General features: G+C 51.5%; 186 protein-coding genes, 3 tRNA genes, 1 other RNA gene and 3 pseudogenes (2 of these 193 only partly in view). 115 read left to right on the plus strand and 78 right to left on the minus strand.

Annotated features, from left to right (window positions below; all coding sequences use genetic code 11):
• From recC to recD, 4 genes are all read left to right on the plus strand, one after another.
• Window positions 1-207, plus strand: the final stretch of a protein-coding gene (recC, locus tag R9X49_RS00730) for an exodeoxyribonuclease V subunit gamma (protein ID WP_319846822.1). It extends 3,192 nt beyond the left edge of the window; 207 of the gene's 3,399 nt are visible here — the last part of the coding sequence; the start codon falls outside the window, past its left edge; it ends in the stop codon at window positions 205-207.
• Between the two features lie 96 nt (window positions 208-303).
• Window positions 304-3,267 carry a pitrilysin gene (gene ptrA, locus R9X49_RS00735; RefSeq protein WP_319846823.1) on the plus strand — a complete coding sequence of 988 codons (2,964 nt, stop codon included), beginning with the start codon at window positions 304-306 and terminating at the stop codon, window positions 3,265-3,267.
• The gene (recB, locus tag R9X49_RS00740; RefSeq protein ID WP_319846824.1) at window positions 3,264-6,845 is read left to right on the plus strand and encodes an exodeoxyribonuclease V subunit beta; all 3,582 of its coding nucleotides are present in this window, start codon (window positions 3,264-3,266) and stop codon (window positions 6,843-6,845) included. The genes ptrA and recB overlap by 4 nt, the downstream gene beginning before the upstream one ends.
• Entirely contained in the window at window positions 6,842-8,707 is a 1,866-nt protein-coding gene (recD, locus tag R9X49_RS00745; protein WP_319846825.1) for an exodeoxyribonuclease V subunit alpha, read from the plus strand. The genes recB and recD overlap by 4 nt, the downstream gene beginning before the upstream one ends.
• 121 nt (window positions 8,708-8,828) lie before the next feature.
• Here the strand turns inward: recD and R9X49_RS00750 are convergent, their stop codons facing one another.
• Window positions 8,829-9,851 (minus strand): LacI family DNA-binding transcriptional regulator, encoded by a 1,023-nt coding sequence (locus R9X49_RS00750; protein WP_319846826.1) that lies wholly within the window; start codon window positions 9,849-9,851, stop codon window positions 8,829-8,831.
• A gap of 327 nt (window positions 9,852-10,178) precedes the next feature.
• Here R9X49_RS00750 and R9X49_RS00755 point away from each other — a divergent pair, with 327 nt between their 5' ends.
• Window positions 10,179-11,375 carry an L-talarate/galactarate dehydratase gene (locus R9X49_RS00755; RefSeq protein WP_010286465.1) on the plus strand — a complete coding sequence of 399 codons (1,197 nt, stop codon included), beginning with the start codon at window positions 10,179-10,181 and terminating at the stop codon, window positions 11,373-11,375.
• A gap of 63 nt (window positions 11,376-11,438) precedes the next feature.
• Here the strand turns inward: R9X49_RS00755 and argA are convergent, their stop codons facing one another.
• Complete coding sequence (gene argA / locus R9X49_RS00760) at window positions 11,439-12,782, minus strand: amino-acid N-acetyltransferase (RefSeq protein WP_319846827.1); 1,344 nt, start codon at window positions 12,780-12,782, stop codon at window positions 11,439-11,441.
• 258 nt (window positions 12,783-13,040) lie between these two features.
• Here argA and amiC point away from each other — a divergent pair, with 258 nt between their 5' ends.
• Window positions 13,041-14,285, plus strand: a complete 1,245-nt coding sequence (amiC, locus tag R9X49_RS00765; RefSeq protein WP_319846828.1) for an N-acetylmuramoyl-L-alanine amidase AmiC — start codon at window positions 13,041-13,043, stop codon at window positions 14,283-14,285.
• A 189-nt stretch (window positions 14,286-14,474) separates the two neighbouring features.
• Here amiC and R9X49_RS00770 read toward each other — a convergent pair.
• The 3 genes from R9X49_RS00770 to R9X49_RS00780 form a co-directional block, all read right to left on the minus strand.
• A tRNA-Met gene (locus R9X49_RS00770) sits at window positions 14,475-14,551 on the minus strand.
• Window positions 14,552-14,622: 71 nt separating this feature from the next.
• Window positions 14,623-14,699: transfer RNA gene (locus R9X49_RS00775), tRNA-Met, on the minus strand.
• 71 nt (window positions 14,700-14,770) lie between these two features.
• Window positions 14,771-14,847, minus strand: a tRNA-Met gene (locus R9X49_RS00780).
• A gap of 271 nt (window positions 14,848-15,118) precedes the next feature.
• Here R9X49_RS00780 and mltA point away from each other — a divergent pair.
• The 3 genes from mltA (at window position 15,119) to tcdA (ending at window position 19,416) form a co-directional block, all read left to right on the plus strand.
• Entirely contained in the window at window positions 15,119-16,255 is a 1,137-nt protein-coding gene (gene mltA / locus R9X49_RS00785; RefSeq protein WP_319846829.1) for a murein transglycosylase A, read from the plus strand.
• A 21-nt stretch (window positions 16,256-16,276) separates the two neighbouring features.
• A complete protein-coding gene (locus R9X49_RS00790; protein ID WP_319846830.1) occupies window positions 16,277-18,535 on the plus strand; it encodes a molybdopterin-dependent oxidoreductase in 2,259 nt (752 codons plus the stop codon).
• A 68-nt stretch (window positions 18,536-18,603) separates the two neighbouring features.
• Complete coding sequence (gene tcdA, locus R9X49_RS00795; protein ID WP_319846831.1) at window positions 18,604-19,416, plus strand: tRNA cyclic N6-threonylcarbamoyladenosine(37) synthase TcdA; 813 nt, start codon at window positions 18,604-18,606, stop codon at window positions 19,414-19,416.
• Between the two features lie 36 nt (window positions 19,417-19,452).
• Here the strand turns inward: tcdA and csdE are convergent, their stop codons facing one another.
• Together csdE and csdA are read right to left on the minus strand one after the other, a co-directional pair.
• Window positions 19,453-19,908 (minus strand): cysteine desulfurase sulfur acceptor subunit CsdE, encoded by a 456-nt coding sequence (csdE, locus tag R9X49_RS00800; RefSeq protein WP_319846832.1) that lies wholly within the window; start codon window positions 19,906-19,908, stop codon window positions 19,453-19,455.
• A 3-nt stretch (window positions 19,909-19,911) separates the two neighbouring features.
• A complete protein-coding gene (csdA, locus tag R9X49_RS00805) occupies window positions 19,912-21,117 on the minus strand; it encodes a cysteine desulfurase CsdA (RefSeq protein WP_319846833.1) in 1,206 nt (401 codons plus the stop codon).
• Window positions 21,118-21,300: 183 nt separating this feature from the next.
• Between csdA and R9X49_RS00810 the strand changes: the two genes are divergently transcribed.
• From R9X49_RS00810 to rlmM, 4 genes are all read left to right on the plus strand, one after another.
• Entirely contained in the window at window positions 21,301-21,522 is a 222-nt protein-coding gene (locus R9X49_RS00810; RefSeq protein WP_012773616.1) for a YgdI/YgdR family lipoprotein, read from the plus strand.
• 538 nt (window positions 21,523-22,060) lie between these two features.
• A complete protein-coding gene (locus tag R9X49_RS00815; RefSeq protein ID WP_180742166.1) occupies window positions 22,061-22,984 on the plus strand; it encodes a transcriptional regulator GcvA in 924 nt (307 codons plus the stop codon).
• Window positions 22,985-23,231: 247 nt separating this feature from the next.
• Window positions 23,232-23,627, plus strand: a complete 396-nt coding sequence (locus tag R9X49_RS00820; RefSeq protein ID WP_319846834.1) for a DUF423 domain-containing protein — start codon at window positions 23,232-23,234, stop codon at window positions 23,625-23,627.
• Window positions 23,620-24,720 (plus strand): 23S rRNA (cytidine(2498)-2'-O)-methyltransferase RlmM, encoded by a 1,101-nt coding sequence (gene rlmM / locus R9X49_RS00825; RefSeq protein WP_319846835.1) that lies wholly within the window; start codon window positions 23,620-23,622, stop codon window positions 24,718-24,720. Before R9X49_RS00820 ends, rlmM begins: the two co-directional genes overlap by 8 nt.
• Window positions 24,721-25,066: 346 nt before the next feature.
• On the opposite strand, the gene xni is transcribed toward rlmM, so the two are convergent.
• From xni to queF, 3 genes are all read right to left on the minus strand, one after another.
• Entirely contained in the window at window positions 25,067-25,837 is a 771-nt protein-coding gene (gene xni / locus R9X49_RS00830) for a flap endonuclease Xni (protein WP_319846836.1), read from the minus strand.
• A gap of 71 nt (window positions 25,838-25,908) precedes the next feature.
• Window positions 25,909-27,273, minus strand: coding sequence for a nucleotide 5'-monophosphate nucleosidase PpnN (gene ppnN, locus R9X49_RS00835; RefSeq protein WP_039350812.1), 1,365 nt, complete (start codon window positions 27,271-27,273; stop codon window positions 25,909-25,911).
• 317 nt (window positions 27,274-27,590) lie between these two features.
• The gene (queF, locus tag R9X49_RS00840) at window positions 27,591-28,439 is read right to left on the minus strand and encodes an NADPH-dependent 7-cyano-7-deazaguanine reductase QueF (RefSeq protein ID WP_319846837.1); all 849 of its coding nucleotides are present in this window, start codon (window positions 28,437-28,439) and stop codon (window positions 27,591-27,593) included.
• A 70-nt stretch (window positions 28,440-28,509) separates the two neighbouring features.
• On the opposite strand from queF, the gene syd reads away from it, so the two are divergent.
• The 4 genes from syd (at window position 28,510) to R9X49_RS00860 (ending at window position 31,522) form a co-directional block, all read left to right on the plus strand.
• Window positions 28,510-29,058 (plus strand): SecY-interacting protein, encoded by a 549-nt coding sequence (syd, locus tag R9X49_RS00845; RefSeq protein ID WP_319846838.1) that lies wholly within the window; start codon window positions 28,510-28,512, stop codon window positions 29,056-29,058.
• Between the two features lie 801 nt (window positions 29,059-29,859).
• Window positions 29,860-30,210, plus strand: coding sequence for a YqcC family protein (locus tag R9X49_RS00850; protein WP_319846839.1), 351 nt, complete (start codon window positions 29,860-29,862; stop codon window positions 30,208-30,210).
• Complete coding sequence (gene truC / locus R9X49_RS00855; RefSeq protein ID WP_225088102.1) at window positions 30,203-30,988, plus strand: tRNA pseudouridine(65) synthase TruC; 786 nt, start codon at window positions 30,203-30,205, stop codon at window positions 30,986-30,988. The genes R9X49_RS00850 and truC overlap by 8 nt, the downstream gene beginning before the upstream one ends.
• Window positions 30,989-31,066: 78 nt before the next feature.
• Window positions 31,067-31,522 carry a flavodoxin gene (locus R9X49_RS00860; protein ID WP_012773626.1) on the plus strand — a complete coding sequence of 152 codons (456 nt, stop codon included), beginning with the start codon at window positions 31,067-31,069 and terminating at the stop codon, window positions 31,520-31,522.
• Window positions 31,523-31,595: 73 nt separating this feature from the next.
• On the opposite strand, the gene R9X49_RS00865 is transcribed toward R9X49_RS00860, so the two are convergent.
• The 4 genes from R9X49_RS00865 to map form a co-directional block, all read right to left on the minus strand.
• A complete protein-coding gene (locus R9X49_RS00865; protein ID WP_180742176.1) occupies window positions 31,596-31,985 on the minus strand; it encodes a DUF3461 family protein in 390 nt (129 codons plus the stop codon).
• Between the two features lie 154 nt (window positions 31,986-32,139).
• Window positions 32,140-32,967, minus strand: coding sequence for a 2,3,4,5-tetrahydropyridine-2,6-dicarboxylate N-succinyltransferase (gene dapD / locus R9X49_RS00870; RefSeq protein ID WP_319846840.1), 828 nt, complete (start codon window positions 32,965-32,967; stop codon window positions 32,140-32,142).
• A 28-nt stretch (window positions 32,968-32,995) separates the two neighbouring features.
• Window positions 32,996-35,710, minus strand: a complete 2,715-nt coding sequence (gene glnD / locus R9X49_RS00875; RefSeq protein ID WP_319846842.1) for a bifunctional uridylyltransferase/uridylyl-removing protein GlnD — start codon at window positions 35,708-35,710, stop codon at window positions 32,996-32,998.
• Between the two features lie 41 nt (window positions 35,711-35,751).
• On the minus strand, window positions 35,752-36,546 hold the full coding sequence (gene map / locus R9X49_RS00880) for a type I methionyl aminopeptidase (RefSeq protein ID WP_319846843.1): 795 nt from the start codon (window positions 36,544-36,546) through the stop codon (window positions 35,752-35,754).
• Between the two features lie 345 nt (window positions 36,547-36,891).
• Here map and rpsB point away from each other — a divergent pair, with 345 nt between their 5' ends.
• The 19 genes from rpsB to tilS all read left to right on the plus strand — a co-directional run bounded on the left by rpsB (window position 36,892) and on the right by tilS (window position 58,702).
• Window positions 36,892-37,617, plus strand: a complete 726-nt coding sequence (gene rpsB, locus R9X49_RS00885) for a 30S ribosomal protein S2 (RefSeq protein ID WP_010284816.1) — start codon at window positions 36,892-36,894, stop codon at window positions 37,615-37,617.
• 134 nt (window positions 37,618-37,751) lie between these two features.
• Window positions 37,752-38,603, plus strand: coding sequence for a translation elongation factor Ts (tsf, locus tag R9X49_RS00890; protein ID WP_010296401.1), 852 nt, complete (start codon window positions 37,752-37,754; stop codon window positions 38,601-38,603).
• A 155-nt stretch (window positions 38,604-38,758) separates the two neighbouring features.
• Window positions 38,759-39,484: a UMP kinase gene (gene pyrH / locus R9X49_RS00895; protein ID WP_012773631.1), complete on the plus strand. Its 726-nt coding sequence runs from the start codon at window positions 38,759-38,761 to the stop codon at window positions 39,482-39,484.
• A gap of 261 nt (window positions 39,485-39,745) precedes the next feature.
• Window positions 39,746-40,303, plus strand: a complete 558-nt coding sequence (frr, locus tag R9X49_RS00900) for a ribosome recycling factor (RefSeq protein ID WP_319846845.1) — start codon at window positions 39,746-39,748, stop codon at window positions 40,301-40,303.
• 237 nt (window positions 40,304-40,540) lie between these two features.
• Complete coding sequence (gene ispC, locus R9X49_RS00905) at window positions 40,541-41,737, plus strand: 1-deoxy-D-xylulose-5-phosphate reductoisomerase (protein ID WP_319846846.1); 1,197 nt, start codon at window positions 40,541-40,543, stop codon at window positions 41,735-41,737.
• Between the two features lie 198 nt (window positions 41,738-41,935).
• On the plus strand, window positions 41,936-42,697 hold the full coding sequence (gene ispU, locus R9X49_RS00910) for a (2E,6E)-farnesyl-diphosphate-specific ditrans,polycis-undecaprenyl-diphosphate synthase (protein WP_319846847.1): 762 nt from the start codon (window positions 41,936-41,938) through the stop codon (window positions 42,695-42,697).
• A gap of 9 nt (window positions 42,698-42,706) precedes the next feature.
• Window positions 42,707-43,564 (plus strand): phosphatidate cytidylyltransferase, encoded by an 858-nt coding sequence (cdsA, locus tag R9X49_RS00915; RefSeq protein WP_319846848.1) that lies wholly within the window; start codon window positions 42,707-42,709, stop codon window positions 43,562-43,564.
• Between the two features lie 21 nt (window positions 43,565-43,585).
• A complete protein-coding gene (gene rseP, locus R9X49_RS00920; protein ID WP_319846849.1) occupies window positions 43,586-44,941 on the plus strand; it encodes a sigma E protease regulator RseP in 1,356 nt (451 codons plus the stop codon).
• A 35-nt stretch (window positions 44,942-44,976) separates the two neighbouring features.
• Entirely contained in the window at window positions 44,977-47,406 is a 2,430-nt protein-coding gene (bamA, locus tag R9X49_RS00925; RefSeq protein WP_319846850.1) for an outer membrane protein assembly factor BamA, read from the plus strand.
• A 193-nt stretch (window positions 47,407-47,599) separates the two neighbouring features.
• Window positions 47,600-48,097, plus strand: a complete 498-nt coding sequence (skp, locus tag R9X49_RS00930; protein WP_012773638.1) for a molecular chaperone Skp — start codon at window positions 47,600-47,602, stop codon at window positions 48,095-48,097.
• 3 nt (window positions 48,098-48,100) lie between these two features.
• Window positions 48,101-49,123, plus strand: coding sequence for a UDP-3-O-(3-hydroxymyristoyl)glucosamine N-acyltransferase (lpxD, locus tag R9X49_RS00935; protein WP_180742186.1), 1,023 nt, complete (start codon window positions 48,101-48,103; stop codon window positions 49,121-49,123).
• Between the two features lie 84 nt (window positions 49,124-49,207).
• Window positions 49,208-49,681: a 3-hydroxyacyl-ACP dehydratase FabZ gene (fabZ, locus tag R9X49_RS00940; RefSeq protein ID WP_172644777.1), complete on the plus strand. Its 474-nt coding sequence runs from the start codon at window positions 49,208-49,210 to the stop codon at window positions 49,679-49,681.
• A 4-nt stretch (window positions 49,682-49,685) separates the two neighbouring features.
• Window positions 49,686-50,474, plus strand: a complete 789-nt coding sequence (lpxA, locus tag R9X49_RS00945) for an acyl-ACP--UDP-N-acetylglucosamine O-acyltransferase (protein ID WP_014700903.1) — start codon at window positions 49,686-49,688, stop codon at window positions 50,472-50,474.
• 3 nt (window positions 50,475-50,477) lie between these two features.
• On the plus strand, window positions 50,478-51,629 hold the full coding sequence (gene lpxB / locus R9X49_RS00950; RefSeq protein ID WP_319846852.1) for a lipid-A-disaccharide synthase: 1,152 nt from the start codon (window positions 50,478-50,480) through the stop codon (window positions 51,627-51,629).
• Window positions 51,630-51,664: 35 nt separating this feature from the next.
• On the plus strand, window positions 51,665-52,261 hold the full coding sequence (rnhB, locus tag R9X49_RS00955) for a ribonuclease HII (RefSeq protein WP_319846853.1): 597 nt from the start codon (window positions 51,665-51,667) through the stop codon (window positions 52,259-52,261).
• A 117-nt stretch (window positions 52,262-52,378) separates the two neighbouring features.
• Window positions 52,379-55,861 (plus strand): DNA polymerase III subunit alpha, encoded by a 3,483-nt coding sequence (dnaE, locus tag R9X49_RS00960; RefSeq protein ID WP_319846854.1) that lies wholly within the window; start codon window positions 52,379-52,381, stop codon window positions 55,859-55,861.
• A gap of 12 nt (window positions 55,862-55,873) precedes the next feature.
• Window positions 55,874-56,833, plus strand: coding sequence for an acetyl-CoA carboxylase carboxyl transferase subunit alpha (gene accA, locus R9X49_RS00965; RefSeq protein ID WP_225087157.1), 960 nt, complete (start codon window positions 55,874-55,876; stop codon window positions 56,831-56,833).
• A gap of 140 nt (window positions 56,834-56,973) precedes the next feature.
• Window positions 56,974-57,363: a VOC family protein gene (locus tag R9X49_RS00970; protein ID WP_319846855.1), complete on the plus strand. Its 390-nt coding sequence runs from the start codon at window positions 56,974-56,976 to the stop codon at window positions 57,361-57,363.
• Complete coding sequence (tilS, locus tag R9X49_RS00975; RefSeq protein ID WP_319846856.1) at window positions 57,353-58,702, plus strand: tRNA lysidine(34) synthetase TilS; 1,350 nt, start codon at window positions 57,353-57,355, stop codon at window positions 58,700-58,702. Before R9X49_RS00970 ends, tilS begins: the two co-directional genes overlap by 11 nt.
• Window positions 58,703-59,021: 319 nt before the next feature.
• Here tilS and rof read toward each other — a convergent pair whose 3' ends face one another.
• Window positions 59,022-59,282 carry a Rho-binding antiterminator gene (rof, locus tag R9X49_RS00980; RefSeq protein WP_271876543.1) on the minus strand — a complete coding sequence of 87 codons (261 nt, stop codon included), beginning with the start codon at window positions 59,280-59,282 and terminating at the stop codon, window positions 59,022-59,024.
• A complete protein-coding gene (locus R9X49_RS00985; protein WP_010285748.1) occupies window positions 59,269-59,469 on the minus strand; it encodes a YaeP family protein in 201 nt (66 codons plus the stop codon). The genes rof and R9X49_RS00985 overlap by 14 nt, the downstream gene beginning before the upstream one ends.
• Window positions 59,470-59,708: 239 nt before the next feature.
• Between R9X49_RS00985 and R9X49_RS00990 the strand changes: the two genes are divergently transcribed.
• Window positions 59,709-60,263, plus strand: coding sequence for a YaeQ family protein (locus R9X49_RS00990; protein WP_319846857.1), 555 nt, complete (start codon window positions 59,709-59,711; stop codon window positions 60,261-60,263).
• Window positions 60,264-60,336: 73 nt separating this feature from the next.
• The gene (gene nlpE / locus R9X49_RS00995) at window positions 60,337-61,032 is read left to right on the plus strand and encodes an envelope stress response activation lipoprotein NlpE (RefSeq protein WP_319848559.1); all 696 of its coding nucleotides are present in this window, start codon (window positions 60,337-60,339) and stop codon (window positions 61,030-61,032) included.
• Window positions 61,033-61,089: 57 nt separating this feature from the next.
• Here the strand turns inward: nlpE and mutS are convergent, their stop codons facing one another.
• Window positions 61,090-63,654: a DNA mismatch repair protein MutS gene (mutS, locus tag R9X49_RS01000; protein WP_319846858.1), complete on the minus strand. Its 2,565-nt coding sequence runs from the start codon at window positions 63,652-63,654 to the stop codon at window positions 61,090-61,092.
• Window positions 63,655-63,811: 157 nt separating this feature from the next.
• Between mutS and R9X49_RS01005 the strand changes: the two genes are divergently transcribed.
• From R9X49_RS01005 to R9X49_RS01025, 5 genes are all read left to right on the plus strand, one after another.
• Window positions 63,812-65,269, plus strand: a complete 1,458-nt coding sequence (locus R9X49_RS01005) for a tyrosine-type recombinase/integrase (protein ID WP_319846859.1) — start codon at window positions 63,812-63,814, stop codon at window positions 65,267-65,269.
• A gap of 168 nt (window positions 65,270-65,437) precedes the next feature.
• On the plus strand, window positions 65,438-66,319 hold the full coding sequence (locus R9X49_RS01010; RefSeq protein ID WP_319846860.1) for a DUF1837 domain-containing protein: 882 nt from the start codon (window positions 65,438-65,440) through the stop codon (window positions 66,317-66,319).
• Window positions 66,320-66,332: 13 nt separating this feature from the next.
• Window positions 66,333-68,567 (plus strand): DEAD/DEAH box helicase, encoded by a 2,235-nt coding sequence (locus R9X49_RS01015; protein ID WP_319846861.1) that lies wholly within the window; start codon window positions 66,333-66,335, stop codon window positions 68,565-68,567.
• A 35-nt stretch (window positions 68,568-68,602) separates the two neighbouring features.
• Window positions 68,603-69,199 (plus strand): hypothetical protein, encoded by a 597-nt coding sequence (locus R9X49_RS01020; RefSeq protein ID WP_319846862.1) that lies wholly within the window; start codon window positions 68,603-68,605, stop codon window positions 69,197-69,199.
• A gap of 480 nt (window positions 69,200-69,679) precedes the next feature.
• Window positions 69,680-70,090 (plus strand): hypothetical protein, encoded by a 411-nt coding sequence (locus tag R9X49_RS01025; RefSeq protein ID WP_319846863.1) that lies wholly within the window; start codon window positions 69,680-69,682, stop codon window positions 70,088-70,090.
• 62 nt (window positions 70,091-70,152) lie between these two features.
• On the opposite strand, the gene R9X49_RS01030 is transcribed toward R9X49_RS01025, so the two are convergent.
• The 5 genes from R9X49_RS01030 to R9X49_RS01050 all read right to left on the minus strand — a co-directional run bounded on the left by R9X49_RS01030 (window position 70,153) and on the right by R9X49_RS01050 (window position 74,315).
• Complete coding sequence (locus R9X49_RS01030; protein ID WP_319846864.1) at window positions 70,153-70,524, minus strand: hypothetical protein; 372 nt, start codon at window positions 70,522-70,524, stop codon at window positions 70,153-70,155.
• A gap of 13 nt (window positions 70,525-70,537) precedes the next feature.
• Window positions 70,538-71,359 carry a DUF4755 domain-containing protein gene (locus tag R9X49_RS01035; RefSeq protein WP_319846865.1) on the minus strand — a complete coding sequence of 274 codons (822 nt, stop codon included), beginning with the start codon at window positions 71,357-71,359 and terminating at the stop codon, window positions 70,538-70,540.
• Between the two features lie 321 nt (window positions 71,360-71,680).
• On the minus strand, window positions 71,681-73,108 hold the full coding sequence (locus R9X49_RS01040; protein WP_319846866.1) for a relaxase/mobilization nuclease domain-containing protein: 1,428 nt from the start codon (window positions 73,106-73,108) through the stop codon (window positions 71,681-71,683).
• Entirely contained in the window at window positions 73,077-73,454 is a 378-nt protein-coding gene (locus R9X49_RS01045) for a hypothetical protein (RefSeq protein ID WP_319846867.1), read from the minus strand. The genes R9X49_RS01040 and R9X49_RS01045 overlap by 32 nt, the downstream gene beginning before the upstream one ends.
• A gap of 456 nt (window positions 73,455-73,910) precedes the next feature.
• Window positions 73,911-74,315 (minus strand): hypothetical protein, encoded by a 405-nt coding sequence (locus R9X49_RS01050; protein WP_319846868.1) that lies wholly within the window; start codon window positions 74,313-74,315, stop codon window positions 73,911-73,913.
• 547 nt (window positions 74,316-74,862) lie between these two features.
• Between R9X49_RS01050 and R9X49_RS01055 the strand changes: the two genes are divergently transcribed.
• The 3 genes from R9X49_RS01055 (at window position 74,863) to R9X49_RS01065 (ending at window position 77,165) form a co-directional block, all read left to right on the plus strand.
• Window positions 74,863-75,762: a hypothetical protein gene (locus R9X49_RS01055; RefSeq protein WP_262273872.1), complete on the plus strand. Its 900-nt coding sequence runs from the start codon at window positions 74,863-74,865 to the stop codon at window positions 75,760-75,762.
• 81 nt (window positions 75,763-75,843) lie between these two features.
• Complete coding sequence (locus tag R9X49_RS01060; protein WP_262273871.1) at window positions 75,844-76,773, plus strand: ParA family protein; 930 nt, start codon at window positions 75,844-75,846, stop codon at window positions 76,771-76,773.
• A complete protein-coding gene (locus R9X49_RS01065; RefSeq protein ID WP_319846869.1) occupies window positions 76,770-77,165 on the plus strand; it encodes a hypothetical protein in 396 nt (131 codons plus the stop codon). Before R9X49_RS01060 ends, R9X49_RS01065 begins: the two co-directional genes overlap by 4 nt.
• A gap of 30 nt (window positions 77,166-77,195) precedes the next feature.
• Here R9X49_RS01065 and R9X49_RS01070 read toward each other — a convergent pair whose 3' ends face one another.
• Window positions 77,196-77,360: a hypothetical protein gene (locus R9X49_RS01070; protein WP_262273870.1), complete on the minus strand. Its 165-nt coding sequence runs from the start codon at window positions 77,358-77,360 to the stop codon at window positions 77,196-77,198.
• A gap of 239 nt (window positions 77,361-77,599) precedes the next feature.
• On the opposite strand from R9X49_RS01070, the gene R9X49_RS01075 reads away from it, so the two are divergent.
• Together R9X49_RS01075 and R9X49_RS01080 are read left to right on the plus strand one after the other, a co-directional pair.
• Complete coding sequence (locus R9X49_RS01075; protein ID WP_039308002.1) at window positions 77,600-77,794, plus strand: hypothetical protein; 195 nt, start codon at window positions 77,600-77,602, stop codon at window positions 77,792-77,794.
• Between the two features lie 161 nt (window positions 77,795-77,955).
• On the plus strand, window positions 77,956-78,417 hold the full coding sequence (locus R9X49_RS01080) for a hypothetical protein (protein ID WP_319846870.1): 462 nt from the start codon (window positions 77,956-77,958) through the stop codon (window positions 78,415-78,417).
• A 114-nt stretch (window positions 78,418-78,531) separates the two neighbouring features.
• On the opposite strand, the gene R9X49_RS01085 is transcribed toward R9X49_RS01080, so the two are convergent.
• The 9 genes from R9X49_RS01085 to fecI form a co-directional block, all read right to left on the minus strand.
• Window positions 78,532-78,774 carry a hypothetical protein gene (locus tag R9X49_RS01085; protein WP_319846871.1) on the minus strand — a complete coding sequence of 81 codons (243 nt, stop codon included), beginning with the start codon at window positions 78,772-78,774 and terminating at the stop codon, window positions 78,532-78,534.
• Between the two features lie 1,224 nt (window positions 78,775-79,998).
• Window positions 79,999-80,628: a glutathione S-transferase gene (locus tag R9X49_RS01090; protein ID WP_319846872.1), complete on the minus strand. Its 630-nt coding sequence runs from the start codon at window positions 80,626-80,628 to the stop codon at window positions 79,999-80,001.
• A gap of 195 nt (window positions 80,629-80,823) precedes the next feature.
• Window positions 80,824-81,591: a Fe(3+) dicitrate ABC transporter ATP-binding protein FecE gene (gene fecE / locus R9X49_RS01095; protein WP_319846873.1), complete on the minus strand. Its 768-nt coding sequence runs from the start codon at window positions 81,589-81,591 to the stop codon at window positions 80,824-80,826.
• Window positions 81,592-82,551 carry a Fe(3+) dicitrate ABC transporter permease subunit FecD gene (fecD, locus tag R9X49_RS01100; protein ID WP_319846874.1) on the minus strand — a complete coding sequence of 320 codons (960 nt, stop codon included), beginning with the start codon at window positions 82,549-82,551 and terminating at the stop codon, window positions 81,592-81,594.
• On the minus strand, window positions 82,551-83,546 hold the full coding sequence (gene fecC, locus R9X49_RS01105) for an iron-dicitrate ABC transporter permease FecC (protein ID WP_319846875.1): 996 nt from the start codon (window positions 83,544-83,546) through the stop codon (window positions 82,551-82,553). The genes fecD and fecC overlap by 1 nt, the downstream gene beginning before the upstream one ends.
• Window positions 83,543-84,457 carry a Fe(3+) dicitrate ABC transporter substrate-binding protein FecB gene (locus tag R9X49_RS01110; protein ID WP_319846876.1) on the minus strand — a complete coding sequence of 305 codons (915 nt, stop codon included), beginning with the start codon at window positions 84,455-84,457 and terminating at the stop codon, window positions 83,543-83,545. The genes fecC and R9X49_RS01110 overlap by 4 nt, the downstream gene beginning before the upstream one ends.
• Before the next feature lie 82 nt (window positions 84,458-84,539).
• Window positions 84,540-86,888 carry a TonB-dependent Fe(3+) dicitrate receptor FecA gene (fecA, locus tag R9X49_RS01115; protein ID WP_319846877.1) on the minus strand — a complete coding sequence of 783 codons (2,349 nt, stop codon included), beginning with the start codon at window positions 86,886-86,888 and terminating at the stop codon, window positions 84,540-84,542.
• Window positions 86,889-86,980: 92 nt separating this feature from the next.
• Entirely contained in the window at window positions 86,981-87,937 is a 957-nt protein-coding gene (fecR, locus tag R9X49_RS01120; RefSeq protein ID WP_319846878.1) for a ferric citrate uptake sigma factor regulator FecR, read from the minus strand.
• Window positions 87,934-88,455 (minus strand): ferric citrate uptake sigma factor FecI, encoded by a 522-nt coding sequence (fecI, locus tag R9X49_RS01125; protein ID WP_319848560.1) that lies wholly within the window; start codon window positions 88,453-88,455, stop codon window positions 87,934-87,936. Before fecI ends, fecR begins: the two co-directional genes overlap by 4 nt.
• A gap of 312 nt (window positions 88,456-88,767) precedes the next feature.
• Here fecI and R9X49_RS01130 point away from each other — a divergent pair, with 312 nt between their 5' ends.
• The 4 genes from R9X49_RS01130 (at window position 88,768) to R9X49_RS01145 (ending at window position 93,566) form a co-directional block, all read left to right on the plus strand.
• Entirely contained in the window at window positions 88,768-90,390 is a 1,623-nt protein-coding gene (locus R9X49_RS01130; RefSeq protein WP_319846879.1) for an EAL domain-containing protein, read from the plus strand.
• A gap of 120 nt (window positions 90,391-90,510) precedes the next feature.
• A complete protein-coding gene (locus R9X49_RS01135; RefSeq protein ID WP_319846880.1) occupies window positions 90,511-90,852 on the plus strand; it encodes a zinc ribbon domain-containing protein YjdM in 342 nt (113 codons plus the stop codon).
• A gap of 134 nt (window positions 90,853-90,986) precedes the next feature.
• Window positions 90,987-92,072, plus strand: a complete 1,086-nt coding sequence (gene mltB, locus R9X49_RS01140; protein ID WP_319846881.1) for a lytic murein transglycosylase B — start codon at window positions 90,987-90,989, stop codon at window positions 92,070-92,072.
• Window positions 92,073-92,840: 768 nt separating this feature from the next.
• Window positions 92,841-93,566, plus strand: a complete 726-nt coding sequence (locus tag R9X49_RS01145; RefSeq protein ID WP_319846882.1) for a sulfite exporter TauE/SafE family protein — start codon at window positions 92,841-92,843, stop codon at window positions 93,564-93,566.
• On the opposite strand, the gene R9X49_RS01150 is transcribed toward R9X49_RS01145, so the two are convergent.
• The 6 genes from R9X49_RS01150 to R9X49_RS01175 all read right to left on the minus strand — a co-directional run bounded on the left by R9X49_RS01150 (window position 93,563) and on the right by R9X49_RS01175 (window position 98,887).
• On the minus strand, window positions 93,563-94,456 hold the full coding sequence (locus R9X49_RS01150; RefSeq protein ID WP_319846883.1) for a LysR family transcriptional regulator: 894 nt from the start codon (window positions 94,454-94,456) through the stop codon (window positions 93,563-93,565). The genes R9X49_RS01145 and R9X49_RS01150 overlap by 4 nt on opposite strands.
• Window positions 94,457-94,536: 80 nt before the next feature.
• Window positions 94,537-95,244, minus strand: a complete 708-nt coding sequence (locus R9X49_RS01155) for a GGDEF domain-containing protein (RefSeq protein ID WP_319846885.1) — start codon at window positions 95,242-95,244, stop codon at window positions 94,537-94,539.
• Window positions 95,231-95,683, minus strand: a complete 453-nt coding sequence (locus R9X49_RS01160) for a DUF1987 domain-containing protein (protein ID WP_319846886.1) — start codon at window positions 95,681-95,683, stop codon at window positions 95,231-95,233. The genes R9X49_RS01155 and R9X49_RS01160 overlap by 14 nt, the downstream gene beginning before the upstream one ends.
• 1 nt (window position 95,684) lies before the next feature.
• Window positions 95,685-96,239 carry a SiaB family protein kinase gene (locus R9X49_RS01165; protein WP_319846887.1) on the minus strand — a complete coding sequence of 185 codons (555 nt, stop codon included), beginning with the start codon at window positions 96,237-96,239 and terminating at the stop codon, window positions 95,685-95,687.
• Window positions 96,240-96,252: 13 nt separating this feature from the next.
• Entirely contained in the window at window positions 96,253-97,497 is a 1,245-nt protein-coding gene (locus tag R9X49_RS01170; protein ID WP_319846888.1) for a SpoIIE family protein phosphatase, read from the minus strand.
• Window positions 97,498-97,693: 196 nt separating this feature from the next.
• Window positions 97,694-98,887 (minus strand): alpha/beta fold hydrolase, encoded by a 1,194-nt coding sequence (locus R9X49_RS01175; protein ID WP_319846889.1) that lies wholly within the window; start codon window positions 98,885-98,887, stop codon window positions 97,694-97,696.
• A gap of 210 nt (window positions 98,888-99,097) precedes the next feature.
• On the opposite strand from R9X49_RS01175, the gene R9X49_RS01180 reads away from it, so the two are divergent.
• Together R9X49_RS01180 and uxuA are read left to right on the plus strand one after the other, a co-directional pair.
• A complete protein-coding gene (locus R9X49_RS01180; protein ID WP_319846890.1) occupies window positions 99,098-99,832 on the plus strand; it encodes an FCD domain-containing protein in 735 nt (244 codons plus the stop codon).
• A gap of 284 nt (window positions 99,833-100,116) precedes the next feature.
• The gene (gene uxuA, locus R9X49_RS01185; RefSeq protein ID WP_319846891.1) at window positions 100,117-101,313 is read left to right on the plus strand and encodes a mannonate dehydratase; all 1,197 of its coding nucleotides are present in this window, start codon (window positions 100,117-100,119) and stop codon (window positions 101,311-101,313) included.
• Window positions 101,314-101,416: 103 nt separating this feature from the next.
• Here uxuA and pelI read toward each other — a convergent pair whose 3' ends face one another.
• The gene (gene pelI, locus R9X49_RS01190) at window positions 101,417-102,472 is read right to left on the minus strand and encodes a pectate lyase PelI (RefSeq protein WP_319846892.1); all 1,056 of its coding nucleotides are present in this window, start codon (window positions 102,470-102,472) and stop codon (window positions 101,417-101,419) included.
• A 706-nt stretch (window positions 102,473-103,178) separates the two neighbouring features.
• Between pelI and R9X49_RS01195 the strand changes: the two genes are divergently transcribed.
• Window positions 103,179-104,387: a glycoside hydrolase family 28 protein gene (locus R9X49_RS01195; protein WP_319846893.1), complete on the plus strand. Its 1,209-nt coding sequence runs from the start codon at window positions 103,179-103,181 to the stop codon at window positions 104,385-104,387.
• A gap of 243 nt (window positions 104,388-104,630) precedes the next feature.
• Here R9X49_RS01195 and R9X49_RS01200 read toward each other — a convergent pair whose 3' ends face one another.
• The 4 genes from R9X49_RS01200 to R9X49_RS01215 form a co-directional block, all read right to left on the minus strand.
• Window positions 104,631-105,800, minus strand: a complete 1,170-nt coding sequence (locus R9X49_RS01200) for an HlyD family type I secretion periplasmic adaptor subunit (protein ID WP_319846894.1) — start codon at window positions 105,798-105,800, stop codon at window positions 104,631-104,633.
• Between the two features lie 11 nt (window positions 105,801-105,811).
• Window positions 105,812-107,950 (minus strand): type I secretion system permease/ATPase, encoded by a 2,139-nt coding sequence (locus R9X49_RS01205; protein ID WP_319846895.1) that lies wholly within the window; start codon window positions 107,948-107,950, stop codon window positions 105,812-105,814.
• 39 nt (window positions 107,951-107,989) lie between these two features.
• The gene (locus R9X49_RS01210; RefSeq protein WP_319846896.1) at window positions 107,990-109,429 is read right to left on the minus strand and encodes a TolC family outer membrane protein; all 1,440 of its coding nucleotides are present in this window, start codon (window positions 109,427-109,429) and stop codon (window positions 107,990-107,992) included.
• Window positions 109,430-109,884: 455 nt separating this feature from the next.
• Window positions 109,885-124,494, minus strand: a complete 14,610-nt coding sequence (locus tag R9X49_RS01215) for an Ig-like domain-containing protein (RefSeq protein WP_319846897.1) — start codon at window positions 124,492-124,494, stop codon at window positions 109,885-109,887.
• 711 nt (window positions 124,495-125,205) lie between these two features.
• On the opposite strand from R9X49_RS01215, the gene R9X49_RS01220 reads away from it, so the two are divergent.
• The 5 genes from R9X49_RS01220 to R9X49_RS01240 all read left to right on the plus strand — a co-directional run bounded on the left by R9X49_RS01220 (window position 125,206) and on the right by R9X49_RS01240 (window position 131,886).
• A complete protein-coding gene (locus R9X49_RS01220; protein ID WP_319846898.1) occupies window positions 125,206-126,852 on the plus strand; it encodes a multidrug ABC transporter permease/ATP-binding protein in 1,647 nt (548 codons plus the stop codon).
• Between the two features lie 206 nt (window positions 126,853-127,058).
• The gene (locus R9X49_RS01225; protein ID WP_413775867.1) at window positions 127,059-128,108 is read left to right on the plus strand and encodes a type II asparaginase; all 1,050 of its coding nucleotides are present in this window, start codon (window positions 127,059-127,061) and stop codon (window positions 128,106-128,108) included.
• 553 nt (window positions 128,109-128,661) lie between these two features.
• The gene (gene aroL / locus R9X49_RS01230) at window positions 128,662-129,183 is read left to right on the plus strand and encodes a shikimate kinase AroL (protein WP_319846900.1); all 522 of its coding nucleotides are present in this window, start codon (window positions 128,662-128,664) and stop codon (window positions 129,181-129,183) included.
• A 136-nt stretch (window positions 129,184-129,319) separates the two neighbouring features.
• A complete protein-coding gene (gene ppnP, locus R9X49_RS01235; protein ID WP_319846901.1) occupies window positions 129,320-129,604 on the plus strand; it encodes a pyrimidine/purine nucleoside phosphorylase in 285 nt (94 codons plus the stop codon).
• A gap of 491 nt (window positions 129,605-130,095) precedes the next feature.
• Window positions 130,096-131,886, plus strand: a complete 1,791-nt coding sequence (locus tag R9X49_RS01240) for a methyl-accepting chemotaxis protein (RefSeq protein ID WP_319846902.1) — start codon at window positions 130,096-130,098, stop codon at window positions 131,884-131,886.
• 95 nt (window positions 131,887-131,981) lie between these two features.
• On the opposite strand, the gene rdgC is transcribed toward R9X49_RS01240, so the two are convergent.
• Complete coding sequence (rdgC, locus tag R9X49_RS01245) at window positions 131,982-132,911, minus strand: recombination-associated protein RdgC (protein WP_319846903.1); 930 nt, start codon at window positions 132,909-132,911, stop codon at window positions 131,982-131,984.
• Window positions 132,912-133,199: 288 nt separating this feature from the next.
• On the opposite strand from rdgC, the gene mak reads away from it, so the two are divergent.
• On the plus strand, window positions 133,200-134,111 hold the full coding sequence (gene mak / locus R9X49_RS01250; protein WP_319846904.1) for a fructokinase: 912 nt from the start codon (window positions 133,200-133,202) through the stop codon (window positions 134,109-134,111).
• An 18-nt stretch (window positions 134,112-134,129) separates the two neighbouring features.
• Here the strand turns inward: mak and R9X49_RS01255 are convergent, their stop codons facing one another.
• Window positions 134,130-137,813, minus strand: a complete 3,684-nt coding sequence (locus R9X49_RS01255; RefSeq protein ID WP_319846906.1) for an AAA family ATPase — start codon at window positions 137,811-137,813, stop codon at window positions 134,130-134,132.
• Window positions 137,810-139,048, minus strand: coding sequence for an exonuclease subunit SbcD (gene sbcD / locus R9X49_RS01260; RefSeq protein WP_319846908.1), 1,239 nt, complete (start codon window positions 139,046-139,048; stop codon window positions 137,810-137,812). Before sbcD ends, R9X49_RS01255 begins: the two co-directional genes overlap by 4 nt.
• A gap of 271 nt (window positions 139,049-139,319) precedes the next feature.
• Between sbcD and phoB the strand changes: the two genes are divergently transcribed.
• The 6 genes from phoB to proY all read left to right on the plus strand — a co-directional run bounded on the left by phoB (window position 139,320) and on the right by proY (window position 146,974).
• Window positions 139,320-140,009, plus strand: coding sequence for a phosphate response regulator transcription factor PhoB (gene phoB, locus R9X49_RS01265; protein ID WP_005975981.1), 690 nt, complete (start codon window positions 139,320-139,322; stop codon window positions 140,007-140,009).
• 27 nt (window positions 140,010-140,036) lie between these two features.
• Window positions 140,037-141,359 (plus strand): phosphate regulon sensor histidine kinase PhoR, encoded by a 1,323-nt coding sequence (gene phoR, locus R9X49_RS01270; protein ID WP_012773693.1) that lies wholly within the window; start codon window positions 140,037-140,039, stop codon window positions 141,357-141,359.
• A gap of 15 nt (window positions 141,360-141,374) precedes the next feature.
• Window positions 141,375-142,313 (plus strand): phosphate ABC transporter substrate-binding protein, encoded by a 939-nt coding sequence (locus R9X49_RS01275; protein ID WP_319846911.1) that lies wholly within the window; start codon window positions 141,375-141,377, stop codon window positions 142,311-142,313.
• A gap of 240 nt (window positions 142,314-142,553) precedes the next feature.
• The gene (locus tag R9X49_RS01280; protein ID WP_319846912.1) at window positions 142,554-143,660 is read left to right on the plus strand and encodes a cobalamin-independent methionine synthase II family protein; all 1,107 of its coding nucleotides are present in this window, start codon (window positions 142,554-142,556) and stop codon (window positions 143,658-143,660) included.
• A 476-nt stretch (window positions 143,661-144,136) separates the two neighbouring features.
• Window positions 144,137-145,456 (plus strand): branched-chain amino acid transport system II carrier protein, encoded by a 1,320-nt coding sequence (gene brnQ / locus R9X49_RS01285; RefSeq protein ID WP_319846913.1) that lies wholly within the window; start codon window positions 144,137-144,139, stop codon window positions 145,454-145,456.
• Window positions 145,457-145,597: 141 nt separating this feature from the next.
• Window positions 145,598-146,974: a proline-specific permease ProY gene (gene proY, locus R9X49_RS01290; RefSeq protein ID WP_319846914.1), complete on the plus strand. Its 1,377-nt coding sequence runs from the start codon at window positions 145,598-145,600 to the stop codon at window positions 146,972-146,974.
• Between the two features lie 58 nt (window positions 146,975-147,032).
• Here the strand turns inward: proY and R9X49_RS01295 are convergent, their stop codons facing one another.
• From R9X49_RS01295 to R9X49_RS01305, 3 genes are all read right to left on the minus strand, one after another.
• On the minus strand, window positions 147,033-148,307 hold the full coding sequence (locus R9X49_RS01295) for a mechanosensitive ion channel family protein (RefSeq protein WP_319846915.1): 1,275 nt from the start codon (window positions 148,305-148,307) through the stop codon (window positions 147,033-147,035).
• A gap of 224 nt (window positions 148,308-148,531) precedes the next feature.
• Window positions 148,532-149,134 carry a peroxiredoxin C gene (locus R9X49_RS01300; protein WP_010299049.1) on the minus strand — a complete coding sequence of 201 codons (603 nt, stop codon included), beginning with the start codon at window positions 149,132-149,134 and terminating at the stop codon, window positions 148,532-148,534.
• Between the two features lie 334 nt (window positions 149,135-149,468).
• Window positions 149,469-150,050 carry an ACP phosphodiesterase gene (locus tag R9X49_RS01305; protein ID WP_225087199.1) on the minus strand — a complete coding sequence of 194 codons (582 nt, stop codon included), beginning with the start codon at window positions 150,048-150,050 and terminating at the stop codon, window positions 149,469-149,471.
• A 132-nt stretch (window positions 150,051-150,182) separates the two neighbouring features.
• Here R9X49_RS01305 and queA point away from each other — a divergent pair, with 132 nt between their 5' ends.
• From queA to secF, 5 genes are all read left to right on the plus strand, one after another.
• Window positions 150,183-151,250 carry a tRNA preQ1(34) S-adenosylmethionine ribosyltransferase-isomerase QueA gene (gene queA, locus R9X49_RS01310; RefSeq protein ID WP_319846916.1) on the plus strand — a complete coding sequence of 356 codons (1,068 nt, stop codon included), beginning with the start codon at window positions 150,183-150,185 and terminating at the stop codon, window positions 151,248-151,250.
• A gap of 97 nt (window positions 151,251-151,347) precedes the next feature.
• Window positions 151,348-152,493: a tRNA guanosine(34) transglycosylase Tgt gene (tgt, locus tag R9X49_RS01315; protein WP_225087201.1), complete on the plus strand. Its 1,146-nt coding sequence runs from the start codon at window positions 151,348-151,350 to the stop codon at window positions 152,491-152,493.
• A gap of 108 nt (window positions 152,494-152,601) precedes the next feature.
• Window positions 152,602-152,934: a preprotein translocase subunit YajC gene (gene yajC, locus R9X49_RS01320; protein WP_012773703.1), complete on the plus strand. Its 333-nt coding sequence runs from the start codon at window positions 152,602-152,604 to the stop codon at window positions 152,932-152,934.
• 27 nt (window positions 152,935-152,961) lie between these two features.
• Window positions 152,962-154,809 carry a protein translocase subunit SecD gene (secD, locus tag R9X49_RS01325; protein ID WP_319846917.1) on the plus strand — a complete coding sequence of 616 codons (1,848 nt, stop codon included), beginning with the start codon at window positions 152,962-152,964 and terminating at the stop codon, window positions 154,807-154,809.
• A gap of 73 nt (window positions 154,810-154,882) precedes the next feature.
• The gene (gene secF / locus R9X49_RS01330; protein ID WP_319848561.1) at window positions 154,883-155,794 is read left to right on the plus strand and encodes a protein translocase subunit SecF; all 912 of its coding nucleotides are present in this window, start codon (window positions 154,883-154,885) and stop codon (window positions 155,792-155,794) included.
• 198 nt (window positions 155,795-155,992) lie between these two features.
• Here secF and R9X49_RS01335 read toward each other — a convergent pair whose 3' ends face one another.
• Window positions 155,993-156,562: a DUF3251 domain-containing protein gene (locus R9X49_RS01335; protein ID WP_319846918.1), complete on the minus strand. Its 570-nt coding sequence runs from the start codon at window positions 156,560-156,562 to the stop codon at window positions 155,993-155,995.
• Between the two features lie 217 nt (window positions 156,563-156,779).
• Here R9X49_RS01335 and nrdR point away from each other — a divergent pair, with 217 nt between their 5' ends.
• The 6 genes from nrdR to pgpA all read left to right on the plus strand — a co-directional run bounded on the left by nrdR (window position 156,780) and on the right by pgpA (window position 161,022).
• Window positions 156,780-157,229, plus strand: coding sequence for a transcriptional regulator NrdR (nrdR, locus tag R9X49_RS01340; protein WP_005975999.1), 450 nt, complete (start codon window positions 156,780-156,782; stop codon window positions 157,227-157,229).
• 35 nt (window positions 157,230-157,264) lie between these two features.
• Window positions 157,265-158,431 carry a bifunctional diaminohydroxyphosphoribosylaminopyrimidine deaminase/5-amino-6-(5-phosphoribosylamino)uracil reductase RibD gene (gene ribD, locus R9X49_RS01345; RefSeq protein ID WP_319846919.1) on the plus strand — a complete coding sequence of 389 codons (1,167 nt, stop codon included), beginning with the start codon at window positions 157,265-157,267 and terminating at the stop codon, window positions 158,429-158,431.
• Between the two features lie 110 nt (window positions 158,432-158,541).
• On the plus strand, window positions 158,542-159,018 hold the full coding sequence (ribE, locus tag R9X49_RS01350; protein WP_012773708.1) for a 6,7-dimethyl-8-ribityllumazine synthase: 477 nt from the start codon (window positions 158,542-158,544) through the stop codon (window positions 159,016-159,018).
• A 24-nt stretch (window positions 159,019-159,042) separates the two neighbouring features.
• A complete protein-coding gene (gene nusB / locus R9X49_RS01355) occupies window positions 159,043-159,462 on the plus strand; it encodes a transcription antitermination factor NusB (protein WP_180742235.1) in 420 nt (139 codons plus the stop codon).
• Between the two features lie 68 nt (window positions 159,463-159,530).
• Window positions 159,531-160,511: a thiamine-phosphate kinase gene (thiL, locus tag R9X49_RS01360; RefSeq protein ID WP_319846920.1), complete on the plus strand. Its 981-nt coding sequence runs from the start codon at window positions 159,531-159,533 to the stop codon at window positions 160,509-160,511.
• On the plus strand, window positions 160,486-161,022 hold the full coding sequence (gene pgpA, locus R9X49_RS01365) for a phosphatidylglycerophosphatase A (protein WP_319846921.1): 537 nt from the start codon (window positions 160,486-160,488) through the stop codon (window positions 161,020-161,022). Before thiL ends, pgpA begins: the two co-directional genes overlap by 26 nt.
• Window positions 161,023-161,073: 51 nt before the next feature.
• Here pgpA and dxs read toward each other — a convergent pair whose 3' ends face one another.
• The 3 genes from dxs to xseB are packed head-to-tail and all read right to left on the minus strand — an operon-like array spanning window position 161,074 to window position 164,113.
• On the minus strand, window positions 161,074-162,939 hold the full coding sequence (gene dxs, locus R9X49_RS01370) for a 1-deoxy-D-xylulose-5-phosphate synthase (protein ID WP_319846922.1): 1,866 nt from the start codon (window positions 162,937-162,939) through the stop codon (window positions 161,074-161,076).
• Window positions 162,940-162,956: 17 nt separating this feature from the next.
• Entirely contained in the window at window positions 162,957-163,868 is a 912-nt protein-coding gene (gene ispA, locus R9X49_RS01375; RefSeq protein ID WP_319846923.1) for a (2E,6E)-farnesyl diphosphate synthase, read from the minus strand.
• A complete protein-coding gene (xseB, locus tag R9X49_RS01380) occupies window positions 163,865-164,113 on the minus strand; it encodes an exodeoxyribonuclease VII small subunit (protein ID WP_319846924.1) in 249 nt (82 codons plus the stop codon). Before xseB ends, ispA begins: the two co-directional genes overlap by 4 nt.
• 252 nt (window positions 164,114-164,365) lie before the next feature.
• On the opposite strand from xseB, the gene thiI reads away from it, so the two are divergent.
• Complete coding sequence (gene thiI, locus R9X49_RS01385) at window positions 164,366-165,814, plus strand: tRNA uracil 4-sulfurtransferase ThiI (RefSeq protein ID WP_319846925.1); 1,449 nt, start codon at window positions 164,366-164,368, stop codon at window positions 165,812-165,814.
• 218 nt (window positions 165,815-166,032) lie between these two features.
• Here thiI and yajL read toward each other — a convergent pair whose 3' ends face one another.
• The gene (gene yajL / locus R9X49_RS01390; RefSeq protein WP_010282087.1) at window positions 166,033-166,623 is read right to left on the minus strand and encodes a protein deglycase YajL; all 591 of its coding nucleotides are present in this window, start codon (window positions 166,621-166,623) and stop codon (window positions 166,033-166,035) included.
• Window positions 166,586-167,494, minus strand: coding sequence for a 2-dehydropantoate 2-reductase (gene panE, locus R9X49_RS01395; protein ID WP_319846926.1), 909 nt, complete (start codon window positions 167,492-167,494; stop codon window positions 166,586-166,588). The genes yajL and panE overlap by 38 nt, the downstream gene beginning before the upstream one ends.
• A 188-nt stretch (window positions 167,495-167,682) precedes the next feature.
• Between panE and R9X49_RS01400 the strand changes: the two genes are divergently transcribed.
• A complete protein-coding gene (locus R9X49_RS01400; protein WP_015839336.1) occupies window positions 167,683-168,174 on the plus strand; it encodes a YajQ family cyclic di-GMP-binding protein in 492 nt (163 codons plus the stop codon).
• A gap of 56 nt (window positions 168,175-168,230) precedes the next feature.
• Here R9X49_RS01400 and R9X49_RS01405 read toward each other — a convergent pair whose 3' ends face one another.
• From R9X49_RS01405 to R9X49_RS01440, 8 genes are all read right to left on the minus strand, one after another.
• A complete protein-coding gene (locus tag R9X49_RS01405; protein WP_319846927.1) occupies window positions 168,231-169,595 on the minus strand; it encodes an MFS transporter in 1,365 nt (454 codons plus the stop codon).
• Window positions 169,596-169,825: 230 nt separating this feature from the next.
• Window positions 169,826-170,716, minus strand: coding sequence for a heme o synthase (cyoE, locus tag R9X49_RS01410; RefSeq protein ID WP_180742244.1), 891 nt, complete (start codon window positions 170,714-170,716; stop codon window positions 169,826-169,828).
• Between the two features lie 14 nt (window positions 170,717-170,730).
• Window positions 170,731-171,063, minus strand: coding sequence for a cytochrome o ubiquinol oxidase subunit IV (locus R9X49_RS01415; RefSeq protein ID WP_319846928.1), 333 nt, complete (start codon window positions 171,061-171,063; stop codon window positions 170,731-170,733).
• On the minus strand, window positions 171,063-171,677 hold the full coding sequence (locus R9X49_RS01420) for a cytochrome o ubiquinol oxidase subunit III (RefSeq protein WP_319846929.1): 615 nt from the start codon (window positions 171,675-171,677) through the stop codon (window positions 171,063-171,065). Before R9X49_RS01420 ends, R9X49_RS01415 begins: the two co-directional genes overlap by 1 nt.
• A complete protein-coding gene (gene cyoB, locus R9X49_RS01425; RefSeq protein WP_014914525.1) occupies window positions 171,667-173,658 on the minus strand; it encodes a cytochrome o ubiquinol oxidase subunit I in 1,992 nt (663 codons plus the stop codon). The genes R9X49_RS01420 and cyoB overlap by 11 nt, the downstream gene beginning before the upstream one ends.
• A 4-nt stretch (window positions 173,659-173,662) precedes the next feature.
• Window positions 173,663-174,625 (minus strand): cytochrome o ubiquinol oxidase subunit II, encoded by a 963-nt coding sequence (gene cyoA / locus R9X49_RS01430; RefSeq protein WP_319846930.1) that lies wholly within the window; start codon window positions 174,623-174,625, stop codon window positions 173,663-173,665.
• A 424-nt stretch (window positions 174,626-175,049) separates the two neighbouring features.
• The gene (gene ampG / locus R9X49_RS01435) at window positions 175,050-176,537 is read right to left on the minus strand and encodes a muropeptide MFS transporter AmpG (protein ID WP_319846931.1); all 1,488 of its coding nucleotides are present in this window, start codon (window positions 176,535-176,537) and stop codon (window positions 175,050-175,052) included.
• A 59-nt stretch (window positions 176,538-176,596) separates the two neighbouring features.
• Complete coding sequence (locus R9X49_RS01440; protein ID WP_225087222.1) at window positions 176,597-177,175, minus strand: lipoprotein; 579 nt, start codon at window positions 177,173-177,175, stop codon at window positions 176,597-176,599.
• Between the two features lie 336 nt (window positions 177,176-177,511).
• On the opposite strand from R9X49_RS01440, the gene bolA reads away from it, so the two are divergent.
• The 9 genes from bolA to R9X49_RS01485 all read left to right on the plus strand — a co-directional run bounded on the left by bolA (window position 177,512) and on the right by R9X49_RS01485 (window position 188,303).
• Window positions 177,512-177,826 carry a transcriptional regulator BolA gene (gene bolA, locus R9X49_RS01445; RefSeq protein WP_319846932.1) on the plus strand — a complete coding sequence of 105 codons (315 nt, stop codon included), beginning with the start codon at window positions 177,512-177,514 and terminating at the stop codon, window positions 177,824-177,826.
• A 315-nt stretch (window positions 177,827-178,141) separates the two neighbouring features.
• Window positions 178,142-179,446, plus strand: coding sequence for a trigger factor (gene tig, locus R9X49_RS01450; protein ID WP_015839346.1), 1,305 nt, complete (start codon window positions 178,142-178,144; stop codon window positions 179,444-179,446).
• Window positions 179,447-179,951: 505 nt separating this feature from the next.
• The gene (gene clpP / locus R9X49_RS01455; RefSeq protein ID WP_010282141.1) at window positions 179,952-180,575 is read left to right on the plus strand and encodes an ATP-dependent Clp endopeptidase proteolytic subunit ClpP; all 624 of its coding nucleotides are present in this window, start codon (window positions 179,952-179,954) and stop codon (window positions 180,573-180,575) included.
• 164 nt (window positions 180,576-180,739) lie between these two features.
• On the plus strand, window positions 180,740-182,014 hold the full coding sequence (clpX, locus tag R9X49_RS01460) for an ATP-dependent protease ATP-binding subunit ClpX (RefSeq protein WP_015839347.1): 1,275 nt from the start codon (window positions 180,740-180,742) through the stop codon (window positions 182,012-182,014).
• 192 nt (window positions 182,015-182,206) lie between these two features.
• Window positions 182,207-184,588, plus strand: coding sequence for an endopeptidase La (gene lon, locus R9X49_RS01465; RefSeq protein ID WP_319846933.1), 2,382 nt, complete (start codon window positions 182,207-182,209; stop codon window positions 184,586-184,588).
• A gap of 197 nt (window positions 184,589-184,785) precedes the next feature.
• A complete protein-coding gene (hupB, locus tag R9X49_RS01470; RefSeq protein WP_005976031.1) occupies window positions 184,786-185,058 on the plus strand; it encodes a nucleoid-associated protein HU-beta in 273 nt (90 codons plus the stop codon).
• 356 nt (window positions 185,059-185,414) lie between these two features.
• Window positions 185,415-187,295 carry a peptidylprolyl isomerase gene (ppiD, locus tag R9X49_RS01475; RefSeq protein WP_319846934.1) on the plus strand — a complete coding sequence of 627 codons (1,881 nt, stop codon included), beginning with the start codon at window positions 185,415-185,417 and terminating at the stop codon, window positions 187,293-187,295.
• A gap of 138 nt (window positions 187,296-187,433) precedes the next feature.
• Window positions 187,434-187,799: a helix-hairpin-helix domain-containing protein gene (locus tag R9X49_RS01480; protein ID WP_319846935.1), complete on the plus strand. Its 366-nt coding sequence runs from the start codon at window positions 187,434-187,436 to the stop codon at window positions 187,797-187,799.
• A 105-nt stretch (window positions 187,800-187,904) separates the two neighbouring features.
• Window positions 187,905-188,303 (plus strand): YbgC/FadM family acyl-CoA thioesterase, encoded by a 399-nt coding sequence (locus R9X49_RS01485; RefSeq protein ID WP_319846936.1) that lies wholly within the window; start codon window positions 187,905-187,907, stop codon window positions 188,301-188,303.
• A gap of 77 nt (window positions 188,304-188,380) precedes the next feature.
• Here the strand turns inward: R9X49_RS01485 and queC are convergent, their stop codons facing one another.
• Window positions 188,381-189,076: a 7-cyano-7-deazaguanine synthase QueC gene (gene queC, locus R9X49_RS01490; RefSeq protein ID WP_319846937.1), complete on the minus strand. Its 696-nt coding sequence runs from the start codon at window positions 189,074-189,076 to the stop codon at window positions 188,381-188,383.
• Window positions 189,077-189,236: 160 nt separating this feature from the next.
• Window positions 189,237-190,313: a PLP-dependent cysteine synthase family protein gene (locus R9X49_RS01495; RefSeq protein ID WP_319846938.1), complete on the minus strand. Its 1,077-nt coding sequence runs from the start codon at window positions 190,311-190,313 to the stop codon at window positions 189,237-189,239.
• 366 nt (window positions 190,314-190,679) lie between these two features.
• Between R9X49_RS01495 and R9X49_RS01500 the strand changes: the two genes are divergently transcribed.
• The 5 genes from R9X49_RS01500 to amtB all read left to right on the plus strand — a co-directional run bounded on the left by R9X49_RS01500 (window position 190,680) and on the right by amtB (window position 196,782).
• Window positions 190,680-191,141, plus strand: coding sequence for an Lrp/AsnC family transcriptional regulator (locus R9X49_RS01500; protein WP_048259143.1), 462 nt, complete (start codon window positions 190,680-190,682; stop codon window positions 191,139-191,141).
• A 78-nt stretch (window positions 191,142-191,219) separates the two neighbouring features.
• Window positions 191,220-192,986 carry a SmdA family multidrug ABC transporter permease/ATP-binding protein gene (locus R9X49_RS01505; protein ID WP_319846939.1) on the plus strand — a complete coding sequence of 589 codons (1,767 nt, stop codon included), beginning with the start codon at window positions 191,220-191,222 and terminating at the stop codon, window positions 192,984-192,986.
• Window positions 192,983-194,758 (plus strand): SmdB family multidrug efflux ABC transporter permease/ATP-binding protein, encoded by a 1,776-nt coding sequence (locus R9X49_RS01510; protein WP_319846940.1) that lies wholly within the window; start codon window positions 192,983-192,985, stop codon window positions 194,756-194,758. The genes R9X49_RS01505 and R9X49_RS01510 overlap by 4 nt, the downstream gene beginning before the upstream one ends.
• A gap of 359 nt (window positions 194,759-195,117) precedes the next feature.
• The gene (glnK, locus tag R9X49_RS01515) at window positions 195,118-195,456 is read left to right on the plus strand and encodes a P-II family nitrogen regulator (RefSeq protein WP_002208627.1); all 339 of its coding nucleotides are present in this window, start codon (window positions 195,118-195,120) and stop codon (window positions 195,454-195,456) included.
• Between the two features lie 39 nt (window positions 195,457-195,495).
• The gene (amtB, locus tag R9X49_RS01520; protein ID WP_319846941.1) at window positions 195,496-196,782 is read left to right on the plus strand and encodes an ammonium transporter AmtB; all 1,287 of its coding nucleotides are present in this window, start codon (window positions 195,496-195,498) and stop codon (window positions 196,780-196,782) included.
• A gap of 139 nt (window positions 196,783-196,921) precedes the next feature.
• On the opposite strand, the gene tesB is transcribed toward amtB, so the two are convergent.
• Complete coding sequence (tesB, locus tag R9X49_RS01525) at window positions 196,922-197,782, minus strand: acyl-CoA thioesterase II (protein WP_319846942.1); 861 nt, start codon at window positions 197,780-197,782, stop codon at window positions 196,922-196,924.
• Window positions 197,783-197,994: 212 nt separating this feature from the next.
• On the opposite strand from tesB, the gene R9X49_RS01530 reads away from it, so the two are divergent.
• Complete coding sequence (locus tag R9X49_RS01530) at window positions 197,995-198,576, plus strand: YbaY family lipoprotein (RefSeq protein WP_319846943.1); 582 nt, start codon at window positions 197,995-197,997, stop codon at window positions 198,574-198,576.
• 19 nt (window positions 198,577-198,595) lie between these two features.
• On the opposite strand, the gene R9X49_RS01535 is transcribed toward R9X49_RS01530, so the two are convergent.
• Entirely contained in the window at window positions 198,596-198,916 is a 321-nt protein-coding gene (locus tag R9X49_RS01535; protein WP_015839360.1) for an MGMT family protein, read from the minus strand.
• Between the two features lie 185 nt (window positions 198,917-199,101).
• On the opposite strand from R9X49_RS01535, the gene ffs reads away from it, so the two are divergent.
• An RNA gene (gene ffs / locus R9X49_RS01540) (signal recognition particle sRNA small type) lies at window positions 199,102-199,198 on the plus strand.
• A 467-nt stretch (window positions 199,199-199,665) separates the two neighbouring features.
• On the opposite strand, the gene R9X49_RS01545 is transcribed toward ffs, so the two are convergent.
• From R9X49_RS01545 to R9X49_RS01570, 6 genes are all read right to left on the minus strand, one after another.
• Window positions 199,666-199,869: an HHA domain-containing protein gene (locus R9X49_RS01545; RefSeq protein ID WP_005976087.1), complete on the minus strand. Its 204-nt coding sequence runs from the start codon at window positions 199,867-199,869 to the stop codon at window positions 199,666-199,668.
• Between the two features lie 53 nt (window positions 199,870-199,922).
• Window positions 199,923-200,291 (minus strand): Hha toxicity modulator TomB, encoded by a 369-nt coding sequence (gene tomB, locus R9X49_RS01550; RefSeq protein ID WP_005976089.1) that lies wholly within the window; start codon window positions 200,289-200,291, stop codon window positions 199,923-199,925.
• A 596-nt stretch (window positions 200,292-200,887) separates the two neighbouring features.
• On the minus strand, window positions 200,888-201,031 hold the full coding sequence (gene ykgO, locus R9X49_RS01555; RefSeq protein WP_005976091.1) for a type B 50S ribosomal protein L36: 144 nt from the start codon (window positions 201,029-201,031) through the stop codon (window positions 200,888-200,890).
• A 17-nt stretch (window positions 201,032-201,048) separates the two neighbouring features.
• Complete coding sequence (locus R9X49_RS01560) at window positions 201,049-201,297, minus strand: type B 50S ribosomal protein L31 (RefSeq protein WP_319846944.1); 249 nt, start codon at window positions 201,295-201,297, stop codon at window positions 201,049-201,051.
• A 235-nt stretch (window positions 201,298-201,532) separates the two neighbouring features.
• The gene (locus R9X49_RS01565) at window positions 201,533-204,661 is read right to left on the minus strand and encodes an efflux RND transporter permease subunit (RefSeq protein WP_319846945.1); all 3,129 of its coding nucleotides are present in this window, start codon (window positions 204,659-204,661) and stop codon (window positions 201,533-201,535) included.
• A gap of 28 nt (window positions 204,662-204,689) precedes the next feature.
• The gene (locus tag R9X49_RS01570) at window positions 204,690-205,883 is read right to left on the minus strand and encodes an efflux RND transporter periplasmic adaptor subunit (RefSeq protein WP_319846946.1); all 1,194 of its coding nucleotides are present in this window, start codon (window positions 205,881-205,883) and stop codon (window positions 204,690-204,692) included.
• Window positions 205,884-206,048: 165 nt separating this feature from the next.
• On the opposite strand from R9X49_RS01570, the gene acrR reads away from it, so the two are divergent.
• Entirely contained in the window at window positions 206,049-206,690 is a 642-nt protein-coding gene (acrR, locus tag R9X49_RS01575; RefSeq protein WP_319846947.1) for a multidrug efflux transporter transcriptional repressor AcrR, read from the plus strand.
• Between the two features lie 35 nt (window positions 206,691-206,725).
• On the opposite strand, the gene rsmS is transcribed toward acrR, so the two are convergent.
• Both rsmS and priC read right to left on the minus strand, forming a co-directional pair.
• Complete coding sequence (rsmS, locus tag R9X49_RS01580; RefSeq protein WP_319846948.1) at window positions 206,726-206,914, minus strand: pleiotropic regulatory protein RsmS; 189 nt, start codon at window positions 206,912-206,914, stop codon at window positions 206,726-206,728.
• Window positions 206,915-206,956: 42 nt separating this feature from the next.
• On the minus strand, window positions 206,957-207,493 hold the full coding sequence (gene priC, locus R9X49_RS01585; RefSeq protein ID WP_319846949.1) for a primosomal replication protein: 537 nt from the start codon (window positions 207,491-207,493) through the stop codon (window positions 206,957-206,959).
• Between the two features lie 210 nt (window positions 207,494-207,703).
• On the opposite strand from priC, the gene R9X49_RS01590 reads away from it, so the two are divergent.
• The 8 genes from R9X49_RS01590 (at window position 207,704) to hemH (ending at window position 216,275) form a co-directional block, all read left to right on the plus strand.
• Entirely contained in the window at window positions 207,704-208,099 is a 396-nt protein-coding gene (locus R9X49_RS01590; protein ID WP_271874124.1) for a DUF454 family protein, read from the plus strand.
• 217 nt (window positions 208,100-208,316) lie between these two features.
• Window positions 208,317-208,871: an adenine phosphoribosyltransferase gene (gene apt, locus R9X49_RS01595; RefSeq protein ID WP_319848562.1), complete on the plus strand. Its 555-nt coding sequence runs from the start codon at window positions 208,317-208,319 to the stop codon at window positions 208,869-208,871.
• Window positions 208,872-208,945: 74 nt separating this feature from the next.
• Complete coding sequence (dnaX, locus tag R9X49_RS01600; RefSeq protein ID WP_319846950.1) at window positions 208,946-211,018, plus strand: DNA polymerase III subunit gamma/tau; 2,073 nt, start codon at window positions 208,946-208,948, stop codon at window positions 211,016-211,018.
• A 40-nt stretch (window positions 211,019-211,058) separates the two neighbouring features.
• Window positions 211,059-211,388 (plus strand): YbaB/EbfC family nucleoid-associated protein, encoded by a 330-nt coding sequence (locus R9X49_RS01605; RefSeq protein ID WP_010286242.1) that lies wholly within the window; start codon window positions 211,059-211,061, stop codon window positions 211,386-211,388.
• Window positions 211,388-211,993, plus strand: a complete 606-nt coding sequence (recR, locus tag R9X49_RS01610) for a recombination mediator RecR (RefSeq protein ID WP_319846951.1) — start codon at window positions 211,388-211,390, stop codon at window positions 211,991-211,993. Before R9X49_RS01605 ends, recR begins: the two co-directional genes overlap by 1 nt.
• Window positions 211,994-212,172: 179 nt before the next feature.
• Window positions 212,173-214,056, plus strand: coding sequence for a molecular chaperone HtpG (gene htpG, locus R9X49_RS01615; RefSeq protein WP_319848563.1), 1,884 nt, complete (start codon window positions 212,173-212,175; stop codon window positions 214,054-214,056).
• Between the two features lie 264 nt (window positions 214,057-214,320).
• Complete coding sequence (gene adk / locus R9X49_RS01620) at window positions 214,321-214,965, plus strand: adenylate kinase (RefSeq protein ID WP_225087244.1); 645 nt, start codon at window positions 214,321-214,323, stop codon at window positions 214,963-214,965.
• 347 nt (window positions 214,966-215,312) lie between these two features.
• Window positions 215,313-216,275, plus strand: a complete 963-nt coding sequence (gene hemH, locus R9X49_RS01625; protein WP_319846952.1) for a ferrochelatase — start codon at window positions 215,313-215,315, stop codon at window positions 216,273-216,275.
• 108 nt (window positions 216,276-216,383) lie between these two features.
• Here the strand turns inward: hemH and ybaL are convergent, their stop codons facing one another.
• Window positions 216,384-218,069, minus strand: a complete 1,686-nt coding sequence (ybaL, locus tag R9X49_RS01630; protein WP_319846953.1) for a YbaL family putative K(+) efflux transporter — start codon at window positions 218,067-218,069, stop codon at window positions 216,384-216,386.
• A gap of 668 nt (window positions 218,070-218,737) precedes the next feature.
• Between ybaL and ushA the strand changes: the two genes are divergently transcribed.
• Window positions 218,738-220,387 (plus strand): bifunctional UDP-sugar hydrolase/5'-nucleotidase UshA, encoded by a 1,650-nt coding sequence (gene ushA / locus R9X49_RS01635; protein WP_319846954.1) that lies wholly within the window; start codon window positions 218,738-218,740, stop codon window positions 220,385-220,387.
• A gap of 124 nt (window positions 220,388-220,511) precedes the next feature.
• On the opposite strand, the pseudogene R9X49_RS01640 reads toward ushA, so the two are convergent.
• Window positions 220,512-220,730, minus strand: a pseudogene (locus R9X49_RS01640) (tyrosine-type recombinase/integrase); the annotation flags it as partial.
• A 12-nt stretch (window positions 220,731-220,742) separates the two neighbouring features.
• Between R9X49_RS01640 and R9X49_RS01645 the strand changes: the two are divergent.
• The 5 genes and pseudogenes from R9X49_RS01645 to R9X49_RS01665 all read left to right on the plus strand — a co-directional run.
• Window positions 220,743-220,943: pseudogene (locus tag R9X49_RS01645) on the plus strand (DUF2612 domain-containing protein); the annotation flags it as partial.
• Window positions 220,936-222,162: a tail fiber protein gene (locus R9X49_RS01650; protein ID WP_319846955.1), complete on the plus strand. Its 1,227-nt coding sequence runs from the start codon at window positions 220,936-220,938 to the stop codon at window positions 222,160-222,162. The pseudogene R9X49_RS01645 and the gene R9X49_RS01650, both read left to right, overlap by 8 nt.
• Window positions 222,163-222,195: 33 nt before the next feature.
• Window positions 222,196-222,807, plus strand: a complete 612-nt coding sequence (locus R9X49_RS01655) for a tail fiber assembly protein (RefSeq protein WP_319846956.1) — start codon at window positions 222,196-222,198, stop codon at window positions 222,805-222,807.
• Between the two features lie 489 nt (window positions 222,808-223,296).
• Window positions 223,297-224,064, plus strand: a complete 768-nt coding sequence (locus tag R9X49_RS01660; protein ID WP_319846957.1) for a hypothetical protein — start codon at window positions 223,297-223,299, stop codon at window positions 224,062-224,064.
• A complete protein-coding gene (locus R9X49_RS01665; protein ID WP_319846958.1) occupies window positions 224,061-224,459 on the plus strand; it encodes a hypothetical protein in 399 nt (132 codons plus the stop codon). Before R9X49_RS01660 ends, R9X49_RS01665 begins: the two co-directional genes overlap by 4 nt.
• Window positions 224,460-224,608: 149 nt before the next feature.
• Here R9X49_RS01665 and R9X49_RS01670 read toward each other — a convergent pair whose 3' ends face one another.
• Window positions 224,609-224,845, minus strand: coding sequence for a DinI-like family protein (locus R9X49_RS01670; RefSeq protein WP_319846959.1), 237 nt, complete (start codon window positions 224,843-224,845; stop codon window positions 224,609-224,611).
• Window positions 224,846-225,037: 192 nt separating this feature from the next.
• Between R9X49_RS01670 and R9X49_RS23110 the strand changes: the two are divergent.
• The 4 genes and pseudogenes from R9X49_RS23110 to R9X49_RS01685 form a co-directional block, all read left to right on the plus strand.
• Window positions 225,038-225,121, plus strand: a pseudogene (locus R9X49_RS23110) (bifunctional metallophosphatase/5'-nucleotidase); the annotation flags it as partial.
• A gap of 252 nt (window positions 225,122-225,373) precedes the next feature.
• Window positions 225,374-227,419: a discoidin domain-containing protein gene (locus R9X49_RS01675; protein WP_319846960.1), complete on the plus strand. Its 2,046-nt coding sequence runs from the start codon at window positions 225,374-225,376 to the stop codon at window positions 227,417-227,419.
• Window positions 227,420-227,598: 179 nt separating this feature from the next.
• The gene (locus R9X49_RS01680) at window positions 227,599-229,644 is read left to right on the plus strand and encodes a discoidin domain-containing protein (RefSeq protein ID WP_319846961.1); all 2,046 of its coding nucleotides are present in this window, start codon (window positions 227,599-227,601) and stop codon (window positions 229,642-229,644) included.
• Window positions 229,645-229,822: 178 nt separating this feature from the next.
• A protein-coding gene (locus R9X49_RS01685; protein ID WP_319846962.1) for a discoidin domain-containing protein crosses the window boundary here: on the plus strand, window positions 229,823-230,686 show its 5' end (the start). Its footprint extends 1,170 nt past the window's final position; the window shows 864 of its 2,034 coding nt (coding positions 1-864); its start codon is at window positions 229,823-229,825; its stop codon lies beyond the right edge, outside the window.

Below are 230,686 nucleotides of genomic sequence, written 5' to 3' on the forward strand. Positions count from 1 at the left end.
GATAGCCTGCGGTCGGATGAGGAAGCGCAGAACAAAGCGCGTGCCCGTTTACTGCAAGCTTGGCAGGGCAACATGGGAATGCGGGGTGAAGGCGAGGATTATTACCTGCAACGTATTATTCGTGAGTTGGATGAAAAACGAATGAATGAGGTGATTGAAGCGGCGCAAATCTGGCTACTGCCACCGTTCCGCTCTAATCTGGCGTGATGAGTTTGTTTTGGGTAATGCCCGAGTCGATTTCGAGGTGCGAGAAGATAACGCACTGCAACGTGAAAAGTGATGGATATGAGGTTGGAGAATTGCATGCGTAAACAGTGGGTCTGGATTACCGGGTGGTTTCTTTTATTCACATTCTGGCTTCCGGCGAGTTGGGCAGAGACGGGCTGGCAGCCGCTGGCTCAGACCATTCGAAAAAGCGAAAAAGATCCGCGGCAATATCAGGCGATCAAACTGGATAACGGCATGACCGTTCTGCTGGTTTCCGATCCGCAGGCACCCAAATCTTTGGCATCACTGGCGTTGCCTATTGGCTCGCTGGACGATCCCGATAACCAACTGGGGTTAGCGCATTACCTTGAACACATGGTGCTGATGGGATCAAAACGTTACCCAGAGCCGGAAGCGCTGTCCGAGTTTTTGAAAAAGCATGGTGGCAGCCACAACGCCAGCACGGCGTCTTACCGCACGGCGTTTTATCTGGAAGTCGAAAATGATGCGCTGCGGCCCGCTGTAGACCGGATGGCTGACGCGATTGCGGAGCCGCTACTCGATCCGGTGAATGCCGATCGTGAGCGTAACGCGGTCAATGCGGAATTAACGATGGCGCGTTCGCGTGACGGTCATCGTATGGCGCAGGTCGGCGCAGAGACGCTGAACCCAGCGCACCCGAGCGCGCGTTTTTCGGGGGGGAATCTTGAAACCCTGAGCGATAAGCCTGGCAGCAAACTGCATGATGAGCTGGTGAAGTTCTATCAGAAATACTACTCGGCCAACCTGATGAAAGGGGTGATTTACAGCAATCAACCTCTGCCTGAACTGGCGAAACTGGCGGCCGACACATTTGGACGCATTGCCAATCACAACGCCAGCGTTCCTGCGGTGACCGTTCCTGTCACGACGGAGAAGCAGCGCGGCGTAATGATTCACTATGTTCCTGCGCAGCCGAGAAAACAGCTGCGTATTGAGTTTCGCGTCAGCGATATTAGCCAGGAGTTTCGCAGCAAGACGGATACCTACATTAGCTATCTGATCGGCAACCGCAGCCAGAATACGCTTTCTGACTGGCTGCAAAAGGAAGGACTGGTTGAGTCTATCGGGGCAGGTTCTTCGCCGATCATCGACCGTAACGGCGGTATGTTCGCTATTTCGGCCTCGCTGACCGATAAAGGTCTGGCACAGCGTGATGAAGTGATCGCTGCGATATTCCGTTACCTGCAACAAATCCGTACCGAGGGGATTCAGCAGCGCTATTTTGATGAGATCGCACACGTTCTGGATCTGGATTTCCGCTATCCGTCCATCAGCCGTGATATGGACTATATCGAATGGTTGGTGGATACCATGCTGCGCGTGCCGGTCGAACATACGCTGGATGCGCAGTATGTTGCGGATCGCTACGATCCGAAGGCTATCGCCGCACGTCTGGATGAGATGACGCCGCAGAACGCGCGCGTTTGGGTTATCAGCCCGAATGAACCGCATAATAAAGTGGCCTACTTTGTCGATGCGCCGTACGAGATGAATAAAATCCCGTCAGCGACATTCGCAAAATGGAAAACGCTGGGGCAAAAAATGTCGCTGTCGTTGCCGACGATCAACCCCTATATCCCGGATGATTTCTCCCTGATCAAAGCCGATAAGGCGATGACGAAACCGACACTCCTGCTGAATCAGCCGGGGCTGCGCGTGCTGTATATGCCAAGCCACTATTTCGCCGATGAGCCGAAAGCGGAAATCACGCTGTTCCTGCGTAATCAGGAAGCGCGCAGTACCGCCCGTAATCAGGTGCTGTTTGCGTTAAACGATTATCTGGCAGGTCTGGCGCTGGATGAACTCAGCTATCAGGCGTCGATTGGCGGCATCAGTTTCTCCACTCGCAGCAATGATGGTCTGGTGATTAGCGCCAATGGCTATACCCAGCATTTGCCGCGACTGCTGCTGACGTTGGCGGATGGCTACGCCTCCTTTACCTCGACGGAAGCACAGCTGGAACAGGCGAAATCCTGGTACATACAGCAGTTGGATGCGGTAGAGAAATCAAAAGCCTTTGAACAGGCGTTACAGCCGGTTCAGGCGATATCGCAACTGCCTTACTTCGAGCGCGCAGAACGTCGTAACCTGCTGAAGGATATTCGCTTACAGGATGTGGTTAACTACCGCAAAGATCTGTTGCAAAAAGCCACGCCGGAAATGCTGGTTGTCGGCAATCTGGCACCAGAGAAAGTCACCGAGCTGGCGAACACGCTGAAAGCGCATTTGAAGGCCGATGGTGAAAATCTGTCACGCAGTGATGATGTCAAAGTCAGTAAGCCGCAGCTCGCTAATTTACAGCGCCCGGGCAGCAGTACGGATTCTGCGTTAGCGGCGGTGTATGTACCGACTGGTTACTCGGAAACGCAAAGCATGGCATACAGCTCCGTGCTGGGACAGATCGTCCAGCCTTGGTTCTATAGCCAACTGAGAACGGAAGAGCAGTTGGGCTATGCGGTGTTTGCCTTCCCGACGACGATTGGCCGACAGATGGGCATTGCTTTCCTGCTGCAAAGCAACAGCAAACAGCCTGCTTATCTCTACCAGCGCTATGAGGATTTTTACCAGAAAGCGCAAAAGCGACTGCGCGAAATGAGTGAAGAAGAGTTTGCACAGTATAAGCAAGGCGTGATGAATGAACTGAGTCAACGTCCGCAAACCTTAGGCGAAGAAGCTAGCCGACTGCGTCGTGATTTTGATCGAGAAAACTTTGCTTTTGACTCGCGTGAGAAGCTGCTCGAACAAATCAAACCGCTGACGGTGACGCAACTGGCCGATTTCTTCCAGCAGGCGCTGAAGCCGGAAGGTCTGGCTATTCTGTCGCAGGTTTCCGGTAGCCATCATGGTAAAGCGGACTATGCCGCACCGAAGGGATGGCACACCTACACGGATGCGTCTTCGTTGCAGAAAACGTTACCGCGTGAGAAAGCGCCTGCGATGATTCCTGCGCCAGCGGCACAGTCCGCAGCTGCAGATACTACAGCATCGGACGCTGTCGGTAAGGTTTCAGCAGAATGACAAGCGCCGCGCCGCAATCATTAGACGTCATGACGTTGCCGCTCCTGGGGGAGCGGCTGATTGAGGCGTCGGCCGGAACGGGGAAAACCTATACGCTGGCTGCGCTTTATCTGCGTCTGCTGTTGGGGCTAGGTAAGCAAGCCGCGTATCCACGTCCGCTACTGGTCGAGGAAATTCTGGTTGTGACCTTTACGGAGGCCGCGACCGAAGAGCTGCGGGAGCGTATTCGTGCCAGAATCCACGCCTTGCGTATTGCCTGCCTGCGTAAAAGCGCGCAGGGGGAGGAGGCGGAAAAGCATAAAGATGCTTCGCTAGCGCAACTGCTGGCGGAGATTTCGGACCATCGCGATGCGGCTGATGTATTGCTGGCTGCTGAACGGCAAATGGATGAGGCGGCGATCTACACGATCCACGGTTTCTGCCAGCGTATGCTCAGTACCAATGCGTTTGAATCCGGCGTGCTTTTTGAACAGGTGCTGATAGAAGATGAGCAGCCGTTGCGCCGTCAGGCCTGCGCCGATTTTTGGCGTCGTTATTGCTATCCGCTGCCGGTAGAGGTCGCACGTATTGTCGGTCTGGAGTGGAAAGGGCCGGAAAACCTGCTGGCCGATCTGGCTCCTTATCTGCACGGTGAAGCGCCTGTGTTTCGCTTGCCGCCAGAAGAAGACGAAACGTTGCTGAGTCGACATGAGAAGATCGTGGCGACGATCGACTCGTATAAACAACGCTGGCTGGCGTCAGCAGCGAAGTTGGAAGCGTTGATTAGCGCTTCTGGCGTCGATAAACGCAGCTACAGCAGCAAGCATCTTCCCAACTGGCTACAGAAAATCACGCTGTGGGCAGAACAGCTGACGCTGGATTATGCGCTGCCGAAGGAGCTGGTGAGGTTTGCCCAGCAAACGCTAATCGAGAAGACGAAGAAAGGTGAACCGCCTGTTCATGCCCTGTTTGAGGAGACCGAGCGGTTGCTTGAAACGCCGCTATCGCTGCGGGATTTAGTGATTGTGCGTGCGCTGTCGGCGATCCGGGATTCGGTGCGTGAGGAAAAACGGCAGCGTGCAGAACTGGGATTCGACGATCTGCTGAGCCGTCTGGATGTTGCGTTGCAACAGCCGGGCGGGGAACGGCTTGCCAGCGCCATTCGCGAACGCTATCCGGTGGCGATGATCGATGAATTTCAGGATACCGACCCCCAGCAATACCGTATTTTCCGAACGCTGTACATCGGGCAGCCGCAGTGTGGTCTGCTGTTGATCGGTGACCCTAAGCAGGCTATTTATGCGTTTCGCGGTGCGGATATTTTTACCTACATGCATGCGCGCGGAGAAGTGGCTGCACATTATACGCTGGGCACGAACTGGCGCTCGTCGCACCAGATGGTGCATGGCGTTAATCGTCTGTTTGAACGTCTCGAACATCCTTTTATTTTTCAAAACATCCCGTTTCTGCCGGTCCAGCCTGCCGAATCTAAGCGCGGTTTGGTGTTTGAGGTTACCGGGAAACCCCAGCCTGCGTTGCAATTCTGGCTAACGGGCTCCGAACCGATTGGCATTGGAGATTATCAGCAGCAGATGGCGCGCCAGTGTGCGGCGCAGATTCGTGACTGGCTCGCTGCCAGCCAGCGTAATGAAGCCTGGTTGGTTACCGATGATTCCCGGCGTTTGGTCAAGGCATCCGACATGAGCGTGTTGGTGCGTAGCCGGCGTGAAGCCTCGCTGATTCGTGATGCGCTGAGCCGTTTGTCCATTCCCTCAGTCTATCTGTCCAATCGCGACAGCGTATTCAGCACGCCGGAAGCCAGCGATATGTTGTGGCTGTTGCAGGCGGTGCTGGCGCCGGAACAGGAGCGCACGTTACGCAGCGCGATGGCGACAGCCCTGATGGGGCTGGATGCCGGGCAGGTTGATGCCTTAGGGCAAAGCGAGGCCACGTGGGATGCGCTGGTGGATGAGTTTGCGGGTTATCGCACGTTGTGGCGCCAGAAGGGCGTACTGCCGATGCTGCGTGCGCTGATGAGCCAACATCAGCTGGCGGAGAACCTGCTGGCGAGCGCAGAGGGGGAACGCCGTATTACCGATATTCTGCATATCGGTGAGTTATTGCAGGACGCCTCGGCAACGCTCGATAGCGAACATGCGCTGCTGCGCTGGCTATCGCAGCAGATTGTTCAGCCTAATCCGCAGGCGGAGAGCCAGCAGCTACGTCTGGAAAGCGACCGCCATCTGGTGCAGATCGTGACGATCCATAAATCGAAAGGGCTGGAATACCCGCTGGTGTGGCTGCCTTTCATTAGCCACTTCCGCGTGCAGGATCAGGGGCTTTATCACGATCGCGAGAGCTATCAGGCCGTGTTGGATCTGCAAAATCATGAGGAAAGTCAGACGTTAGCGGAAGAAGAACGGCTGGCGGAAGACTTACGTTTACTGTATGTCGCGCTGACCCGCTCTATCTACCACTGTAGCGTGGGCGTCGCGCCGATTCAGCGATCGCGTAAAAAAGACGGTAGCAGTGATATGCATCAGAGCGCACTGGGCTATTTACTTCAGCGTGGTAAAGAGGCCGAGGCCGCCACGTTAATCAGCGAGCTGGAAGGCATGGTGGGGGATGGTGTCGCATTGACACCGTTACAGGCGACGGAAGAACAGCGTTGGCAGCCGGATAGACCTGAATTGGCAGAGCTGCGGGCTCGCCACATTGAACGCCAACTGCGCGATGGTTGGCGAGTCACCAGCTATTCGGGGCTTCAGCAACATGGTACCGCAAGCGCGCAGGATCTGGTGCCGCGTCTGGATATTGAAGCGATAGGTGAACGTCAGGAAACGGATGAAGCCCAGCTGACGCCGCATACGTTCCCACGCGGCGCGAGTCCGGGGACGTTTTTGCATAGCCTGTTTGAAACGCTGGATTTCACTCAGCCCGTTGATGATGGCTGGCTGGCCGAGCAGTTGCAGCTACAGGGATTTGAAGCGCACTGGCATCCGGTGTTGAAGGTGTGGATGGATACGCTGTTGCATACGTCGCTTAACGAGCAGGGGATTATGCTGTCAGCGCTGGATAACGCAGATAAGCAGGCTGAATTACAGTTCTATATACCGATCGAGGCCCCGATACAGGCGGCGCAGCTCGATCGGCTGGCAAAGCATCACGATCCGCTATCCGCGCGGTGTCCGGCGCTCTCTTTTCAGCAGGTGAAAGGCATGCTGAAAGGGTTTATCGATCTGGTGTTCCGCTGGGAAGGGCGCTATTACCTGCTGGACTACAAATCCAATTGGCTCGGCCCTGATGCCAGCGCGTACACCCAAACGGCCATGATGCAGTCGATGGCCGAACACCGCTACGACCTGCAATATCAGCTCTACACGCTGGCTTTGCACCGCTATCTGCGTCATCGCATTGCGGATTATGACTATGAGCGCCATTTTGGCGGGGTGTTTTATCTGTTTTTACGCGGCGTTGAAGCGTCGCATCCCGGCAATGGCATCTTTGCTTGTCGTCCCTCTGCTGAATTTGTTTTCGGGCTAGATGCGCTCTTTAAGGGAAAGACGCCTGACGATGCTGATACAGGAATTCCCTCATGATTGCGTTACTTGAAACGGCACTGGTGCAGCGGTTGCTGCGCCCGCTGGATGTTCAGTTCGCCAGAATGCTGGCGGATGAGGCGCAGCCCGATCTGTTGTTGGCTGCCGCCTGCCTGAGTGCGCACTCGGGGGCGGGACACGTGTGTTTACCGCTGGAGAACTTGCAGGCGCAGACGCTGTTTGACGGCCGCGAGCCTGAACTGGCGCAACAGTTGCTTGCGGGAACAGGACTAAACACGGTTGCCGCATGGCAGCAGCGCTTACTGGCGTCCGATGCCGTCAGCGACGGCAACCAGCCGACGCCGCTGGTGCTGCAAGGAGAAAAGCTGTACTTGCAGCGCAGCTGGCAGAGTGAAGGCCGCGTGGCGCGGTTTATCGCCAGCGAGCGCGATACGATCCCCGTCGATGAACCTGCAATTCGGGCGGTTTTGGATCGGCTGTTTCCTGACACGGACGAAGAGATTAACTGGCAGAAGGTGGCCGCGGCTGTCGCGTTGACGCGCCGCATTGCGGTTATTTCTGGCGGGCCGGGAACGGGGAAAACCACGACGGTGGCTAAGTTGTTAGCGGCGCTGATTGAACTGAATACGGGAGACGCGTTACGTATTCAACTGGCTGCGCCGACCGGGAAAGCGGCTGCGCGGCTCACGGAGTCGCTGGGGCAGGCCCTGCACCGTCTGGCGGTGGATCCTCGGTTGCGGGAAGCGTTTCCGCAGGAAGCGACAACGCTGCATCGTCTTTTGGGGGCGGTGACGGACAGCCAGCGTCTGCGCTACCATCAGGACAATCCACTGCATTTGGATGTGCTGATTGTGGATGAGGCGTCGATGGTCGATCTGCCGATGATGGCAAATGTGATCGCTGCGCTTCCTCCACACGCCAGAATTATCTTTCTGGGCGATCGCGATCAGTTGGCATCCGTCGAGGCGGGGGCGGTGTTGGGCGATATCTGTCGTTTTGCCGAGGCTGGCTATAGCCGTACGCGGGCGCAGCAGTTGCAGCGGCTGACGGGCTGTCATCTGGATGAAAGCGGCCCTGAAGGGCAGTCGACGGTCAGTGACAGTATTTGTCTGTTACGCCGGAGCTACCGCTTCGATCCACATTCCGGTATCGGGCAACTGGCGCTGGCGGTGAACGGCGGCGATGATGCTCGCGTGCGTGCCGTGCTGAACGGCGAGTTTGCTGATATCACCTGTAGTCCATTAGCCGAGGCTGAAGAGTATCAGGCCATGTTGGCGCAGTGTGTCGAAGGGTATCGTGATTATCTACAGCTTATTACTGCGGGAGCAACGCCGGATGCCGTGCTGCTTGCCTTCCAGCGTTATCGACAGCTGTGCGCGCTGCGTGAAGGGCCGTTTGGCGTCGCAGGGCTGAATCAGCGTATTGAGCAGGCTTTGCATCAGGCTGGGTTGATTCAGCGCAGTCGTAATCCGCTTAACCGCTGGTATCCCGGCCGGCCGGTTATGATTGAACGGAACGATGCTGCTTTGGGTCTGTTCAATGGTGATATCGGTATCGCCATGATCGGGGAAAGCGGCGAGCTACGCGTGTTTTTCCCCTTGCCGAATGGCGAAACCAAAGACGTTACGCCAAGCCGTCTGCCGCCGCACGAAACGGCTTATGCGATGACGGTGCATAAATCGCAGGGATCGGAGTTTGATCATACCGCGCTGGTGCTGCCGAACCATTATTTGCCGGTGCTGACGCGGGAACTGGTGTATACCGCCATCACCCGCGCGCGCCAGCGTTTGTCTCTCTATACCGACATCAAGATCCTCTGCCGTGCGGTGAAGACGCCAACACAGCGCTATAGCGGTTTGGAAGAGCGAATTAGCGCACTAATGAATGGCGACACACCCTAAATCATTCGCGTGGCAGACAAAGCCCATGTCGGGCCAAGTCGGCAAGGGAAGCCAATGCCCATGCAGCTTGACGTGTGGCGGATAGAACGTCAGGTGGTTAGAACCTCAAATAGATAGAACGTCAGGCGGACTCGCGCTCAATCAGTGAAAAACCAATATCTACGATGGGGGAAGGCACGTTTTTCCCCTCAATCTTTTCCGCCAGCATTGCTGCTGCATCGGTGCCGATTTTCCAGCGATCGATCCTGACAGTGGTAATCGCCGGTATGCTGTGGGCGGCGAAATCCAGATCGCCAAATCCCATCACTGCCAGTTTCTTTGGCACCGCTAATCCTCTGGCGGCGGCCTCGATTATCACACCCTGGGCCAGGGTATCGGAACTGCAAATGATGGCATCAAAAACGTCGCCATCGGCGAGCAGATCGCTCAGCCCTTGTCGCCCTATCGCCAGCGTGGCAGGCCAGGGGGCGATGGCCTCACGTATATAACCATTCGGCTGTTTTTGTATGACGTCGTAGATACCTTTCTTACGCAGCCCGGCACGTGCGTCTTCAGTCCAGACAAGGCCGAAGCGTGAATGTCCTTTATCCAGCAGATAATGTCCGATGGCGTTCCCAATGCTTTCATGGGAGAAACCAACCAGCATATCGAGTGGTGTTGGCGTGAGATCCCAGATCTCAACGACAGGGATCGTGGCGTTGAGCAGAAGACGTTTGAGTTCGGGCGTATGGTGAATACCAGTGAGGACGATGCCGTCCGGGCGACGAGAAAGTAGGGTGGCGACAATCTCCGCCTCGGATTCATTGGTATCGCCAGCGACGCACAGCAGCATGTGGTAACCGCGTGCGGCCAGCTCATCGCTTATCGCCTGAACGGTATCAACGAACATGTTGTTATTGATCTGCGGTACGACGACGGCAATTAGCTTGCTGCGCCGAGACGCGAGCCCGCCTGCTAACATATTGGGGATATAACCCGTAGCGCGGACGGCTTCCATTACCTTGTTCACGGTTTCTGCACGAACAATCTTCGGGTTGTTCAACGCGCGGCTGACCGTCATGGGGGAAATGCCTGCGGCACGCGCGACATCTTCAAGCGTGGGTACACGCGGTGGGGGACTGCTGGCGTTCTTATCGCGTTTCAATCACGGGTTCCCTTCTGAGGCTACGCGCACATTCACATGTCGTCGGATTATCGTTGATGGCATATCGGTTTTCCAGTTGCTGGTGTATCTGGCAACCTGCCGAATTGTCTCGTTTTTTCGGGCTGGCACCAGAGCTGGCTATGCCGTATTCCCGTTATATCCTCTTACTTTTTATGGTGATTGCGCAATCATTAATGATGACGCTTAATGACCGATTTTATCGTGATAATGATTGTTATGTGATCCATATTGCATGTTTTTTCTTCATTTATCGCTATCTTCTTTTCTGTTTATGAATGTTAGCGCAATCATTTTGTGGGGTAAGACATGACCATCAGTGCAAATTCAGCAGCGGTTAGCTATGCGAAAGTCACGAACGTCAGAACGGCTGCCGAGTCGGGCGATCGAATTGAATGGGTAAAACTCTCTCTGGCGTTTTTGCCGCTGGCAACGCCGGTTAGCGATGCGAAAGTGCTGACCGGAAGGCAGAAACCGCTGACCGAAGTGGCGATTATTTTTGCGGAAATCCGCAGTCGTGATGGGTTTGAAGGCGTGGGGTTTAGCTACTCCAAGCGGGCGGGCGGACAGGGCATTTATGCGCACGCGAAAGAGATTGCGGATAACCTGTTGGGCGAAGATCCGAACGATATCGATAAGATCTACACCAAGCTGCTGTGGGCTGGGGCATCGGTTGGCCGCAGTGGAATGGCGGTACAGGCGATTTCTCCGCTCGACATCGCGCTGTGGGATATGAAAGCCAAGCGCGCGGGTCTGCCTCTTTCTAAGCTGTTGGGCTCACATCGTGATTCCGTGCAGTGCTACAACACCTCCGGCGGCTTCCTGCATACGCCATTGGATCAGGTATTAAAAAATGTCGTCATCTCCCGTGAAAGCGGTATCGGCGGGATCAAATTGAAAGTCGGGCAGCCGAATACGGCGGAGGATATCCGTCGTCTTACGGCGGTGCGTGAAGCGCTGGGAGATGACTTCCCGCTGATGGTGGATGCCAATCAGCAGTGGGATCGCGAAACGGCGATTCGGATGGGAAGAAAGATGGAAGCCTTTAACCTGATTTGGATTGAAGAGCCGCTGGATGCCTACGATGTGGAAGGCCATGCGGCGCTGACGGCGGCGCTGGATACACCGATTGCCACTGGCGAGATGCTGACCAGCTTCCGCGAGCATGAACAGTTGATCCTCGGGAACGCCAGTGATTTTGTTCAGCCGGATGCGCCGCGCGTGGGCGGGATTTCGCCTTTCCTGAAAATTATGGATTTGGCTGCGAAGCACGGGCGTAAGCTGGCACCGCACTTTGCGATGGAAGTGCATTTGCATCTGGCTGCGGCCTATCCGATTGAGCCCTGGCTGGAACACTTCGAGTGGCTGAATCCGCTCTTCAACGAGCAGCTAGAATTGCGCGATGGGCGGATGTGGGTATCCGATCGTCTGGGGCTGGGATTTACGCTGAGTGAGCAGGCAAGGAAGTGGACAACGCTGAGCTGCGAGTTTGGCAAGCAGCCATAAGCTGATAGGCGCTCGTGGCCGATTTTACGGTCGGCCACGAGAAGTGTTATCGAGTGGAATAGCTCAGAGATCCAGCACCAGAATCTTCGAACGACGCTGGTAGTTGTACAGCGCCTGTTTTTTCTTCGGCAGCATTTCCACTTCGGCGGGTAAAAAGCCGCGTTCCTGGAACCAGTGAATGCTGTGCGTCGTCAGCACAAACAGCTTTTGCAGGCCCTGCTGGCGTGCCTGAGCAGCAATGCGTAGCAATAGCATATCGCCGCGCGATGAACTGCGGTAATCCGGATGAACCGCAACGCAGGCCATTTCGCCGATGCTTTCTTCCGGGAACGGATAAAGCGCAGCGCAGGCGATGGTCAGGTTATCGCGTACCACGACGGTGAATTTGTCGATCTCCATTTCCAACTGCTCACGCGAGCGTCTTACCAGAATGCCTTGTTCTTCCAGCGGGCGGATCAGTTCCAGAATGCCGCCGATGTCATTGATGGTCGCACGGCGAACCTGCTCGGCGCTCTCCATCACGATCTGCGTACCGATGCCGTCACGTGAGAACAACTCCTGCAGCAGCGCACCGTCATCCTGATAGCTGATCAGATGGCTGCGGCGTACGCCGCTACGGCAGGCTTTGACTGCGCCGCGTAGGAATCTGACGGTACCAGAATGGTAATCGCCAGCCTGTTCCAGCGCATCAATACGCTGCTGTGCGTCATCCGGGAACAGCTCGGAAATGATGCTGCCTTCTTCATTGGTCACGCCCTGCGAGGAGCAGAAGCCAATCATCTTCTCTGCCTTCAGCTTAATGGCGAGCTGGGTCGCGACCTCTTCTGAGGTTAAATTGAAACTTTCACCCGTGACAGAAACCGCAACCGGCCCGAGCAGGACAATCGCGCCGCTATTCAGCTGGCGGTGAACCGCTTCTTCATCAATGCGGCGAATGCGGCCGCTGTGGCAGTAGTCCACGCCGTCATCAACGCCAAGCGGCTGCGCGATAATAAAATTACCGCTGACGACATTAATATGGGCGCCTTGCAGCGGCGTGTTGTTCAGGCTCATCGACAGTCGGGCCGTGATGTCCAATTGCAGCATCCCCGCCGCCTGCTTAACCAGTTCCAGCGTAGTGCTGTCGGTGATGCGGGTGTTTTTATGGTAGTGAGGCTCGTAGTGATGCGTTGTCAGGTTGGCATCGATCTGGGGGCGAGCGCCATAAACGACCACCAGCTTGATCCCCAGACTGTGCAGCAGCCCGATATCATTTACGATGCTAGAGAAGTTGGCATGTTCAATGGCTTCGCCACCTAACATGATGACAAACGTTTTGCCACGGTGGGCATTGATATAGGGAACTGAATGGCGGAAGCCCTGAACCAGTTCTGTACTCCGTTCCTTCACTGCGAGCCCTCTTTGCATTTTTATTCGTAATTTCTGTATTTTTATTCTTTATAGCGTAAAACGCAAGAGGAAGTATTCACCATAAAAGCGAGGTTAATGCTTCAAATTTATGATATCCGCCTGTTATAAGGCCTGCAGATGATTTTTGCATGACAGCACTGGGCAGATTCGTTAAAGTTTTTGACAATTTTTACCTTTATTCATTTTTTGATCGCTTATCCCATGCAGTAGCAAACAAAAATTCAGGATAACGCACAGCAATCAGATCGGAGCGGCATGTCTCATTCGAATCATCATCTGACTCGACGGCGTCTATTACAAAGCGCAGCAGCAACCTGGCTGTTAAGCGTAAGTGGTGTAGGGATGGCGGCGACCACACAGGTTGTTGCCGTGCGCGTCTGGCCGTCTTCTGCCTATACCCGCGTCACGTTGGAATCTAATCACCCGCTGAAATATAAACAGTTTAGTCTCAGTAATCCTGAACGTATTGTGGTGGATATCGAAAATGTTCACCTGAACAGCGTATTGAAGGAAATAGCCAGCCAGTTTCAGCAGGATAACGATCCGCTGATTAAAGAAGCGCGCATCGGCCAGTTTGATAAAAGCACGGTGCGTTTGGTGCTGGAACTCAAACAGCAGGCGACGACCAAAGTCTTTACGCTGGGGCCGGTGGCCGAATTCAAGCATCGGCTGGTGCTGGATTTGTACCCTGCGGCAGGGCGCTATGACAACGAAGAAGATCCGCTGCTGGCGCTGTTGGAGGATTACAACAAAGGCGATCTGGAGCGCACGCTGCCAGCAGAAGCGCCGAAAGCCGGGAAGGCAGGGCGGGATCGTCCGCTGATTATTATGCTCGACCCTGGTCACGGCGGTGAAGATCCCGGTGCGATTGGCAAGAATAAAACGCGCGAGAAAGACATCGTGCTGCAAATCGCCCGCCGCCTGCGCAAGCTGATCGATAATGAATCCAACATGAAAGCCTATATGACGCGTAATGAAGATGTGTTCATTCCGCTACGCGTGCGGGTGGCGAAAGCGCGCAAGCAGCGTGCCGATCTGTTCATTTCGATTCATGCGGATGCGTTTACCAATCGATCGGCAAGAGGATCGTCTGTTTTTGCACTCTCGAAGAAAGGGGCAACCAGTACCGCTGCCAGATTTCTGGCAGAAACTCAGAACGAATCCGATTTGATCGGCGGCGTGAGCATGAGCGGCGATCGCTATCTGGATCACACCATGTTCGATCTGGTGCAGACCGTCACTATCAGCGACAGCCTGAAGTTTGGTAAAGAGATCCTGAGTCGGTTGGGCAAAGTGAATCGCCTGCATAAAAACAGCGTCGATCAGGCTGGATTTGCGGTACTGAAAGCGCCGGATATTCCGTCTGTTCTGGTTGAGACGGCATTTATCAGTAATCTGGAGGAAGAGCGCAAGCTGCGCACCGGTCATTTCCAGCAGCAAATTGCCGAATCCATTTTTGCAGGCATTAAAGCCTACTTTGCCAGCCAGGCTCAGCAGTAATTGATGTTGCTGATGTCGTACGATGACCGCGCCTAACCGGCGCGGTTCAGCAGTAATATGTCTGGGGCGTGGTATGTAGAGATAGGTAGTATGTAGAAATAGGTCGCGCAGAAAACAAAAAAGCACCCGTTAAGGTGCTTTATCGCTGCGTTCTTAATCGAACAGAACGTAATTGAAAATAGTCTTAATTGGTTGCGGGGGCCGGATTCGAACCGACGACCTTCGGGTTATGAGCCCGACGAGCTACCAGGCTGCTCCACCCCGCGTCCGTACTAACTTTTTACTATTGACTATCTTTTACTGCTTTCACTTTTCTTGATGGACGACTCACATCAATTGGTTGCGGGGGCCGGATTCGAACCGACGACCTTCGGGTTATGAGCCCGACGAGCTACCAGGCTGCTCCACCCCGCGTCCGTACTAACTTTTTACTATTGACTATCTTTTACTACTTTCACTTTTCTTGATGGACGACTCACATCAATTGGTTGCGGGGGCCGGATTTGAACCGACGACCTTCGGGTTATGAGCCCGACGAGCTACCAGGCTGCTCCACCCCGCGTCCGTGGATGCGCACTATACTCTCCATGAGTATTGATGCAACCTATTTCTCTAAAAAGCACGGTATTTGGCGGTCAGGTGATTGATTTACCGCCTTATAGGTTGTTTTGTGACCGTAATGTGGCGATGGGAGGAAACCCCACCTTTTACTGTGCCGCGTGCCGAATGGCATACGCGCGATCCGTGGATTTATGTGCTGTCCCATTCCTTTCTCGATAGCCGTTTGTTATCGTTCGACGGTAAATTTTTTGATGTAAAAAGCGAGCGCAAAGATGAAGGGACGGTGGGGAAAATATGTGCTGACCGCAGTGGTCATTGCCATTCTGGCAGGGTGTCAATCCAGGCCAACCGATCGCGGGCAGCAATATAAAGATGGTCACCTCAACCAGCCTCTGGAATTGGTGAATGAGCCCAATGCCAAAGGAAAACCGGTCAACGCGCGGGATTTCATGACACAGGTTTCTGAAATCCGGTCGGCGTCACCTAATCTGTATACGCGCAATAATACGACCTTTCAGGCGATTGAAAACTGGATGATGTCGGGGGCTGACACCCGTGAACTGAGCAAGTTTGGTCTGAACGCCTGGCAGATGGAAGGTGTTGATAATTTTGGTAACGTGCAGTTTACCGGTTATTACACGCCGGTGTTGCAGGCGCGCCATACCCGCCAGGGTGAATTCCGCCATCCTTTATATGCCATGCCGTCGAAGGGCAGAAAGAACAGTCGGCTGCCGGATCGCGCCGGTATTTATGCCGGTGCGCTGGATGAGCGTCTGGTTCTTGCCTGGACCAACTCGCTGGTTGATAACTTCATGATGGAAGTGCAGGGCAGTGCCTATATTGATTTTGGCGATGGACGTCCGCTGACGTTCTTCGGCTATGCGGGTAAAAACGGCCATGCCTACCGCAGTATTGGTAAAGTGTTGATCGACCGTGGTGAAGTCCCGCGTGAAGAGATGTCTATGCAGGCCATCCGCAAGTGGGCGGAACAGCACACCGAATATGAAGTGCGTGAACTATTCGAACAGAACCCCTCTTTTGTGTTCTTCAAGCCAATGATGTCTGCACCTGTCAAAGGGGCAAGCGCCGTGCCGCTGGTGGCGAAAGCCTCTGTTGCCTCTGACCGTTCGCTGATTCCGGCAGGCACAGCCCTGTTAATGGAAGTGCCGCTGTTGGATAACGTTGGCAAATTCACCGGCAAGTATGAAATGCGCCTGATGATTGCGCTGGATGTCGGCGGGGCGATTAAAGGCCAGCACTTCGATATGTATCAGGGGATTGGGCCAGATGCAGGTCACTCGGCAGGCTTCTATAACCACTATGGGCGGGTCTGGGTGTTGAAGAATACGCAAAGCAACTCGGCGAACGGTTCAGGTTCTTCACTGCTGGTTAATTATCAACAAAACTGATTCTTCTCTGAGGTTGTTGTCATGGCGATTAAACGTTATCCACATCTTGCGCATTGGGGCGCATTTACCGCTGTGGTTGAAGACGGCAGGCTGATTCGCTGCGAGCCGTTTTCCGACGATCCGGCTCCTTCTGCTATGCTCGATTCCATCGTGCCGCTGGTGTATTCCGACCGACGCATCCGTCGGCCTTCGGTACGGCGTTCCTGGCTCCAGAAACGCGAAAATAGCGACAGGACGCTGCGTGGCAGGGAAGATTTTGTTGAAGTAGATTGGGATGTGGCGCTCGATCTGGTCGCGCAGGAGAACCGCCGTGTTCGCGATCGCTACGGTGCGGATGGCCTGTTTGCCGGTTCCTACGGCTGGTCATCTGCCGGACGCTATCACCATGCACGTTCTCAGGTACGACGCTTCTATTTCTCCGGCGGCGGCGCGGTCGATCAGCAGGGCAATTACAGCTGGGGCGCGGCGCAGTTCTTCCTGCCGTATGTGATTGGTACTTTTCATCCGCTGACGGGGAAGGTGACCGAGTGGCGCAGCGTTGCCGAGCACTGTGATATTTTCCTCGCGTTTGGCGGTCTGGCGCTGAAAAACGCGCAGGTGGCATCCGGCGGTGCCGGGCACCACACGTTGAAGCCCGCGCTGGAAACGCTGGTGGCGAAAGGAATTCCCGTCATTAACATCAGTCCGATGCGCGATGACTGCCCCGAGTTTGTGAACGCCGAATGGATTCCTATCCGTCCGAATACCGATGTCGCTCTGATGCTGGCGCTGGGCTATGAGATTCAGCGTTTGGGCGCTGACGATAAGGATTTTCTGCAACGCTACTGTGTTGGCTATGAGCAACTGAGCGACTATTTGCATGGCCGCGGCGATGGCGTGGTGAAAACGCCCGAGTGGGCCAGCGACATCACCGGCATTCCTGCTGAGCGTATTCGGCGTCTGGCGCAACAGCTGATTGGCGTGCGCAGCTTTATTACCTGTTCTTACTCTGTGCAGCGCGCACACCGCGGCGAGCAGCCGTACTGGATGATGATTGCGCTGTCCTCAATGTTAGGACAGGTGGGGTTACCGGGCGGTGGATTCTCCTTCGGGCACGGCTCGATGAACAGCGTGGGCAACGAGCGTATTTCAACGCCTGCGCCAGCTTCGCCTTCCAGCCCGAATGCGGGGCGAGCGATCCCCGTGGCGCGCATTGCCGATATGCTCTTGCATCCCGGTACGCCTTATACCTTTCAGGGCGAAACCCATACTTATCCCGATATTCATCTGATTCACTGGGCGGGCGGTAATCCGTTCCATCACCATCAGCAGTTGAACCGTCTGGTTGACGGCTGGCGCAGACCGGATACGGTGATTGTGCAGGATATCGTCTGGACGCCAGCGGCGCAGATGGCGGATATCGTGCTGCCTGTCACGACTACGCTGGAGCGTAATGACATCGGCGGGTCGTCCCGCGATCGCTTTATTTTTGCCATGCATCAGGCAATTGCGCCGCAGCATCAGGCGCGTAATGACGTGGATATCTTCAGCGAGCTGGCGGAACGTTTGGGTTATGGCGATGTGTTCACGCAAAATCGCAGTGAGCAGCAGTGGCTGGAACACCTTTATGACGAGTGCCGTTCAAGACAGCGAGGCGTTGCCGACCGCTGGCCGTCATTCGAGGGTTTCTGGCAGCAGGGACATGTAGAAATCCCGATGGATGAAAAGCCGTTTGTGTTCTTTGAGGATTTCCGCCGCGACCCGCAGCAGCATGCGCTCAGTACGCCAAGCGGTAAAATTGAGCTGTTCAGTTCTGCTATCGCCAGCTATGGCTATGCCGATTTTGCGCCACACCCGGAGTGGCAGCCTCCTGTTGAATGGCTGGGAGCCAAAAGCACGGAAGAATGGCCGCTGCACTTTATTTCCATTCAGCCGTCTGACCGTTTGCACAGCCAACTGGCCGTGACGCCGCAGGTTGCTGCGAATAAGACCGCAGGAAAAGAGACGCTTTACATGCATCCACAGGATGCTGCCGTGCGGGATATCACCGACCGTTCGCAGGTGGAAGTCAGAAACGCGCGTGGCCGCATTCTGGCGGGCGTACAGATTACCGACGGCGTCACGCCGGGGGTGGTGATCATGTCCACCGGCGCCTGGTTTGAGCCCGGTTTTGGTCAGAAAACGTGGCATCCGGTTGAGCAGTCTGGGAATGCGAATGTACTAACGCTGGATATCGGCACGTCGCCGCTGACGCAGGGGCCGAATGCCATGAGCTGTCTGGTGGATGTCGTGCGGGTTTAGCGCTATCCTGAGCCGCTTTTTCTCGCTGTTTTATTCTTCTGTGATTTTGTTTTCGTAAGGTTGATTGAATGAGTACGCAATTATCCGAAGCCTATTTGCAACGCTTCGGCGGTACCGCGCGGTTATATGGTCAACAGGCGCTGGCGCTGTTTTCTCAGGCTCACGTTTGCGTGATTGGCATTGGTGGCGTCGGTTCCTGGGCGGCTGAGGCGCTGGCGCGTACCGGCATCGGCGCGATTACGCTGATTGATATGGATGATGTGTGCGTCAGTAATACCAACCGCCAGATCCACGCGCTGCGTCAGCACACTGGACAGTCGAAGACGGAAGTGATGGCTGAGCGTATTCTGGCGATCAACCCGGAATGTCGCGTCACCTGCGTGGATGATTTCATTAGTGCGGAAAACGTGGCCGGACTGCTCGATAAAAACTTCAGCTATGTGATTGACGCCATCGACAGCGTGCGCCCGAAGGCGGCGCTGCTTTCTTACTGTCGCCGCTATAAGATCCCGGTGGTGACAACCGGCGGTGCAGGTGGGCAGATCGATCCGACGCGGATTGAAGTCGTCGATCTGGCGAAAACGATTCAGGATCCGCTGGCCGCCAAGCTGCGCGAGCGGTTAAAGCATGATTTTAACGTGGTGAAGAACAGCAAAGGAAAGCTGGGTATAGACTGTGTGTTTTCCAGCGAGCCGCTGGTTTATCCGCAGCCTGACGGTTCCGTTTGTGCATCGCGCAGCACGGCAGACGGCGTCATGCGTATGGATTGTGCGTCAGGCTTTGGCGCTGCGACGATGGTCACCGCAACCTTCGGGTTTGTTGCGGTATCCCATGCGCTGAAGAAGATGATGGCGAAACATGAAAGAGCGTCTGCGATGTAACAGAAAGCCTGCGGTACAGAAGTCGCGCGAATGTCGCTACTTATCCGCTGCTTCTTGTTCCGCAATGTCCCTGATTCTTGCGGCCAGCGCTGCCAGCCCGCTTGAACGTGAAGCGCTGAGCTGAGCGCGTAGCCCCAGCATGTCAAAGAGCGCCAGCGGATCGTGCTGTAATAGCGTTTCTGGCGTTTTTCCCTCAACGGCGGTGAGCAATACCGCCAGCAATCCCCGCACGATACGCCCATCGCTGTCGCCGTAAAAATGTAGCCTGCCGTCCTCTTGGCGTAGATAACCCAGCCAGACGCGATTTTCACAGCCGGATAACGAAATATCCTCGGTTTTTAGTGCATCTGGCAGTGCTGGCAGCGCTTTTGCCAACAAAATGAGCTGCCGATAGCGATCTTCCCATGCGCGGCAGGTATCGAAGCGCGCGAGCAGATCGGCGACGGTGATGGCGTGGCCAAAAGGATGCATAGTGTCAGTTGTCTGGGTCATGGTTTAGTCGATCAGTAATTCAAGGGCGTTGCCTACCGCGGCGATCAGCGCAGCAACATCTTGTTGGTTATTGTATGGGGCAAATGAGGCGCGGAGCGTGCCGCTGACACCGAGCGCGTCCATGAGCGGCTGCGCACAGTGATGTCCGGCACGCAGTGCGATGCCGCTTTCGGCTAATAGCGTCACCAGATCGCTGTGGTGCACGTCAGCAATATCAAAGGATAGGACGCTGGACTGCGGGCAACGGAAGCTGCGAAAGCCGGGGAACTGCGCCAGATGGGTTTCGGCGAGCTGTGCCAAACTCTGGCTGTGCTGCTCTGCGGCGTGCTGATCTTGTGTGGTCAGCCAGTCTAACGCCGCAGACAGGCCAAGTACGCCGGCAATGTGTGGCGTTCCCGCCTCAAACCGTTGTGGAATCGCCTGCGGTTTAAAACCGTCAAAGGATACCTGCTTCATCATTTTCCCGCCGCCTTGCCACGGCATCATGCTTTCCAGCAGGGCTGTTTTACCGTACAGCACGCCAATCCCGGTTGGGGCATAAAGTTTGTGCCCGGAAAATGCATAGAAATCGATATCCAGCGCCTGTACATCCGGCGAGCAGTGAACAATGCCCTGCGCGCCGTCAACCATCACTACCGCGCCATAGCGGTGAGCCAGCGCAATCGCGCGCGCCAGATCGGGCTGACCGCCCGTCACGTTTGACATTTGCCCCAGCGCCAGCAGGCGGGTTTTGGGCGTGATCAGCGTGGCGAGCTGTTCAACATCGGGTAAGAAGTCCGCGCCTATCGGTAGCTTCACCACGGTCGCGCCGGTTTGCTGCGCCACCATCAGCCACGGAATGAGGTTAGCGTGATGTTCCGCTTCACTCACAACGATCTCATCGCCCGGTTGCAGGCGAGGACGGGCATAGCTTTGCGCGACCAGATTGATTGCTTCCGTCGTACCCCTGGTCCAGACAATAGAACGCGGATCGTCTGCATGGAGTAACGTGGCGACTTGCTCTCGAGCGCCTTCAAAGCGCTGGGTCAACGCCTGCGCACCGTGATGCTGGCTGCGATGCACCGTACCACTCTCGCTGCAATAGAACGCCTGCACCGCATCAATAACGGGCTGTGGTTTCAGCGCGGTCGCGGCGCTATCAAGATACACCGTCGAATGCTGGAGAGCGGGGAACTGTTGGCGAAAGGTGGCGGGGTTAAACGGTGTCATGAGCATCCTCTTTTGGAGGGCCGATCCTGTCCCATTTTGTCGAGAGAGACAAGTTTAGGACTATGCCTAATGCGATTTTATGGAAAAAAAAGCAACTATTGCTACGCTTTAAAGTGTTAATTTTCAGGATTTCCTGATGAATAAGGTTAACTAGAAAACATTTAAATTCATTGAGGGTTAACTATGAAGAATAAAATTTCTATTTTTGCCGCTATCGTGATGGCGTTTTCTCTGGCAGCCTGTTCCAGTAATTACGTCATGCATACCAATGACGGTCGTACCATCGTCGCAGAGGGGAAACCGAAGGTTGACGATGAGACGGGTATGATCAGCTATACCGATGCCTACGGTCAGCAACAGCAAATTAATCGTGATAATGTGAAAGAAATGGTGAAAGGGAAGTAGTACTACTTGCCTACCATTACACGTTGCCTGTTAAGCCGTGTCAGACTGAGATCGGTGTGCCGTGGCATTTCAGGTGTGAAACGTAAGCAAAAAAAAAGCACCGCAATTTGCGGTGCTACACAAAAAATCACTTTGGACAGACAGGGTAAATGTACAGGAAGTGAATAGGGTAGACTCGCTACCACATCTGCAAAAGGCAGACAAACAAATAGCAAACACAACATCACAACCACAAGCCAAAAGCACCTCAGGTCACCCCTCCGCACTTTTCGTTCCGGCCCAGGAAGTTGCGCTAATATAGGTATTTGCTGGTACATCCTCAACGGACAAATTATAATGTCTCGGATTACAAAAACTAATAGCTGTACCCGTCATCTTTTCGTTGCAGAGAATCTGGCTATTACCACTGGTTTTAATCGCTTAGCCAGCTAATTGGAAGGCGATCTTGCCCTTTGTTGCCTTTCTGCATCTTAAGATTTAATGGGTATAAATGTACCCGATAAATCGCTGATTTAGCGTAAACCAAAAGATTTCATTCATGTCAAAACGTCTCCCTCCGCTCAACGCATTACGCGTTTTTGATGCGGCGGCTCGCCATTTAAGTTTTACCAAAGCGGCAGAAGAACTGTTTGTTACGCAGGCCGCCGTCAGCCACCAGATTAAGTCACTGGAAGATTTTCTGGGGCTTAAATTATTCCGCCGTCGTAATCGCTCCCTGCTACTGACGGAAGAGGGGCAAAGTTACTATCTTGATATCAAAGAGATCTTCTCATCTTTGAATGACGCAACCCGTAAGTTGCAATCCCGCAGTGCCAAAGGCGCGTTAACGGTCAGCCTGTTGCCCAGCTTTGCCATTCATTGGCTGGTGCCGCGTCTGTCGAGCTTTAACTCCGACTATCCGGGGATTGATGTTCGTATTCAGGCGGTGGATCGCGATGAAGATCGTCTGGCGGATGACGTGGATGTCGCGATTTTCTACGGTCGGGGAAACTGGCCGGGATTGCGGGTGGAAAAACTGTACGCTGAGTATCTCTTGCCGGTTTGCTCGCCAGCATTGCTGACGGGGAATCACCCGTTAAAAACGCCGGACGATCTGGTTGCACACACGCTGCTGCACGATGCGTCGCGCCGTGACTGGCTGTCCTATACGCGTCAGCTTGGCGTGCAAATTAATGTGCAACAGGGGCCGATTTTCAGCCACAGCGCGATGGTATTGCAGGCGGCCATTCACGGGCAGGGCGTGGCGCTGGCGAATAATGTGATGGCTCAGACGGAAATCGAAGCCGGGCGGCTGGTGTGTCCGTTTAACGATGTGCTGGTCAGCCGGAACGCTTTTTATCTGGTATGTCATGACAGTCAGGCAGAACTGGGTAAAATAGCCGCCTTTCGCCATTGGATTCTGGCGCGGGCAGCCAGCGAGCAGGAAAAATTTCGCTTCCGCTATGACAACGGCACGCGCTGAAGCCGTGTCGCGGGCTGTCGAAGTTTGATGACCGAATAACTCACGTAGATAACTACGTTTCAGACTGATGACAGATCTATTTGCACGGAGTAACGGAATAGAAGAGTAAAGCGTTTGCGCCATGGATGGCGCAAGCCGAGCGCACAGGGACGTGTTTACAGCGACTTTACGATCTATCCGTTACTACCGCTCGGTGGTCTTTGTCAGCCACCTCGTTTATAGGTAACAACGATTATAGGTAACTACGATGAATAGTCGTTTCATGCTGGTGTTTACTGCTATCAGCGGCTTCACTTTTGTCGCGCTAGGCGCGTTTGGTTCCCATGTTCTCAGTAAAACGCTGGGCGCAACGGAACTGGGCTGGCTGCGTACCGGCCTTGAATATCAGGCATTTCACACGTTAGCGATTCTGGCGCTGGCGGTTGCGATGCAACAACGAACCAATCTGTGGTTTTACTGGAGCAGCGTTTTTCTGGCGTTGGGAACGGTACTCTTCAGTGGAAGTTTGTACTGTCTGGCGCTTTCTCACATGAAACTGTGGGTTTATGTGACGCCGATTGGCGGAACCTGTTTTCTGGTGGGATGGATATTAATATTGATTGGCGCACTGCGTCTGAAGAGAAAGGCTGAACGCCATGAATAAAGTCATTTTGTATTGTCGCCCCGGGTTTGAGAAAGAGTGTGCGGCGGAAATAACGGAAAAAGCCACGCAGCATAATGCTTTCGGCTTCGCGCGGGTAAAAGAAAACAGCGGTTACGTGGTGTTTGAATGCTACCAGCACGAGGATGCCGAGCGTCTGGTGAAAACGCTGCCGTTCCATGAGCTGATTTTTGCCCGTCAGATGTTCGTGAGTGGTGAACTGCTGCGCGATCTGCCGCCGGAAGATCGTATCACGCCAATTATCGGCATGTTATCGGGAGCCATTGAACGGGCAGGAGAACTGCGCGTTGAAGTTCCTGACACCAACGAAAGCAAAGAGCTGATGAAGTTCTGCCGCAAATTCACCGTGCCGCTGCGCGCGGCGTTGCGCGAACATAAAATTCTGTTGGGCTATGAAAAAGCAGATCGGCCAGTACTGCATGTACTGTTCATTGCTCCAGGCTGCTGCTATGTCGGTTACTCCTATAGCAATAACAATTCACCGTTTTATATGGGGATCCCACGCCTCAAGTTCCCTTCTGATGCACCAAGCCGTTCGACGCTGAAGCTGGAGGAGGCGTTTCACGTCTTTATTCCTGCGGATGAGTGGGATGAGCGCTTGGGCAGCGGTATGTACGCGGTGGATTTAGGCGCGTGTCCCGGCGGCTGGACTTACCAACTGGTTAAACGCAGCATGATGGTTTATGCGGTAGACAATGGACCCATGGCACCGAGCCTGATGGAGACTGGGCAGGTGATGCACCATCAGGCGGACGGCTTCCGCTTTGAGCCACCGCGTAATAACGTGTACTGGCTAGTGTGCGACATGGTGGAAAAACCCGCGAAAGTTACCAGCCTGATGAGTGATTGGCTGATCAAGGGCTGGTGTCGTGAGGCCATTTTCAACCTGAAGCTGCCGATGAAGAAGCGCTATGAAGAAGTGTCGCAGAATCTGGCCGTGCTGCGTGAACGCCTGAGCGAAAATGGGATTAATGCTGAAGTGCATGCCAAGCATTTGTACCATGACCGCGAGGAAATCACCGTACACGTTCGTCGTTTCTGGAGCGCAGTGCCTGGCCGTCGCGACGAGCGATAAAATAAGAGATATCGTGGATTTTACTGTTATCTGGCGTAAAAAATTATGCTGAGGAGATAGTCGGCTTAGGATGAGCCGCACGGATACGGCGAAAGCTTGCGCCATGCTGGGAGCATGTCGCAAGCGGTCCGTTAAGCCAGATACCGACGAAGGTACCGCGTAGCGGCATAATTTAGCCAGAAGCCTGGGGTCATGGGGCGAGCGGCGTGTGAGCCGCCCCATGTCGGGCGCATGCTACTGGGGTAGCATGAAAAATGACGGTATTATTGCGCACGAAACCCTCTCCTAGTCTGCATAAAAAATGTGACTAAGAGGCAGGTATCAATAGGGGCACACCGTCCGTCTCTTAATATGGTAGCCTCAGCTGTTGCAGATTGCCATTGAGCGTTAAATCGGTATGCAGCATAGCCACTTGACGGCTGATTAGCGCCATGTCTTTATGCTGTTCCAGCTTCTTACGCCACTTTTCTGGTACGGCATCTAATTGCTGATACAGTGCCTCCAAGCTTCCAGCCTGTTGCAAAAGTTGTGCGGCGCTTTTAGGGCCGATACCCGCGACGCCCGGTATTTTGCTGCTGCTAATGCCTGCCAGCCCCCAGTAGTCCGTAAGCTGTTGCGGTGACACACCAAACTCCTGTTCAACAAACGGCAGATCCAGCCAGCGTTTCTGGAAGTAGTCCCTAATCTGAATGTGTGGCGCTAATAGCTGGCAGTATCCTTTATTGGTCGACACAATCGTTGCCTGATGACCCGCTGATGACAGCTTGGTGGCTAGCGTAGCCGCCAGATCGTCGGCCTCATTGCCGGGGCTATGCCAGCTTGCTACGCCTGCTGCGGCAAATGCCGCTTTAATTTGCGGTAGTTCCTGTTTCAGATTGTCCGGCATTGGCGTGCGGCCCGCCTTGTAGTCAGGCAGGAGTTGGTGACGCCAACTGGTAACACGACCTTCATCATCAAATTCTTCATGATCAAACACTGCAACAGCGTGCGTAGGCTGGCTGTTTTGTATGAGCTGATGCAGTGCATGTTGGCATGCTGTGATACAGGGCGAACCTTGTACCGCATGAATGCGACGTATCAGATTGAGCGCGTCGACAATCAGCAAATGGACGGACATCGCGTAATTCCTGATGTAATAAGAGGGGGAAGCTGGGCTTCCCCACATAGGTACGACCGGACGGTGGACCGTTAGGAGCAGATTTCGTAGCAGGGGATATAGGCGCTGCCGGGCAGCTTCATGCGCTGCTGCGCGACAAAGCCCTGTAACAGTGTATCCATGCTTTTCATCATCTGCGGATCGCCATGAATTTTGTACGGCCCACGTTGTTCAATCGCCTGAATGCCAACTTCCTTCACATTACCGGCCACAATACCGGAGAACGCCCGGCGCAGCGCGGCAGCCAGTTCTTCAGCCGGCTGATTCGGATGCAGGTTGAGATCGGCCATATTTTCATGTGTTGGTTCGAAGGGCAGTTGCAGATCGGGTGCGATGCGCAATGACCAGTTAAAGCTGTAGGCATCACCCGTGTGGCGACGGCTTTCTTTCACCTGCGGCATCGCTTTCTTCATCTGACGGGCGACTTCCGCAGCGTCATTAATGATGATCGAGTAGTAACGACGCGCCTGACGACCCAGCGTGCCAACAATGAACTCGTCCAGCACGCGGAAATAGTCTGCGCTTTCTTCCGGCCCGGTCAGGATAATCGGCAACACTTGCTCGCTGTTTTCCGGGTTCATCATGATGCCCAGCAAATAGAGGAACTCTTCCGCCGTTCCGACCCCACCAGGGAAAATAATGATGCCGTGTCCGATACGGACAAAAGCCTCCAGACGCTTTTCGATGTCCGGCATAATGATCAGTTCATTGACCAGCGGATTCGGCGGTTCGGCCGCAATGATGGACGGCTCGGTCATACCGATGAAACGCCCTTCTTTATAGCGCTGCTGTGCGTGGCCGACGGCGGCACCTTTCATTGGTGCTTCCATCGCACCCGGGCCGCAGCCCGTACAGATATTCAGTTCACGCAGGCCGAGCTGGCTGCCCACCTTACGCGCATACTGGTATTCGATTTCATTAATCGAATGGCCGCCCCAGCAAACCACCATGTTCGGCTCTTCCCCGACGTGGAGCGCCTTGGCATTACGCAGGATAGAGAACACCAGATTGGTGATATGGGCGGAATTTTCCAGATTCAGATTCTGATAGCGGCCTGCACTGGCGATTTGGCCGTTAACGAAAAGAATGTCGCGCAATACGGCGAACAGGTTAGCCTGCAAGGCTCGAATGATGTTGCCGTCAACGAAAGCGTCTTCCGGCGGGTTCACCAGTTCCAGTTTGACACCGCGCTCACGGCGCAGCACGTTGATATCAAAATCTTCATAACGAGACAGCAGCTCTTTGCTGTTATCTGTCTGGCTACCGGAATTCAGTACGGCGAGGGAACAGTTGCGAAACAAACGGTAGAGATCGCTGCTGGCTGTGCTTTTCAGCATGTCCACTTCCAACTGCGATAACAAATCCATCGATCCCAATGGGCTGATATGTGTAATCAATTTTGCTCCTTGAAACGCAATATAATTCGCGATGCCATGCTGGCTGCCGAGAGCACGTTCCGTTGCTACACGCTCGACGTTTCAGCAACATGGCACGAATGTCATCCATTTAAGACGCGACGCGGAACGTCATACGTTAAATACCGCGAGCCTAAATGAAACCTACTTGAGCACCGTTCAGACGTTATGGATCTTTTGTTGTCTGGCACACCACCTTAACGCGCTGTCATCATTTTTTCCAATGTTGGCGGCAGTCTCTCCCCTAACTTGCGTGACGCTACGCATATTACCGTGCAAACCCGTAACTTATCGGTCGATTACTGGCGCGGCAGGCGTCCAGTTGGCGCGTTAAACGGATAGTTACTGCGCCACGGATTGATGTCCAGCCCGCCGCGGCGGGTATAGCGGGCGTAAACGCTGAGTTTTTCCGGCTGGTAGTAGCGCGTGATGTCGTTAAAAATTCGTTCCACACACTGTTCATGAAATTCGTTATGATGTCGAAATGAGACAATGTAGCGCAGCAGCGCTTCACGGTTAATGCGTTTGCCGCGATAGTGGATCTGTACAGAGCCCCAGTCGGGCTGATGGGTGATCAAACAGTTGGATTTCAGCAGGTGGCTGACCAGTGTTTCCTCAACGACAGGCGCGTCCTGTTCGTTTGTCGCCAGATAGTCGGCGCTGAAGTCGTAGCTGTCGATCTGAATGTCTTGATCGTCGATGCATTCGCCTATGAATCCTGCTATCGGCTGGCCTTCAAGCTCGCTGAGTTTGAAAAGCGTGATGCTGACGTCCCCCTGAGCGCAGTGCGCCAGATCCTTGGCTAACGTTGCGCGTACGCTTTCCCAACTGTCGAATGTCGTCTGATTAAAGCTGTTCAGGTACAGCTTGAAACTTTTTGATTCAATCAGATTCAGGCTTTCCGCATTGAGATGCATTTCACCGACGGCCACCTGAGGTACGCCGCGGTTGTTCAGCCAGGAAAGCTCGTAGAGCGTCCAGATATCCGCGCCATGAAAAGGCAGGCTGTCAGGATAAATGCCCAGTGGATCGCGGTTCAGGCTACGTGGCACCGGTTGCAGAAGTGCGGCATCATAGCGATCGTGATAGGGGGTGGGTTTGCCCAGTGTCAGCCCGCTCAGGGCCTGATGCTTGTCATAAACGGACATGCTGTTACCTTGATGTGATAAGCGTGATGGCGAATAGTGTAACCTGACTAAAAGAGTGATGAGAAAAATTATGGAGCATGAGGTCGTTTCGGCACTGGCGGCGTTTACCCAGCGCTATGTTGACTGCTGGCAGCAGGAGAAGGGGCATTTGCCCGCCAGTGAAGCCCTTTACGGCATATCTTCCCCATGTATTGTCGAAAATCATGAGGATACGGTTTACTGGTCGCCACAGCCTTTTGCTCCTTCAGCCGCATTGGATGGCGTGGAACGTGCACTGGAAATCAGCCTGCATCCTGATGTTCATGCTTTTTACACCGCGCAGTATGCCGGGGATATGGCGGCGCAGTTTGATTCGCTCTCCTGTCAACTGTTGCAGGTGTGGAGTGAAGAAGATTTCACCCGCATGCAGGAGAATCTGATTGGTCATTTGTTAACGCAGAAACGCCTTAAGCTGACGCCAACGCTGTTTTTAGCAACGACTGATTCTGAGATGACAATGGTGTCGTTGTGTAATATTTCTGGTGAAATCATCCTGGAAGAGTTCGGTACGAAAAAGCGTCAGATCTTAGCGCCGACGCTGACAGCGTTTCTTTCTAACCTGAACCCGTTAGCGGTCTAATGGTTAATCGAATTTCACTTTCGGCTTTGTGAGAGATCTCTTACATTTGCTGTAAGAAATGTCTTATCTTTAATGTTGAAAATATGTTTCATTTTTATTTTTCCATTATTAATTAGCAAATTACAATAAAAAATTACCGTATCGCTTAAGGGATGTTGAGAAACATTGTCACTTACCCCTTGCTGAAAGCTGACAATTAATACATCTTATTACTTAAGTTAGTAACCGGTTACAGTGTGTGTAATGGTGACTATCGGTAACAAAATAGCGTTACTGCACTCGGGTTGTTTTCAGGACGAAACGTTGTTTCAGGAAGAGACACAGTTTCAGGATGAAACACTGTTTTAGGGATAAACATTGTTTTAGGAAGAAACACGAGTTTCAGGAAGAAGCGCAGTTTTCAGGAAGAAACACGGTTTCAGGATGAAATCAGGGACACCTCCAGGAAGGAGACCGAGAGCCGATTAGGAATATCGGTGGGGCAGGAGCCTAAAGGGATTTAGTCACGGAAGATACAGGATGGAAACGTCAGGAAGAAAGTAGGACGCCAGCAAGGATTGTGGGTCAGGGAGACCAAAAAGGAAAAGTTTTCATGGATGAGCAGGGATGCAAATGTGTAGCGGGATAGCTATAAAACGAACCGGGGGTACTGAGCAATCAGTACCCCCACTTTTTTGCCTGTAGCATGGGGAACTGAGGCTGTCGCCGATAGCCTGTGGTCAACATGTGGCGATTGGGTCAGGCTGATATCAATGCTATGCTTTGCCGCCATTACTGTTGGCTTCAAGGGCGAGAAACCGCATGAGTAGAGAGAACCAGGTTCGTCAGTCATTATTCGATATTGAGCGCGCATTGAGAGAAAGTCCTTTCTGGCAGGTTGTTCCGCCAGAAGACGAGGCGTTTAACAGCACTGAGCCTTTCAGCCTGGATACCATGAAACCCGAAGAGTGGTTGCAGTGGGTCTTTTTGCCGCGCATGCATGCTTTGTTGGATAGCGAATTAGCGTTGCCCGCTGAGCTGGCTTTGCTTCCCTATTTTGAAGAAGCGCTGGAAGGTACGCCAGAAGAGACGGCGGCGATCCTGTTGCGTATCGGGCTGCTTGATGAACTGTTCCGCCCGGATGCACAGGATGGCGCAGTACGCGATGCTTGAGATTATTTATCAGGATGAGCATCTGGTCGCCGTTAATAAACCCAGCGGCTGGTTAGTCCACCGTAGCTGGCTGGATCGCAAAGAAAAGGTCGTGGTGATGCAGACCGTGCGCGATCAGATCGGCCAGCACGTGTATACCGTTCATCGTCTCGACAGGCCGACATCCGGCGTGTTGTTGCTCGCGCTGTCCAGCGAGGTGGCGCGTGCGTTATCCCAGCAGTTTGAATCACACCAGATGCAGAAAATGTATCATGCCGTGGTGCGGGGCTATGTGCTGGATGATGGCGTGATTGACTATGCGCTCACCGAAGAACTGGACAAGATCGCCGACAAGTTTACGAATCCTGATAAAGCACCGCAGCCTGCCGTCACGCATTATCGTTCTTTGGCGCAGGTCGAAATGCCGGTTGCCATTGGCCGTTACCCAACAGCACGCTACAGCCTGATGGAGCTGAAACCGCAGACCGGTCGTAAGCATCAGCTCCGCCGCCATATGTCACACCTCCGTCATCCGATCATCGGCGATACCGCGCACGGCGACCTGCGACACAATCGTGGCATGGAGACACATTTTTCCTGCGGTAGACTTATGCTGCATGCCAGCGAGCTACAGCTTAATCATCCAGTGAGCGGGCAGCCATTGACGTTGCAGGCTCGCTGGGATGCGCCGTGGCAGGGCGTGATGACTCAATTTGGCTGGCAGGGGATTCTCCCTGAGTTTGAAGGGGTTGAGTTTCCTGCCGACTCAGGTCAGGATAGCGAGCATTTCGTTGGGTAATATCTGCCGCATTACTTTTATATAGCTTTTGTATAGCTTTTATATCAAACACATCGAATTCAAAAGGGAGTCAGAAGCATGGCGCAGATTGGTATTTTTGTTGGTACGGTCTACGGGAATGCATTGCTGGTGGCCGAAGAAGCCGAAAATATCCTCAGGGAGCGTGGCCATGAGGTTAAGGTCTTTGAAGATGCGACGCTGGAATCCTGGCTGGACTATCGCGAGCAGACGGTTTTAGTTGTAACGTCGACGACGGGACAAGGCCAACTACCTGATTCTATCGTTCCACTTTACGCCGCACTGCGTGATAAAGGCGGTTACCAGCCTGCGCTGCGCTATGGCGTGATCGCGTTGGGTGACAGCAGTTACCCGAATTTCTGCGCGGGTGGGCATCTTTTCGATGCACTATTGCAGGAAATCGGTGCTAAGCGTCTGGGAGATGTTTTGGACATTGATGCCGTCGAACATCCTGAACCGGAAGTGATTTCATGCCCGTGGGTTGAAGGATGGGCTGACCTGGTTGATGCGCAGTAATGCCGTATTGAAATGAGAAACGGGAGCCAGTCGTGCTCCCGTTTTCGTTGCGGCCTGTTAGCGACGATCGTGTTTAGCGATTCTTGGTCAGCTTCTCTAAATCCGCTTCGATTTCGGTAATCTTGTTGGAAACGACGCTTTCCAAATGACGCAGATCGTCGAGGATTTTGCGTTTCAGATCGACTTCAACCTGTTCCTGCTGGCAGATCTTGTCTAACTCATCAATCACATAGCGCAGATTTGGGCTGATCTCGTTGATCTCTTTATAGCCCTGTCCTGTGTTGTCGGCCACGATGGTCTTACGCTGGCGTGGGTATTTGAACTTCACGCTTTTAGCGAAAAATTCGCCCTTATCTTTACGGAAATAGATCTTCAGGATGTCGTTGTTCGCTTCCTGACGCAGGCTGTAGCGATCGATATCATCGGGATTGGTAATGCCCAGGCTTTTTAGATTGTCATACATAGCGTCACCTTCTCGGTTTCTATAGAGTCCTGATTATCATGCCAGCGAGAACCACGCTGTTTATACCCGCCATACCGAAGTATTTAGGGAACATATAAATAACTTATCGTTCGTACATAAAAAAACGGCGGGTGATTAACCCGCCGTTTCTAGTTTAGTCGATGGTGCGTAATAACTCATTGATACCCACTTTACCGCGGGTTTTCGCATCCACTTTCTTCACAATAACGGCACAGTACAGGCTGTAGCTGCCATCTTTGGACGGCAGGTTGCCGGAAACCACAACGGAGCCAGCTGGTACGCGACCATAGTGGACTTCGCCAGTTTCACGATCGTAAATACGGGTGCTTTGGCCGATGAACACGCCCATGGAGATAACGGAGCCTTCTTCCACGATCACGCCTTCCACCACTTCAGAACGCGCGCCGATGAAGCAGTTGTCTTCGATGATGGTCGGGTTCGCCTGCAGCGGCTCCAGAACACCGCCGATGCCTACGCCGCCGGACAGGTGAACATTTTTACCGATCTGAGCACAAGAACCGACGGTTGCCCAGGTATCCACCATCGTGCCTTCATCAACGTAAGCGCCGATGTTGACATAAGACGGCATCAGTACGGTATTACGTGCAATAAACGCACCCTGACGTACGCTTGCTGGCGGCACGACACGGAACCCTTCGCGCTGGAAGCGGGCTTCGTCATAGTTTGCAAACTTCATCGGCACTTTGTCGTAATAACGCGTTTCCGAGCCTTCCATCACCTGGTTGTCGTTAATGCGGAAAGAGAGCAGCACGGCTTTCTTCAGCCACTGATGGGTAACCCACTGGCCGTCGATTTTCTCTGCAACGCGGAGGGCGCCGCTATCCAGCAGGCTAATAGCCTGATTGACGGCTTCACGCGTGACGGTGTCTGCATTTGCTGGAGTGATTTCAGCGCGGCGCTCGAAAGCCGTCTCAATGATGTTCTGTAGTTGTTGGTGCATCCTGATTTCTCTTTCCTGATTGTAAAAATTAACTCAATGGTACTTTATCGTTTGGGTTAAGGGCTTCTGTCAACCGTTCTTGCAATTTAAGGCGTAAATCCGGCTTTAATGCCCGTCTGTCGCTGTCGGCCAGAATGAAAAGATCCTCTACCCGTTCGCCGATGGTGGAAATGCGTGCGCCGTGCAGCGACAAGTTGAGATCGGCAAAAATCTCACCGATACGTGCCAACAGCCCCGGCTGATCGAGCGCGCTAAGCTCCATATAGCTGCGTCTGTCCGTATGTGTCGGCAGGAAGTTGACTTCCGTTGGCACGCTGAAGTGGCGCAGCTTAGGCGATGGTCGGCGTACGCGCGGGTGCTGATAATGCCGCTGTGTCAGCGCTTGTTCCAGCGCGTGACGTATCATTTCATGCCGATCCTGCGCTAGCGGGCTGCCGTCAGGTTCCAGCACGATGAACGTATCCATCGCCATGCCGTCGCGGCTGGTAAAAATCTGCGCGTCGTGCACGCTGAGGTTACGTCGATCTAACTCGCCGGCGACCGCCGCGAAAAGATAGGGTCGATCTGGGCTCCAGATAAAGATCTCTGTACCGCCGCGGCTGGCTTGATGGCTGATCAGCACCAGCGGTTTGTTGACATCATGCTCCAGCAAGTGACGCGCGTGCCAGGCAAGCTGGTTTGGCGAGTGACGTAGGAAATAATCAGCTCGACAGCGGCTCCAGATGTGGTGCAACGCTTCTTCATCAATGTTATCCATACGCAGCAATGCTAGCGCCTGCAAGCGGTGGTGTCGGACGCGCTCGCGTAAATCTGGCGTATTTTGCATGCCGCGGCGCAGCTGTTTCTCCGTCGCGAAATAGAGTTCACGCAACAGGCTTTGCTTCCAGCTATTCCACAGCGTTTCATTGGTGGCGCAGATATCCGCAACCGTCAGGCTGACCAGATAGCGCAGGCGGGTTTCGCTTTGCACTTCGGTGGCAAATTGCTGAATGACGGTGGGATCCTGAATATCGCGACGCTGAGCGGTGACGGACATCAGCAGGTGGCAGCGCACCAGCCAGGAAACCAGTTGTGCTTCGCGTGAGTTCAGCCCGTGTAGCGCGGCAAATTCCAGCACGTCCTGCGCACCCAGTTCAGAGTGATCGCCGCCGCGGCCTTTTGCAATATCGTGGAACAAGGCGGCAAGCAGCAATAATTCGGGCTGAGGCAGGCGAGGGTAGAGTTCTACGCACAGCGGATGCTGTGGCCGCGTCTCCTCGTCCGCGAAGCTTTCCAGCTTGAGCAAGACGCGAATGGTGTGCTCATCCACCGTATAGGCATGGAACAGATCGAATTGCATTTGACCGACAATGTTTCCCCACAGCGGCATATACGCCCACAGCACGCTGTGGCGATGCATTGGCAGCAACGCACGGCTTACCGCATGCGGGTGGCGCAGAATATTCATGAATAGCTGGCGCGCTTCCGGGATGGTGCAAAGCGGGCTGGCGAGGTGACGACGTGCATGGCGCAACTGGCGCAAGGTGGTGGAGTAGATACCGCTGATGTCGCGGTTACGCACCATCAGGTAGAACATGCGCATGATGGCTTCCGGTTTTTTGATAAACAGGTTTTCATCGCGCAGGTCTACCAGATTACCGCGTAGCTGGAATTCATCGTCAATCGGACGAGGTTTCTCACTCGCATCCAGTGCCAGAATCGCTTCGTCAAAGAGCTGCAACAGCATCTGGTTCAACTCGCTGACGCGGCGCGTCATGCGGTAGAAATCCTTCATCATGCGCTCTACTGGCGTGTTGCCTTCGCCCTGATATTGCAACAGCTGTGCGACGTTAAGCTGCCTGTCGAACAGCAGTCGGTTGTCGTAACGCGGCAGGATCAGATGCAGAGCGAAGCGGATGCGCCACAAAAAGCTTTGGCACTCGTTCAGCTCTTTACGTTCGGCCTCTGTCAGGAAGCCGAAACCCACCATTTCATTCAGCGAGGTGGCGCCGAAATGGCGTCTCGCGACCCACAGCAGCGTGTGAATATCGCGTAGCCCGCCCGGACTGCTCTTGATATCCGGCTCCAGATTGTAGCTGGTGCTGTGATAGCGTTGATGCCGCTCCTGCTGTTCGGCGATTTTTGCCGGAAAAAACGTGGATGACGGCCAAAATTCGTCACTGAATACGTGTTTTTGCAGCGTGAGAAACAGGGCGACGTCGCCGCATATCATGCGCGATTCGATCAGATTGGTTGCGACGGAAATATCGGCGCGCCCTTCCTGTAGGCACTCTTCCAGCGTTCTGACGCTATGGCCGACTTCCAGTTTCAGATCCCACAGCAGGGTGATGAATTGGCCGACGAGCTGGGAATGTTCCTCACTCAGCGCCGTCTGGCTTAAGACCAGCACGTCGATATCAGAAAGCGGGTGCAGTTCACCACGGCCATATCCGCCTACGGCGACCAGCGAAGTCTGGGCGATATTTTCAAAACCGTAGAAGTACCATAGTCGCTGCAACAGGCGATCGATGAATAAGGTTCTGGCATCTATCAACTTTTCTGCGCTGACGCCGGCGCGGAATTCTGAACCGAGCCAAAGCTGAAACAGTTCCAACTGCTGTTTTAGCGTCTGGCAATTCAGCATGTCATCCGCGTAGGTCAGCGGTGACGCGGGGAGCTGTACGGGGGCTGTGGTGTCTATCGGGCTGTCTGGTGAGGACGCATCGGGTGGCGTATTGTCTGGCGAAAAGCGGTTATCTGTCATAGCGCAGCCCATAAAAAAGCCGGCATCTGCCGGCTTAGTGTTTATTGTTCATGCGTGATGATGTTGGGGATGGTGTCATCCTTTCGCAACGTCATTATTTCGCAGCCGTTATCGGTTACCACAATAGTATGCTCGTACTGTGCCGACAAGCTGCGATCTTTGGTTTTTACCGTCCAGCCGTCTTTCATCGTGCGAATACGGAAATCACCGGCATTGAGCATTGGCTCGATCGTAAATGCCATACCCGCCTGCAGCACCACGCCGCCGTCATCGGCATCATAGTGCAGAACCTGCGGCTCTTCGTGGAAACCTTTACCGATACCGTGACCACAATATTCACGCACTACAGAGAAGTTATTCCCTTCCGCAAACTGCTGGATAGCTTTACCCAACGTACGCAGGCGAATGCCGGGTTTAACCATTTTCAGCGCCAGATAGAGGCTTTCCTGCGTGATGCGACAGAGGCGCTCGCCCAAAATGGTTGGCTTGCCAGCGATGAACATTTTGGACGTATCGCCGTGGAAGCCGTCTTTGATCACGGTGACGTCGATATTGACGATATCGCCATCCTTGAGGATTTTGTCGTCGCTTGGAATACCGTGGCACACCACTTCATTGACGGAAATGCACACGGATTTTGGGAACCCATGGTAGCCCAGGCTGGCGGAAATGGCCTGCTGCTTGTTGGTGATGTGATCGTGACAGATTCTGTCCAGCTCGGCGGTGCTCACGCCCGGCACCACGTGGGGTTCGATGATTTCCAGAACTTCGGCAGCCAGACGGCCAGCGACGCGCATTTTTTCGATGTCTTCAGGAGTTTTAATTGAAATTGCCATTGGTCGTCGTCCGCAGGTGTCATTTAAGACACGAGAATTAAGATGAATAACTAATAACTCATGTTACCAGTCCTGCCGCTGGCTTGCCAAACTATCATTCTGATTCGTGGGCGATTGAATAACAAATGTTGGTGTCGCTGGGGGATTTATGGTATAAAGCGCGCCGATGATCCGGCTGGATATCGGTTATACGGTACCCAACCACATCGACTAAACTCACTTTGTGTAAATAACACACACATGTCGGCACGTTCGCCGGGGTGCTCCTGAGGTGTTTCACCGGATGGGGTCGGCGCAATGGGACATGTGGAGGCATAACCCCATACTTAATTAATAGAGGTAATCATGGCAACTGTTTCCATGCGCGATATGCTCAAGGCTGGCGTACACTTTGGTCACCAGACCCGTTACTGGAACCCGAAAATGAAGCCATTCATCTTCGGTGCGCGTAACAAAGTTCACATCATCAACCTTGAAAAAACTGTACCAATGTTCAACGACGCTCTGGCTGAGCTGAGCAAAATTGCTTCTCGCAAAGGCAAAATTCTGTTCGTTGGTACTAAGCGCGCAGCAAGCGAAGCGGTAAAAGATGCAGCCAACAACTGCGATCAGTTCTTCGTGAACCATCGTTGGTTGGGCGGTATGCTGACTAACTGGAAAACCGTTCGTCAGTCCATCAAACGTTTGAAAGATCTGGAAACCCAATCTCAAGACGGCACGTTCGACAAGCTGACCAAAAAAGAGGCGCTGATGCGCACTCGTGAACTGGACAAGCTGGAAAACAGCCTGGGCGGTATCAAAGATATGGGCGGTCTGCCAGACGCGCTGTTCGTTATCGACGCCGATCATGAGCACATCGCAATCAAAGAAGCTAACAACCTGGGTATTCCGGTATTCGCAGTGGTTGATACCAACTCCGATCCAGATGGCGTTGACTACATCATCCCTGGTAACGACGACGCAATCCGTGCAGTTAGCCTGTACCTGAGCGCTGTTGCTACTGCTGTCCGCGAAGGCCGTTCTCAGGATCTGGCTGTGCAGGCAGAAGAAGGCTTAGTAGAAGCTGAATAATAAGTCTGGCTCGTTGAGCCCTTATTAACCAGGTAGTACTAGTTTGGTTAGGGGCCTTTTTATGGCCCCTTTTTCACTTTTAAAGCTGTTTGGTCGTGATGACCGGGCAGAACAAATCTTCCGAGGATTTTAGAATGGCTGAAATTACCGCATCCCTGGTAAAAGAGCTGCGTGAGCGTACCGCTGCGGGCATGATGGAATGTAAGAAAGCGTTGGTTGAAGCTAACGGCGACATCGAGCTGGCAATCGAAAACATGCGTAAATCCGGCGCAATCAAAGCGGCGAAGAAAGCAGGTAACGTTGCTGCTGACGGCGTAATCAAGACTAAGATCGACGGTAACTACGCTGTGATCCTGGAAGTTAACTGCCAGACTGACTTCGTTGCTAAAGATGGTGGTTTCCAGGCATTTGCTGACAAAGTGTTGGACGCTGCGGTTGCAGGCAAAATCACTGATGTTGACGTGCTGAAAGCACAGTTCGAAGAAGAGCGTGTTGCGCTGGTTGCGAAAATCGGTGAGAACATCAACATTCGCCGCGTTTCTGCGCTGGAAGGCGAAGTTCTGGGTAACTACCAACACGGTGCGCGCATCGGTGTTCTGGTTGCTGCTAAAGGCGCTGACGAAGAGCTGGTTAAACACCTGGCTATGCACGTTGCTGCAAGCAAGCCTGAATTCGTTAAGCCAGAAGACGTGTCTGCTGAAGTGGTAGAGAAAGAGTACCAGGTTCAGTTGGAAATCGCGATGCAGTCTGGCAAGCCGAAAGAAATCGCAGAGAAAATGGTTGAAGGCCGTATGAAGAAATTCACCGGCGAAGTTTCTCTGACTGGTCAGCCTTTCGTTATGGATCCAGCCAAATCTGTTGGTCAGCTGCTGAAAGAGCACAATGCTGACGTGACTAACTTCATCCGTTTCGAAGTGGGTGAAGGTATTGAGAAAGTTGAGACTGACTTTGCTGCTGAAGTTGCAGCGATGAGTAAGCAGTCTTAATCAGTAAAAAAAGAGCCGCCAGTTGGCGGTTCCTTTTTATCCAGCCCAAAGAGTTTCAGTACGCTTGGCTTCCTGCACTCAGATAGGGGCCGGGTGGAACAGTTTTGATTTTGACAACCCCCCAATACGACGACAGCCTGTAGGATAAGAACACCATGGCAACCAATGCAAAACCCGTCTATCAACGAATCCTGCTGAAGCTCAGTGGCGAAGCTTTACAGGGAACTGAAGGTTTTGGTATCGATGCGAGCATTCTGGATCGCATGGCTCAGGAAGTGAAAGAACTGGTTGAGTTAGGCATTCAGGTCGGTGTGGTTATCGGCGGTGGTAACCTGTTTCGTGGCGCGGGTCTGGCTAAAGCGGGTATGAACCGCGTTGTGGGCGACCACATGGGAATGCTGGCGACCGTTATGAATGGTCTGGCAATGCGTGATGCGTTGCACCGTGCCTATGTGAACGCTCGCCTGATGTCCGCCATTCCCCTGAATGGCGTCTGTGACAATTACAGCTGGGCGGAAGCGATTAGCCTGCTGCGTAATAACCGCGTGGTGATTTTCTCCGCCGGTACAGGTAACCCTTTCTTTACCACGGATTCTGCGGCTTGCCTGCGCGGCATTGAGATTGAAGCAGATGTCGTATTGAAAGCGACAAAGGTCGATGGCGTCTATTCTGCCGATCCGGTAAAAGATCCCTCAGCAACGTTATATGATTCGCTGACCTATCAGGAAGTGCTGGAACGTGAGCTGAAAGTGATGGATCTTGCTGCGTTCACGCTGGCACGCGACCATAATTTGCCGATCCGTGTTTTCAACATGAACAAACCTGGCGCACTGCGTCGCGTTGTCATGGGTGAAAAAGAAGGGACGTTGATTAGTCAGTAATAACGGCTAATCCCGATTATAGGGTAATATACCCGTTATACTTCAAGCTGCATGTGCGTTGGCTTCCCTTACTCACCCCAGTCACTTATTTGTGTAAGCTCCTGGGGATTCATGCGGTTGCCGCCTTCACGCAACTCGAATTATTTAGGGTATAGATTCCTTGGCGTTACGCCATACGCCAGCCAAGCGCTGGCATTAATTATTCACCGGATCGTGTACTGACATGGTCCGCCAGGCAACCAGTTTTCAAGGGTTCACAACGTGACTAATGAAATCAGAAAAGATGCTGAAACGCGCATGGACAAATGTGTTGAAGCGTTTAAAAACCAGATCAGCAAAATCCGTACTGGCCGTGCATCGCCTAGCATTCTCGATGGCATCCAGGTTGAATACTATGGCAGCGCAACCCCACTGCGTCAGGTTGCTAACGTTGTCGTAGAAGATTCCCGCACGCTGGCGATTACGGTATTCGATCGTTCGCTCGGTCCGGCGGTTGAGAAAGCCATCATGGCTTCCGATCTTGGCCTGAATCCGTCTTCTGCGGGCACCGTCATCCGTGTTCCGCTGCCACCATTGACGGAAGAACGCCGTAAAGATCTGATCAAAGTCGTTCGCGGCGAAGCGGAGCAAGGGCGTATTTCTGTACGCAACGTGCGCCGTGATGCTAACGACAAACTGAAAGCGCTGCTGAAAGATAAAGCGATCAGTGAAGATGAAGAACGCCGTGCTCAGGACGATGTGCAGAAACTGACTGATAACTTCATCAAGAAAGTAGATACAGCACTGGCAGAAAAAGAAGCGGAGCTGATGGAGTTCTAATCAGCCTGTTGAATACTGCGTCGCAGGGAACGTGTGGGCTTGCCCTTTTTTCCGGCGGCGCTTTATTTTTATACAAGGAATGGGTGAAGGCCAGCCCCTCTGGGTAGTAAACAATTTTTTGCTATGTATAGGTCTGCGGCTGTCGTGACTGTGATCGATAGCAGAGATATATCATGGGAATCGTCTCAGACTCGTGTACCTTCCTGTCATCAAATCCGGTTATTCAGAGCATTTTTAATGAAGCAACTGACAATTCTTGGTTCCACTGGCTCTATTGGCGTCAGTTCGCTGGCCGTCATTAAAGCCAACCCCGATAAGTTTGCTGTACGCGCGCTATCCGCTGGGTACAACGTCAAACTGATGCTGGAGCAGTGTCTCACTTTCCAACCCGCCTACGCCTCAATGGCTGATGAAGCCTCTGCAACGGCTCTGCGCCAGCAGTTGGCGGAGTACGGCTGCAAAACCGAGGTTTTGGCTGGAGAGCAGGCGGCGTGTGACCTTGCTGCATTGGATGGCGTCGATCAGGTCATGGCCGCGATTGTGGGAGCCGCAGGATTATTGCCGACGCTGGCGGCAATTCATGCCGGAAAACAGGTCTTGTTGGCGAATAAAGAATCACTGGTTACCTGCGGGCGTCTCTTTATGGACGCAGTGGCGCAAAGTGGCGCGCAGCTTTTACCGATTGATAGCGAACATAATGCGATTTTTCAGAGTTTACCTGAGCAAATTCAGTGTCAGTTAGGCTACGCTTCATTGTCGCAGCACGGTGTTGAACGTATTATTCTGACCGGATCCGGCGGACCGTTTCGTGAGACACCGGTGTCGGCGCTGGCAGACATGACGCCGGATCAGGCGTGTGCGCATCCAAACTGGTCAATGGGGCGCAAAATTTCGGTTGATTCCGCCACGATGATGAACAAAGGGCTGGAGTATATCGAAGCGCGCTGGCTGTTTAACGCTTCTGCTGAGCAGATGGAAGTCATTATTCATCCGCAGTCAGTGATTCACTCGATGGTTCGTTACCGTGATGGCAGCGTGCTGGCGCAGTTAGGATCGCCTGATATGCGTACGCCGATTGCCCACGCGATGGCTTATCCTGAGCGTGTGACATCGGGCGCAAAAGCGTTAGATTTTTGCCAGATTGGCGCGCTGACATTTTTGGCGCCGGACTATGCGCGCTATCCTTGTTTACAGTTGGCAATTGATGCCTGTAATCATGGTCAGTCGGCCACGACGGCATTGAACGCCGCGAATGAAATTGCGGTAGCGGCATTTTTGCAGTCGCAGATTCGCTTTACGGATATTGCGGCGGTAAATCGACATGTTATTGAACAACTTACATTACCAGAGCCTGCCAGCGTTGATGATGTTCTTAACATCGATCGCTGGGCCAGACAGACCGCAGCACAGATCCTGACACACTACGCGCGATAGCCGGATAGACCCGTGGCACAATTTGTTCATGTGCGGTGGAGGTGGTATAGTCTGCGCCACTCAGTGGTTGATTATGCGAAAGTTGTTTAATTGACCGTGAAGCTAAGCCGTGATCGTTCACGGCTTTTTTTGCGCTAACGGGGTCTGATGTTACGGAAGGACTGTTGTATTTCTTGCTTGAGGAAATAAGTACGCGTTATGCCGTCCGATAATCAAAAAAATACTAACGATCTGCCACCCGCCGGACCGCGACATGTTGCCATTATCATGGATGGCAATGGTCGCTGGGCGAAAAGCCGGGGAAAAATGCGGATTTTTGGCCATCAGGCTGGTGTAAAGGCTGTGCGACGTTCAGTCAGTTTTGCAGTAAGCCAAGGGCTGGACGCACTAACGCTTTACGCATTTAGTAGTGAAAACTGGAACCGTCCGGCGCAGGAAGTTTCCGCACTCATGGAACTGTTTGTTCGGGCGCTGGACAGCGAAGTAAAAAGCCTGCACAAGCACAATGTTCGCTTGCGGGTCATCGGCGATATCGGCCGCTTCAGTCCGCGTTTGCAAGAGCGCATTCGCCGTTCGGAGACGCTGACAGAAAAGAATCAGGGGCTCACACTGAATATTGCCGCGAATTATGGCGGCCGTTGGGATATTATTCAGGGAGTACGGCAACTTGCAGAGCAGGTGCAGGAAGGCATTCTGCGTCCTGATAGTATTGATGAAGCATCATTATGTCAGTACATCTGTCTGAATGATCTGGCTCCGGTTGATTTGGTGATCAGAACCGGTGGAGAACACCGCATCAGTAATTTTCTTCTGTGGCAAATTGCTTATGCTGAACTTTACTTTACTGATGTCCTCTGGCCTGATTTCGATGAACAAGTCTTTGAAGGTGCGCTGAATGCTTTTGCACAACGCGAGCGCCGCTTCGGGGGAACAACACCTATCGATGCTGATGCATCCTAGGGGGAACTTTTGCTGAAGTATCGCCTGATTACTGCTTTTATTTTGATCCCGATTGTTATTGCGGCGCTGTTCTTGCTGCCTCCTCTGGGATTCACGCTTGTTACGCTGGCTGTCTGTATGCTGGCGGCATGGGAATGGGGTCAGTTGGCAGGGTTTGCCTCTTATGGTCAACGCCTGTGGCTCGCGATCCTGTGTGGTTTCTTGCTGGCGCTGATGCTGTTGTCACTCCCGGCCTACCATTATTCCGTCCATATTCCGCAAATCAGTATCGCACTCTGGTCATCGCTAGCGTGGTGGGGTGTGGCGCTGCTGTTGGTTCTGTTCTATCCCGCTTCTGCCTCATTCTGGCGCCATTCGCGCGCATTGCGGCTGGTGTTCGGCATCATGACGATCGTGCCGTTTTTCTGGGGCATGGTCGCGCTTCGTCATTATAATTACGCGATTAATCCGTTCACGGGTGCCTGGTGGCTGCTGTACGTCATGTTGCTGGTGTGGGGCGCGGACAGCGGTGCCTACATGTTCGGTAAACTGTTTGGTAAGCGTAAACTCGCGCCAAAAGTTTCGCCGGGCAAAACCTGGGAAGGCTTTCTCGGCGGCCTGGCGACCTCGGCGCTCATCTCCGTGCTGTTTAGCCTCTACGCGCCATTAACGATAGCCCCATCGACGTTGCTGATTTGTTCTATCGCTGCTGCGTTGGCTTCGGTATTGGGTGATTTGACGGAAAGCATGTTCAAACGCGAGGCGGGCATCAAAGACAGTAGCCATTTGATTCCGGGGCACGGTGGCGTGCTCGATCGTATCGACAGCCTGACGGCTGCGGTTCCTGTATTCTCTTGCCTGATGCTGCTGCTGTTTAAAGTGGCTTAGAATAAAGCGGTAGAGCTATTTATGCTGAGTTTTCTCTGGAATCTTGCCGCGTTTATCATCGCACTAGGTGTGTTGGTCACCGTCCATGAGTTTGGGCATTTCTGGGTGGCTCGCCGCTGTGGTGTGAAGGTCGAACGCTTCTCCGTTGGCTTTGGTCGCGCAATATGGCGTCGTCGCGATCGTACCGGTACTGAATTCGTGATTGCGCTGATCCCGCTTGGCGGCTACGTCAAGATGCTGGATGAGCGCGTCGACACGGTTGCGCCAGAATTCCGCCACCAATCATTTAACAGTAAAACGGTCTGGCAGCGTGCGGCTATCGTCAGCGCTGGCCCGATTGCCAATTTCCTGTTTGCCATTGTGGCGTACTGGCTGGTGTTTATTCTCGGCGTGCCGGGCGTGCGTCCGGTTGTGGGTGAAATACTGCCCAACTCCATCGCGGCGCAAGCGGAAATGTCGGCGGGAATGGAACTAAAGTCAGTAGATGGTATCGAAACGCCTGATTGGGATACTGCGCGTCTGGCGCTGATCGGTAAAATCGGCGATAGCGAGGTTGTGATCGGAACCGCACCGTTAGGTTCTGACCGTGTCGTCCAGAAAACGCTGGATTTACGCGATTGGCAGTTTGAGCCTGACAAGCAAGATCCTGCCGCTTCGCTCGGGATTATTCCGCGCGGTCCGCAAATCGAGCCGGTACTGCATCAGGTGCAGGCAGGGTCGGCGGCGGAAAAAGCAGGTTTGCAAGTCGGAGATAGGATCGTTAAAGTCGACGGGCAGGTGCTAGCGCAATGGCGTGATTTCGTCATCGCTGTGCGTGATAACCCCGGACAATCTATTGCGCTGGAGGTGGAGCGAAACGGCGCAGCAGTACCGTTGGCGTTAACGCCAGACAGCAAATCTGTGGGGAGTGGCAGAGTTGAAGGGCTGGCGGGCGTTATGCCAAGCGTGACGCCACTGCCTGAAGAATACAGGACTGTGCGCCAGTATGGGCCGTTTAGCGCAATCTACCAGGCAACAGATAAAACCTGGCAACTGATGAAATTGACCGTCAGTATGTTAGGGAAACTGGTTATGGGTGATGTTAAGCTGAACAACCTGAGCGGTCCCATTTCGATTGCTCAGGGCGCAGGAATGTCAGCAGATTATGGATTGATTTATTACCTGATGTTTTTGGCCTTAATCAGCGTCAATTTGGGGATCATCAATCTGTTCCCTCTGCCGGTATTGGATGGTGGACACCTGCTCTTTCTTGCGGTTGAAAAGCTGAAGGGCAGGCCGGTTTCTGAGCGTGTGCAGGACGTTAGCTATCGCATTGGTACAGTGTTGCTGATGTTGTTAATGGGACTCGCACTTTTCAATGATTTCTCTCGTCTCTAGGCGCGGGATTAGGTTAGGAAAAACGCATAACAACGATGGCGATCAAAAAGTTGCTCATAGCGTCGCTGCTGTTCAGCAGCGCAACCGTATACGGTGCAGACGGGTTCGTAGTGAAGGACATTCATTTCGAGGGCCTGCAAAGGGTTGCCGTCGGGGCGGCACTACTTAGTATGCCAGTCCGCGTTGGTGATACCATCGGTGACGATGATATCGGTAACACCATCCGAGCCTTGTTTGCGACCGGAAATTTTGAAGATGTTCGCGTCCTGCGCGACGGCGAAACGCTGATTGTGCAGGTGAAAGAGCGTCCGACAATCGCCAGCGTCACGTTTTCCGGCAATAAGTCCGTTAAAGACGACATGCTGAAAGAAAACCTGGAGGCCTCCGGCGTGCGCGTCGGTGAAGCGTTGGACCGCACCGCGCTCACCAGCATCGAAAAAGGACTGGAAGATTTCTACTACAGCGTGGGTAAGTACAGTGCATCGGTTAAAGCCGTTGTCACGCCACTTCCGCGTAACCGTGTAGACCTGAAACTGGTCTTCACGGAAGGCGTTTCCGCCAAGATCCAACAGATTAATATTGTCGGTAACAAAGCGTTCAGCTCCGACGAATTGATCTCCCGTTTCCAACTGCGTGATGAAGTGCCGTGGTGGAACGTGGTGGGCGATCGCAAATACCAGAAACAAAAACTGTCCGGCGATCTGGAAACCCTCCGGAGTTTCTATCTGGATCGCGGCTATGCGCGTTTCAACATCGATTCCACACAGGTGAGCTTGACGCCAGATAAAAAAGGCATCTACATCACCATCAATATGACGGAAGGCGAGCAGTACAAGCTGTCCGGTGTGACGGTGAAAGGCAATCTGGCTGGTCACTCTGCGGAAATCGAAGGATTGACGAAGATTGAACCGGGTGAACTCTACAACGGGACGAAAGTGACCCGCATGGAAGAGGACATCAAGAAACTGCTGGGTCGTTATGGCTATGCCTATCCGCGCGTGGTAACACAGCCGGAAATTAATGATACAGACAAGACGGTGAGATTAAACATCAACGTTGATGCCGGTAACCGTTTCTATGTGCGTCATATCCGCTTTGACGGCAACGACACGTCTAAAGACGCTGTCCTGCGCCGTGAAATGCGTCAGATGGAAGGTGCCTGGTTAGGTAACGATCTGGTTGAACAGGGCAAAGAACGTCTAAACCGACTGGGATTCTTTGAAAGCGTTGATGTAGAAACGCAGCGTGTTCCCGGCGTGGCCGATCAGGTTGATGTCACGTATAAAGTCAAAGAGCGTAATACGGGTACCTTCAACTTTGGTGTCGGTTTCGGTACAGAAAGTGGCGTGAGCTTCCAGGCTGGGGTTCAGCAGGACAACTGGCTGGGAACGGGTAACTCCGTTGGTATCAGCGGGACGAAAAACGACTACCAGACGTATGTCGAACTGTCACTGACCGACCCGTACTTTACCGTCGATGGCGTTAGCCTCGGTGGCCGTATCTTCTATAACAAATTTGAGGCGTCTGACGCCGATCTGTCCGACTATACCAACGTGAGTTACGGCGTTGGCAGCACACTGGGCTTCCCGATTAACGAGAATAACTCACTGCGTGTCGGTCTGGATTATGTACATAACGATCTGTCGGATATGAGACCGCAGGTGGCGATGTGGCGTTATCTGGATTCCGTAGGAGTGAATCCATCCGTGGTTCAGGAAGGTAATAAATCTAGCGCTGACTTCAAAGCGAACGATTTCTTCCTGAATACCGGATGGTCATATAACAATCTGGATCGCGGCTACTTCCCGACGAAAGGAACACGTGCGTCTGCGAATGTGAAAGTCACGGTGCCGGGCTCGGATAACGAATACTACAAACTGACGTTTGATTCGGCGAGCTACTATCCGTTGACCGAGAGTGGTAAGTGGGTCGTGATGGGCCGTACGCGTGCGGGATTTGCTGATGGTCTCGGTGGTAAAGAAGTGCCGTTCTACGACAATTTCTATGCCGGTGGTTCCAGCACGGTGCGTGGCTTCCAGTCCAACACCATTGGTCCTAAAGCGGCGTATTACAAGTGTGCTGCGGGTGCAACGTCTTATTCCAACTGCCCGATTGATTCAACCAATCTGGATGACGCAGTGGGCGGTAACGCGATGGCCGTGCTGAGTGCGGAACTGATCGTGCCGACGCCGTTTATCAGCGACAAATACGCGAGCTCCGTCCGTACTTCCTTCTTTGTCGATGGTGGTACGGTATGGGATACCAACTGGGAAAATACACCAGCAACGATTGCCGCAGGCGTGCCGGATTACAGCAAAGCGAGCAACTTCCGTGTTTCCAGCGGTATCGCGTTGCAATGGATGTCTCCGCTTGGGCCATTGGTCTTCTCCTATGCCCAGCCGGTTAAAAAGTACGATGGAGACAAGTCGGAACAATTCCAGTTTAACATTGGCAAAACCTGGTAGTGTGACGTCAATAGGTCGTATGCAGGGAATGTCGTATCATGGTTCGTTGAGACGAGTATCTTGTTGATATAAATAGCTCGTTGATATGAATAGTTCGTGGATATGAACGGTTGAACATAAACCGTTCATACTATGACGTGATGCTCATAATTAAAGTGTTAAGACACAAATAGGTTAGGTTGAGGAGTTTATAGTGAAAAAGTGGTTATGTGCCGCAGGCCTCGGTTTAGCATTGGCTGCTTCAGCCAGCGTTCAGGCTGCTGACAAAATTGCCGTTGTTAACGTCTCCAGCATTTTCCAACAGCTGCCGCAGCGTGAAACCGTTGGCAAACAGCTGGAAAACGAGTTCAAAGGCCGTGCTTCTGAACTGCAATCTATGGAAAACGATTTACAGACCAAGATGCAGAAGTTGCAGCGTGATGGTTCTACCATGAAAGCGAGCGATCGCAGCAAAATGGAGAAGGACGTCATGGCGCAGCGCGAGCAGTTCTCTACCAAAGCACAGGCTTTTGACCAGGACAACCGTCGTCGTCAGATGGAAGAACGCAACAAAATCCTGAGCCGTATCCAGGATGCCGTGAAAGCTGTTGCAACCAAAGAAGGCTATGATGTTGTGATTGACGCTAACGCTGTTGCGTATGTCGCCAATGCGAAAGACATTACTGCAGATGTGCTGAAACAGGTTAAATAATACATGTATTCAATTCGACTGGACGCGTTAGCTCAACAGTTGGATGCACAATTACACGGTGATGGCGATATCGTCATCACCGGTGTTGCTTCTATGCATTCGGCAAAAACTGGGCAAATTACGTTTCTTTCCGACAGTCGTTACCGTGAGCAACTGGCTGGGACGCAAGCGTCAGCGGTCGTGCTGACGGAAGCGGATTTACCTTACTGTCAGGTCACTGCGCTGGTAGTGAAGAATCCCTACCTTACCTATGCGCGTATGGCGCAACTGCTGGACACCACGCCGCAACCGGCAACTGACATTGCGCCGAGCGCGGTTATCGCGCCAGACGCGACGCTGGGCCAGCAGGTGTCCGTTGGCGCAAATGCCGTCATTGAATCTGGCGCACAGTTGGGCGATGGCGTTGTTATTGGCCCTGGCTGCTTTATCGGTAAAGATGCCCGCATTGGCGCCGGTACCCGTTTGTGGGCAAATGTAACGATTTATCACCGCGTTGAGCTGGGTGAACATTGTCTGATCCAGTCAGGAACGGTTATTGGTTCAGACGGTTTTGGCTATGCCAACGATCGCGGTAACTGGGTGAAGATCCCGCAGTTAGGAACGGTCAGAATTGGCGATCGGGTTGAGATCGGCGCAAGCACGACTATCGATCGTGGCGCGTTGGATGATACGGTCATTGGCAATGGTGTTATCATTGATAACCAATGTCAGATTGCGCACAACGTCGTGATTGGCGACAATACCGCGGTAGCGGGTGGCGTCATTATGGCGGGGAGCTTGAAAATTGGTCGTTATTGCATGATCGGTGGTGCCAGCGTAATTAACGGGCACATGGAGATCTGCGATAAAGTGACGGTAACGGGAATGGGGATGGTCATGCGACCAATCACAGAACCTGGGGTATACTCTTCGGGCATTCCTTTGCAACCCAACAAAGTATGGCGTAAAACCGCAGCGCTGGTGATGAATATTGATGAGATAAGCAAACGGTTAAAAGCCGTTGAACGAAAAGTCGATAACGTTTAATCACTCGCGTTTTTATTTGCGGCCTGCCTGAAGACACCTAATTTAGGGTCTGCGCAGGCCGTGTTGTTGATGGCATCAGTTTTTATGGACAGGAAGAGTATTTTGACTACTGACACTCATACTCTGCATATTGAAGAGATTTTAGAACTATTACCGCACCGTTTCCCATTTTTACTGGTTGATCGGGTACTGGATTTTGAAGAAGGGAAGTTTCTGCGGGCGGTGAAAAACGTCTCTTTCAACGAACCCTTCTTCCAGGGCCATTTCCCGGGCAAACCGATTTTTCCCGGCGTGCTGATTCTGGAAGCGATGGCTCAGGCCACCGGTATTCTGGCGTTTAAAAGCGTGGGCAAACTGGAGCCGGGCGAACTGTACTATTTCGCCGCTGTGGACGAAGCGCGCTTTAAGCGCCCTGTGCAGCCAGGCGATCAAATGATCCTTGAAGTTGAATTCATCAAAGAGCGTCGCGGCGTTGCACGCTTTAAAGGTGTTGCCAAAGTTGATGGCGAAGTGGCCTGCGAAGCGTCAATGATGTGTGCTCGCCGTCGGGAGTCCTGATAACGTGATTGATCAAACCGCCTTTATTCACCCAAGTTCGATTGTTGAAGACGGTGCCATTATTGGCGCTGGCGTTCATATTGGCCCGTTCTGCTATATCGGTTCTCAGGTTGAGATCGGTGCGGGTACGGTGCTGAAATCACATGTCGTCGTCAATGGCGTCACTAAAATTGGTCGCGATAACGAAATCTATCAGTTCACGTCAATTGGTGAAGTGAATCAGGATCTCAAATACGCTGGGGAACCGACCCGTGTTGAGATTGGCGATCGTAACCGTATCCGTGAAAGCGTCACGATTCATCGCGGCACGACACAGGGCGGTGGGTTGACTAAAGTCGGTAGCGATAACCTGTTGATGATCAACACGCATATCGCACACGACTGCGTGGTGGGCAATCGCTGTATTCTGGCGAATAACGCAACGCTGGGTGGTCACGTTTCCGTTGATGATTTTGCGATTATCGGTGGGATGACGGCAGTACACCAGTTCTGCATCATCGGTGCTCACGTCATGGTGGGTGGATGTTCCGGCGTGGCGCAAGACGTGCCGCCGTATGTTATCGCTCAGGGTAACCACGCGACGCCGTTTGGCTTGAATATTGAAGGCCTGAAGCGTCGTGGTTTCGAAAAAGAAACCCTGCACGCGATCCGTAACGCGTACAAACTGCTTTACCGTAGTGGTAAAACGCTGGACGAAGTGAAACCGGAAATTGAAGCGCTGGCGGCGGAACATCCGGCGGTGCAGGCGTTTACCGATTTCTTTGCCCGTTCTACTCGTGGCATCATTCGTTAATCCATGTCATCACGTCCTTTGACTATTGGGCTGGTCGCCGGGGAAACTTCCGGCGACATCCTTGGCGCAGGCCTAATCCGGGCGCTAAAAGAAAAGGTGCCCGATGCGCGGTTTGTTGGTGTCGCCGGGCCGCGTATGCAGGCTGAAGGTTGTGAAGCCTGGTACGAGATGGAAGAGCTGGCCGTCATGGGCATTGTTGAAGTGCTTGGGCGGCTTCCTCGCCTGCTGAAAATTCGGCGGGATTTAACCCAGCGCTTCAGTGAACTCCAGCCTGATGTGTTCGTGGGGATTGATGCTCCTGATTTTAATATCACGCTGGAGGGTAACCTCAAGCAGCGCGGCATCAATACCATTCACTACGTCAGCCCGTCCGTGTGGGCATGGCGTCAAAAACGCGTTTTCAAAATAGGTAAAGCGACCAATCTGGTGCTGGCTTTTTTGCCTTTTGAAAAAGCGTTTTACGATCGTTTCAATGTACCTTGTCGCTTTATCGGCCACACGATGGCCGATGCAATGCCGCTGCATCCTGATAAGCTGGCCGCGCGAGCGACACTGGGTATTGCGCCAGAAGCGCACTGTCTGGCGTTACTGCCGGGCAGCCGCGGTGCAGAAGTGGAAATGCTTAGTGCGGATTTCCTCAATACAGCTGTGCTGCTGCGCCAACATTTTCCCGATCTGGAAATTGTCGTTCCGCTGGTGAACAGCAAGCGGCGTGAACAGTTTGAGCAGATCAAAAGCAGTGTAGCCCCCGATTTGCGCGTGCATCTGCTGGATGGGCATGCGCGTGAAGCCATGATTGCTAGTGATGCGGCGCTATTGGCATCCGGTACGGCAGCGCTGGAGTGTATGCTGGCTAAATGCCCGATGGTTGTGGGTTACCGCATGAAGCCCTTTACCTTCTGGCTAGCACAGCGTCTGGTCAAAACGCCTTGGGTGTCGCTGCCGAATCTGTTGGCTGGACGCGAGCTGGTGACGGAATTGCTACAGACCGACTGTACGCCTGACAAACTGGCTGCCGCGCTGCTGCCGCTGTTTGCTGATTCAGATAAAACGGCTGCGCTGCGTACGACATTTGTGGATTTGCATCAGCAGATTCGCTGTAACGCTGATGAGCAAGCGGCACAGGCGGTGCTGGAATTAGTCAAGCCGCGTTAATAAAACCCTATTCGTAAGACCATGTTAATAAAGCCATGAATGAAATGTTTATCTATCCGCAGGCGACCTGTATCGCTGGCGTTGATGAAGTTGGGCGCGGTCCTCTGGTTGGTGCTGTCGTGACGGCGGCGGTGATTCTTGATCCGGCTCGGCCAATTGTCGGGCTGGCAGATTCTAAACAGCTGAGTGAAAAACGTCGGCTGGCGCTCTATGATGAAATCAAAGAGAAGGCGTTGGCGTGGAGCCTTGGTCGGGCAGAGCCGGAAGAGATTGATCAACTGAATATCCTGCATGCTACCATGTTGGCAATGCAGCGTGCGGTGGCTGGATTGGTTGTCGTGCCTGATTTTGTTCTGATTGACGGCAACCGTTGCCCGGCGCTGCCGATGCCCGCTCAGGCGGTCGTTAAAGGGGATAGCCGCGTGGCAGAAATCAGCGCGGCTTCGATTATGGCGAAAGTAACTCGCGATCGTGAGATGGTCGAGTTGGATCAACGCTTCCCCGCTTATGGTTTTGCCCAACACAAAGGCTATCCAACGGCTTTTCATCTGGAGAAACTGGCCGCACTGGGTGCCACTGAGTTTCACCGCCGGAGCTTCGCGCCAGTCAAACGAGCACTAGGGTTGGCGTAAAACATAAGTTGGCTTAAACATAAGTTGGCTTAAAACATCATCATTAACTCTCGGTGTGGCGTGTGCATGTAGTCGTGCCAGCCATGCTGACTAATCGATAAATTCTGGGATCTGGATATGGCCGAACCACGTTTTGTTCACCTGCGTGTTCATAGTGACTATTCCATGATCGATGGGCTGGCCAAAGTCGGTCCGCTGGTAAAAAAAGCGGCGGCACTCGGCATGCCAGCGCTGGCGATTACCGATTTTACCAACCTGTGTGGGTTGGTTAAGTTCTATGGCGGCGCGCATGGCGCGGGCATCAAGCCGATTATCGGCGCTGACTTCTATGTCGAAAGCGACGAATTAGGGGATGAACTCGCGCATCTCACTGTTCTGGCGATGAATAATGAAGGCTACCAGAATCTCACGCTGCTGATTTCTCATGCGTATCAGCGTGGTTATGGCGCTGCCGGGCCGACGATTGACCGGGATTGGCTTATTGAGCATCGAGAAGGGCTGATTTTACTGTCTGGCGGTCGCCGGGGTGATGTCGGCCAGTTTTTGCTACGTGGCAACCAGACGCAGGCCGAGCAGTGTCTGGCGTTTTATCAGGAATACTTCCCCCAGCGTTATTACTTGGAACTGACCCGCACGTCACGCCCCGACGAAGAAAGCTATTTGCATGCTGCCGTCGAGCTGGCTACGAAGCACGGGGTGCCCGTGGTGGCGACCAATGAAGTGTGTTTTATCAGCACTGATGATTTTGACGCTCACGAAATCCGCGTGGCTATCCACGATGGCTACACGCTTGATGACCCCAAACGCCCGCGTAATTATAGCCCGCAGCAGTACATGCGTTCCGAAGAGGAAATGTGCGAGCTATTTGCGGATATCCCCGAAGCGCTGGCGAACAGCGTTGAAATTGCCAAACGCTGTAACGTAACAATCCGTTTGGGGGAATATTTCCTGCCGCAGTTCCCGACGGGCGACATGACCACGGAAGATTTTCTGGTTGAGTGTTCGAAAAAGGGGCTGGAGGAGCGTCTCGAATTCCTGTTCCCTGACCCGGAAGTGCGCGCCGCGCGGCGGCCGGAGTACGATGAGCGTCTGGATATTGAACTGGGCGTGATTAACCAGATGGGGTTCCCCGGTTACTTCCTGATCGTAATGGAATTTATTCAGTGGTCGAAGGACAACGACGTGCCTGTTGGGCCGGGGCGTGGCTCCGGTGCGGGTTCGTTGGTGGCCTATGCGCTGAAAATTACCGATCTGGACCCGCTGGAATTCGACCTGCTGTTCGAACGTTTCCTTAACCCTGAACGTGTTTCCATGCCTGACTTCGACGTCGATTTCTGTATGGAAAAACGCGATAAGGTCATCGATCACGTCGCGGAAATGTACGGACGTGATGCGGTATCACAGATTATCACCTTCGGTACGATGGCGGCGAAAGCGGTTATCCGTGACGTAGGGCGTGTGCTCGGGCACCCTTATGGGTTTGTCGATCGTATTTCAAAACTGGTGCCGCCCGATCCGGGCATGACGCTGGAAAAAGCTTTTGCCGCTGAACCGCAGTTGCCAGAAATTTATGAAGCCGATGAGGAAGTTAAGGCCCTCATTGATATGGCGCGCAAGCTCGAAGGGGTAACGCGTAACGCCGGTAAACATGCGGGTGGGGTGGTGATATCCCCCACCAAGATTACCGATTTCGCGCCGCTGTACTGCGATGCGGAAGGGAACCACCCGGTTACCCAGTTTGATAAGAACGACGTAGAATATGCCGGGCTGGTGAAGTTTGACTTCCTTGGCCTGCGTACGCTAACCATCATCGACTGGGCGCTGGGGATGATTAACGCCCGCCGCGCGAAGCAGGGGCTGGAACCGATTGATATCGCGGCGATCCCGCTCGATGACAAGAAAAGTTTCGACATGCTGCAACGTTCGGAAACCACCGCGGTATTCCAGCTTGAATCACGCGGCATGAAAGATCTGATCAAGCGTCTGAAACCCGACTGCTTTGAAGATATGATCGCACTGGTGGCGCTGTTCCGCCCCGGCCCGCTGCAATCCGGCATGGTAGATAACTTCATCGACCGTAAGCATGGCCGTGAAGCGATCTCTTATCCTGATATTGAATGGCAGCACGAGTCACTCAAGCCGGTGCTGGAGCCAACCTACGGCATTATTCTGTATCAGGAACAGGTCATGCAGATCGCTCAGGTACTGGCAGGCTATACGCTGGGCGGTGCGGACATGCTGCGTCGTGCGATGGGGAAAAAGAACCCAGTCGAAATGGCGAAGCAGCGTGGTGGCTTCGAAGATGGTGCCAAATCTCGCGGTGTGAACGGCGAACTGGCGGTTAAAATTTTCGACCTGGTGGAAAAATTCGCTGGTTACGGCTTTAATAAATCTCACTCAGCGGCTTATGCGTTGGTGTCTTACCAGACGCTGTGGCTGAAAGCGCACTATCCGGCTGAATTCATGGCGGCGGTAATGACGGCCGATATGGACAACACGGATAAAGTGGTCGGGCTGGTTGATGAATGCTGGCGGATGGGGTTAAAAATCCTGCCTCCTGACATCAACAGTGGGCTGTATCACTTCCACGTTAACGACGATGGCGAGATTGTTTACGGTATCGGCGCGATTAAAGGCGTGGGGGAAGGCCCGATTGAGGCGATTATCGAAGCGCGTAATCAAGGTGGCTATTTTAGAGAGCTGTTTGATCTTTGCGCGCGTACCGACATTAAAAAGCTAAATCGCCGCGTGCTGGAAAAGCTGATTATGTCCGGGGCATTTGACCGACTGGGGCCGCACCGCGCCGCGTTAATGAATTCATTGGCTGATGCGTTGAAGGCCGCCGATCAGCATGCGAAAGCGGAAGCCATTGGCCAGGTGGATATGTTCGGCGTGCTGGCCGAGGCGCCAGAGCAGGTTGAGCAATCTTACAGCACCGTGCCACCGTGGCCGGAGCAGGTCGTATTGGATGGTGAGCGGGAAACGCTGGGGCTGTACCTGACCGGCCACCCGATCACTCAATATATTAAGGAAATTGAACGCTATGCCGGTGGCGTGCGTTTGAAAGATATGCACCCGACGGATCGGGGTAAAATGACCACTGCCGTAGGGCTGGTGTTGGCAGCTCGCGTCATGGTAACCAAGCGGGGTAACCGTATTGGTGTCTGTACGTTGGACGATCGTTCCGGTCGCCTCGAGATAATGCTGTTTACCGATGCATTGGAAAAATATCAGCATTTACTTGAGAAAGACCGTATCCTTATCGCCAGTGGACAGGTCAGCTTTGATGACTTCAGCGGCGGGCTTAAAATGACCGTCCGAGAGTTAATGGATATCAGTGAAGCGCGGGAAAAATACGCGCGCGGGCTTGCTATCTCGCTGACTGACAGGCAAATTGATGACCAGCTATTAAACCGTCTCCGCCAATCGTTGGAACCCCATCGATCGGGGACGATCCCAGTGCATCTCTATTACCAGCGTGAAGATGCGCGAGCCCGACTACGTTTCGGCGCAGCATGGCGTGTAACGCCTGCCGATGCGCTACTGAACGAGCTGCGCACATTAGTGGGTAATGAGCAGGTGGAACTGGAATTTGACTAATATAGGAATACTATGAGTCTGAATTTTCTTGATTTTGAGCAGCCGATTGCAGAGTTGGAAGCGAAAATTGACTCGCTGACCGCAGTCAGCCGTCAAGACGAAAAATTGGATATTAATCTGGACGAAGAAGTCCAGCGCCTGCGTGAGAAGAGCGTTGAATTGACGCGCAAAATCTTCGCTGATTTGGGTGCCTGGCAGGTTGCGCAATTAGCGCGCCATCCGCAACGTCCCTATACGCTTGATTATATTAAGCACATCTTTACTGACTTTGATGAATTGGCAGGCGATCGCGCCTATGCCGATGACAAAGCCATTGTCGGTGGGATTGCCCGTTTGGATGGGCGTCCGGTGATGATCATTGGTCATCAGAAAGGACGTGAGACCAAAGAAAAGATTCGTCGTAACTTCGGCATGCCTGCACCAGAAGGTTATCGCAAAGCGCTGCGCCTGATGGAAATGGCCGAACGCTTCAAGATGCCGATCATTACCTTTATCGATACGCCGGGAGCCTATCCGGGCGTTGGCGCAGAAGAACGCGGTCAGTCTGAAGCTATCGCGCGCAACCTGCGTGAAATGTCGACGCTGCGTGTGCCAATCATCTGTACCGTTATCGGTGAAGGTGGTTCCGGTGGTGCGCTGGCTATCGGCGTGGGCGACAAGGTTAACATGTTGCAGTACAGCACCTACTCGGTTATTTCACCGGAAGGCTGTGCGTCTATCCTGTGGAAAAGCGCGGATAAGGCACCGCTGGCGGCGGAAGCCATGGGCATTATCGCGCCGCGTCTGAAAGAGCTGAAACTGATCGATACCGTGATTCCTGAGCCGCTGGGTTCGGCGCACCGTAACGTCCCAGTGATGGCCGAATCGCTGAAAGCGCAGCTGCTGGCCGATCTGCTCGACCTCGACGGCTTGACGGAAGAAGAACTGTTGAACCGCCGTTATCAGCGTCTGATGAACTATGGTTACTGTTAATAAGCTTGGTTACTGTTAACGCGCTACTGCTGATGAGCTGATTGTTTGATTGATGTATTATCATTCAAACGATTCTGGCGGTACTTTGAAAATCCGTTGTCAGAAATGACAGCGGATTTTTTGCTATAAGGGGTTGAAGCATGTTGAAGCTGCTTGATGTCCATCACATTGCGGTTATTGCCTCTGACTATGAACGCAGCAAGGCGTTTTATTGTGATGTACTGGGGTTTACGTTGAATCATGAGGTCTACCGTGAAGCGCGGCAGTCGTGGAAAGGGGATCTCTCGCTGAATGGGCGTTATACTATTGAGCTATTTTCTTTCCCTAATCCACCTGCGCGCGTGAGTCGGCCGGAAGCCTGCGGCCTACGCCATCTGGCTTTTTCCGTAGCTGACGTTGAACAGGCTGTTGCCTCGCTGGAGCAGTCTGGCGTTGTCTGTGAACCTGTACGGATCGATCCTGAAACGCAGCAGCGCTTCACTTTTTTCTCCGATCCTGACGGCTTGCCCTTAGAACTGTATGAGATCTGACGTTGTGAACGGCACTGAATCTGACGATGGATTACTTGACGATGGATTGCTCCAGACGATCGCGGCGCAAACGGCTGGATGCGGGGCGATCCTGCTGGCCTACAGCGGTGGCCTTGACTCTAGCGTGTTGCTGCATCTGCTGATGGCTGAGCGCCAGCGTTCTGGGCTGGCTATTCGCGCGGCTTACATCCATCACGGCTTAAATCTGCTGGCAGATAGCTGGGCTGAACACTGTCGTCAGCAGTGTGAACGCTGGCAGGTGCCGTTTGCCTCGCTGTCGGTGACGGTTGAGACGCAGAACGGTGGTGTTGAAGCGGCGGCCAGAACGGCGCGTTATCAGGCGCTGCAAGCGCATCTGCAAGAGGGGGAAACCCTGCTGACGGCGCAGCATCTTGATGACCAGAGTGAAACTTTTTTACTGGCGCTTAAACGCGGCAGCGGGCCTGCCGGATTGTCTGCAATGGCGGCACACAGTACGCTGGGTCATCATCGTCTCATTCGTCCGCTGCTGGGTTTTTCTCGTTTGCAACTGGAAGCGTATGCGCAGCGGCATCAGCTGCAGTGGATTGAAGATGACAGCAATCAGGATGAGCGTTTCGATCGCAATTTTCTACGTCGCCAGATTTTACCGCGTTTGACGCAGCGCTGGCCGCATTTCTCCTCTGCCGTGGCGCGTAGCGCCGAGCTGTGTGCCGAACAGGAACAGCTGCTGGATGAACTGTTGGAGGAATCATTGCGGGCGTTATGTCAGCCGGATGGGGCGTTGAGTATTGACGGCCTGGTGCCGCTAAGCCCTGTGCGTCGTTTTGCGCTACTGCGTCGCTGGCTGGCGCAGCAGGGGGCGGCCATGCCGGCGCGTGAGCAGCTACAACGACTCTGGGATGAGGTGGCGACGAGCCGCCAGGATGCGGAGCCTGTATTGCAACTGAATCAGCAGCAGATCCGCCGTTTCCGTCAGCATCTCTATCTGTTGCCGCTGATGACGTCGCTACAAGACAGCATTTTGCCGTGGCAGCCGACGTCATGTCCGCTGTCGCTCCCTGATAATCTCGGCACGCTGCTGCTGGCCGATAGTGGGATGGCGGTTCGCGCGCCGGAAAACGGTGAAGCGGTAAGTATTCGCTTTTCGACCCGTGGAACCGTGCATATTGTTGGCCGAGTCCACGGGCGGCAAATCAAGAAACTCTGGCAGGAACTCGGCGTTCCGCCCTGGTGGCGCGACCGGACGCCGTTGGTGTTCTACAACGAACAGCTGATTGCGGCCGTGGGACGATTCGTCACGCGGGAAGGGCAGGTAAGAGAACATCAGCCCGTGTGGCACGTTGTTTGGAAAAAATAAGGTTCGGGAAAAATAAGTTTGGGGAAAAAAGCTAAAGTCGTCTGGATAAAAGCTGGGGCTGGCAAGTGCTGAAGTAAAAATCCACCTGCGTAGCAGGTGGCATTGAATGCGCCCCATAGGGGCGTACTAAAATCCCTAAAAAGAAGTCTCTGCCAGTCCTGTTAAACTTAAATCAAAAGACATTAAGGCAGAGCCAAAACATACTGATGACCACGCCCACAGGACGTGGTTTTGAGTTAGCAATAAAAACGGACAACCTGCGTTGTCCGTTTCGGAAGCGTTTGTTCAGCGTTTGCCGCTGAATGAAAGGAGAAGCCTGTCAGGATTCGCTGACGACGACCTTCCCGATTTCAGGATGACTGAAACTGACGATGTGGTCGAGGCGCAGTTCGCGCGTTGCACCGGAGGCTTCGATCACCAGATATTCGACCTGCTTACGGGAGATCATGTCACTGGCTTTACCGGTTACAATTTCACCATTGCGTAGTTCCAGCGTCAGCGTTAGATTCTGCTGACAAGTGGCTTCCAGGCTGTCGTAATCATCACAGTTGATGGGTTGATATTCATTACTCATTGACATAATCACTCACCAATAAGTTAGCGGCGGCAAAAGCTGCCTGTTCCCTGACGGAGGATGGCAGCGCATCATTCGCGGCAATGCCATCCAGGGTTTTCAAAACACAACCCAGCGAATCGGGTATATAGCCCAGATCGCCGCTGGCGATCTCTGCGTATAAGCGACGTACTAATTCACAGTATTCTTGCACTATATCCTCCCTTAAAAGCTTAGCTCGGTAGATATTCATGCATCATCACCTTTTTCGGTGCGCGATGTTGTAAGCCTACGAAGATAAACTCTATTTATCAAACCGACTATAGCATAGGCACTAACAGGATATCAGTAGTCCTTAGAGGCCTAATCTATCAGTTACGTGGCAGATATCACCTTTACTGTGAGGATGGCGCTAACTCAAGTAAACTAAAGGGATTAACGATGAGGTTACTGATGGCATTAAAAGCAACGGTTTACAAAGCAGCAATCAATATTGCCGATATGGATCGGAATTTTTTTCACGACGCGAACCTGACGATAGCGCAGCATCCGTCGGAAACGGAGCAGCGCATGATGCTGCGGCTTTTAGCGTGGATCTGCCATGCTGGTGAAAACCTGCGCTTTACCAAAGGGCTCAGTGCCGATGACGAACCGGAAATCTGGCGGCGCAACGATACGATGGAGCTGGAATTGTGGATTGAGCTAGGCCTGCCGGATGAAAAACGGCTTAAGAAAGCCTGCAACCAGTCCCGTGCTGTGGTGCTATACGCGTACAGCGAGCGTGCTGCGCAGGTTTGGTGGAGTGCGATAGCAAGTAAGGTTTCCGGATACAAGAATCTGGCTATTCGCTTTTTGGATGATAATCAACTGACTCAGCTTGCCGGGCTGGCTGCACGCACGATGGCATTGCAGGCAACGATACAGGAAGGCACGATCTGGTTGTCTGACGATAAGAATAGTCTGGAAATAGCATTTTCTGAGTGGAAAATTCCTCAGACTCAGGGATGATAACGGGCTGGACAGGTTCCAGTGCATTGAGTCAGAACGATAAAAACAGGGCAGAGACGGCAGGAAAATAATGATGAAAAAACTGGCTATCGGTGTGCTGTTGATTGCAGGGGTTTCTGGGTTGATCGGGTGTCATACCCGTTCACAAGTTCAGGAAGAGCCCCTTAAACCAATGGCGCAAAGTTATCGTGGCGTTTTACCCTGTGCGGACTGCGGAGGGATTGATACGTCGCTGTTTTTGGAAAAAGACGGGACTTTTGTGCTGCGAGAGCAGTATCAGACAACGCGAGCGGGCAACAACACGTTTGCTTCTTATGGGCAATGGCGACGCACCGCAGATAAACTGGTGCTGACGGATAGTTCGGGAGAAAAACGCTACTTCCGCCCGGTTGATAAGGGGTTGGAAATGCTGGATCAGCAAGGGCTCCCCATCAACTCCTCTCTCCCTCGTCAACTGACGGCAACCGAGCAGGCATTGCCGACTACGCCGATGTCGATGAAGGGAATGTACCGCTATCTGGCAGATGCTGCGACGTTCTCTGATTGCGCCACGGGAAAAACGTTTGTGGTAGCGAGTAATGCCGTGCTGGAAAGGATGTATCTTCGTACGACGGTGTCGGCGGGCGAACCTGTACTGGTTTCCTTTACCGCGCATTTTACCGTGATTCCGTCGATGGAAGAAGGTCAGATGGTGAAAGCGGTGGTCCCCAACAGCAGTGATAACGCACGTATGCGAGCACGAGCAAACTGCGATACACAGATAGACTAACGCAGCGTTAAAAAGAAAAGGCACTGATTTCAGTGCCTTTTTAGTATCGATTACGCGTTAGAGCATTTTCTTGAGCTGATAAAGCCAGTCCAGCGCCTGACGCGGCGTGAGCGTATCAGGATCGATGGCTTCCAGCGCTTCAATTGCCGGAGACGGCTCATCATTGCTCAGCAGCGCCAGCTGCGCGCCATCGATATGGCTGGATGACGCATTATTCGATAATGTTTCCAGCTCCTTAAGTTTCTGGCGTGCGCGCTTAATCACTTCTTTCGGTACGCCTGCGAGGGCGGCGACGGCAAGACCATAACTCTTGCTGGCTGCGCCATCCTGTACGCTGTGCATGAAGGCAATGGTATCGCCGTGTTCGCGCGCATCTAAATGAACATTCACTACTCCTTCCATTTTTTCCGGCAGGGTGGTCAGTTCAAAATAGTGCGTTGCAAACAGCGTCATGGCTTTGATGCGATTCGCCAGATTTTCGGCGCAGGCCCAGGCAAGCGACAGGCCGTCGTAGGTTGAGGTTCCACGGCCGATTTCGTCCATCAATACCAGGCTGTTTTCCGTGGCGTTGTGCAGAATATTTGCCGTTTCAGTCATCTCCACCATGAAGGTAGAGCGCCCGGAGGCCAGATCGTCGGCGGCGCCCACACGAGTGAAAATGCGATCGACGGGACCAATAACCGCCTGATCCGCAGGCACGAAGCAGCCTATGTGCGCCATCAGCACGATGAGTGCAGCCTGACGCATATAGGTACTTTTCCCGCCCATGTTGGGGCCGGTGATAATCAGCATGCGGCGCTGTGGCGACAGCGACAGAGGGTTTGAAATAAACGGTTCACGAAGCACCTGCTCGACGACGGGATGACGGCCGCCCGCGATTTTGATACCGGGTTTATCACTCAGCGTTGGGCAGACGTAATTCAGCGTATCGGCACGTTCGGCCAGATTCGTCAGGACATCCAATTCGGCCAGCGCGGCTGCGCTTTGCTGAAGCTCGGCCAGATGGGGCAGCAGTAGATCGAAAAGCTCATCATAAAGCGCTTTTTCCAGCGCCAGCGCTTTGCCCTTCGAGGTCAGAACCTTATCTTCGTACTCTTTCAGTTCGGGAATGATGTAGCGTTCGGCATTTTTCAGCGTCTGGCGGCGTACATAGTGGATCGGCACCAGATGGCTTTGACCACGGCTTACCTGAATGTAATAGCCGTGTACGCCATTGAAGCCGACTTTCAGCGTATCGAGCCCCAGTTTTTCTCGTTCGCGAATTTCCAGACGATCCAGATAATCGCTGGCGCCATCGGCAAGCGCACGCCACTCGTCCAGTTCCGCATTGTAGCCCGGCGCGATGACGCCACCGTCACGAACCAGCACAGGCGGGGCTTCGACAACCGCGCGTTCCAGCAAATCGCGCAGCTCATCAAATTGCCCAATCAGACTGACCAGACGACGAACGGAATCAATATCCAGCGGTGCAAGCTGCTCACGTATATCGGGAAATTGCTGGAAAGCGTGACGCATACGTGCCAGATCGCGCGGGCGTGCCGTGCGCAGGGCGAGTCGCGCCAGAATACGCTCCAGATCGCCGACTTGTCGCAGATAGGGTTGCAGGTCGGGAGTGATGTCCTGCAACGCGCTGATAGCCTGCTGGCGTTGTTTAAGCGCCTCAATATCGCGGCTGGGCATATGAATCCAGCGCTTCAGCATTCGGCTACCCATGGCTGTCACGGTGCAGTCCAATACGGCAGCCAGCGTATTTTCCACACCGCCGGACAGATTTTGCGTCAGTTCAAGGTTACGACGGGTGGCCGCATCCATGATGATGCCGTCCTGCTGGCGCTCCATGGTAATCCCACGGATATGCGGCAGCGAGGTACGCTGGGTGTCTTTCGCGTATTGCAGCAGGCATCCGGCGGCCCGCAGCGCGAGCTTCGCCTGTTCTACACCGAAACCGGTCAGATCGCGGGTGCCAAATTGCAGGTTAAGCTGCTGGCGTGCGGTATCTGGTTCAAACTCCCACAGCGGACGACGGCGTAGTCCGTGGCGGTTCTCGATCAAATCCATGGATTCGAAGGATTCTGGGTAGAGTAATTCTGCTGGATTAGTGCGCTGTAATTCGGCCGCCATGGTTTCCCGATCGGTCGGCTCGCTCACGCGAAAGCGCCCTGAGCTGATATCCAGAGTGGCGTAGCCAAATCCCCGACTATCCTGCCAGATTGCGGCCAGCAGGTTATCCTGCTTTTCCTGCAATAGCGCTTCGTCGCTGATGGTGCCGGGGGTGACGATACGCACGACTTTACGTTCTACCGGGCCTTTGCTGGTGGCGGGATCGCCGATCTGTTCGCAGATAGCAACGGATTCGCCCATTTGCACCAGTCTGGCAAGGTAGTTTTCAACGGCATGATGAGGGACGCCTGCCATCGGTATCGGTTCCCCTGCGGAGGCACCGCGCTTCGTCAGTGAAATGTCCAGCAGTTGGGAAGCCCGTTTGGCATCGTCATAGAACAGCTCGTAAAAATCACCCATGCGGTAAAACAGCAGGATTTCCGGATGTTCAGCCTTTAGTCTAAAGTACTGCTGCATCATCGGCGTATGGGCGGTGAAGTCCTTCTCTGTGGCTTCATTCATATTGATTTTACTCAGTTTTTACTCTATCTGTTAGCTCAGGTGACCGCTTATAAAACCGTAAAAAACCCACCTAAACCCATAAATTTGTATACTAGGTGTATACCAGATAAGATGCGATATACATCCTGTCTGGCTGATATACATTAGGATTGCATCGATGAAAATGACACTCAATCAGTCTATTATAATCAATAAGTTATCCATTGATGTGAAGCCTGCCTTCGATCCCGAAAGGCGTATCATCTATGCCCCTAACCCAGGGCGAAAACCCTATCTTATCACTGATAACCACCGCGATTCACCCGTAGGTTTTGGGGTAAAAATCAGTGCCACGAAAAAAACCTACATCATCCAGCGCCGTGTGGATTCCGGTCAACGAACGGCAACTGGAGGAAAAGCACCACAGGAAGTTATCAGAGCCACGATTGGAAATGTATCTGATTTTGCCAATATCGATCAGGCACGCGAAACGGCTCGCAACTTTGCTCAGACGATGAAACAAACGAAGCGCAGCCCGAATGCTATCAGAAAAGAAATCAATGTTGCCGAACTGACTATTAGTGAAGTGTTCGCTCAATACCGTAATCACCTGCTTGGCAGAACCAAACCTGCCAAACCCAATACGCTTAATGTGCTGAACAAAGCCGAAAACCGTTTGAAAGAATGGGAAAACCTGCGGGTAAAAGACCTGTCGGGTAATGAGATTTTGCGTAAGTTTGATGAGATTGCGTCAAGAGCCAGAACAGCCGCTGAACAAACTTTTCGCTGGGCGAATGTTTCCGTCCAACATGCCATCGAAATCGAAGCGATTAATGCCCAGACACAACAACGTCAACCGTCCCTGACCTATAATCCTTTTACTATCCTGAAAGTGCAGAAAAAATACCGCACTCGCACAGAACTGGAAGACAGCTATCGGGCAAAAGGGGTGAGAAACCCGTTATCACCTAAAGATACGCTGGGACGCTTTCTGACAGCATTACACAACAAGCGAAGCTTCAATCGTATTGGCTGTGATTATTTGCTTCTGACGGTGCTTTTAGGGGCGAGAAAGGAAGAAACCGCATCATTGTGCTGGCGTGAAATGCTGACCGATGACGAGGCCAGAACGACGAGCTATGTCGATTTAGAGAAAGGACTCATCCGCTTCTATGATACGAAAAACCGCAATGACCATGAACTTCCGATTTGTGATGCGGTGAAGCGTATCCTTGAAGACCGACGAGATATTGTGTTTTACGAAGAAAAATCCCCAAAGAGACAACGATGGGTTTTCCCTGCACGTTCGACAAGAAGCAAAATTGGTCATTATTCTGACAGTAAAAGCCTACGGGAATATTTGTGCAAGGATGTCGGGATTATTAAGCTGGGAATGCATGACCTGCGTAGAACCTTCGGACGTGTCGCTGAAGAACTGACTTCCTATGCAGTGGTAAAGCGTTTGCTTAACCATCGCAACACTACCGATCCTACAGAACGCTACGCTGAACCTGATCAAGAACGCATTTTTGAAGCCCTGCAACGCATCGAGCTGCATATGCTGATGACTGCCCCTAGACTATACAATTCGCTGTTGGCGTCGGCTAAATATCCACCATTGTCAGAAAATAAATAGAAGGTAATATAAGTGTCGTTATGGAACCTTTCTGAGGCAATGGCAGAAGCCTAATTTCTACCTCATAAAGAAAATCTTAAATGTAGCGTTTTATCTTCGTATAATTATTAACGCATGTGAATAGTTAGCAAGGTAACATTCATTGGCGGTTTTTTGAGGGTTAAAATTATGGATGACTCAATAAAAATAAGAATAAATAACCAAATATTCAAATATGAAGTCAAGCTACCAGCATGTGGTATTAACGACAATACCTTCACATTAGATTTTTGTGATGGAAAATATAGGCAAGATGATTTAGTTGGATTGATCAGAGATGTAGTTCCATACTTCTCTTTGACAACCGAAGAATTAAAAGAGTTAGAGCAATCAGAAATAAATAAGAGAAGTTTTACAAGAATCTCTGATGCACGACGACAGGCAAAAGGAGATTATGGTGAGTTAATGCTTTTTCTTATACTAAGTATTTTTTATGATGTCCCTAAGTTTGTAACAAAAGCACGATTGCGATCTACTACTAGGGAGCAAATCAAAGGATTTGATTGTGCTCATTTTTCCGTTGAGAATGATAAAGTAACTCTTTGGCTGGGGGAGGCGAAGTTTCATCAATCTATTAGTAGTGCTATTTCATCAGCGCTTACGTCATTAACCGAGCATCTTAATGACAAAAGCAGAATTTCAAGTGAATTGAAATTGTTAGGGGGAGAGATTGAAATAAATAAAAAGCTTGATAGACAACTTTACCTGTTGTTAAAAAGTTATGTTGATGGTGGGAAAAGTTTAGATGAAGTTGAGATCGCCGTTCCTGTTCTGTTAACATATGATAGTAAATATTTATCTCAGTGTTGTGGGAAAGGAAAGATTTCAATTAACAATGATCCTTTCAGATATGAGTTAGGGCTGGAGTTAACTAGTCACTTCAATGAGATATATAAAAAAAATTGGCCTAATGAATCAAATATTAAAATTGTATTCTTCCTTTTCCCATTTGAGAATGTGGCTGATCTAAAAGAAAAAATTGAGTTAGTTGAGCAGGCTATGAAATTCTGATTGAGAGAACTCTATGGATATTGGTAATTTTGATATTGAGTTGGAAAAAATTAAATTTTCAAAGGGTAAGCATACAAATATCGTTGAGTGCTTTTTGATCGATATCTATCGCCTTCTTGATGATAATGAAAATTATAATTTCTGTGTAAAAGCTATATGCCATATTGCTAACCTTCAATTGAAAGACCCTATGATCCAACAGTTGTTACATGATTGTATAATTAAATCTAGAATATTTATGTATGACGATATGCTATGGAATAGCGATATTGGATATAACCCAGGTTTTTCTCCGCAAGATATATTTTTGAAGTCTTTTTACACCAGTTCCATATCCGAAACCACACTAACTAAACCACAAAAAGAAATCTTCAATGAATTTCAACGGAGCAGAAAACTTATCGTAAGTGCTCCGACATCGTTTGGTAAAACTCGAATAATTAGAGAGATAATTTCGCATAATAATTACAAAATGATAGTTATTATTATGCCAACAGTCTCACTGCTGGCGGAGGCATATAATGACTTTAAAAATGAATTTTCTGATAGATATATAGTTTCAAAGTCATCTAAGATAAAAATAGAAAATAACAAGGAATATATATTAATCCTTACACCAGAAAGAATGAGCGTTTTAATACAAGAAAACGTTAATTTGAATGTTGACTTCTTTGTAATGGACGAGATTTATAAGGTTGATTATAAACTTGATGACGATAGGTTTAGGGTCTTTGCAGATATATTATATAGACTTACTAAAAGCGGTGCTGATCTATATTTAATTGGTCCGTATATTAGCGATTTTAGCCAAGGGTTCAGAAACAAGTTTGGTATAAAAATGCTGAAATACGATGTAGAGATAGTGCAGAAGGACTACTATGAGTTGGATTCTATCACTCGACGCGGAAATCATGATATTGAAGGAGTGAATGTTAAAATTATAGGTGATAGATACAAAAACCTAAAAAGAATCACTAGCAATGAAAAGATTGATGGTAAATATTTGATTTACAGGTATCAAAAACAGTATGTAGAAGAACTTGCAGAAAAATTCATCAGTGAATTAAAAGATAAAAACTATAATAAAAATTTAGTTGATTATTTAGAAAGTAATATTTCAAAGAACTGGTCATTGGTTCAATGTTTGAAGAAAGGAGTTGCTTTTCATCATGGAGCAATGCCTAGATATATACAAGATTTAATTATTGATGAGTTTAATAAAACTAATTTTGATGGGGTTAATTATCTTTTTTGCACAACATCCTTAACTGAAGGTGTTAACTCTACAGCCAAAAATGTTGTTCTTTATGATTTAAAAATCGGCGATGGAAATAAAATAAAAAATCTTGATAGAAAGAATATTGAAGGTCGTGCAGGGAGATTTATGCAGCATTTTCTTGGGCGAGTATTTTATTTTGAACATGTTGATAAAAATGTAAATGAAGATACTAATGTAGAAATTGAATTTATTGATAGCAAAAATCCTGACATGGAAACGTTAGTTCAGTTGAATGAAAATGATATAACTGGAGTTAATAAAAATAACTATCAGAGTTTTGTTGAATACCTTATTGGTTTAAAAATTCCACTTGATCTTCTTAAGGGAAATAAGTTTGTAAATATTGAAGGTCAGATATCATTAATCGAACATCTCAGGAATAATAGTAATTTTATAAAGTATCATTATTTAACGCAAAGACCAGTAAAAGAAAAACTAGAGTGTATTTTATCAATCATCTATGATTGTTTATTCACTGTGAATAATCGAGGGCGAAGTTTTTCGGGTGATGTTGGTAAAAAGATACTTTTAGATTTAACTAAGTATTATATATATCAGTTGCCAGCATTTCCTGTTCTTTTAAATTCAGACACCCTAAAGTATCTAAGGAAAAATGAAAATGCAAGGATAAGATTAACATTTGATTTGATTACAAAATATTTTGAGTTTATATGGCCCCGCTACATAAAAGCTTTTGAAAGCATATTCAATTTTGTGGCAAACGAAAAAAACGAAAAAAATATAAGTTTGGATTATATAGTGGCTTTATTGGAATATGGAACTAATGATAATCACGAAATTATTTTGCGGGATGCCGGAATACCTAGAGAGATAATGGTTAAGATATCAAGAATATTTTTTGATTGTGAGAGTTATCAAGATGTTCAGACTACGTTGAAAAAAAGAAGGTTTGAGGTAGAGAATAAGCTAAGTAATATTGAGTTGAGTATTTTAGATAAATATATTTAAAAATAAAAATTTTCACCTTAACTCAAGGAGGATACATGGGGGTTGTTGATACATTACGAGAGCTTTCCGAGGTCTGGAGTTTGTTTGGTGAAATGCCTGATGACACGACATTAGGCGTGGATTTGGCAGCACTCTATCTGGGGATCAGTGTTAAAACACTGGCACGATATCGACAAAACGGAGATGGTCCCCCTTACATTCAATATCAGGCGGAGGGTAGCCGGGTTCGCAACCAACGGGTAAATTACCTGTTAGGAGACTTACGGGCTTGGCGGGATAGCCATAAAGTGAAAAGCACTATGCATGCTGCAAAGGTCAGAGGACTTACTTTTACCTCACTTGCTGATTTCGCACAGCCACAACCATTCTGGGTGAAGTCTGGCAATGAGAAGCTGATTATCGATCATGCTCTTACGCTTCCCGATGAAGAATTTAAAAAACGTTTGTGGGATGTCGATTCTGAAGTTATCTGGTTTCCTGTTGAAGAGGTTATTTTTCGGAAATGGAAGAACCCATCTGATAGAAAAAAGTGGCACGAAATGTTTACTGAATTTTTAAATATGAAAATTTTAGCGTCAACGGCGTTACAGGAAAAACTGATCCTGAACGAGGAATTTAATAAAAATTATTAAGGCTGTTTTTTATGATTTTGTAAAGAATTAAATCTAATATAGTCATATATTTTACAAAATACTTTACATGTTTATAAAGGAAGCCTTTAATTAAAGGGCTTGTAGCGGTTTTTATAGGTATCAGGTGTGCATAATTCATATTATGCACACCTGATACCTAAATGTAAATTATTTAGGCCGATTTATCCAGAATCAGAGTTATTAAGTTGGTTTTTAACGATTTTTATTTTGTAAAGTATATTCTCGGTTTTTTAATATATGTGACACCGATACTTTTTTGTAAAGTATTTCATGAATTTTTTAATAAAAACAAAATTACGATCCATTTAATTGATCACTATTCAATGAATATATTGTGTGTAAATTTAATACTCCACTGTAAATATATTTTTACGGAGTGCTTGATTTTTAATTTAATGGTGCTATTTATACTTTGTCAGGATGACAATATTAATCATTTGAATGCAAGGATGCATAGTTATGAAGAAAATAAACATGAGTTTAATGGAAAGGTATCTGCTGTTGCTGGACAGGTTCGTTGACAAACTCGATGAATCGGGCTTTTCAGAAGCAGAAATCACCGAGCAGTCTTACCTGTTTTGTGCCGGGTTTTATATTAAATACCAGCAGGACATAGAAAATCTGACGTTTTCAAACCGAGAAGTGGTGCTAAGCTTTTTACTTCTCTCTTACTACTGCCATATCGAGAAAATCAGTGATGATTTGATTGATAAAGCCCGTCTGAATAAAGTCTTTCTTTCCATCATCAGCTTCATCACCAACAACGGTGGAAGAACCGAACGGATCTACGTGCATGAGAAAAAGAAGTATGACGCCAACAAGCTGATAAGAGCCTCAACGAGCGTTAAGAGAAGTAGTTGTAGGATGTGATGAAAAAGCCCGTAGTTTCGACGCTACGGGCTGATGCTTTCCCTGATGTGGCAGTATTTTATTTAAAAGACACCGCTTTTCATTTCACTGGCACCGGCAGTGAATTCATAAGAACTGACTTTTTCACCTTTAAACGTGATGAGAATTGATTTTTCTTCAATATCCGTTCCGCCAATCAACACCCCGACGAGTGGGATGTATGATGTTGGTTTACTGCGGTAGTTATGCATTGAATAAGACCATTTCTCCTCATCATCTGAGGCGATACGTTTATCCGGCTCACCAAAGGCGGTTAATACTTCTGACTTGGTGGTTTTTCCTTTTACAATTTTAGCTTTTACGTCTTCCTGCGTTACATTTTTCAGAGTCTGATTACCGAAGGAATAACATCCAGAGAGAGTGAGTGACACCAATACGATGATGATTTTTTTCATGGGGTTTTTAACCTTAATTTTCATTGACAATCTGATCGAACACTTCCATCCATTGGTTCATTTGTTTTCTCAGGCTGTTAAGCCCCTGTTGAGATTTGAAAGAGCCTTCTTTAGGGAAGAACCTGATGTGCCATTCTGGATTTTGAATATCTCTTACACTAATAAAAAATCCTGTCTCATTTCGGTTTTTTGCCATGCGAACATTATTAATATTTTTAGCAGTAATGCTTAAACCTGCATCTTCAATTTCAACCCCATGACTGATGTTATATTTCCATTCTTTAAGATCATCAAAGGAATAGGTTTTTTCATTATTTCCATCTTTAAGAAAAATGAGCCTTTTGTTGCTATCGAGCTTCATTGAGGAATTAAGAAGTGTATGACTATAACAACCATCATTGTCATCGTTAAAATTATCGACAGTGGCTTGATTGCTTAATTTAAGAATGTAAGAGCCTAATGCCGTGAAAAATAAAATAGCGCAGATTGGGATCCAAAAAAATCCGATAGAGATTAGATCTTCAGTCGTGCCAAAGTGTGAAAGAAACATGGGCAGAGCGAGGGCGATCCAGAGACGCTTCATTTTGAAAAAATTAATAAATTTCATGAAGCCACTGACTTTTTCAGGTGGAGAAATTTTCTTTCTTTTAGGCTGAAGCACGGCTAACGCTTTTTTGTCGCGTCGATTCGTGAAATGCGCCCAAATGAGCAGACCAACACTGACAGGAAGCCAGATAATTCCTGTGAGAACGAACCCACTTTTTCCCATCAATAATGCGATAAGTGCGGGGAGCGATACTGCAATCCAGAAGCGTTTCATAGCAAAAATGCTCATACAAATTTCCTCAATAGCTAATCAATGTGAAAGTCATATTCGTATGAAGCAGTCAGAGACTGAAAATGAGACGATGCTTGTCATTGCTGAGCCTATATCGTTAGTTGAATAAGTAAATAGACCAGTTAAATCAGTCTATTATGGGCAATCAGGAAGCTACATTTTGAACAGTTGTGATCAAACAAAGCAAATCGCTTATAACGATCGATGGTTTACTTGTGATAGATAAAAGCTATCATAAATTAAATATAGATCGGTATTAACGATCGTTAATCTTGTGTTTTTTGTATGAAGAAAGGCTTGCTGGAAGCCTTGCCAGCCCTACATTTGGAATGATGATGAGTGTGATTTTTGCGGAGTCTGGATGGTGGTTTTTGGTGTTGCCGTAATTTCTATCATCTTCACGCCAGTGATGGTGTTGTGTTTGCCTGGGCGTTTGAGTGTCGGGATTTTGAGTTTTTTCAACATGCCAATGATGATGTTGAGGTAGGGAATGGTTTCTAACCATCTGAAGCTGGTCTGAATCATAGAGAGGGGCTTTCTGTGGTGAGCTTCTTTTGCCGCTTCGGTTGCATGTGCTTCTTTACCATCTGCCCCAGCTTCTTTTGCCGCTTCGGTTGCATGTGCTTCTTTACCATCTGCCCCAGCTTCTTTTACCGCTTCGGTTGCATACGCTTCTTTAGCATCAGCATCAGCATCAGAGAGAAGCGCTTTGGGATAATTGATTGCGTATTCGCCCTGACCGGCGTCTTTGTTGAGGGTAAGCGTTTCGGCGGGGCTGTTAACGTCTTCTTTGATGATTTCAGGGGTATCTTTAGCTATGGTCATATCAAGAGCTTTGCTAACCGATGCCTTACTGACTGAGAGCATTTTCAATGCAAGCAGGAAGGCATTGTCGCGTTCCGGCCCGTAGTCGAGCCTGTTTTGTAAGGCAGACCAGGAATAGCCTTTGCCAAGCTGCGAAGCTTTGAAAGCAATCCCAGCATATTCGAATGAAAACCCATTCATTTTCCCTGTTGAGGCAATATTCGGAAGCGCTTTGATATTGTGGGCGGCAAGCTGTGTCACAAACTCAGTGGTTGATGGTTTACCGGCAAGCAATTCTTCCAGGGCTTTCTGGATGACCGATTTTGGTGATGGATCTCCTTTATACTTCTCCATCATCGCTTCGTTACGTGACAGCTTCTTAGGCTTCGGTATTGCACCCATCGATTTCTGTGTCGGGGATTTTCTGGATAGCGAAGGAGGGAAGGGCGAAGCTGGAGATGCTTTAGCTTCCGGCCTTTTGGTTCTGGTCAATGAATAGTCGCGTTCAAGCTGCTGAATGATACGAGTGCTGATAAGGTTTTCGTTCTTACCAAGGTAGAGTTTTCCTGCGTTGAGAGAAACTCTGCTGGCAATAATGTGGATGTGTTGGCCTTCAGTATCATCATGCAATACATAGCATCTCAGATGCGTTTCAGAGAAGCCCATTCGGGACATGTAATCATCAGCAATCACTGACCATTCCGAATTCGTTAACGCTTCATTCTTCGGTAATCGAAGCGAATTATGCCAGACGGGTTTGACCACATCCGGGCGAAGCGTTTTTGTGGTATTGAATTCAGCGATCAGATCTCCGGCTATATCCCCCAGCATGTTCCCACCAATGACATAAGGTGTGCATTTGTGGTGAGAATCTGGTTTTAATGCATAGAGAACGACACCGGCGAAACCCTTACCCCTGCGGATTTTTTGCATTCCCTTCATGGGAAGCACTCCACAAATTATCGGTGATCAGATTTGTGCGAAGCTCTGAGATCTGACGCTTCACTGCAAAGAGTTCAGTTTGTGAGAGAGAACTATCATTGCTCTTGCTATCCAGATGAGCGACAAGCCTGTTTAACTTCTGCGATATATCACCAAGGGATTTCCAGGCTTCGAGATTAATTGATGGAATAACGGAGGGAAGGTTATGCAGAAATGCCATACGCAGCCATTCACCTTTGCGATGACTACCACGCCTTTCATTCAGAAGCGATAATTCTTCATTATTTAATCTAACACTGATGCAGTGGCAGCGAAGGATATTATTAAAAGTATTACCAGTGCTCATATGAACTCCTTTTCATATAATTAAATCAAAGCATATTCCTTATGCTTAGACTTACTTATATGACAGACGCTAACAATGTCAATGCATAGTGTTGATTTTGCTTTTAATTTTTTTCAACCGAAGGGCGAAAAAAACAAGGGAGAACTCGGAGAAGCCAGCGTAGCGCTTCGGAGAGTTAGCCCTTGTTTAATTATATTTGATTTTTATTTTCTATATGATATTAATAATTGAAAATAAAATAAAAAATGAGGTTTTTATGAAAATAGCTCATCTCTTTAATGCGGTTTTAATTCTGTTAAATGTGCTTTGTTTTGCATTTGTTTATTCTCTTGGTGGCCCCCAAATAGCCATAGAGCATAGTTTTTTTGGGGAGTTGTCTACATTTACTTCTTTTGTTTCCATGAGTTATTTTCAAATGTTTTATTTTTTTATTAAATAGGGGCTGTTTTTTTGTTTTTATATTATTTTATCTTTGTTGTTTATTTCTATAAGAAAATCCTTAACATTAACACATAGCTTTATTACCCCTGCATTAGCCATTAATGCAAGAAAAACATATCCTTGAGGATTTGATAATAATTTGATAAGTGTTAGATCTGGATCTTTGTTTGTTATTTTAAATACATAATATAATATACCTATTAATGTAAATACAGAAAGGAAAGCATCTGAGAATTTTTTCAAGACATCATGTCTTTTTTTATGGAGTATAAGAAATGTGACGCCCCCAATAAAGGATGGCATTAATATAGTAAGTAATGTAACAGCCCATGCGTGTTTTTTTCCATAGAAAAATAAAATTATAAAGGAAATGAAAATTATAGCGGCTAAGGTTCTTTCTTTACACTTTTCTGTAAACATTAAAATGCCTCTGATTATAATATAAAATTAATAATTAAGATAAATGATTCATGAACATAATATTTAAAGGTATCTGATAGGTATAGTGTATATCCATATTAAAACCTCTCATGCAAATGGTTAGCTTTGAAATGATTATCCCATTATCTAATTTGGTTTTATTTATATAAACCAAGTAATGAGAACATGCTACAAAAAAATTGGAAAAACAAGGGGGGGGCTCATGTTCACGAAAATAAATTATTAGCATTTTAAAATCATTGATGCGATCACGAATCTGTTTATTACGGTTTGGTGTCATGCAAAGTGTAATAAATATACGCATAGTGTATGAGTATTTTCTTCTTGCTACGTAAAATCAAGCACATGTAATGATCATCGATGAAATTATTATCATAATAATTTAATGATAAATAATTTTTAGTATTATTATATGGGCACTATTTTTATTTTATATTGTTATTTTTTATTTATTGATTTAGCCTACTTGAGGATATAAGGCTGTGTTTATTTGTTATCTATAAAACTTTAGTGATTGGGAGTAAATGTGAAAAAAGCATTTTTTTTGGATAGAAATATCGTAGATTTAATGAGTAAATATAATAGAAAGTGTGTTTTTGATGATGTGAAAACTAAAGAAAAATTAGACTTTTTATTAAAAAATGATGTTGATGGAAATATTTTCTCCCCATTTTTTTCCTTGATTGAAGGAAAGGCTATAAAATGTAAGGATGAGAGTGGGAGAGTTTATTTAGCTAAAAACACGAATAAAAAAATAAGAGAGTTAATTAAGTATGAAGCTGCCATTGTTAATGATTTTATAAAGAATGCTAGAACCGACTATGATTTTCTTGTTAAGAACGAAAAATTTTTAGCGAAAAACATTTATGAATATGAAACTGATTATCTTATAAATGAAAAAATTAATTTTTTAAATGAAATAAAAGATGCAATATCTATAATTAAGCCAGTGTCAGAGAGAGAGTCTGAATATTTTAAGTTTAAAGAAATATCAATGAGATATAACCAATTTAAGCAACAACCGTTCACGTTGATGTCAATTATGTATATTTTTGGAAGCCCTAGGTCTTCAAAGTTATTAAAATATCCCACTCAGAAGTTCGTCGCCTACAACGTAATATCCGATTTTAATCATATGAAGCTATTTAATAAGGTAAAATACACAACTCAAGTTACAGAGAGATTTCAAATATCATTTGAATCTCTTGATTCTGACATTGGTTTCATCAATGAAATATTCAATTTCAATAATGTAACTGTAGGGCGGTTGACTAATTTTAGTCACTTTTTAAATTTGGAATGGCAACCTAATTTTGAAAGAATTGATAATGAAATACCAGATATAAATAAAGGAGGGGACAATAAAGACATTTTTTATAAATGTTTTAATGATTTTTATGGTTACGATTTAAAATATAGACAATAAATTTTAATTGTCATTATTTTCCTTTGCCTAAATGTGAGGGAATATATATTAATTAATGTGAATTAAACTAGAGAGGATAATATGGAAATAATTGCTGTTATAAATTATAAAGGTGGAGTCGGTAAGACTACAGTTACTTCAAACTTAGCGGCAGAACTTGCTTTTCGTGGGAAAAAAGTTTTAGTTTTAGATATGGATGCTCAGGCCAGTTTAACTTTTTCTTTTTTAACCCCTGATTATTGGGATGAAAATTTAAAAAATAGCAGAACTATAAAGAATTGGTTCGACTGTATCAGTCAAGGGGAACAAACAATGCCCCTTTCTGAACTTCGAGTTAGGCCTTATTCTGTTAATAAAAGATTCAATACAGGTGGTTGCTTGGATTTAATTTCCTCTCACTTGGGACTAATTAATGTTGACCTAGAGTTAGCTACATTATTAAGTGGGGCCAGTCCAAATCAAACAAGGAAAAAATACCTTAAAGTTCATGGAAAACTCAGAGAGGAGTTGCACTTGCTTGGAAAGGAAATGAATTACGATTTGGTTTTAATTGATTGCCCTCCTAATTTTAATATTGTGACGAAAAATGCACTGATTGCATCTGATAAAATATTAATTCCTGCCAAACCAGATTATCTTTCTACACTAGGGATCGATTATTTAAAACGTAGTGTTGATTCATTAATAAAAGATTTTAATTTCTACGCTGAGAAGGATGATGAGTTCGATAAGGTTAACCCGGAAATACTTGGTGTTATATTTACCATGATCCAAATCTCCTCTGGAGAACCTATTTCCGCTCAAAAGCAATATATTTCTCAAACTAAGAGGCTTCATGTTCCTGTTTTTGAAACTACATTTAGGGAAAATAAAACAATTTTTGCAGATGCTCCTCGTGATGGTATTCCCGTTGTCCTTAATTTGTATTCAAATCATACACATTCCGATATTGTTGATGAGATCGAAGAGTTTGTTAATGAATTCTTGAAGAATATTGAGGAGGGGGTATGAGTGAATTTAAAGTTTTTAAATCAGTATTTAAAGAACTTCAAGATGCTGTTAGTTATTTGACAGACTCTGACTTTGATAAAATATCTTCTGGTGATTATCATATCGTAATAAAATTACAAAAAAATAAGCAATCTAATTTAGAGGGTTCAGGAGGAAAGAATGGTCTTGATACAGATGGGGTTTTATTGATATTAAATAGTATTGATAGCAGAGAAGAGGGCGTTAAATTTCTTGAGGAAAGATTAAAAACGAAGATTAATTTTGAAAGGTTTGCGAGATCGATTGATGTTGCTGTAATGAAAAGTGACCGATTAGAAAAAATCAGAGATAATATAATAGAGTCGACAATTGGTGCAAGGCTGAGATCAGAAGCTATACAAAACAAAAAATGAAGATAGCCGCCGCAAGGCGGCTAATTTTTTTTAAACTTCAGAATGATAATTCCGATACAGGCAGTCGAGCCTTTCCCAGAGGATGAACGTCAGGATCTCTTTGACCTGCGACTGTTTGGTCTCGATTACTGCGTAGATCAACGCTCTGCACTGATCAATGATTTCTTCTTGTTCTAGCGGGGTGTTATCGAACATAACTCACCTCCGTAGCTTGTTGCCAGAACAGATTAAAATAACGTTTAACTTGTTTAAGGTGCTGATCTTCCAGAAGGGAATTGCTAGACTTGCTGATAGCCATATCGTTAACCTCTTAACGGTGTGGTTAGCCCCTGTCTGGTATTGCATTACCTTTCAGGGGCGAAACTGGTGATGAGTGTAGGGTTTGTGATAGGGTACGTACCTATGAAACCAAGCATAGTTAAAAAGGTACGTACATGTCAACGATAAAACGTGATACGAAGAAATCTTCGTCAACAGGTAAATCACCGACTTTCCAGATACGCATCTCGCCTGAGCTACGTGAACAGCTAGATGAAGTCGTAGCAAAAGAAGGTGTCAGCCTCGGCAACTGGTTCAAAGAACTTGCCCGTCAGGAATTGAGAAAGCAGGGGATTGAGCCGAAGGGCTAATATTAAATATATTCGTTACTTACTATCCGAAGCTCATTCCAGTGAATGATTTAACATTTACTAAATAAATTTAATACATTCGGCAATGCTAATAAAATTCAAACATTAAGTTAGGTCATTGTTGTGAAAAATTATTGGCATTACCTGCATTGGGAGCAAAAATGGGACATTTTATCACACTACTTATTGTTGCATTAGTTAGCGCATGCTCTGGTGCTTACTTGACCCTTCTCAAGGGTAAGAGAGAACGGCTATGGTCAGATCGATATGAGGCACTCAGAGAAATTGTTCTTGCCCTTGGGACAGTCGAATCTCGGTTTTCTTCTTCACACATGGGGCTGTTAGGTGTCAGTGTAATTAGTCGGGCAGAGAGTAATAAACTATCTGAGGAGTGGCCTGTTGCTATGCATACGCTTCGCCAGAATATAGCTAAGCTCAGACTGTTGTTTAAATATACTGACATTTCAGCATTTGATGAGGCAGTTGTTGAACTCAATTCAGCCTTCACGGATGTATATCATGGTAATCCGGTTGATATGCCAGAACACCATGAGGCTATTGCTATTAAGGCTAAAGCGGCAGCAGAGGCTGCTATAGCGATAGGTCAGAAACATTGCCTCTGAATATCGGTTTATTTTGCTACAAAATATAGCAAGATTGAACTAATAAATATTAGCTCACCACAACAATGATTTATTAACCACAGAAGGGCGTTTCTGCCCCTCTGTAGTTCCATCTTATTTTGTCGCTTGTGCTAACACCGTAGCAGCAAGCTGTTTTGTTAGCTCTGCTGAGCGGGGATTATCAAGAGCTTTAGCAGCAATAGTTTCCATTTTATCGCTGGTGTGGCTGGAGGCTGCTCGTTGAGAAAGAGCTGAGGCCGCAAGCTGTTTCTGTAATTTAGATGCATTCGAGTTGTTTAAGGTTTGACCAGCAATAGAAGCAATTTCACTCGACGTTTGTTTAGGGTTTTTTGCCATGCTTTAATCCTTTACAGAGGTTTATAGGTCTTATGTAGTGCTGGATTTAATTTTTTGGCACTACATATAGTATTTAAGATAACCCTGACCGTTTCGCTTTACAATGCCGACTTTAAACTTTGCTGTATAAATTTACAGCGTGTCGTTGTCTTGGCATTTTATCCTGAATGCTAGGTTTATTTTGATTTTTTTCAGACTATTTGGCTGGCATTTTTGGGCGTTATTTATTCTTTTTTAGTGTTTCAATACAGGGGATTGAACGGAAGGGGTAACGACACTTTTATTCCTGAAAATGTAGCCTAGGTGTATACTAAAAATCAGTAATTAAAAAATTATCCTATATTTATCAATAATTAATATATAAAAATCAATACTGCTGCATCATGGGGGTGTGGGCAGTGAAATCCTTGTCGGTAGAATCTTTCATATTGATTTTACTCAGTCTTAACGCTTTTGTTCGTTCAGGTGATGGCGCAGGGTCGGATGGTCAACCTTGCTGGTGGCGTGTCACCTGAGCATTGAAATGGAATGCCAGAAGTATACTGACTGACGGATGAAAAACATCACCCGCGAATGCGTTATCTTACCACCGGTGGCCGTTATTTGGCGTCAGACGACGTTACCAGACTGAGACAGGGATGCGTATGCGATTTTTCCACTATTGCTCCGGCGCGCGAGTCGGCTCGCAAGTTTGCCTGGAAAAGGTATAAGGTCGATAAGGTGAGGATTAAGTCAAATCGGGGAACAATCAATGTTATTGAGCTTATAATGGGGGGACATTTCTGCCTAATGCCGCAATCAACCATAGGGTAAGATTGCAGTAGCAAAGAAGGTATCAGCCTGGATAACGCGTTAAAGGAATCTGTCCGTAAAGTGTTTCGCAAACAGGAATTGAGCCAAAGGGCGAAAATTTAGCTGATTAGCAAAACAAACAGCCAAGGAAATGGTATTAATGGTTATCAATGTTCTTTAACGTCAAGGATGCGAAATATGGACAATTACCTAAATAGAAATAGCGTTAATAATCAATATTTTTTGGCTATGGCTCAGGCAGCCGCGTTTGATCTAATAAAGGCGGCCAGAATTGTTTCCTCTCGCCATATTAACGATCTCTTTCTTAAAGCAAAATTTGAGGATGAAATTCGGCGTTTCCCACAATAGTCTAGGCGCGCGAGGCCGCTCGTAATTTTTCTAAAGTATGGCGTTATGCCTCGCGCTGATCTCTTATTCTGCGCGTGATTCAATGTCCTGAACTTTCTGCCAGCTAGGCAGGTTTTTCAGGCGCAGCGAGTAGCGCTGAATATTCGGGAATCGTTCTCCAGGAACGAGCCGTTCGACGACAGTATTAATCACGAAGCCCAGCATAATATCCGCGCCGCTCAGTTTATCGCCCACGATAAATTCCCTTGCAGACAGTATGTCGTCTAAAAATGAAAAGACTTTCTCGAATTCGTTGTCAGCGTAATCCTCAAGGAAATTCAGCGTGGTGCCGGTATTTTTTTCAAACTCGCCAAAGATCTTCAATAAAACCGGGAGCATGGCGGAGCTTTCCGCAAAGTGTATCCATTGCAGATAGTCAATGTATTCGGCCGAGTTTGCATCCGGGGCCAGATGTTTTGCATGGCGATTGATCAGGTATTCAACGATAGCGCCGGATTCTGCGATGATCTTGCCATCTTCTTCAAGCAACGGCGATTTACCTAAAGGATGTATCGCTCTCAATGAGGCTGGTGCTAAATGCGTTTTTGCATCCCGCTGGTATCTGACTAGTTCATAAGGTATCCCCGCTTCCTCAAGCAGCCAGAGGATACGAACAGACCGTGAATCATTAAGATGGTGCAATGTTAATCCCATATCGCGTTTCCTTAAGTCCTGATGGTTTGAGCTCGTCGCCATGATGTTGTTCCCACTGCGTGTGTTGATTCCATGTCATACAGGCAGAGTAACGGTTCCGGTAGTTTGCGGCTAACAAGGCTATTTTTGAGGGGGCATAAATATTTTTATGAGGTAATAACGACCATGAATGATGGACAAAAACGTGACCTGCCATCACCGCACCACACACATCGGTTGGCCTGATACGGGGTCGGCGTGGATCTCCGCCTCAATGCTGAACACCTGCTGGAGTAATGCCGGTTTCATGACCTCGTGCGGTGAACCCTGCGCCATCACGCGCCCGCCTGCCAGAATCACCAGATGATCGCAGTAGCGGCTGGCCTGATTCAGATCGTGCAGGACGGTCACGATCGTTTTGCCAGCCTGATTGAGTTCACGCAGCAGCTTCATTAACTCGACCTGATGATTGATGTCGAGGTAGGTTGTCGGTTCATCGAGCAGGACGACGGGCGTATCCTGCGCCAGCAGCATCGCCAGAAACGCCCGCTGACACTGTCCACCGGACAAATCGGTTAACCGCTTGTCGGCGAGGTCGACGATGTGCGTTTTCTCCATCGCGAGCTGCACGCGCTGGCGATCGTCCTGCGATAACCGTCCCCATAGCGATAGCCAGGGGCTGCGTCCGTAGGCCACCATGTCACGCACGGTGATCCCCTCTGGCGTCAAATGCTGCTGCGGCAATAGCGCCAGATGGCGTGAGAGCTGGCGGGCAGAGAACGCAGAGAGCGGCTTGCCGTTGAGCTGAATAGCGCCGGATTCCGGGGTAAGCAGTTTGGCGAAGCACTTCAGCAGCGTTGATTTACCGCAGCCGTTGGGGCCGAGCAGGGCGGTAATTTTTCCGGCGGGTAGCGACAGCGACAATCCGTCAAGAATACGCTTGTCGCCATAGCCCGCCGTCAGGTTTTGTGTTGTCAGTTCCATTTAGCGCATTCTCACGAGAAGCCAAAAAAACCAGGGCGCGCCGATAATGGCGGTGAGCACCCCTGCGGGTAATTCCATCGGCGGGTTCAGCGTGCGTGCCAGCAGATCGGCAAGCAGCAATACCAGCGCACCAGCAGCGGCAGAAGCAGGAAGGAGCCAGCGGTGCCGTCCCCCCACCAGATAGCGGATCAGATGCGGTACCACGAGGCTGATAAAACCGATGGGCCCGCAGACGGCCACGCTGGTTGCGGCGAGCGCGACGGCAAGCGCCAGCCCCCAGAACTGAATGCGCCTGATGTTGACGCCCAGCGTGCTGGCGCGGTCGTCGCCCAGCGCTAACAAATCCAGATCGCGGCAAAATCGCAGACTGAGCGGAATGAGCACGCAGAGGACAGGCAACGCGACCATGACGAATGACCAGTCGCGCCCCCACAGGCTACCCGTCAGCCACAGCAGCGCGTTGTTGATATCCTGTGGGCGAGAGAGAATCAGGTAGTCGGTGATGCTTGCCCAGGTCGCGGACAGTGCGACGCCGATCAGTGCCAGCCGCATCGGGGATGATGTTCCTGCAATCAGTCTCAGCAGCAGTAGCCCGGCGATGCCGCCAAGGAACGCGAGAAGCGGCAGCCAAATCACCGGCAGCGCAGGCACCAGCATCAGTGCGCCGACGGTCGCCAGACTCGCCGCGTGGTTCACGCCGAGAATATCCGGTGATGCCAGCGGGTTACGCACAATCCCTTGCACCAACACGCCGGAAATGGCCAGCGCGGCGCCGACAAACAGCGCCAGCAGCACGCGTGGCAGGCGATACTGCGTCAGCACATAATGATGTTCGCTGGCGCTGTGCCAGCCGCTCATCAGCGCCGACCACGGCAGCGGAATCGCGCCCATGCGCAGCGACAGAAGGCCGGTCGTCAGTAGCAGCAGTGTAATCAAAACAAACACAATAACGGGGCGCATTATCCTCGCCTCCTTGCCAGCCAGACGAAACAGGGGGCACCGATGAGCGCCAGTACCGCACCGGCAGGCAGTTCGCCCGGCCAGGCGAGCGCGCGGGCGAGCAGATCGGCCAGTAACATAAACGCCGCTCCCATCAGCATGCTCATTGGCAGCAGCTTTCTCTGGTCGTAACCGATCCAGAAACGCGCCAGATGCGGTATTAGCAGGCCGATGAATGCCACCGGGCCAGCCACGCTCACACAGGCACCCACCAGAAGCAGCACCGCCAGATTGAGGATGAGACGCAGTCGGCCTAAGTTAACGCCCAGCGTATGGGCGCTCACGTCACCGATATTCAGCAGATTAAGCTGGTTAGCCAGCAGCAGAACAACGGGAGTGACGGTGATGAAAAATGGGAAGAGTTGCCAGAATTCGACCCAGCGCGCGTGCGATACGCCGCCCGCCAGCCAGTAAAAAATGCCATAGGCGTGATCTTCCGCCAGCAGGAGCGTAATCCGCGTTAAGGCCATACACAGGGCAGAAAGTGCGACGCCCGCCAGAATCAGCCGATTGCGGTCGAGCGTTTGTCGCCAACCGCCGCCTGCGGCCATCACGACCAACCAGCACAGGCCGCCGCCGCAGGCGGCAACAAAAGCGATAGGGTAGCCGGAGAGTGAAGCGCTGAACGCGCTGGTCAGTGCCATCGCCAGCGCCGCGCCGCTATTGATGCCCAGCAATGCAGGGGAGGCGAGAGGATTATGGGTCAGGGTCTGAAGCAGAGCGCCGGATAGCGCCAGACTGGCGCCGATCAGAACGGCCACCAGACTGCGAGGCAGGCGCAGGTTTAACACCAGCGCTTCGGGTAGCGAGGAGGGCGTTCCTGTTATCAACGCCTTGACGGCACTCAAAGCGGGAATGGGGATCGCGGAATAACAGAACAGACTGAGCCAGAACACGCTCAGCAGTGCCGCTATCGGTAATCCCCAACGCCAGAATGGATGAAAGCTTTGCCTCATTGCTCGCTGCTGACGCTAACAGGCTGATGCTTAAAAATCTTCACCGTATCGCTGCCGATGCGTTCTGCTGCAAAAATGCCGCGCATCCGCGCCCAGGCGTTGCTGTCTACGGTGGCAATCTGCTGTTTTTGCTGTGCTTCCAGCAGGTTCCAGAGCGCATCCTGCTGCCAGCGTTTGACGATACTTTCTTCGCGGTAGTGCGTCACAATCAGCCACTGTGGGTTAATCGCCAGCAGCTGTTCCAGATTGATCGAGGCCATAGGGGCATTATTAATCGGTTTGGGTACGCTCAGGCCGAGTGCGGCCAGCACGCTGCCAGTGTAGGCGTCGCTGGAATACAGGTTAAACTGCTGCTCGCGCGAGGTGCCGAAGACCACATTCGTCCCTTTGGGAAGCTGATCGGCGTAGGCTTTCATGGTCTCGCGGTGCTGAGCGAGACGAGCCTGCATCGCGCTGTCTTTCCCCAATACCTTGCCGATGATCTCCGCAGAGTGCAGGTTCTCTTCATAGGTTTCGTTGCGCGACTTCAGGAGCAATACCGGCGCAATCGCCTTCAGCGCCGTGTAAATGCCGCTATGGCGGCTGCTGTCGGCAATAATCAAATCAGGCTTCAGCGCGCTGATGGCTTCCAGACTCGGCTGCGCGCGCGTGCCTACGGAATGCCAGGGTTTTAGGTGCTCACGGACATTTGCCAGGATCCGGTCTGGATCGTTGTCATCGGCGATGCCGACCGGGCTGACATCTATCGCCGCCAGCGCATCGGCAAAAGAAAGCTCCAGTACCACAATGCGCTGAGGCGGCGTGTCGAGCGTAAAGGAACCCTGCTCATCCTGCACTGTTACCGCATTGGCGCGGCCCAGTCCGAACAAACAAAGTGTCGCAATCAGTGCGACGCGAATCAGGTCAAACATAGCGTAACTCCCACTATTATCGTGATCGAATAAGTCACGATTGTTAGTCATGCCGGGCAGATGCCCGGCGAGTGTGTGGCGATCAGAATTTCAGCGAGCCCTGCATATAGAAGGTGCGGGGCTGACCGGCATAAATCCCTTTGTTGTTGTCATCGCTGTTCGAGCGCGTGTAGTAATCGTGGTCGAACAGGTTTTTCACACCAAAGGCCAGATTGAGGTCAGAGAACCGTGGGCCAAAGTCGTAGGCGGCACGTGCGCCCCACAGCATAAAGCCGGGGATACGTCCGGCGCTGCCATCGGCGCTTTCAGCAACGGTGTTGGCGTTATCGGCGAACTGGCTAGACTGGAACTCGCTGTTCAGGTTGAACGTCCAGTTGCCCGGCTGGTAATCGACGCCGAATCCTCCCCGGTGTTTTGAAGAGAAGGGCACCTGATTACCGTAGGTGTCGCCCGCTTCGCGAATTTCAGCATTCACATAGGAATAGCGCGCATAAACTGACACCGCGTCTAAGCGGGGTGACAGCTCGGCGAGGTGATAACGTGCCTGTGTTTCCAGCCCGGAATGGCGGGTTTTCCCGCGCGTGGTAACGGTGTTGTTGGTCTGATTGGAGTCATACTGGTTATTAAAGTTAACCAGGAAGATGCCCATTTCTGCCGTCAGCGCGCCGTCGTCGTAGCGGGAACCGACTTCCCAGGTGCGCGCTTTTTCTGGCTCCACTTTGCCGCTTTGAGCAGCCTTGCCAATTCGGCTGTACTGTACGGTACCGAATGATCCTTCGGTGTTTGCATAAAGATTCCAACTGTCGTTAACGTGGTAGAGCACGTTCAAAGCGGGCAGCGGGGCGTTGTAGCTGACCGCTTCGCCCGTGCCTTTCAGCGTGTTGTCCTGATGAGATTTGATGTGCTCAAAGCGCATTCCCGGCGTAATCGTCCAGTTGCCGATATCAACACGGTCATCGATGTACCAGGCGTGCGCTTCTGTACCCGCGCGTGTTTCTCGGTCGATGGGGCTGCTGGCACTTGGCAGCATCTTGCTGGCGGTGTTGGTGAAGTAACGCACCTCATGAGTGGATTCACTGACATAACGGTAGCCGACGCCCACTTCATGCGCGGAGGAGCCGAGAGTAAAGCTTTGGCTGTAGCGGGGTTCGATGCCGCGTACCCAATATTCGCGTGGCGACAGGGTGATGATCGAATTCTGTTCCAGATAGCCGCTGCGCAGCGTGCGCGTATAGAAGCCCTGAATATTGAACTTATGCTGCTGATCCGGCTGATATTGATAGCCCAAACTGGCAAGCTGACGACGCCCCCAGAAGCGATCGTATGGGCGCGTTGATTGCCAGCGGTCAGCGCTGTAATCGGCGCGGGACAGGCCGCCCGGCATATCGGCGCTGCCATCGTAATATTGCAGCAGGCTGTTAAACGTGTGCACCTCGTTTGGCGCGTAGCGGCTTTTCAGCATCACATCGTCAATGCGCGTCGCGCTGTGCTCGCGCCAGTCGCTGCCGCGCGTGCTGGAATAGAGCAGCGCTGAACCAAAACCGTTATCCGCCGTGCCGCCAATGAGCAGGTTGTGGGTTTCTTTCGGGTTGTGCTGTGAAGAGGTCGGGCTGTGTTGGCCTTCTACGCCAGCGCTAATGCTAAACTCTTTCGGGATCGCCCGGGTGACAAAGTTCACGACCCCACCGACGCTCTGCGGCCCGTAGCGCACGGCACCGCCGCCGCGTACGACATCAATGGCGTCCATATTGCCAAGTGAGATGGGCGCAAGGGACAGCTGCGGCTGACCGTAAGGGGCAAACGGCACCGGAATACCGTCCATCAGGACGGTGGAACGGCTGGCGAGACGTGGGCTGAGGCCGCGAATACCAAAGTTCATAGCCAGATCGTGGCTGCCCGTGCCGTTATTTTCCGGCGCATATACGCCCGGCATACGGTTTAAGACATCGCGCATGGTGGTGGCGCCGGTTTTGGCGAAATCCTCACGGCGGATGACGTCTCGGGCACCCGCGTGTTCAAAGACGTCGTTTTCACGCGCTTCACCCAGCCAGTCGCCAACGACCGTCAGCGTTTCTTCCGCTGCCGCTGGGATCGGTTCGAGCGTCCAGGCGTTATCGCCCAGCGCTTTCAGTTGCAGACCGCTACCCGCAAGCAGGGCTTTCAGGCCGCCATCAACGGTGTAGTCGCCGTGCAGCCCGTTGCTGCGTTTACCCTGCGTCAGGCTGGCATCGACCGACAGCGTAATCCCGCTGCGGGCGGCATAGTGGTTGAGTGCTTTGTCTAAATCGCCAGCAGCAATATCGTAGCGTGCGGTGGCGGGCGCAGTTGCCGCGTGAGCCATCCCTGTCGTGATACCGACTGTCGACAGCAGGCTGAGCTGTATCGCCATGGCTAAAGGGGTTGCTTTACGAAAGGCGCGTAAAAGCGTCATAACATCTCCATCATCATTTTTGTTCTCTATAGCTAAGTCGAACGAGAGGGAGCAAAAGGACAATCAAGAATGATAATTTTTTTCGTTATCGTTTAGTTTGCGGGAAGGATGTTGACCCAGTAGCGAGTAATGTACTGAATTTTAACCGGAAGTGTTTTCTCTATGACCTGCAACACCGTATCGGTATTTTTTAACGGGAAGGTGCCGCTTAAGCGCAGCGTCGCGACCTCTGGGCTACAGCGCAGCACGCCGTGACGATAACGCGATAGCGTCGCCATCACTTCGCCGAGCGGTTTATTGCTGAAACTGAGGATACCCCGCGCCCAGTTGCTGTCTTCTTCCTCTGCGGATTGGGTTTCACCCAACTCCCGCGCGCTGAAGCGCAGGCTTTCACCCTGACGCACGATGCGCTCTTGGCCAGGATCCTCTGCCAGTACGACTTTCACCGCATGTTGTTGCACGCTCAGCACCGTGCTGTCTGCCTCCTGACGAACCGTAAATTCGGTGCCCAGTGCAGTCAGTTGCCCCTGCCGCGTCTGCACGTGAAAAGGACGGTTGCTGATGTCTTGTCCGGTAGTAATCGCGATTTCGCCATACCAGAGGTGAATACGCCGCTGCTGCGGATCGAAGCGAACATCGACGGCGCTCTCTGTGTTAAGCGAGAGCAGCGTCCCGTCTTCCAGACGCTGCTGGCGGATTGTGCCTTTCGCCGTGGTGTAATCGGCGCGCAGGCCCGTTCCGGTGTCGGAACGCCAAAGCTGCCATCCGCCGCCAACGCCCAACAGCAGCAGCAGGCCTTTCATCACGCGGCGGCGAGTAAGCTGGGTATCCTGAAGGGCGCGGTGGGCGACGTTGCCGGGCACGACGCTCATCTGACTGCGCAGGTTTTCTACCTGTAGCCAGGCCCACTGGTGATCCCGATTTTGCTCATACCACTGTTGCCATTTCTCAGTTTGCTGCGGGCTTACGCGTTCGCCGCTCAGTACCGCATACCAGTGCGAAGCGGAGCGCAGAGCCTGACGCTGGGAATCGGTCAGCGGAATACTCACAGACCGTGCTCCAGACGAAACAGCAGGCAATGCTCAGTAGCCTTGGCAACGTACTTTTTGACTGAACTGACGGACACATTCAGCCGCGTGGCGATCTCAGCGTAGGCCATGCCGTCAAGCTGGGAAAGCAAAAACGCCTGCCGCGCTTTGTGGCTCAGGCCATCGAGCATGAGATCCACCTGCTGGAGTGTCTCAAGCTGCTGTTGCTGGCTTTCCGGGGAGGGCGCAAGCGCCTCCGGCAACTGCGCCAGCATGTCGAGATAGGCTTTTTCCAGCGCATTGCGGCGAAAGAGATCGACCATCACGCGTTTGGCTACGGTACACAGAAAGGATTTTGGATCGCGGATGTCGGTCAGCGATTCGCCGTTCATCACGCGCAGGAAGGTATCCTGCGCAATATCATCGGCATCAAAAGAGGAGTGGAGCTTGCTCGTCAGCCAGCGCTTCAGCCAGCCGTGATGCGAACCATAGAGCGATTCGAGCGTCAGTTCAGCAGAGGGAGTGGCGTGGTCAGACATCATGGTCAGAAATAGCAAAGCGTATCGGCGGTCAATAATAGGGTGCTATGTTAATATGATAATGGTTCTCATTACAATTAAATCACAAGGTGATATCGCCAGAAAAAAATAATAGAAAGCAACTGGCTGTTTTTTAAGGTAAATGGGAAAGAAAATAGAAAAGTAAATAGCGAGGTCGTCTTTACCTGAGAGGAGGCGCAGAGTCCGACAGTTATCGAGGTCTTAAAATCAGAATTATTTGAGATATCGGTACATGGTCGGGAAGGGTTGTGTGCTATGTTGAATTTCTCATTATGATGACGCGTCGCTCCTATGAAAAAAAGCCTGCTAGCCTATTTTCAAACGCTCTATTTTAAGAAAAGTTTTTTCTTATTGTCCGCCAGCCTGCTTTTTATTCTGGCTTCGCTTTTTGCATTGGTGCTTGTGGTTTATTCAACTTTCGCGCTCAGACAGTTTGAAAGCGAAGTCGATAATTTTTCTAACGTCACGGTTGAACATGCCGGAAAAATAATTCTGCAGGCGACGTCCGCACTCGATATTTTAGAAAAACATATTCCACCTTATTGCGATAATCCGCATCTGGGTTTGCTGCGTAAGATCGCTTACGACAATGATTATATTCAGGACGTGGTTTATATTGATGGGAATCGGCCTCGCTGTTCTTCGATGCTGAGCGAAATTAATACCATGTTTCTTCCTGCGCCCGATTTCCGCTATGAAAATCGTTATGATATCTGGTACAAAACTGAAAGCCCACTGAACAAAAATAAGACGATGATTTATGTTGGCGCAGCGCGTCATCTTGTGGTTCTGAATCCACGTTCATTTCTGGATGTTCCTTCCTATAGCTATAATATCCAGTATGCATTGCTGGAGAAAAATAAGCGGGATGGGCGGGTTATCCTGTCAGACTTGATGAGTAGCGATGTTTATTCTCGCTTAATTGCGGGGGGAAATAACCCTGATAGATTTTATATTGGCGATAAATACTATGTTCAGAAACCCCTATCAAACAGCGATCTCGCTCTGGTAGTGAGTGCAGAACGCGCTATAAGTCTCTCATTCTACCTAAAGATTTTTTTCTCTGCGTTGCCCGTTCTTCTGCTGCTTTCCCTGATTCTGTCCACCATCATCTTCAGAAAATCACTGGCAATTCAGAGCCCACGCTATGTTCTCAATCAGGCGCTGAGGCAAAAAGAATTTGAATTGCATTATCAGCCGATTATTAAACTGGATACCGCTCAGATCGTGGGATGTGAAGCGCTGATACGCTGGCGTCAGGCGGACGGGCGCCTGATTACGCCGGACTCTTTTATTCCCATGATTCGTCAGGTTGGGCTAATGAAAGAGTTAACGTTTTTCGTCATTAATGAGGCGCTACAAACGGCCAGCATACTGAAGAAAAGTTACCCTGCGATGTTTGTCTCCATCAATCTTGAAGCGGCGGAGTTTGAAGACATGTCCGTTTTCAATTATCTCGTCGAACATATTGCGGCGCACGATCTCGAGGGTGCCAATGTTAATGTCGAATTAACCGAATCCTCCATGATCGAACCCCAGAAAGCGGCACCGATGGTGGAGCTGTATCAACAACAAGGCATTGATGTCGCCATTGATGATTTTGGCACCGGATATTCCGGGCTGTCGTATCTTGAGCGGGTAAAAGCCAATAAGCTTAAAATCGACAAGTCCTTTGTTGGGAATATTAATGATCACTCGCCGACCGATATTGTGCTGTCTCATATTGTCAGCATGGCGCACTGCCTTAATCTGCATATTGTTGCTGAAGGGATTGAGACCCCGGTTCAGGAAGCCTATCTGAAAAGTCTGGGCGTTGCTTATGCGCAGGGTTGGCTGTATTCCAAAGCGCTAACGCAAGAAACCTTGATGGCGTTTCTGGCGGCAAGGGGCGAAACGGTGTCGGATAGGCAGTAAAGTCAGGATAAACGCTGCTTCACTATCAAAAATATGCATAAAAGGGTAAAATATCGAAAATATGGTAGTTACCTAATGATATTTATTACTTTTTTATTGTAAATTTTTCAGGAGTTTATCATGCAACAGTTACCTCATTGTCCGAAATGCAGTTCCGAATATACCTGGCAAGAAGGCGAGATGTTCAACTGCCCGGAATGTGGAAATGAGTGGTCCGCAGCAGACGATGCGGTGGCGCAGGATGAGGGTTTAGTGGTCAGAGATGCTAACGGCAATCTGCTGGCGGACGGCGATACGGTAACGGTTATTAAAGACCTGAAAGTAAAAGGCAGTTCGACCCCGCTGAAAATCGGCACCCGCGTGAAGGGTATTCGTCTGGTGGAAGGCGATCACAATATTGATTGTAAAATCGATGGTTTCGGCCCGATGAAGCTGAAATCCGAGTTTGTGAAGAAAAACTGATTCGGGTGTGATGGCGTGCGCCGGTCTGCTATCTGGTCGGCGCTGCACTTTTTCACCTCTGGCTGGTTTTTTCACATCAGACAATCCTTTACCATAGCGGGTATTGATTTCTTACCTGGCTATACGGATATCTGATGCGTCATTTGGTTCGTTTTCTCCCTCTGCTTGTTTTGCTCTCGGCCTGTAGCAGTCAGCCGGCTCCTCCCCCCGCAGAAGCGCCTTCAGGTAATCCTTTTAAAGGCGGTTTCCTGCTTGAACCTGCACACAATGTCCATCCGTTAGGCGGTGATTTTGCGACTAACCCGGCCACTGCACGGTTTGTCGATAAAATGGTGCTGGAGCACGGTTTTAATCGCCAGCAGCTGCATGATGTGCTGGTTCAGGCGAAAAGCCTGGATTGGGTCATTCGCCTGATGGATAAACAAGCCCCGACATCGCGTCCGCCTTCAGGTCCGAACGGTGCCTGGAATCGTTACCGTAATCAGTTTATTACGCCAGACAACGTCCAGAACGGCGTGGCGTTCTGGAATCAATATCAGGATGCGTTACAGCGCGCCCAAAACATTTACGGCGTTCCACCTGAGATCATCGTCGGCATTATTGGTGTTGAAACTCGCTGGGGCAGAGTGATGGGGAAAACGCGCATCATCGATGCATTGGCAACGCTGGCGTTTGATTACCCGCGACGTGCCGATTACTTTTCGGGCGAGCTGGAAACCTTCCTGCTAATGGCGCGTAAAGAAGGCAACGACCCGCTCAGTCTGCGCGGCTCTTATGCGGGGGCGATGGGGTATGGGCAGTTTATGCCATCATCCTTCAAGAACTACGCGGTGGATTTCGACGGCAACGGGCATACCAACCTGTGGGATCCGGTAGATGCGATTGGCAGCGTAGCCAATTATTTCAAAGCGCACGGGTGGGTGAAAGGAGCGCCTGTGGCGGTGCAGGCAAACGGTCAGGCGCCGCTGCTGGCGAATGGTTTTAATACCCGCTACTCGCTCACTGAGCTACAGGCTGCGGGCTTAACGCCACAGCATTCGCTGGCGGGATACAGTGAAGCCAGCCTGCTGCGTCTGGATATCGGTACGGGGTACCAATACTGGTACGGCTTGCCGAACTTCTACACCATCACGCGTTACAACCACAGCACGCACTACGCGATGGCCGTATGGCAGCTAGGCGAAGCCGTAGGCCGCGCTCGCCAGAATCAGAGCTACTAAGCTCAGACCGTTGACAAACCTATTTGCCGAATGAAAACGGGAGTAACGGAATAGAAGAGTAAAGCGTTTGCGCCAGGGACAAAAACGTCAGGAACGTTTTTGAACGTCGCTCGCGACGGCCCTGAAAGGGTGAATCTCACGGATGAGATTCATATCTGCGCAAGCCGAGCGTACATGGACGTATTCACAGCGTCTTTACGATCTATCCGTTATTCCCGCTCTCGGACTTTGTCAGCAATCTCTGCTACTAAGATTTTCCCTTTACAGGCTGTCTCTTCGTCATATTTCCAATGCAGACGCAGAGACAGTTTCGTGCGCCATAACGCTGTTATTCATATGCTATACCGTATACGCGCCCGACGCAGGGCGCTCAGTCGCCGCCGCCCTGCGAACCCAGGCTTCTGGCATAAATTATGCCGCTGCGCGGTGCCATCGGCGTTCGTGACCGCTAACCGAGCCGCCAGTGACGCGTTCCCTACGCGGCACTGGCTTTCGCGACGTCCTGTCGCTCACTCGGCGGTCACGCCCACCGCCGCATAATTTTTTACGCCAGATAACGACAATCCCATGAGCAGTCGCCGCATCGCATGCGATGCGAAATCTCACTCTTCCTAATCCTCCCTTTGCCTCAAATTTTCCCTGAATCACCCTCAATACAATCCGCATAGACAGCCTTGTCGCATCGTTGGAATATTCATTCGTAGCGTTTTTTTATTCTTTCCTATCTTACTGTTTTATAAAAATATGCTTTGTAAACCGAGGCGATGAATGACGACGATGATGGTGGTGTTCCTGCTGGCTGGGATGGTGAAAGGCGTGATTGGCCTGGGGTTACCGACAATCGCGATGGGTTTGTTAACGCTGGTGATGCCCGCTGCCAGCGCAGCGGGGCTGTTGATTGTCCCGTCACTGGTGACCAACATCTGGCAGCTTGCCTGCGGCCCCGCCTTTCTTAGCCTGATTAAGCGGTTCTGGACGCTGTTTGCCGGGATTATTATCGGGACGCTCTGGAGTGGCCTGCCGACGTTAACCTCGTCATCGTCATGGACGAGCGCGGCGCTCGGCGGCATTTTGGTGGTTTACGGCCTGTGGGGGATTCTGGCGACCACCTTGCCGCAGCCCGGCCGTCATGAAGTCTGGCTGTCGCCGCTGGTGGGTTACATCACCGGGGCTATTACGGCGGCAACGGGCGTCTTCGTGATCCCCGCCGTGCCTTACCTGCAATGCCTGCGACTCAATAAAAACGATCTGGTACAGGCGCTGGGGCTGGCATTTACCGTCTCCACGCTGGGTCTGGCGCTACAGCTAATGCAGGGAATCGGGCTACAGGGCATCGATCTCTGGCAATCGATGCTGGCGCTGATCCCCGCGCTACTGGGCATGATGATGGGACAACGCCTGCGCCACGCGATTAGCGAGCAGGTTTTCCGGCGCTGCTTCTTCCTCGGGTTGATAGCACTGGGTGGATACATGGCCGTGCGCGGACTGCTTTAAGCAACGTTCTCTGCCGTAATAAACGCCACGAAATCCTGAACATAGCCGGGCAGCGCGGAAAACTGGCGGGCGCAGACAACCAGATTACGTGTCGCCCAGTCGTCTGACAGTGGGATCGTGCGGATGTCCAGTCGCTCCATCATGCGATGTGCGGCATGGCGTGGAAGAATGCCAATGCCGATACCGCTGTGAATCACCTGCGTAACGGCATCGAAGCTGGCAAGACGCACGCGATAATTCAGGCGTTTCCCCAGCCTTCTGGCGTGCTCGTCGATGTGCTCCTGTAGTGCCGCGCCTTCGCTAAGCCCGATAAATTCGGCGTCGGCAAGGGTGGAAAAGGCGAGCTGCTGTGCGTCAGACCAGATACTGGCGCGGGGAACCACAACCACCAGTTCGTCCTGACGGAATGGGCGTGTTTCCAGTCCATCGAGCGGTACGGAGTCGGCCACAATGCCGAGATCGGCGGTTTGATTGCGGATAGCATTGACGATGTCGCGGCTGAGTTTTTCATTCACCGATACGGATATCTGCGGGCAGACCACCAGATAGCGACCCAACAGGGCGGGTAAATATTCATTCAGCGCTGCAGAGTTGCACAGTAGCGGAATATGGCCGCGCAGCCCCTTGCTGTATTGATGTAATTCGCTGCGCATATGTTCTACCTGGCGCAGGATGATGTGGGCATGGTGTGCGAGTGAAAATCCCGCGTCGGTGAGTGAGACGCCTGCCTTTGACCGCAACAGCAGCGGTACGCCAAGTTCGTCTTCCATGCCGCGGATGCGTTCGCTGGCGGCCTGTACCGTCAGGCTGGACGCCGCTGCGCCGCCGGTAATGCTGCCTGCTTTCTGAATATTGAGAAACAGCCGGAGATCGGTTAAATCGAATCGCATAGCGGGAATCTATCTCGGAGGAGCCGATACCCACTATTATGGTCGTGAGTCAGGGCGACGGCAATCGCCCAGCCCGCGACTTACTGAAATTCCACTCTATTTCTTCCCTTTTCCTTGGCCTGATAGAGTGCGGCATCCGCTGCGCCATAGAGTGCATCGAAACTGGTTTTCTGCGGTGCCCAACTGACGCCGAAGCTGGCGGTAACGCGCTGTTGCGGCAGTACGCTGAGCGGCATTCTGTTGAGATCCTGATGAAGGCGGCTGGCGAGCGAGACAGCCTGCATCAGCGTATGCCCTTCCAGCAGGATGGTGAACTCTTCACCGCCAACGCGGCCAATACTGCTCGTGGTATTCAGCACGTGTTGCACGCGTGATACCAGATCGCAGATTACGGCATCGCCGGTAGGGTGGCCGTAGGTGTCGTTCACCTGCTTGAAGTGATCGATATCCAGCACGATGAGCGCCGCCTGATTGCGTTCCAGCGCGTGGTTGATGCGTTCAATGATCGCGCCACGGTTATACACGCTGGTCAGCGGATCGTGGCTGGCCTTGTACTCCAGTTCGACCGCCAGTTGATTGAGCTGGGCGTTCAAACGGTTCAGCTCCTTCTCCGCTCGATCGCTGCGTGAAATCAGGCGGTGCGATTCCCGTACCAGCCGCTGGTAGTGGTCGGTTAACGCCAGCAGCGTGTCGCGATAGACTTCGGCTGGCCTTTCCTGCTGGTTAGCAATGTTGCGCGCAGCGAGCAGAATGTCGTATTCCGGTGTAAACAATTCAATTGTGCTCATGGTTATCACTCAAAATCGTGCTGTGAAAGGTCAGGGCAGGGAAGTCAATGTGCAGTTCTTCACCAAATTCTTCCGCAATGTCGTCGTCTTTGTCGTAATACCAATACAGGGCAATCGATAGCGACTGTTCAGCAGCCTGATTAAGCAGGTTGAATAAACTGAACAGCATCTTGGTGCTGGAGCTGTTGAAATAAATCAGGGAGACGTGAATTTCGATGTTCGGCAGTGCCTCATCCGGCGGCATCGTTTCCGCGTAGGTCGTCAGCGTGTGCAGATACGCCTCAATCTCCGTGAGCAGCGGGCGATAAAACGCCGCGGCATTTTCAGGATAAGACTCGCCGGAAAGATAAAGACGGTGTGTGTCAAAGTGAAAATCAACGGTCGGGGTACAGGATGTCCCCGAAATATGGAGGTTGCTTATGGTCGTTATATTTTTCATGTCAAATGATTGCCTTCAGATAAAACGTAGATAGCCCCGTTGATGCGTCGGCCCGAAACGTAAACTGGAGTGGCTCACTGGCATCACGCGCGACGGTCAATAGCCCCATATCCGCACCTTTGCTTGATGACGGGGTTTCATCGCGCAGAGAGGCCTTATAGGCGAGTCGGATTTCATCAAGTGTCATACCGCGCAGCGGTTCAAGACGTCCCCGCAGCATCTCGACATCGTCGGGGTGTACCGGGTTGGCGCACAGCAGGAAATATTTCCCATTTTCGTAACCCAGACAAACGGAGCCATGGCGAACCTCGACGGGCTGATCGAGCGCCGTTAGCGGGGCGGCGGAATAGCGAGTAATGTTCTGCACCATTTCGACGAAGGTTGAGAACAGTCGGCGACGGATACCCGCAGGAAGCTGCTTTTTCTCCAGCTGTAGCCGCATGGTTTCAGCCAGTGAACTGATGATGTTTTGTGAAAAATAGCCCACATAATACAGCGTGATGTCATGCTGGTGCGAGGGCGAAAAAAATTCAGTGTATTTGATGTTTGGCATCATTCTGCCTGCCTGGTTAAACAAAAGTCGAACAATGTCGGAAGCCCCAAAATGTTAAATCGTCTCGTCGGGTCTGATCGCCCTGGTAGATCTTGTGTGCCGACAGGAGCTGGTTAGCCAGGTCACGCATCGGCTGGTGTTGATAGTGCTGGAGATGCTCCTGTAGCCGGCGTTTTCCAAACATAATCCTGCGTTCTCCGCCAATTTGATCCGTCAATCCATCCGTGGTGGTAAAAAACATATCGTTATCATGAAGCGGTAATTCGTAGCTCGACCACTGGTAGTCATAAGGCGTTTCGGTATAGCCGATCCCCATACGATCGCACTGGAGTGGCGTCAGTTGCCCGGTATGGCGTTGCAGCATGAAGGCCGGCATCCTCGCGCCGGCAAACGTCAGCGTATTGCGCGTCATGTCGCAAAACATCAGCATGGCATCGCAGCCGTCGTTAGAGGCAGAAAGCTGGCGCGTCTCGTCACGCTGCCCCAGCGTATCTTTAATATGGCGGTTGATCGCTTGTAATAGCTGTGCAGGCAGCATCGGACCGTGCTGCGTCAGCGCCTGTTCCAGTGCGGAAGAGAAAATCAGCGTCATAAATGCGCCGGGTACGCCGTGTCCGGTACAGTCTGCGACGGCGGCAAGCCAGCCGTTCTGATAGGTTTTAAAGGCATAGCAGTCACCGCCGACACAGTCTCGCGGTTCCCAGGCCAAACACCAGTCTGCAAGCGTGCGGGACATCGCCTGCGTTGACGTCGTCAGCATCGCGGCCTGAATCACGCTGGCATATTCGATGCTCTGCATAATCTGTTGATGCTGGCGCAGGTGCATATCGGAGACGGCCTTAATCAGGTCGATGCCCAGCCCGATACCGATATAACACCCGTTCTCGGTGATCATAAAGCCGTCCGTCAGCGACTTATCACCGGTGATCACCGTTTGATCGGCCACGTCGTTTAACGACGCCAGCGCATCAACAATCAGCGGGTTTTTATCCATAAACGCGATGCAGCTCTTTTTATCGTACAGTTCGCGATAAAAAGGCCGCGACATCTGCGAGAGAAAAATGTGGCGGTTGATTAGGCCGAAAGGGCGTCCATCCTCAACGACAGGCAAGCTGACCCACTCTTTATTTTTACTGAATAACTGCAATACAGTGGCGTTGTCGGTGTTAGGAGAAACGTCCGGCAAGGGAATGCAAAGATCTCGCGCCACCGGTGTACCCCGGAGGAGCGGTCGGGCGCAAGGAACGGGCATGGCGATCATGGTTAATCTTTGGGCGGATTTGTCTTTAAGTCAAAATACCTGCCCTTGATGACCAAATGATGACAGCCCCCGTCATACTTCAAGCCGCAGATGCGTTGGCTTCCCTTACTCACCCCAGTCACTTACCGGTGTAAGCTCCTGGGGATTCGCGCGGTTGCCGCCTTCCTGCAACTCGAATTATTTAGGGGGGCTCGCGCTATTGTGCGTCCAGTACGTTGGCCATGATCTGGTTTTGCCAGTCGAAATAGGGGTTAAAGGTCAGGCGCACGTGGGTTTTGCCGTTTTCCACGTATCCCCAGTCGGAATACCACAGCGTGCTGCGATCCTGACAGGTTGTCAGGTCGCTCTGGGGTTGTCCGTTGGCACAGATGACGATTGCACCAGTTTTGCCGTATTCCTTGTTCTCTGGCGAAAACAGGAGCGACATGTGCGAGAACTGGCTGATGCGCCATTCAGGCAGCGAACCTGTCCGCACCAACACGCGCGAGGAATGTACGCCAGCAGGGCGATCGCCATACCAGATCAGGCGGCTGCGTGGATTGGTAAACTGCTTATCGAACGCGTCGACAATGTAAGTCGTATCAACGACGGAATCATGTTCCGCCAGCACGATTAACACCGGCTTGTCATAAGACTTTTTGGCGAGCTGCGAGCGAACACCGCTGCTGGAATAATAATATTGGGCGAAGCCGTTGGTCGGCACGCGCATATAGCGGGTTGCCAACTGCTGTGGGTAGCCGGGGCGAGGTGGCATCAGCCAGTCGGTAAAGACGGACAGCATCGGGGCCATGAAGTCGTATTTTTCATTGGATTTAATCGCGGGTGAGAACAGCACCAGCCCTTTAATTTCAGGGTGCTGTAACGCGTATTCCAGCACCAGATTGCCGCCAGTGGAAAAACCGCCCAGATAGACCTCATCGACCTCTTTGCTAAGGATGGCGGCCTGTTCGGCGACGACCTTGCGCCAGTCATCGACGGTAACGTGCAATAGATCTGACGGTTGCGTGCCATGCCCCGGTAGCAACACGGTTCTGACCAGAAACCCTTGTTCGACCAATTGCGGGGTCACATCGGTGAATGAGCCGGGTGAGTCACCCAGTCCGTGCACCAGTAAAATAGCCTTATGCGGCTGGCCGATGGGGCGGGTTTCACTGGGCGTGTTCCAGCGTAATTCCAGCTGTTTATCCGTGGTCTGGAAGGTGCGGTGCTGTGCGACCCAGCGAGCAGTGTCTTGCTGATAGCGCTCGAATGACGTTTGCCCTAATGGCGTGATATCGCGCGGCGTGCTTGTGCACCCCATGATAAAAAGGACGCCGATAAGGGCGAATAAACCGGCCATTACCCGCTTCCCGATTGCCCACGAAACGAACCGGAATACGTTTATTGTCATTTATGCTCCTTGCCTGTTGGCAATATCAACCCGATCGTTAACGGGATAATGGCGTTTCGACAACACTATATCCGAAATTATTTCGCGTGCAGATTGCTCAACGTGCGGCGTTATGAGGCTTCATGTTATACTTCAGACAAATTGGGCGTTTTTCTGTCTTTTGGTCAGGCCAATATTGCGATGGCCGATGTTGAATAAAGGGATGGCGGTATGCGTTTATATCAGCAGATTGGCGACAATCTTCGCGCGGAAATTCTGAAGGGCAACTATCAGATTGGCGACCGCTTGCCTCCCGAGCGTGATATTGCTGAAACCTATAACGTCAGCCGTAGCGTAGTGCGCGAAGCGCTGATCATGCTGGAACTGGAAAAGCTGATCGAAGTGCGTAAAGGCTCTGGCGTTTATGTCATGCAATTGCCGACCGCGCAGGGGAAAGATGGCGTGGTGGACAGCGGCTATGGTCCCTTCGAGCTGATGCAGGCGCGCCAACTGCTGGAAGGCGAAGTTGCCGCGTTTGCCGCAATGCAGGCGACCAAAAGCGACATTGTGAAAATGCGCCAGGCCATTGAACAAGAAAGGACATCGCTTGAAAACGGCAGCGTGGATGAAAGCGCTGATGAACAATTCCATTGCCTGCTGGCGCAGTCTACCCAAAACAGCGTCTTAGCCAATATGGTGTATGAGGTGTGGCAGGCGCGTAAACGCAGCCCCATGTGGCAGGGCATTCATTCCCATACCGATGATTTCAGCTATCAGCGCCAGTGGCTGGACGATCATGAACAGATCCTGCGTGCCGTGTCTCGCCGCGATGTGAACATGGCGCGTCAGGCAATGTGGCAGCATCTGGAAAACGTAAAAATTAAGCTGCTGGAAATCTCGAATGTAGACGATCCGGCATTCGACGGCTACCTGTTCGAGTCTGTTCCTGCACGTCTGGAATCCTGATTCTTTCCTACATTTCCCTTGCTCTGTAACTTTCCTCTCCGGCATCGCATTGGTGTGCGGAGAGAAAAGATATCAGACCAAATAACCTGTTTTTGACCTCTCCTTCATTTTTACACTCTTTTTTGGATGCCTGTTAGGCCAAAAATTGAATTTTTTGTGTAATTGGTCAATCAATTTGTGCATTTCGTTTGACAGCCTGCCCCGGTGAGGTAGTCTTTTCCTCATTTATTGATGAAAAAAGTGACAAAACAACTTTCTCACTTGGCGAAAAAAGGTAACTCGGTATGGAACAAACCTGGCGTTGGTACGGCCCGAACGATCCTGTCTCACTGGATGACGTTCGGCAAGCGGGCGCGACTGGCGTGGTGACGGCGCTGCACCACATTCCCAATGGTGAAATCTGGTCGGTTGAAGAGATTGAAAAGCGCAAAGCCGAATTGAAGGCGAAAGGGCTGGTCTGGTCGGTGGTGGAAAGCGTACCGGTTCATGAAGAGATCAAAACCCAGACGGGGAATTATCAGCAGCATATTGCCAATTACCAGCAATCGCTGCGCAACCTGGCGCAGTGTGGGATTGATACGGTGTGCTATAACTTCATGCCTGTATTGGACTGGACGCGAACCGATCTGGAGTATGTTCTGCCGGATGGTTCAAAAGCGCTGCGTTTCGATCATATTGCCTTTGCGGCCTTTGAACTGCATATCTTACAGCGTCACGGTGCCGAAAAAGATTACACGGCAGATGAGCAGGCACAGGCTGCCGATTACTTCCGAGCGATGAGTGAAGAAGAGATTGCGCGTCTGACGGGGAATATTATCGCGGGTCTGCCGGGGTCTGAAGAGGGCTATACGCTGGAGCAATTCCGTAGCCGTCTGGCAGAGTATGATGGCATCGACCATGCCAAACTGCGTGAGCATCTTGGGCATTTCCTGCGTGAGATTGTGCCTGTTGCGGAAGCGGCTGGTATCCGCCTGGCGATTCACCCTGACGATCCACCGCGTCCGATCCTTGGGCTGCCGCGTGTGATGTCCACGATTGACGACATGCGCTGGCTGAAACAGACGGTTGATAGCCTGCATAACGGCTTTACCTTCTGCACGGGATCGTACGGCGTACGGGCCGATAACGATCTGGTGACGATGCTGGAAACGTTTGCCGATCGCGTGCATTTCACCCATCTGCGTGCGACCTGTCGCGAAGACAATCCCAATTCCTTCCATGAAGGGGCGCATTTGCAAGGGGATGTGGATATGGTGGCGATCATCAATGCCATTCTGGCGGAGGAACTGCGGCGCCAGAAGGCAGGCGATCGCCGTCCGATCCCGATGCGGCCAGATCACGGGCATCAGATGCTGGACGATCTGAAAAAGAAGACCAATCCTGGCTACTCGGCAATCGGTCGCCTGAAAGGGCTGGCGGAACTGCGTGGTGTTGAGCTGGCGCTGAAGCGCACGCTGTTTACCGAATTGCAGCAAGGGTAATGAAATGAAACAGACCGTGCTTGAATAAGCACGGTCTGTTGAGGGGGGATGCGTCAGGACCCCAGAGGATAGAGTAACTTAGGTGTGAATTCTGCTGGCAGAATTACAGCGGTTTAACGTTTGAACGGCTGACTTTGCAGTTCTTGGTATCCCATTGCTCGCCGTGTTTAGGTGATTCGCCCTGGCCTTTTTCTACACCAGTAAACTCTTCACATACTTTAGGCTTGCCTGCTTTGTAGTTTTTAATACGCAGATCGCGGATTTCAGCCACATCGCCAAAGTTACGGTTTACGCCAGCGATGCTGTCGATGGTACCGTTAACGGTTGCGCTGATGATGGTGAGGTTACGCGGGCCGCCGTTGTTGGTGCAGTCACCGCAGGAACGCCACAGTTTGCCGTGTTGACCAGTCAGGGTGAAGTTGCCCTGTACGATCGTGTGGCTGTTTTTGGCATTCTGTTGCAGTACTTTGTCCGGTTTGCCGCCAGGGCCATTGGTGGTGTTATGTGCGACACCGCCGACGATGGTCATGGTTTTACCGTTGTTGGTCGCTGCATCTTCACAAACGTCTTCCCAGATTACGTTTTCGATACGGCAGTTGCCTGATTTACAGTGAATACCGTCAGAACCGCCTTTTTCGGAGATGCGCAAGTTCTTAATGGTGGCATTTTCCAGCGTGATAACCGGAGGCTGCTTATCACTGTCGCCTTTACAGCTCAGACCCAGAGTAATACCGCCGCAGTCGACGGTTTTATCTTTAATTACCGCTCCTGCTTTACATTCTGAACTGGCTGCCTTCAGTGATGCAGCGCGCAGTGGTGCTGGCTCCTTGCTTGGGTCGGTCGGTGCTGCGTTAGACTTCAGGACACTATTATTGCCGCTAACGGTATCCACCCAATACCAATAATCCGACTTCGGATTAGCGCTTAAATCCGTAAAGGTTCTGTCGGTAGAATTGAGCTCTGCGATTTTTTCGCTGCTCGCCTGATTATTACTGGTACTGCGATACACATCCTGGCGAACAACGTTGCCTGCATCGGTAGACCAGCTTAAATAGGTGGCATTGTCTTTTTTCAGCAGCATCAACATGGTGTCGTTAGCCTGAGCCTGAAAAGAAAAAGCAGCCGTACATAAAAATATCGGTGTTAAATACTTAAACATGTGTTTTTCCTTGTAAATTAAACGGATATTTTTTCTCTTTATTTATTCCAAATAAAGAGGGAGTCCTTGCGCATCGAAAAGGATTATATAGCAGAGAATTAGAAATGAATAACAATTCGACAAAATTGTTGAGGTTAATCAGATTATTTAATTTAGTCTGTGATTATTTTATATTTAATTTTATTTGTTGTTTATTATATTTTCTTTAATTATTTATTATGAACTAATAAATATTCGGAAGGTTCTTATTAAAGAAATAAGAAAAGTGAATGGCTTGAAGAGATAAAAATCTTATCACTCGCCTACGGCTGCACGTGACTGGATTCGGTTTGTTTCCGCGTTTCGTTGATGTGCCATTTACTTTTCTGGTGATAATTTAATCATGCGTAAAACTGAATGCTTTTCTTAATAAACATTAGCAAAGTTTTATGTAAATGGACTTTTTATTAATCTACATATGCATGTTCGACAATTCTTGGTTTCTATAAAGGCGTTTCATTTTTCTTAATTAAGCAAGAAGAACGCGCAATTCCTTTTTTAGTAACCATAAAATTGCGGATATCTATGCCCTAAATAATTCGAGTTGCGGGTAGGCGGCAATCGCGCGAGTCCCCAGGAGCTTACACCAGTAAGTGACTGGGGTGAGTAAGAGAAGCCAACGCACCTGCGGCTTGAAGTATGACGGGAATATAAGGGAAGGTTTGACATGGAATATCAATCAGGTAAGCGAGTTTTATCACTATCATTGGGGCTTATCGGCCTGTTCAGCGCCTCGGCATTTGCTTCTGACTCACGAACGGTGAGTGAGCCGAAAGCACCATCCTCCTGTACGGTGCTTAAAGCGGACAGCAGCACTGCCACCAGTACCCTTCAAAAAGCATTGAATAACTGTGAGCAAGGAAAAGCGGTCAGGCTAAGCGCAGGAAGTTCTTCCGTCTTTCTGAGCGGCCCGCTTTCTCTGCCTTCGGGCGTCAGCTTATTAATCGACAAAGGGGTGACGCTGCGGGCCGTGAATAACGCCAAATCTTTTGAGAATGCGCCGTCATCCTGTGGCGTGGTCGATACAAATGGTAAAGGCTGTGATGCGTTTATTACCGCCACGAGTACGACGAATAGCGGAATTTATGGGCCGGGCACCATTGATGGGCAAGGGGGCGTGAAGCTTCAGGATAAAAAGGTGAGCTGGTGGGATCTGGCCGCCGATGCCAAAGTGAAAAAGTTAAAACAGAATACCCCCCGGCTGATTCAAATTAATAAGAGCAAGAATTTCACGCTGTATAACGTTTCAATCATTAACTCCCCGAACTTCCACGTCGTGTTCAGCGATGGTGATGGTTTCACTGCGTGGAAAACCACGATCAAAACGCCATCCACTGCCAGAAACACCGACGGTATCGATCCTATGTCATCAAAAAATATCACTATTGCCCACAGCAATATTTCGACGGGTGACGATAACGTGGCGATCAAAGCCTATAAAGGCCGGGCCGAGACGCGCAATATTTCCATTTTGCATAACGAATTCGGAACGGGCCACGGTATGTCGATCGGCAGCGAAACGATGGGGGTTTACAATGTAACCGTCGATGACCTGAACATGAATGGCACCACGAATGGCTTACGCATTAAGAGTGACAAGTCGGCTGCTGGGGTGGTCAATGGCGTTCGGTATAGCAATGTCGTCATGAAGAATGTGGCGAAACCGATTGTGATTGATACGGTATATGAGAAAAAAGAGGGAAGTAATGTTCCTGATTGGAGCGACATTACGTTTAAAGATATTACGTCCCAAACCAAAGGCGTCGTGGTACTGAACGGCGAGAACGCGAAAAAGCCGATAGAAGTCACCATGAAGAACGTCAAACTGACGAGCGACAGTACCTGGCAAATCAAGAACGTCACCGTTAAAAAGTAGTTCGCTTAATAAGTTGTTTTGTCATGACAACGTTCAGAGCGTTGACAAATCTACTTACAGAACGAGAACGGTGGTAATGGGATAGAAGAGTAAAGCGTCCGCGCCAGGGATGGCGCGGCTCGAGCTTACAGGGAGGTACTTGCAGCGTCTTTACGATCGACCCATTATCACCGCTCGACTCACTTTTTTAGCAATCGCAGCACCGTTATTTATAAAATGACAGCGTGCATTGAATGTACTGACTTAACGTTCGCGCAGCGCTTCATTGACCTTGTTCAGCGGTTTAATCAGATAGTCCAGCACGCTTTTTTGGCCGGTTTTTATCTCTACGCTCGCAACCATGCCGGGCACGATGGGGAATTTTTCCCCGGCTTTGTTGGTTAGCTCCGCCTGCGTGGTGCGCACATAGACCCGATAGTAAAACTGATCGCGCCTGACTTCGTCCTGAAGTGTATCGGGTGACACGCTTTCGACTTCACCCGTTAAGTTGCCGTAGATGGAGGAATCATAGGCGGTGATTTTTACCGTGGCGGGCAAGCCCGGCCGGATATAGGCAATATCACGCGGGTTGATGCGCGTTTCGATCAGCAACTGATCCTCCAGCGGTACAATTTCCATCAGCTTGCCGCCCGGTTGCAGTACCCCGCCAACGGTCGTTACCTGAATGTCCTTCACAATCCCGCGGACTGGCGACGTAATGGTGGCGCGTTTGAGCTGATCGGCTTTCCCGCTGACCACTTCCATCTGTGCTTCCAGATCGGCGTTGTTTTTGACCTGTTCTTCCCGCGCCCGTACGGCGTATTGGTTGCGGGCTTCGTCGATTTTGCCGCGGATCTCGCTAATCTGGCGACGTAATCGAATCACCTCGACGGCGCTGGCGGCGCCGCGCTGCACCAGCGGCTCCGTCATCCGCAGCTCTTGTTCTACCAGCCGCATAGACTGTTGCAGGTTGGCGACGGTTTCATCGCGATTGCGCAAGCGTGATTCATAGAGCTGGCGTTCGCGTGCGGCCAGCGCCGGTTCTTTCATGGTTTCCGCGCTGAATGTTAGCGGTTCGCCGCTGAGCTCGGCGTGCAGACGTTCGGCGGATGCCCGCAGCGTCTGCACGCGGGAGAAGGCTTCGCCGTAGACGGACTGAAAACGGTTGATGTCTAACTGCGCCAGCACCTGACCTTTCTCGACGACATTGCCCTGTTGCACATATAGCTGGCCGATGATCCCGCCGTCCAGACTTTCAATCACCTGTGCGCGGGTTGACGGCGTCACTTTACCGCTCCCGACCGATACTTCATCCAGCACGGCGAAGGTGGCCCAGATAAAAAAGACGACCAGCCCCAGCAGGCTGAGCCAAATAATGGCGGAGACGCGTCGACCCTGGCGTTTCAGGTCATCATGGATCGTGATGCTACTCATTGTTTTTCCCCTTACGCCACGCTCTGTGCGGCATCTGCCGGTTTGCTGATCGCTTTCAAAATCTGGTCACGCGGACCATCTGCCACGATGCGCCCGCCATCCATGACGACCACGCGGTCAACCAGCTTGAGCAGCGCCGGGCGGTGTGTCACCAGTACCAGCGTGCGCCCCGTGAGCCAACTGCTTAACTGGTGGATAACGTGGCTTTCCAACTGTTCGTCCATCGAGGCGGTAGGTTCATCCAGCAGCACGATCTGGGGATTACGTAACAGCATCCTGCTGAGCAGAATCATCTGCCGCTGCCCGCCGGATAAACCGCGTCCGCCTTCATGAATAATGCGATCCAGGCTGGAGGCATCCTGTTGGATCAGGCTGAGCGCACCGCTAATGCGTAGCGCCTGCAACAGCTCCTGCTCGGTGGCGTGCGGGTTGCCGAGCATCAGATTTTGCCGCAGGCTACCGAAGAACAGACGCGATTCCTGCGACAGAAAGCCCAACTGACGGCGGACATCCGCCGGATCGATCTGGCTGATGTCGACACCGTCAATAATGACCTTGCCGCGCGTCGCCGTCGCCTGATTGGCAAGCAGCTTGAGCAGGGTGGATTTACCCGCGCCGACCTTACCCAGCAGCGCCACTTTTTCGCCCGGTTTGATCTCCAGCTTGCCGACCTGCAAGGCGGTATCGCCCTGTTCAGGGTCGTAACTGTATTGCACGTTGTGGAGCTGGAAGTGGCCCTGAAGGATCGGGCAGTGCGCCATTTTGCCGTCTTCCGGCCGATCCAGCGGTTTTTGCAGGATGTCATCCAGCCCGGTCATCGCGGTTTTCGCGTGCTGCCAGCGGGAAAACACCATCGTTAACTGCATAAGCGGCGCGATGGTGCGTGAGGAAAGCAGACTACAGGCCACGAGCGTACCGGTGGTGATATCGCCTGCCAGCACCAGATAGCTACCGAACACCAGCATGCCAGCATAGGTGAGCTGCTGGACGGTCGATGCCCAGCCGCTGAGCCGCGCGCCCCATATGCGTTGTTTCATTCCGATGGCGGCGCTGACCTCGTGTGTCTGCTCCCACTGGCGCTGGAAGTAGGGTTCGGCCTGTAGCGCTTTGATATCTTCGATCCCTTCGATGGACTCGACCAGCACCGCATTACGCAAGGCGCTTTCGCGCATGCCTTCTTTGGCCAGCTTCGCCATCGGCCATTGCAGCATTAGGCCGGGAATCACAATCAGCGGGATCGCCAGCATGGGAATCAGCACCAGCGGCCCGCCGATCATCGCCATGATGCCGAGAAACAGAAAGACGAACGGCATATCGGCTGCCGCCCCGACGGTTGTAGACGTCAGCAGTTCACGTACCTGATCGATTTCCCGCAGCTGTGAAATAAACGAGCCGGTGGATTTCGGTCTGGCCTCATTTTTTATCGCCAGCGCGCGGGCAAACAGCATTCCCGACACGTTCAGATCGATGCTCTTGCCCATCAGATCGGAGACAACGGTACGCGACAAACGGATGGCGTACTCCAATGCGGCAGCCAGCAGTACGCCGAAAAACAGCACCCACAGGGTGGGAATCGACTGCGCCGGAATCACGCGGTCATACACCTGCATGGAGAACAGGATCCCCGCCAGCGCCAGAACGTTACCCACGATAGAGGCGAGAGATATTTCCCCGATCTGCCGTTTTGCGCCGCGAAAATGTTGCCAGAACCAGTGCTTGCGGTACGGTTTGACGAAATCATCGATGCGGGTGTCGCGGCCACGTTCGGCGATGCCGACCAGCACGATAATCCCCTGACTGTGTTTGATGAGCTCAGTCAGTTCGGCTTCGCGCTGAAGGTCGCCGCCGTCATTCAGCCAGTAGGTGGCGATGCCTTCATCGTTTAACGACTCAATGACGATGACGCCGCCATCGTCGGTTTCTGCCAGTACCGGTAAGATCTTGTTGCGCCAGCGGAGCTTCTCCGTGTGTCGCAGGCTGATGCTTAACCCCATCAGGTGGCTGATTTGTTCTAGCTGACGGGCAATCGGCTGCTGTTCGTACCAGCGCATCTGCTGGCGTACCGACTGGATATCGACCACCTGTCCATAGTGGGCGGCGGCGCGTGCCATGGCGGCAATCCAGGTTTCAGTTTGGGTGATTTGTGTCATTCACATTCCTGCATGTTCTTATCCGGCAGGTGAGCCGGCTTACAGCGACGGTAACGTCTCGCCAGTGGCTTGATGACGCTCAATGCCCAACATATCCAGCAGATTATCGACGGCCGCGGCATAGTTAACCGCCGCCTCCCAGCCGTCATATAACGCGCCGATGCGTGAGGTTTCAGCCTGCAATACGTCTTGTTCAACGCTGAGCAGGTCGTTCAGGCTGCGTTTGCTGAGTTTGTATTCATCCTGATAAACGTTGCGGGTGTAGGTCGCGCTGGTAATTTGCTGCTGGCTGGCTTTTTCACGCTGCTGCGCGCCGATGAGATCGGCATAGGCCGTTGAGGCTTTCTGGTTCATATCCAGCTTTGCTGCTTCGACTTCAGCCTGCGCCGCTTCACGCGTGCCTGATGCGGCATCAACGCGTGCGCTGACGGCACCGCCCTGATAAAGCGGGGCTTCCACCACCAGCTGTAGCTGATCGTCCCAGTAATTACGCCTGTCGGTTTCATAGCGGGTACGGCCCGCCTGCACGGCAATGGTGGGCCAATGCTGGGCTTCTGCCTGACGAATCCGGTGGCGCGAGGCCTCCTGCTTGGATTGCGCGCTCAGTACCGCATTACTCTGCTGGTAGGGGAGTGCCTTGAGCGTAATTTTTTGTTGCAGCAGCGCACGGGGAAGATCGGGCAGGGCGGTGGGGAGCACGCCGGTCAGCACGCTGAGCTGGGCCAGCGAGGAACGTTCCAGCGCCCGATATTGCTCCAGCGTTGCCCTCATGCCCGCGATGCGGGTTTCCGCCTGCAGGATGTCGGATTGCGTACTGAGACCGGCCTCGGAGCGGAGTGTCGCGATGTCTTTGACCTGAGTGAGCGACGTGATATTACGCTCGGCCGCCTGACTCAGTTCCTGATAGCGTTTGACTTTCAGGTAGGTCAGCAAGGTTTGCTGACCGACAGTGGTCATGACGCCGTAGAGTTGATAGCGATAGGCATCTGACAAGCTATGCTGCTCATCAATGCTGCCGCCCGTCTTACCAAAATCGTACAGGAGCTGTTTCAGCGTAATACCCGCTGTGGAGTTGTTGCTCATCGTGCCGCCAGTATCACTTTGATCTGACTGGCCGACATTGCCGCTCAGGCCGATTTGCGGGAACCAGGCGCTTTGCGCGACGCGCAGGTCGGCTTCCCCGACGCGAATTTGCGCCGAAGCCTGTGCAATTTGTGGGTTGCGTGCAAATGCACGGAGAATGGCCTGCTTGAGATCCAGGCTATCGACCTGCTGTTCTGTCGGTGCGGCGGACCAGTCAAACGCGACAGCCTGAGCGAACGTCGACGAACTATAGAGAAAGGGAAGGCCGCCGCAGGCCAGCCCGAGTGCCAGCCCGATCGTCACCACACCGCGCGGCGTGTGATGGCGTAATGTGTGCGTCAAAAAAGCGCGATTGTGCGGAAAAAACATGCCCCTGATAAAAAATGGCTTGTGCATCAATGACCCCTGTTTTCATCACTTTTTGTTTTAGTTCCTTTAAAGGAGGGATAGGGCGCGCTGGCAAAAATGCGTTAATACCCCTTCCTCTCACCCTCTTCGTCATATCTCTATGCTGCTGTTGAGGCTGTTTCGTGCGCGATAATGGCGCTATTTTTATGCTATTTCGTAGCACGCGCCCGACTCGGGACGGCTCAAACGCCGCTCGCCCCGAGACCCCAGGCTTTTGGCGGAAATTATGCCGCTACGCGGTGCCATCGTCGGTATCAGGTTTAACGGACCGCTTGCGACACGTTCCATACGTGGCGCAAGCTTTCGCCGCGTCCATGCGGCTTATCCTAAACCTACTATCTCCTCTGCATAATTTCTTACGCCGGATAACGACAAAATCCGCGTTGATCTCCGCATTTGTGTATAAGCAGCAGTCCTTGATCGAGCCAGCGCTTAAAACACCGTTACACCATATTGACGAGCAGGCCTTGCTGCACCAGTACATCTCCCAGGTTGTTGGCGCTATCCAGCGATGAATGGTGGTAGACGTCGAAGCGTTGGCCATCAATATCGCGCTGTCCTACCGTGCTCCAGACGCCTTCGCCTGGAATCAGGTTCACCTGATTCCCTTCTCCCCCAACGATCAGCAGATCATCTTCAGGTCGGTCGGTGACATTCAGGGCGCGGTCGAGATCCAGCGTGATACTGTTGGTGCCGTTTTGACCTAAATCGAAAATCTCCACGTTATCGATTTTAAGCCCCAACGCGGTGAGGTCCAGATTGAGCTCGGTGCCATCCAGAACCAGCGTATCGATGCCGTCACCACCGTCGATTTGGGTAAAGTCGAGCGTTGAAAGCGTAATAATGTCGTCGCCTTCTCCCCCTTCGACCTCCTCGCCCGTTTGCACACTGCCGTCGGCCAGATTGATAACGACGCCGCCGATGGCATAAACGCTGTTTTCCACTTCGGTGCTGGCGCTATTGTCGATGGCGTGTGTCTCGCTGAGCGTGGCAGCTGCCATTTTCGAGCTGACAGTAAGGGGTTGTACTTCGGCATTTTCCCCGGTGTCGAGCGGTTCGCTGGACAGCGAGGCCACCTGAACGAGACTGCTATCGTCAACATCCAACGCCATCATGCTCATCAGCGGTAACCCAAGGGAGATACCGGATGTTAATCCAGCGGATACCCCGGTGAAGTTACCCGCCTGATCGGTGACGGAGGCTTCAACCGCTGTTCCCAACAGCGCGGTCAAAATGGCTCCCACGTTGAAAACGTTGATGCCCAGTAGCGAGCTGCTGAAATGTGCGCTCCATTTGCCATCGGCACCGACGGTACCCTGTAGCGTCTGACCGAGCAGCGTGACAGTCACCTTGGCGCCTTGCTGCACGTAGCGCGAGGTTCCGCTGACGGTGACGCCGTTTGCCAGCAGGCCAACCGTGTTGCCAATCAGTGACCCCACCGCATCAATGCCCAACTGCGGTAGCTGGTGGGTTTTCACGATCACATTGCTACTGGTGTTATTGGTGTTGCCGTAACGGTCAGTGACGGTGACACCGACAGTCAGGTTGCCATCAAGGATGCTGGTCAGATTGGCACTCGGTACCGTGACGCTCCAGGTGCCGTTGCTGGCGACCGTGGCGTTGAGCACGAGTCCGCCCACGGTCAGCGTGATGCTACCGCCTGCTGCATTGGTCGTGGTTCCGCTGATGATCTGGTTTACGCCCGCTTCGGCCAGATTCAGATAACCGTCCCCGCCAAACAGAGAACCGAGGCTGACCGTTGGCAATGTGTGAACGCCTACGCCAATCGAAGCCCCTGCGCTGGCGCTTTTCCCTGCCGCGTTGGTCAGAGAGGCGCTGAGGGAGAGCGTGCCGTCAGTCAGGCTGTTGAGATCGAGTGAAGGCAGGCTGACTGACCAGCTACCGTTGCTTTGCACCACGGCAGAGTAGGTCTTGGTACCCAGCGAGATCTGGATAGTGGACCCTATCGCATTGGTACTGGTTCCGCTGATGACCTGACCCGCAGCAGCCTCGACTGCGTTGAGCAGACCGTCACCGCCAAAGAGCGGGTTGAGGGTCAGCGTCGGCTGGCCGTTAATCGCCACACTGATGTTACTGGCCTGCTGGCCAACGTTACCCGCCGCATCCACCAGACGGACGCCAACGCTCGTGACGCCATCCGTGAGGGCCTTCAGATCGAGGTTAGGAACCGGCAGGCTCCAGCTACCGTTTGCGCCGACCGTTGTGGTGTAGGTTTTGCTGCCCAGCGTGACGTTGATCGCCGTACCTGCCGACACATTGGTCGTTGTCCCGCTGATGGTTTGCGCGCTCAACAGGCTGGTAAGATCCAGCACGCCGTTGTTGAACAACGGATTAAGCGCGATCGTCGGCGGCAATATCGCGACGTTGAGGCCAGCGCTGACGCCGGTGCTGTTGCCTGCCGGGTCGGTCACTGTCGCGCTGACGGTGAGGTTGCCGTTAGCCAGCCCGGACAGCTGCAGCGGCGTGACGCTGGTGCTCCAGGTGCCGTCACTGCCGACCGTCGCGTTTAGCGTCAGGGTGCCGATGCGTATCACGACGGACGATCCCGCGACGGCGTTGGTGGTGGTACCGCTGATCGTCTGTGTCAGCGCGGCTTCTGCGGCATTGAGGAAACCATCACCGCCAAACAGCGAGCCAAGACTAATCGTTGGCAGGTTTTTGGCAATGATACCGATGGCGTTATTGATGGTGCCAATATTGCCGGAGGTATTGGTGATCGACACATTCAGTGTGGTGTTGCCATCGACCAGCGCGCTGAGGTCGGACGGTTGCAGCGTCAGGCTGAACGCGCCTCCCGCCCCGACCGTAGACAGGAAGGTTTTACCTGCCAGAGTAACCGCAACCTGCGATCCGACGCTGGCATTGGTGACCACACCGCTGATTGTTTGCGCCACCAGCGCTTCTGCCGCGTTGAGGAAGCCATCGCCGCCAAATACCGGATTCAGCGTAATCACTGGCTGGGCGAAATCGAATTTGATGCCAGCACTGCCAGTAGTGCTATTGCCTACGCTGTCTGTCGCGGTGGCGCTCACGGTGAAATCACCGCTGCCCAGCCCTTGCAGAATGCCCAATACGCTCGGGGTGACGGCAGCGCTCCACTTGCCATCGGAACCGACGGTGGCCGTGGCGATTTGTGAACCTGCAATGCTCAGCGTAATGGTTCTGCCAGCCAGACCAGTTGCTGTGCCGCTGAGGGTTTGGTTGACCAGCAGGTCGCCCAGATTCAGCAGGCTGTCGCCAAAGACTGGGTTCAGCGTAATACTCGGTAAGTTCTTGATGACCGTCGGGACGTTCACTATCTGGCTGGCGGTGTTGCCTGCGTAATCGGTGACCACAACGCCCAGCGCCAGCGTGCCATCCTGCAAGGCCTGCAAGTCGAGGGCAGGAACGGACAGGCTCCAGGCTCCGCCTGCACCGACGGTAATCCCGGTGTAAAGCTTGGTGCCCAGCGTCACACTGACCGTCGCCCCTAGTGCCACGCTGCCGCCGCTAACGATACCGCTGATAATCTGGCTGGTAGTAACATCCGCGGCATTCAGTGCGCCATCCGCGAAGGCCACAACAGAATTAATGGTCGGCGAGGATTTCAATACATCAATATTGACCAGTTGATTCTTCACGTTGCCATGTGAATCGATGATGTCGACGTTAACCGCCAACAGGCCATTGCTCAGGCCTGTGAGCAGGTTCGGGGAAAGGGCGACGCTCCAGGCACCGTTGGCACCGACGGTGCCTTCCACCGTATTGCCCAACACGGTGACCTGTACTTTCGCGCCCAGATAGTTGCCGGTCGCGTTACCGCTGATAACCTGAGTGACCAGTGATTCAGCCAGATTGAGGATGCCATCGTTACCGAAGATGTCCGTAATACCTGCGCCGAGCGTCTTGTTCAGCGCGACGTCCAGCGTGACATCAAGGTGGGCGGTATTGCCTGAGGTGTCGGTCAGCGTCACGCCGATGACCTGCGGCCCGTCGATCAGGTTTTGCAGGTTGGCGGACAGCACCGGAATCGTCCATTTGCCGTCGGAACCGACGGTTGTCGTGCCCGTCAACGGCCCGGCGGTTAACGTGACGGTAGCCCCGACTTCGCCTGTACCGGTGATCGCTGCGCCCGCCACGGCTTCAGCCAGCGTCAGGATATTGTCATCGAACAGTGTCACGCTGAGCAGTGGAATACCCGTATCGACGGTAACGATCTGCGTATCCGTGGTGGTATTTCCTGCTCTGTCCGCGAGCGTCGCGGTAATGGTATGGCTACCATCGGACAACTGTGCCAGATCGGCAGCAGGTACACTCACACTCCAGGTGCCGGTGGCGGAAACCTGAGCCGTGTAGGTTTTTCCATTCAGCACCACGCTGACGAGCTGCCCGGCCTCCGTGGTAGAGGCTGTCCCCGTAATCGTCTGGGCGGTACTGGCTTCCGTCCCCCCCAGTACGTTATCACCCGCAAAAGCCTCGATATTTAATGTCGGCGCGATGGTATCGACCAGTACTGTTCGCGTGAGCGTTGCATCAAGCGACGTCGCGGTGATATTGACGTTGCCTTGCGTGGTGAAATAGACGCTGGCGGGAATGGTGGTGCTCCAGAAGCCATTGGCGTCAGTGATGGCGACAAGTGGCGAGCTGCCGATGTTGACCGATACTACCGTATTACTTGAAGAGGGGCCGATAGATCGCCCTGAGATAGTGATATTACCGTTGATTTCACTGGCGTTAATGATGTTGTCGCCTGCTATTGGGTCGATCACCATAACGATAGGCGGTGGTGTCAGATTGACGTTGAATCCCACATTGGCTTGTGTCGCCGGATTACCCGCTTTATCCGTCGCATCGGCGGTGATGGTGTACGTCGTATTTGCCAGCGCTTGCAGTGCAGCAGAAGGGATGGTGACGCTCCAGGTGCCGCCAGCGAGAATTTTTGCCGTGTAATCGACGTTATTCAGCCTGACGGTCACGTTTTGCCCCACTTCCAACCCGGTGGCGGTGCCGCTGATGGTCTGCGTGGTGCGGCTTTCCGCATAGTTGAGGCCATCCAGCCCGGCAAAGGCGGTAATTGCCAGCGTCGGTGAGGCCTGCACGGCAAGGATTGCCTGAGAATTCAGCGTAGCGCTGTTGCCCAGACTATCCGTTGCCGTGATGACGATATTGTGCGTTCCGTCGGCAAGCAGACTGAGTTGCGTTGGCGTCAACGTGGCTGTCCATACGCCTCCGCTAAGCTGTGTGACGAGCGGTTGTCCGCCAAATGTGACCGTTACGTTTACGGCATCCCCCGCGTTACCGCTAAGCGTTCTGCCTGCCAGCGTTGCGGCTTCTGCGATACTCAGGTAGCCGTCATCAAACGGGGTATTCAGCGTGATGGTGGGTGGCGTGAGATCGCTGGTAAAGGTGATGGGGGTAGAACCGGTGTTGCCGGCTGCATCAACGGCCGTCACCGTGATGGTATGTTGACCGTCAACCAGCGAATTCAACGCATTCGGAGGCAGCGTCACTGACCAGTTGCCGGCATTATCCACCGTCGCGGTATAGCGAATACCGTTGAGATCGATCTCCAGTTTAACGCTTTGCCCGTTGCCGCCAATCTGCGTGCGGCCAGAGAACGTCAGTGCAGATGCCGCTTCGGTGCCGCTCAGAATATTATCAATGCCAAACGGTATCACATCGATAATCGGGGCAGGCAGCGTTTGCGCCGAACTGACATCGAGTGAGGCGCTGGTGCTGGTATTGCCGACCCAGTCGGTGACCTTGACGCTAATGCTGTAGTTGCCTTCGGTGAAGATCGCCAAATCGGCAAGGCTCAGCTCTCTGGACCAGCCGCCTAAGCCGTCCGCGGTGGCCGTAAAGGTGGTGTCTACCAGCGTGGCTTTATTGGTCACCGTCACGATGACTTCCTGACCCGCGCTGGTAATACCGGTTTTACCGGTTAATGTCTGGATGGCCTGAATTTCAGTCGCGTTAAGAATGCCGTCGCCAAACGGCAGGTCCAGCGTTGCCGCAGGCAGAGTAGTGGTCAGCACATTCGCCGTAGCCGCTGCGGTACTGGTGTTACCCGCAGAGTCGGTCACCGTAACGGTGAAATTCACGGTGCCATCCGGCAGGTCGATCAGCGTCTGGCGGTCCAGCGATAATGACCAACTGCCGTCGGCATTGACCGTGGCGGGGAGGCTTGTACCGTTAATGCTGACCGACACGGTTTGCCCCACGTTGCTGGAGAGCCCCGTTTGCCCGGACAGCGTCGCGCCTGGCTGCGCATCAGCCAGACTCAGTTTGCCATCGCCGAACGGGGTATCCAGCGAAGCGACAGGCACGCCCACAATGATGCTGGAGAACGTACCGCTTCCTGTTCCGATATTGCCCGCATGATCCGTGACGGTCACGTTGATGGTGTGTGTGCCATCGCCGAATGCCGACAAATCGGCAGCAGGTAACGTCACACTCCACTGTCCGTTTGCCGCGACTGTTGCGCTGTAGGTGGTGGTTATCGTGCCGTTGGTAACGGAAACTGACACGCTCTGGCCAGGATCGATGAGCCCCGTTGTGCCCGTCAGCAGTTGGTCCACCGTGCTTTCTGCCTGATTTAGCACGCCGTCAACAAACGGTGTCGCGATACTGATGGCGAAATTGGTGTGGATGACGACATCCAGCGTGCCGCTTGCACTACCGGTATTGCCCGCGCTGTCTGTGACCGTCGCGCTGACCTGCACGTTGCCATCTGCCAGAATACTAAGTGCATTGGCCGGAATGGTGGCGCTCCACAGGCCGCCCGCGAGCGTCACGCCTGTTACGGTGTAAGCCCCGATCGTGACCTGAATCGCTGCCCCGACGGGCAGATTGGTGTAGGTGCCGCCGATGGTCGTTTCCGCCGCCAGTTCCGCGCTGGTAAGGACATTGTTGTCATAGAGCGCATTCAGCGTCAGCGTGGGGAGCGACTGCGTTTTTAGCGTGATATCAATGCTGCTCGTGCTGGCATTTCCTGCGCCGTCGGTCACGCTCGCTTCAAGCGTCTTCACGCCGTCGCCCAACGCCAGCAGATCGTTCGCCGTAATGGCGATTTGCCAGATGCCGTTGCTATCGGCGACGGTGCTATAGACTGCTGTACCGACTTTGATGGTGATCAGAAGGCCCGCCTCGCCCTTGCCGCTTAACGGGAGCCCAGCCAGCGCGTCTGCCAAACCGATATCGCTGGTGTCAACCAGCATATCGATAGACAGCAGCGGTGGGACAGTATCGACCGTAAACGGATGGGTTGCCGTGGCGGGGTTTTGCGCGATGTCACTGACCGTCGCGGTAACATTCTGATTGCCCTGCGGCAGATTTTGCACATCGCTAGCGGGAACGGTCGTGCTCCAGCTACCGTCAGCACCAACGGTTGCCAGATAGGTTTTGTTATTCAGCGTCACCGTGACGCGCTGTCCCACCTGAACATTTGTTGTTGAGCCAGAGATGAGCAGGTCGGACTGCGTATCCTGCGCGCTGACGACATCGTTACCAGACAGGGTTGCGATGGTGATACCGGGTAGGTTAGCGGCATCGGTGATGACGGTGATGTTATGCGTCGCCGAACCGGGGTTACCACTCACGTCCGTCACGCTGGCGCTGACGGTTTGTTTACCGTCAGGGATGTTGCCCACATCCGTTGCGGGAACCTGTACGCTCCAACTGCCATCGGCCCCCACGGTGGCGAAGTAAATTCCACCGTTGAGGGTGATGGTCACTTGCTGGCCCTGTTCCACATTCTGGCTGCTGCCGCTGATGGTTAACGGCTGGCCCGATTCGGCCAGATTGAGGTAATCATCGGTCGACAGCGTTGCTATCGTCAGGGTCGGCGCTTTAGCGGGGTCGGTATCCAAAACAATCGAGTGGCTAACGGTACCGGTATTGCCCGCGGCATCGGTCAGGGTTGCCGTAATTGCTGTAACGCCATTCGGCATGTTTTGCAGGTCGCCGGCGGGCACGGTGACGCTCCAGGTGCCATCGGCCTGTGCCAGCCCCTGATAGATCTGCCCGTTGATGGTGACGTTAACAATAATAGGACGGCCGCTGTCGTTGATGGGCGACGTACCGCTGATCACCACTGGCTGCAGGCTTTCCGCGATGTTGATGATATCGTCAGTGCCAATTGGGTTAATGGTCAGCACTGGTGGGGTCAAATCAACGAATGCGCTGCCCTGAACGGTGGAGGTATTGCCAGCCACATCGCTGACGGTAACGGAAATGTTGAGCAGGCCGTCTGCCAGTGCGGTCAGAACGGATGATGGCAGTTGGAGACTCCAGTTGCCGCTGCCGTCAACCGTACCAGCATAGACCGTGGTTCCGATGGTAATACTGACGGTTTGTCCCGCTCCACGGAGGCCTGTTGTACCGTAGAGTGTCTGCCCGCCCTGTGCGTCGCTGAGATTCAGATAACCGTTGCTGAATGGCATATGCAGCGAGGCCACCGGTGGGTTATGGATGCTGACGCCCAGTTGCTGTGTCCCCGACAGGGCATTACCCGCCTGATCGACCGCTGTAACGTTAACCGTGATAATACCATCCCCCAGCACTTGCAGATCGCCAGGCTGAATGGTGGCGCTCCAGGTTCCGTCTGGCTGTACCTGAACGGTATAGGTTTTCCCGTTAAGTATGACGTTGACGTCCGTGCCAGGCGCGACGTTGACGGCACCGCCGTTAATGGTTATGCCGCTTGCCGCTTCCTGCACATTTAGCTGGTTATCCCCGGTAATTGGCGCAATAGACAGGCCGCTTGCATTGGTATTCACCGTCACGATGCTGCTGGATGTCGCGGTATTGCCGGAGATATCGCTCACGCTGACGGTGATCGTCTGGCTGCCGTTAGCCAGCAGAGCCATGTCAGCATCCGAGATCGTTGTGCTCCAGTTCCCGTTCGACAGAACTTGCGCGGTATACGGTTTGCCGTTGAAGCTAATCGTCACCGTTTGGCCTTGCTCAACGTTTTTACTGGTGCCGCTGAGCACCTGACTGACCCGGACTTCCGCTCCGTCAATAATGTTGTTGCCGGCGAAAGTCCCAATCGTGACGACTGGTGCGTTGAGCGGGCTGGCATCGACGACAATGGCCTGTGTTGTGGTCGTGGTATTGCCTGCGGTATCGGTCAGACGTGTCACAAGACTGTAATTGCCATCGGACAGATTGCTCAGATCGGCTGACGGAATGGTGATGCTCCAGGTGCCGTCACTGCCGACAGTGCTGCTGTAGGTTTTGCCGTTCAGCGTTGTGGTAACGGTTTGCCCCGCGCTGGACGGTGAGGCGGTGCCGGTTAGCAACTGGCTGCTTTGCACCTCGGTGCTATTCAGAATGTTGTCGGTAGCAAAGTTACCCGTCGCCAACGTAGGCGGCGTGCGAGCCACGGTAATGTTGCTGGTTAGCGTGCTGCTGTTTCCGGCCGCGTCGCTGACGCTAACCTGCAATGCCGTGGTGCCGTTTGGCAGATTTTGCAGGCCATTTACAGGCAGCGAAATCGTCCAGTTACCTGCTGTATCAACCACTCCTGTGTACGTCACGCCGCCGAGGGTGGCGGTGACGGTTTGCCCTGGTGAGGCGATACCCGTTGTACCGCTGAGCGTCTGGGTAACACCAGCCTCTGCGGCATTGAGAATACCGTCGCTGAACGGCGTGTTCAGCGTCAGCGTCGGGCTACTGTGGGTGAACACATCGATCGTACGACTGCCGCTCAACGCGTTTCCTGCGCTGTCTACCGTTGTTACGGTGAGGGTTGTGTTGCCGTCGGCCAGCGCGCTGACATCCGCCGCTGATACGGTGATGCTCCAGGAACCGTTCGGCTGTACGACGCCGTCGTAGCTTTTCCCGTTCAGCATGATCGTCACGGTGGTGCCTGCCGCCACGTTCTGGCTGCTGCCGTTAACGATCAGGTCTTGTGCGACTTCGAGTTGATTTAGTTTGTCGTCACCCGCGACGGTATCGATGGCAATGCCGCTCAGAGAGGTATTCACTGTAATCGTCTGGCTGAGCGTTGCCGGGTTACCGCTGGCGTCGTTGACGCCGATCGTGACGGTATGCGTACCCTGTGCCAAATGAATGAGATCGACAGACGGCACGCTGACACGCCATTGACCATTGCTGTCAACCGTTGTGGTGTAGGTGTTATCGCCGAGCGTCACGGTAACGCGCTGCCCTGCCTCGACATTCAGGCTACCGCCGCTGATGATTTGCGCGACGTTGATTTCACCGCCGTCGATGATGTTATTGAGCGCGATGGCGTTGACGGTGAGCAGAGGCAGGTTGGCCGGGCTGGCATCCAGCGTTAATGCTCCGGTACTGGTGGTGCTGTTGCCTGATGCGCCGGTCAAGGTTGCCGTCACGGTGTAGTTACCGTCAGCCAGCGCCTGAAGGTCGGCGGTGGGAATCGTGGTACTCCAGCTACCGTCAGGTTGAATCTGCGCCTGATAATTTTTATTGTTAATCGTAACGGTGACAGTGCGACCCGCGTCCGACTGTAGCGCATTACCGGAGATCGTTTGATCGTTCAGGCTCTCGGCGGCGTTGATGATACCGTCATTGGTCAACGGTCTCAGCGTCAGAACGGGGAGAGCCAGATCGACGGTAATATCGCGGGTGATCTCTATGCTGTTACCCGCAGTGTCCGTCGCCTCTACGTGGAGAGTCTGTACGCCGCTCGGCAGAAGTTTCAGATCGGCGGCGGGAAGCGCTGCACTCCAGTTTCCCTGATTATCCACGGTGGCGGCATAGGTTTTGCCATTTAGCGTAATGATGACACTTTGGTTGCCTCCGACAATCCCGGTTTTCCCTGTCAGGTTCTGCCCACTGGCGGCTTCGATGATGTTCAGTATGCCGTCGCCGAAAGGCTGGTTAATTGTTGGCTGTGGCAGGTTATTAATATGGATATCAATATCGCGGCTGGCAGTAACAGGAACATCACCGGGGTTGGCGACGCTGGCAGTAATGGTTGCCGTGCCATCCGGTAAGGCGAGCATGTCGCTACTTTCAACAGTGACGCTCCAACTGCCGTTTGCGGCAATCGTACCGATATAGGTCTTGCCGTTGAGTGTAACGGTAACGCTTTCTCCCGGAGTCACGTTGACCGTTGAGCCTGAAATTGTCAGCGGTTGTGACGCTTCGAGGCGGTTGAGCTGGTTATCCAGTGCGACAATGCTGATGGAGATGCTGTCATTATCCATATCAACATTGGACCAGTTCTCGTGGCTTCCCGAGTTTCCTGCCTGATCCGCGACCTGTGCGGTAATGGACACGGTACCTTCAGAGAGCTGCGCCATGTCCGCGGCGGGGATTTCCACACTCCAGTTTCCACCGCTCTTGATCGTGGCGAAGTAGAATTTTTTGTTGAGAAGAATGGTGGCGATCTGGCCGGTTTCCACATTCGAGCTGGTGCCTGTTAGCCACTGGCTGACTTTGAGATCGGCCGCGGTGATGATGTTATTCTCATTGACGAAGGCGTTAACGAAGATCGTTGGCTGGAATGCCGGATCCGCACTGAGCTCAATGGATTTTTCGACGCTGACGGTATTGCCAACTGCATCGGTTAGCGACGCTGACAGTTTGTAGTTGCCATCGGCCATGCCGCGCAGGGCGGCTGTAGGTAAGTTGATACTCCAGTTGCCATCGCTACCGACAACGCCGGTATAGAACTGCCCATCGAAAGTGATAACGACAGTACGACCTGCTTCGCTGATTGAGGCGGTACCGTTGACGGTCTGGTTGCTTTGCGATTCGACCAGATTGATGGTGTCATCGCCGGCAATAGTGCCGATGGTCAGGGTTGGAGCGGTGAAGTCGGTATGGCTGACAAATGTTTTACCCGCCTGATTGCCTGCTGCATCCTGAGCAGTGACCAGCAGCGTGTTATCACCTTCTGGCAGTTGCTGGAGATCGGCCGCAGGGACGGTGACTTTCCAGTTACCTGCGGTATCGACCGTTCCAGTATAAGATTTCCCGCCGAGGGATAAGATGACCGTCTGTCCTGCGCCGCTGACGCCGGTGTGACCGGTAATCGTCTGGCTAACCAGCGCTTCTGTGCCGTTGAGTGAACCATTGCCGAACGGCGTATCAATCGTCGGCTGTGGCAGCGTATGAATATGTACGCCTAGCGTCTGTGCGTCGGTGACAGCCGCGCCTCCCGCCACCGTCACGCTGGCGGTTAAGGTCGCATTGCCATCTGACAGAAGCTGGAGGTCGGCGCTGGGGATTTGCAGCGTCCAACTGCCGTCTGCGGCAACGGTGGTGGTGTAGTTTTTCCCGTTCAGCGTAACGGTCACCGTTTGCCCCGCAGGGACATTGGCGGTATTTCCGCTGATCGCCAGCGGTTGCAGGGATTCTGCCCGGCTTAACAGGTTATCGCTGGCGATAATGTTGATGGCGATGCTGTCGCCAGATTTATCAACGTTGATACTCTGGCTTCCGCTCGCGGCGTTGCCTGCTTTGTTGCTCACGTTAACGCTAATGCTGTGCGCGCCATCCGCCAGCAAGGCGATATCTGCGGTTGAAACGTTGATGCTCCAGACACCGCCGGATTGCACGGTGGCAAGATAGGTTTTCCCATTCAGGCTAATGGTGACAACCTGCCCCGCCTCAACGTTGGTGGTGGTCCCGCTTAATTGCTGGCTGACTTTTGCTTCTGCGCCATCAATGACGTTATCGTCCGCGAAGTTATTGATGGTAATGGTTGGAGCCGTGGTTGCGCCGCTGTCGATGGTCAGTGGACGGGTTACCGTTGTGGTGTTGCCTGCGGCGTCGGTCAGCGTAACGGTCAGGTTATGGTTCCCGTCCGCGATAGCCACCAGATCGGCCGTTGGCAGCGTGATGCTCCAGTTTCCGTCGTTGCCGACGGTGGTGGTATAGGGTTTGTCATTCAGCGTAACAGTGACCGTGCGACCGGCTTCGCTGAGCGATGCCGTTCCGCTGACCACCTGATTGACGGCCAGTTCTGCACCGTTGAGGACATCGTCCTGCGCGATAGCGGAGACGTTGAGCGTCGGCGGCGTTGTATCAACGCTGATGTTCTGCGTTACGGTGGTTTCGTTGCCTGCGATATCGCGGACAACAATCTCCAGCACGCTGATGTTGTCTGATGGCAGACTTTGCAGGACGTCTTTGGGGATCGTCACCGTCCAGTTCCCGTTGGCATCTACCGTTCCGGTAACGTAATTCCCACCGATCGTCAGACTGACGGTTTGTCCTCTGCCGCTAATCCCGGTTTCCCCTTTGATGACCTGATCCTGCGCGGCTTCGGCTGCGTTTAATACGCCGTCGGTGAAAGGCGGTGTCAGCGTGATGGAAGGGAGGGTATTGATGTGTACATCCAGCGTGTGGTTGACGGTGACGGTATTACCACTGACTCCCTGGACGCTGGCAGTCAGGGTGTTGCTGCCGTCTGACAGCAGAAGCAGGTCGGCGCTGGGGATATCCACAGACCATTTGCCGTCTGTCCCCGTTGTGGTGGTGTAGGGTTTTCCGTTCAACGTCACCGTGACGGTTTGGCCTGCGGCGACGTTGGCGGTGGTCCCGTTGATCGTCAGCGGTTGTCCTGCTTCCACGGCATTCAGGCGGTCATCTGCTGAGACGATGCTGATGTTGACTGCTTCGGCGTTAGTGTCCACCGTGATGGTTTGCGGCGGCAGCGTGGTGGTGTTGCCTGCTTTATCTGTTAATGACGCCACCAGATTGTAGGTACCGTTAGTCAACGCCTGCATGTCGCCGGAGGGAATGAACACACTCCATGAACCATCGCTTCCTACCGTTGTTGTGTAGGTCGTGCCGTTAAATGTCACCGTCACGGTCTGGCCGACATCCGACAGGGAAGCGGTACCGGAGACAGACTGTGAGGATTGCAGTTCATCGGCGGTGATCAGGTTGTTGCCGGTAAACGGCGACAGGGACAGCTCCGGCGGTGTGGTGTCGACAATGATGGTGCGGTTGACCACGGTGGTATTGCCGGCGCTATCGCTAATCGTGAACGACATCGCGTGTTCGCCTTCGCTCAGTGCACGAAGGTCTGTGGCCGGTACGGTCAGGGTCCAGTTACCCGCGGCATTAATGGTCGTGGTATAGGTTTTCCCATTGAGCGTGATAGTGACGTTCTGACCCGCTTCCCCCGTTCCGTTCAGGACCTGGCCGTTTGCCAGCTCTCCTACGGTGAGGTAATTGTCGCCCGTAAATTTATCCACGGTTAAATTCGGCGGCAGGGTATCAATGGTGAGATCGACAGTTTTCTCATGGACGACGCCGTTCGCACCCGGCACGCTCACTTTTAATGCGTAAATGCCGTCTTGCAGTCCGGTAAACGCATCTGCTGGCAGCGTAAAGCGCCAACTGCCGTCGGCTGCAATGCTGGTGGTGTAAACCACGCCGTTCAATGTGATGGTGACGGTTTGCCCCGCGCTGACGCCAGAGGTTTTCCCGCTGAGGACGTGAGATTGGCCGATCTCCGTACGGTTCAGACTGTTATTTCCGGCAAAGGGATCAACGGTTAAAGGTTCTGGCTGTGCCGGTGGTGTCGTATTGTTGTCATTGCTTGATGAGGCAACGGCGACTGCGATCCCCGCGACAGCGGCTCCGCCGACGGCGACAGCCCCCAGAATGCTGCCTAGCGTGGCTGTCGATAGCGTGCTGGTAGTGGTACTACCAATCAGCAATGACGTCATGTCGCCCAGCGTGGAGTATTCTGGCGTAAGCGCAACGGCTTCTGCTGCAAGTGCGGCTCCTTCAGCCGCCGCTGCACCCGAGAACTGCGCATGGATGAGACGGGTACCATCGTCAAAAACCAGCTCGCTGTGATAACCGGCTGCATCCAGTGTGAAGAAGCTTTCATAGCGGACGGTGGTACCGTCTTTCATGTGCAAGATAAGATCGTTGCCGACGCGCTCATAGCGAGAGACCATATCTGGCGTGCCATGGATTCGAACGGTGCTGCTTTCCAGTAGTTCGACGTTTCTCGTACCCTGTGGAACGTTTTCTATGAACTGGCCATTCTGGCGCGACAGGATATTCACATTTCCAGCAATAACATTCATATCTGACATGAAATAGCCTCTTACTTATCATCTACAACCATTGTCTGGATACATCCCCCGGCAGATCGATTCGGCAACGGGAGTGTATAGGTATATGTGCAACCAAAAATGGTGCACAAAAACAGGCCTGGTTTAGAAAACAGTAAAGTATGGCTAATTTGAGTACTGCGTAGGCCCCTTTCCATAGGGAATCTGCACGGTATGAGATTTGTCCGATTCTTGATATTTATAGGTGCGGCTTAACTAAAAATCCAACTTTTTTGAAATGTTTTGAAAATAAAAAGTATGACAATATTCTTACGTATTAAATGGCTTAGCAGTATTACCCTTCTTTATTAATAGTTACCACACTAATTATCATGTTTAATTACCATCACTTAGTGTTCATGATGACGTGATACTACGTTTTTTGTGCGTTTTTTGTGCGGAAGGCTCAGATAACTCACCGCACAGGGGAAAGTGTTATCTTTATTGTTTGTGTCAATTTGTGTTTATTGTTATTAGGAGGGGAAACGGGCATCAACGATGCGTGTCACCGATGAAATGATAACTAATCGTGATAATTCATCATGGTTTCTAATGCGTTGTGCTGACGAGGCTGGATGGGGAACTTGGGGATAGGGCGTCTGGCGTAACGCTCGATATGAGAATTATTCTTGATATCACAGTCACCACCATTAAACTGCGGGCGATTGTTTTCAGCATAGAGACCAGGTTGTTATGGAGTTGCTCCGCATTGTTTACCAACAATACCGTTGGCCATTTCTTGCCGTTATCCTGTTAAGTTTGTTGAGTGCCGCGTTGGGCATTGGACTGATTGCCTTTATCAACCTGCAATTGATTGAAACGGTCAATCAATCGTTGAGCGTATTGCCGCAGTTTCTGGGCTTGCTGCTGCTCCTGATGGGGGTGACGCTGGTGTCGCAACTGGCGTTGACCACGCTAGGACACCATTTCGTTTATCGTCTGCGCGGGCAGTTTATCAAGCGTATTCTGGACACCAACATTGCGCGTATTGAGCAGATCGGCAGTGCGCAACTGCTTGCCAGCCTGTCCAGCGATATCCGCAATATCACGATTGCGTTTGTGCGTCTGCCGGAGCTGATTCAGGGCATTGTGCTCACCATCGGTTCAGCGGTTTATCTTGCCTGGCTCTCCCCGAAAATGCTGGTGGTAACGTCCGTTTGGATTGCGATAACGCTCTGGGGCGGTTTTATGCTGGTTTCCCGCGTGTATAGCCATCTCACTAAGGTGCGGGAAGCGGAAGATCGTCTTCAGAAAGATTACGAAACCGTGATTAACGGGCGTAAAGAACTCACGCTCAATCGTGAGCGGGCGCAGAAGCTGTATGAAGACATTTATCAGGCCAATGCGCAGGATTACCGAGAGAACGTGATTCGTGCTGACACCTTCCACCTCAGCGCGGTGAACTGGTCGAATATTATGATGCTGGGCGTGATTGGCGCGGTCTTTTTCATGGCAAACAATCTCGGCTGGGCGGATACCAATGTTGCCGCGACGTATTCACTGACGCTGCTTTTTTTACGCACGCCGATGCTACAGGCCGTTGGCGCACTGCCGACGCTGCTGAGTGCGCAAGTTGCGTTTAATAAGCTGAAACGTTTTGATTTGGCGGATTATCAGGAGCCGTTTCTCGCTGCGATTGCCCCTGCGGATTGGCACACGCTGGAACTGCGTGACGTGGTGTTTCGCTATGACAATTCCGGGTTTGAAGTCGGACCGATCAATCTGGTGATAAAGCGCGGCGAACTGGTGTTTCTGATTGGTGGTAACGGAAGCGGAAAATCTACGCTGGCGATGCTGCTTACTGGGCTTTATACCCCGGTTTCCGGCTCGTTGCTGCTGGATAACCGCCCCGTTACGGCAGAAACGCGAGAGGATTACCAAAAGCTATTCTCTGCCATTTTTACCGATTTCCACCTGTTCGGGCAGATGATGGGCCCGCAGGGAACGGAACCGGATACGGCGCTGGTCGACAGCTGGCTGGATCGCCTGAACATGCGGCATAAGCTGACGCTGGAGAATCATCAGGTGATGAACTTACAGCTTTCTCAGGGGCAGCGTAAACGTGTTGCGCTGCTGCTGGCCGTCGCCGAACAGCGGGACATCTTACTGCTGGATGAATGGGCGGCCGATCAGGATCCGCAATTCCGCCGTGTGTTCTATCTTGAGCTGTTACCGCAATTGCGTGCATTGGGGAAAACGATTGTGGCGATCAGCCATGACGATCACTACTTTGAACATGCCGATCGCCTGCTTGAAATGCATCAGGGAACGCTGTCTGAGCTGACGGGAGCCGCGCGTGAACAGGCCTCGCAGGATGCCGTGGCACAGATTAGCCGGTAGCGTAAATCAGCGCGGCGGAATGCCGCGCTGTGAGGGATCACACACCGTTAATATGAAGTTTTACAGGCATATATTAATCCGTTGAATTCTGGGGCATTATAAGCGCCAATGTTGGCAGGCTGCCAACAGAGTTGAGGTTTTTTACTTACAGATCAGGCACCTGACGTATCTGATCTGCCACTTAACTCAATAAGTTGGTATATGTTATGAAAAGGATGTTTAACGCATTATTCGTTGTTGTTTTTGTTTGTTTTTCGTCTCTGGCAAATGCGGCAGAAAACCTACCTAACATTGTCATTCTGGCAACGGGCGGTACGATTGCGGGTTCCGCAGCGGCCAACACGCAAACCACGGGGTATAAAGCGGGTGCGTTGGGCGTAGAGACGCTGATTCAAGCGGTGCCAGAGCTGAAAACGCTTGCCAATATTTCAGGTGAGCAGGTTGCCAGCATCGGTAGTGAAAATATGACCAGCGATGTTCTGCTGAAGCTGAGCAAGCGTGTGAACGAGCTGCTGGCACGCAGCGATGTTGATGGCGTGGTGATTACACACGGTACGGATACGCTCGACGAATCGCCTTACTTCCTGAACCTGACGGTGAAGAGTGACAAGCCTGTGGTCTTTGCTGCGGCGATGCGTCCGGCAACGGCCATCAGCGCCGACGGCCCAATGAACCTGTACGGTGCGGTAAAAGTTGCAGCGGATAAAAATTCCCGCGGCCGTGGGGTGATGGTGGTGCTGAATGACCGTATCGGTTCTGCCCGTTTCATCAGCAAAACCAACGCTTCTACGCTGGATACCTTTAAAGCGCCGGAAGAAGGTTATCTGGGTGTGATTATCGGTGACAAAGTTTACTACCAGACTCGCCTGGACAAAATCCACACCACGCGTTCCGTATTTGACCTGACCAACGTAGATAAATTGCCTGCTGTCGACATTATTTATGGCTATCAGGACGATCCAGAATACATGTATGACGCAGCCATCAAACACGGCGTAAAAGGCATTGTGTATGCGGGGATGGGCGCCGGTAGCGTATCTAAACGCAGTGACGCAGGCATCCGTAAAGCGGAAAGCAAAGGCATTGTGGTTGTACGTTCCAGCCGTACCGGTAGCGGTATTGTACCACCGGATGCAGGCCAGCCTGGTCTGGTTGCCGATTCTCTGAGCCCGGCTAAATCACGTATTCTGTTGATGCTGGCGCTGACGAAAACAACAAATCCTGCGGTAATTCAGGACTACTTCCACACGTATTAATCGCCTGAGCGGTTTATAGTGTGGTAGCCCCGCCTTTAAACGCGGGGCTTTTTATACCCGTTATACTTCAAGCTGCATGTGCGTTGGCGTCGTTACTCGGCACACTGGCGTGTACCTCGCCCCGTTGGGGCCGCTGCAAGCAGCGTTCAAACCTGCCTCTGGTAGGTTTGTCAGTCACCCGAATCACTTACTTGAGTAAGCTCATCGGGATGCCCTCGCTCGCCGCATTACGAGACTCATAAATGAGCCTCGCCCTAGCGGGTCAACGCTTTGCGTTGTTCAAAACGCTAACGTTTTGTCCTGCAACTCGAATTATTTAGGGTATATTTCCTGTCATCCCATTTTTACTTTTAGTTATTCAACTTTTCGTTTCCACTGAGAAGTCACTTCCCTCTCTGTTGATTTTATCGGTATGATTCAGCCCACGACAAAGCAGGTAATCACCCCCATTTATCTTTGATACCCGAAATAGTTCGAGTTGCGGGACAGTCGACGTACGTGCAGCTTGAGGTATGACAGGGCGGGTGAGTAAAGAAGAAGGATACGTCATTACATGACACACCCCATTTTTATGGTTGGTGCCAGAGGCTGTGGGAAGACCACCGTCGGGCATCAGCTGGCGCAGGCGTTGGGATATGACTTTGTCGACACCGACCTGTTTATGCAGCAGACCACCAATATGACGGTGGCTGATGTGGTCGCGCAGGAAGGATGGCATGGATTCCGCCAGCGTGAAAGTCTGGCGCTCCAGCAGGTGACATCTAACCGCTGCATCGTCGCGACGGGCGGCGGTATGGTGCTTGCGGAAGCCAACCGACGCTTTATGCACGATAAAGGCACCGTTATTTACCTGCATGCGGATGCGGAGCTGCTGGCCCAGCGCCTGGAAGAAAACCCGCAGGATAACCAGCGGCCCACGCTGACCGGCCGTCCTATCGCGGAGGAGATGGCCGATGTCCTGGCTGCGCGCGAGGCGCTTTATCGCGGTGTCGCGCACCACGTTATCGATGCATCGCAGTCGCCGGAAGCGATTGTGGCAAGCGTATTGAAGGCGCTGCGCTTGTCGGCTGCATAGAAGATGACCGGACACTGGCAAAATAATCACCAGTCAGTGTTACCGAACACTAACTTTCAATGAATAGATCGTGACAGTGGCGCGACTCTCCTTTTAAGATGAATTTTCTGAATTTTTCGACGATAGGTGCCGCGCTATGCTGAATGTAAATGAGTATTTTGCAGGGAAGGTAAAATCAATCGGTTTTGAAGGCGACGGCATTGGCCGCGCGAGTGTCGGCGTCATGGATGCGGGTGAATACACGTTTGGAACCTCGCAGCCGGAAGAAATGACGGTCATCACCGGGGCATTGAAAGTACTGTTGCCAGGCGCGCCGGATTGGCAGGTTTTCACTCCGGGAGAAACGTTTTTCGTTCCGGGAAAAAGTGAGTTCAATTTGCAGGTAGTCGAACCGACCTCTTATTTGTGTAAATACCTGTAATTTATCCTCTCCTTATCAATGAAATGAAAGTGGCTTTCCGTGATGAATGGAAAGCCACTTTTTTATTACCCCGCTATTTTTTGATTCGTCATACGCTGTCGTTTTCTTCTCATAACAGTAATCATTAATTCCATATATGAGCTGCTTTATTTAATTTCGTTTATTAATTAATAATACGAAAGAATGGCGAATTTATTAGGAATTATCCCTGATTTGTTAAAATTCAATAAATAATGTACCGCACCAATAATGTTTTTCTATGGTAAATAATAAGTTGTTTGTCCTTATTATTTTTTTTAACTTGGGTTTTTATTCTGAATCTTTGGCTTGATGCTCCTACGGCACCTTTTTTGTCGTCATCTTGTGGTTGAACGTATTAATTATCAGGGCAGCTTTTAAGATAAATAGCGGTGATAGAATGTGATCGCATTCAAGTTTTATTTTGCTGTGCCGTTATGGATAGTATAACTATTCTACGCAAAGAGTATTTTATGCTAAAAACGACGCGCTCCCGCATTCTTGCGGCCTGTTCGACCATTGTTGTGCTTTCGCTTGTTATTAATACCTTTCTTAATTACACCATCGCCAATAACGCTAATAAGGAATCGATCCAGAATACGCTGGACGCGGTAGCGACTAGCCACAGTATCGCGATTAGCGACTGGGTTGCTTCTAAAACGCAGATGATTTCCGCGTTGCACGATCGCGCGATAAAGGATGAGGATCCGATCCCGCTGTTTAAACAGATTGTGGCATCCGGCGGATTCCTGAACGTCTACATGGGCTACGCCAATGGTACTGCCAAGTTTGCCGATCCAGGCGGCATCCCTGCTGATTACAACCCGACCGTCAGACCCTGGTATCAGCAGGCCGTGAAAGAAGGCAAGCCGTTAGCGACCGCGCCATACGTTGATATGGTAACGAATACGCTGGTGGTTTCTTTCGTCGCGCCTGTACTGGAAGGAAGTACGGTCAGAGGTGTAGTCGGCAGCGACGTCACAATGAAAAGCGTGATCGAAAACGTCAAAGCGATTAACCCGAGCCCGGGGAGTTTCGGCGTGCTGATTGACCGCAGTGGGACGATTATTGCGCACCCGGATGAAAAACTGACGCTGAAAAATATCACCGAGATTGCTCCTGCGATTAACCTGAACGACATTCTTTCTGCGGATAGCGCCCGCGATGTGGATTTTTCCGGATCGACCAAACTGGTGTTGGCAAAACCAATTACTGGCACGAACTGGTACATGCTGGTGGCGTTGGACAAAGCCGAAGCTACGGCGGGCATGCGTTCTCTGCTGTCTACATCGGTCATCACGCTGGTTGCCATCGCGCTGCTGGGAACATTGGTGATTGGCTTCATCATCACGTCAACGCTCAAGCGTCTGCTGCAAATCCGCGACGCAATGGATGATATCAGCAACGGCAATAACGATCTGACGCAGCGCCTGCCGGATGAAGGGCATGATGAAGTCGCGCAAATTGCCCGCTCGTTTAACATCTTTGTCGATAAGATCAGTCAGGTCATGATCCAGATTCGGGATATCAGCGCCTCGCTTCAGGTCGCGGCGGATGAAATCTCTGCGGGGAACAACGATCTGTCGGCGCGTACCGAATCTGCGGCGTCGAGCATTCAGCAAACGGCAGCCTCGCTGGAAGAAATCTCTGCGGCGGTGACGCAGTCGGCAGGATCGGCGCAGCAGGTTAACGCTAAGGCGTTGCTGCTGTCGAAAGATGCAGGCACGGGCGGAAAAGTGGTCTCCGATGTGATTGTGACGATGGAAGAGATCGTGGTCGCGTCTGGGAAAATCGGCGATATCATCGGCGTGATTGATGGCATTGCATTCCAGACTAACATTCTGGCGCTTAATGCTGCGGTAGAAGCGGCGCGTGCGGGTGAACAGGGCCGTGGTTTCGCCGTGGTTGCTGGTGAAGTTCGCAGCCTGGCACAGCGCAGTGCGCAGGCCGCAAAAGAAATTAAAGAGCTGATTGAATCGACGGTTTCCAGCGTGACGTCTGGCTCAGTGCAGGTTCGTCAGGCCAGCGATACGATGAATGAAATTGTCGGCGGCGTGTCTACGGTGAGCTCGGTGATGTCTGAAATTACGCATGCGGCAGATGAACAAATGCGTGGCATCAACGAGATCAACAAAGCGGTTGCGCAGTTGGATTCGATGGTGCAACAAAACGCCGCGCTGGTGCAGGAATCTGCTGCTGCGTCGGGGGCGTTGCAATCACAGGCTGAAGAGCTGAACGCCGTCGTCGGGGCATTCCGGGTCTAACGGATGTATCACTGAAGATGTATTGCCCGCGGCCAGAATGGTAGCGGGCAATTACCGATTGTATTAACAATCGACTGTATTAACAATCGACAGCATTAACGTTGGGCTTCTCCGCCCAGCGCTTCAATCAGATTCGCAATCAATGCCGCCAGTTCGCTGGTCATCAAAATGAAATCAGCATCAAATCGCTGAGCAAAATCTTCCCGATCGATATCGTCATTTTGTTCCCGCAGCGTATCGGAGAACTTCAACCGTTTTACCGAACCGTCTTCGGACAAGACCAACTGAATACGTTCCTGCCAATCCAGCGCCAGCTTGGTGACCAGTTTGCCTGCTTCAATGTGCACAGCGATTTCGTCGCAGACCAAATCCTGTTTTTTGCAGCGGATAACGCCACCGTCTTCCAGAATCGCTTTTAGCTCCGCTTCATCCTGTAACGTGAAACCGGCCGCCGGCTCACCGGAACGTACCCATTCGGTCAGCGTCAGCTCGATAGGGTTTTCCATCGTCAGCGGCACAACGGGCAGTGACCCCAGCGTTTTGCGCAGCAGCGCCAGCGTATCTTCCGCTTTTTTGGCGCTGGCGGCATCGACCATAATCAGGCCATTAACCGTATCGATCCACATCCAGACCTGACTGAAACGGCTGAACGCGCGCGGCAGCAGGCTATGCAGCACTTCGTCTTTCAGCGAGTCTTTTTCGGTTTTTTTCAGCTTACGGTGCTGTTCCGCTTCCAGACGTTCGATTTTGGCCTGAAGGGTTTGCTTGATGACCGGAGACGGCAGGATTTTTTCTTCTTTACGGACGCAGATAACGATTTGCCCATTAACGACGTGCGTTAATGCATCGCTATGCGACCCCATCGGCGATACCCAACCCGTTTTCATCATATCCTGACTGCCGCACGGGGTGAACGTGAAAGCGCTGAGCCGTTTTTCCAGTTCATCCGCAGATAAAACGTTATCTTTGGACAGCGCGCTGTCTCGGCTTAGGCGGTAAATCATTAAGTTTTTAAACCACAACATGGTGTTATCCCTGACTGGGCGCGCAGGTTTGCACGCGGGTTTGTAATGTTGCGCGCATGATAACGAATTCGAGGCCGTAATGTGGAATAAAATACCGGGATTCAGAGGAATACCTATCACGCTTTGCGTTGTCGCTGATTGGTTTCTCTGGTTATACCCGTCATACTTCAAGCTGCATGTGCGTTGGCTGCACGACTCGAATTATTTAGGGTACCTACTACCAATAAGAACGTTTTCAGGTCGGTGACAAACTTACGCGGGCCTATTTACAACACGTGGGGAGACATCATGAGAATCGGTATCGATCTGGGCGGGACGAAAACGGAAGTCATCGCGCTGGATGATGAAGGGCAGGAGCGTTTTCGGCAGCGTATGCCGACGCCAAGAAATGACTACCCGGAAACGCTACGGACTATTGTCACGCTGGTGGAGATGGCTGAAAAAGCGATTGGCTGTCGCGGCAGCGTCGGCGTAGGGATTCCCGGTACGCTGTCGCCGTTTACCGGCAAGGTAAAAAATGCCAACTCCACCTGGCTCAACGGTCAGGCGTTGGATCTCGATCTCGCCACGCTGCTGAATCGGCCCGTACGGGTCGCCAATGACGCGAACTGTTTCGCTGTTTCAGAGGCGGTTGACGGTGCCGGGGCAGGGAAGAAAACCGTCTTCGCAGTCATCATTGGAACTGGCTGTGGATCGGGAATTGCGCTGAACAGTCAGGCTCACGTCGGCGGCAACGGCATTGCGGGCGAATGGGGGCATAACCCGCTGCCCTGGATGGATGACGATGAGCTGCGCTATCGGCAGACGGTTCCCTGCTACTGCGGTAAGTCCGGATGCATTGAAACGTTTATCTCCGGCACCGGGTTTGCCGTGGATTACCAGCGCCTGAGCGGCCAGCCGCACAAGGGCGAAGCAATTATTGCCTTAGCAGAGCAGGGCGATCCCATCGCCGAGCTGGCGTTGCAGCGCTATGAGCATCGTCTGGCAAAATCGCTGGCGCATGTGATTAACCTGCTCGACCCTGATGTGGTAGTGCTGGGAGGTGGAATGAGCAACGTTTCTCGCCTTTACCAGACCGTGCCGGAAAAGATTAAACAGTGGATCTTTGGCGGCGAGTGCGAAACGCCCGTGCTTCAGGCCATTCACGGCGACTCCAGCGGGGTACGCGGAGCCGCCTGGCTTTGGCCGAAGACGGAGTAATTGCAGACCGAATAATCGCTAAACGGCGTACTGTGGCGCCAGTCGGCTGACGCCCAGTCCGTTAACCTTCTGCACTTTGATCTGTACCGGAATACGCTCTTTCATGGCTTCGACATGGCTAATAACGCCGATGGTTTTACCCGAGGCATTCAGGTTATCCAGTGCGTCCAGCGCGATATCCAACGTTTCGGCATCCAGCGTGCCGAAGCCTTCATCCAGAAACAGCGAGTCGATACTGGCTTTATGGCTGACCAGATCGGACAGCGCCAGCGCCAGCGACAGACTGACCAGGAAGCTTTCGCCGCCGGATAGCGTTTTTGTGTCGCGCTCGGCGTCTGCCTGCCAGGTATCCATCACCAGAAGTTCCAGTTCGCCACCGGGCTTACGCTTTAGCTGATAGCGATCGTGCAGGCGTGAAAGCTGGAGATTGGCGAGATAGACCAGATGATCCAAGGTCAGCCCCTGAGCAAACTTGCGGAATTTATCCCCTTTACTTGAACCGATTAGCGAGTTTAGCGTCTCCCAGTCGTCATTCCTTTGCTGGCTTTGGGCGATCTCGTTAAGTAAATCCTGCTGGTTCTGACGCTGTTGTTTATCATCAGCCAACTGGCGCTGGAATTCTCCCTGCTGCCGCAGGTTGGTTTTCAGCGTTTCATCCAGCGCAGCAAACTGCTGTTGTATCACCTCTTGCGTGACGTCTTCCGTCAGGGATGTTGGCCGTTTTTGCTGATGGGCAAGCAATTCCTGTTCAGCCTGCTGACGCAGCGCCGCCGCCTGTTGCATGCTCTGATACAGCGCTTCCTTTAATGCCTGCAATGTCTGGCGTTCCTGTTCATCAAGCAGGGCATGGAGAAAGGCAGTTTCATCACCGAAAGCGCTTTGCTGCAGCGCCTGAGTGAAGCGTTCGGTCGCACTCTCATGCTGGCGCGTGCTCTGTTCATACTGCTGTTGCGTGCTAGCCAGCTCACCTGTCAGACGGCTCAACGTCGTTTCGGTTTGCTGACGAGCTGACAGGGCTAGCCTGAGCGCATCGTCATACTGCTGGCTGGTTCGCTGTAGCTGTTCGCGCACATCGGCGATTTGCCTGTCCCCAAACAGCTTCTGCCGCTCTTGTTGGCTCTCGCTGAGCAACGCCAGGTGCTGTTCCAGGTACTGTTGCTGCGTTTGGATGTGCTGTGTTGCCTCGTTCACGCTGTGATGCAGATGTTGAAGATCGCTTTCCAGCGTGGCTAACAGGGGAATTAAGCGAGATTGCTCCTGCTCTTTGATTTTCCAGTCTTGCCATTCGCTTTCGCGCTGGGCCAGCCAGCCATCCTGTGCGTCAACTTCTGGCAGAAGAAGCCCCACCGTTGCCAACGTCTGGGTAATTTCCTGAGTATGCTGCGTGAGCTGCTGCTGCACATTTTGCAGTGACTGAGTTGTTTCTTCCTGCGTAACGCGTAGCGAAGTGTGTTGCTGGGTGTTCAGCGCGATTTTCTGATCGAGTTCCCGCTGCAATGCTTCTTCGGCAGTCAGTAAATCCTTACTTTCCTGCCACTGTTTTTGCAATTGCTCACGAACGGTAATCTGCTGCCGAATAGCCTGTTCTTCGGTTTCACGTTGTGTAAGCCAGGCGGCGATCTCGTTCTGCTGTTCCAGCGTGTAGTTAACTTGTAAGCGCTCACTGACATCTTGCCACTGTTGGAGCAGGGTTTGATGTTCGCTATCGAGTTGAGCGATGTCCTGCTGCAACTGCTCCCGCTGCTGCTCTAGCGAGGACAATTGCGCCGTCGTATTTGCTAGCGTTGTCGTTAACCGGTTCACTTCCTGCTGTAGCGCCGTCAGACGGCTTTGGGTTTCAGACGGTTGCAGCGCCTGATAGCGTTCAATGGACGGGTGCTCGGTTGAGCCACATAGCGGACAGGCTTCTCCGGCCTGTAGCCGTTGTCGTTCGGCTTCCAGCTTAACGATACGTTCTTCCTGCCGGTACACCGTTTCCAGATCGGCCAGATGCTGGCTGCGTTGTTCGTACTCGGATTGTTGCTGTTTCCGTAATACGTCTGACTGGTCGATATACCCTTGTATCTCAACCTGTTTGGCGAGGTGCTGCTGCTTGCGTACATGAAGGCGCTGAAACTGGTCGCTGACGGTTGCGAGCTGTCGGCATGCCGTTCGCTGATCAATGAGTTGATTGAACCTCTGGTGCAGGGTGGAAAGCGACTGGTGCGCGTCCTGATGTTGCCGCGTCTCATCGTGTTGTGTGAACTGCTGGCGCGCTGCATCAACGACCTTTTGTTGTTCACGACGTTGTGTCGTCAGCGTTTCGGCTGCCTGCTGTAGCGTACCCGCTTGTTCTGTGTGCTGTGCCTGTTTTTGCTCCAGTTTCTGCTGCTCGCCCTGAAGCTGGCTCAACTGCCGAAACTGGGTGCGCCAGACAGGCAACTGCACTCCCCACTGCTGATGGTGCGCGTGTTGCTGGCGGTAAGACTGGATGTTTTCAAGCTGCCGTTTAGCCTGCTGTTGCTCTGCCGCTGTCTGGGTTTGCTTGTTTTCATCGGCGTGCAGGCGAGCCTGCGCTTTTGCCAGATCGTCCTGCTGCTGGATTTTTTGCTGCACCAGCGTGGCAATGCGATGGTCAAGCGGCACAACCTGCTCGTTGATCAGTTGCTCTTGCTGTTGTCGTATCTGTTTGTGCTCATTAACATCCTGTTCCGCTTTTTCTTCCTGCTGACGTAGCGTTGTCAGGGCTGCTTGCTCGGCGGTTTGCTTCGCGGTCAATTGTTGAATGTGCTGGGCGAGCGCAAGAGACTCTTGCCGATAGCGCTCTCGCTCCTGGTGTAACGGCCTCAGTTTTTCTGCCGGTTCACTGTTGGCTAGCTTGTCGAGCTGCGGCCTGGCCTGCTGAATGGCGGATTCAGCACTTGCATGTTGTGCCTGCGTATTGGTCAGTTGTGTTTGCCGCTGCGTCAGTTGCTCAAACCAGCGTAGCGTAGTCAGCGCTTGCTCACGCTCGACGTTGCCCCGCAGCTCCTGCTGGATCAGCTCGGCAAGCTGTGCTTCCACCTGCTGACGCTGCTCATCAGTCAATAGCTGAATACCGGATGCTCGCGCCTGTAGCGTATTCAATGCTACGTTTGCCTGTTTGTGCTTGTCATACACGCGTTCGGAAATCAGGCCGTAAATGTCCGTACCGGTCAGCTCTTCCAGCAGCTCTGCGCGGTCGTCTGCTTTCGCATTGAGGAACGCGGCAAACTGGCCTTGTGACAGCATCATGGAACGCGTGAAACGGCCGAAATCCAGCCCGGTGAGCTGCGTGATCATCTCTTTCTTATCATTGAGTTTTTCACACAGAATTTTGCCGTCTTCAATGAGCGCGAGTTCGGCCTTGGGAGACTGCAAATTGCCATCAGGGACATTTCTTGCCCGACGTTGGCTCCAGAAGGCGCGGTAGCCCACGCCTTTCACCTCGAATTCGACCTCGGCAAGGCATTCTGCGGTATTACGCGTCATCAGATCATTCTGGCTGGCGGAAAGCAGGCCAAGCCGTGGTGTTTCGTGGTACAGCGCCAGACAGATGGCATCCAGCAGCGTAGTTTTTCCCGCGCCAGTCGGGCCAGTAATCGCAAATAAGCCGTTGCTGGAAAACGGCTCCTGCGTGAATTCGATCTTCCATTCGCCTTTCAGCGCGTTGAGGTTCTTTAAGCGCAGACTGAGAATCTTCATTTGGCGGGCTCGCTATTTTCCAGTTCATCAATAACCTGATTAAACAGCGTGCGGACACGCTGCTGGCGACCCTCTTCCATGTCTGTCTCCGTTGCCAGACGACGTTCAAAAACGTCATGTACGCTGAGCTCGTTCAGCGTTTCCTTGTCCTGTTGCGTCATTGCCTGCAGGCGCTGTTCACGCGTGCGGCGCAGCAGCAGTACTTCAACGGGCAGATTCTCGGTCATTGACTGAACGCGTTTTTGCATGTCGCTGAGATAATCCTGCGTGTTGATTTCGATATCCAGCCACACGGGTTTGTCACCCTGATAGTTCTGGAATGCGGCCAGCTGTCGTTCAATGTCGCTCAGGCTACCTTTAATCAACTGCATCGGCTGAGTGACGGGAATAGGCAGGATGTCTATCTGCGGGGGAATGGGCGGCGACGCGTCTGGTGTAAAACTGACCAGACAAACGGACTTCTCACTGTTGAGTTCGTCAAAACTCAGCGGGATAGGCGAACCGCTGTAGCGAATATGCTCGCTTTGGGTCACGCGCTGCGGGCGGTGAATATGGCCGAGCGCGATATAATCCGCAGGGGGAAAAGCCTGGGCAGGGAAAGCATCGAGCGTACCAATATAGATATCGCGTACCGATTCCGAGGCGGTTGCGCCAATTGTCGTCAGGTGCCCGGTTGCAATAACCGGCAGCGGCAGGCCAAGTTCATCGCGCTTTTGGCAAGCCAGTTGGTAACACTGCTGGTAGTGCGCGGTAATCGCTTCCTGTAGCGCCAGCTGTTTTTCATCCCCTGATTGCCCGGCTTTGCTGGTCAATACATCGCGTGGACGTAAAAAAGGAATGGCGCAGAGCAGGGCGCCGGGCTGCTGCTGACGGTTTTCCAACAGGAGCACCTGCTGGGCCGGATCGTCGCTGGCGCAGGCAATCACGCGCGTGTTCAGGCAGGCCAGCAAATCGCGGGATTCGTTTAACATCGCGACGGAATCATGATTTCCGCCGAGAATGATGAGCTGGCAGCCTGTGCGCTGTAGCGCTACCACGAAGCTATAATACATTTCCCGCGCATAGCTGGGGGGCGAGCCGTTATCAAAAATATCGCCTGCGACTATAATGGCATCGACCTGATGCTGCTCCACCTGAGCGATGAGCCAGTGAAGAAAAGCCTGATGTTCAGCGGCGCGGCTTTTGGTATAAAAATATTGTCCTAAATGCCAATCGGCGGTGTGGATAATGCGCATCGTGCTCTCTCGATATTCATGCCGCGTGGCGGTGGATGACGTTGTCATTATAGGGAATGGTGTGCTGTCATCGTAATGCCATGATTATATATAGCAGGGATGACGGCTGTCGCGGTGGAATCCGGAGTTTGGAAAGCGGCTCGAAAAATCGGATGTATACGTTGTAACATCGCGCGGAGAGGGCCGTGTGTTTTTCATAAATCTGTCATAAAACTGACGCATAATGCCTTTCGCCTGCTAACAGCGACGATGATTAACGACAGGATTAACAATGGCAAAACGCATATTAGTCGTGGAAGATGAAGCACCAATTCGTGAAATGGTCTGCTTTGTACTGGAGCAAAATGGTTATCAACCAGTTGAAGCCGAAGATTATGACAGCGCGGTAACGCAACTGTCGGAGCCGTTCCCAGAACTGGTGTTATTGGACTGGATGCTGCCAGGAGGTTCGGGCCTGCAATTCATTAAGCATATGAAGCGCGAGGCGCTGACGCGTGATATTCCGGTGATGATGTTGACCGCACGCGGTGAAGAAGAAGACCGTGTACGCGGGCTTGAAGTGGGTGCGGATGATTACATTACCAAGCCGTTTTCACCCAAAGAATTAGTGGCGCGTATCAAAGCCGTGATGCGCCGTATTTCACCGATGGCGGTGGAAGAAGTCATTGAAATGCGTGGCCTGAGCCTCGATCCTTCCTCGCATCGCGTGACGACCGAAGAGCACGCGTTGGACATGGGGCCGACGGAATTTAAGCTGCTGCATTTCTTTATGACGCATCCTGAACGTGTTTATAGCCGGGAACAGTTGCTGAATCACGTTTGGGGCACTAACGTTTATGTTGAGGATCGTACTGTCGACGTCCATATTCGTCGCCTGCGTAAAGCGCTGGAAACCAGCGGACATGACAAAATGGTGCAAACCGTTCGGGGAACGGGCTACCGTTTTTCAACGCGTTACTGAGGTGATCGTAACCGGAGAAATATTAACGTGCTAGAACGTTTATCCTGGAAAAGGCTGGCATTGGAGCTAGCTTTTTTTTGTTTGCCCGCTTTGCTGCTAGGGCTGATTTTTGGTTATCTGCCCTGGTTTCTGCTGGTCGCCGTATTAGGCTTACTCTGCTGGAACTTTTATAACCAGCTGAAACTCTCTTATTGGCTGTGGGTTGACCGCAGTATGACGCCACCGCCCGGTCGCTGGAGCTGGGAGCCGCTGTTTTACGGGCTCTACCAGATGCAACTGCGTAACCGACGCCGACGCCGTGAACTGGCGCTTCTGATCAAACGGTTTCGCAGCGGGGCTGAATCCTTGCCGGATGCCGTGGTGATCACCACCGAAGAAGGAACGATCTTCTGGTGTAATCATCTGGCGCAGCACCTGCTCAATTTCCGCTGGCCGGAGGATAACGGTCAGAATATCCTCAACTTATTGCGCTACCCCGAATTCACGAATTACATGAAAGGGCAAGACTTTAGCCGTCCTCTCACGTTGCAGTTGAATAATTCCCACCATGTTGAATTCCGCGTGATGCCCTATTCCGAAGGGCAACTGCTGATGGTAGTGCGCGATATTACGCAGATGCATCAGCTTGAAGGCGCCAGACGTAACTTTTTTGCCAATGTGAGCCATGAGCTGCGTACGCCGCTGACGGTGTTGCAGGGCTATCTGGAAATGATGCAGGAAGAAACGCTGGATGCGGCGCTGCGAGGGAAAGCGCTGAATACCATGCAGGAACAGACCCGGCGTATGGACGGGCTGGTCAAACAGCTGCTGACCTTGTCCCGCATTGAAGCGGCGACGGCGATCGATCTGAATGAAAAAGTCGATATTCCATTGATGCTGCGCGTGTTGCAGCGTGAAGCGCAGACTCTGAGCCAGGGGCGTCATGAGATCGTCTTTCGTGTGAACGAAAATCTCCGCGTGTTTGGTAATGAAGAACAGCTGCGCAGCGCGGTATCCAATTTGGTGTATAACGCGATCAACCATACGCCAGCAGGAACACGCATTGAGGTTTGCTGGCAGAAGATCCCGCAGGGTGCACAATTTCAGGTCAGCGATAACGGACCGGGAATTGCGGCCGAGCATTTGCCGCGTCTGACGGAGCGCTTTTATCGGGTCGATAAGGCGCGTTCACGCCAGACGGGCGGCAGTGGCCTGGGGCTGGCGATTGTTAAACATGCGCTCAGCCATCATGATTCCCGCCTGGAAATCATGAGTGAGGATGGTCTGGGATCGCGTTTTGTCTTTACGTTGCCGAATCGGTTGATTGTCCCTGCCTCTCTGGCTGAAAATACGGTGAAACCTTCGGCCTGACGGAAAACGCTACCCATGACATCCGCCACTCGTATTGCGGGCGCTTTTTTACTGCTGTTCAGCGCGTTTTGCGCTGCGCAGCCTCGTCAGATGCTGGCGGGCAACCTCTCCAGCGCGGGGTCGGATACGCTGGCTAACCTGATGGCCTTTTGGGCGGCGGATTTCAGTCAGCATTACCCGAACGTCAATTTACAGATTCAGGCCGCCGGATCATCTTCTGCGCCGACGTCTCTGGCGTCGGGTGCAGCGCAGCTTGGGCCGATGAGCAGGGCGATGAAGGCCAGCGAAATTGAGGCGTTCGTCCAGCATTATGGCTATCCACCCCTAGCGGTGCCGGTAGCGATGGATGCGCTGGTCGTGCTGGTCAATCAGGATAACCCGTTGCCAGGGCTGAACTTGTCGCAGCTGGACGCCATCTTTTCGATTACGCAACGCTGCGGTAACCACCAACCGATAAAACAGTGGGGCGATCTCGGCTTACGCGGCAGTTGGGAAAAGCGCACGCTACTGCGCTATGGGCGAAACTCTGCGTCGGGAACCTATGGGTTCTTTAAGCAAAAGGCGCTGTGCCGTGGCGATTTCCTTCCTCAGGTTAATGAGCTGCCTGGCTCGGCATCTGTTGTACAGGCGGTGGCTGCTTCAACTGATGCCATCGGCTATGCCAGCGTGGGCTTTCGTACCAGCGGCGTGAGAATGCTGCCGTTAGCCGCACAAGGGAGCGACTACATTTACCCCTCGACTGAAAATATCCGCAGCGGTTTATATCCCTACACCCGTTACCTTTACATCTATGTGAACAAAGCGCCCAGCCAGCCGCTGGAAGCGCTGACGGCGGCATTTTTAGATCGCGTGCTGTCCGAAACGGGGCAGTCGCTGGTGAATCAGGATGGTTATTTACCGCTGCCGGAAGAAACACGTCGTCAGGCGCGCCAGCAGATTGGCCTGCCAGAATAATTCCTCTTGCCCACGAATTTGCGATGTTTTCACATTAAATGAATTTTCTTCATGCAATGTGAAAATTCTTCCATTGCCCTGTGGTTTGTCACGTGACAGGATAGTTTTAAATTTAGACGTCCAGATGGCTAAATAAAATTAAATGTAACTATCCCTCTGGGCAAATATTTCATATTGAAACTATCTGTCAGCATGCTTCTTTTCTGAAGGTCAGTGCTGGCAACATGTCAGGAGCGACACATGGCGAACACCTTATCCCCTTTCCGTGCCGATATCGTCGGCAGTTTCTTACGTCCGGCAGCCATTAAACAGGCTCGTCTGCAACATCAGGCGGGTGAGATCGATGATATTGCGCTGCGTAACATTGAAGATCGTGAGATTCTGCGAGTGGTAGAAAAGCAGCGTGAAGCGGGCTTACAGATTGTGACGGATGGTGAACTGCGTCGTGCCTGGTGGCACTTCGACTTTTTTGCTGATTTGCACGGCGTGGAGCGCTACGAAGCCGATCACGGTATTCAATTCAACGGTATTCAGACGAAATCTCATGCGATTCGCGTCGTGGATAAAGTGAGCTTCAATCCTCAGCACCCTATGCTCGATCATTTCCGCTACCTGAACAGCATTTCTGGTGACGCGGTCGCTAAAATGACGATTCCTAGCCCCAGCGTGATGCATTTCCGCGGCGGGCGTAAAGCGATTGATGCGACGGTTTATCCCGATCTGGCTGACTATTTCGACGATCTGGCGCAAACCTGGCGCGATGCGATTCATGCATTTTATGACGCCGGCTGCCGCTTCCTGCAACTGGATGACACCGTGTGGGCCTACCTGTGCTCTGACGATCAAAAACGCCAGATCCGTGAACGTGGTGAAGACCCGGCACAGCTGGCGCGGACATACGCCGACGTGTTGAACAAAGCGCTGGCTGATAAGCCTGCGGATTTGGTCATCGGTTTACACGTTTGCCGCGGTAACTTCCGCTCTACCTGGATTTCTGAAGGCGGCTATGAGCCTGTTGCAGAGATTCTGTTTGGTGAAGTGAATGTCGATGCATTCTTCCTGGAATACGACACCGAGAGAGCGGGTGGATTTGAGCCGCTGCGCTTTGTGAAGCCGGGCCATCAGCAGGTGGTTCTGGGGCTGATCACCACGAAGAACGGTGAACTGGAAGATGCCGAAGTGGTGCAGGCTCGTATCGCTGAAGCGGCAAAATATGTCGATCTCAGCCAGATTTGCCTGAGCCCACAGTGTGGTTTTGCTTCAACGGAAGAGGGCAACAGCCTGACGGAAGAGCAGCAGTGGAATAAGCTGAAGCTTGTCGTGGATATCGCTAATCGCGTGTGGTAACACCGATGAAGTAACCTCATTCCTATCATGGATAGACAAAGGCTGGATCATAGGATCCGGCCTTTTTTTATGGACGTTCTCCTGCCTTTTACCCGCGACGTTTTGTGAAATATGTTTTTTTTATGATCGAACAACGCATTTTATTCCGTTTTTTGTCAGTTTTATTGCAATGGAATATCGATAAATGCGCAAATCATGTGTTATGCAAATCGTGATAAACCAATTTATATTCTTATTTTTTGGCATAGTTAGGCCGGATACTCTGGTTTTTGGATCTCTGCTTGTCTTTTTGCGCTATAAACGTTTTACTTAGCACCCAATATAGCTGTGCAAAAAATAACTTCTATGACTGCCATTTTCGTGTCGCCGGAGTGTTGGCGTCATGCTTCGAGCTAACTCTTGGGGAACGGCTTTTGGCGGCGATAAACGACACAGTTTTCTTTTTATCGATTTGATACAGGCAACACGACATAACTATGAGTCATCGTTTAACGTCCAAAGATATTGTGGCATTAGGTTTTATGACCTTTGCTTTATTCGTGGGGGCTGGAAATATTATTTTTCCGCCTATGGTGGGATTGCAGTCGGGAGAGCACGTTTGGACAGCGGCATTTGGCTTCCTGCTGACTGCGGTTGGTCTACCGGTGTTGACCGTGATCGCACTGGCCCGGGTTGGTGGTGGCGTTGATGCGCTCAGCTCGCCAATTGGTAAAAAAGCGGGCGTGGTTCTGGCCACGGTATGCTATCTGGCCGTTGGGCCACTATTCGCTACGCCGCGTACGGCAACCGTGTCGTTTGAAGTCGGCCTGGCTCCTCTGGTCGGCAACGGAGCGTCTCCGCTGCTGATTTATAGCCTGATTTATTTTGCCATTGTTATCGCGATTTCTCTGTATCCGGGCAAACTGCTGGATACGGTTGGTCATGTGCTCGCGCCGCTGAAAATCATTGCACTGGCGGTATTGGGTATTGCGGCTGTGCTGTGGCCTGCGGGTACGCCGATTCCCGCGACGGAAGCGTATGAGCAACTGCCGTTCTCCAATGGCTTCGTCAACGGCTATCTGACGATGGATACGCTGGGCGCGATGGTCTTTGGTATCGTGATCGTCAATGCGGCCCGCTCACGCGGGGTGGCAAGCCCTGTTCTGCTGACGCGTTATACCGTGTGGGCTGGGCTTATTGCCGGTATTGGCCTGACATTAGTTTATTTGAGCCTGTTCCAGCTCGGTTCCGTCAGTGGTGAACTGGTGCCGCAGGCGCAGAATGGAGCAGAGATTCTCCATGCCTATGTGCAACACACATTCGGTAACATGGGGAGCAGTTTCCTGGCATTGCTAATCTTTATCGCCTGTCTGGTGACAGCGGTGGGGCTAACCTGTGCCTGTGCGGAATTCTTTGCACAATACCTGCCGTTGTCTTACCGCACGCTGGTGTTTGTGCTCGGAACGTTCTCGATGGTGGTGTCTAATCTTGGTTTGAGCCATCTGATTCAACTTTCCATTCCCGTACTGACGGCGATTTATCCTCCGTGTATCATTCTGGTTTTACTGAGCTTTACGCTGCGCTGGTGGAATAGCGCTTCGCGTATTGTGGCTCCCGTCATGTTAGTCAGTCTGTTATTTGGCATGATTGATGGTATAAAATCGTCGGCTTTAAAATCGCTGTTGCCAGAGTGGAGCCTCAACCTGCCGCTGAGCGAGCAAGGGTTGGCTTGGTTACCACCGTCACTGCTGGTTTTACTGGTTGCAGTGATTTACGACAGACTTTGTGGTCGTCAGGAAGTTACGGTACATCAATAATATCGTTAATGCCTGATAGCGCTGGGGCGGTAGCGATATCGTACTGCTCCGGCCGAACGTTGGGTTTCTGCACCACAGGTATTTGCCTGTGGTTTTTCTTTTTGTAATGTTTTTCTTTCTATAAGACAGGGTTGCTTATCAATGGAACAACCATCTTCCAAGCTCAAGCGTGGGTTAAGCACGCGGCATATTCGCTTTATCGCCCTTGGCTCAGCGATCGGAACCGGTCTTTTTTATGGTTCCGCGAGTGCGATCCAAATGGCTGGCCCCAGTGTGTTACTGGCTTATCTGATCGGTGGGGTTGTCGCATACATCATCATGCGCGCCCTGGGCGAAATGTCGGTACACAACCCGCAGTCCAGTTCATTTTCTCGCTATGCGCAAGATTACCTCGGGCCATTAGCGGGGTATATCACCGGCTGGACCTACTGCTTTGAGATGCTGATTGTCGCCATTGCCGATGTGACCGCATTTGGCATCTACATGGGCGTCTGGTTCCCTGCGGTGCCGCACTGGGTGTGGGTCTTGAGCGTGGTACTCATCATTGGCGCCATCAACCTGATGAATGTAAAAGCCTTTGGTGAACTGGAGTTCTGGCTCTCTTTCTTCAAGGTTGCCACCATTATCATCATGATCGTTGCCGGGATTGGCATCATCGTTTGGGGTATTGGCAACGGCGGCGAACCGACCGGCATCCATAATCTCTGGAGCAATGGTGGGTTCTTCAGTAACGGTGTGATGGGGATGATTCTCTCGCTGCAACTGGTTATGTTTGCGTATGGCGGCGTGGAGATCATCGGGATTACCGCCGGTGAGGCTAAAGATCCGCATAAATCCATCCCTCGCGCGATTAACTCTGTGCCGTGGCGTATTCTGGTGTTCTATGTCGGTACGCTGTTCGTGATTATGTCGATTTATCCGTGGAATCAGGTCGGGACCAATGGGAGCCCGTTCGTGCTGACGTTCCAGCATATGGGTATTACGGCGGCGGCCGGTATCCTGAATTTTGTCGTGATTACTGCGTCGCTGTCGGCGATTAACAGCGATGTCTTCGGTGTAGGCCGTATGCTGCACGGAATGGCGGAACAGGGGCATGCACCAAAGGTGTTTAGCCGCATTTCCAAACGCGGTATTCCGTGGGTCACAGTGGTTGTGATGATGATGGCGCTGCTGGTAGCGGTGTACCTGAACTACATTATGCCCGGCAAAGTTTTCCTAGTGATTGCTTCACTGGCAACGTTTGCGACGGTGTGGGTGTGGATCATGATTCTGTTCTCTCAGATTGCGTTCCGTCGCCGTCTGAGCCCGGATGAAGTGAAGGCGCTGGCGTTTCCACTGCGTGGGGGGATCGCGACCTCCGTGTTCGGCATTATCTTCCTGTTCTTCATCATCGGCCTGATTGGCTACTTCCCGGACACGCGTGTGTCGCTGTATGTCGGTATTATCTGGATATTGCTGCTCTTAGTGGGCTATGTCTGGAAGAAGAAGCGTCAGAATGCGGTAGCGGCACAGAATTAAGCTAGTTGATTGCTATCAGAAGAAGCGCTCCCATTGGAGCGCTTTTTTGTGCCTGTTTCTACGCTTTCGGAGCCGTCATTTGCTGCGCCATGACCCGCATATCGTGACCGGTTGGCGTTTGATGAACGCGCAGATCGAACTCTGGCAGAATCGCAAAAATATGGTCGAAAATGTCAGACTGAATGCTTTCATAATCGACCCAGGCGGTCGTATTGGTAAACGCATAAATTTCCAGCGGCACCCCGTCTGACGTTGGCGCAAGCTGTCGCACCATCAGCGTCATCCCTTTATGAATACCCGGATGCGAGCGCAGATAAACCTGAAGGTAGGCGCGGAACGTGCCTAGATTCGTCAGACGGCGACCGTTCAGCGGCGATGTCAGGTCAGAGTCGGACTGTGCATTGTGTTGATCCAGTTCGCTCTTCTTATTCTGAATATAAGGCGACAGGAGCTTGCTGCGCAGCAATCGCGCCTGTTCGTCTTCCGTCATGAAATGCACGCTGGTGGTATCGATACTGATACTACGCTTGATACGCCGTCCCCCTGATTCCGACATCGAACGCCAGTTTTTGAAGGAATCAGACACCAGCGAGTAGGTGGGGATGGTGGTGACGGTATTGTCCCAGTTTCTCACTTTTACCGTTGTCAGACCGATGTCGATAACGGCGCCATCAGCGCTGTATTTCGGCATTTCGAGCCAGTCTCCCAGCGTTAGCATATCGTTGGCAGAGAGTTGAATGCCTGCCACCAATCCCATAATCGGATCTTTGAACACCAACATCAGGACGGCGGCCATCGCGCCTAATCCGCTAATCAGAATCAGCGGCGATTTACCGATGAGCAGTGACACGACCATAATGCTGATGACGATGGTGGCGATCAGTTTCAGACTCTGGAAAATACCGCGCAGCGGCAGTTGAGAGGCGACTTTGGTTCGGGCGGAAACGTTGAGCAGAACATCGAGGAGCGAGAACAGGGACAGCAGCGCAAAAATCATGATCCACACCTGAGAGCAGATGATTAGCGCTTCACGGGTTTCACTCTGCGAGGGCAGCCACACAAAGACCTGAATATTGAGGATCACCCCTTGCAGCAAGAAGGCCAGCCGGTTAAACAGGTTATGTTGTGTTAGCGCCTGTTTCCACCCGTGCCCCTCGGTTTTTCCTGGCTTATTGAGTGAACGTAGAACCATTCTTTTCAGCACAACCTGATGCAAAATCAGGTGAATGACGGCAGAAATGAGCAATATCAGCCCAAGAACAATCAGTAACGCAATGATGCTAGCGTGTTGTATTCCCGCTTCTCTTAGCCACAGCGCGAGGTTTTGTTGCATGCGTCCTCCTTTTATTCCAATGAATCTGTCGTGCATTAACACGATGTGAGGTTAAGGCTAAGGATTTAGCGCTCCCAGTCAACTTTTTGTATTCTCTGAGATCGTTGCGTTAGGAAGCATCGGGCGATGCGGGGAAGCTGTGAGTGGAAAATCGCGGGTAAAGAAAAAGCCAGTTGCATAGCAACTGGCTTGATCATCATTGCCCTACAGGCAGGATGAGGGAATTACAGCTTGTCTGCGTTCTCAGACAGGTATTTCGCTACGCCGTCTGGTGACGCGCCCATACCGGATTTACCTTTTTCCCATTGCGCCGGACACACTTCGCCGTGCTCTTCGTGGAATTGCAGGGCGTCAACGGTACGCAGCATTTCATCGATGTTACGACCCAGCGGCAGATCGTTCACTACCTGGTGACGAACTACGCCGTTTTTGTCGATCAGGAAAGAACCACGTAGTGCAACACCAGCTTCTGGGTGCTCAATGCCGTAGGCCTTCTGGATTTCGCGCTTGATGTCAGCAACCATCGCGTATTGCACTTCGCCGATGCCGCCTTTGTCCACAGGGGTTTTACGCCATGCGTTGTGAACAAACTCGGAGTCGAAGGAAACACCAACCACTTCTACACCGCGTTTCTTGAACTCGGCATAGCGGTGATCGAAAGCAATCAGCTCTGACGGACAAACGAAGGTGAAGTCCATCGGCCAGAAGAAGATCACGGCAGCTTTACCGTTGATGTGCTTCTTCAGGTTGAAATTTTCGACGATTTCGCCACTGCCTAAAACGGCAGCTGCGGTGAAGTCTGGGGCTTGACGAGTTACCAGGACCATAATTACTCCTGTAGATAGCGGTTAATGATCGGATGATATAAAAAACAGCGACTAGTATAGGGACTCTACCTGAGTGAATACAGGCAAAGAGACCAATCAATGAGATAGCTTCTGTCTATTGAACTCATCGCTATTTCCTTTCAAGAGGCTAGATTAACCCTTTTGATGGAAAGGACAATACCCGTCATACTTCAAGCTGCTTGTGCGTTGGCTACTCTTACTCACCCCAGTCACTTACTCATGTAAGCTCCTGGGGATTCGTGCGCTTGCCGCCTTCACGCAACTCGAATTATTTAGGGTATACGTCGCGTAGAAAAACGGAAAAATTGCGATCTTACAGCTGTTGCGCTTTCGCTAATTGCATCATCCGCGGATAAAACTGCCAGAAGAGTGTTTCAAATTGGTGATAGTGCTGCTCGATATCCTGAAAAGAACCGGATAGTGCTGCGAGTTTTGGACGACGTACCGACATTCTGTGCAGCACATCGGCGATAAACGGCAACTCTGCGTAACGCGTCATCCAGCGCTCCGGCCACAGATAGCGATTCAGGTTCTGAAAACGTTCAGGTGTCTGCGCCAGATGTGGTTCGATTTGTGACTGCGCGCCGTCAATAAAGGTTTGCAAGGGCGTATCCGGCACCAGTTCTAGCCAGTGCCGTGCAAGATAGTGATCCCACAGCACATCCAGCGTGATTGGCGCAACGCGGCGGAATTCATCGCTGAAATACTGACGCGCCTGTTTGACCTCCGGTAGGCTGTCAGTGAGCGAATCAACGCGGCGATGCAGGCGAATACCCGCGACGATCTCATCTGCGTAGCTGTCCTGCGGGTTGCCGCGCACGAAATCCGCCATCAGATTACCTAATAGGGAGCTGTCGGCCAGCGTGGCCAGATGGAGGTGAGCAAGAAAATTCATCGTGACAGTATATACCTTTTCTATTGGATATAATGCATTCCACGACTCAGGTGCTTATTTCTTGCAGCCATGCGCTTGCGGCTCTAGACTAGGCCGCCCATTTTTAATGTATTAACAGCTAAGTGAATTGCCATGCGTGTTGCCGATTTCTCGTTTGAACTTCCTGAATCATTGATTGCCCATTATCCACAAGCGGAACGCAGTGGTTGTCGCCTGCTATCGCTGGATGGGCCAACGGGAAATCTGACGCACGGCGTATTTACCGATTTGCTGGATAAACTGAATCCCGGCGATCTGCTGGTGTTCAACAACACGCGCGTGATTCCGGCTCGTCTGTTTGGTCGTAAAGCCAGCGGCGGTAAGCTGGAAGTGCTGGTGGAGCGCGTGTTGGATGAACATCGTGTGTTGGCGCATGTTCGGGCGTCAAAAGCGCCGAAGCCGGGCACTGCGCTGCTGCTGGGCGATGACGAAAGCGTCAAAGCTACGATGGCGGCTCGCCACGATGCGCTGTTTGAACTGCATTTCGATGATTCCCGCGATGTGCTGTCGATCCTGAATGATATCGGCCACATGCCGTTGCCGCCTTATATCGACAGACCTGATGAAGACACCGACCGCGAGCTTTATCAGACCGTGTATAGCCAGCGCCCGGGCGCCGTAGCCGCGCCGACGGCAGGCTTACACTTTGATGAACCGATGCTGGCTGCGCTACGTGAGAAGGGCATCGAAATGGCGTTCGTTACGCTGCACGTGGGGGCGGGGACTTTCCAGCCTGTGCGCGTCGATACGATCGAAGACCACATTATGCACGCCGAATATGCCGAAGTGCCGCAGGACGTCGTTGATGCCGTTTTGGCGTGCAAAGCGCGGGGAAACCGCGTGATCGCTGTTGGCACCACTTCGGTACGTTCACTGGAAAGTGCCGCGCAAGCCAGCCAGAACGCGCCAATTGAACCGTTCTTCGGCGATACCAAAATTTTCATCTATCCGGGCTATCACTACCGCATTATCGATGCGCTGGTGACCAATTTCCATTTACCCGAATCGACGTTAATCATGCTGGTGTCGGCCTTTGCCGGCTACCAGAACACGATGTCTGCCTACCGCCAGGCGGTGGCAGAACAATATCGTTTTTTCAGCTACGGTGATGCGATGTTTATTACGCACAACCCGATGGCCGAACAGGAAAAAGTGGGATAAACCCTGTTTTCTGCACACTAGCGATGCCACAGACCACGCTCTGTCAGGCATTAATACATCATTACCATCAGACTGTTTTTCTGATGCCGGAGGTTAAGTGAAGTACGAATTACAAACAACGGATGGCCGTGCGCGTCGCGGAAGATTGATTTTTGAACGTGGCGTGGTGGAAACCCCGGCTTTTATGCCCGTGGGAACTTACGGCACAGTGAAAGGTATGACGCCGGAAGAAGTAAAAGAGACCGGCGCGCAGATCCTGCTCGGTAATACGTTCCATCTGTGGCTGCGTCCTGGACAGGAAATCATGAAACTGCACGGCGATCTGCACGATTTCATGCAGTGGCACGGCCCGATTCTGACGGACTCCGGCGGTTTTCAGGTGTTCAGCCTCGGCGATATTCGCAAAATTACCGAACAGGGCGTGCATTTCCGTAACCCAATCAACGGAGATTCGATTTTCCTTAGCCCGGAAAAATCAATGGAAATTCAGCACGATCTCGGTTCTGACATCGTGATGATCTTTGATGAGTGTACGCCGTATCCTGCCGACTGGGATTACGCCAAGCGCTCGATGGAGATGTCACTGCGCTGGGCGAAACGCAGCCGCCAGCGTTTTGATGAGCTGGAGAATAAAAACGCGCTGTTCGGCATTATTCAGGGAAGTGTTTACGAAGATTTACGTGATGTATCCGTAAAAGGGCTGGTAGACATTGGCTTTGATGGGTACGCTGTGGGCGGTTTAGCGGTGGGCGAACCGAAAGAAGACATGCACCGTATTCTGGAGCACGTTTGTCCGCAGATCCCTGAAGATAAACCGCGCTATTTGATGGGCGTTGGCAAGCCGGAAGACCTGGTTGAAGGTGTGCGTCGCGGTGTCGATATGTTTGACTGCGTGATGCCAACGCGCAATGCCCGTAACGGGCATCTCTTCGTGACCGATGGCGTGGTGAAAATCCGTAATGCGAAGTATAAAGACGACGTGAATCCGCTGGATGAACACTGTGATTGCTACACGTGTCGCAATTATAGCCGTGCCTACTTGCATCATCTTGACCGTTGCAACGAAATACTCGGAGCACGACTCAATACCATTCATAACTTGCGTTATTATCAGCGTTTAATGGCGGGTTTACGTCAGGCCATTGAAGAGGGTAAATTAGAGCACTTTGTGGTGGATTTTTACCAGCGGATAGGCAAACCCATTCCGCCGCTTGCTGAAAAAGACGTTGCCGCAAGCAACTGAAGCCTGTTTGCTATGAATTGCATTTTGCTGTGAAGCGTTTTTACGATTGTAAGGTTGATAATTTATCTTTTTGATAGCTTATCTTTTGACAAAAAAGAGGATATTTAAATGAGTCTTTTCATCTCCGATGCTGTAGCTGCAACCGGCGCTCCGGCTCAGGGAAGCCCGTACTCTCTGGTTATTATGCTGGCCGTTTTTGGTCTGATTTTCTACTTTATGATCCTGCGTCCTCAGCAAAAACGCGCCAAGGAACACAAAAAGTTAATGGATTCTATCAGCAAGGGCGATGAAGTATTAACGACCGGTGGTCTGGTTGGTCGCGTGACTAAAGTGTCCGAAACTGGCTATATTGCGATTGCGTTGAACGAAACCAATGAAGTGGTTATCAAACGTGATTTCGTGGCTGCCGTGCTGCCGAAGGGCACGATTAAGGCCCTGTAATTTCCGATTTTCCCGAAGGGAACTGCCGTGTTAAATCGTTATCCTTTGTGGAAGTACCTGATGCTGGTCGTGGTGTTGTTTGTCGGCCTGCTCTACGCACTTCCTAACCTATATGGTGAGGATCCGGCGGTACAAGTTACTGGCGCGCGGGGAACCGCCGCCAGCGAAACGACGCTGATCCAAGTCCAGAATGTCTTAAAAGAACAAAACATTACCAGTAAGTCGATTGCATTGGAAAATGGTGCAATTCTGGCTCGCTTCTCTAACCCTGATATTCAGCTCCGTGCGCGTGAAGCGCTCGTTAATGAGTTGGGCGAAAAATTCGTCGTCGCACTTAACCTGGCTCCTGCTACGCCAAATTGGCTGCGGTTGTTAGGCGCTGAACCGATGAAATTGGGGCTTGACCTGCGCGGCGGCGTTCACTTCCTGATGGAAGTGGATATGGATACGGCGCTGGGTAAACTGCAAGAACAAACCATGGACTCTTTGCGCAGCGATCTGCGTGAGAAGAACATCCCTTATGCCTCTGTGCGTAAAATTGATAATTACGGCGTCGAAATTCGTTTCCGTGATGCTCAAACGCGTGATGACGGCATCAACTATCTGACGTCCCGTCATCGCAATCTGGTTCTCAGCAGCAGCGGCAGTAACCTGCTACGTGCGGTGATGTCTGATGAACGTCTGCGTGAAGCGCGTGAATACGCCGTACAGCAGAACATCAATATCCTGCGTAACCGTGTGAACCAACTGGGCGTTGCCGAGCCGCTGGTACAGCGTCAGGGTGCTGACCGTATTGTTGTTGAGTTACCGGGTATTCAGGATACGGCGCGCGCGAAAGAAATTCTTGGCGCAACCGCTACGCTGGAATTCCGTCTGGTCAACAGCAATGCTGATGCGACCGCAGCGGCGAACGGCCGTGTGCCGGGCGACTCTGAAGTGAAGAACATGCGTGACGGTTCACCAGTGGTGCTGTTCAAGCGCGTGATTCTGACGGGCGATCATATTACCGATTCGACATCGAGTACGGATGAATACAATCAGCCTCAGGTGAATATTTCTCTGGACAGCGCGGGTGGCAACACCATGTCCAACTTCACCAAAGACAGTATCGGCAAGCTGATGGCGACGCTGTTTGTAGAATACAAAGACAGCGGCAAGAAAGATGCGACTGGCCGTTCAGTGCTGGAAAAACACGAAGAAGTGATCAACGTGGCGACAATTCAGTCGCGACTGGGTAACAGCTTCCGTATTACCGGCATTGATAACCCGAACGAAGCGCGTCAGCTTTCTCTGCTGCTGCGTGCGGGTGCGCTGATTGCGCCGATCCAGATCGTGGAAGAACGTACTATTGGGCCAACGCTGGGGATGCAAAACATCACTCAGGGGCTGGAAGCCTGTTTGTGGGGCTTGATCGCATCGATCCTCTTTATGGTCTTCTTCTACAAGAAATTTGGCGTCATCGCGACCAGTGCGCTGGTTGCTAACCTGGTGTTGATTGTCGGGGTTATGTCGCTGTTGCCAGGGGCAACGCTGACCATGCCGGGTATCGCGGGTATCGTGCTTACGCTGGCAGTTGCTGTAGATGCTAACGTACTCATTAACGAACGTATCAAGGAAGAACTCAGCAATGGTCGCTCTGTGCAACAGGCCATTCATGAGGGCTACAAAGGTGCATTCAGTTCGATTGTTGATGCGAACGTCACGACGTTGATTAAAGTCATCATCCTGTATGCGGTTGGTACCGGTTCTATCAAAGGGTTTGCTATCACGACTGCGATCGGGATTGCGACCTCAATGTTTACGGCGATCGTCGGTACTCGTGCCATCGTTAACCTGCTTTACGGCGGTAAACGCATCAACAAGCTGTCTATCTGAGGAGTGCGTTGTGGCACAGGAACAGGAATACAACATTGAACAACTCAATCATGGACGTAAAGTCTATGATTTCATGCGCTGGGACACATTGGCATTTGTCATCTCCGGCCTGCTGATCATCGCTTCTATCGCGGTTATGGGTGTACGTGGTTTCAACTGGGGACTCGACTTTACCGGTGGTACGGTCATTGAGATTAACCTTGAGAAGCCGGTCGATCTCGATGTCCTGCGTAGTTCGTTAGAGACCTCTGGGTTTTCAGAGCCGCAGGTACAAAACTTTGGTAGCAGCCGTGACGTGATGGTGCGTATGCCACCCGTTTCTGGCAGCGAGAACGAAGCGCTGGGTAACAAAGTGCTGAAGGTAGTGAATGATACCTTCCAGCAGCATGCGACGGTGAAACGTATTGAGTTTGTCGGGCCGAGCGTGGGGAGCGATTTGGCACAGGCGGGCGCATTGGCGCTGCTGTCTGCACTGATTGCTATCCTCATTTATATCGGTTTTCGTTTTGAATGGCGTCTGGCGATGGGGGCCGTGCTGGCTTTGACGCACGATGCGATCATCACGATGGGTCTGCTGTCTCTGTTCTCTATTGAGATTGACCTAACGATCATTGCGTCTCTGATGTCGGTAATTGGTTATTCACTTAACGATAAGATCGTGGTATCTGACCGTATTCGTGAGAACTTCCGCAAGGTTCGTCGTGGCACACCTTACGAGATTACCAACATTTCTCTGACACAGACGTTGCATCGTACCATTATCACATCAGCGACCACGCTGGCGATGATTGTGATCCTCATGGTCTTCGGTGGAGCCTTGTTGCATGGCTTCTCGCTGACGATGTTTATCGGTGTGATCATCGGTACGATCTCTTCTATCTATGTTTCTTCCGCTCTGGCGCTGAAACTGGGTATGAAACGTGAACACCTGATCGTTCAGAAAGTGGAAAAAGAAGGGGCGGACCAACCGTCTATCCTGCCTTAAGCTGCTGACAGTAAACATAAAAAACCCCGCATTGCGGGGTTTTTTTGCATCTTAGAGCAGGGAAATACACGTATATCCTAAATAATTCGAGTTGCATGCAGGCGGCGACGCAGTGAATCCCCAGGAGCTTACATCAGTAAGTGACTGGGGTGAGCGAGGAAAGCCAACGTACATGCAGCTTGAAGTATGACGGATATATCAAGGGGATTCGGTTGCGGCAACGGGCGGCGGACTTTGTATCTCCTGAACCTGATGCAAGCGAACAAAACCGAGTTCTTCCGGCGACAGGCCGCTTAGTCGTAATTCAATAATCGCTTCGGCTTTTGGTAACAGCGTGGGGGAGACAACAAAGGACTGGGTTTGTGTGTCGCCCGCTAAAGGCTGACCGCTCACCGGGTCGAGTCGACCCCAATCAAGCTGTGCGCCAAAGGCTGGCAGCCCTTTCGCATCAAGCGTACGAATATGCAGCAACGCGCTTGTTCCGTTCGCTTCAGTCTCAATATTGCGTAACGATACGCTGAGTCTGCCAATGCCGCTTTCCAGCATCGTGCTGGTTTGCGCTGCGGGCAGTAAATAAACACCAGAGGTGGATTGGGAATTCAACGCATTTTGTCGCTCTAATGCCGTAGCCTGATCGGTCAGCGTTTGTAATTGCTGGTTTAGTTGACCTATCTGATTCTGTAGCTTTGGCATCTGGCGCTGTTCAGCACACCCTGCGAGCAAAAGCAGCGCTGGCAGGAAGGTCAGTACGCGATATCGGGTTCTCATATCTGTGGTTCCCCTTTCGATGTTTTATTCATTGATCCGTTGATCCCTGTTGCTGAGTTTAGCTGTGATTAAGCCTAAGTCATAGGTGAGACAGCTTTTTTCATCCTATTACCGGAAGAGATGCGAAACCCTTCGCAGCGTGGATCAGGAGTTTTGGTTAGTCCGTTAATTCAGGGTAAACTGTCTCTACGTTAAGGATTACTGGTCAGGACACATCATGCATTGCCCGTTTTGTTCCGCTGTTGATACCAAAGTCATTGATTCCCGTCTGGTCGGCGAAGGTTCGCAAGTACGCCGTCGTCGGCAGTGCCTGGTTTGTCATGAACGCTTCACCACGTTTGAAGTGGCTGAACTGGTGATGCCGCGAGTCATCAAAAGCAATGAAGTCCGCGAGCCTTTTAATGAAGATAAATTGCGTAGCGGCATGCTGAAGGCGCTGGAAAAAAGGCCGGTCAGTTCTGATGACGTCGAAATGGCGATTAACCACATTAAATCTCATCTTCGTGCGACCGGAGAACGTGAGGTTACCACCAAGATGGTTGGCAATCTGGTGATGGAAGCGCTGAGAAAGCTGGATAAAGTGGCGTATATCCGCTTTGCATCGGTATATCGCAGCTTTGAAGATATCCGCGAATTTGGCGAAGAGATTGCGCGTTTGCAGGATTAAGCCGCGTCGATTTGAGAGAGATAAGAGGTTCGGGAATGAGCGTTTTTCAGGGAAACCGTACTCAGAAAGATAGTGTTCAGGAAAACGGCCACTTGCCGCAGGATGAATTATACATGGCGCGAGCGTTAGAGCTGGCGCGCCGTGGTCGTTTTACGACAGCACCCAACCCCAATGTTGGCTGTGTGATCGTGCGTGATGGCGAAATTGTAGGCGAGGGCTATCATTTCCGTGCTGGCGAACCTCATGCTGAAGTTCACGCGCTGAGAATGGCAGGGGAGCGCGCACGTGGCGCGACGGCCTACGTCACGCTGGAGCCGTGTAGCCATCATGGCCGAACGCCGCCTTGTGCCGATGCGTTGGTTGCTGCTGGCGTTTCCCGCGTGGTTGCCGCGATGCAGGATCCCAACCCGCAGGTCGCGGGCCGTGGTTTACATCGTTTACAGCAGGCGGGGATCGCCGTCAGTCATGGTTTGATGATGGCTGAAGCAGAGAAAGTCAATGTAGGCTTCCTGAAACGCATGCGGACGGGCTTTCCTTACGTGCAGCTCAAAATGGCGGCGTCTTTGGATGGGCGTACTGCGATGGCGTCGGGAGAAAGCCAGTGGATTACCTCACCGCAGGCGCGGCAGGATGTGCAGCGTTTTCGTGCGGAGAGCGCAGCGATTTTGAGCAGCAGTGCCACGGTGCTGGCTGACGATCCCTCTCTTACTGTGCGATGGTCAGAGCTGGGTGGCGATGTGCAGACACGTTATTCAGAAGCGGATCTCAGGCAGCCCGTTCGGGTGATTGTGGACAGCCAGCAGCGCGTCACGCCGCAGCATCGGATTGTGAGCCAACCGGGTGAGACCTGGTTGGCGCGCGTGCAGGCCGACGAACAGGCGTGGCCACAGGGCGTCGAACAGGTCACATTACCGCAGCACAATGGCGGCGTTGATCTGGTGGCGCTGATGATGGTGCTGGGGAGACGTCAGATTAACTCCGTTTGGGTCGAAGCCGGAGCCAGCTTGGCTGGTGCGTTGCTGAATGCGGGTGTTGTTGATGAGCTGATCGTCTATCTCGCGCCAAAACTGCTGGGTGAAAACGCTCGCTCGCTGTGTCTCTTGCCAGGACTGGATCAACTCTCTCAGGCACCGGAATTTGACATCGCAGAGGTTCGCCAGATTGGCCCGGATTTGCGATTACGTCTGAAACCTAAATTCTGATGTGTATGTAAATACGTGGTGCAGGTCCGACAAAACCGGATACGTGCCAACAAAAATTATGATAGAATCCGCCCCCCTGCGGGCCATAAAGACCAGATACAAGGAAAGCTATGAACGTTATCGAAGGTGTTGTTGCTACTCCTGATGCCCGTGTGGCGATTGCGATTGCGCGTTTTAACCATTTTATTAACGACAGCCTGCTGGAAGGTGCGATTGATGCATTGAAACGCATCGGTCAGGTTAAAGACGAAAATATCACCGTTGTTTGGGTGCCGGGTGCTTACGAACTGCCATTGACGGTTCGTGCGCTGACCAAAAGCGCGAAAAACGGTGGGTATGATGCCGTTATTGCTCTGGGAACGGTTATCCGTGGTGGAACAGCGCATTTTGAATTTGTTGCTGGCGAATGTAGCTCTGGCCTGTCCTCCGTTGCGATGGACAGCGAAATCCCTGTTGCTTTCGGCGTTCTGACGACAGAAAGCATTGAGCAGGCGATTGAGCGCGCTGGCACAAAAGCGGGGAACAAAGGTGCAGAAGCTGCTCTGACCGCGCTAGAAATGATTAATGTATTGAAAGCGATTAAGTAAGCCTGATTAAGTAAGGGGAATTCCGTGAAACCTGCTGCTCGTCGCCGCGCTCGTGAATGTGCGGTTCAAGCGCTTTACTCCTGGCAGTTATCTAAAAATGATATTGCCGATGTTGAACTACAATTCCTGAGCGAGCAGGATGTCAAAGATGTCGACATTACCTATTTCCGTGAATTGCTGGCGGGGGTTGCCACTCAGGCTGAGAAGCTTGATCAACTGATGGCACCTTTCCTGTCTCGTCAAATTGAGGAATTGGGACAGGTTGAGAAAGCGATTCTGCGTTTGGCGATGTTTGAGCTGAGCAAGCGCGAAGACGTTCCTTACAAGGTGGCGATTAACGAGGCCATCGAACTGGCTAAAGTCTTCGGCGCTGAAGATAGCCATAAGTTTGTGAATGGCGTGCTGGACAAAGCTGCTCCGAGCGTACGGAAAGGCAAGAAGTAAAATGAATCGAATCAGGGCCGGACATCCGGCCCTGATCGCTTTTGAATGATAGGCTGGCTGGAAAGGTTATGGTTGAAGGTGAGTTTGACCTTATTGCCCGCTATTTTAATCGGGTCCGAAGTTCACGTCGCGATGTTGAGTTAGGCATTGGTGATGACTGTGCGTTACTGACGGTAGCAGATAAACAGGTGCTGGCGGTGAGTACCGACACGCTGGTATCGGGCGTTCATTTCCTACCCGATATCGATCCCGCCGATCTGGGTTACAAATCTCTGGCGGTCAATTTAAGCGATCTGGCTGCAATGGGAGCCGATCCTGCCTGGCTTTCTCTGGCCATTACCCTACCTAAAAGTAATAGCCAGTGGCTGTCCGCGTATAGCGACAGCTTGTTTGAGCTACTTGATTACTATGGTATGCAGTTGGTTGGCGGAGATACGACGCGCGGCCCACTGAGCCTGACGTTGACTATCCACGGCTTGGTGCCTGCGGGTCGGGCGTTGACGCGTCGCGGAGCCAGAATCGGCGACTGGATTTATGTTACCGGTTCATTAGGCGACAGTGCCGCCGGTCTGGCTATCCTACAGAATATGCTGCACGTTGATGATGAAGAGACGCGTCAGGGATTGATCCAGCGTCATCTGCGTCCTCAGCCCAGAATTCTGCAAGGTCAGGCGCTGCGCGATCTGGCTAGCTCGGCTATCGATCTTTCCGACGGCCTTATTTCCGATCTACAGCATATACTTAAAGCCAGCGAGTGCGGTGCGCGTATTAATCTGGACGCGATTCCACAGTCTGATTGGCTGCGGAGCTGCGTTGATGAAGAACAGGCGTTGCGCTGGGCGCTCTCTGGCGGCGAAGACTATGAACTGTGCTTTACCGTACCGGAGATTAACCGCGGTGCACTGGAGCTTGCCTTGGGGCATCTCGGTGCCGGCTACACCTGTATCGGGCAAATCGGGCCTTCATCTGAAGGGGTACGCTTTTTCAGGGATAATAAAGCGACCGAGCTGAACTGGAAGGGGTATGACCATTTTAGCGAGCAAAACTGATTCCGCGAGCAAGACGAAAGGCGCTGAGGTGGCGAAACGCCGCCTACGGCTGAGTAATCCGTGGCACCTGCTGGCGACGGGGTTTGGCAGCGGTTTGTCTCCCTGGATGCCGGGCACGGTAGGGTCGCTGGCGGCGATTCCTCTGTGGTATCTCATGTCCTTCCTGCCGCTTGAATTGTATTCACTGTTGGTCATGCTGAGCATTTGTATCGGTGTTTACCTGTGTCACCAGACGGCGAAAGATATGGGCGTTCACGATCACGGCAGCATCGTCTGGGACGAATTTGTCGGCATGTGGATTACCCTAATGGCGATTCCGGTGGGTGAATGGCAGTGGGTGGCGGCTGGATTTGTCGTCTTCCGCTGTCTGGATATCTGGAAACCCTGGCCGATTCGCTGGTTCGATCGCAACGTGCATGGCGGTATGGGAATTATGATCGATGATATTGTCGCGGGAGTGATCTCTGCGGGGATTATCTATTTTATCGGCTACCACTGGCCGATATTCTGATGTTACAACGCTATTGAACCGGGGCTATCTGCCCCGGTTATCGTGAGTTGCTTATTCCATCCACTGCGTGATTCTGTGCTCGATGCCAGCGGCATCCAGACCCAGATCGGCACGGATTTCTTCCTGAGAACCTTGCGGAATAAAGACGTCCGGTAGCCCAATGTTCAGGACCGAGACGGCAAGGCGTTTTGCCATCAGGAATTCATTCACACCGCTTCCCGCACCGCCCATGACCGCATTCTCTTCCAGCGTCACAAACGTGCTGTGAGACTGTGCCAACTCCTCCAGTAACGCTTCATCCAGTGGCTTCACAAAACGCATATCGACGAGGGTGGCGTTTAACTGCTCTGCCGCAATCTGTGCTTCTGGCAGAAGCGTACCGAAATTCAGAATCGCGATCGTTTCGCCCTGACGACGCACCACGCCTTTACCGATTGGCAGTTCTGATAGTGGCGTCAATTCCGTACCCGTACCGTTTCCTCGCGGGTAGCGCACCGCTGTTGGGCCTTTCTGGTAGTGATAGCCCGTGTGCAGCATCTGACGACACTCATTTTCATCGCTGGGCGTCATGATGATCATGTTCGGGATACAGCGTAAGAAAGAGAGATCGAACGCCCCCTGATGCGTTTGCCCATCCGCACCCACAATACCGCCGCGATCGATAGCAAACAGAACCGGTAGGTTCTGGATCGCCACATCGTGGATAACCTGATCGTAGGCACGTTGCAGGAAAGTGGAGTAAATGGCGACAACCGGATGATAACCACCGACAGCCAGACCGGCAGCAAACGTGACGGCATGTTGTTCGGCGATTGCTACGTCAAAATATTGCTGCGGATAGTCGCGGGAGAATTGCACCATACCCGAGCCCTCGCGCATCGCCGGCGTGATCGCCATGAGCTTGCTGTCTTTGGCTGCCGTTTCCTGTAGCCATTGACCGAAGATTTTGGAATAGGTAGGCTGAGCGCCTTCCTTGCTTTTCGGCAAGGTACCGCTGGCCGGATCGAATTTTGGCACCGCGTGCCAACTGATCGGATCCTGTTCGGCAGGGGCGTAGCCTTTGCCTTTTTTCGTCATGATATGCAGGAGCTGCGGGCCTTTCAGGTTGCGCATGTTTTTCAACGTATGCGCCAGCGCCTGAACGTCATGGCCGTCGACCGGGCCAATATAATTAAACCCCAGCTCCTCAAATAGCGTACCTGGCACGACCATGCCTTTAAGATGCTCTTCGGTGCGTTTCACCAGCTCTTTGATAGGCGGCAGGCCAGATAAGACCTTTTTGCCGCCTTCGCGCAGGCTGGCATAGAGCTTGCCGGACAGCAGCTGTGCCAGATGATTGTTCAATGCGCCGACGTTTTCCGAAATTGACATTTCATTGTCGTTCAGCACAACCAGCAGATCGGATTTGATGTCACCCGCGTGGTTCATCGCCTCAAAGGCCATGCCTGCGGTAATTGCGCCATCACCGATTACACAAACGGTACGACGGCCTTTGCCTTCACGCTCGGCAGCAACGGCCATACCCAGCCCGGCACTGATTGAGGTGGACGAATGCCCGACGCTTAATACGTCATAGTCGCTTTCATCGCGCCACGGAAAGGGGTGCAAACCGCCTTTTTGGCGGATCGTTGAAATACGATCGCGACGGCCCGTCAGGATCTTATGCGGGTAGGCCTGATGGCCGACATCCCACACCAGATGATCGAAAGGGGTGTTGTAGACATAATGCAGCGCAACCGTTAATTCAACCGTCCCTAATCCTGAAGCAAAATGGCCACTTGAACGGCTGACGCTGTCCAGCAGGTATTGGCGCAGCTCATCGCACAGCTTCGGCAGGCTATCTTTCGGCAACAGTCGAAGTTCATCCGGTGTTTCCACTAACGCCAATGTAGGGTACTTCGCGGTATCAAAACTCATAGAGACTCATTAGGTAATTACTTATCGCGTTCAACGATGAAATTCGCCAGCGCTTGTAGTGGGGCAATATTCAGGGGAATCGAGCTGGATGCGACAAGATCGTCCAGCGATGCCAGTGATTCCTGATAAAGCTCCTGTGCTTTTTTTCGTGCGTTATCTAACCCCAGTAGGCTGGGATAGGTGCTTTTACCTAACTGTTGGTCTGCACCCTGACGTTTGCCTGTTGTCGCGCTGTCGCCAACAACATCGAGAATATCGTCCTGAACCTGAAAGGCGAGCCCAATCGCATTAGCGTAGCGATCCAGATGAGGCAAGGCGTTGCGTCCTGCTTCACCGGCGGCCAGTGCGCCTAGTCGGACTGCTGCGCGAATCAGGGCACCGGTTTTGTGGCGGTGAATACGCTCTAACGCGGCCAGATCGACCTGATGACCTTCCGCTTCCAGGTCGAAAGCCTGTCCACCGCACATGCCCGCGACCCCGCTGGCGTGCGCCAATTCTGAGATCATCGCCAGCCGATCTCGGTCAGAAACCCGCGGCATCGGCGCGTCGGCCAGAATGGAGAACGCCAGCGTTTGCAGTGCATCCCCCGCCAGAATGGCATTGGCTTCGCCAAATTTGATGTGGCAGGTCGGCTGTCCGCGACGTAAATCGTCGTCGTCCATCGCTGGCAGATCGTCATGAATCAGTGAATAGGCATGGATACATTCTACTGCCGCAGCAGGGGCATCCAAGCTCTCTAACGGCATGCCAAACAGTTCGCCTGTAGTATAAACCAGAAACGGGCGCAGGCGTTTGCCCCCTAAGAGTGAGCCATACTCCATCGCATTGACCAGTGGACTACTCTGAAAGGGGAGGTCGGCGATGAAATGGCCCAACATACGGTTAGTGCGTTGGTAATGCGCATTCAGTTGCGTGCTGAAATCGGTCATAGCGCGTCATTATCCGGCGTGAACGGTGACAGCGGGGCATTGGGATCGTCGCTCAGCAGGATTTGTACGCGCTGTTCCGCCTGTTGCAGTTTTTGCTGGCCCTGACGAGCGAGCTGGATGCCATGCTCAAATTCATTTAGCGCATCGTCCAGCGGCAGTTCACCTGATTCGAGGCGGGTAACGATTTTTTCCAGTTCGTTCAGCGAGCTTTCAAAGCTGACTGGCTGCTCGGTCTTCTTAGGCATAGTGGTTTCAGAATCCTGGTGTTATACGCCGTTGGCTTGTGGCGGCAGAGCGTGGTGTTGCGTTTGGTCATCCGTGGATGCGCAACAATTATACGGTTAAAGCGCACAGTATATCTTCATATAATGATATACTCCGCGCCCTGGATGCTATTGGTAAAATCATCTCTGTTCCGGCTGATTTTACCGATAACGTGATTTTAGTGCTCAGGGTAAATTTATTTACGCCTTTCTGACCAAGTAACGACAGCCACCATGAAGTTTATCATTAAATTGTTCCCGGAAATCACCATCAAGAGCCAATCTGTGCGGTTGCGCTTTATCAAGATTCTAACCGGAAACATTCGCAACGTATTAAAACACTATGATGAAACGCTGGCGGTTGTCCGTCACTGGGATCATATCGAAGTTCGGGCCAAAGACGAAAGCCAGCGTTCAGCGATTCGTGATGCGCTGACGAGAATTCCGGGTATTCACCATATTCTGGAAGTTGAAGACCATGCCTACACCGACGTGCACAATATCTTCGAACAGGCGCTGGCGCTGTATCGTGAGCAGCTGGAAGGCAAAACGTTTTGTGTGCGAGTGAAACGCCGCGGTAAGCATGAATTTAGCTCACAGGACGTAGAGCGCTACGTCGGCGGTGGTCTGAACCAGCATATTGAAACGGCGCGAGTTAATCTCACTGCCCCGCAGGTTACTGTGCATTTGGAAATCGAGCAGGACCGTTTGCTGCTGATTAAAGGGCGCTATGAAGGTATCGGTGGCTTCCCGATCGGTACGCAGGAAGATGTGCTGTCGCTGATTTCCGGTGGTTTTGACTCCGGCGTATCCAGCTATATGCTGATGCGTCGCGGGTGTCGCGTGCATTACTGCTTCTTTAACCTTGGCGGTGCAGCACACGAGATTGGTGTGAAACAGGTCGCGCACTATCTGTGGAACCGTTTTGGTAGTTCACACCGGGTGCGTTTTATTGCTATCGACTTCGATCCTGTCGTAGGTGAAATTCTGGAGAAGGTTGACGACGGCCAGATGGGCGTCGTATTGAAGCGCATGATGGTGCGCGCGGCCTCCAAAATTGCTGAGCGTTACGGTGTTCAGGCGCTGGTGACCGGTGAAGCGTTAGGACAGGTTTCCAGCCAGACATTGACCAATCTGCGTTTGATTGATAATGCCTCCGATACTCTGATTCTGCGTCCGCTGATTTCTCATGATAAAGAACACATTATCAAACAGGCTCGTGAACTCGGAACGGAAGATTTCGCCAAAACGATGCCGGAATACTGCGGTGTGATTTCGAAAAGCCCGACGGTGAAGGCGGTAAAAGCGAAGATTGAGGCCGAAGAAGGCCACTTTGATTTTGCTATTCTGGATCGTGTGGTGAGCGAAGCTCGGAATATTGATATCCGCGAGATCGCTGAACAGACCAAACAAGAGGTGGTTGAAGTCGAAACGGTCGCATCGTTTGTCTCAACTGACGTACTGCTGGATATCCGTGCGCCGGATGAACAAGACGATAAACCGCTTGAGTTGGATCAGGTCGAAATCAAATCCTTACCGTTCTACAAGCTGGGTACACAGTTTGGCGATTTGGATCAGAGCAAAACTTACCTGCTTTACTGTGAGCGTGGCGTGATGAGCCGCTTGCAGGCGCTGTACCTGCGTGAGCAAGGTTTCAGCAATGTGAAGGTATATCGCCCGTAATTGGAATAAGGCGCGCAAGCGCCTTAGACTTGCTGACAAAGTGTACCGAGCGGTGTTAATGGATAGATCGTAAAGACGCTGCAAGTACCTCCCTGTAAGCTCGAACCGCGCCATCCCTGGCGCGGACGCTTTACTCTTCTATTCCATTATCACTGTTTTCGTTTCTCAAATAGGTTTGTCAACGCACAGAACGAGTGCAAGCGCCTTTCTTATTTACGCTAATCGCGATAGTTATGAATTCCCGGTGGCAGGATGAGCTGTGCGGCGACTTCGGCGGCTTTTTCTTTTCCCAGCAGCAAATCAATGATCTTCAGCGCGAAATCCATGCTGGTGCCCGGCCCCTGCGTGGTTAACAGGTTCACGCGTGGATCGTAGACGACGCGCTTTTCCATCCATTTTTCTGGCGCAATCTTATCCTTAAACGCAGGATAGCCCGTCATGTTTCCGACGGGGAACAGCTGATGATATTCCAGCACCAGCGCAGGCGTTGCACACATCGCGGCGACAATTTTCCCTTCCAGATGCGCTTGTCGAATGCATTCCACCAGTATTGGGCTATCACGGAAGCACTCTGCACCTTGCAGGCCACCCGGTAACACCAGCACATCGAAAGGCCGATCGGCAACGGTAGCCAGTGGTGCATCCGCCAGCAGCCTTACCCCGCGTGAGCAGACGATTTCCAGATTGCCATCGCTGGCTACGCTGGCAAGCGTGACCTGAATACCCGCCCGGACAAGCAAATCGATGGTCGTGACGGCTTCAGTTTCTTCACTACCAGGTGCCAGACACACCAGTGCCGATGCGGTCATAATCATTTTCCTTTTGCTTAATGTAGTCAAACAGACGGGCATTTTCGGGGAGTGTCAGACCGTGGAGACGCGCACGGTGCAGTAAATACCCGGTAATGTAGTCAATTTCGGTATGTCGCTGAGCGATGATGTCCTGCAACATTGATGAGGTGTTTGCTGCGGTGTTCAGAATAATTTGATTAACGTAGAGCAGCAGGCTATCTCGCGATGTATGGAAACCCTCTCGTTCCATGACGCTGGCCACTTCCTGACAAAGCGACGCAATCAGTTCCGGGTACGCAGAAAGCTCGCCATTGGTGCAATGATACTTCACCGTGAGTGGATTGATGACGCAGTTAGCCGCCAGCTTCAGCCAGCAGGTGGCGCTAATGTTGGTGTGCCAGGCCACATCAGGCAAGGCCTGGTGCAATACTTCAGCCAGATGACTCTGGCTGCTGTCGCCGTTAAACGTGCCGATATGCGTTGTACCAGCGGCAACATGCACAACGTTGGTTGCGTCACGTCGTGCGGCATGGGTGGTGATACCCAGCACCAGCGGCTGCTGTAGCGACGGTAATTCTTCCCGCGTGCCCATTCCGTTGTGTAAAAGCAGAATCGTGCAATACGGGTTGAGCTGTGGCAACAGCACGGTAACGGCATCGGAAACCTGCCAGGCTTTTAACGTCACCAGCAGCAGTTCACTTTGGGCAAGGTGTTCGGGATCGTTAGCCGTCAGGTTGAGATTACAGTGCTGACCATCCAGCATGGTGACATTGACCGGACAATATGGTTGCGGAATACGCAGCCATCCCTGGACATCATGCCCTTGCTGATGCAACGCGGCGAGCCAAAGCTGGCCCAGCGCGCCACAGCCAAGAACGGTGATTTTCATGTGCGTCTCCCTTATTTGATGCGGGCGCTGTCGTTCTGCCATCATAGGCTATCATTCACGTTACGATCTTGTGCTATTCGGCCTGTTTAGCAGATGCAGAGTAAAAATCGGGATCGTGTCTGGCATCTTGCTTATCGCAGAAGAGCGGTTATTATGCTCGCCAGCCAAATTTGTCAGGAGAGCGAATTATGCCATCTTTCGATATTGTTTCGGAAATTGATATGCAGGAAGTCCGTAACGCGGTGGAAAACGCCACGCGTGAACTGAGCACCCGCTGGGATTTTCGCAATGTTCCGGCCAGCTTTGAACTGAATGAGAAATCGCAAAGCATTAAAGCGACCAGCGAGTCTGATTTTCAGGTACAGCAACTGATTGATATTATGCGCGAGAAATTGCTGAAGCGCGGGATTGAAGGCGGTGCGTTAGAGGTTCCAGAAGAGTTCGAGCACAGTGGTAAAACGTACAGCGTGGAAGCCAAGTTGAAGCAGGGCATTGAAACCACGCAAGCGAAGAAAATCGTCAAGCTGATTAAAGACAGCAAACTGAAAGTGCAGGCGCAGATTCAGGGTGAACAGGTTCGCGTTACTGGGAAATCACGTGATGATTTGCAGGGCGTGATGGCGTTGATTCGCGGCGGAAATCTGGGGCAGCCGTTCCAGTTTACCAACTTCCGCGATTGATGTTTTCTCGTCATTTTCCGACCAAAAGGCCAGCGAAAGCTGGCCTTTTGTTTAAGTCAGACCTGACCTGCTAATTGTTCTAGCTGCTGACGATTGGTCTTTTTGTTGTCGATCTTCACATAGGCGCTGTACTCATCCGGCACGATGACCACCTCGGCAACGCCGGGCTGAGTACGAATTTTCTGTTCCAACTCACCATCCTGCAATGCTACATCGGACAGTGCGATTCTCAGGCTGCTGAGATAAGGCGGTTCCTGCATGGTGAAGCTGACGAGTAGCCAGATGGCTGCAATAGCGGCGCCACCCATAAATACGGCAGACGCGCCATAAAGCTCAAACAGCCCGCCGCCGAGGCTCCCGCCAATTGCCACACCGATAAACTGTGTGGTGGAGTAAACGCCCATCGCCGTACCTTTATATCCTGCCGGCGATTCCTTGCTAATCAACGATGGCAACAGGGCTTCCATCACGTTGAAAGCCAGGAAGAACAGCTGTACGCCGATGATGATTTGCCAGAGATGGTTACCTGCCGCCCATAAAACAACCTCTGCGGCGATCAGCACAACGATGCAGCCGATGAAGACCTGCTTCATTCGCCTTTTCACTTCAGCATAAATAATGAAAGGCACAACGCCGACAAAAGAGATCAGCATCGTGACCAGATAGACTTTCCAATGGTCCTGTGGCGCCAGACCCACAGATTCCATGACGCGGGGTAAGGCGACGAAGCTCGACATCAATAAAATATGCAGACACATAATGCCTATATTCAGTTTCAACAGGCGGCTATTGCCGAGCACTTTGCGGAAACTGCCGCGTACCATTGCCGATTCTCGATTCAGGATGTGCGAGGGTGCGGAAGGAATCAGGGTAAGAGTAATAACAATGCCAGCGAGTGACAGAAGGGCGATACCCCAGAAGAGCGCCTGTAAACCAAAGGCATGGGTAACGATAGGACCGACGACCATCGCGATAGCAAAGGTGACGCCGAAACTCACGCCGATAAATGCCATCGCTTTCGTTCGGTTCTGCTCACGCGTCAGATCGGAAAGCAGCGCCATGACGGCGGCGGAGATGGCTCCAGCGCCCTGCAAAGCGCGGCCTAGGATAATGCCCCATATGGAGTCGCTGAGTGCGGCGATAACGCTGCCGAGTGCAAAAATCAGCAGCCCCCCAACAATCAGAGGCTTTCTACCGATACGGTCAGAGACCAGGCCGAAAGGAATCTGGAAAATAGCCTGCATCAGGCCATAAATACCAATCGCAATACCGATCAGCGCTTCACTGGCGCCCTGCAAGGCCATGCCGTAAGTCGTCAGAACAGGCAACACCATGAACATGCCGAGCATGCGCAGTGAAAAAACGGCTCCCAAGCCCCATGTGGCGCGTAATTCGCCAGGGGTCATTTTATTATCGTTCATGCGTACCTCTGAAAACAATTGGCGCTATTTTAGTGTGTTATTGGCCAGACAGTAAACGATAGGTTTGTTACGTGATTTGGCGGAGGATTATGTGGGGGAGAGGGAAATAAAAACACAGAGTGCGTTTTTCAACGTCGCTAGCGACGGCCCGAAGGAGGCTGGGCGTGCGCCATAAAAAAACAGGCGGACAAGCCACCTGTTTTTCTTCGTGTACAGTGTACCGCTTGTGATTAACGCAGGTAGGTCAGCAGAACTTCATGCGCTGGCGCCATTGAATCCACAGACATCATCACGCTCAGTGAGGTAATCGCGACGATGGAGAAAACAAACAGCTTTCTTGCCCATACGCGGTCATCAATCGCATTTTTATAGCCTGACAGCGCCATACCCAGCCACCAAACGCTAACTGCTGCGGCAACGACCAGATATTTGTAGCCCGCATAACCGCCGAGAGACAGCATCAATGTTGCGACCGCAAACGCCACGATATACAGCGTAATGTGGTTTTTCGCAACGGAGATACCTTTCACCACGGGCAGTACCGGGATGTTGGCTGCCTGATAATCCTTGAAGCGGAAAATCGCAATCGCGTATGAATGCGGCATTTGCCACAGGCTAAAGATCAGCAGCAGAATCAACGCGCCAGCATCGAACTGGTTGCTGACGGCGCAGTAACCGATAACCGGTGGTGCCGCGCCGGACAGGCTGCCAATGAGCGTGCCATAAACAGAATGCCGTTTCATATACAGGCTGTATACACCGACATACACGGCGAAGCCCATCACCGCCAGCCACATGGCCAGCGGGTTAGCCGCGATGTACAGCAGAGCAAAGCCCGCAATACCTAACAGCGATGCGTAAACCAGCGTTACCTTCAGCGAAATCAGTCCCTTTACCAGAACCCGATTTTTGGTTCTCTCCATTTTCTTGTCGATGTCGCGGTCAATGACGTTGTTAAACACGCAGCCAGATGCAACGACTAACGACACACCCACAAGGGTGGCGAGAAACAAGGGATAATCAATGCGGCCTTGGGCCGCAAGGAGAAATCCACCGATAACGGAAATCAGATTTCCGAAAATAATTCCTGGTTTAGTAACTTGCAGGTATTGCTTAATCATCTTTTACGGCTCGGTTACTGGATCATCATATTGTGGTGTGCGCTCATCATAATCCAGATGGAGCCCACGACGACAATGGCGATAATCAGGACGGCAAACACAAGAGCCACCACGTTCCAGCGCTCTTCTGAGGACGTATTCAGGTGCAGGAAGTACACCAGATGCACCAGAATTTGAACCACTGCGCATCCCACCACCGTGAAAAGAATGGCGCTATGCGACGCAGTGCCGTTCATGACCATACTGAAAGGAATGACGGTCAAAATGACTGACAGCACAAAACCTATCACGTATGACTTAACGCTACCGTGGCTGGCACCTGAATGATCGGTTGTTGAATGACTCATTACATCGCCCCCAGCAGATAAACAACGGTGAAGACACAGATCCATACCACGTCGAGGAAGTGCCAGAACAGGCTCAGACACATCAGACGCGTTTTGTTGGTTGCAGTCAGGCCTCGTTTGGACACCTGAATCATCATGATGACCAACCAGATCAGACCGCCCGTTACGTGGAGTCCGTGGGTGCCGACCAGTGCGAAGAAGGCGGACAGGAACGCGCTGCGATCCGGGCCATAGCCTTCAACAATCAGGTGATGGAATTCATAGATTTCCATCCCGATAAACACCAGACCGAACAAGAACGTTACGCCCAGCCAGGCATTAACCTGAGATTTGTTACCCTTGTTCATGGCGATCATCGCCATGCCGTAGGTAATACTACTGAACAACAGCGCGAACGTTTCCACCAGTACAAAAGGCAGTTGGAAAAGCTCTTTCCCGGTTGGGCCACCCGCAGTACCGTTAACCAGTACCGCATAGGTTGCGAACAGTGACCCGAAAATGATCAGGTCGCTCATCAGGTAGACCCAGAAGCCGAATACTTTGTTGGCTCCTGTGTCGTGGTGCCCATGCTCGGCATGGGCAGTATTGTGGTTAGTCAGAGTTTCAGTTGACATGTTTCACGCCTGCCTTACTGAGTTGATCAAAATTCTGATTCTCAATTTGCTCAATTTCTTTAACCGGCACGTAGTAATCCACGTCTTGATTAAAGCTGTGCACAATCCAGGTCACAATCATGCCTGCGAAGCCAGCGATGGCCAGCCACCAGATATGCCAGATCATGGCAAAACCGAATACCAGGCTGAATGCGGAGATAATCACACCGGCGCCGGTGTTCTTCGGCATGTGAATCTCTTCATAGCTGGCTGGGCGCTTGTAAGCTTCACCTTTCTCTTTCGCTTCCCAGAATGCATCACGCTCGTCAACATGCGGCACGACAGCGAAGTTGTAGAACGGCGCAGGAGAAGAAGTTGCCCACTCCAGCGTACGTCCACCCCACGGGTCACCCGTCAGGTCACGGTTTTGGTGACGGTCACGGATACTGACGTAGAACTGGATAACCTGACACAGCACACCGATACCGATCAAGACCGCACCGATGGAAGCCACGACCAGTAAGGCGTGGAATTCAGGGTTGATTTGCTGGCTCAGACGACGCGTCATCCCCATGAAGCCGAGGACATACAGCGGCATGAAGGCAACGAAGAAGCCGATAATCCAGAACCAGAAGGCGCGTTTACCCCAGGTTTCGTTCAGGGTGAAGCCAAAGGCTTTCGGGAACCAGTAAGTAATACCCGCGAAGCAACCGAACACGACGCCGCCGATGATCACGTTATGGAAGTGAGCAATCAGGAACAGGCTGTTGTGCAGGACAAAGTTCGCGCCCGGTACGGCCAGCAGAACCCCGGTCATCCCACCGATGGTGAAGGTGATGATGAAGCCCGTGGTCCACAGCATCGTAGAGTGGGACTGGATACGGCCTTGATACATGGTGAACAGCCAGTTGAAGATTTTAACCCCGGTCGGGATTGAAATAATCATGGTGGCTATACCAAAGAAGGCGTTGACGTTCGCGCCGGACCCCATGGTAAAGAAGTGGTGCAGCCAAACGATGAACGACAGAACCGTAATCGCAATGGTTGCCCATACCAGTGAGGTGTAGCCAAACAGACGTTTTTTGCAGAAGGTGGCAACCACTTCGGAGTAAACACCAAAGATCGGCAGCACCAGAATGTAAACCTCAGGATGACCCCATGCCCAAATCAGGTTGATGTACATCATCATGTTGCCACCCATATCATTGGTAAAGAAATGGGTGCCGAGGTAACGGTCAAGCGTCAGCAGCGCAATGGTAACGGTCAATATCGGGAATGCGGCGATGATCAGCACGTTGGTACACAGTGCTGTCCAGGTAAATACTGGCATTTTCATCAGCGTCATGCCAGGTGCACGCATCTTCAAAATCGTGGCGAAGAAGTTAACACCCGTCAGCGTAGTACCGATACCGGATATCTGTAGACTCCATATCCAGTAATCGACCCCGACGCCGGGACTGTACTCCTTCCCTGACAGCGGCGGATACGCAACCCAACCCGTCTGTGCGAACTCGCCGACCCCGAGAGAGAGGTTGATCAAGATAACGCCGACGACAAACAGCCAGAAGCTGAGGGAGTTCAGGAATGGGAAAGCAACGTCACGCGCACCGATCTGTAAAGGAACCGCAAGGTTCATCAGACCAACGACAAACGGTGTCGCCACAAAGAAGATCATGATGACACCGTGCGCGGTGAAAATCTGATCGTAGTGGTGAGCGTTTAGGAAGCCTTCTTGCCCGGCAGAAGCCAGAACCTGCTGGCCGCGCATCATGATGGCATCGGCAAAACCACGAATCATCATCACCAGACCGACGATGATGTACATGATACCGATTTTCTTGTGGTCGACGGAGGTGAACCACTCGGCCCACAGCCATTTCCACTTACCGAAATAGGTTATTGCCGCCAGCAGCGCAAGGCCGCCAACGATGATCGCCGCCACGGTGACCATAATGATGGGTTCGTGGTACGGAACCGCATCGAGTGTAAGTTTTCCGAACATCGTATTATCCCTCGGCTCCTTTGTGCGAGCTATGCTCGCCCATGTTCATACCCTCACCGTGTTGCATGTTTTCGTCAGACTTCATGCCTTCACCATGATGTTGCATGTTCATGTCGTGGCCTGTGAATTTGCGAATAATATTATTGAACAAATCCGGCTGGACACTGGAGAAGTATTCGACAGGATGGAATTCACTTGGCTTAGCCAATGTGTTGAATTCATCCATAGTATTCAGTGTCTTGGAGGACGCACGAACGTTCGCAACCCACTGGTCGAACTCTTGTTGAGTTGGTGTGGCAATCGCGGTGAACTTCATACCAGAGAAGCCTTTACCACTATAGCCGCCAGAGATACCGTCATACTTGCCCGGTTCGTTAGCGATCAAGTGGAGCTTCGTCTGCATTCCGGCCATGGCGTAAATCTGTCCACCAAGACGAGGAATGAAGAAGGAGTTCATCACGGAGTCGGATGTAATCTTGAATGCAACAGGTACGTTGGCAGGGAAAGCCAGTTCATTAACCGTCGCAATGCCCAGATCCGGGTAAACAAACAGCCATTTCCAATCAAGCGAAACAACTTCGACATTGATAGGTTTGACGTCTGATTCCAATGGCTTGTAGGGATCAAGCGAGTGGGTCGTCTTCCAGGTAATCGTGCCAAGAATGACGATAATGATAATTGGCACAGTCCAAACTACTGCTTCTATCTTATTGGAGTGTGACCAGTTCGGGGTATATTTTGCCTTTTCATTGGAAGCACGGAACTTCCAGGCAAAAGCTATCGTCATAACGATAACGGGAATCACAACGATCAACATCAGCCCGATGGCAGTCAGTATTAGCGATCTTTGTTCTAACCCGATCTCTCCTTTGGGGTTCATCAGCGCCATATCGCAACCGCTCAGCAGAGCTGTGGCTGCAAATAAAGACAGCATCCCAAAAATTTTATTGTATTTCCTGAGTCTCATCTAGCGACCTCAATAACAAGGGCTCTATTGTCATTTCACGCGAGCGGGCATTTTACGGGAAGGTTACTGCACTGTAAACATGATTAAGGTTATGTCAGCCGTTTGTTGCTGGTTTTTGCCCTTAATGTCACACGAATAGCCAAAATAAAAATAATTTTTAAAAACAGCAAATTAAGAGGCTACCCCGATAAGAGTATGGATGGATAATAAGAAATTACAACTTGCCGTAACGCTTATTTTCTATTTCCGATTTAGTGAAAATTTTTGTTCAATCTGCGTTTTTGATGACAAATGAAATTAGTTCTGACGGGTTTTACGAGAAAATAAAATTCCCGCTAGCAAGATAATTATGGGAAAAATAATTAAATAAAGGAAAACTGTAATAGGTTCAGGCAGCATGTGGGCGCTGCCTGAACGAATATCGTCAGTGTGTTGACGGTTTTGAGGCACGTCGGAGCGACAGGTAATCCAACAAACTACCGAAGAAAATGCCCAGCAGAGCGAGTGCACAGCCTACGGCGAGCAGGTATTCTGCCAGTTGGGGCAATGAAGACCACTCCAGCGCATTGCTAATGAGCAGCATGAGCCACAGTGCCAGCAATATCACCCCAGAGCCCAGTACATGTAAGGCCTTTCTGTAATAATTCTGGAAGTGCGTACGCAACTGAAAGGTGTCGGTTTTCTGGGTGAATTCCAGCGTCTCACGACAAATCATCAGGATTGCCAGGCCCGGTAATGCGGCCAAAATCGAGAACAGATAGAACCATGCCCAGCCGTAGGATTCAACAAACCAGCCTGCGATAGGGCCGACGTACACCCGGCCGACGGCTGCAAGGGCGGAAAGCAGGGCGAACTGTGTGGCTGAGAATGATTTATTACACAGCGTCATCAAGAGCGCGACGAATGCTGCTGTCCCCATGCCGCCACAGAGATTTTCCAGAAAAACCGCGCTAGCCATGGTGAACAGGCTTTTGGCGGTAATAGCCAGCAGCCAGTATCCCGCGTTGGACACGGCCTGAAGGATGCCAAACAGCATCAGCGCTCTGAACAACGAGAGCCGCTGCATCAATAATCCACCGTAAATCGCCCCCACGATGGTGGCGAAGAGCCCAAGCGTCTTGTTAACCAGCCCAACATCACCGGCATTGAAACCAACGCCGCGTATCAGGAAGGTAGTCGTCAGACTGATCGCAAAGGCGTCACCGAGCTTGTATAAAACGATAAGCAGAAGAATAAGCCAGGCGTTGTTGCGTTCGAAGAAATCGCGCAGGGGGGCAACAATAGCTTGCTCCATGGTGCGCGGTGCCGGTTGGCTATTTAGCGGTTCCGGTGCTAACAGGGTTGCGAACACGCCGATCAGCATGAGCCCTGCCATGAGCCAATAGGTTGCCTGCCAGCCGAAATAGCGATCCGCCATCCACAGCGCCAGCCCGCCAGAAACCAGCATGGCCAGACGATAGCCTAATACTGAGGTTGCCGCCCCTGTGCCGCGTTCTTCCGGGGGGAGTAAATCCGTTTTATAGGCATCAAAAACAATATCCTGAGAAGCAGAACAGAACGCGACCATCACGGCTAGCGCTGCCAGCCACCAGAGATCGCGTGCCGGATTCATAAATCCCATGCCAATAATGGCAGCAATGAGCAGGAGTTGACTGAGTATCAGCCAGCCCCGACGTCTGCCAAGAAACGGCGGGGTATAGCGATCCATGAGGGGGGACCACAGGAACTTGAATACGTAGGCTTGACCAACCAAAGAGAAAAAACCGATGGTTTTCAGATCGACATTCTCAATGGTCATCCAGGCTTGCAATGTGCCGGATGTCAATGCCAGTGGTAAACCGGAAGCGAAGCCAAGCAACAGCATAAAAAGCGAATTACGTTGGCTGAACAAAGCAATGATGCGACTAAACATGAAAAGTCCTTTCCCTTGCTCCGAAAGCATTCAGGAGCAAGGGAAGCGGCGTGCAGAAATTAACGGGCGTTTTCTTTGATAAAGCTGCTTACGCTGGTGTCTTGTGCCATGTCGTTGATGACATCACCTAACACCGTGTTAACCGCATCGGTAATTTTGTCGTTGCTGGCGGTGAAAGCACCCTGAACGTTATAGGTTGAACGGTAGTTTTTCACCTGCTTGTTGCCGTTTGCCGCCTGAGAAATGATGGAAATATCTGCTTTGGTTGTGATGTTATAGCGCAGGTTCCCTTCGGAGACATCGGCGTACAGGTGATTCACTACGATCTGTAAGGCTACCGGGCCGCCTGTACCGATCATATAACCACGCGCAGTCATTTGTTTCTCCAGCGCTTCTTGCAACAGGAAACGCAGATCGCGGGAAGGTGTCAGCGTAATCAGTTGGCCGTCGCGATTCACTTTTGCCAGAGCCTGATCGGCACGCTGGTCTGCACCATTGATACTAATCGTTACGCCCATCAGCGTCGGATCCTGAGAAGGCAGGCTAATTTTGGGGGTGATGTTCAGCGTGTTGCTTTTTGCTGCACATCCTGCAAGCAGGATTACGGCCAGAAGAGGGAAAAATAATTTTTTTAACATTCGTATTTTCTCAGTAATGATTAGTGTGGTGAGCCGACAAATATTGTTGATATCATATCATCGCCACAGGCAGGAAAAAGAGCCGATAGCAGGTAAATTGTTCTGAAATTCATCTTTTTCGTGCCATTGGCCTGAAAAAACCGTTTTTATCACATCAAGACCGCCGATGATATATCAATGCGTTGCGAATATTTTTCTTCTTTGTCAGGCCGTGTTTACGCATAACAGGTTGAAAAAACGCTAAGGTTATAATGATTCGGGCATCGGTAAGTTGCAGTTGAGTGGCAGCAATGTCGCGTTGATATCACATTTTCCCCAAGCCGAAAGGGTAGTCGTATGATGCGTGAAACGATAGAAGAAAAGCTGCGCGTGGGTTTTGAGCCCGTTCATTTAGAGGTGATCGATGAAAGCTATCGTCACAACGTGCCTGCGGGAGCGGAAAGCCATTTTAAAGTTGTGCTGGTCAGCGATAAATTCACGGGGGAACGCGTGATTGTGCGACACCGGGCGGTTTATGCCGTACTGGCTGAGGAACTGGCTGGTTCGGTGCATGCGTTAGCGTTACATACCTATTCGACAAAAGAGTGGGTCAGTTTGCAAAACGCGGTACCTTCTTCTCCACCTTGTGGTGGCGCTGGCATCCTTTCTTAGTCATTAATATGGCCCGTTCCTGACATATCGGGGCGGGTTACTGACCAAAAGTGTGAATCTGTTGCTGTAATAGTCCACCCTCCGTCCTCGACTCATCCTCTCTATACCGCTATAATGCCGCGTCTATTTTTCCTGAATGTATTCGGGACGCTTCTGACTACAGGGAACGGGGTTGGCAATTTCCCGGTTCTGCGAGGTTTATTTAAGCCTGTGCGCCTTGGTGCCAGTGCTGAATCAGCCTTGCTGTCGTGAGATTTTTCGTCGCGAGAATAGTTTTGGGGTTGACCGATCACTGTGATTTTTTGAGGTAACAAGATGCAAGTTTCAGTTGAAACCACTCAAGGTCTGGGACGTCGCGTAACGATTACCGTTGCTGCTGACATCATTGAGAGTGCGGTGAAGAGCGAGCTGGTCAACGCGGCCAAAAAAGTACGTATTGACGGTTTTCGTAAAGGCAAAGTGCCGATGAATGTTGTTGCTCAGCGTTATGGTGCCTCTGTGCGTCAGGACGTACTGGGTGACCTGATGCAGCGCAACTTTGTTGACGCTATCATCAAAGAAAAAATTAATCCGGTTGGCGCGCCTAACTACATCCCTGGCGAATACGCTGTAGGCGGCGACTTCACTTACTCTGTTGAGTTTGAAGTGTACCCGGAAGTTGAACTGAAAGGTCTGGATGCGATCGAAGTTGAAAAACCGGTTGTTGAAGTGACTGACGCTGACGTTGATACCATGCTGGAAACGCTGCGTAAGCAACAGGCGACCTGGAAAGAAACTGACCGCGCTGCGGCAGCGGAAGATCGTGTCACTATCGATTTCACTGGCTCTATCGACGGTGAAGTCTTCGAAGGCGGTAAAGCCTCCGATTTCGTTCTGGCAATGGGCCAGAATCGCATGATCCCAGGTTTTGAAGATGGCGTCGTTGGGCACAAAGCGGGTGAAGAATTCACTATCGATGTGAACTTCCCTGAAGACTACCACGCTGAAAACCTGAAAGGAAAAGCGGCTCAGTTCGCTATCGTCCTGAAGAAAGTTGAAGAGCGTGAACTGCCTGAACTGACTGAAGAATTCATCAAGCGTTTCGGCGTGGCTGATGGTTCTCAGGAAGGTCTGCGTGCTGAAGTCCGTAAAAATATGGAACGTGAGCTGAAAGGCGCGGTGCGTAACCGTGTGAAAACTCAGGTTCTGGACGGACTGATCAACGCAAACGAAATCGACGTGCCAGCGGCACTGATCGATGGCGAAATCGATGTTCTGCGTCGTCAGGCTGCACAGCGTTTTGGCGGTAACGAGAAGCAAGCGCAGGAATTACCGCGTGAGCTGTTCGAAGAGCAGGCTAAACGTCGCGTTGTTATCGGTCTGTTGCTGGGCGAAGTCATCAGCAGCAATGAACTGAAAGCTGACGAAGCACGCGTTAACGCACTGATCGAAGAGATGGCTTCTGCTTACGAAGATCCGCAGGAAGTTATCGAGTTCTACGGCAAAAATAAAGAGCTGCTGAACAACATGCGTAACGTCGCGCTGGAAGAGCAAGCGGTAGAAACTGTGCTTGCTAAAGCGAAAGTCGTTGAGAAATCAGTGAGCTTCAACGAGCTGATGAATCAAACCGCTACAGCATAAACCACGTTTATCGCGTAGCAGGGAACTTTCCCTATCAAAAGCCCGTGCCTTATGGCGCGGGCTTTTTGCTTATGGGCTAGTGCGATCATGATGCTGATAGTTACCGTTCGATCGTGCTTTATCTCGGTGTTTACCTCACAACGCCTGTTGTATCGACGAGGAATGGCTGCCTGAAATTGCACTATCATTAAATCAGGCAAAGAATTTATGAGGTCAGGCAAGGAGTTAAACCACAGGTTTGCCGTGCCGATAACGTGTTAATAATAAAATAATTGGCTCTTTAATAGAGAGCGATTGATAGTGTAAGCTTGAAATTCAATGCGCGTGCCCCCACTCACTGAAGAGGAAAAGTAGGCACAGCAGGTAAGGATTCTCGGCCGTATAGGTTGTTCAGCCGTGGAGGGATAGGGTTCCGTAGTCATCCCCCCCTATCTCTAGTAGAATTGAATGCAATGCTTGAACAACGCAACAAGAGTGCCGGACGCATTTTATCTAGGAGACGTGAATGTCATACAGTGGCGAACAAGAAAGACAAGCACCTCATATGGCGTTAGTGCCGATGGTGGTTGAACAGACCTCGCGTGGGGAACGTTCTTACGATATCTATTCCCGTCTGCTAAAAGAACGGATAATCTTCCTGACTGGTCAGGTTGAAGATCACATGGCAAATCTGGTTGTGGCACAGATGCTGTTTCTGGAAGCCGAAAACCCAGAAAAAGACATTTATCTCTACATTAACTCTCCAGGTGGCGTCATTACTGCCGGTATGTCCATTTACGACACCATGCAGTTTATCAAGCCGGATGTCAGCACGATCTGTATGGGACAGGCTTGCTCAATGGGGGCGTTCCTGTTGACTGCGGGTGCCAAAGGCAAACGTATTTGTCTGCCTAACTCGCGCGTGATGATTCACCAGCCGTTGGGTGGTTTCCAGGGGCAGGCGACGGATATTGAGATCCATGCCAAAGAAATACTGAAAGTGAAAGCCAAGATGAATGAGCTGATGGCGAAACATACGGGCCAGCCTCTTGAAGCGATAGAGAGAGACACCGAGCGCGATCGTTTCCTCTCTGCCAGTGAGGCAGTAGACTACGGCTTGGTAGACTCCGTATTCACTAACCGCGGGTAGTCATTCACCGCTGGTAGCGGTCTGGTGTAGCTAACAATCAGTGTTCGACCGATAGTCTGTTGTGCGAGGTTATTTTACGCGTATTGGCTATAAGTATCGGCGTTCGTTGTAGCGGTATCGCTGTGGTTGGCCTGCGGGCAAAAGACGAAAAAGAGGTTTAACTCATGACAGATAAGCGCAAAGACGGTTCAGGAAAGTTACTGTACTGCTCTTTTTGCGGCAAGAGCCAGCATGAAGTGCGTAAGCTGATTGCCGGGCCGTCGGTGTATATCTGCGATGAATGTGTTGATTTGTGTAACGACATTATTCGCGAAGAAATTAAGGAAGTGGCGCCCCATCGTGAGCGCAGCGCGTTGCCGACGCCACACGAAATCCGCCGCCACCTTGACGATTACGTCATCGGTCAAGAGCAGGCCAAGAAGGTATTGGCCGTTGCGGTATATAACCACTATAAACGCTTGCGTAATGGTGACAGCAGCAACGGGATCGAACTGGGTAAAAGTAACATCCTGCTGATCGGCCCTACCGGGAGCGGTAAAACGCTGCTGGCTGAAACGTTGGCGCGCTTCCTGGATGTGCCATTTACCATGGCGGATGCCACCACGCTGACCGAAGCGGGCTACGTCGGTGAAGACGTGGAAAACATCATTCAGAAGCTGTTGCAGAAGTGTGATTACGATGTGCAGAAAGCGCAGCGTGGCATTGTCTATATCGATGAAATCGACAAGATTTCTCGTAAGTCAGACAACCCGTCGATCACTCGCGATGTTTCAGGCGAAGGTGTACAGCAGGCGCTGCTGAAGCTTATCGAAGGGACGATTGCTGCGGTTCCGCCACAGGGCGGTCGTAAGCATCCGCAGCAGGAATTCTTGCAGGTTGATACGTCTAAGATCCTCTTTATCTGCGGCGGTGCGTTCGCGGGGCTGGACAAAGTGATCGAGCAGCGTACCGATACCGGTCGCGGCATCGGCTTTAATGCAACGGTTAAAGGTTCGGCGGACAAAGCAACAGAAGGCGAGCTGTTAAGCAATGTTGAACCGGGTGACTTGATTAAATTCGGTTTGATTCCTGAGTTTATCGGTCGTCTGCCAGTGGTTGCTACGCTGAGAGAACTGAGCGAAGAAGCACTGATTCAGATTCTGCGTGAGCCAAAGAATGCGCTGACCAAACAGTATCAGGCGCTGTTCAATCTGGAAGGCGTTGAACTGGAATTCCGCGATGAAGCGCTGACGGCGATTGCCAAGAAAGCGATGGCGCGTAAAACCGGTGCGCGTGGCCTGCGTTCTATCGTTGAAGCCGCTCTGCTGGATACCATGTATGACCTGCCATCGCTGGAAAGCGTGGACAAAGTCGTTATTGACGAATCCGTTATTGCAGGTCAATCCGAGCCATTGCTGATCTATGGCAAGCATGAAACTCAGCAGGCTTCCGGCGAATAAGTAATCAATTAAGCCGTGTCACAAAATAAAAATGGGGGATTTTATCCCCCATTTGTTTTTTACACGCATGCTGGTCGTTGAATGTGAGATATTTATCCCCATATACTCAAATACCTATTTGATGAAACCCGTGAAAACCGCGTTTCACGAGATTCCCATAACCTGGCGGAAACGAAACTAAGAGAGAGCTCTATGAACCCTGAGCGTTCCGAACGCATAGAAATCCCCGTATTGCCATTGCGCGATGTGGTGGTTTATCCGCACATGGTCATTCCGTTGTTTGTTGGTCGGGAGAAATCGATTCGGTGCCTTGAAGCCGCAATGGATCATGACAAAAAGATCATGCTGGTGGCACAGAAAGAAGCTTCAACGGATGAGCCAAGTATTAACGATCTTTTCTCGGTAGGGACGGTAGCCTCAATTCTTCAAATGCTGAAACTGCCTGACGGCACGGTAAAAGTGCTGGTCGAGGGGTTGCAGCGTGCCCGTATTACGACGCTTTCTGACGGCGGCGAGCATTTCGCTGCAAAAGCCGAATATCTAGACTCTCCGGCGATTGATGAGCGCGAGCAGGAAGTGCTCATGCGCACGGCAATCAATCAGTTTGAGGGATACATCAAGCTGAACAAGAAGATTCCGCCGGAAGTGCTGACGTCTCTGAACAGTATTGATGATGCCGCGCGCTTAGCCGACACCATTGCTGCACACATGCCGCTGAAATTGGCTGATAAACAGTCCGTACTTGAAATGTTCGACATCACCGAGCGTTTGGAGTACCTGATGGCGATGATGGAATCCGAAATCGACCTGCTGCAGGTAGAAAAACGGATCCGTGGCCGCGTTAAGAAGCAAATGGAAAAAAGCCAGCGTGAGTACTATCTGAATGAGCAAATGAAAGCCATTCAGAAAGAGCTGGGTGAGATGGACGATGCGCCGGATGAACACGAAGCGTTAAAGCGTAAGATTGAAGCGGCAAAAATGCCGAAAGACGCACGTGAAAAAGCCGAAGCTGAACTACAAAAGCTGAAGATGATGTCGCCGATGTCGGCGGAAGCGACGGTGGTACGCAGCTATATCGACTGGATGGTGCAGGTACCGTGGAATGCGCGCAGCAAAGTGAAGAAAGACTTGCTGAAAGCGCAAGAAATGCTGGATACCGACCATTATGGTCTGGATCGTGTGAAAGAACGTATCCTCGAATACCTCGCAGTACAGAGCCGTGTCAGCAAGATCAGAGGGCCGATTCTGTGTCTGGTTGGGCCTCCTGGCGTTGGGAAAACCTCGCTGGGTCAGTCCATCGCCAAAGCGACCGGACGCCAATATGTGCGTATGGCGCTGGGTGGCGTGCGTGACGAAGCGGAAATCCGCGGTCACCGCCGTACCTATATTGGTTCAATGCCGGGCAAACTGATCCAGAAAATGGCGAAAGTCGGTGTGAAAAACCCGCTGTTCCTGCTGGATGAGATCGACAAGATGTCTTCCGACATGCGTGGCGATCCGGCTTCTGCCTTGCTGGAAGTACTCGATCCTGAGCAGAACGTGGCGTTTAACGATCACTATCTGGAAGTCGACTACGATCTGTCTGATGTGATGTTTGTGGCGACGTCTAACTCCATGAACATCCCGGCACCGTTGCTTGACCGTATGGAAGTCATTCGTCTTTCCGGCTATACCGAAGATGAAAAACTGAACATCGCTAAGCAGCACCTGCTGCCGAAACAGATCGAACGTAACGCGCTGAAAAATGGTGAACTGTCGGTAGAGGACAGCGCGATTGTTGGCATCATCCGTTATTACACGCGCGAAGCTGGCGTGCGTAGTCTGGAGCGTGAAATCTCTAAACTGTGCCGTAAAGCAGTAAAAACGCTGTTGATGGATAAATCCACTAAGCATATTCAGATTTCGGGCGATAACCTTAAGGATTTCCTCGGGGTACAGCGCTTTGACTATGGTCGTGCGGACGATGAAAATCGCGTAGGGCAGGTGACCGGTCTGGCCTGGACGGAAGTCGGTGGCGATCTGCTGACAATTGAAACCGCCTGTGTGCCGGGCAAGGGTAAACTGACCTATACCGGTTCGTTAGGTGAGGTGATGCAAGAGTCGATTCAGGCTGCGCTCACTGTGGTTCGCGCTCGTGCGGAAAAATTGGGCATCAATGCTGATTTTTACGAGAAGCGTGATATCCATGTTCACGTTCCCGAAGGTGCGACGCCGAAAGATGGGCCAAGTGCGGGTATCGCGATGTGTACCGCGCTGGTGTCTTGTTTGACCGGGAATCCGGTGCGTGCCGACGTGGCGATGACGGGTGAGATTACCCTGCGTGGCCTGGTACTGCCGATCGGTGGTCTGAAAGAGAAACTGCTGGCCGCACACCGTGGTGGAATCAAGACGGTATTGATTCCCGATGACAACAAACGCGATCTGGAGGATATCCCACAGAACGTGATTGCGGATCTGGAAATCCATCCGGTGAAACGTATTGAGGAAGTGTTGGCGTTAGCGTTGCAGAATTCGCCTTCTGGCATGCAAGTGGTCTCTGCGCCTAAAGCAAAGACCAAAGCCAAGGCAAAATAGTGACCTGTCGCAAAAACCCTTGAGAAAATCAGGGCTGGTGAGTGAAATCGTGCTTGCCAGCTTTTTTTTGTACCGCTAAGTTAGAGCACTGTTAGTTTTAGCCGTAACTGGCTAAGCATGACAGTATTGATAATAAGTTACGTGTCGCGTCTTGGGACATTGAAGCGCGATAAGAGAATTCCAGAGGGGATGACAGAGTGAACAAGTCACAATTGATCGACAAAATTGCCGCAGATGCTGATATTTCCAAAGCGGCAGCAGGGCGTGTGTTAGATGCAATTATTGGTTCCGTTACCGAATCCCTGAAAGAAGGGGATGATGTTGCTTTGGTTGGTTTTGGTACTTTCTCAGTGCGTGAACGTGCTGCTCGTACCGGCCGTAACCCGCAAACTGGTAAGGAAATCAGTATCCCTGCAGCAAAAGTACCAGGATTCCGTGCTGGTAAGACGCTGAAAGACGCCGTTAACTGATTATTACGTCACAGGTTTGGCTGATAACCACTTTGGGTGCCAAACAATACCTGACGCAATGATATTGGTAGGGTAAGATACGAGGCGCATCATTTTATGATGTGCCTTTTATTTATATAGGACTATACCTACCCGACACACGGCAGAACGTGGCGAAGGCGACGTGAAAACAGCAAACTTTGTTTTTAAACCAAACATCGATATTGCTTTCTAAACATCGCTGCTGGTCGTTCTGGTGGCGGGTTATAAGCTTAAGTGCGCCCTAGCCTTGTATTGGGCTATAGCAATCGCAAGGATGCATGGCTTCGGCCAGCGCAGGGAGTTTTATCCATTCTACAGCGGAGTGTTGTCACATTATGATGGACAATTTACGTACGGCCGCAAATAACGTCGTGCTCAAAATTATTCTTGCTTTGATCATCGCATCATTCGTTCTAACTGGCGTTGGTGATTATCTTATTGGTGGTTCAGGAGATTACGCTGCAAAGGTGAACGGGCAGGAAATTACCCGCGCACAGCTTGAGCAGGCGGTACAGAACGAACGCAGTCGTCAGCAGGAAGCCTTGGGTGAGAATTTCTCTCTTCTGGCGAGCAATGACGGTTACATGCAGCAATTGCGTAGGCAGGCACTCTCCCAACTCATTGATGAAACCTTGCTGGATCAGTATGCCAACAAGCTGGGGCTGAACATCAGTGACGAGCAAATCAAACAGGCGATCTTTGACGTTCCCGCGTTTCAGACAAATAACCGTTTTGATAATGATAAGTATCTGGATCAGGTTCGTCGCCTTGGCGTAACGCCGGATATGTATGCTCAGATGTTGCGTAAGCAACTGACGTCACAACAGCTGATTCGCGGCTTTGGCAATACATCATTCCTGCTGCCGCAGGAGATCGATAATCTGGTGAAACTAGCTGCGCAAGATCGTGTTGTCCGTTTGGCAACTATTGATATTGCGGCGAAAGCAAAAGCCCAGACGGTTGCTGACGATGAAGTTCAGAGCTATTACGATCAGAACAAAGGCAATTTCATCGCGCCGGAAGAATTCAAAGTCAGCTATATCGCGCTGGATGCGGCAAGCATCATGGACGGCGTGAAAGTAGACGATGCTGCCATCAGCGATTTCTACGAGCAGAACAAGAACGATTACTCCCAACCTGAGCGCAAAAAATTCAGCGTCATTCAGGTGAAGAATGAGGCCGATGCAACGTCTGTTCTGGATGCGCTGAAGCAAGGTGGTGATTTCGCTATGCTGGCGAAAGAAAAATCAACGGACATTATCTCGCGCCGCAACGGTGGCGATCTGGGATGGATGGACGAAAACAGCATGATTGATGAGCTGAAGCAGGCAAAACTGACGGAGAAAGGTCAGGTTTCCGGAGCGATTAAATCGTCTGTTGGCTATCTGATTGTGCGTCTGGATGATGTTCAGCCGCAGCAGATCAAACCGCTGAGCGAAGTCCGTGCTGAAATCGCTGAGAAAGTGAAGCATGAGAAAGCGCAGGATGGCTACTATGCGCTGCAGCAAAAAGTCAGCGAAGCGGCCAGCAATGACAACGAATCTCTGGCTTCAGCAGAAGAAGCGGCCGGTGTGAAAGCCACACAGACCGACTGGTTTACGCGTGAGAAGGTTCCTGCCGCGCTGAACTTCCAACCAGTAACGCAGGCTATCTTTAGCGGTGCGCTGCTGGGGGAAAACGGTGCAGCGGGCAACAACTCCGATGTGATTAACGTTGACGGTGACCGCGCTTTCGTTCTGCGTATCACTGAGCACAAGCCTGAAAGTACTCGCCCTCTGGATCAGGTTCGTACCGAGATTGTAGAGACATTGAAACGTCAGAAGGCTGAACAGCAGGCTCGTATCGACGCTGAAAAAATTCTGGCTGAGTTGAAGCAAGGTAAAGACGACGCGCTGAAAGCAGCAGGGTTGAGCTTTAGCGAAGCAAAAACGATGTCTTCTATCTCTCAGGGTGATGCAACGGCTGAAGCCATTTTTGCTATGCCACATCCAGAGAAGGATAAGCCATCTTATGCGATTACTCAGGATCAGGCCGGTAATGTTGTGCTGGTCGCGCTGGATAACGTGACGCCACATCAGCTAAACGATGAGCAGAAAACACAGTTTGCCAGCCAGGTTCAGCAAGGTTCTCTGGGGGCGTTGTTCGATTCCCTGCTGTCCAGCTTGCGTAGTGAAGCGAAAATCAAGATGGGCAACGCGGCGCAGGAACAGCAGTAAGCCCCGCAAAAATTTGCAAATCGTTGCAACAACTAAAGGCCGCTTTCGCGGCCTTTTCCACATTTAAATTCTGCTGTTTGCGGTGTTGATGGGTCTGCGGCAAGGTAGCCGTGCTGTCACACACAAGGAGGAAACAGCATGAAAAAATCAGGAATAAAAGCACTGTGCTTAATCATTGGAATGAGTTTATCTGGGTTGCCATTACTGGTTCAGGCGGCGCCTAAAGCCACCGACGGTACGTCGACGGCAGTAAAGTCTGCGCCAGCAGATCAGAAAGCTGAAAAAGCAACGCTTCCTGATGCTGACGAGGATAAGGTGAGCATCAATGCGGCAAGCGCTGCTGAGTTGGCCGACATCATGAACGGCGTCGGTCTGAAAAAAGCGGAAGCGATAGTTAACTACCGTGAGCAAAATGGCCCTTTTACCCAGATAGATCAATTAACTGAGGTGCCAGGAATTGGAGCGGCGTTGGTTGAGCGTAATCTCTCTCGTTTAAAACTGTGATGTCAGTCGCAGCTCAGTCGAGCATTTCCTCTGGGCTGCGAACCTCTGCTAGGCTAGTTATCAGGTCATACCAGTTGTTGGTTTTGTCACAGGAGTATTACGGCTATGCAGACTTTCATTACCGTTCGTGGCTATCACATTGATGTTTATCAGCACGTTAATAACGCGCGCTATTTGGAGTTTCTGGAAGAGGCGCGTTGGCAATGGTTGGAGACGTTGCCTGCTTTTGGCTGGATGCATAGCAACAACATTGCTTTTGTTGTAGTGAACATCAATATCAACTACCGCAGACCAGCTGTCCTCGGTGATGTGCTGCGTATTGATAGCGAATTACTACAGATAAATACAAAAAGCGGCGTGATCAGCCAGAAGATAACCCGAGTGTCTGATGAAAGCGACGTGACTGATGCCACGCTGACGTTTGTCTGCATCGATTTATTGACGCAAAAAGCACTGCCGCTGGAGGGAGAACTGCTGGAACACCTAAACGAGATTCGCCGTTAATATGACGCAGCAGGCGACTTCCGTACGACGTGGCCTGCTGTCTTTAGCGTTGCGTGATGTCTCTGCGTTGTGACGTATCAGCGTAACCCTGCTTTTTGCTTCAGTGATGCCATGACGGCCGCGGAATCATTTTGGTACTGTGCGAGACCATTCGCGCGTAAATGGCAGGCGGCACATTGGCCACATCCATCACCCTTGATGCCGTTATAGCAGGTTAACGTGTGATAGCGCACCGTATCGAGTTGCTGGTAGTAATCCGCCAGCGCCCAGGTTTCCGCCTTATTGAGCCACATCAGCGGGGTTTCAAAACGGATGTCGCGGGCAATGCCTAATACAATAGCCTGATTTAGCGCCTTAACGAATTCGTCGCGACAATCAGGGTAGCCGGAAAAATCGGTCTCACACACGCCAGTAATGACAGTCTCGGCACCAACCTGATAGGCGTAGATTGAGGCGAGCGTCAGGAAAAGAATATTTCTTCCTGGAACGAAGGTATTGGGGATGCCTTGCGCATTGGCGTCGTAATCAGGAACCGGGATACTGTCGCGCGTCAGGCTGCTGGTGGCGAGTTCATTCAGTAAGCCCACGTCCAGAACCTTATGCGCCGTTGCACCCAACTTCAGGCTGAGTTCCTGGGCGATATCAATTTCCGCACGGTGGCGTTGCCCATAATCGAAGGTGATACAGTGGACGTCATCATAATGTTGCAGAGCCTGAATCAGGCAGGTTGTGGAATCTTGTCCACCGCTAAAAACGACAACAGCACGCTTCATTCTTCATTCACCTTAACGCGACGCTAGCCGCAATACGTCTGTAACGCACTGCGGTGTAAAGTCGCTATGTTATCTGAGAAGCAATCTTATCTGAAAAAACATGTTACCTGAAAAATAGCCCGTCTTCAGCACCGCGGCTGCGTGCTGAAGACGGGCGGTCTTACGCCAGACTGGGTTCAGGTATGAGAGGGGACATCTCTGGGCTGTTCAGCGCATTGAGGTAAGGGCTAATGTCGCCGATATTTTTTTCTACCCAACTGCTGTTGTAGTAGGTATCCAGATAGCGTTCACCGCTGTCGCACAGCAGGGTCACAATCGCCCCTTTTTGACCGCGGCTCATCATTTCTTTGGCTAGTTGTAGCATACCCCAGACGTTGGTGCCGGTAGAGGCCCCCGCCTTGCGGCCTAATACGCTTTCCAGCCAGTACAGTGTCGCGATGCTGGCGGCGTCCGGCACTTTGATCATGCTATCAATGACGTCAGGAATAAAAGAAGGTTCGGCACGCGGACGGCCAATACCTTCTATCCGGCTACCGCACGGGCCCGTTATGGAGCGATCCCGTTTCTGGTAGCAGTCGTAGAAGACCGAGTTTTCAGGATCGACGACGACCAGTTGCGTATCCAGACCCTGATAGCGAATGTAGCGACCTAGCGTGGCTGACGTGCCGCCCGTTCCTGCGCTCATCACGATATAATCTGGGACAGGATACGGTTCACGTGCCATTTGGCGGTAAATGCTGTCGGCAATATTGTTGTTGCCGCGCCAGTCGGTGGCGCGTTCTGCGTAGGTGAACTGATCCATATAATGGCCGTTCATCTCTTGTGCGAGCTGTTCAGATGCCGCATAGATTTGCCCTGCCTGTTCGACAAAATGGCAGCGCCCGCCATAGAACGCGATTTGCTCAACTTTTCTTTTTGCAGTGCAGGAGGGCATGACGGCGATAAACGGCAGGCCAAGCAAGCGGGCAAAATAGGCTTCTGACACGGCAGTGCTACCGGATGACGCTTCGATAATCGGCGTGCCTTCTTTAATCCAACCGTTGCAGAGCCCATAGAGAAACAAGGAACGCGCCAGACGATGTTTCAGGCTGCCGCTGGGGTGTGTGCTTTCATCTTTGAGGTAAAAATAGATACCGGGATAATCCGGCAGGGTTAAACGGATAAGATGCGTATCAGCCGAACGCTGAAAATCTGCTTCGATAGCGCTGATGGCATTTTTAACCCAGGCATTGGTCATGATGAAAACTCGGTTAGACAGTGATGCGAATAGAGTAACGAGTTTTTAGGATAAAAAAATTACCTTTTTATCTCTTAAAAGGTGATTTTAGGGAATGTTTTACTCCTAAATTGTTTTTGTGGGGATGGTTTTGCTATGCGGTCACGCGGTTAGTTGTTACCCCTGGCATCATAGCGACGGCTGGGCCTGTGCAACGACGCCCATTGAGTCTATCGCATGCCGATGGTGCCAATAATGCTATTGCTGTGGCTTTAAATGGTAAGAACGTTGCTTTTCTCTCTTAATGGCGGAAAGTAGAAAAATTTTCTATCGAGCGGCGCTATAGTGGATAAGCTATATCAGGTAAAAACTAATTAGGTAAAAACCATGTTGGATAAAATTGATCGCACCCTGCTGAGTATGTTGCAACAGGATTGCACGCTTTCGCTACAGACGCTGGCCGATGCGGTTAATCTGACATCCACGCCGTGCTGGAAACGTCTAAAGCGTCTTGAAGAAGAAGGTATTATCCGGGCTCGGGTGGCGCTGTTGGATAATGAGCGTCTGGGATTAGGGCTGACGGCGTTTGTCTTATTGAAGACGCAGCAGCACAACCGCGACTGGTATCAGACCTTCACTCGTGTTGTGTCCGATATGCCTGAAGTGCTGGCTTTTTATCGTATGGCTGGCGAATACGATTACCTGATGCAGGTTCAGGTTGCTGATATGAAAAGCTATGATGATTTCTATAAGCGGCTGGTGAATGGTATTCCCGGGTTGGTCGATGTAACATCTAGCTTTGCTATGGAACGAATCAAACACACCACGGCTCTGCCTTTATCCCTGTGATCTATCGTTCATCCGTCTTTTGTATAATCACTTTTCTGAGTCTGTCATGACCCGTCTGGCTATTGGAATGAAAACCGCGTGAGACTGTTTGCTCAACTGAGTTGGTATTTTCGCCGTGAATGGCGGCGCTATCTGGGTGCGATTGCGCTATTGATTGTGATTGCCATTCTGCAATTGCTTCCTCCTAAACTGGTTGGTGTGATCGTCGATGGCGTGACGCAACACGGTATGTCGATGGCCGAAATGATGAAGTGGATTGGCGTGATGCTGCTGACTGCCGTCATGGTCTATCTACTGCGCTACGTGTGGCGCGTGTTCCTGTTCGGTGCTTCATACCAGTTGGCGGTTGAGTTACGGGAGGATTTTTACCGTCAACTGAGTCGCCAGCACCCGGCGTTTTACCAGCGTCATCGTACCGGCGATCTGATGGCTCGTGCCACTAACGATGTCGATCGCGTGGTCTTTGCCGCTGGGGAAGGTGTGCTAACGCTGGTCGATTCGATGGTGATGGGCTGTGCGGTGCTGGTTGTCATGTGCACTCAGATTAGCTGGGAACTGACCCTGCTGGCGCTGCTTCCGATGCCTGTCATGGCGATTTTTATCAAACGCTACGGTACCCAGTTGCATAACCGTTTTAAATCCGCACAGGCCGCGTTTTCTTCGCTTAACGATCAGGCGCAGGAAAGCTTGACCAGCATTCGCATGATTAAAGCTTTTGGGTTGGAAAACTATCAATCTGCGCGTTTTGCGCAGGTTGCGGCGGATGCAGGGGCCAAAAACATGCACGTCGCCCGAGTTGATGCCCGTTTCGACCCCACCATTTATATTGCCGTCGGGCTGTCGAATTTGCTGGCGATTGGCGGGGGCAGTTGGATGGTGATTAACGGCTCGCTGACGTTAGGTTTGTTGACCAGCTTTGTTATGTATCTGGGATTGATGATATGGCCGATGCTGGCGCTGGCCTGGATGTTTAATATTGTTGAGCGTGGCAGCGCGGCATATAGCCGTATTCGTCAACTGCTTGCAGAAGAACTCGTGGTGAAAGACGGCGAGGAATCATTGCCTGCCGAGCGGGGCGTGCTGGAGGTGAATATCTCCGCGTTTCGCTACCCGGATAATACCCGCGATGCCTTACAACACATTCAGTTTACGCTGGCTCCAGGCAATATGTTGGGATTATGTGGGCCGACGGGGTCGGGGAAAAGCACGCTGCTGGCGTTGATTTTGCGTCATTTCGATACCCAATCGGGAGAGATTCGTTATCACGATCGTCCATTGAATGCTATTCGGCTGGATGAACTACGGAGCCGTTTTGCCGTTGTCGGGCAAATGCCTTTCTTGTTTTCGGACACGGTGGCGCAGAACATCGCACTGGGTCGACCTGATGCGACGCAACAAGAGATTGAACAAGCTGCGCGGCTTGCCAGCGTTCATGACGATATTCTGCGTTTGCCTCAGGGCTACCAGACTGAGGTTGGTGAGCGCGGAGTGATGTTATCTGGCGGTCAAAAACAGCGGATCGCGATTGCCCGTGCGCTGCTGCTGGATGCTGAAATTCTGGTGCTGGACGATGCGCTATCGGCGGTGGATGGGCGAACGGAGCACCAGATTTTGCAGAATCTTAAAACATGGGGCGAAAAACGGACGTTGATCATCAGCGCGCATCGCCTGTCAGCCCTCACTGAAGCGAATGAAATCGTGGTGTTGCAGCAAGGACAAACGGTGCAGCGTGGCACACACCGGACGCTGGCGGCAGAACCCGGCTGGTATCGGGATATGCACCGCTATCAACAGCTGGAGGCGGCGCTGGATGATGTACCGCTGGTGGAAGGAACGAAAAAATGAATAGCCCTCAACAGTTTTGGCCAACCCTGAAACGCCTGTTGGCCTATGGTTCACCCTGGCGAAAACCGCTGATGTTAGGTGTCGTGATGTTGTGGGTTGCTGCTGCCGCAGAAGTTTCTGGGCCTATATTGGTGAGTTATTTTATTGATGATCTGGTGGCCAAAGGCGAATTCCCGCTGGCGATTGCGGCGGGTCTGGCGATGGCCTACATCCTGCTGCAAGTTCTGGCGGCACTGCTGCACTATTTTCAGACGCTGTTGTTTAACCGCGTAGCGGTCGGTGTCGTTCAGCAACTGCGCATTGATGTAATGGATGCGGCTTTGCGCCAGCCACTGAGCACATTCGATACGCAACCCGTTGGGCAACTGATTTCACGCGTCACCAATGACACCGAGGTCGTTAAAGATCTGTACGTCATGGTGGTGTCAACGGTATTACGCAGTGCGGCGCTGGTTGGTGCGATGCTGGTGGCGATGTTCAGCCTGAGCTGGCAGATGGCGCTGATTGCGCTGATGATTTTCCCTGCGGTCGCGGTGGTCATGGCGCTGTACCATCGTTTCAGTACGCCGATTGTACGCAAGGTGCGAAGCTATCTGGCCGACATTAATGATGGTTTCAACGAAGTGATTAATGGCATGGGCGTCATTCAGCAGTTTCGCCAGCAGGCCCGCTTTGGCAAGAAACTGGGGGCCTCCAGCCACGCGCATTATGAAGCCCGAATGAAGGCGTTGCGTCTGGAAGGTTTTCTGTTGCGACCGCTGCTGAGCTTATTTGCCGCGATGGTGCTGTGTGGTTTGTTGATGCAATTTGGTTTCAGCTCGATAGGGTCGGTTGGCGTCGGGGTCTTGTATGCGTTTATCAACTATTTGGGCCGTCTGAATGAACCGTTGATTGAACTGACAACACAGCAGTCCATGTTACAGCAGGCTGTCGTTGCCGGTGAGCGCATCTTTGAACTGATGGATGGTACAAAGCAGGGCTATGGCGATGATGAACGTCCGCTGGCTACCGGGCGCGTCGATATTGACGATGTCTCTTTCTCGTATGGCACGGAAAAGCGCGTACTACAGCATATTTCTCTGACGATACCAGAGCGCGGGTTCGTCGCGCTGGTCGGGCATACGGGCAGCGGAAAAAGTACTCTGGCCAGTTTGCTGATGGGGTATTACACGCCGGATGAAGGAGAGATTCGGCTTGATGGTCGGCCGCTCTCTACACTCTCTCATGCGGTATTGCGCCAAAATGTGGCAATGGTGCAGCAGGATCCGGTTGTGCTGGCGGAGTCCATGTTCGTGAACGTGACGCTGGGGCGCGATATCAGCGAAGAGGCTGTCTGGCGCGTGTTGGAGGTCGTTCAGCTTGCTGAACTGGTGCGGACTTTCCCGGAAGGATTGCATACGCGCGTTGGTGAGCAGGGGAATAACCTGTCTACCGGGCAAAAGCAGCTGTTGGCGATAGCGCGGGTACTGGTGCAAACGCCTAAAATCCTGATTCTCGATGAAGCGACGGCGAATATTGACTCGGGCACGGAGCAAGCGGTGCAAAAGGCGTTGCGTATCATCAGGGAACAGACAACCTTGATTATCATCGCGCACCGACTTTCCACCATCGTTGAAGCCGACACGATCATGGTGCTCCATCATGGGCAAACCGTCGAACGGGGAACGCATGAGCAGCTGCTGCAACAGCAGGGGCGCTATTATCAGATGTATCAATTGCAGCTGGCTGGAGAGGATCTTGCTGCCACCAGCACCGAGCCTTGCATTGTCTGACTCGATTAGCCGTTATTCTGTGGTCTGCACCGCCTTGAGTGGTGCAGACTGACAGTCTGCTCACGGCTTCGCACCATCAGTAAGCATCGTGATTCCGGTTTTTACCCGCACTGCACTGAAAACACCCCTTGCGCACTAAAATAGTGCAATTATTGCCCAGATCTTCCTGCATTTCTTTCCCGTTGTGTTGGCTTTTTGTCCTTTCTCATCTTTAAACACGTTCTCTTTCCTGATTTATGCCAGATAAATCATTTATGGCACACCCTTTGCTTTAGTCATGACGTAGACCTACTTCATAGAGCGCGTAATCGAACAAGTGACGGGCGAAAGCCTGAACGTAATGGCTAGGGGGAAGATAAATGAAACTGGTTACTGTGGTGATAAAACCATTCAAGCTGGAAGATGTACGTGAAGCGTTATCTTCTGTCGGCATCCAGGGGCTCACCGTCACTGAGGTGAAAGGATTTGGTCGTCAGAAAGGGCACGCGGAACTATACCGTGGTGCAGAATACAGCGTTAACTTTTTACCCAAGGTAAAAATTGATATCGCGATTGCAGACGACCAACTGGACGAAGTGATCGATGTTATCAGTAAAGCCGCGTACACCGGAAAAATTGGTGATGGCAAAATTTTTGTCGCCGAGCTGCAAAGGGTTATCCGTATTCGTACGGGTGAAACTGACGAAGCCGCACTTTAACAACACCTAGCGTAGATACGTAAATAGGGATGGATGAAAATGAAAAAACGACTCTCTTCATTAGGTCTCGGTGTGGCGGCATTACTCCCGTCCTGGGCAATGGCTGCAACACCGACGATTGATAAAGCGGATAACGCTTTTATTATGATTTGTACCGCGCTGGTACTCTTTATGACTATACCGGGCATTGCACTGTTTTATGGCGGCCTGATTCGTTCTAAGAACGTTCTGTCCATGATGACGCAGGTGAGTGTAACGTTCGCGATGGTTTGTATCCTGTGGGTGGTTTACGGATATAGCCTGGCTTTCAGCGAAGGTAACGCCTTCTTCGGTGGCTTCAGCACGTTTATGCTGAAAGGCATCGGAATTGAGTCCATTAGCGGCACCTTCTATCAGTTTGTGCACGTGGCGTATCAGGCTTCTTTTGCCTGTATCACTGTCGCGCTGATTGTTGGGGCGATTGCTGAGCGTATCCGTTTCTCTGCTGTGCTGATTTTCGTTGCTCTGTGGCTGACGTTCTCCTACCTACCGATGACGCACATGGTATGGGGCGGCGGTTATCTGGCTGCGGATGGCGCGCTGGACTTCGCTGGTGGTACGGTGGTTCACATCAACGCGGCGGTCGCTGGGTTGGTTGGTGCTTACCTGTTGGGCAAACGTGCTGGTTTTGGCAAAGAAGCCTTCAAACCGCATAACCTGCCGATGGTATTTATCGGTACAGCGATTCTGTACATCGGCTGGTTTGGCTTCAATGCCGGCTCCGCCGGTGCCGCGAATGGTATTGCTGCTCTGGCTTTCCTGAACACGGTTGTTGCTACTGCCGCTGCGATTCTGGCATGGGTTGGCGGTGAGTGGATGGTACGTGGTAAGCCATCTCTGCTGGGCGCGTGCTCTGGCTGTATCGCCGGTCTGGTGGCAATCACGCCAGCGGCGGGTACCGTTGGTGTGGGTGGCGCACTGATTATCGGTCTGGCTGGCGGCGTTGCAGGTCTGTGGGGCGTAACCGTACTGAAAAGATGGCTGCGTGTGGATGACCCGTGTGATGTGTTCGGTGTTCACGGCGTGTGTGGTATCGTTGGCTGTATCCTGACTGGCGTATTCTCTTCGGCTTCGCTGGGCGGTGTTGGCTATGCAGAAGGCGTGACGATGGCGCATCAGGTTTGGGTTCAGTTGTTCAGCGTCATTGTTTGTCTGGTGTGGTCCGGCGTAGTGGCATTCGTCGCCTTCAAAGTGGCGGATATGATTGTCGGCCTGCGTGTACCTGAAGATCAAGAGCGCGAAGGTCTGGACGTCAACAGCCATGGCGAGAGCGCTTACAACCAATAAGAGCGCTTACATCAATCAGTAAGAATACTCAAATACAGTAAACAGGCGTGGGGGAAACTCCACGCCTGTTTTATTACCCGTCTTAAACCATCTCCTTTGGCGGTGGTTTTTTTACTTTACGCGGCTGCCGTAAGGTTTATTACTGGCGGCGGCGCATGACGCCTTCCTGCACGCTGGATGCAACCAGCACGCCTTCCCGAGTATAGAATTGCCCACGAACGAAGCCACGAGCACCGGATGCGGATGTACTTTCCACGGTGTATAACAGCCAGTCGTCTAACCGGAAATCACGGTGGAACCACATCGAGTGATCGATTGTGGCGACCTGCATACCCGGTTCTAAAAAGCCAACGCCATGAGGCTGTAAAGCCGTGAGTAGGAAATTGCAGTCAGACGTATAGCCAAGCAGGTATTGGTGAATACGCTTATCGTCCGGCAGAGGGCCGCTGGCACGGCACCAGACGTGCCGCACTGGTTCGTCGACTTCACCTTTCAGTGGGTTATGGAATTTAACCGGGCGCATCTCAATCGGGCTGGCCTGAATAAACTTATCGCGAAAGCGGGGCGGCAGGAGGTGCTGCATGTCTTGCGCGATTTCCTGCTCGGATTTCAGATCCTCTGGCGGGGCGACATCTGGCATCACATTCTGGTGTTCAAATCCTTCTTCATGGCTTTGGAATGAAGCCGTCATATAAAAAATAGGGCGACCATTCTGGATGGCACTGACGCGTCTGGCGCTGAAACTGTTGCCATCGCGCAGGTTTTCAACGTCATAAATAATCGGTTTTTGGCTGTCGCCGGGCAGCAAAAAGTAGCTGTGGAAAGAGTGAATGTTACGCTCGACGGGAACGGTCTGTTTGGCAGCTGACATGGCCTGACCGACGACTTGCCCGCCAAAGACCTGGCGCAGCCCCAAATCATCGCTTTGTCCGCGAAATAGCCCTTCTTCGAGCTTCTCTAAATGCAGGAGGTCGAGAAGGTGTTGTAGTGGTTGACTCATGGTATCGGCCCCAATGGATGAGAATGGCGAGTTATCTGTTTGTTTTCTAAGGTGTAAAATATCTTGTTGTGGCTTTTTACTACAATAAATATGCGGCTTTCAGGAAAATATCAGAATTTTGCACCATCATTATTGTGTTGGGTGAATCATACTATTTATGAGTGCCGGTTTTAGATACCGGTAGTCTGACAATAATAAAGGAGACTGACCGAATGAAATTATGGCATATCTTAGGCGGTATCACGTTATCGATGACTCTGGCTGCATGTGCACAGAGGAGTGATTATGGCGTTTCTCCTCAAACTGGCGCACCTGTCACCAGTGCTTCTTCACAGCGCCCGGCTGTTGCGATGCCGGCGGTAACCGGTACTGTGAATATTCGTCAGCGTATTGCACTCCCTCACAACGCCGTGTTAACCGTTACGGTGTCTGATGCATCGCTGGCAGATGCGCCTTCAAAAGTCATTACTCAGCGCGTGACGCGAACAGAAGGAAAGCAGGCACCTTTCCAATTTGAGTTACCGTATAACCCGGCTGATATTCAGCCCAACGCACGTATCTTACTCAGTGCAGCAATTGCAATCGATAATCGCATCGTGATGGTGACGGAGAACGTCTTGCCGGTCATCAGCAACGGGGTAAATAATGCCGACTTGGTGCTAGTCCCTGTCGCTTCTGTTCCTTTACCCGCTAAGAATCAGGGATCAATGATATCCAACCCGGCGAATCAGGCCCCTCATATGCTTCAGGGGCAGCCTGCTACGTCATCTATGGCACCACAGACAACCTGGTAGTTCATCTGGATACGCGCCGTTATGGCGCGTATTGCCAGCGGTATTTTGCAAGGTCAATCTTTCCCTGACGATTGAAAATAATTCCCTCTGCTTGCAGCGCTGACTTCTGGCGCACATAGTCTCCACCGACCAGCGATATTTCGCCTTTACGATTTATTACCCGATGCCAGGGGAGTTTGCTGTCCTTCGGCAGACGTTTTAATACTCCTCCTACTTGCCTTGATGCTCTGGGGGAGTCGGCAAGCTGAGCGATGTCGCCATAGGTCGCTATTTTTCCGTAAGGAATGGCTGCGACGATTTGAAAAACGCGTTGGCGGAAATTATCGTTTTCTTCTGACATCAGCGGATGTTCCTGCTGTTCCTAAACCGATTGGGTACCATAGTGGCACAGTGGGGTGGGTAAGAAAACAACGGTTAGTCTGTGTTAGCTTGCAATTGCTTATCCCATCGCCGATAATGCCCACCGCTTTGTGACACGCTGTCGTTATCATGTGCGAGCTGTTATAAAGTCGTCAATGGAGGCCCTGTCGGTTCTCCCGCAACACTAACCTGTGGATTCGGTCAGGTCCGGAAGGAAGCAGCCGCAGCAGGAGACGTGTGTGCCGGGATGTAGCTGGCAGGGCCTCCACCATTTCTGCCCCTCTATAGCCGCTTCATCGCCATTCGCCTTCATCTTCTTCTGTGCGTAAACCCAACGCTTTTTGCCATACGCCAATTTTCTGCCATAAATCTGCTCTCTGGCATACATAAGATCTGAACTGCCACTTTCCGTTTTACCATTCTTTGTTTCTCGGAAGGATACGGTGCATCTTTACCTGGTGGGTAATAATTGCGCCAATTATTACCTCTTCTGTTTTCATCACTGGATATACTATTAGTGACGTTATCGATGCGGTTGTTATAAATGATAAATGGTGGATAAATAAACGTAGAGGTGTGAGGGGAAATTCATTTTTACTTAATATTAAAAATACAATTTGTTACAAGTCTTACTCAATTAATACGTTAAAAAGATAATAAAAACAAAGGCCGATAATATTATCGGCGCAGTGTATTTAATGTCAGTTTTTGTATACGTTTCGTTGGGAATTAACGGACGTATCGCCATACCGCCGTAGGCACTTTGTCATAGAGTTTGTTCATCGTCAGTTCTGCCAGACGATGATCGGCTGCGGAAAAGAACATCTCCAGTTCATCATTGGAGAGTTCATACTTGTTTTTTTCAATAACGCGTTCGAGGGTGTCAATGGTTGTGCATTTACGCAAACGCATCAAATAGTCGATTTTTTTCATAATGGCCTATGCAAACAGTACCTGGTGGTTAAAAAATATAAATAAATTATTGCTTAAGTTTTAGCAGGCGTACAGACGTTCTCCCCTGAGAACATTCCGAATAATTTTGCTTTGGACTTCTGCCAGCGCCGCAGTTCAGCATCATTAATACCATAGTTGCTAAACAAGACGTAAGTATCATCCAAATACTTTTCAACCTGCTCTGAAAGCTCACTTTCGTTAGGGTATTTTATTTTAAATGTGAGAATAAACGTAGCGATATGCTCAATAAGTTCATTTAATTGGAGATTGATCGCAGATGTTGGATCATTGACCCAGCCGTGACTGCTATCGCCTAACGTTGCTATGCTTTCGTCACACAGATTCTCACATAAGAATCTGAGTTGGGCAATATCATAATGTTTTGGTGTGTACTCATCCATATCAATCCCTCCGTTAAGCCGTTATTCAGTGTTACTGCGGTTAACACCTGGTAAACAGGTAGACTGATGAAACTTGCAAGATAAAACGTTAACGCTGTTTCGTATTCATGTTGTTACAGACAGAGCATTGAGCCATTGTGATTTGTTCTGCAATGAATGAGACAACAGAGATGTTTGTACCTCCTACTCTCTACTATGTCGCGAAATAGGGTTGGCGTAAATACCAACCTATCATGACTTAACCTTAAGTATAGCTATACCATGTTGGTTACGGTTACGTCATTCTATATATGACTATAGCAAAAGCGCTCGTAAAATTCGCGGATAATAGGTAAGGTTTTCATCGCTATTTATTTTGATTAATCCTCAGATTTTTTGTTGTAACAATGAGCATAGAATAAACTCGGCTGCTGATTATTTAATTATTTCTATCTGAAAATATGAGAAATGGCAGAAGGAATGCGAAGGGATTGTTCAGTAGATAAGGTATGTTGGTGGGGCTTATCTTATTGTTTCAGAAGTTTTTTCATGCGCGCATCCCGTACAGTCTTGTTAACGTCATAACACAGACTGTATCGGGATGGGGTCGAGAAAGATTAACCTTTTTTCTTTTTTCCGCCTTGCACGGCCTTAAAGCGCGGATTGGATTTGCATATAACGTAAACTCGCCCGCGACGACGGACCACAATACAATCTTTGTGACGATTTTTTGCTGAACGCAGCGAACTAAGCACCTGCATTTAATAACCCTCTCTGATTACTTGAAGAAGTTCCCAAAGCGCTGCTGGAAGCGCGCCGTGCTGCCTTCTTTGGAATATTCTTTTTGCTTCCCGGTGTAATAGGGATGTGATGCCGAAGAAACGTCAATGGTGATGTAAGGGTAGCTGGTACCCTCCAGCTCAATGGTTCGATCGGTTTTAATCGTTGATCCTGTTCTGTAATAAACATCTGCGCTGGTATCATGAAATACCACCGTGCGATAGTCAGGATGAATACCTGCTTTCATATTTACCTCTTTTGTTATGTTATAACATATGCATTATGTTGCGCTTTTTTGGCATGAGGATCAACCATTATGTTGTTTTGAGGCAGTGCTATCCCCTAAGTCACTGTAGACACAGATAAAGCTGTAAACCGCGCTGTCTGAGGCGGGTTAATCACTCGGAAAGGGAAGAAGGGCGGGGAAATAAAAAAGGCCGCTAGGCGGCCTTTTAGAGTTAGAGATGGTGGTATGTTCGGTCTTAGTGCGCTGTTGTGTCGTCTACTTTCTTGCCGAAGCGACGGCGGACAACTACAAAGAACACGGGAACGAAGAAGATAGCCAACACGGTTGCGGTAATCATCCCGCCCATTACGCCAGTACCAACGGCGTTCTGTGCACCGGAACCTGCACCACTACTGATTACCAGCGGCATTACACCGAGGATAAAGGCAAGCGATGTCATCAGGATTGGCCGCAGACGCATACGAACGGCATCCAGTGTTGCTTCTACTAGTCCTTTCCCTTCTTTTTCCATCAGATCTTTAGCAAATTCGACGATCAATATGGCGTTCTTCGCGGATAGCCCTATGGTTGTCAACAGGCCCACCTTAAAGTAAACGTCGTTTTCAAGACCTGTCATATTTGCCGCAATCAATGCACCGATGATCCCCAATGGAACAACCAGCATGACGGAGAATGGTATTGACCAGCTCTCATAAAGCGCTGCCAGACACAGGAACACGACAATCAATGAAATGGCATAGATTGCAGGTGCCTGGTTGCCGGATAACCGTTCCTGATAGGACATACCCGTCCATTCGTAACCGATACCTTGCGGTAATTGGGTGACGAACTCTTCCATCAGCGCCATGGCTTCACCGGTACTCTTACCTGGAGCAGCTTCCCCCTGAATCTGCATGGATGGCTGGCCGTTATAACGCTCCAGACGCGGTGAACCGTATTCCCAGTGGCTCTGCGTAAATGCGGAGAATGGCACCATTTGTCCGTTGCTACCGCGGATATACCAGTTCTTGATGTCATCCGGCAGCATACGGAAAGGCGCATCGGCCTGAACGTAAACTTTCTTCACGCGACCACGGTCGATAAAGTCATTCACGTAGGAGCCACCCAGCGTTGTTGCCAACGTGGAACTGATATCCGACAGAGACACGCCAAGCGCCTGTGCTTTTTCCTGATCGATATCGAGACGGAACTGCGGGGTATCTTCCATCCCGTTAGGACGAACTTGCACCAGCGTATCAGGGCGTTGTGCAGCCATGCCCAGCAGTTGGTTACGTGCTTCCGTCAGTTTTGCGTGCCCAAGGTTAGCCTGGTCAATCAGCTGGAAGTCGAAACCTGTCGCGGTACCCAGTTCGATAATCGCAGGAACGTTGGCGGCAATAACGATAGCTTCTTTATACTGGCTGAAGACCGCGTTAGCTCTGCCTGCAATTGCCTGAACTTTATTCTCCGCGCCGCTTCGTTCACTCCAGTCATTCAGGCTGGCGAAGGCCAGACCAGCGTTCTGCCCACGACCAGAGAATCCGAAGCCCGTTACGGTAAACACAGACTTGACGTTACCTTTCTCATTTTCGAGATAGTATTGCGTCATTCTGTCCATGATTTTCTGCGTGTTTTCCTGCGTTGCACCTGAAGGTAACTGAACGATGTTCAGGAGAACCCCTTGGTCTTCGTCTGGCAGGAAGGAGGTCGGCAAACGTAAGAACAGCAAGGCCAGGCCGACAACAATCAGCAGATAAATGACCAGATAACGGCCTGTGCTGCGCAGGATATTGGCTACGCTATCGGTGTAGTGATGCGTGCTTTTCTCAAACAGTCTGTTGAACCAGCCGAAGAAGCCTGTTTTCTCGCCGTGGTCGCCTTTGGCAATTGGTTTTAGCAGCGTTGCACAAAGCGCTGGCGTCAAAATCAACGCGACCAGCACCGACAGCACCATCGCTGAAACGATTGTGATGGAGAACTGGCGGTAGATTGCCCCTGTGGAACCACCTGTAAAGGCCATCGGGACGAATACGGCAGACAGTACCAGTGCAATACCAACCAGCGCGCCCTGAATCTGCTCCATGGAACGTTTGGTTGCTTCTTTAGGCGGCAGACCTTCTTCCGCCATGACACGTTCCACGTTTTCCACAACAACGATGGCGTCATCCACCAGAAGCCCGATGGCGAGCACCATTGCGAACATCGTCAAGGTGTTAATGGAATAGCCAAACGCGGAGAGGATGGCAAATGTCCCCAGCAAGACGACCGGCACCGCGATGGTTGGGATCAGCGTGGCACGGAAGTTCTGCAAGAACAGATACATCACCAGGAATACCAGTACGATAGCTTCCACCAGCGTTTTCACTACTTCGTTGATCGAGATCTTAACGAAAGGTGTTGTATCGTACGGGTAAACGACTTTCAGGCCAGCAGGGAAGAACTCTTCTGCTTTTGTCAGTGCCTCTTTTACTGCGGTTGCGGTATCCAGTGCGTTCGCGCCTGTTGCCAATTTGATACCGATACCGGCAGCAGGTTTACCATTGAAACGAGCGATGACGTCATAGCCTTCTGCGCCCAGCTCAACGCGTGCGACATCTTTAAGGCGAACCTGTGAACCATCCGCGTTGACTTTCAACAGTATTTTAGAAAATTCTTCTGCTGAATTCAGGCGAGTCTGAGCAATGATCGAGGCATTTAATTGCTGGCCGGGAACCGGTGGCGCCCCCCCCAATTGTCCTGCGGCGATCTGGTTGTTTTGAACCCGAATTGCTGCGGTGACATCACCGGCGGTTAACTGATAGTTGTTCAGTTTGTTCGGATCCAGCCAGATACGCATGGCGTACTGAGAACCAAACAGCTGAGCGTCGCCTACGCCAGATGTACGGCTGATAGGGTCTTTAACGTTAGCGGCCACATAGTCAGCGATATCTTCCTGTGACATTTTACCGTCTTCACTGATGAAGGCGGCAACCATGAGGAAGCTGCTACTGGATTTCTGAACATTCACCCCTTGCTGCTGTACTTCCTGCGGCAGCAGCGGCATGGCCAGTTGCAGTTTATTCTGCACCTGAACCTGCGCGATGTCCGGATCCGTACCTGCTTCAAACGTCAGCGTAATCTGAACCGTACCAGAAGAGTCACTGCTTGATGACATATACATCAGGTTATCGATACCGTTCATATTCTGTTCGATAACCTGTGTCACGGAATCTTGCAGCGTTGATGCATCGGCCCCTGGATAAGTTGCTGTTACGTCAATCGCGGGTGGTGCGATCGTCGGATACTGGGCAATCGGTAATTTAACAATTGCCAGCAACCCCGTCAGCATCACCATGATGGCGAGTACCCATGCAAAAATGGGTCGATCTATAAAAAACTTAGCCATGAATTATACCGGCTCCTGTTAGAACGTCTTAAGACTTCGCGGGTTCTGCTGGCGCTTGTTGCGCCTGCTGATTTTCTTGAGCGACTTCTTTAGCCTTCACCTGCGCACCAGGTCTGATTTTTTGCAGACCCGTAACGATAACGCGATCGCCCGCTTTCAAGCCTTCGGTAACCAACCATTTGTCACCAATTGCTTTGCTGGTTGTAAGCGTGCGAGGTTCCACTTTATCGCCTTCCCCAACTACCATGGCGGTAGCCTGGCCACGTGGATCGCGGGTGACACCTTGCTGCGGCACTAATAAGGCCGTCGGGTTAACGCCGGAATCGAGACGCGCGCGTACAAACATACCAGGAAGAAGGTTGTGCTGTGGGTTAGGGAAAATGGCGCGCAGCGTGATGGAACCGGTGGTTTCATCTACCGTGACATCAGAGAATTCCAATGTACCTGCTTCGGTATATTCAGTACCGTTTTCCAACAGCAGGCGGACATTGGCTTTGCCTGCACTTTGTTTCAGCGTGCCGTTTTCCAGCTCTTTCTTCAGTTGCAGGAAATCATTGCTGGACTGCGTGACATCAACATAGATCGGATCGAGCTGCTGCACGGTCGTTAATGCCGTAGCTTGCCCGGTTGCCACTAATGCGCCTTCTGTCACCGTGGATTTACCCACGCGCCCTTCGATGGGGGAATTAACTTTGGTGTAAGCCAGATTGATTTGTGCGGTGTCTACTGCTGCTTTGGCAGCCTGAACGGCCGCATCAGCCTGACGAGAAGTGGCAACGGCCTGATCGTAATCCTGCTTGCTGACGTAGTTGGTGCCCAACAGCGGTTTATAGCGGTTAACGGTCAGACGGGCAATTTCTGCCTGAGCCTGTGCCTGAGCAAGTGACCCTTTAGCGCTGTTGTAGCTTGCCTGATAGGTCGCAGGATCGATTTGATACAGCGATGCGCCGGCTTTAACGTCAGATCCTTCAACGAAGTTGCGTTTGAGGACAATACCGCCAACCTGCGGGCGAACCTCGGCAATGCGGTAAGCACTTGTACGGCCCGGCAGCTCGGTCATGACATTTAGTGCTTCCGTTTTCAACGTAACAATACCCACTTCAGGCATCTGCTGCTGTGCGCCGCCTTGCTGATTATTGCCGCCATCACATCCTGCGAGCATTAAGCCGCCAGAAAGCATCAGAACTGCCGCCAGAGGCGTTAGCCCTCTGTTTTTGTTCATAGATAAACCTCAAGTGTCCGATTTGAAATTGACCAATGGATCACAAGCTCAAAAACCCATTGCTGCTATAGTCTTATGTTCGTGCTATGTTACATACATACTTGAATGTATGTAAATCTCACTTTCCTTCAAATACAGCGATATGGCACGAAAAACCAAACTATCATGGCACGAAAAACTAAAAAACAGGCTCAGGAAACCCGACAACAGATACTGGATACTGCGTTAAGAGTGTTCTCTGAGCATGGTGTGTCTGCGACTTCATTGTCTGACATTGCGACTGCTGCCGGCGTGACCCGGGGTGCTATTTATTGGCATTTTAAAAATAAAGCTGAAATTTTCGATGAGATCTGGGCGCTGGCAGAGTCAAAAATCAGTGAGTTTGAAATAGAGTATCAGACAAAATTCCCTGATAATCCACTCCGCGTAATGCGTGAATTATTGATTTATATGCTGCGTTTAACCGTTAGCGATACTCACTGGCGATCCATTCTGGAGATCGCTTTTCACAAATGCGAGTTTGTCGGTGAAATGTTGCAATCGTATAATGCACGCAAAGAGCTTTATCTTTCCTGCTACGTCGATATTGAAGAAAACCTGATTAAGTGCATTCACATGGGTATGTTGCCGACGGACATTCATCCCCGTCGGGCCGCGATTGCGCTGCGTGCCTATTTTTCCGGCGTGATGGAGAACTGGCTATTTATGCCGGAAAGTTTCGATCTCGATCAGGAAGCTCCGTCGCTGGTGGATGCTTTTATCGATATGCTGCATTTTAGCCCGGCGCTGCGTAAACCCGCTGAGTAAGCCGTCGCTGACGGCGCCAACGCCTCTGCCTCTTATCACTTAAGTAACTTCTCCTTAATAGAGAGTTCAGCGTCACTTTCCTCTTGTGAGCGTTTTTTCTCAAAGTCGGTACGTACAATCTCCAGAGCGGCCAGTGCAATACGTGGTTCGATCTGGTTTTCTTCCAGCAACATAATCAAATCGACCGCCAGCTTGATTTCGGGTGGGGCATTTTCAAGTGACATGAACCAGTTCCTCTTTTTTCTTTTCTCTGCGAAGCCGCTGCGTTATAGCCCTTGCTCCCGGCGTTCGATCTGGCGCTCCAGTCGCGACAGCGCCTGACGGCAGCGTGATAGTCGTCCTTCCAGCGCCGCCAGCTCTTTTTGTAGCCGCTGTTGCTCGCTGAAAAGCGTCTGCGTGACGAGCAGGCTTTCTCTATCCTGAATCATGGAGAGCAAGCGGCGTTCATAATCCTGATGTTCTGCCAGCTTGTGATACACATCTTCCGGCGGCGGGGCCGCATGTTGCTCCTGCCGGCGTAATGACTGCGTTGCCAGTTCGCGCTGCAGTGCGGCTATCTGGCTGACCAGTTTTTCTGCCAGAAATGCCACGCGCTCAGTGCGTTGCTCGGCGACCAGCTGTTTTATTGCATGCAAATTTTGCTCAACTTCGGCGTGATAATCCCGTAGTCGGGTGCCATAGCTGCTAAAAAGCTGGCGATCAAAGCGCGATTGTGGCACGGCTTTATCCGCCAGCGGTTCGAGTTCTTTCGCCAGCGTAGTAATTTGTTGTTCAAGCGCCTGCAGCAATCGGTGCGTGTTCACTGGTTTCCCTTACGGTAAGGCTGATGATTCAGCAAGTCGGCGCGTGGTGTATCGATAATCGTTAGCCAACATCGCCTTAATACACTGCATGAGGATATCTTAACTAATCCATCAGGCAAGGTAGTGATAAAGTGTGATGGACATTGTCGTAGACAAGACATATTGAATAGACAAAACATATTTGGTAGCGAGCAAAGTATAAAGGTGAATATGTATCGCGTGTTGCTGATTATATTAGGGTGGGTTTCCGTTGTGCTGGCAACGCTGGGTGTCGTGTTGCCTTTATTACCGACCACGCCTTTCTTGTTACTGGCCGCCTGGTGTTTTGCCCGTTCGTCTCCACGTTTCCACGACTGGCTACTTTACCGTTCCTGGTTTGGCAGCTATTTGCGCCATTGGCAGCAACATCGTGCACTGCCGCCGGGAGCAAAATGGAAGGCGGTTACCATGATTCTGTTAACGTTCGCGCTTTCGCTCTGGCTGGTCAAACTGGTGTGGGTCAGGATTTTGCTATTGGTCATTTTGGCTATTTTGTTGACCTTCATGCTTCGTTTACCCGTGATTGATCCAGAACAACAAACGCAGGGCGCGGATCCGAAAAGATAGCGTAAGCGGCAGCCTCTGTGACGGGAATACAAAAAATACGCACCCAGAGTGCGGATAGTTGCATTTATCCGTCACTTTGACTAGATTTGAGCGTTTTCGTGCGCGGGTCGCCATTTTCCTCTTTGTCATAATGCCTCTTCATCACGCCATACGATGATGAAAGCCTTGTGGTGACCGGCATTTGTATGTTCAGAACGTTTTATCAGGCACAACTATGATGACCGTAACAGCGCAGCAGCAGGCAGAATTAATTAAAAACAGTATCAAAAGCATCCCCGATTATCCAAAGCCGGGCATACTGTTCCGTGATGTCACCAGCCTGCTGGAAGATCCTGTGGCCTACGCAGCCAGTATTGAGATGTTGGCGAACCGTTACCGCAATAGCGGCGTGACGAAGGTCGTCGGCACGGAAGCGCGTGGTTTTCTGTTTGGCGCACCGGTTGCCTTGGCGCTGGGCGTGGGTTTTGTTCCCGTGCGTAAACCGGGCAAGCTGCCACGTCCGACAATCAGCGAAAGTTATGAACTGGAGTACGGTTCAGATACGCTGGAAATTCATGCCGATGCGATCTCTGCTGGTGATAATGTGCTGGTGATTGACGATCTGCTGGCAACGGGCGGTACGCTCGAGGCAACGGTGAAATTGATTCGTCGCCTGGGTGGTACGGTCAATGATGCCGCTTTTATCATTAATTTGTTCGATCTGGGCGGCGAGCAACGCCTGACCGAGATGGGTGTCACCTGCTATAGCCTGGTTGACTTCCCCGGACATTAATCATAACAGTCTCGCCGATAGCGGCGTGGCTGTGTTAGCATGATTGCCTCAATAACTCGACTGTTGCGGTATTGATGAGCTATCAGGTTCTTGCCCGTAAGTGGCGTCCCCAAACCTTTACCCAAGTTGTCGGTCAGGAACATGTCCTGACCGCGCTGGCTAACGGCCTTTCCCTAGGCAGAATCCATCACGCTTATTTGTTTTCTGGCACCCGTGGCGTCGGGAAGACGTCGATTGCCCGTTTGCTGGCAAAAGGGCTGAACTGTGAACAGGGCGTGACGGCAACGCCGTGTGGTCAGTGCGATAACTGCCGTGAAATCGAACAGGGCCGTTTTGTCGATTTGATCGAAATCGATGCCGCGTCTCGCACTAAAGTAGAAGATACACGCGATCTGTTGGATAACGTGCAGTATGCCCCCGCGCGTGGGCGGTTCAAGGTGTACTTGATTGACGAAGTACACATGCTATCGCGTCACAGTTTTAATGCACTGTTGAAAACGCTGGAAGAGCCGCCTCCACACGTTAAATTCTTGCTGGCAACCACCGATCCGCAGAAATTGCCGGTGACCATTCTGTCACGCTGCCTGCAATTTCACCTCAAAGCGCTGGATGTCGAACAGATTCGCGCGCATCTGGAACAGGTATTACAGGCAGAAAGTCTCGTCAGCGAACCCCGTGCGCTGCAGCTTCTGGCACGTGCTGCCGATGGGAGCTTGCGTGATGCGCTGAGCCTGACCGATCAGGCCATTGCCATGGGGCAGGGGCAGGTCACGACCGCTTCTGTCAGCCAAATGCTGGGCACGCTGGACGATGAGCAACCGCTGGCACTCATTGAGGCGCTGGCGAAAGGCGATGGTGCACAGGTCATGTCGCTGTTAGATCAGGTCGCGGCACGGGGTGTGGACTGGGAATCGCTGCTGGTAGAAACCCAGACGCTGTTACACCGCATTGCGATGGTTCAACTGCTGCCTGCGGCGTTGGGTGATGATTATGCTGCCGTTGAGGCCCGTATGCGAGATTTAGCGCGTGCGCTGCCGCCAGCGGACGTGCAGTTGTATTACCAGACGATGTTAATTGGCCGCAAAGAACTGCCTTTTGCGCCAGATCGTCGGATGGGCGTTGAAATGACGCTACTGAGAGCGCTGGCATTTCATCCCAGTCAGATTATTGCCGAACCTGTAGCACCAGTCAGTGCTGCGCCTGCTCAGGCTGCGCAAGCACCTGTTATTCAACCCGCTCTGCCGCAGCCCGTTGCCACGGCATCGACGAGGGTTCGTACGCCAGCGCCGCAGAACAATGAACCTCTGGCTGACGTACAGGCACCCACTTATTCTCCCGAACCACCGATGGATGCATCCGCGTATGTGCCACCGTTAGGGGAACCGCCTGCTTCAAGCGGTTCTGCTGAGCAGTATGGTGAGAGTGAACTGCCTGATGCGACTTCCCAGCTGTTACAGGCGCGCAGTCAGCTACTGCGAAAACAGGGGAGTACGCCACCAAAAAAGGCTGAACCGGCAGCGTCTGACAACACGCGGCCGGCAACCTCAGCGCTGGAGCGATTGGCTTCGGTGACTGAGCGCAGCATTCAACGGCAAAACGCGAAAACGTCTCCTTCTGAGCCTAAAAAACCGGAAGCGTATCGTTGGCGGGCGCAAAACAAAGTCGATGAAGAAAAGGTCGATGTGGCGACGCCAAAAGCGCTGCGTTCGGCGTTAGAGCACGAAAAAACACCGGAACTGGCAGCACGGCTGGCGGAAGAGTCACTGGAGCGGGATACCTGGGCGGCGGAAATCCATCGCCTGACGCTGCCAAAGCTGGTACAACAGCTAGCACTCAATGCGTTTAAAGAGAGCGAAGAGGCAGGCAAAGTCCATCTGCATCTGCGCTCATCCCAGCGACATCTGAATTCGCCCGCGGCGCAAAAGACGCTGGCGGACGCATTGACGGCGCACTACGGGCATCCTGTAGAATTACTGATTACTGAAGACGACAATCCGGCGGTGCGGACGCCGCTGGAGTGGCGTCAGGCTATTTATGAAGAAAAACTGGCGCAGGCGCGCCAGTCAATTCTGGCCGACACTACGATTCAAACGCTGCGGCGTTTCTTTGATGCGGAACTGGACGAAGAAAGTATCCGCCCTGTTTAACCGCTGCGAGTGCGCAGCCCGACGTGATAGAGAGAAAACTATGTTTGGTAAAGGTGGAATTGGCAACCTGATGAAGCAAGCCCAGCAGATGCAGGAAAAAATGCAGCAGATGCAGGAAGAAGTGGCGAATCTGGAAGTCACGGGCGAATCGGGTGCGGGTCTGGTGAAAATCACGATCAATGGTGCGCACAACTGCCGCCGTGTTGAGATCGACCCAAGCCTGATGGAAGACGACAAAGAGATGCTGGAAGACCTGATCGCCGCGGCGTTCAACGATGCCGCTCGTCGTATCGCAGAAACGCAGAAAGAGAAAATGGCAGCGGTTTCCAGCGGCATGCAACTGCCGCCGGGCTTCAAGATGCCGTTCTGATGCAGACCAGTCCGCTTCTTGAATCATTGATGGAAGCGCTGCGCTGTCTGCCGGGCGTTGGGCCCAAATCGGCACAGCGCATGGCGTTTCAACTGCTGCAGCGTAACCGCAGCGGCGGTATGCGTCTGGCGCAGGCGTTGACGCGGGCGATGTCCGAAATCGGCCACTGTAGCGATTGCCGGACATTCACCGAGCAGGACGTTTGTGCGATTTGTTCGAATCCGCGCCGCCAGCAAAACGGGCAGATTTGCGTGGTGGAAAGTCCGGCGGATATTCAGGCTATCGAACAGACAGGGCAGTTTGCTGGCCGTTACTTTGTGCTGATGGGACATTTGTCGCCGCTTGATGGCATTGGCCCGGACGATATCGGTTTGGGGCGGCTGGAAGAGCGCCTGCAGGTGGAATCGATCAACGAAGTGATTCTGGCAACCAACCCGACAGTAGAAGGCGATGCTACGGCGAACTATATCGCTGAACTGTGTGCGCAACACGGTGTGATGGCCAGCCGTATTGCCCACGGTGTTCCCGTTGGCGGCGAGCTGGAAATGGTTGACGGCACAACGCTGTCCCATTCACTCGCGGGACGCCAGCCTTTCCGGTTTTAATCTGTCGGCTGCCAGCGTCATTATCTGGCAGCCGCAGTCTTGCTTTCCCTCTCATCGCACCGTTTTCTTTTTCCGCTGAAATTTACCCCTTGAAATCACCCTGGTTTATCCCCACTTGTTACTTATCGTCAGTTTAATCAGCCTGAATAATATTAGGATTGAGGTAAGCAACAATGAGTATGAAAGGCCAAGAAACTCGCGGGTTCCAGTCCGAAGTTAAGCAACTCCTGCATTTGATGATCCATTCGCTCTATTCCAATAAAGAAATTTTTCTGCGTGAATTGATTTCCAATGCCTCCGATGCGGCAGACAAATTACGTTTCCGTGCGCTGTCTGCACCGGAACTGTATGCGGGCGATGGCGACCTGCGTGTGCGGGTATCTACGGACAAAGAAAAACGCACGCTGACGATTTCTGATAACGGCATCGGCATGAGCCGTGATGAAGTGATTGATAATCTCGGTACGATTGCGAAATCCGGCACCAAGGCGTTTCTTGAATCGATGGGTTCCGATCAGGTTAAAGATAGCCAACTGATTGGCCAGTTCGGTGTGGGCTTCTACTCTGCCTTTATCGTGGCGGATAAAGTGACCGTGCGTACCCGTGCTGCGGGTGCAAATGCCGATCAGGGCGTGTACTGGGAGTCTGCCGGGGAAGGTGATTACACCATCGCCGACATCACCAAAGACGATCGTGGAACGGAAATCACTCTGCATCTGCGTGAAGGTGAAGATGAGTTTCTCGATGACTGGCGTGTGCGTTCCGTCATCAGCAAATATTCTGACCATATCGCGCTGCCGGTAGAAATTGAATCCCGGACGGAAAGCGAAGAAGAAGGCGGTGAGTCCACTGTTAGTTGGGAAAAGATTAACAAGGCGCAGGCCTTGTGGACGCGCAGCAAATCAGAAGTCAGCGATGATGAGTACAACGAATTTTATAAACACATCTCCCATGATTTTACCGATCCGCTGAGCTGGAGCCACAACCGCGTGGAAGGTAAGCAGGAATATACCAGCCTGCTTTACATCCCTGCCCGTGCACCGTGGGATATGTGGAACCGCGATCATAAACATGGCCTGAAATTGTACGTTCAGCGCGTCTTTATCATGGATGACGCCGAACAGTTCATGCCGAACTACCTGCGTTTTGTTCGCGGCCTGATTGATTCCAACGATCTGCCATTGAACGTTTCTCGTGAGATCCTGCAGGACAGCCGTGTGACGCAAAATCTGCGTAATGCGCTGACCAAACGTGTGCTGCAAATGCTGGACAAACTGGCGAAAGACGACGCGGAAAAATACCAGACGTTCTGGCAGCAGTTTGGTCTGGTACTGAAAGAAGGCCCGGCGGAAGACGGCAGCAACCGTGAAGCGATCGCAAAACTGCTGCGCTTTGCCACCACGCAATCCGACAGCTCTGCGCAGACGGTGTCGCTGGAAGATTACGTTAGTCGGATGGTGGAAGGTCAGGACAAGATCTACTACATCACGGCAGACAGCTATGCGGCAGCGAAGAGCAGCCCACATCTGGAGCTGTTCCGTAAGAAAGGTATCGAGGTATTGCTGTTGTCCGAGCGCATTGACGAATGGATGATGAGCTACCTGACCGAGTTCGACGGCAAATCCTTCCAGTCTGTCAGCAAAGCGGACGATACGCTGGACAAACTGGCTGACGAAGAAAACGATGCGCAGAAAGAAGCACAGAAAGCGCTGGAGCCGTTTGTTGAGCGTGTGAAAACCCTGCTGGGCGAGCGCGTTAAAGACGTGCGTTTCACCTACCGTTTGACTGATACACCTGCGATTGTCGTGACGGATGCGGACGAGATGAGCACGCAGATGGCGAAACTGTTCGCCGCGGCGGGCCAGCAAGCGCCGGAAGTGAAGTACATTTTTGAACTGAACCCGGAGCACGCGTTAATTAAACGCGCAGCTGACGTGTCTGATGAAGCGGAGTTTGGCGAATGGGTCGAACTGCTGCTGGATCAGGCTCTGCTGGCTGAGCGTGGGACGCTGGACGATCCGAACCTGTTCATTCGTCGTATGAATCAGCTGCTAAGCGCCTGATAGTGATACCTTCCAGACCCCGGTGGTAACCGGGGTCTTCCCTCTCATTTTTACGCTTCCTTCCGTTATTGCGCGTTTCTTCGTCTACACTGAATGGCACATTGGGCAGACGGCAAACCGTATTTTTGGGTATCAGGCTTTTTTTCGTCTGCCTGCGCGTTGCTGAAGCGAGCCCGTTCCTTGAGCATAAGCGTCTGGAATGGTATGGTTTAGCGTTTTTTCAAATTTATTTTATAAATATTACATAGCAAGGGGATTTACGCGATGCGTATTATTCTGCTGGGCGCTCCGGGCGCAGGCAAAGGTACTCAGGCTCAATTCATCATGGAAAAATACGGTATTCCGCAGATTTCCACGGGTGACATGCTGCGTGCAGCGGTAAAAGCCGGTACTGAATTAGGCAAGCAGGCTAAAGAAATCATGGACGCGGGTAAACTGGTCACTGATGAACTGGTCATTGCTCTGGTTAAAGAGCGCATCGCCCAGGACGATTGCCGTAACGGTTTTCTGCTGGATGGCTTCCCACGCACCATTCCGCAAGCGGATGCCATGAAAGAAGCAGGCATCAATGTGGATTACGTTATCGAATTTGCGGTTCCTGACGAACTGATTATCGATCGTATCGTCGGTCGTCGCGTCCATGCGGCATCCGGTCGTGTCTATCATGTAAAATTCAACCCGCCTAAAGTTGAAGGCAAAGACGACGTGACAGGCGAAGAGCTGACTATCCGTAAAGACGACCACGAAGATACCGTGCGTAAGCGTCTGGTTGAGTATCATCAGCAGACGGCACCACTGGTTTCTTACTACCAGAAAGAAGCGGATGCGGGCAACACGCGTTATTTCAAAGTAGAAGGCACGCGTAAAGTGGAAGAAGTTCGCGCAGAACTGGAAACGATTCTGGGCTAATTTTCCGCTGCAAGTCCCACCTTGTCACAGAAATGCCAGACGACGGTCTGGCATTTTTTCGTTCTGAAATCCTCGCTTGCTTTGTTTCCTCTATTGATAGCATCGGCGTTATCCCTAGTATCTACCCGTATTTGTTTAGCTTTTTTTCGCTACAATATACCCGTCATACTTCAAGCTGCATGTTCGTTGGCTTCCCTTGCTCACCCCAGTCACTTACTTGTGTAAGCTCCTGGGGATTCGTGCGGTTGCCGCCTGCCTGCAACTCGAATTATTTAGGGTATAGACACTTGATATTACGCACGGGCGGGCTGAAAGAAAGCCTGCTTCTCCATAAAAGGAAGACGGCGATGAAACAAGAGAAATACGGTGTGCTGATGGTGAACTTAGGGACACCCGATGCGCCGACGTCGCAGGCGGTGAAGCGCTATCTGGCTGAGTTTTTAAGTGACCGCCGTGTGGTGGATACGCCGCGTCTGCTGTGGTGGCCGTTACTGCGCGGTATTATCCTGCCAACCCGCTCGCCGCGAGTGGCGAAGCTCTATCAATCGGTGTGGATGGAAGGCGGATCGCCGCTATTGGTGATTAGCCGGCGACAGCAGCAGGCGCTGGCCGCGCGAATGCCGGAAACGCCCGTTGAGCTGGGCATGAGCTATGGTTCGCCCAGCCTGCGTTCAGCGCTGGATAAATTGTTGGCGCAGGGCGTAACGCAACTGGTGGTCTTGCCGATGTACCCGCAATACTCCTGCTCAACAACCGCAGCGGTGTGGGATGGGCTCGCGGCACAGCTGCGTGATAATCGTCAGCTGCCTGCGATTCGCTTTATCCGTGATTATGCCGAACATCCTGCTTATATTGCGGCGCTGAAGCACCGTGTCGAGCAGTCTTTTGCCGAACATGGTGAACCGGACAGGCTAGTGATCTCTTATCACGGTATCCCCGTGCGGTATGCCAATGAAGGCGATGACTATCCGCAACGCTGTCGGGCGACTACGGAGGCGCTGATTGCTGCGCTGGGGCTGCCGGAAGGCAAAATAATGATGACCTTCCAGTCGCGTTTTGGCCGTGAACCCTGGCTGACGCCGTACACGGATGAAACGATGCAGGGGCTGCCCGCGCAGGGCGTTAAACATATCCAGATTATGTGCCCGGGTTTTGCGGCTGACTGTCTGGAAACGTTGGAAGAGATTCAGGAACAGAACCGTGAAATTTTCCTGCATGCAGGCGGAGAGGCTTTCCACTATATTCCTGCGCTTAATGACGATCCGCTGCACATCGATCTGCTGGAACAGTTAGTGAGTAAAGCAGAGTAGGGACGAGGTTGCCTTGTCTGATGATGTTTGAAGGCATGGCACACAGCGTAAAAAAATGGCGGGCTTATATTTGCCCGCCATTTTTGTTTGTCTCTAACGTGTCGCTATTTAGATAGGGCACGCCTGAGGTGCAGGAGGGAGATCATCCAGCTTCAGTAACGTGATCATGCTATTGGCAATTTCCCGCTCGCCCATTACCACCTCGTTGGCACCGTGCTCGGTAATGTAGCTGACTTCATCGTCATAGTGCGCGCGGGCGATAATCTCCAGATCGGCACGCTTCTCACGGGCTGCCGCGACAATTTCCCCAGCTTCATAGCCGTTCGGAATCGTCAGCAATAACCAACGGGCACAGTCCAGACGCGCAATGTCCATGATTTCAGGTTTGGTCGCGTTACCCAATACCGCTTTAATTCCCTGTTCACGCAAGGCATCAACGCGGGTACGAGAATTCTCAATGACCACGATGGGAATGCCAGCCTGATGCAGTTTGGCACCAATCAGGCTACCCACGCGACCATAGCCGACCAGCAGCGCATGGTTGCACATATCGACAGGAATCTGTTTCTCTTCCTCAATCGCTTCTTCCACGATCTGCTCTTCAATGGTTTCATGCTTCGCCAGATAGCGCTCAAGCAGCGTAAACAGCAGCGGGTTTATCATGATGGAGAGGATGGCGCCGGCCAGTACCAGATTCCGTCCCTCTTCGGACAGCAGCCCCAACACAATGCCGAGCCCGGCCAGAATAAAGGCAAACTCTCCGATCTGCGCCAGACTGGCGGAAATCGTTAATGCCGTCCGTTTTGAGTGGCCAAAGAGTCTAACCAGCACGAAAGCGGCGGCTGACTTACCGAACACGATAATGGCCAGCGTGATCAGCACGGAAATGGGGTCGTTCAGCAGGATCATCGGATCAAACAACATACCGACAGAAACGAAGAACAGGACGGCGAAAGCATCGCGCAGCGGCAGCGTATCGTGCGCCGCACGCTGGCTGAGTTCTGATTCGTTCAGTACCACGCCAGCGAAGAAGGCGCCCAGAGCAAAGGAGACATCAAACAGTTTCACTGCGCCGAAGGCGATACCCAGTGCCATGGCTAACACCGCCAGCGTGAAAAGCTCGCGTGAACCGGTGCTGGCGCTTTTTGCCAACACCCACGGTACCAGACGGCGACCGACGACAATCATCAGGGTGATAAACGCAATCACTTTACCGATGGTCCAGGCCAGATCGGCCAGCAGTTTGCTGGTGTCGGCATGCTCAGCGCCGATCATGTCGCCGAAAGCTGGCAGCAGAACCAGCGTCAGCACCATCGCCAGATCTTCCACAATCAGCCAGCCGATGGCGATTTGACCGCGCTGGCTATCAATAAGCTGTCGTTCCTCCAGCGCGCGTAGCAGCACCACGGTACTGGCGGTGGACAGACAGAGGCCGAAAACCAGGCCGCTCGCCAGGCTCCAGCCCAGCATGGTGGATAACCCCATTCCAAGCAGCGTCGCCACGGCAATCTGGGCTATTGCGCCAGGAATGGCGATGGACTTTACCGCCATGAGGTCTTTCAGCGAGAAGTGCAGGCCGACGCCAAACATCAGCAGGATGACGCCAAGTTCAGCCAGCTCTGAGGCCAGTGACGTATCGGCGACAAAGCCAGGGGTAAAAGGACCGACAAGTACGCCTGCGGCAAGGTAACCAACAAGGGGAGAGATTCGCAGGCGGTTTGCCAGAATGCCAAGGAGGAAGGCAAGAACCAGCCCTCCAGCGATAGTAGAAATTAGCGGTGTTGCAGCATGCATCCCAACTCCTTGTGCCATAGGTGAAACGTAATTGAGCGGATTTACCCTTCTTGCCTTGAAGCTACAGCGTGGTTAGCGGCGCTTACGTACCCTTATCACTCTTATAGATGTACCGAAAAGCGTATTGGATCCGTTCGTTTGCTGTCTGGCTGCAACGCCAATTATTCTGGGTATACACAAATTCTATTGCATATAGCGAAATGTTGCTTGGGTAAAAGTGGTATTTTATGAAAAATATCAGTTTCTCCAGCTAAAGGTAGTGTAACACAGATTTCGGTATGGTTTCTCGCGATAAGCATTGATAAACATGCGTAATTATTCTGATAGCATGATGTTCTCGGCGCTAATGCCTTACTGCTTTTCTGTGTATTCAGCGGAATAATTTTATCTGTCGGTGTAAAACACCGGAAAACAGAGGATAAACGGTGTGATGCCGGGTTATTCCGGTGAAGCATCCATATTAGCAAGAGTTCGTGACGGCACGACGACAGCGCCGGGTCTGCGAGCGATCACTATAGCGACTATACCTCAGCTGATTTTGTCGGCTATCGCACATTGCTGACGGGCGGGGAGAATGTGCTTCGCGCATTGTTCATCTTGCTGTGCTAATTTGTGTGGTGAATTTCTCAGTGGTTCCACTGCGTCTTTAAAATAAACGGAGATTTATCATGCGCTTTTCAATAAAAGCTCTGGGATGTGCGATGGCGGTATCGCTGGCACTAACGCCTGTTATGTCAATGGCTTGGGAGAAAGATAAAACATACGCCATCACCATTTTGCATACGAATGACCACCACGGCCACTTCTGGCATAACGACCACGGCGAATATGGGTTGGCGGCGCAAAAAACGCTGGTCGATCAGATTCGTCAGGAAGTGGCGAGTAAAGGTGGCAGCGTACTGCTGCTTTCCGGCGGTGATATCAATACTGGCGTGCCTGAGTCCGATTTACAGGATGCGGAGCCAGATTTTCGTGGTATGAACATGGTTGGCTATGATGCGATGGCGCTTGGCAACCACGAATTTGATAATCCGCTGTCTGTCCTGCGCCAGCAGGAGAAATGGGCAAAATTCCCGCTGTTATCGGCCAATATCTACCAGAAAAGCACCAATCAGCGCTTATTTAAGCCTTATGCCCTGTTCGACAAGCAAGGTGTGAAAATCGCGGTTATCGGCCTGACAACGGACGATACGGCCAAATTAGGCAATCCTGAGTATTTTACCGATATCGAATTCCGTAATCCTTCTGCGGAAGCGAAGCAGGTTGTTGAGCAATTGCGTAAGAGCGAAAAGCCAGATGTGATTATTGCTGCGACGCACATGGGACACTATGACGACGGTAATCATGGTTCCAATGCGCCGGGCGATGTAGAAATGGCGCGTAGCCTGCCAGCTGGATATTTGGACATGATTGTCGGGGGACACTCGCAGGATCCGGTCTGTATGGCGCAGGAGAATAAAAAACAGGTGGATTATGTACCGGGTACGCCTTGTGCTCCCGATCGCCAGAACGGCACCTGGATTGTTCAGGCGCATGAGTGGGGGAAATATGTCGGTCGGGCTGATTTCACATTCCGCAATGGTGAATTGAAGCTTGAGCATTATCAGCTGATTCCAATCAACCTGAAGAAAAAGGTAGAAAAGGACGGCAAGACCGAACGTGTTTTCTATACGCATGAAATCACGCAGGATCCTGACGTCATGAAAATGCTGACGCCGTTCCAGGAAAAAGGGCAGGCGCAGTTGGGCATCAAGATCGGCAGTGTGAAAGGCAAACTGGAAGGCGATCGCAGTCAGGTGCGTTTCCGTCAGACGAATCTGGCGCACGTGCTGCTGTCGGCGCAGCTTGAGCGTGCTGAGGCGGATTTTGCCATTATGAGTGGCGGTGGCGTACGTGACTCAATTGAATCCGGTGATATCACCTATAAAGATGTGCTTAAGGTTCAGCCTTTTGCCAACACGCTGGTTTATGTGGATATGAAAGGCAGTGATGTCGAGAAATATCTGGCCGTCGCGGCGAATAAAAAGGTGGATTCCGGCGCCTATGCGCAATTCCTCAACGTCAGTTTGACGGCGGACGGGCAGGGCGTACAGAACGTGAAAATCAAAGGTGAACCATTGCAGGCAGATAAAGTTTACCGCATGGCAACGCTGAACTTTAATGCGATGGGCGGCGATGGCTACCCGCGGCTTGATAATCTGCCGGGCTATGTGAACACCGGCTTTGTCGACGCTGAAGTGCTGAAGCAATATATCGAGAAGCATTCACCACTGGACGCAGAAGCCTACGCGCCGAAAGGTGAAATTGTTTATAAGTAACTAATAATCATGGCGGTTTTTGTCTCTTCGCTGGTGGCGAAAACCGCTGTTTTTTCTCGTTCTAAAATTCTTCTGCAAAACCCCTGCAAAACTCTTCTGCAAAACGGTACGTAATTTAAGCTATTTAAACGGCGATGGTGATCCATTCCTTGCCTCTATCATCGTTGTACCTGTCGGTCATTGACTGATTCTTATGACCCAGCAGGGCTTTGGTATCGACGCCTTGCTTCCGGTATAGTCGCTCGGATAATGAGCGTTGCTCATGAAATGTTGGTGGCGATCCTTCACTCCATGTTAACCCGCTGGTGTCGCGTGCCTCGCTGAACGCTGACGTAATGGTTTTATCCTTTATGTCCCCTCCGCGTGTATTGATTCCGTTTCGCGTGAAATATTGGCAGTCATCCGACAGGGGTATTTAACAGTAAAAGCCGCAGGCGTTTTTTCAGGGGAAATTCTGTATCCGTCAGTCGGAAATCAGTTTTTCGGTTTTGACATCGAAAATGAATACATCGCCGGGTTTGATCAAGGCGCATGGGAGACATCACTAAATGGCTAACAATGAATTTAAACCGTTTGCGACAGCGGCGGGTGCCAACGTTACATCACAATCCGAGTGGGAAAGCCTGCCAGCACTGTTTAGCGGATTCACATCCGGTAAGGCGTCATCAGCGCAAATCAATAAAGCGGTCCGGCAGGCCTCTGTAATTGCGTCTGTCGTGGCTCAGTTTATTGCAGATACGAATGATGCCGACGTATTAGATAACGGGAATATCGCAGCGCTAGAGCAGTCGCTATTGCTTGCCCTACAAAAGAACGCCGCCAGTAACATTCCCGTCGCATCAACAACGGCCGCGGGGATTGTGCGACTCAGTAGCGCCACAAACAGCGATGCTGAGACATTAGCTGCGACACCATTCGCTGTGCGTTCCGTAATGCAAAATGCTGACGGGCGGCTAGCAAAAAACCAGAATGGTGCAGACATACAGGACAAAGTCGCGTTTGCTAAAAACGCTCAGGTCCCTCATCTGGGCAGTTCATGGATCGAGTTTGGCGGCAGTTCTGGCAATTGGACGACATCACAATTCATTGATTTTCTGAATTCGTTGGGGGCGTTCGATCATCTGTATTTCGTGTGTGCTGGCACATGGAGTTTTTCAGCAAACAAAAAAATCAGCGATACGAACTGTGGGCATATCGAGTTGGCTGGTGCTGTTGTTGAGGTTTTTGCAAGTCGATTTAATCTCCGTACGGTGCGTGTCACAACGATGTCATCATCCAGTGACCCTCTGGCAATACAGGGACAGTTCGTTTATGTCGAGTCGGAAACACCAGGCTCAGGCGAGTGGCGACGTGAATTTAATACTAAAAATCTCACGGCGAATGATATTGGTGCCGTCCAAATTAGCGAGATCGTCGGGATGCCGCAACCGTGGCCACTCACAACCATACCGTCAGGATGGTTGCCGTGCGCCGGCCAGTCATTTGATACGTCAGCATATCCGATTTTAGCGAGCCGATACCCATCAGGAATACTGCCAGACCTCCGTGGTGAATTCATTCGCGGTTGGGATAACGGGCGCGGCGTTGACCCTGCCCGAACCAATCTGTCCGGGCAAGCGTTTGCAACAGAGTCACACACACATGCAAGTGGATCGCTCGAAGTCGGGAGTGGAACGCCGTTGTATGTCGGAAAAGGGCTGCAAGATGGAGGAGGAAATTTGTACTCCCGAACCGGCGTTAATAACAACGCTGGTACTGAAACCCCGCCCCCGTAACATTGCATTTAACTACATCGTGAGAGCAGCATAATGAAATATTCAGCACAAGTTAAAACAACAGAATTGAACGAAAAGGGGCTGGCTGTAGAATCTGGCTGGGTCACTGTTTATCAGGTTAATCAGGTAACCCGTGAATACCTACAGGCAAATTATGAGTTCCTGATGCGCGGTGTCGGGGTGTCTGCCGGAAGTTATGTTGATGAACCAGAAATGCCAGCGGAAGGAAAAGCACTGTGCCGCTCTGCTGACGGAAAAAGCTGGGAGCACATTCCAGATTATCGAGGGGAGCGAGTTTACAACACTGAAACCCGTCTTGCGCATTATGTGACGCAACTGGGGGAACTGCCAAGCGACGTAACCTTGCTGGCTCCAGCAACAGAGTTTGACGCGTGGAACGGCAAAAAATGGGTGACTGATGTTGCTGCACAGCAGGCCGCGGTGGCAAAACTGGCGCAACAGCAACTCGCATCACGTAAAGCTATCGCGGCAGCGCGCATTAATGAACTGACGTACGCAGTAAATCTTGATATTGCGACTGACGCAGAGAAAGCAGCGTTGATCGAGTGGCAGCGGTATGCGGTGCTATTGAGTCGCGTCGATGTTAATGCTGCTGCTATTGGGTGGCCTGAACAGCCAGCGTGATTAGTGATTACGCAAAAAACGACAGACGCCCGGCGATAATGTCGAGTGCGTCTTCTAGTGCCGGAACGGGATCAATATGAATCGCTGGCGCGTCAGTTTCGCCGATGCGTACAGCGACATAGTGACCAGAGTCTTCAATGATTGCGTATGAGTTGATAGGTCAACATTCATGGCATTGGCTGAGTCAATAACACTGTAGTTTGGGTCGAGAATCAACTGAGCAGATTCACGCTTAAATTAGGGACTGAAACGTTTTCTCATTGTGTCACCAGTGTTGTTATGAGGTGAAGGATATCACCTCATAACAGGTAGCCAAATTCATTAAACCACTACATTACGGCTCATTAAAACCTCTCTTTTTTACATCGTTTTTTCTCAATATCCCGTGACAACCACCAGTTAACTGTTAGAATCATCTATCATGATTCACGGTTGTGAATTGCTATAAAAAAATAAAAAACCATTAATTTCAAAGAGTAAAATTATAAAATGCAGGCTCAGCCCAAGACCAAGCACGAAGAGCTGCTCAATACGCTACTATCCTATATAGATTCAAACACTCTGTTGGATGAGTCTCTTGCCTCTGATATTCAGAGAGATATCAGAGCACTACCTGAGACTTCGCGCTCTTACTTAACAGCGTGGCTCATGGTTGCACTCGGTAAACACGATGATGCAGTTGAGTGGTTCAAAGATGCCATGGTAACTTCGGGTGAAAATGCTTCAATTGTCGCTGGGAATTATGTGGGATACCTAAGTTGCTCTGCTCATAATCTCTTTCACAGAGAAGAAGTGTTTCGTTTATCCGAGATTTACTTCACTCAACGAATTAGAAAAATGGCTAGAAACGCTGCGTTTTGCATTGGTAGCGAAAGACTTGTAAAACGATACACAGTCATGCTCAAAGCATTACTTGATGGTGATGAGCGTGAAAAAATTGAGCGGGAGGGGGCTGAAATGGTGAATACTATTCTAGAATTCAAACAGGCCACAAAGCTTACTACGTCTGAGATTCAACACCTGTGCGATGCTGCAGAAAAAATTGCGAATGACAACGGCATAAATTGTGTTGGCGTCGAGTACTTCCTCACTGGAGGTTATGACAACGCTTTAATTCTCTTCGCCGCGACTAAGGACGCCGACACTCTAACTACTCTGAACCTTGAGTTAATTAGTTTACTCGCTGATGATGCTTACATTGACCGCCCATTCACATCGTGGTTTAAAAGTTCAGAGCAAGAAGGACTTGAGCTATGAGCGTAGTCGGCCAGGATTTCATTAACTTCGCTGAAAAGTGCCTCGCCGATGGCGATGAGATTGGTTTTAGAAATACCGTTGGTCGAGCCTATTATGGCGTCTACCATGAAATTTGCAGCAAGCTTGAACACTGCTATGTACTCACCTCCCATGAGGGAGTTCGTGAGTATCTTATGAGAGAAGCTCAATGCAAGGCAGAGCCTTTTGATAAATCCGAGCTAAAAAAAATTGGCGCATTCCTACATCATCTTCATGTGCAGCGTAAATGGGCCGACTATCAACTAACGCGTGACATGGATAAATCTGATGCAGAGGCCGCCTTGAACGTAGCTAAAGAAGCTATGGCTAAAATCAAGGTCACGCACGAGACGGTATATCCACCGTCGGCAGAATAATTCAAATCTTACTAGAACCCGCCACGGCGGGTTTTTACTGCCCGGAGAAAAACGCAGATCGTCGTTCCGTGATAATTAATAATTTCCATGATTTCACTATACCGATTGAGATAGAACAATCAGCCTATCATGTGAATTTTTCCGTGTAATTAGTCGATCAACCAATCATTGGACTCATCGAACATTTCTTCCACGACGCGAGCAATGATCGCTTTATCAGATTTGCTTGCGTCGGTATTGATGCCGTTCGCCTGCATCGCTTTTGCTTTCACTGCGGCATCTGGAAAGACTCTGTGAACTCGCTTTGTTAGCTCGCCTTCAATTAGTGAGTGAGCATTGCGGATACTGGAAACGTTGCGCTTATCGTAGACTAGTTCAACAAACATTGCGGGATACCTCTTCATAAATAACTGTGTTTATATACAGTAATTCATTGCAGGGATGCTGAAAAGGGGTTCTGCAAAACTATTTTTTATTACATGGATATCAATAGGTTACAAAATCGAATGTTATCTATTTTTTTGTGATTAAAATAGGCGGTAACGTATTATATAACAATGGGTTACATAATTAGTTTCCGCCTACTGAAGCAGTATATCGAGAAGCACTCTCCGCTGGATGCGGAAGCCTACGCGCCGAAAGGTGAGATTGTTTATAAGTAACAAATTGTTTATAAGTAACAAATAGTGATGGCGGTTTTTGTCTCTTTACTGATGACTGAAACCGCCATTTTTTCTGTGCGAGCGCTTAGAGGCGGTGCTGCATGTAAGCCGCACATGACAAAAATGAATTGAATCTAATTTTCTGATTTAATTGATTAAATAATCTTACGTTTAGTAAAGTGCTTTAAAATAACAGACCAGCCAAATACGCGATACTCCTGATGCACCCTCACTAACGGAGTAGTCGGTACTATGAAAAACGTAAATATTGAAATCAACGTCTGTGGCAGCACGGGAAAATCAACATGTGCTGTTAATCCCCCAATTCAGATCAATCCTCACACCTGCTGTCATGTGGATACGGATAATCAGTGCGAGCCGCAACCTGGTGTGTCCGGGGTTTCTTCTGTATTCGGGCGCACCGGTGTCGTGATCGCACAAACCGGTGACTATACGGCCGATCAGATTACCGAAACTGCCACCAGAACCTTTGCCACGCCGGATGAAAAAGCGGTCTGGAATGCAAAGCAGGATGCATTAATCTCTGGCACCACTATCCGCACGCTCTTTGGGCAATCACTGCTGGGCAGCGGCGATGTCTCACCAACGCTGGCACAAATGGGGGCTGCGGCTGTCGGGCATACCCATACCACAGCGGAAATCACCGACTACACGCAAAAAACGAAGCAGCTCATCCGTTCCTCGCTGGAAGCGGGGGCGGGCGTGACGCTGAGTTATAACCCGGTGAATGAGAAAACCATTATCAGCGCGACGGGTGGTTCGGGTTCGGGTACGGGCGGTTCAGGTTCGGGTACGGGCGGTTCAGGTTATATCGTTGCCGATCGTCAGGGCGCAACGGCGGGGCAAAATCATGCGTTCAGCATTAGCCCACAAAATACGTTTAATCTCGCGGCGTATGCGCTGAAAGAAGTCGCAGGCGCGGCGAATCAGACTTATGTGGTGGATGATTTCGGCGTGTCTAGCGAAGAGAACTACAACGTAACTCATGCTGCTGTGTTTGATAACACATTACGTCCCTATGTCGGAAAGCTATATAACTTGGCGAAATCCGGTAATTTTTATTCGTCACCAATCAAATCAGACGGTGAAAGCATTGAAATTGATGCTGTTAATAAAACGCTGATTCCTGTGATGACAGCAAATAATAGTTCAGTTGGCTACACGGTTGACGCATCGTCCGAGTATTCAACGCAATACGCGGCGTGGACAGCATTCAACGGAACGTTAAATCGATACTGGGCATCCAAAACGGTACCAACAGTGGCTAACCCACATTGGTTGCGTATTACTATGACGGTTCCTGTATTGATTGATACATACAGAATAACAAACGAAAACCTGAATCCTGGGCCACTCAGCCCGAAATCGTGGATGTTTCAGGGGAGTAATGATGGTACAACGTGGAATACGTTACATACGGTATCTAATGATACTCGTGATGGGAGGGGGGCGGTTCGAGAATATACGTTCACCAATGACACGCCGTATTCATCATTCCGTATTTTAATAACCGAGCACAATGCTGGCCCGCATGTCCAAATAGGGGAGCTTGAAATATTCCGCAGAGAGCGACTATTGATTAACGGCAGTGATGGAAAATGGTATTCAGCGAACAATGGGATATTAACATCGATCCCTGCGCCATCTGTGGCGGAAGATTTTTATGAGACTGGTTTTTTGTCATCTGGCGTAATCCCCGAATCCTCTTTGTCAGGAATACAGCCAGTAACGATTTTTTCATCAAAAAATATTGATGCAAAAGTGCTATATACACCGCATCCTCAAATTGCCATACAGAAAACCCTGGCGAGCGCGGCGTTATGGTCACAAATCAACTCCGCAGTGCTGACAGCTACGCAGACGGGAAATGGTAAAGTGCGTGTCGCTGTCACGCGGGACTTAGTGAACTGGCATGTGTGGCGGAGCGGGGCGTGGGTTGATGTGGGGGCACTGTCAGCAGATACGGCGGGCGCAACGAAACTGATCGCCGACGGTATGACGCCTGCTGAGTTTGGCGCTATTACGGCGGCACAGTGGACACAGCTGTTTTCATCCAATAACGGGGTGCCGGATTCGCTTGCCTTTGCCTTCGCGCTTGATATCACTGATCCGGTAACAGATGTTGCGACCATTGACCGACTGGTGCTGAACGTTAATGACGTGCCCAGTTGGAAAGTACAGTCTCCTGCGGAAGTGGAGATCCGCTGGCGCACCGATAGCGTGACATTCCGCACTGCGACGGCAGGTAATTACAAACTGGCGTACCAGATGCCGTAATTTGTCTCCTGATTTCTCTATTCTATTGGCCGTGTACATCGCGGCTTTTTTTATTCTGGCTTTTATAGAAAAAGAAATTATAGAAAAGGAAACTGTAGATTAGTAAAGCGCTTTAAAATAATACCCCGGTCAAATAAGTGATACTCCCTGTGCCTTTTATTAACGGAGTCATCAACACCATGAAAGACATTAATATTGAAATCAATGTTTGTGACAGTACAGGCAAAGCAACATGTACCGTTCATCCCCCTATTCAGGTTAATCCCCATACCTGCTGCCATTCAGATCATGGCGGCGATCAAGAACCCGGCGTCTCCGGCGTTGCCTCCGTATTCGGACGGACTGGCGTGGTCACTGCACAAGTCGGCGACTATACGGCCGATCAGATTACTGAAACCGCCACCAGAAAATTTGCCACACCGGATGAAAAGGCGGCCTGGAATGCAAAGCAGGATGCATTAATCTCTGGCACCACTATCCGTACGCTCTTTGGCCAATCGCTGTTGGGCAGCGGTGATGTTTCGCCGACGCCAGCGCAACTCGGGGCTGCGGCTGTCGGGCATACTCACACCACCGCGGAAATCACTGACTACACACAAAAAACGAAGCAGCTTATCCATTCCTCGCTGGAAGCCGGGGCGGGCGTGACGCTGAGCTATAACCCTGTGGATGAGAAAACCATTATCAGCGCGGTGGGTGGTTCGGGCACAGGCGGTTCTGGCTATATTGTTGCCGATCGTCAGGGTGCAACAGCGGGACAAAATCATGCATTCAGCATTAGCCCACAAAGTACGTTTAATCTCGCAGCATACGCGCTGAAAGAAGTCGCAGGCGCGGTGAATCAGACTTATGTGGTGGATGATTTCAATGCGTCGAGTGAGCCTAATTACAACGCGACGAGTGCGGTTATTTTTGACGGTATGGCTAGTCTTTATACTGGTTCAAACTATCAGTTCATCCCTGACGGGGATTTTTATTCTGCTGAAATAAAAGCAGATGGAAAAGAGGTAGACATTTCGTTAATAAATGCATCTTCTTCATCTGTTATTCCTTTAATGACGTCTAATACATTACCTGTAGGTTATACAGCGAGTGCGTCTAATGAGTCTCTAGGGACCTATAAAGCCTTTATCGCATTCGATGGCTCTAATAATTCAGGCCCTCCGCCTAACTGCTGGGGAACGGATGGCACATGGGTACCTTCTGTTGCACGTCCTCACTGGCTACAAATTGATTTACCATCGAAAGAAGCCATCGGTGGTTATCAAATTACTAACCGTAGCCAAATGGATATGGGGAATGTGCGAACATGGAAACTTCAGGGCAGTAATGATAATGGTGTAACATGGAGTGATTTACATTCCGTTACTGATGATATGAATAATGATCCCGGTGCGGTGAGAAACTTTACACTCTCACAATCCGCTAGTTACAAAACTTACCGTTTGTTAATTACGGCTATTAACGGTAGTAGCCCATATGTCACTATTTCAGAATTAAAATTTTTCCCACCGAATGAAAAATTCATCATTAACACTGGTGGGAAAAACTATGGTTTCTTAGGAAGCGTACTGACTGAAATCACTGGTGAGCTGACTGCTGAAAAAATAAATCTGTTAGGTGTATCAAGTGTTGATTCGTTAAATACGACACTGCCTAATTTAACTACTTCTGTAAAACTGATTTCTGCTCAGCCGATTAGTGTGCGTACAATATATATCCCATTAGCACAGTCAGTAACTCAGAAATTATTAACATCAGCTGGCTCATGGTCACAGATTAATGCCGCAACGTTAACGGCAACGCAGACAGGCAACGGTAAAGTGCGTGTCGCCGTGACGTGGGATTTGGTGAACTGGCATGTCTTGCGGAACGGGGCATGGGTCGATGTTGGTGCGCTGTCAGCCAATACGGCGGGGGCAACGGCGTTGATTGCAGACGGCATGACACCAGCCGAGCTCGGCGCTGTTACGGCGGCACAGTGGACGCAACTGTTTTCATCCAATAACGGCGTGCCGGACTCACTCGCGTTCGCATTTGCGCTTGATATCACCGATCCGGTCACCGACGTAGCGACCATTGATCGACTGGTATTGAACGTCAATGATGCTTCCAGCTGGAAAGTGCAGACTCAGGCGGAAGTGGAGATCCGCTGGCGCACTGACAGCGTGACATTCCGCACTGCGACGGCAGGTAATTACAAACTGGCGTATCAGGTGCCGTAATTTGTCTCCTGATTCTCTATTCTATTGGCCGCGTATATCGCGGCTTTTTTTATTCTGGCTTTTATAGAAAAAGAAATTATAGAAAAGGAAACCGTAGATTAGTAAAGTGCTTTAAAATAATACCCCGGTCAAATAAGTGATACTCCCTGTGCCTTTTATTAACGGAGTCATCAACACCATGAAAGACATTAATATTGAAATCAATGTTTGTGACAGTACAGGCAAATCAACATGTACCGTTCATCCTCATACCTGCTGCCATTCAGATCATGGCGGCAATCAAGAACCCGGCGTCTCCGGCGTTACCTCCGTATTCGGGCGTACCGGTGTTGTCACTGCACAGCCAGGCGACTATACAGCCGATCAGATTACCGAAACCGCCACCAGAAAATTTGCCACACCGGATGAAAAGGCGGTCTGGAATGCAAAGCAGGATGCATTACTCTCTGGCACCACTATCCGTACGCTCTTTGGCCAGTCGCTGCTGGGCAGCGGTGATATCTCACTGACGCCAGCGCAAATGGGCGTTGCGGCCGCGGATCACTCGCACACCACCGCGGAACTCACTGACTACACACAAAAAACGAAGCAGCTTATTCATTCCTCGCTGGAAGCCGGTGCGGGCGTGACGCTGAGCTATAACCCGGTGGATGAGAAAACCATTATCAGCGCGGTGGGTGGTTCGGGCACAGGCGGTTCTGGCTATATTGTTGCCGATCGTCAGGGTGCAACAGCGGGACAAAATCATGCATTCAGCATTAGCCCACAAAGTACGTTTAATCTCGCAGCATACGCGCTGAAAGAAGTCGCAGGCGCGGTGAATCAGACTTATGTGGTGGATGATTTCAATGCGTCGAGTGAGCCTAATTACAACGCGACCAATGACGTTATTTTTGACGGTATAGCCAGCCTTTATACCGGTTCAAATTATCAATTAGTCCCGGATGGAAAATTTTACGCTGCCGAAATAAAAGCGGATGGAAAGGCGATAAGCATTCTTCAGAAAACACCGACCGTATCAGCAACGGTGGAAAGCATTATT

The sequence above is a fragment of the Pectobacterium carotovorum genome (assembly GCF_033898505.1).
In the GTDB taxonomy this organism is placed as follows: Bacteria; Pseudomonadota; Gammaproteobacteria; order Enterobacterales; family Enterobacteriaceae; genus Pectobacterium; species Pectobacterium carotovorum_J.

What these genes read in the sequence shown, in the direction of transcription:
- ptrA (WP_319846823.1), top strand. Translation starts at nt 304, where the DNA reads ATGCGTAAACAGTGGGTCTGGATTACCGGGTGGTTTCTTTTATTCACA.
- recB (WP_319846824.1), top strand. Translation starts at nt 3,264, where the DNA reads ATGACAAGCGCCGCGCCGCAATCATTAGACGTCATGACGTTGCCGCTC.
- recD (WP_319846825.1), top strand. Translation starts at nt 6,842, where the DNA reads ATGATTGCGTTACTTGAAACGGCACTGGTGCAGCGGTTGCTGCGCCCG.
- R9X49_RS00755 (WP_010286465.1), top strand. Translation starts at nt 10,179, where the DNA reads ATGACCATCAGTGCAAATTCAGCAGCGGTTAGCTATGCGAAAGTCACG.
- argA (WP_319846827.1), bottom strand. Translation starts at nt 12,782, where the DNA reads ATGCAAAGAGGGCTCGCAGTGAAGGAACGGAGTACAGAACTGGTTCAG.
- amiC (WP_319846828.1), top strand. Translation starts at nt 13,041, where the DNA reads ATGTCTCATTCGAATCATCATCTGACTCGACGGCGTCTATTACAAAGC.
- mltA (WP_319846829.1), top strand. Translation starts at nt 15,119, where the DNA reads ATGAAGGGACGGTGGGGAAAATATGTGCTGACCGCAGTGGTCATTGCC.
- R9X49_RS00790 (WP_319846830.1), top strand. Translation starts at nt 16,277, where the DNA reads ATGGCGATTAAACGTTATCCACATCTTGCGCATTGGGGCGCATTTACC.
- tcdA (WP_319846831.1), top strand. Translation starts at nt 18,604, where the DNA reads ATGAGTACGCAATTATCCGAAGCCTATTTGCAACGCTTCGGCGGTACC.
- csdE (WP_319846832.1), bottom strand. Translation starts at nt 19,908, where the DNA reads ATGACCCAGACAACTGACACTATGCATCCTTTTGGCCACGCCATCACC.
- csdA (WP_319846833.1), bottom strand. Translation starts at nt 21,117, where the DNA reads ATGACACCGTTTAACCCCGCCACCTTTCGCCAACAGTTCCCCGCTCTC.
- R9X49_RS00810 (WP_012773616.1), top strand. Translation starts at nt 21,301, where the DNA reads ATGAAGAATAAAATTTCTATTTTTGCCGCTATCGTGATGGCGTTTTCT.
- R9X49_RS00815 (WP_180742166.1), top strand. Translation starts at nt 22,061, where the DNA reads ATGTCAAAACGTCTCCCTCCGCTCAACGCATTACGCGTTTTTGATGCG.
- R9X49_RS00820 (WP_319846834.1), top strand. Translation starts at nt 23,232, where the DNA reads ATGAATAGTCGTTTCATGCTGGTGTTTACTGCTATCAGCGGCTTCACT.
- rlmM (WP_319846835.1), top strand. Translation starts at nt 23,620, where the DNA reads ATGAATAAAGTCATTTTGTATTGTCGCCCCGGGTTTGAGAAAGAGTGT.
- xni (WP_319846836.1), bottom strand. Translation starts at nt 25,837, where the DNA reads ATGTCCGTCCATTTGCTGATTGTCGACGCGCTCAATCTGATACGTCGC.
- queF (WP_319846837.1), bottom strand. Translation starts at nt 28,439, where the DNA reads ATGTCCGTTTATGACAAGCATCAGGCCCTGAGCGGGCTGACACTGGGC.
- syd (WP_319846838.1), top strand. Translation starts at nt 28,510, where the DNA reads ATGGAGCATGAGGTCGTTTCGGCACTGGCGGCGTTTACCCAGCGCTAT.
- R9X49_RS00850 (WP_319846839.1), top strand. Translation starts at nt 29,860, where the DNA reads ATGAGTAGAGAGAACCAGGTTCGTCAGTCATTATTCGATATTGAGCGC.
- truC (WP_225088102.1), top strand. Translation starts at nt 30,203, where the DNA reads ATGCTTGAGATTATTTATCAGGATGAGCATCTGGTCGCCGTTAATAAA.
- R9X49_RS00860 (WP_012773626.1), top strand. Translation starts at nt 31,067, where the DNA reads ATGGCGCAGATTGGTATTTTTGTTGGTACGGTCTACGGGAATGCATTG.
- R9X49_RS00865 (WP_180742176.1), bottom strand. Translation starts at nt 31,985, where the DNA reads ATGTATGACAATCTAAAAAGCCTGGGCATTACCAATCCCGATGATATC.
- dapD (WP_319846840.1), bottom strand. Translation starts at nt 32,967, where the DNA reads ATGCACCAACAACTACAGAACATCATTGAGACGGCTTTCGAGCGCCGC.
- glnD (WP_319846842.1), bottom strand. Translation starts at nt 35,710, where the DNA reads ATGACAGATAACCGCTTTTCGCCAGACAATACGCCACCCGATGCGTCC.
- map (WP_319846843.1), bottom strand. Translation starts at nt 36,546, where the DNA reads ATGGCAATTTCAATTAAAACTCCTGAAGACATCGAAAAAATGCGCGTC.
- rpsB (WP_010284816.1), top strand. Translation starts at nt 36,892, where the DNA reads ATGGCAACTGTTTCCATGCGCGATATGCTCAAGGCTGGCGTACACTTT.
- tsf (WP_010296401.1), top strand. Translation starts at nt 37,752, where the DNA reads ATGGCTGAAATTACCGCATCCCTGGTAAAAGAGCTGCGTGAGCGTACC.
- pyrH (WP_012773631.1), top strand. Translation starts at nt 38,759, where the DNA reads ATGGCAACCAATGCAAAACCCGTCTATCAACGAATCCTGCTGAAGCTC.
- ispC (WP_319846846.1), top strand. Translation starts at nt 40,541, where the DNA reads ATGAAGCAACTGACAATTCTTGGTTCCACTGGCTCTATTGGCGTCAGT.
- ispU (WP_319846847.1), top strand. Translation starts at nt 41,936, where the DNA reads ATGCCGTCCGATAATCAAAAAAATACTAACGATCTGCCACCCGCCGGA.
- rseP (WP_319846849.1), top strand. Translation starts at nt 43,586, where the DNA reads ATGCTGAGTTTTCTCTGGAATCTTGCCGCGTTTATCATCGCACTAGGT.
- bamA (WP_319846850.1), top strand. Translation starts at nt 44,977, where the DNA reads ATGGCGATCAAAAAGTTGCTCATAGCGTCGCTGCTGTTCAGCAGCGCA.
- lpxD (WP_180742186.1), top strand. Translation starts at nt 48,101, where the DNA reads ATGTATTCAATTCGACTGGACGCGTTAGCTCAACAGTTGGATGCACAA.
- fabZ (WP_172644777.1), top strand. Translation starts at nt 49,208, where the DNA reads ATGGACAGGAAGAGTATTTTGACTACTGACACTCATACTCTGCATATT.
- lpxB (WP_319846852.1), top strand. Translation starts at nt 50,478, where the DNA reads ATGTCATCACGTCCTTTGACTATTGGGCTGGTCGCCGGGGAAACTTCC.
- rnhB (WP_319846853.1), top strand. Translation starts at nt 51,665, where the DNA reads ATGAATGAAATGTTTATCTATCCGCAGGCGACCTGTATCGCTGGCGTT.
- dnaE (WP_319846854.1), top strand. Translation starts at nt 52,379, where the DNA reads ATGGCCGAACCACGTTTTGTTCACCTGCGTGTTCATAGTGACTATTCC.
- accA (WP_225087157.1), top strand. Translation starts at nt 55,874, where the DNA reads ATGAGTCTGAATTTTCTTGATTTTGAGCAGCCGATTGCAGAGTTGGAA.
- R9X49_RS00970 (WP_319846855.1), top strand. Translation starts at nt 56,974, where the DNA reads ATGTTGAAGCTGCTTGATGTCCATCACATTGCGGTTATTGCCTCTGAC.
- tilS (WP_319846856.1), top strand. Translation starts at nt 57,353, where the DNA reads ATGAGATCTGACGTTGTGAACGGCACTGAATCTGACGATGGATTACTT.
- rof (WP_271876543.1), bottom strand. Translation starts at nt 59,282, where the DNA reads ATGTCAATGAGTAATGAATATCAACCCATCAACTGTGATGATTACGAC.
- R9X49_RS00990 (WP_319846857.1), top strand. Translation starts at nt 59,709, where the DNA reads ATGGCATTAAAAGCAACGGTTTACAAAGCAGCAATCAATATTGCCGAT.
- nlpE (WP_319848559.1), top strand. Translation starts at nt 60,337, where the DNA reads ATGAAAAAACTGGCTATCGGTGTGCTGTTGATTGCAGGGGTTTCTGGG.
- mutS (WP_319846858.1), bottom strand. Translation starts at nt 63,654, where the DNA reads ATGAATGAAGCCACAGAGAAGGACTTCACCGCCCATACGCCGATGATG.
- R9X49_RS01005 (WP_319846859.1), top strand. Translation starts at nt 63,812, where the DNA reads ATGAAAATGACACTCAATCAGTCTATTATAATCAATAAGTTATCCATT.
- R9X49_RS01010 (WP_319846860.1), top strand. Translation starts at nt 65,438, where the DNA reads ATGGATGACTCAATAAAAATAAGAATAAATAACCAAATATTCAAATAT.
- R9X49_RS01015 (WP_319846861.1), top strand. Translation starts at nt 66,333, where the DNA reads ATGGATATTGGTAATTTTGATATTGAGTTGGAAAAAATTAAATTTTCA.
- R9X49_RS01020 (WP_319846862.1), top strand. Translation starts at nt 68,603, where the DNA reads ATGGGGGTTGTTGATACATTACGAGAGCTTTCCGAGGTCTGGAGTTTG.
- R9X49_RS01025 (WP_319846863.1), top strand. Translation starts at nt 69,680, where the DNA reads ATGAAGAAAATAAACATGAGTTTAATGGAAAGGTATCTGCTGTTGCTG.
- R9X49_RS01030 (WP_319846864.1), bottom strand. Translation starts at nt 70,524, where the DNA reads ATGAAAAAAATCATCATCGTATTGGTGTCACTCACTCTCTCTGGATGT.
- R9X49_RS01035 (WP_319846865.1), bottom strand. Translation starts at nt 71,359, where the DNA reads ATGAGCATTTTTGCTATGAAACGCTTCTGGATTGCAGTATCGCTCCCC.
- R9X49_RS01040 (WP_319846866.1), bottom strand. Translation starts at nt 73,108, where the DNA reads ATGAAGGGAATGCAAAAAATCCGCAGGGGTAAGGGTTTCGCCGGTGTC.
- R9X49_RS01045 (WP_319846867.1), bottom strand. Translation starts at nt 73,454, where the DNA reads ATGAGCACTGGTAATACTTTTAATAATATCCTTCGCTGCCACTGCATC.
- R9X49_RS01050 (WP_319846868.1), bottom strand. Translation starts at nt 74,315, where the DNA reads ATGTTTACAGAAAAGTGTAAAGAAAGAACCTTAGCCGCTATAATTTTC.
- R9X49_RS01060 (WP_262273871.1), top strand. Translation starts at nt 75,844, where the DNA reads ATGGAAATAATTGCTGTTATAAATTATAAAGGTGGAGTCGGTAAGACT.
- R9X49_RS01065 (WP_319846869.1), top strand. Translation starts at nt 76,770, where the DNA reads ATGAGTGAATTTAAAGTTTTTAAATCAGTATTTAAAGAACTTCAAGAT.
- R9X49_RS01070 (WP_262273870.1), bottom strand. Translation starts at nt 77,360, where the DNA reads ATGTTCGATAACACCCCGCTAGAACAAGAAGAAATCATTGATCAGTGC.
- R9X49_RS01075 (WP_039308002.1), top strand. Translation starts at nt 77,600, where the DNA reads ATGTCAACGATAAAACGTGATACGAAGAAATCTTCGTCAACAGGTAAA.
- R9X49_RS01080 (WP_319846870.1), top strand. Translation starts at nt 77,956, where the DNA reads ATGGGACATTTTATCACACTACTTATTGTTGCATTAGTTAGCGCATGC.
- R9X49_RS01085 (WP_319846871.1), bottom strand. Translation starts at nt 78,774, where the DNA reads ATGGCAAAAAACCCTAAACAAACGTCGAGTGAAATTGCTTCTATTGCT.
- R9X49_RS01090 (WP_319846872.1), bottom strand. Translation starts at nt 80,628, where the DNA reads ATGGGATTAACATTGCACCATCTTAATGATTCACGGTCTGTTCGTATC.
- fecE (WP_319846873.1), bottom strand. Translation starts at nt 81,591, where the DNA reads ATGGAACTGACAACACAAAACCTGACGGCGGGCTATGGCGACAAGCGT.
- fecD (WP_319846874.1), bottom strand. Translation starts at nt 82,551, where the DNA reads ATGCGCCCCGTTATTGTGTTTGTTTTGATTACACTGCTGCTACTGACG.
- fecC (WP_319846875.1), bottom strand. Translation starts at nt 83,546, where the DNA reads ATGAGGCAAAGCTTTCATCCATTCTGGCGTTGGGGATTACCGATAGCG.
- R9X49_RS01110 (WP_319846876.1), bottom strand. Translation starts at nt 84,457, where the DNA reads ATGTTTGACCTGATTCGCGTCGCACTGATTGCGACACTTTGTTTGTTC.
- fecA (WP_319846877.1), bottom strand. Translation starts at nt 86,888, where the DNA reads ATGACGCTTTTACGCGCCTTTCGTAAAGCAACCCCTTTAGCCATGGCG.
- fecI (WP_319848560.1), bottom strand. Translation starts at nt 88,455, where the DNA reads ATGTCTGACCACGCCACTCCCTCTGCTGAACTGACGCTCGAATCGCTC.
- R9X49_RS01130 (WP_319846879.1), top strand. Translation starts at nt 88,768, where the DNA reads ATGAAAAAAAGCCTGCTAGCCTATTTTCAAACGCTCTATTTTAAGAAA.
- R9X49_RS01135 (WP_319846880.1), top strand. Translation starts at nt 90,511, where the DNA reads ATGCAACAGTTACCTCATTGTCCGAAATGCAGTTCCGAATATACCTGG.
- mltB (WP_319846881.1), top strand. Translation starts at nt 90,987, where the DNA reads ATGCGTCATTTGGTTCGTTTTCTCCCTCTGCTTGTTTTGCTCTCGGCC.
- R9X49_RS01145 (WP_319846882.1), top strand. Translation starts at nt 92,841, where the DNA reads ATGACGACGATGATGGTGGTGTTCCTGCTGGCTGGGATGGTGAAAGGC.
- R9X49_RS01150 (WP_319846883.1), bottom strand. Translation starts at nt 94,456, where the DNA reads ATGCGATTCGATTTAACCGATCTCCGGCTGTTTCTCAATATTCAGAAA.
- R9X49_RS01155 (WP_319846885.1), bottom strand. Translation starts at nt 95,244, where the DNA reads ATGAGCACAATTGAATTGTTTACACCGGAATACGACATTCTGCTCGCT.
- R9X49_RS01160 (WP_319846886.1), bottom strand. Translation starts at nt 95,683, where the DNA reads ATGAAAAATATAACGACCATAAGCAACCTCCATATTTCGGGGACATCC.
- R9X49_RS01165 (WP_319846887.1), bottom strand. Translation starts at nt 96,239, where the DNA reads ATGATGCCAAACATCAAATACACTGAATTTTTTTCGCCCTCGCACCAG.
- R9X49_RS01170 (WP_319846888.1), bottom strand. Translation starts at nt 97,497, where the DNA reads ATGATCGCCATGCCCGTTCCTTGCGCCCGACCGCTCCTCCGGGGTACA.
- R9X49_RS01175 (WP_319846889.1), bottom strand. Translation starts at nt 98,887, where the DNA reads ATGACAATAAACGTATTCCGGTTCGTTTCGTGGGCAATCGGGAAGCGG.
- R9X49_RS01180 (WP_319846890.1), top strand. Translation starts at nt 99,098, where the DNA reads ATGCGTTTATATCAGCAGATTGGCGACAATCTTCGCGCGGAAATTCTG.
- uxuA (WP_319846891.1), top strand. Translation starts at nt 100,117, where the DNA reads ATGGAACAAACCTGGCGTTGGTACGGCCCGAACGATCCTGTCTCACTG.
- pelI (WP_319846892.1), bottom strand. Translation starts at nt 102,472, where the DNA reads ATGTTTAAGTATTTAACACCGATATTTTTATGTACGGCTGCTTTTTCT.
- R9X49_RS01195 (WP_319846893.1), top strand. Translation starts at nt 103,179, where the DNA reads ATGGAATATCAATCAGGTAAGCGAGTTTTATCACTATCATTGGGGCTT.
- R9X49_RS01200 (WP_319846894.1), bottom strand. Translation starts at nt 105,800, where the DNA reads ATGAGTAGCATCACGATCCATGATGACCTGAAACGCCAGGGTCGACGC.
- R9X49_RS01205 (WP_319846895.1), bottom strand. Translation starts at nt 107,950, where the DNA reads ATGACACAAATCACCCAAACTGAAACCTGGATTGCCGCCATGGCACGC.
- R9X49_RS01210 (WP_319846896.1), bottom strand. Translation starts at nt 109,429, where the DNA reads ATGCACAAGCCATTTTTTATCAGGGGCATGTTTTTTCCGCACAATCGC.
- R9X49_RS01215 (WP_319846897.1), bottom strand. Translation starts at nt 124,494, where the DNA reads ATGTCAGATATGAATGTTATTGCTGGAAATGTGAATATCCTGTCGCGC.
- R9X49_RS01220 (WP_319846898.1), top strand. Translation starts at nt 125,206, where the DNA reads ATGGAGTTGCTCCGCATTGTTTACCAACAATACCGTTGGCCATTTCTT.
- R9X49_RS01225 (WP_413775867.1), top strand. Translation starts at nt 127,059, where the DNA reads ATGAAAAGGATGTTTAACGCATTATTCGTTGTTGTTTTTGTTTGTTTT.
- aroL (WP_319846900.1), top strand. Translation starts at nt 128,662, where the DNA reads ATGACACACCCCATTTTTATGGTTGGTGCCAGAGGCTGTGGGAAGACC.
- ppnP (WP_319846901.1), top strand. Translation starts at nt 129,320, where the DNA reads ATGCTGAATGTAAATGAGTATTTTGCAGGGAAGGTAAAATCAATCGGT.
- R9X49_RS01240 (WP_319846902.1), top strand. Translation starts at nt 130,096, where the DNA reads ATGCTAAAAACGACGCGCTCCCGCATTCTTGCGGCCTGTTCGACCATT.
- rdgC (WP_319846903.1), bottom strand. Translation starts at nt 132,911, where the DNA reads ATGTTGTGGTTTAAAAACTTAATGATTTACCGCCTAAGCCGAGACAGC.
- mak (WP_319846904.1), top strand. Translation starts at nt 133,200, where the DNA reads ATGAGAATCGGTATCGATCTGGGCGGGACGAAAACGGAAGTCATCGCG.
- R9X49_RS01255 (WP_319846906.1), bottom strand. Translation starts at nt 137,813, where the DNA reads ATGAAGATTCTCAGTCTGCGCTTAAAGAACCTCAACGCGCTGAAAGGC.
- sbcD (WP_319846908.1), bottom strand. Translation starts at nt 139,048, where the DNA reads ATGCGCATTATCCACACCGCCGATTGGCATTTAGGACAATATTTTTAT.
- phoB (WP_005975981.1), top strand. Translation starts at nt 139,320, where the DNA reads ATGGCAAAACGCATATTAGTCGTGGAAGATGAAGCACCAATTCGTGAA.
- R9X49_RS01275 (WP_319846911.1), top strand. Translation starts at nt 141,375, where the DNA reads ATGACATCCGCCACTCGTATTGCGGGCGCTTTTTTACTGCTGTTCAGC.
- R9X49_RS01280 (WP_319846912.1), top strand. Translation starts at nt 142,554, where the DNA reads ATGGCGAACACCTTATCCCCTTTCCGTGCCGATATCGTCGGCAGTTTC.
- brnQ (WP_319846913.1), top strand. Translation starts at nt 144,137, where the DNA reads ATGAGTCATCGTTTAACGTCCAAAGATATTGTGGCATTAGGTTTTATG.
- proY (WP_319846914.1), top strand. Translation starts at nt 145,598, where the DNA reads ATGGAACAACCATCTTCCAAGCTCAAGCGTGGGTTAAGCACGCGGCAT.
- R9X49_RS01295 (WP_319846915.1), bottom strand. Translation starts at nt 148,307, where the DNA reads ATGCAACAAAACCTCGCGCTGTGGCTAAGAGAAGCGGGAATACAACAC.
- R9X49_RS01300 (WP_010299049.1), bottom strand. Translation starts at nt 149,134, where the DNA reads ATGGTCCTGGTAACTCGTCAAGCCCCAGACTTCACCGCAGCTGCCGTT.
- R9X49_RS01305 (WP_225087199.1), bottom strand. Translation starts at nt 150,050, where the DNA reads ATGAATTTTCTTGCTCACCTCCATCTGGCCACGCTGGCCGACAGCTCC.
- queA (WP_319846916.1), top strand. Translation starts at nt 150,183, where the DNA reads ATGCGTGTTGCCGATTTCTCGTTTGAACTTCCTGAATCATTGATTGCC.
- yajC (WP_012773703.1), top strand. Translation starts at nt 152,602, where the DNA reads ATGAGTCTTTTCATCTCCGATGCTGTAGCTGCAACCGGCGCTCCGGCT.
- secF (WP_319848561.1), top strand. Translation starts at nt 154,883, where the DNA reads ATGCGCTGGGACACATTGGCATTTGTCATCTCCGGCCTGCTGATCATC.
- R9X49_RS01335 (WP_319846918.1), bottom strand. Translation starts at nt 156,562, where the DNA reads ATGAGAACCCGATATCGCGTACTGACCTTCCTGCCAGCGCTGCTTTTG.
- nrdR (WP_005975999.1), top strand. Translation starts at nt 156,780, where the DNA reads ATGCATTGCCCGTTTTGTTCCGCTGTTGATACCAAAGTCATTGATTCC.
- ribD (WP_319846919.1), top strand. Translation starts at nt 157,265, where the DNA reads ATGAGCGTTTTTCAGGGAAACCGTACTCAGAAAGATAGTGTTCAGGAA.
- ribE (WP_012773708.1), top strand. Translation starts at nt 158,542, where the DNA reads ATGAACGTTATCGAAGGTGTTGTTGCTACTCCTGATGCCCGTGTGGCG.
- thiL (WP_319846920.1), top strand. Translation starts at nt 159,531, where the DNA reads ATGGTTGAAGGTGAGTTTGACCTTATTGCCCGCTATTTTAATCGGGTC.
- pgpA (WP_319846921.1), top strand. Translation starts at nt 160,486, where the DNA reads ATGACCATTTTAGCGAGCAAAACTGATTCCGCGAGCAAGACGAAAGGC.
- dxs (WP_319846922.1), bottom strand. Translation starts at nt 162,939, where the DNA reads ATGAGTTTTGATACCGCGAAGTACCCTACATTGGCGTTAGTGGAAACA.
- ispA (WP_319846923.1), bottom strand. Translation starts at nt 163,868, where the DNA reads ATGACCGATTTCAGCACGCAACTGAATGCGCATTACCAACGCACTAAC.
- xseB (WP_319846924.1), bottom strand. Translation starts at nt 164,113, where the DNA reads ATGCCTAAGAAGACCGAGCAGCCAGTCAGCTTTGAAAGCTCGCTGAAC.
- thiI (WP_319846925.1), top strand. Translation starts at nt 164,366, where the DNA reads ATGAAGTTTATCATTAAATTGTTCCCGGAAATCACCATCAAGAGCCAA.
- yajL (WP_010282087.1), bottom strand. Translation starts at nt 166,623, where the DNA reads ATGACCGCATCGGCACTGGTGTGTCTGGCACCTGGTAGTGAAGAAACT.
- panE (WP_319846926.1), bottom strand. Translation starts at nt 167,494, where the DNA reads ATGAAAATCACCGTTCTTGGCTGTGGCGCGCTGGGCCAGCTTTGGCTC.
- R9X49_RS01400 (WP_015839336.1), top strand. Translation starts at nt 167,683, where the DNA reads ATGCCATCTTTCGATATTGTTTCGGAAATTGATATGCAGGAAGTCCGT.
- R9X49_RS01405 (WP_319846927.1), bottom strand. Translation starts at nt 169,595, where the DNA reads ATGAACGATAATAAAATGACCCCTGGCGAATTACGCGCCACATGGGGC.
- cyoE (WP_180742244.1), bottom strand. Translation starts at nt 170,716, where the DNA reads ATGATTAAGCAATACCTGCAAGTTACTAAACCAGGAATTATTTTCGGA.
- R9X49_RS01415 (WP_319846928.1), bottom strand. Translation starts at nt 171,063, where the DNA reads ATGAGTCATTCAACAACCGATCATTCAGGTGCCAGCCACGGTAGCGTT.
- R9X49_RS01420 (WP_319846929.1), bottom strand. Translation starts at nt 171,677, where the DNA reads ATGTCAACTGAAACTCTGACTAACCACAATACTGCCCATGCCGAGCAT.
- cyoB (WP_014914525.1), bottom strand. Translation starts at nt 173,658, where the DNA reads ATGTTCGGAAAACTTACACTCGATGCGGTTCCGTACCACGAACCCATC.
- cyoA (WP_319846930.1), bottom strand. Translation starts at nt 174,625, where the DNA reads ATGAGACTCAGGAAATACAATAAAATTTTTGGGATGCTGTCTTTATTT.
- ampG (WP_319846931.1), bottom strand. Translation starts at nt 176,537, where the DNA reads ATGTTTAGTCGCATCATTGCTTTGTTCAGCCAACGTAATTCGCTTTTT.
- R9X49_RS01440 (WP_225087222.1), bottom strand. Translation starts at nt 177,175, where the DNA reads ATGTTAAAAAAATTATTTTTCCCTCTTCTGGCCGTAATCCTGCTTGCA.
- bolA (WP_319846932.1), top strand. Translation starts at nt 177,512, where the DNA reads ATGATGCGTGAAACGATAGAAGAAAAGCTGCGCGTGGGTTTTGAGCCC.
- tig (WP_015839346.1), top strand. Translation starts at nt 178,142, where the DNA reads ATGCAAGTTTCAGTTGAAACCACTCAAGGTCTGGGACGTCGCGTAACG.
- clpP (WP_010282141.1), top strand. Translation starts at nt 179,952, where the DNA reads ATGTCATACAGTGGCGAACAAGAAAGACAAGCACCTCATATGGCGTTA.
- clpX (WP_015839347.1), top strand. Translation starts at nt 180,740, where the DNA reads ATGACAGATAAGCGCAAAGACGGTTCAGGAAAGTTACTGTACTGCTCT.
- lon (WP_319846933.1), top strand. Translation starts at nt 182,207, where the DNA reads ATGAACCCTGAGCGTTCCGAACGCATAGAAATCCCCGTATTGCCATTG.
- ppiD (WP_319846934.1), top strand. Translation starts at nt 185,415, where the DNA reads ATGATGGACAATTTACGTACGGCCGCAAATAACGTCGTGCTCAAAATT.
- R9X49_RS01480 (WP_319846935.1), top strand. Translation starts at nt 187,434, where the DNA reads ATGAAAAAATCAGGAATAAAAGCACTGTGCTTAATCATTGGAATGAGT.
- R9X49_RS01485 (WP_319846936.1), top strand. Translation starts at nt 187,905, where the DNA reads ATGCAGACTTTCATTACCGTTCGTGGCTATCACATTGATGTTTATCAG.
- queC (WP_319846937.1), bottom strand. Translation starts at nt 189,076, where the DNA reads ATGAAGCGTGCTGTTGTCGTTTTTAGCGGTGGACAAGATTCCACAACC.
- R9X49_RS01495 (WP_319846938.1), bottom strand. Translation starts at nt 190,313, where the DNA reads ATGACCAATGCCTGGGTTAAAAATGCCATCAGCGCTATCGAAGCAGAT.
- R9X49_RS01500 (WP_048259143.1), top strand. Translation starts at nt 190,680, where the DNA reads ATGTTGGATAAAATTGATCGCACCCTGCTGAGTATGTTGCAACAGGAT.
- R9X49_RS01510 (WP_319846940.1), top strand. Translation starts at nt 192,983, where the DNA reads ATGAATAGCCCTCAACAGTTTTGGCCAACCCTGAAACGCCTGTTGGCC.
- glnK (WP_002208627.1), top strand. Translation starts at nt 195,118, where the DNA reads ATGAAACTGGTTACTGTGGTGATAAAACCATTCAAGCTGGAAGATGTA.
- amtB (WP_319846941.1), top strand. Translation starts at nt 195,496, where the DNA reads ATGAAAAAACGACTCTCTTCATTAGGTCTCGGTGTGGCGGCATTACTC.
- tesB (WP_319846942.1), bottom strand. Translation starts at nt 197,782, where the DNA reads ATGAGTCAACCACTACAACACCTTCTCGACCTCCTGCATTTAGAGAAG.
- R9X49_RS01530 (WP_319846943.1), top strand. Translation starts at nt 197,995, where the DNA reads ATGAAATTATGGCATATCTTAGGCGGTATCACGTTATCGATGACTCTG.
- R9X49_RS01535 (WP_015839360.1), bottom strand. Translation starts at nt 198,916, where the DNA reads ATGTCAGAAGAAAACGATAATTTCCGCCAACGCGTTTTTCAAATCGTC.
- R9X49_RS01545 (WP_005976087.1), bottom strand. Translation starts at nt 199,869, where the DNA reads ATGAAAAAAATCGACTATTTGATGCGTTTGCGTAAATGCACAACCATT.
- tomB (WP_005976089.1), bottom strand. Translation starts at nt 200,291, where the DNA reads ATGGATGAGTACACACCAAAACATTATGATATTGCCCAACTCAGATTC.
- ykgO (WP_005976091.1), bottom strand. Translation starts at nt 201,031, where the DNA reads ATGCAGGTGCTTAGTTCGCTGCGTTCAGCAAAAAATCGTCACAAAGAT.
- R9X49_RS01560 (WP_319846944.1), bottom strand. Translation starts at nt 201,297, where the DNA reads ATGAAAGCAGGTATTCATCCTGACTATCGCACGGTGGTATTTCATGAT.
- R9X49_RS01565 (WP_319846945.1), bottom strand. Translation starts at nt 204,661, where the DNA reads ATGGCTAAGTTTTTTATAGATCGACCCATTTTTGCATGGGTACTCGCC.
- R9X49_RS01570 (WP_319846946.1), bottom strand. Translation starts at nt 205,883, where the DNA reads ATGAACAAAAACAGAGGGCTAACGCCTCTGGCGGCAGTTCTGATGCTT.
- acrR (WP_319846947.1), top strand. Translation starts at nt 206,049, where the DNA reads ATGGCACGAAAAACTAAAAAACAGGCTCAGGAAACCCGACAACAGATA.
- rsmS (WP_319846948.1), bottom strand. Translation starts at nt 206,914, where the DNA reads ATGTCACTTGAAAATGCCCCACCCGAAATCAAGCTGGCGGTCGATTTG.
- R9X49_RS01590 (WP_271874124.1), top strand. Translation starts at nt 207,704, where the DNA reads ATGTATCGCGTGTTGCTGATTATATTAGGGTGGGTTTCCGTTGTGCTG.
- apt (WP_319848562.1), top strand. Translation starts at nt 208,317, where the DNA reads ATGACCGTAACAGCGCAGCAGCAGGCAGAATTAATTAAAAACAGTATC.
- dnaX (WP_319846950.1), top strand. Translation starts at nt 208,946, where the DNA reads ATGAGCTATCAGGTTCTTGCCCGTAAGTGGCGTCCCCAAACCTTTACC.
- R9X49_RS01605 (WP_010286242.1), top strand. Translation starts at nt 211,059, where the DNA reads ATGTTTGGTAAAGGTGGAATTGGCAACCTGATGAAGCAAGCCCAGCAG.
- recR (WP_319846951.1), top strand. Translation starts at nt 211,388, where the DNA reads ATGCAGACCAGTCCGCTTCTTGAATCATTGATGGAAGCGCTGCGCTGT.
- htpG (WP_319848563.1), top strand. Translation starts at nt 212,173, where the DNA reads ATGAAAGGCCAAGAAACTCGCGGGTTCCAGTCCGAAGTTAAGCAACTC.
- adk (WP_225087244.1), top strand. Translation starts at nt 214,321, where the DNA reads ATGCGTATTATTCTGCTGGGCGCTCCGGGCGCAGGCAAAGGTACTCAG.
- hemH (WP_319846952.1), top strand. Translation starts at nt 215,313, where the DNA reads ATGAAACAAGAGAAATACGGTGTGCTGATGGTGAACTTAGGGACACCC.
- ybaL (WP_319846953.1), bottom strand. Translation starts at nt 218,069, where the DNA reads ATGCATGCTGCAACACCGCTAATTTCTACTATCGCTGGAGGGCTGGTT.
- ushA (WP_319846954.1), top strand. Translation starts at nt 218,738, where the DNA reads ATGCGCTTTTCAATAAAAGCTCTGGGATGTGCGATGGCGGTATCGCTG.
- R9X49_RS01650 (WP_319846955.1), top strand. Translation starts at nt 220,936, where the DNA reads ATGGCTAACAATGAATTTAAACCGTTTGCGACAGCGGCGGGTGCCAAC.
- R9X49_RS01655 (WP_319846956.1), top strand. Translation starts at nt 222,196, where the DNA reads ATGAAATATTCAGCACAAGTTAAAACAACAGAATTGAACGAAAAGGGG.
- R9X49_RS01660 (WP_319846957.1), top strand. Translation starts at nt 223,297, where the DNA reads ATGCAGGCTCAGCCCAAGACCAAGCACGAAGAGCTGCTCAATACGCTA.
- R9X49_RS01665 (WP_319846958.1), top strand. Translation starts at nt 224,061, where the DNA reads ATGAGCGTAGTCGGCCAGGATTTCATTAACTTCGCTGAAAAGTGCCTC.
- R9X49_RS01670 (WP_319846959.1), bottom strand. Translation starts at nt 224,845, where the DNA reads ATGTTTGTTGAACTAGTCTACGATAAGCGCAACGTTTCCAGTATCCGC.
- R9X49_RS01675 (WP_319846960.1), top strand. Translation starts at nt 225,374, where the DNA reads ATGAAAAACGTAAATATTGAAATCAACGTCTGTGGCAGCACGGGAAAA.
- R9X49_RS01680 (WP_319846961.1), top strand. Translation starts at nt 227,599, where the DNA reads ATGAAAGACATTAATATTGAAATCAATGTTTGTGACAGTACAGGCAAA.